Raw genomic sequence first — 230686 nt, forward strand, 5'->3', positions numbered from 1 at the left:
GGCTTGCCGTACATCATCAAGTCCCGGAACTTTGTCTGTGTAAGGCGGTGATGAATACCCATCCACTTCATAAAGTCAATGGAGAAATCGCAGTGCTGGCAGATGAGTATTTCGATATCTTTTTGCTCGATTAGTAATACTTCAGCTTCTTCGATAACTTCAGCGGTGAAGGTATGCTTCGTGCTATGGAATGGGTCAACTTGGCCAACCAAATCTCCAGCTTGATACATGTACAGAATGAGCTCTTTTCCTTCATCTGTGGATTTCGTGATTTTTACACGGCCGCTTTTCAGAAGGAATAGCTTATCAGATAGGTCTCCCTCCCAGAACAAATGAGAACTATCCGGATAGGTACGTTCTTTACCAATACTTATTAATCGTTCTACATTCTGTTCTGAGAAACAAGAGGTATTGCATGGCTCTCCAAATTGTTCGATGATGTTAGTCACCCTGTTCCCCTCCAATTTACATATTTCAAATTTTAGTAATTTTGACCCAAGGAATTCCATGTGACAAGTTTCACTATATGAATACGTATTACTATCATGGATGTTCCGCAAGCAGTTGTCAATTTATTTACGATTAAAATTAGTTACAGTTTGGTTAAATTGAGTGATTAATATCACGCTGGACCAAAGAAAAATAAAATATTGATCAGATTAGTGAGATAATGTGAAAAATATCACATACTAAACCCTGTTCAGGTGGGTACAATGAGAGTGTGAAATGATTCACAAGCAATTGTATCCATTACGAACCTCAGATAAGGACCGTAACAGAACCGTATACAGACCAAATAAAAGACCTTTCCTTAGGTTCATCGGCATGGAATCAATGAATGGAGGCGGAGAGAATGGCGACAAAACAGGAAACGAAACCAGTTGTAGAGAAAAACGATGTCACGAAGCACATTCAACAATTGATTGACCGCGCGAAGAAGGCGCAAGAAGCATTTATGGATATGAACCAAGAGCAAATTGACAAGGTCGTGCAGCAAATGGCACTCGCTGGCTTGGATAAGCACATGCTGCTGGCCAAGATGGCCGTTGAGGAAACGGGACGCGGTGTGTATGAGGATAAAATTACGAAAAATATATTTGCAACTGAATATATCCACAACTATATCAAGTATGACAAAACAGTAGGCGTCATTGAGGATAATCCGTACGGCTCTTACATGAAAATTGCGGAACCAGTTGGAATTGTCATGGGGATTACACCGGTAACGAATCCGACCTCAACGACAATGTTCAAGGCGCTCATTTCGATAAAGACACGCAATCCAATCATTTTCGGCTTTCATCCATCAGCTCAGAAATGCAGCGCGGAAGCAGCTCGCATCCTGCATGATGCAGCTGTGAAATATGGTGCGCCAGAGCACTGTATCCAATGGATCGAGTATCCGTCGATGGAAGCGACTAACGCCTTGATGAATCACCCTGATGTGGCGCTTATCCTAGCGACAGGCGGTGCTGGTATGGTTCGCTCTGCTTACAGCTGCGGCAAGCCTGCTCTTGGCGTTGGCCCGGGCAACGTACCTTGCTTCATCGAGAAGACGGCAGACTTGAATCAAGCCGTAACGGATTTGATTCTTTCCAAGACGTTCGATAATGGTATGATCTGTGCTTCTGAACAGTCAGTCATTATTGAAGAGCCGATTTACGTACAAACGAAGAAAATGATGACAGCCCAAGGCTGCTACTTCTTGAGCAAGGAAGAGACAGGCAAGCTTCAAGCAATGGCGATGAAGACAGACACTTGTGCAGTGAATCCGAACATCGTAGGTCAGTCCGCGAAGAAGATTGCAGAGATGGCTGGTATTCAAGTGCCGGATACGACGAAGATTCTAGTAGCTGAGCTGGATGGCGTAGGGCCGAAGTTCCCATTGTCTGCTGAAAAGCTAAGCCCAGTGCTTGCCTGCTACAAGGTGAAAACCGCACAAGATGGAATTGATCGCGCTGCTGAAATCGTAGCGTTTGGCGGAATGGGCCATTCCTCGGTTATCCATTCGCATGATGACGAGGTAATCGGCAAATTCGCAGATCGTCTGCAAACAGGTCGTATTCTTGTAAACTCTCCTTCGACCCATGGAGCAATCGGCGACCTATACAACACGAATATTCCTTCGTTGACGCTAGGCTGCGGATCTTATGGCCGCAACTCGACTTCTTCGAACGTAACGGCTGTCAATCTGCTGAATATTAAACGGGTGGCGAAGCGAACAGTGAATATGCAATGGTTCAAGGTGCCGAACAAGATATACTTTGAAAAAGGCGCAACGCAGTACTTGGCGAAGATGCCGGATATTAGCCGTGTCATGATTGTTACTGACCCGATGATGGTGAAGCTTGGCTACGTAGAAAAATTGGAATACTACTTGCGTCAACGCCGCAACCCAGTCGTTATTGAAGTGTTCTCTGATGTAGAGCCAGATCCATCGACAAAGACAGTGGAACGCGGTACAGAAATGATGCTCAGCTTCGAGCCTGACTGCATTATCGCACTTGGCGGCGGCTCTCCGATGGATGCGGCGAAGGGCATGTGGCTGTTCTACGAACATCCAGATGCTGAATTCGACAACCTGAAGCAAAAGTTCCTTGATATCCGCAAGCGTACATTCAAGTATCCGCGTCTCGGGCAGAAGGCGAAATTCGTCGCAATTCCAACGACTTCGGGTACAGGTTCGGAAGTAACTTCGTTCGCGGTTATTACGGATAAGGAGAAAGGAAACACGAAATATCCACTAGCCGATTATGAACTAACGCCAGACGTAGCGATTATCGACCCAGAGTTCGTATATAGCCTGCCGAAGACGGCAGTTGCAGATACGGGTATGGACGTACTGACGCACGCAATCGAAGCTTATGTATCGGTGATGGCAAGCGATTATACTGATGGGTTAGCAATTAAGGCCATTCAACTGGTGTTCGAGAACTTGGTGAAATCTCATCATGAAGCTTGTCCGAAGGCTCGCGAGAAAATGCATAACGCATCCACACTTGCTGGTATGGCGTTCGCGAATGCATTCCTAGGCATCAACCACAGCTTGGCTCATAAGTGGGGGGCGCAATATCATACTGCGCATGGCCGTACGAATGCGATTCTCATGCCGCATGTCATTCGCTACAATGCGAAGAAGCCAACGAAGTATGCATCGTTCCCGAAATACGATCACTTTGTGGCAGATGAGCGCTACGCGGAAATTGCCCGCATCCTCGGTCTACCATGCCGGACAACCGAAGAGGGCGTGAACAGCTTGATTAACGCCATTCGTGGATTGAATCGCGAATTGGGAATTCCAGAGTCGTTCCAAGAACTTGGCTTCGATGCGAAGGACTTCGAATCCCGTGTTGATTATTTGGCAGACCGTGCTTTTGAAGACCAGTGTACAACAGCAAATCCGAAGCTTCCGCTCGTAACAGAGCTGGCGGATGTATATCGGAACGCATTCTACGGACGTTTTGAATAATCAAGAAGCAGGCAGCGGGGAGATTTTCTCCGCTGCTTTTGCTTTGTAAGCAGCAATGAGATAGGGAGTAGGAATACGATTCCAACATTTTGAATCATAATTTGTGAAAAAAATCATTTGCCCAGCATATATTGTGATAAATATCACATAATTAAAAGTGTGAAAAGAGGTACAATGAAGACGTAGCAAGGAGAGGATGAAATAGAATCAGAATTCGCCTTATAAAACTTGCTGCACAGCCTCACTCGGCATTACGAAAAGGCAGCTATCGAACGAATGCGAAAGATGAGATAACCGCCTTGCAGCCTTTTTCGTGAAAATGATCACAAGCAATGTGAAGTGGAAAACGAAAACATTTGCTGGGTGTGCGCTTTCAATTCGATTACAACACATACAGAAAAACAAACATGTATGGAGGGATTATGATGTCGGTGATGGAAAAGAACATGACAGGAACAAATGAAATGAATCCTTGGCGTGGATTCAAAGCAGGCAAATGGCAAACTCACGTTGATGTGCCAAACTTCTTGGATGGACACATCAAGCCTTACTTAGGCGATGAAGCATTCTTGGCAGGTCCTACGCAAAATACGAAGGATCTGTGGGATATCGTGAGCCAGCTCTCCAAAGAAGAACGTGAACGCGGCGGTGTATGGGATGTTGATGTGAATACACCTTCAACGATCGTATCGCACAAGCCGGGATATTTAGATAAAGAAAAAGAAAAAGTAGTAGGTGTACAAACGGATGCTCCGTTCCGCCGCTCGATTCAACCTTTTGGCGGCATTAAGATGATGATCGATGCTTGTAAAGCATACGGCTTCGAAATGCCGGAAGACGTTATCAAAATTTTCACAGACATTCGTAAAACACATAACCAAGGTGTTTTCGATGCTTATACTTCCGACATGCGCATGGCGCGCAAAGCGGGTATTATTACAGGCTTGCCAGACGCTTACGGCCGCGGCCGCATTATCGGCGACTACCGCCGCGTAGCGCTGTACGGTGTAGATTTCTTGATTCAGCAAAAGAAAAACGACCTCAAAAATCTTGAGCTGGATGCAATGGATGAACATACTATCCGCGATCGTGAAGAAATTTCGGAACAAATTCGCGCACTTGCTGAATTGAAGGAAATGGCCGCAATGCACGGCATGGATATTTCCAAGCCAGCCGTAAATGCACAAGAGGCATTCCAATGGGTATACTTCGGTTACCTGGCAGCCATCAAAGAACAGAACGGTGCTGCAATGTCCCTCGGTCGTGTATCCTCGTTCCTCGATGTGTATGTGGAACGCGACATTCAAGAAGGTACATTGACAGAGCAAGAAGCTCAAGAATTGGTTGACCATTTCATTATGAAACTGCGTATCGTTAAATTCTTGCGCACACCTGCTTACAACGACCTGTTCAGTGGTGACCCAACCTGGGTAACAGAATCGATCGGCGGTATGGCTTCGGACGGTACAACTCGCGTAACGAAGAACAGCTTCCGCTTCCTGCATTCCTTGTACAACTTGGGACCTGCTCCAGAGCCTAACTTGACTGTTCTCTGGTCGACGAAGCTTCCTGAAGCGTTCAAGAAATATTGTGCGAAAGTATCGATTGAAACAAGCTCCATTCAATATGAAAATGACGACCTGATGCGTCCAATCTATGGCGACGACTACGGTATCGCATGTTGTGTGTCCGCAATGCGCATCGGTAAGCAAATGCAGTTCTTCGGCGCTCGCGCCAACTTGGCGAAATGCTTGCTGTACGCAATCAATGGCGGTAAAGATGAGAAGCTTGGCTTGCAAGTTGGACCAGAGCTTCCTCCAATCACTAGCGACGTATTGGACTACGACGAGGTTGTGAAACGCTTCAAGCAGATGATGGAATGGCTCGCGAAGCTGTATATGAACACATTGAATGTGATTCACTTCATGCATGATAAATATTGCTATGAGCGCATTGAGATGGCGCTGCACGATAAAGAAATCTTGCGCACAATGGCTTGCGGTATTGCCGGCTTGTCGGTAGCAGCCGATTCCTTGAGTGCAATCAAATATGCCAAAGTAACACCGATTCGCAACGAAGAAGGCATCGCTGTTGACTTCAAAATCGAAGGCGAATATCCTTGCTACGGCAACAACGATGATCGCGTAGACAGCATCGCTGTTGAGTTGGTTGAATCGTTCATGAACATGATTCGCAAGCATAAAGCTTATCGCAATGCAATGCCGACTCAATCGATTCTGACGATTACATCGAACGTTGTATATGGTAAGAAGACAGGTACAACTCCTGACGGACGCAAAGCTGGCGAACCGTTCGCTCCAGGCGCGAACCCAATGCACGGCCGTGATAAGAAGGGCGCGCTCGCATCGCTTAGCTCGGTAGCGAAGCTTCCATATGAGCACAGCTTGGATGGAATCTCGAATACATTCTCCATCGTACCTAAGGCGCTTGGCAAAGAGCTAGATGCTCGCAAATCCAACCTCGTATCGATGATGGATGGATACTTCGGCAGCAACGCGCACCATTTGAACGTCAACGTGTTCGACCGTGAACAGCTGATGGACGCAATGGAGCATCCAGAGAACTACCCACAATTGACGATTCGCGTATCTGGATATGCGGTTAACTTCATTAAGCTGACTCGTGAGCAGCAATTGGATGTTATCAACCGTACATTCCATGGTTCAATGTAAGAACATAATTACGGTTGAACTAGAGGCAAAATGAGCAACGTAATGGATATACTCGATATTTGATAAGTAAAGGGACGCAACTGCACCAAATGCCATGTATCTTTCGGTCGATGGCGGGGAGGGAGCGTCCCTCTTGTCATTTAATCAGGTTGTATGGGCTGGAGAGGAAAGTGATAGAGATGATCGGACGTATTCACTCGTTAGAAACATTCGGTACCGTTGATGGACCTGGCATACGCTTTATTTTATTCATGCAGGGGTGCGCACTCAAATGCCAATATTGCCATAACCGCGACACCTGGAGCTTGAGTGACGGCAAAGAGATGACGCTGGAAGAGGTACTCGCTGAAATTGAACCATACTTGCCTTACTATCGCAGCTCAGGCGGGGGACTTACTGTATCGGGTGGAGAGCCAACATTGCAGGCGGCATTCGTTAGAGAATTGTTCCGTGAAGTGAAGCAGTGGGATATGCACACAACACTTGATTCTAACGGATTCAACGACGTGACGAAGCTCGAAGAATTGATGAACGTTACAGATCTTGTACTGCTGGACATTAAGCATATTAACAATGACAAGCATATTGCACTTACAGGTGTACCGAATGCACGCACATTGGATACAGCGCGTTGGTTATCGGAGCATGGCAAGAAAATGTGGATTCGACACGTGTTCGTACCGACGATTAACGATGATGAAGAGGATTTGCTTGAACTGGGCCGTTTTATTGGTACACTGCAAGGTGTTGAGAAATTTGAAATCCTGCCATACCATCAAATGGGCGTATACAAGTGGGAACAGCTAGGCGAAAAGTATCCGCTTGAAGGGGTTCCTTCCCCGACAGCAGAAGAGGTGGAGCGTGCTTATGCGCTTATTGAGAAAGGACGCCAGCAAACCAGCGTATCGTGAAACCCAACTATGTTCATATAGGAAAAGAGATGACTTGCTATATAGGGAAGAGGTCATCTCTTTTTTGTTGAAATCGTGAAAGAATGTTCATTTTAGAACGCCAATTCAAAAATATCGTGTAACGTGAATTGTGTATAAATTGATCGGAAAGAACTATTTTTAAACTGGAAGAAAAAAACTATAATACGCAGTAAGAATGAGAAAAGGATTTTCACAACCCAAAATGGAAGCGCTGTCATCCAAGGTCTTTTTTTTACCAAGCATATATGCTGTGGAAATGCATTTTCTTGTCCTCATAACTGGAAGATGAAGAGATGCTATTAGCTACTGGTTCAACCTAGAAAAGGTATCAGGCATCATGGGGGATCAGCTTTTCTTGGATGAATTTATGAATAGAGGAGGTAGGATCGCAGCTTAGTTATTCGATGATTCAGCGCCGCCGTATTCTTCGAAAATGATCTTATTTAGGAGGGATATTGATTATGATGAAAAAGATGGCAGCACTTGTCTTTAGCATGATGCTGATATTGTCAATCATACCGAACATGCCGAACGCACAAGCGGCACCTCAGTTCCGCAACCTTGCTACGAACTCTACTTACACATGGTCGGAAGCGCCGGAATCGAATTATCCGGATCCAGGCAACAAGCTGATTGATGGAAAAAAGGAACCGCTAATGTTACGGATCCGGCATGGGTTGGTCATATTAAGAAAAAGGCGCGCGAAGTTACTTTTGATTTTGGACAGCGCAAGTCAATTGCCAGTGTGAAAGCGCATTTCCTTCAAGATTGGCCGGGTTCTGCGATTTTGTTCCCGTTAAGCGTATCTATATATGTGTCAGATGATAGTATGAATTGGGGAATTGTCGGGCACAAAGCAACGGAACGAGGCTGGACGAATGGCCCACCAATTGATCAAACCTATGTATGGGATGGCAGCAAAGATGGGGTTGCAGGCGGAGGACAAGGTGCTACGATGGCCTATGCACGCTACGTGAAAGTTGTGTTCCCTATGCATCCGAAAGCATGGACATTTATTGATGAGATTGAAATTATGGGAACTGACGGCAAGGCTGACGGAGCAGTTGTCGTGAATATGAAGCCGTTCGAATTCCAGTACCCAGGCGTCGACACTGCTGGAATCCGTAATTTATCGCTTGTCTACAATGGATATTACGCTGACGTTCCGGAGTGGACAAAAGACAGCTTGATTCCGGAAATTGGTTATGTGAATCAAGCCGGACAAGTTCAGGACTGGTTCTTTGATGGGGTGTTAATGCTGGGTCTCCAATCTCCGGCGGGCCGTGATTTCGGAAAGGATTCACTCCTTACGGATTGGCAATGGTATCTGGATAAAACATTTGGCGTGCAAGGTGACTTGAAGCAGTTGAATGAGGCAACGAAGGAAGTAGGAATTCAGCTCGGACAGCCGAATCATAAAACGAAGGTTGTTATGATGCTGCCAAATCCGGGAGAATCAGCGACGAACTTCGGTGACATTGACGGCGACGGCATTACCGAGAACTTTAGTGAAGCCAGCGTGGGCATAGAAAAAGCCTTGGCGACACGCCAGAAGGCAGTCAGATGGTGGCTGCAAGAGGTTCAAAACCGCTGGAATGCGAATAACTTCTCAAACCTTGAACTGGTTGGTATGTACTGGCTGGATGAAGATATTAGCTGGTCCAAGTCAGCCCCAGACTTCCTGCGGATGATGAACTCTGATGTTCATGCAAGAGGGCTGAAATCGTTCTGGATCCCACATTCCGTGACATATAAGAGTTTTATTTGGAAAGACGCTGGCTTTGATGCAGCGACCTACCAGCCAAATTATTATTTTGAAGATTTATCAATTGATCGTCTTATTGATGGCGTGACTACTGCGAAACGATACGGAATGGGCGTTGAAGTGGAGTTCGACAACCGTATGCTAACGGATAATGTGTTCCGCAGCCGATTCAATGACTATATGAACGCAGGTTACCAATATGGATTCGCGGGGAAAGGCTTTACTGCGTATTATAAAGGAAGCGGGCCGGTTCTGCGCGATGCAGCGAACAGCACAAATGCTAGTATTCGAGAACTGTATGATAAGTTGTACAACTTTACAAGAGGGAACTAATTCGCTCATATTCGATTACTGAAATGATGTATTGTATCAGATTGTAAGTTTAGCAGCATTCGAAAGTATATAATAGAGCCTAGTATGCCATGCATTTCACAGATCAGCGGTCAAATCCTCGGATTGGGGTTTTTGACCGCTGTTTTATTTTCTGCAAGGATTGTTAGAGGATTTTATCCCTCAATAGTGAAAATGTCGTCCTTACAGAATGGACATGGTCGATTTATAATGAAGGCGTAGCAAACAACAAGAAGATACTGGCAGACAAAAACATACGGGAGGGTCCTTACATGAAAAAGGATTGGTAATGATTCTGACGCTTCTGTTCATCGCAACGACAGCGCTTACAGGATGCGGATCGAAGACAGAGAATGGTTCTGAAAAGCCAGCAAACCAAACTGGTGAAGAAAAAAGGTTGAACCGTTCGAGCTTACGCTTCGTCACACGCAGCTCGGTGATGCAAAGAAAAATCGCTTTGCTATCCTGCAAGATGTTGTAAAGAAGACAGAATCCGAAGTACCAGGTCTGACAATTAAGCTCGATGGTGTGGACTCCGAGGTGAACCGCAAAGAAAAGCTTCGTGCAGAGATGGGCAGCGGATCTCCACCAGATATCTTTGATGCTTTCGGTAACCCAGACGTTAAATTGTACGCAGAGAATGGACTTATTCTCGACGTAGCACCGATTCTCAACGAACTTGGATTGAAGGATAAGTTTCAATCCCTTGCACAATGGACAGTAGACGATAAGATTTACGGTTTGCCAATCGGCGCTTCCATTGAAGGATATTTCTACAACAAAGACTATTTCGCTGAAAAAGGCATTCAAATTCCAAAAACATTGGCTGAGCTTGAAGCAATCGCTGAAAAAGTAAAGGCTGACGGCAAAATTCCATTCGCAATTGGTTCCAAGGATGCTTGGGTACCATTGATGACAACGAATACACTGTGGTCCTACTTCGGCGGTGCGGATATTACATCTGGATTTGCTAAAGGCGACACGAAGTGGAACGATCCAAAAATGGTAGAAGCATTCGCGAAGCACCAAGAGTGGATCAAGAAAGGCTATTTCAAAAAAGGCGAGCTTGGTCTTGACTATGCAACACAACGCACACAGTTGGTTAATGGCGAAGCAGTTATGATGTTCGACGGATCTTGGGCATCCTCCGTATTCGCTGATGCTACACAATCCGGTAAATTGCATAACAAAGCTGGCTTCTTCATGATGCCTCCTGCTAAAGAAGGCGATGGCTACAGCGTAATGTTCGACTCGAACAACGGGTATGCGTTCTCTTCCAAGGTTGCTGATGATCCACGCAAGATGGAAGCAGTTAAAGCATTCATTAAGAACCTGTACAACGAAGACATGCAAGTACGCGGCTTGAAAGAAGATGGCGTTATCCCTGCAATGAAGGTTGACCAAGCGAAGCTGGATGAGGCTTCCCAAGGCAACGATTTGCTGCAAGTAATTATGGCGCAAATGAAAGACGTGAAATACACATGGCCGGCATTTGACGCACTTGTTCAAGCGGATGTGAACACAGCACTGGGCCAACAGCTTCAAAAAATGATCAGCGGCGAGGCAGAACCGCAAGCGGTTCTGGATGCCGTACAAAAGGTTCAAGAAGAAGCGAACGCAGCATCAAAATAAGATAAACAAAATACAAGCTTGACCACTAGGAGCACCACCTGTCCTACTATGGGGGGTGGTGCTCATTTATCATCCTGAGCGGCAGGTAACCAGTATGATTACGATGTGGGACGGACGGAGGGAAATCATATGAACAAAGCATTAAAGAACCCCTTAACATATGTGTTATTTTTGCTTCCTACGCTCGTTTTGTTCATCGCATTCTTTATATACCCGGTAATCAATGCGATTTACTATAGCTTTACGAGTTGGAACGGAATATCGAAGGACGTTACATTTATTGGCTTTGACAACTATCTCAATGTGATGAGTAAGCCAGAATTTTGGGATTCGGTGAAGAACAACGGTTACTTTATTTTGTTCTCTTTGTTTATTCAGGTTCCGTTAATCATTTTCTTCTCACTGCTCATCTCCAATGTCAAGCGTTTGAAAGGATTGTACAAGACAGCTGTATTTATGCCGTCTGTAATGTCCACGGCCGTCATCGGTATTTTGTGGGGCTTCATTTACGATCCGGACACAGGACTTCTTAATAAGCTGTTAGGTCTGTTCGGCATTGATCCGCTTATGTGGCTGGCAGATAAGAAAACGGCAATGATTTCGATCTTGATTACGAACGCTTGGCAGTGTACCGGTTTCTACATTGTTATGGTGTTGGCTGCAATCTTAGCAATTCCGAAAGACCTTGACGAGGCAGCGATGATTGATGGCGCAACTGGCGTTCAACGTGCGATGCGCATCACGATTCCGCTCATTATGCCAATCATATCCGTAGTCGTCATGCTGTCGATTGCAGGCGCGATGAAGGCTGCAGATATCGTCATCGTTATGACGAAGGGCGGCCCGGCAGGGGCAACCGACGTTATGGCAACTTATATGATCAAGCACTCGATTACAAGCTTTAAATATGGTTACGGGAACAGCATCGCAGTCCTTATCTTCGTGTTCACGCTCATCGTTACTGTGCTTTATCAAGTACTCATTGCGCGTAGAACGGAAAGGATTGAATACTAATGATGAAACAGCTGAAAAAGGGCGTCCCTCATATTTTCCTTCTGCTTTATTTGGCAGTTATTCTTTTTCCATTCTTGTTCGTCCTGTTCTCGTCTGTAAAAACAGACAACGGAGCCATTGCAGCAAATCCATTCGGCTTGCCGACTGAATTCGCTTGGGACAACTATGTAAAAGCTTGGGTTAATGCAAAAATCAGCACTTATTTCGTTAATAGTTTGTATATTTCACTTGCAGCATCCGTATCTACGATTCTCATCGCATCTCTTGCATCCTTTGCGATTACACGTATGCGTTATAAGAAGATGAGTGCAGCAGTGTTCCAGTTCATTCTGCTTGGCTTGCTCATTCCAGGCAACGCATTGCTGCTTCCGATTTACGGCATTCTGAAAAATTTGAACATGCTCGACAAGCACTGGGCATTATATGTTCCGTACACAGCAGGGGCAATACCATTTACAATTATTATCTTGGCGGCATTTATGCGCAGCCTCCCGTCTGAGATCGAAGAAGCAGCCGTAATTGACGGCTTGAACGCACCGGGCATTTTCTTCAGAGTCATCTTGCCGTTGACGGTACCAGCGCTCGTGACGGTATTTATCGTCAACTTCCTTGGCAACTGGAATGAATTTTTGCTCGCAAACTTCTTTATCTCAACAGACAACTTGCGCACGCTACCGGTCGGTATGGTAGGCTTCCGAGATACGTACAACACGAACTATGCGCAAATGGCAGCCGGTATTGTATACAGTGTCGTACCCGTTATGGTCATCTACGCAATCCTGCAAGAAAAAATCATTGAAGGTCTTACAGCAGGCGGGGTTAAAGGCTAATCTTCTAATTCTTTCTATGAAATGTAAGCTCTTACGTGTTACTATATTCATAGTAGATTAGAGATAGGGTAAAGGGGTAATGTGCACAATGAATTTACGATTTAAGATGTTCAGTGGATTTATTTTGCTTATCATTATCCCTTTGCTATTGCTTGGCACCATTACGTTTGTTATTACCTTTAATTTGCTAGAAAAGAAATATAGTGAGCAAGCACAATTCTCGATGCGGGCCATGAGCCACAGCATTGGCTATATATTTGATGAAATCAATAAAGTGTCCGACACTGGCATAGCGAACAATGTGTTCCAGAAGGCGTTGGCCTCATCCAACCCTTATGAACACGATATGGTCAGCTCAAGCGTCGTAAGATATGACGATAATGGCAAGCTGTATATTGTTGATGAGCAGGGCAGGCCAATTAGCAAGCAGTTGGATGACACGTTAAAAGGCACAGACTACATCCGCATGAACGAACGTCAGCAAAATTTCCGGAAGCTGCTGTTCAATCATCCTGCGATTAGCTATGCCTTTTTGTACAATTTTAGCTCTTACGCGCGGGGAGAAGGCATTATCCCGATTTTCTCCAAAGAAAATTTCAAGGAAATGCCGTTTGATGATTTCAAAAATCATCCTTTATTTAAGAGAGTAATGGAGCTTAATGGTGTTCCGTTGTGGGTGGGGCCGAATGAATATCCGGAACTTACTGGCTCAGAGCAGGTCTTTACGCAAATTCGGGTTGTGAAGGATTTATCAACATTGAAGCCGCTTGGCATTTCGATTATCCAGATTAAAAACTGGGATCTAGACACCTTTTTCAATAAATTTTACACGGCTGATCAGATGGAAAATACGAAATTTTTTATCGTTAGTCAGGATGGTCGCATTCTATATGACAACTCGAAGCAGCTAACAGGCCAAATGATCGCCGATTATGCTTCTAAGCCAGTGAAGTTCGAGAATACCTATGTAAGCTACAAGGATAAATTCGGGGAACGTGAAAGTGTAATTACGTACCATCCGATGAGCGATTATGGCTGGTATTTAATATCTGTACGCGATTGGAGCTCTCTCTCGAAAGAGATGGTCGTATTTCTGAAATGGGTCTCGACAATTTTACTCATTTGTATTTTAGGTGCTCTATTGTTCAACCTGCTATTTACGAATCGCATCACACGCAATATTACACGAATTGTTCGCTTTATGCGGAGAGTGGAGGATGGGGATTTGAACGCTCGCGTCGTTGAGGAGGGGCGGGATGAGCTGCGAATGCTCTCTCATGGATTCAATAGTCTTATTGAACGAGTATCCGGTCTTATTGACCAAGTGAAAAATGAGCAGCAGCAAAAAAATAAAGCGGAAATGCGTGTGCTGGAAGCGCAGATTAAGCCGCACTTTTTATTTAATACCCTTGAATCAATAAATGTGCTGGCTATCCAGAACGAAGGCCGAAAGGTAAGCCAAATGGTATATCGTCTAGGCAATATTCTTCGGATCAGCATTCAGGATAAAGAGGAAATCACGATACGGGAAGAGCTTGAATATTTGAAGAGCTATTTGGAGATTCAAAAGTTCAGGTTCGAGGAGCTGTTCAACTTCGAAATCGATGTTCCCGAGAACATTATGCATTGCAAAGTGATGAAGCTTACCTTGCAGCCGCTCGTGGAAAACTCGATACAGCATGGATTCGATGGCATCGAGCATACAGGCTGGATTCGCATTACTGCTTACGAGGATCAGGAGCGGATTCTGATCCGGGTAGAGGATAATGGTCTCGGCATGTCGAATGAACAATTAAGGAAGTTCCAGTATATGCTGTCCGACGAGCAGAAATCAGTTCTGCCGCAGGAAGTCGAGTCGTACAATACGGAACGTAGAGGACTTGGGGTTCGCAGTGTAGCGGATCGATTGCGCATTCGATATGGCCCAGGCTATGGATTGTTCATCTGTTCAGCCTCGCAAATGGGAACGATGATTCAGTGTGTGATACCGAAATACGAACAGGGTGATACGTTATGAGTGTAAAAGCGCTGCTCATTGATGATGAAGTTCCGATATTAAACAACTTGAAGCTGGTTATTCCGTGGGATGAAATGAATGTTGAACTGGTGGGTACAGCACGCAATGGGGTGGAAGGACTGGAAATGGTTCAGTTGCACGAGCCTGACATCATTTTATGCGATATTCGTATGCCTGTTATGGACGGTATGGACTTTCTGCGAGGAATTCGAAAAATGGGTTGTGAAGCCGAGGTAATGATGCTGACCGGCTATCAGGAATTCGAGTATGCGCGCATTGCAATGCAGCACGGTGTTCGGGATTACGTATTAAAGCCGATTAACTACGATGAGCTTGAGCTAACTGTAAAGAAGCTTGCCGATCTGGTGCGCGCAAGACAACTGGAGAAGAAGCTAACAGAACGGCGTTGGGGCCGTATGATCAGTCTTGCGTACGAAAAGATGATGTTCGATGTTCTTATGGGATTTTCCAATGGAGCACTCGCGGCCTTCATGGTCGATGAGGAGCAGCCGATTGAGAAGCTGGCTTACTCTCTGCTGCTTGTTGACTTGGATGGCTATGCACAGCGCAGTGCCTCATGGAGTGACAACGAGCGCAAGCTGTGGAACTTTGCAGTTCGTAATGTGCTTCAGGATGCGATTGTTGATGATTGGAATAAGTATGCGGTATTGCAAATGCGTGAAGGGGAGTGGTGCGTGCTTCTCCAATGCTATCGTGACCAGTATGAAGTGACATCGGTAGATATGGAGCGTTGGGCTCAGGAAATTCAGCAGGCTGTCCACAGCCATGTGAAGTTGACCGTAAGCCTTGCTTGGGATAACGGGCCAATACCGCTGATGAGCTTGGCACATACGTATAAGCGCTTGCAGCGCACTCTTATTTTGCATACCGCTGATGAGCAGCTCGTATCTGTTGATGAAGGCTCAGTAGCAAGGCAGGCGGCCTCCGTGTCGCAGTGGCAATTGGTTGAGGATATTGTTGCGGGTATGAAGCAGAATGACCGATCCAAGGTAGACGACGGAATGCATGCGCTTCAGTCCAGCCTCATGTATATGTCCGAACAGTCTATCGTTCGAGCGGAGACGTTCCTGCACTATGTGATTATCCATTTGATTCGTGAGATGAGGGAATGGGAACTGGTCTCACCACAGGAAGAAGAAGCGATGTGGAACAAGCTTGAGCATATGATGAGTGTCAAGGACTTAATGTGTGCAATCATGGAGCTTGTTGATCATACGAAGGAACACGCGATGAACAAAAAGTCGAGCGAGTTGCTTATGATATCAGCCAAGGACTACATTCACCGCAATTTGGGATCGGATATCGGCGTTGAGGAGATGGCTGATTATTTGGGAATCAGCTGCAGTTATTTCAGTTTGTTGTTCAAAAATCATTTCGAAGAAACGTTTGTTGAATATGTGACGCGTCAGCGGATGGAGCTGGCGATGTCCCTGCTACGCACGACAGACAAGAGCATTACGCAAATTGGTGCGCTTGTTGGATATTCAGAACGGAGGTACTTCTCCAAGGTATTCCAGAAGTATACAGGGAAAAAGCCTACTGAGTATCGTGAAGAAGCCGTTCAGACGGGAAAATGATAACGCTTAAATGAATCACATCAGAGTTTCACTATACGAAAAGGATGGGATGAGTAAGATGAGTAAACTTCAACTGACGCTTGAGCAAAAGATCGGCCAAATGGTGATGTGCGGCTTTGCAACGACCGAGGTAAATGACAATATTCGCTCCTTGATTAAGGAGTATCATGTTGGAGGTATTATTTACTTCCGCCGCAATGTTGAGAGCAAAGAACAGGTCAGTGCATTGTCTCATCAACTGCAGGAGATTTCACGGGAGCAGACGAATATACCGCTGTTTATCAGTATTGACCAAGAAGGCGGTATGGTTGCCCGCATTGACTGGGATGATATTACGCTTATTCCAGGCAATATGACAATTGGCGCGACTCGCAGTGCTGAGCACGCTTATCAAGCTGCGCATATTTGCGGGGAGGAATTGTTGCGGCTTGGCATTAACATGAACTTTGCTCCAAGTCTTGATGTGAACAACAATCCTGAGAATCCGGTGATTGGCGTTCGTTCGTACAGTGAGCGTCCTGATCTGGTTGCCGAGCTTGGAACTGCACAAATTCGTGGACTTCAGGAGGCAAATGTAGCGGCAACAGCCAAACATTTCCCGGGACATGGGGATACGGCTGTCGATTCACATCACGGGCTTGCCGCTGTACCGCATGATGAAGAACGCCTTGTTGCTGTAGAGCTTGCACCGTTTGTCCAAGCGATTCGAGAAGGCGTAGATTGCATTATGACCGCTCATGTAATTTTCCCGGCATTTGAGCCGAATGCGATTCCAGCAACCCTGTCATATAATGTGTTGACGAAGCTGCTTCGTCAGCGGTTAGGCTATCATGGCTTGATCGTAACGGATTGCTTGGAAATGCATGCGATATCGAAGGAAGTCGGTGTGGCGGAAGGTGCGGTTCGTGCAGTGGAAGCGGGTGCAGATATATTGCTTGTCAGCCATACGTACGAAGAGCAAGTAGCATCCATTCAAGCATTATGCGAAGCTGTACGTTCGGGGCGTATTGCCGAATCTCGGATCGACGAATCAATTGATCGCATTATCACATTGAAGAATAAGCGTCATATGGGAGAAAATAGCGAAGTCGCTGCTGATTTCTTCGCTTACCTTGGAACACCTGAATCCAAGGCGTCGGTCGATCAGATGTTCGAAGACAGTACAACGCTTGTAAAGGATGATGCGGGAGCATTGCCTCTAGATCGTAGTGCAAAAACACTTGTCATTTGGCCTCAGGTACGTACGCGCTCCGAGGTAGATGATCTTATTGTACAGGAGTACACACTGGCCTCTGCACTAGAACCGCATATGCAGCATGTGGAGATACTGCGTATCAATAATGATCCAGAGCCTTTTGAGGTAAATGAAATTCTGGCGAATACGGAAGGATATAGTCAAATTGTTGTTTTGACTTACAATCCAGTGTCGACGTTGCATCAAGGACAGGTGGATGTTGTAAACGCTTTACTGGCACGCAGCAGCATACGTGTTGTGGTTGCATCGACTCGTAATCCATATGACCTGAATCAATTCCCGGATGCACCTACGTATTTGTGCTGCTATGAAAATCGACCTGCCGCAATGAAGGCATTGGGAAATGTGCTTCTAGGCATAACAGAGCCAAAGGGCAAGCTGCCAGTTACGATCTCTGAACAATATTCATTTGGACATAGCGCTTCTTTTTGTAACAAGTAAATAGAACCCATCTCAGAACCTGTACCGAAGGTGCAGGTCTTTATTTTTTCGGACAAATGGAATGAAAAATGGTGTTTGCTAGAATGATGACTAAAAATTTACTTACATTAATTATTCCTGAAAAAAAGAATGCCAAAATAGAAACTTTTCGTAAAGTCGTGCGTCTATAACTATGTTCAATCATACAGAATGCGTTAACATTTCGAATAAAAGATGGATGAGGAGTAGGACGTTTACTATGAAATCTTGGAAAAAGTTTTTCGTTGCCTGTGTAGCCGCAGTGCAATTGTTCACAGTAATTCCTGTCTTTGCAGCAGAGGGAACGACAGGAACTGAGGTAAGTGGTGCAGTCGATGCCAATACATCTACGAGCACAACAGAAGATAATAGTAAGCAACAAGATGAGAATCAAGACGTTCAGCAAGATAAGCAGTTAAACAGCCAAGATAAACAACAAGTATCCCAAGCACGTGTTCAGCCTGTACTGCCTGGGGAGTATGACAAGAATGTCGTAGTCCTGATAGCTGACAGCAATAAAATTTATCAAGACGGAAATGAATACACGTCTCCACAGCCAATTACCATCAAGAAAGGTGTATCCTATATCGCGATTCGTTCGTTGATTGATCGTTTTGGATTCAAATTGGATTTTGACAACAAAACGAAGGAAACGATCATCAAAAACGGTGATAAAGAGCTGCGCTACAAAATGGGCAGTGCAGATTATCGTGTAAATGGCGTACCAACAAAAATGAAGGGCGCTTCCTATATTCAAAAAGATGTGTTCATGGTTCCTGTAACTTCAGCGATGGATGCAATGGGAATTCCTTATAAGTGGGAGCAAGCAAGCAAGCGTATCATCATTCAGCTTAGTGCGCAGCCTGTTGCGAAGTTCAAAGTCAACGAAACGGATATCATTGCAGGTGAAACCCGCGTAACGATAACGGATCAATCGACACATCCGCTCGGCCGTCAAATTGTTGAAACGGACTGGGAGGGATTGCAAGAAATCTACGACCAGCCAGGTACGTATACCATTACATTGCGCGTACGTGATGAGGATGGAGAGTGGAGTGATCCGTATTCCCAAACAATCAATGTCCAGAAGCCGCATACGCCGCCGGTAGCAAGCTTCCGTACAGATAAGACAACATATAAAATGGGTGAGCCTATCAATTATGATGATTTGAGTACGGATGAAGAAGATACGAACTTGAAGCGCGAGTGGACGAACAAACAACCGGCATTCTTCGAGCCTGGCGAGAAGACGATTACGCTGAAAGTGACGAACAAATATGGTCTAACGGCTGAAGTTAGCCAAACGATTAACATAACGGATGAAGTATTGTACTCGTTCGATGATTTTAACAGATTATTTACCCCGGCTGGAGACATCTATCCGATAGATGGGACTTCGGTTCTGAGCATGCAAGTGATAAAGCCGAAAATTTCGACAGAAAGACGCACGCTGTATCGCTCGAACAGCCCAGAAAATGTAAAAGCAGACGGGATTCTATATCAAGATAGAGTTGCGGGGGGAGCACGAGTATTCGCCCACCATATTAATAACTCTAAATCTAATAAAAATATGAGATTTTATATTTTGGCTCAAAATATCTCAGATCACACTTCTACCTTGACCGTACAGCATATGGGTATCGCCGGGCCGAGCACTAGCCCGCAGCAGACGGGTAAGATGGGAACTGTTCGTTATTTCGAATCCTTCGCAGAAGAAAAGACGACTGAAACGACTTTGAAACCGAACGAAATGAAGATTATTGTTCCTGAATTGAACCAAATCTCATTCAAGCCGGGGCAAGTATTTACCCTTTACGCTGATGTCTATGCGGACAGCATGGTTGAATATACAGTCGTTGGTATCGATGCAGATAAAGATGTGTTCAAAGCATTGCCGACTTTGCCGTTCCTGGATAAGGACGAACATATCCGTGGCACATATGATAATGCAGATATAACTTTAACTGTGGATGAAACGGTTGGCGAACAAGTTAGTCGCCTTATACTTGCTGATGCTGAACAAGATATAGCGGGTAGTGACATGATTACGCTGGAAGATCAACGCAATAAAGGAAATTATGGCGTGCTGTACCGAATCCGTATGAATAAGGTAGCGCCTCATACTCTTATCTCCTTCAATTCACGTGGAGGATCGTATTCAGGAGGCATGTTTGTTAATGGTAAAACCGTACAAACGCCAACGAACGGTTCATTAAAAGGCGCAAATGAAGCAAGTGTCTTATATCGCACTGGCGATTATGAGGAATCAGTCGAATTACTGTTCTCTTCGGCGGCAGGAAGCAATTTGCCAGTTAATTTGGTATTCACACCGCTTCCTAAACCGAAATCCTAATTCGCATTTATCATGCAATAATGACAATATTCATTTAAATTCGTAGACCTATTTGCATATCCGATTTTAAGCGGACTGTCCTGACTTCCATTGGAGCGGGGGCAGTCCTTTTTCTATACTTCACGTTTGACTTTACAGCATGGAATAGCGCATTATAATAGAGACGGGTTCCACATCATAGAGGAGGGACTTCGATGCTAAAGACAGAGCAAATCATAGAGAAAATGGCTGATTCAGGAATGAGAATTACGGATCAGCGTCGAACCTTGGCGAAACTGTTCGCTGACACAGATGGATATTTAACACCAAAAGATGTATACGAATTTATGGGGAAGCGTTATACTGGCTTAAGCTTTGATACGGTATACCGCAACTTGCGAATTATGTTCGATCTGGGAATATTGGAACAGGTCGTGTTCGAGGATGGAGTCAAGTTCCGGGTAACTTGTGCGGATGGGCATCATCATCATCATATGATCTGTTTGCAGTGTGAGAAGACTTATCCGATTCATTTCTGTCCAATGTCACAAACAGATGTCCCTGAAAAATTTCAGGTCGTTCAGCATAAATTCGAAGTGTTCGGATATTGTGCTGCTTGCACCGACAAGGACACTCATACATCATTGCCTGCTCCGAATACGAGTGGGAATGCTCTATGAAGGTAGATGGAAATAAGTCATGCAGTTCCAAAGATGAAGATGGACATCATAATCATGAGTCTGCTCCTCGCAGTAGACGCAGCTTGGGAACAAGAATCGCCCAGGCTCCGGTCAGGGCGTATCGCAAATGGATATCTCCATTGAAGCCGCCCACTTGCCGCTTCTATCCAACCTGTTCTACATACGCGATGGAAGCACTGGAGGTTCATGGGCCATGGAAGGGGAGTTGGCTAACCGTAAAGCGAATAGTCAAATGTCATCCTTTCCATCCCGGAGGAGTAGATAAGGTTCCGCCGAAGCGTCCTTGACAGAGGGACAGTTCGTGATTTATATTGAAGATTAGTTGTAGGATGCACATAATTGGAAATCAATATCTCCGAGGAACGGATAAGTAAGCTGAGAAATCCATTACAGAGAGCCGGTATTGCTGGAAGCCGGTATGGAAGCTCTTCTGAACATGGTCCGGGAGGAACCGATAGTGAGCGAGCAAGCTGTCCTAAGCGGCTATTGCCGCAAGCTGTCGGCGCATCATTCCCGTTAACGAATGCTTGGCCGGACTGCATTCCGGTCACAATGAAGCCGTCTGATGTTCCATACGCAGGCGGGAATATTGGGTGGTACCACGTGAGATATAGCTCTCGTCCCAAGCTGGGCGAGGGCTTTTTCTGTTTTTTCGAAGTGCATAAAGGACAACATCGGATATGCTTCCACGAAGAAGCTTATGCTGAGGAGGATGAACGAACAATGAGTCAAAAACGCAACACTTTTTACCTAACAACACCTATTTATTATCCGAGTGACAAGCTGCATATCGGCCATGCGTATACAACGGTAGCAGGGGACGCAATGGCTCGCTATAAGCGGTTGCGCGGCTACGATGTCCGCTATTTGACGGGTACAGACGAGCACGGGCAGAAGATTGAACGCAAAGCACAAGATGCAGGGGTTACCCCACAGCAGTTCGTAGATAATATTGTCAGTGGGATCAAGGAACTGTGGAATAAGCTCGATATTTCGTATGACGATTTTATCCGTACGACAGAAGAACGCCATAAGAAGGTCGTTCAAGAGATTTTTGACCGCTTGGTTCAGCAAGGAGACATTTACAAGGGGGCTTATGAAGGCTGGTATTGTACACCGTGTGAATCGTTCTTCACTGAGCGTCAGCTCGATAACGGCAACTGCCCGGATTGCGGCCGTCCCGTGGAGCTGGTAAAGGAAGAGAGCTATTTCTTCCGGATGAGCAAATATGCGGATCGACTGCTCGAATTCTATGAAGCGAATCCAGAGTTCATTCAGCCGGAGTCCCGCAAAAACGAAATGATTAACAACTTCATTAAGCCGGGCTTGGAAGACCTTGCTGTTTCCCGTACGTCTTTTGACTGGGGCGTTAAAGTTAAGGGAGATCCGAAGCATGTCGTTTATGTATGGATCGATGCGCTTTCCAACTATATTTCGGCACTCGGCTACGGTTCGGACAATGACGAGTTGTATCAGAAGTATTGGCCGGCCGATGTTCATTTGGTTGGAAAAGAGATCATTCGCTTCCATACCATTTACTGGCCAATTATGCTGATGGCGCTTGATCTTCCGCTTCCGAAGAAAGTTTTTGGGCATGGATGGCTGTTAATGAAGGACGGCAAAATGTCCAAGTCCAAAGGCAACGTTGTCGACCCGGTTATGCTGATCGATCGTTATGGTTTGGACGCGCTGCGTTACTACTTGCTTCGTGAGGTGCCGTTCGGTTCTGATGGAACATTTACGCCAGAAGGATTTGTTGAGCGTATTAACTTCGATTTAGCTAACGATTTGGGGAACTTACTTAACCGTACCGTTGCCATGATTCAAAAGTACTTTGACGGTGAAATTCCTGCCTATGCGGGTCAAGTGACTGCCTTCGACGGCGAGATTGCGGCCTTTGCTGCACAGACCGTTGATAAGGTGGAAGCAGCTATGGAGGATATGGAATTCTCCGTGGCGTTGACTGCCATTTGGCAGTTCATTAGCCGCACAAACAAATATATTGATGAGACACAACCATGGGCGCTTGCGAAGGATGAGTCGAAGCGTAGTGAGCTGGCTTCGGTAATGTCGCATTTGGCCGAAAGCCTTCGCATCTCCTCCATTTTGCTGCAGCCATTCTTGACACAAGCTCCAACGAAAATATGGGGTCAGCTCGGTTTGGAGGCCGGTGCAATTACGGCTTGGGAATCTGTCCGCACATTTGGAGCAATCCCGAGTGGTACGAAAGTTGTGAAGGGCGATCCAATCTTCCCTCGTCTAGAAGTGGCAGAAGAGGTACAAATTATTGCGGAATCGATGAATGGCGGCAAGAAGGCAGAGCCAGCAGTTGAAGAATCAGCTGAGGCAAAGGCAGACAAAAATGCAGGCTCAGGAGAGACTGTGTCAGCTAAGCCTGATGATGTGAAGGAAGAAATTTCAATTGACGATTTTGCCAAGGTAGAGCTGCGTGTTGCTCAGGTTACGCATTGTGAGCCTGTACCTAAGGCAGATAAGCTTCTGCGCTTGGAATTGGATATGGGGTATGAACAGCGTCAGGTTGTATCTGGAATCGCACAATATTATAAACCGGAAGAGCTGATCGGACGCAAAGTAATCTGTGTAGCGAACTTGAAGCCTGTGAAGCTGCGTGGTGTTATGTCCCAAGGCATGATTTTGGCTGCTTCGAAGGATGGTCAATTAACGCTTGCTACCGTACCAGACAGCATGCCGAACGGTGCGATTGTAAAGTAACGATCATCACAAGTTGATCATGATTATACCGAATTACAATTACAATGGCGGGAACGTGAAGGCCCGCTAATCATATATGAAAAAGGCCGGGATCGAATGATCCCGGCCTTTTCTTTTGTCGAACAATTTTTAATTAACAAAGAATAGGACGAACAGCCCTGCAAGTACACAATAAAGTGAGAACCATTTCAGGTTGCCGCGAGCCATAATGCCCATGAACCATTTTAAGGCAAAGTAAGAAGCGACAAAGGAACATAGGAAGGCGAGCAAATAAGGAATCATCATTTGTCCAAGTGTCGGATCCTTAATCATATCTTTGCCTTCGAGAATCATGCTTCCAACGCTAACCGGAATGTACAGGAAGAAGGAGAAGCGTAGCGCTGTTTCCTGTTTCCAGCCAAGAGCCATTGCAGCAACGATGGTCGAGCCGGAACGGCTAATGCCTGGGATGAGAGCTACGGCTTGCGCCAAACCTACGATGAACGTTTCGCCGAAGGATAAATCCTTATCCCCTTTACGACCGCGCAAGTTGCGAATTAACCACAGAGCAAGTGCGGTTACGAGCAATGTAACACCGATAACTTTAACGCCCTTGAATACATCAGCTATCGTATCTTTAAACACGACCCCGATAATCCCTGCTGGGATCGTAGCGAGTATCAAATAAATAACGAACATGAAGTCATCTTTGGCATCCTGAGCGCGTGTGAACAGGAAGCGGAACGTATTCACGGCCAATCGTACGATATCTTTGCGATAAATGAGCAAAATAGCTAGCAAGGAGGCAAAATTGACAAGCACCTCAAAACCGAGTCCTTCGATATGTAATCCGAATAGTCGCTCAACGATAACCAAATGACCGCTCGACGATACTGGTATTGGCTCAGTGAAACCCTGTACCAATCCGAGTACGGCATATTTCAGCCATTCTATCCAATCCAAATCATTCACTCCTTAATTCATCTTTTAAAATTTGTAATGGTGTCAGATAAAAAGGAACAGACACTCTATCATATTAGTATCGTCTATCAATGATGTCAAAGAGTAACATGAAAGAGAGTACCTTACAATGTTGTAACCTCTATTTTAATATGGGATGAAGAAGAGTAATGTTGTTTATTTGAAAAGTAAGGATTGACAAGGGACAGAAGCCTTTTTATAATCTTAATAGTAATCATTACGAATTACAGAAAATCAACATGCGTACGATACATACTTACGCAGAAGGAGTTATTTGATGAAGCTAATGAGCAAATATAAAAAACTGCGCCATTCCTTACTAGCTTTGTGCGGCCTCGCCTTGATTTTGGCAGGCTGTACGCAAGGAACGCAGTCTAGTATTGTTGAAGGGAAACTGAATGTCGTTACAAGCTTTTATCCCATTGCTTTCCTTACTGAACAGATTGGCGGCGAGCATGTAAATACGATTAATTTGATTCCAACTGGAATTGAGCCGCACGATTGGACACCAAAGAGCCGCGACTTGCATAATGCTTCAAATGCACAACTGCTGCTGGTGAATGGTGCAGGTTTTGAAACTTGGCTGGATGACTTCACGAAGGGCTTGGATTCCTCTTCCCAAGTGAAGATACTCGAAGTAAGTAAAGGAATTCCGCTTATTGAAGCAGATGGAAGCGAGCATGATCATCATGAAGGTGAGGGTGAAGCGTCCGAGAACGAGCATGGGCATGAGCACGGTCACGACCATGGAAGCACTGATCCCCATACTTGGGTTAGTCCTAAGTCTGCGCTAACGATGGCAAGCAATGTTAAGGATGCACTTATTCAGACTGATGGAGCACATAAGAGCGAGTATGAAGCAAATTATGAGAAGTTAAGAACGAAAATTGAATTGATTGATAAATCATATTCGGATAAGCTAAGCTCTTTGAAGCAGCGCGAAATCGTTGTATCTCATCATGCGTTTGGCTACTTGTGCCGCGATTATGGATTGACTCAGCATGCGATAATGGGCATCACTCCAGATGCTGAGCCGAGAGCGCAGGATTTGGTGAAGCTATCGAAGTTAGTGAAGGAAAAGGGCTTGAAGTACGTATTCTTTGAGGAGCTTGTGTCGGATCAATTAGCGAATACATTGGCTGGTGAAGCGGGTGTGAGCACATTAGTACTGAACCCTCTTGAGGGGCTGACGAAACAGCAAGCTGAACAAGGTGATAATTACTTGACGCTAATGGAACGCAACTTGCAAAATCTCCTTGTCGCGCTACAATAAATGGAGTAATGGATCACAGTCCGCTAAGGACAATTGCACGCAAGAATGGAACGTGCAAGGAAGAGAGAGGGCACAATGATGAATGTGACGGACACCTGCCACAATCAGGTGATATCAATAGAGAATGTTGGCTTCAACTATGAAGGACAATCGGTTCTACGTGATGTCAACTTCACAGTATACGAACGGGATTTTGTAGGCGTCATCGGTACGAATGGCGCCGGCAAAACGACGCTGTTACGACTTATGGTGGGTCTGCTCAAGCCGACATCAGGGCAGATTAATCTGTTCGGTACGCCGATCAATCGGTTCAAAGAATGGGATCGGATTGGCTATGTACCGCAGAAGAACTCCTTTAACCCTCTATTTCCAGCTACTGTGATGGAGGTTGTGCAATCCGGCATGTACAATCGCCGGCGTATGTTTCGGCGGCTGAAGCAGGAGGAAATCAATCAATGCCGCGATGCGATGCGTGTGATGAGGGTAGAGGATTTGGCGGATAAGCGAATCGGTCAGCTATCAGGTGGACAGCAGCAGCGGGTATTTTTAGCGCGAGCAATGGTGAACAAACCGGAGCTGCTTATTCTGGATGAGCCAACCGTAGGCATCGATACGGAAACGCAAAAGGACTTTTTCAATCTGCTGCAGCATTTGCATGAGCATCATCATATGACATTTGTTATGGTGTCTCACGATATGGATCTTGTAAATTCATGGCTCGGCTGCGATCCGAAGGGAACATGCGGCAAGCTGAACTTTTACGTGAAGCATTCGCACAATGTGCAATGCTCGGAACCGGATTTGGCACATGGCGTGCTTTAACGGAAACAGTGCCGTGCTTTGCCTGGAATTGAAATAAAGGGGACGTTGTCATTGCTGGACATCATACAATCTGATTTTTTTATACGAGCTCTGATCGGAGGTTTATTGATCGGCGCCATTGGGCCGCTTATGGGAATGTTCCTTGTACTGCGTCGTTTGTCTATGATAGGCGATACGCTGGCTCATGTTACAATCGCTGGGGTCGCTCTCGGATTTCTGCTAGGTGTGTACCCGCTCGCCATGGGCTTGGTATTTGCGCTTATTGGGGCGATTGCGATTGAGAAGCTGCGCAAGGCTTACAAAACATATGCAGAGCTATCTATAGCCGTCATCATGTCAGGCGGTGTTGCATTGGCATCGCTCTTCTTTACATTAGGAATGAACTTTAGTGCCAATGTGAATAACTATTTGTTCGGCAGTATCTATACGTTGAATGGTACGGACTTAATTGTTGTTGGGGTAGTCACCCTTATTGTAATTGTGTTCCTGCTTCTATTCTTCAAGGAGATGTTCCTGCTTACATTCGATGAAGATGCAGCCGCGGTAAATGGTCTACCTGTGCGAATGCTCAATATTGCTGTAACGGTGCTGACCGCACTTGTCATTAGTGCTGCGATCAAAATTGTCGGTGCGCTTCTCGTATCCGCCTTGTTAACAATACCTGTTGCAATTAGTTTATTTGTAGCTAAAGGCTTCAGGCAGTCTGTTACCGTTTCCGTACTCGTAGCTGAAGCTGCTGTTGTCGGCGGCTTGCTGACGGCAGGAATTTGGAATTTGGCTCCAGGAGCTACGATTGTCCTATTGCTCATTGCCGTGTTAATATTGACATTGATAGCAAGAAGAGGAATTCGGGTGTGAAGCAGCATCTGTCCTCCTCCTGCTAGGGCAGCGACTAATACGGGGAGGCGAAGCGGTTGGGTCATATTACGGTGTGGATAGCATTTTGGGCTGGATTAGTATCCTTTATATCTCCATGCTGTTTGCCACTATATCCAACGTATATTTCTATCATTACAGGTATGTCTGTCGGTCAATTGAAGGATAAGCAAAATAAACGTGAAGTGCGTTGGAAAACGATTACACACACCTTGTTTTTCATCCTTGGTATTAGTGTAGTCTTCTACACGCTGGGCTTGGGTGCAACGTTAATTGGTTCCTTCTTGGCTGAATACCGGGATTTAATTCGTCAAATATCAGCTATTTTCATTATTATTATGGGACTTGTACTACTCGGAGTATTTCAACCACAGCTCTTAATGAAGGAACGTAAGATGAACTTTGGGCAGAAGAGCGGCTACTTTGGGTCTTTTTTGTTCGGAATGGGATTTTCCGCGGGATGGTCGCCTTGTATTGGCCCGATTTTAACTGCGATTATTTCACTTAGTGCCTCGGAGCCGAGCACAGGACTTTTGATGATTACTGCTTATTGTATTGGTTTTGGATTGCCTTTCTTCATTCTATCCTTCTTTATTGGTTCCACCCGATGGCTTACGAAATATTCAGGCGTGATGATGAAGATAGGCGGGGCGATTATGATCGTCATGGGTGTACTCTTGTTCACAGACCACTTGAGCCAACTCAACATCTGGCTGCAGCAAATTACACCAGATTGGATGAGAAGACTTACGTAAATGAAGGGATTACATAATCTGGCATTTATTCTGAGACCGCGACCCTCTATTTCTTTCGGATGGCGCGGTCTTTTTGCGGGATCCCGCAGCTCCTAGCAACTTATTAAATGACACCGAAATCGGTTGTAAGGTTGAACTTGTTCTCGAAACCATGTAAACTTAAATATACACGAATATTTCCGTATATGAATATGCTTGCTTCCATTCCTAATTTTAAGTGGTTTTTTGGGTCTAATGTGAAATTAGGAACGTGTTATAAGCAGGAGGCGCTTCTGGACAAGTCGTGTAACGTGGAATGAAATGAGGGACGCTTGATGCCTACACCAAGCATGGAAGACTATTTGGAACGCATCTATAAACTAATTGATGAAAAAGGATATGCGCGTGTATCCGATATCGCAGAAGGATTGGAAGTTCACCCTTCCTCTGTGACGAAGATGATTCAGAAGCTGGATAAGGACGATTATCTTATTTATGAGAAGTATCGCGGGCTCGTGCTGACTAGCAAGGGGAAAAAGATCGGCAAGCGATTGGTGGATCGTCATCAACTGCTGGAAGACTTCTTGACACTGATCGGTGTAGCTGACGAGCATATTTATACAGACGTGGAAGGAATTGAACATCATTTAAGCTGGAATTCGATTACTTGCATCGAGACACTCGTTGAATTCTTCCGTAGAGATCCGCAGCGATTGCAAGCGTTGAACGATTTGCGAAGCGAATTGGATAATGACTCGTAAAACATCTGTTTTTTGCGAAACAGATGTTTTATTTTTTGCGTCTAATAGTTGAGGGGGAAATGAAAGCACACATTTTCTCATTCAACATGGACAAGGGAGAGGAAAACAGAATGATGAATCAAGCTAAGAAGGTACTTCTCGGCACATTTGCTGCTGTTATGTTAAGTACATTCATGCCGTACACGGGGAAGGCGGCAGACAATGAAATTCGAATTTTTGTGAACAACAAGCAATTGCGAACGGATGTTGCACCTTATTTGATGCCCGGCAAAAATGTGACCATGTTGCCGTTCCGGGCAGTTGGGGAGGCCACTGGAGCTTCTGTAGATTGGGATCAGGCAAATCGTAAGGTCGAGTTCCGAAAGGATGGACATACGATTCGATTGACTATTGGTGACAGTAATGCGGAGGTGGATGGTCAAAATGTATCGCTGGACGTATCTGCCTCAATGCGCACTGGACGAACAATGGTTCCACTTCGTTTCATAAGTGAAAGTGTCGGGTTAAAGGTAGATTGGAATCAGCAGGAGCGCATCATCACAATTGGATCAGAGGACGGTGAAGCGATTCACGCAGAATCGATGCGTGGAACTTGGATATCGACCGTTTACAATATCGATTGGCCGCAGGATCCGAAGAAATCGGGCTTTAATGCCGAACGCCAGATGCAGCAATATACAAGCATGCTGGACAAGCTACAAGAATCGGGCATTAACGCTGTGTTCGTTCAAGTACGGCCAACCTCTGATGCGTTCTATCCCTCGAAGCTGATCCCTTGGTCGGAATGGCTGACAGGAACACAGGGCAAGGATCCAGGGTATGATCCATTGAAATTCATGGTGGAAGAGACGCATAAGCGGGGCATGCAGTTCCATGCTTGGTTCAACCCGTACCGCGTAAGTGTACAAGGAGATTTATCCAAGCTGGTAAATGGTCATCCTGCAAAAGAACATCCAGAGTGGGTCGTAAAGCATTTGAACAAACTCATTTACAATCCAGGGGTACCTGAAGCTCGCCAGTTTGTGCTTGATTCCATTATGGAAGTTGTCAACAACTATGATATCGATGGCGTGCATTTGGACGATTACTTCTATCCATATGGTGAAGATAAGGAAGCATTTAAGGATAATGATACATATGAACGCTATAACAAAGTGTTCAATAACAAGGGAGATTGGCGGAGAAACAATGTTAATGAATTCGTTGAATCCCTATATAAGCAGATAAAGTCGGTGAAGCCAAATGTACAATTTGGCATAAGCCCATTTGGGGTATGGCGCAACTCCAGCGCAGATCCAACAGGCTCAGCAACAAAGGCTGGACTTAGCAGCTACGACAACCTTTATGCAGATACAAGAACATGGATCAAGAACCATTGGATCGATTATATTGCACCTCAAGTATATTGGCACATCGGACACAAGGCTGCTTCCTATGACACGTTAGTGAATTGGTGGGTCAAAGAGACGGCTGGCACAGGAGTTGAACTGTACATTGGTCATGCTGCCTATAAGCTTGCTGATGCAAATGAAACGGATTGGAGCAGCGCAGATGTACTTATTAAGCAGCTTGAGTTCAATTCGAGAATAGACACAGTCGCAGGAAGCATATTCTTCAGTGCCTCTGATTTGGTGAAAAACACAAAGCAAGTTTCGGATAAGCTAAAGCAATATTACGAAGAAAAATAGCACCAAGTCGTAATCATACAAATCATTCATTCAATTTAAATCAATTCATATCCCCTCCTGCACGAGCATACATACAAGTAAAAGATTTATGTGTGCGAGGAGGGGCTTCCCGTGCAGATCAATGCGGTATTCGAGGGTGGAGGAGTCAAGGGAATATCGTTAGTGGGTGCGGTGCACTCCGCGGAGCAGCACGGGATGACATTTCGCCGTGTCGCAGGCACCTCATCAGGTTCAATTGTAGCCTCATTTCTTGCTGCCGGTTATACAGCAGAAGAAATGGAGCGGCTTATTTTAGAAATGCCGTTTTCTTCCTTTTTACAGCGTGCGCCCATTTTCCAAATAATGTGGGCTGGGCCGGCATTGCGCTTGCTGTGGAAGAAAGGGTTGTATTCGGGTGAGGCGCTTGAAAAGTGGGTATATGATTGCCTATTGAAGAAAGGGATTCGGACGTTCGGGGATTTGAAAAAGGAGCAGTTGCGGATTATCGCGTCAGACATTACGAACGGGCGTCTGCTTGTTCTTCCCGACGATATTGCTAGCTACGGAATCGACCCATCCAAATTCCTTGTTAGTAAGGCTATACGGATGAGCACAAGCATTCCGTATTTTTTTGATCCAGTTATTCTTCGTGCGCCATTTGAAGCAAAACATGGCCACACGAAGAAGTTTGCAGAGCAGTTCTCCTATATTGTGGACGGCGGGATGCTCTCCAACTTTCCACTATGGCTGTTCGATGATGAAGTCGACTCGCGCACGAATCGGCTTATTCCGACGATCGGTTTTCAAATGGTCGGGAAGCAGGAGGGGCAGCCTCACCGTATAACAGGCTTGATTACGATGCTTCAGGCGATGGTGTCCACGATGATATCGGCACATGATCAACGCTATATCGATAAACAGAATCGATTCCGTACAATTAAGATCCCAACGCTGGGCATCGGAACAACAGATTTTGATCTAACAGTAGAGCAGAGCATGGCCCTGTATGAGTCTGGAAAGAAGGCGGGCAATGCTTTCTTTGATCAGTGGACGAGGGAAGCGTATGAGAAGATGTACAAGGTGCATTGTTGTGGAAAAATGAAGGTATGAAATAAAACAGCGCTTCGATGAACGATCTTTATCGATGCGCTGTTTTTGATTATTTGGACTGTTGCCTTTTCTCATTCTTAGCCTTGCTGCCCTCAATAACCGTAAGCTTAGCTTGTGATCGGGGCCTTAAGCGCTTCTTCGCTTGTGGCGTACGTGCTGCTTTCAGCTTTGCTTCTGTACGAGGTGACATCTTTACTTTTACATTTTTTTCGGCCCATACCGGTAGACGAGGAATACAATGGCAATGATGGCGATGGGAATTAGAATGGATATAGGGTCTCGTGTGAAGCTGCTTACTATTCCGATTCCAACCAGCACAGCCATTAGGAGCAGCAACCATCGCGGCAGTCGTACCATCGTCATCATCCCTTCTTGTCAATAGGTTAGTAGTGCTATTAAGATACAGCTTGATTGGATTGCAGTTCGCGATCAAGCTCGCGCATGCGATTGAAGGAAGCAATCGACACCTCTACTTGATCGTCAGTTGGCTCCTTCGTAGTCAATAGCTGCAGCCACAACCCAGGATAGCCAAGCCATCGAAGCACAGGCACATCCCGTAGGGCGTTTGTCAACCGCAGGAATTCGTAAGAGACGCCCATGACAACGGGAATAAGCAGCAGCCTCGGATAAATACGCTCCCATAAATTATCATATGGGATAAAGGAGTAAATAACGACACCAACGATGACGGACAAAATAATAAAACTGCTGCCGCAGCGGTAATGCAGTGTACTGAATTTCTGAACATTCTTCACTGTCAAATCAACGCCTGCTTCATATGCAGTAATGACCTTATGTTCAGCGCCATGATACTGGAATAGTCGTTTCACGATAGGTGTTTTGGAAATAAGCCACAGATAGCCAAGCAGGAACGCAATTTTAATGACCCCTTCGATAATCGTGTGGATCACAATGTTGTTGAATGTTGCCCCGAATATTAGTTCTTCAATGACAACCGGAACAGTTGTGAAAATAATTTTACTAAAGATAAGTGATAAAATGCCGACTACCGCGACCCCGACGATCATCGCCAGGTTCCACTTGGATTCCTTGCCCGCTTCAGCAGCTTCAATTCCTTCTTCATCCTCAGCGTATTTCTCTGCCGCGTAATTCAGATGCTGATAACCCTTCGCGCTCGCATCGAATATACCGACAATGCCTCGAATAAGCGGAATTTTTTTAACCTTGCTACCCAAGGCTTATCTTTCTTTGGTACTTCGTAGAACGTAATGGATTTATCTTTGCGACGGACTGCCGTCACATTGACATGCTTCCCGCCGAACATTACGCCTTCAATTACGGCCTGTCCGCCGTAAATGGCTTTCTGATCTGACAACTGCTTCACCATCCTCATCTTGAATGCAATAACGCTTTGTGTTTGTACCGAAAGTGCCCCAAGCAAAAAGCACTTCACTATGTTGAAATTATAATAATTTTATTGTAGCGAATTTTGCTGACGTTTTCCACACCATGATTGTAAACCGCCTAGGTTGGTGCATACTACATACACATTGATATGAACACTTGGGAGGAATGGCAATGAATGAAAGGCAAGCAAGGGCTGAACGTCAGGGCAAGCGCACTGATCCGTTATCGTTTTCTGTTCAAATTGGCTTTTTTGCTGGACTAATATGGGGAGCGATTCGGTGGTTCGCCTATACTTTCCACTTTACATCGGTAATTCCGGGGATGATTGTAGAGCCGTTCTATCCGCATAAGTATCTCATGACACTTCAGGGTCAATTTGTAGGGTGGGGAGGATTCATTTTATTTTCCATTGCAGCTACCATTGTATATACTCTTATGCTGCGCAAGGTACCAGGCCCGATACCTGGCATTGTTTTTGGGATCGTATGGTGGATTCTATTGTATGTTGCGCCTGGGCCTCTGCTTGGCCTCGCGCCTCCGGCATGGAAGACAACGTGGAATACGATATGGACTGAATCTTGTATCATGCTCGTCTGGGGGCTGTTCATCGGCTATACAGTTGCTACTGAATTCAATAATGAGCAGGAGCGCGAGCCAGATCATGCGGAGCGATTACACATGAAAGGTGGGTCGGGGTATACAGGCGATAATGCGCAGCATTCTACTGGATCTGGCGGCGATAATTCTGGTATTCTGCCAAACAGCGGTGTTGTACATTCGTCAGACAACGTGGAATCCGAGAGGGAAGGTTCTGCTTTTCAAGAACGAAGGGATCCGAAACCGCTCATGTAACGAAATGCGTGATCTCATGCGGGATTTGCTGTATTGACGCTTCTCATTTTCTGCATCGTATGTTAAAATACGTGAGGATTCGTCTGTTGACGGTACGCTTGAGAGGTGGAATCATCATGGCTTGTTACTTGTTATTGAACGGACCGAACTTGAATATGCTCGGCATTCGCGAGCCTGGTGTCTACGGGAGCGAATCGTTGGCTGCGATTGAAGCACGGCTTACAGAGATGGCTGCATCTTGGGGCGTTACCCTGGAATCCTTCCAAAGCAACCATGAAGGGGCGCTCATAGACCGTATCCATGAGGCATATGGGACATGCGACGGTATTGTAATCAATCCGGGGGCACTTACGCATTACAGCTATGCGCTGAGAGATGCATTAAGCGCCGTCCGCATTCCGACAGTGGAAGTTCATATGTCCAACATACATAAGCGGGAAGAGTTTCGACACGTATCTGTAACTGCACCTGTAGTGGTAGGGCAGATTGCGGGATTCGGAGCATTAAGCTATGAGTTGGGATTGTCTGCTCTGCACCAATATGTGTCTTCATTACGGACAGAAGGTCAATCTCAAGAGTGACGGAACAATGCAAAGTCGGGAGATGATGAGAAGATGAGCCAATCACGTTTGACTCGTTTAAGAGAAGCAATGGGAACGAAAGGCTTGGAAGCCATGTTCATCACAAGTGCGGTGAACCGTCGTTACATGACAGGATTTACAGGTTCATCCGGCTATGTGCTGATAACGCAGAATCGTGCAGTGCTGATGACGGATTTCCGTTATATGACTCAGGCGCCGCAGCAAGCTGTGGACTTTGAGGTTATAGAACACGGCGCGAAGATGACAGATACGCTGAAGCAGCTTTTGTCTGACATGAAGATCAGTCGTCTTGGATTCGAACAGGATCACGTGGCATTCGCAACATATACAGGGTATCAATCTCAGCTTGAAAGTATCGAGCTTGTGCCTGTAAGCGGGCTGATCGAAGATCTTCGCATGATTAAGGATGAGGGAGAATTGGCCATCATGCGCGAGGCCGCACAGCTTGCAGATCGTACATTCAGCCATATTCTGGGCTTCCTCAAACCAGGTGTATCCGAGAAGGATATCGCACTTGAAATGGAGTTCTTCATGCGCAAGAACGGAGCAACATCGAGCTCTTTCGATACGATCGTTGCATCTGGCGAGCGATCCGCATTGCCGCACGGTGTTGCAAGTGACCGTATCATCCAAGGCAACGAATTCATTAAGCTTGACTTTGGTGCTTTGTACAACGGGTATTGCTCAGATATTACTCGTACTGTTGTTCTAGGCAAGCCGACAGACAAGCATCATGAAATTTATAATATTGTGCTTGAAGCGCAGTTGAATGCACTTCAACATATCCGTCCTGGAATGACTGGACGCGAGGCGGATGCCTTGACTCGTGACATCATTAAGAGTTATGGATATGGTGACCACTTTGGACACAGCACCGGCCATGGCTTGGGCATGGAAGTTCATGAATATCCAAGGCTGGCTTTCGGAAGCGATACGGTGTTAACTCCCGGTATGACCGTTACGGTGGAGCCTGGCATTTATATTCCAGGATTCGGCGGTGTACGTATCGAAGACGATATTGTGATTACGGAAGACGGGATTGAAATAATAACACAATCAACGAAACAACTGCTCGTATTAGACATGTAGTGACGGGCGCAGCTCAGTCCGATATCTAACCGGTAGCGTAACTGAGCATCGAACGTATTTCATTACTGTTAATCGGGGTTGCCATGCATGTAGGAGGGAATTTAGAGTGATTTCAGTAAACGATTTTAAAACAGGTTTGACGGTAGAAGTGGATGGAGATATTTTTACGGTTCTGGATTTCCAACACGTTAAGCCAGGTAAAGGCGCTGCGTTCGTACGCTCCAAATTGAAAAACTTGCGCAACGGCAACGTTACAGAGAAAACGTTCCGTGCAGGTGAAACAATCGGCCGTGCGCAAATCGATAACCGTGAAGTACAATACTTGTACAACAGTGGCGACGAGTATACATTCATGGACAATGAATCTTATGATCAATTCTCTTTGGACAAGAATCAATTGGAATGGGAATTGAACTTCTTGAAAGACAACATGATCGTTAACATTGTAAGCTATCAAGGTGAAATCCTTGGTATCAATATGCCGAATAACGTTGAATTGAAAGTTGTTGAAACAGAGCCAGGCGTAAAAGGCAACACGGCTCAAGGTGCAACGAAAAACGCTACAGTGGAAACTGGCTTGAACGTTCAAGTTCCACTCTTCATTAACGAAGGCGATGTTCTACTTATCGATACACGCGAAGGTAAATACATCTCTCGTGCTTAATAGTTGAATATGCTATTTTAAATCAAGCTCTGAATGCTTTATGCATTCAGAGCTTTTTCAATTTAAAGTACCACAATGGAAAAAATGTGCTATAATATGCTACTAAAAGAAAGTGCAAGCATTTCTATTTCATAGGGTGGGAGTGAGTCAGTGTGGCAGTATACGTCATGAAATTCGGAGGCAGCTCGGTAGGGAATATTGATAGAATGAAGCGGGTTGCCAAACGAATCGTAGAAAAAAAAGAAGAAGGCCACCAGTGTGTTGTTGTTGTATCAGCAATGGGAGACACGACAGACGAATTAATCGATCAATCTAAACGCTTGAATGAGAATCCTCCTGCGCGTGAAATGGATATGCTGCTCACGACAGGCGAGCAAATATCAGTTGCACTGTTATCTATGGCCATTCATCAAATTGGGCATCAAGCAGTATCGATGACCGGGTGGCAAGCAGGCTTCCGTACAGACGGTACATTTGGCAAGGCGCGTATTGTCGACATTCAAGCGGAGCGAGTAAAACAGGCCTTGAATCAAGGTCAAATTGTAATCGTAGCTGGATTCCAAGGCATGTCTGAGGATGGAGAGATTACGACATTAGGCCGTGGAGGCTCTGATACAACTGCCGTCGCGCTGGCCGCTGCCATTCAGGCGGATGTGTGTGAAATCTATACGGATGTGGACGGCATTTATTCTACAGATCCGCGAATCGTAAGCTGTGCCCGCAAGCTGAAGGAAATATCCTATGACGAGATGCTGGAGCTGGCTCACCTCGGAGCAGCGGTGCTGCACCCGCGTGCAGTTGAATATGCGAAGCACAATTCAGTGTGTTTAGTTGTTCGATCCAGCTTTACCTACAATGGGGGAACGATCGTGAAGGAGGAAGCAACAATGGAACAGGGTGTAGTCGTTAGCGGCATCGCATATGATAAAAATGTAGCGCGTATTAGCATTTTGGGCGTTGCTGATTTGCCAGGAGTATTGGCTAATGTGTTCGGAGCGCTTGCCGATGAACAAATAGATGTTGACATTATTGTACAGAGTGGCGTATTGAACGGTGAAGCCGACTTCTCCTTTACGACAGCGCTTGCTGATTGCGAGCGGGCAGTTGCAGTCATTGAGAACATTCGCAGCGAGGTTCCGTACCGTCAGGTCACATCAGAACGGGATTTAGTAAAAATCTCGATTGTAGGTGCAGGTATGGTCAGCCACCCGGGTGTTGCAGCTAAAATGTTCAACATTATTTCCAAAACCGGAGTCAGCATTAAAATGGTGAGTACTTCTGAAATCAAAGTATCCTGTGTTGTGGCAGCGGACAACTTACATGAGATTATTCGTGCTCTTCATACAGGCTATGGCTTGGACTCCTTGGAAGAAGCATTCGTTGGTGGCCCGAAAGAGCGAAGATAACAAACTCTATAAACAAAGTTAAAAATCACATTAGAATTTATCAATAATCCATCTGCTAATGTATAGCAATAGAGCGGTTATACCGGCAGCCATTAATGGCCCTACCGGTATGCCGCGCAGTAGGACGATCCCGATGATTGAACCGGCTACAAGGCCGACAATCATTTGTGGATCGTTTTTTAGTAATTCCAAACCTTTGCCATTCATAGAGGTAGCAATGGCGCCGCCCGCAAGAGCCATCATGCCCGGCCAAGAGGATAGCGCGGACCATAGGTCATGGGTGGTGATCCGTTCTGCGGCAAAAGGGACGAGCACGGCAATCGTAAGAAATAACAGCCCGAATTCCAACCCCCTACGTTCAATAGTAGGGAGATAGCGCTCCAAGTGGACAAGCTTAACGATGAGCAGAATACAGGCAGCAGTTGTAATAATTGAAGATCGGCTGATGAGACCTATGAGGATGAGTGTTACGAGTACGAATTCACCATTCATGTATCATGCTCCTCTGGAGAGAGTTGTTCACACTATCGCGCATATGTACAGCGGTCATTTTCAATGTATGAACAAGCCCCTCTGCTTTAGAACATGGACTGGCTGTCATCAAGTTCAAGTTCTCAATTGTAAGGCTACTCGAAAAGGAACGGCTTCATTGTGTGATTTTCTGTGAGGATGGGAACGAGTGTATATGCATTGACGGATGAACAGAACTCGACATCTTTCGCAAAGCCAAGTTTACATAATCTTTTGCCGCCGGAACATTGGTGAAGCGCCTCTGGTATGCGATCTGCATAAAATTGATAGGAGCTGTAGACGGTATATCCAATATCGTTCACGGTTAGATCGCTCCAGCTGCCAATACAACGTTGAAGCTCAGTGATAATAAGACCTGCACATAGACCATCCTCGAAGGCAAATTCATCCTGCGCCCCAGAGCAGAGCAATGCGACATCTTTGCGCAGCTTACAGGCGGCATATGCGGTCGCTTGTGCATTAATGATAGCTCCGGCCAATATATAATCTGCCTTCAATGCTTTTTGGATGGCCCTCGTACCATTCGAGGTTGTCAGCACGACTCGTTTACCCTCGATGTCGTTCGTCATATATTCATAAGGGGAGTTCCCAGCAGCGAATCCTGTTATTTTTTGCAGAATCGTTCTCCGCCTAATACATCCTCGTCTTTCGCAATTTGTTTCGCTAGAGATACCGTATCAACGGGAACGACACCGCTGGCGCCATGCTGGAGTGCTGTCACGATTGTACTTGTTGCACGCAGTACGTCGATTACGATTACTGTCCGGTGCGTCAAGTCAATGACTCGAGCTTCGTTTACGCTAGGGATGACATCGATGTGCATGTTGGTTCCCCCCTCTTTTTTATTGTTCTCATTTATCAACCATTAGATCATGTAATGAGACTGAACCATGGCACTCATCGTGTCTGAACGGAGCCCTCTGCGCAGTGCTTCGAAGGCAAGAATATCATGTGGAGATACGTTGCCGATATTCGCATCTAGACCAATGGTTCGTAAGATTTCGACCTGTTGGTCCTTCTGTGGTGCTTCCCACATCAATCGATTAGGCGTGTGAACTGATGCAGCAATCTGTTGGACTAGTGTGGTGTCACAACTACCGACGCAATCAAATACGCCTACTCCCACACCGGATTCTCTTCCTTCTAGTGTCATCCATTCCGCTCCGTGTGCTAGATCTTCTGAAAATGTATTTACGATATCGTGAAGGACAAAGGGGGAGGAATTATCCTTTTTTCCATACTCTGTACAAACAAGAAGTCCTTCCTCGCAAGCGCGACGGATGAGTGCATTACGCTCCTTGCGTGACAAGGTGATTGTGCCGTCTGATACTTCAACGCCAGTAAAACCAGTCTCTCTCATCATATGAAAAAAAGCATCTACCATGCCTTGCGCGACAGCAATTTCTAAAAACGTACCTCCGGGAATAACAATCACATTATGCCGAGCTGCTGCTTCAAGCTTAGCGCTTAGAAGTAAAGGGGGAGTGACAGCGGAGGTTCCGAACCCCAGTTTAATCACATCAATATGTTCGTGGGCAAGCTCCAGCATATCTGTAAACTCGTTGATTCCCATTCCTTTATCCATGACCATCGTCATTCCCGTGGTACGTGGCTTCGCATTGCGCATTCTGCTTGGATCACATAATTGACTCGGCCAACAGCCAACTTGATTGTCAGTGAAGCTCATGGTTTACAATCTCCCTCATCTCATGAAGATAGTCAAACTATGAAGTCAATATATGCATAACTTGCCTGACAGGTGCCTAGCTGCTTGGAGATGAGTCTAGTTTCATGCGATTGACTGCTCTAAACAAGTCTTACCCTGCATACAATGTGACAACGTGATGTTTGGACAGGCAGCATTTATTTTGATATGCAAAACGAAAGTCGAACTAGCAATATATGAACAGGAGGTGATAACGGTGACGATTGATAAATTCGTCGCAAGTATGGCAGGGCTGCGCATTATGTCTGGATGTTTGGAAATCGCTGCAGCCCTAATCATGTTGAAATTCAATGATGCGGAGAAGGCGCTGACAGTGAATTCATTGCTTGCACTGGTAGGGCCGCTTGTGCTTATTACAACGACAACGATTGGGCTAATAGGCATAGCCGATAAGTTGAATTGGACGAAGATTGCATGGATCGTAGCTGGCGTTACTTGCTTATTGATTGGCATTTTGAAGAAATAGCAGTTGTGCATATGGTCAATCCTGTTCATGGTGCATATTTGCAGGACAAGGGTCATACATATGGGTTACACAAAGGTTGTACTCAATGCCCAATGAAATAACGATGATGAGCCAAGGAGGATGGGGGAAGATGAACGCACACAGTTGGTCTGAGGTGCTGCCTCCTGCGCTGCGATCGATCTTAATGCGTCTGCCTGAGCGTATGCTGGATGAACTGGAAGAAGTAAGAGTTCGAGAAGAGCGTCCGCTTGAAGTTAGCACAATGGGTGAATTTCATTTTGTGACTAAGGACGGAACAGTGACGGATAAGCCTGATACAGCTTATCGGCCTAATCGTGAAGACAGCCTTCAATTACTCGATTATGTAACGAATCATTCATTGTATACGATGGAGGAAGAACTGCGGCGAGGCTTCATTACAGTGGCCGGTGGACATCGAATTGGACTAGCAGGTCGGACAGTGCTGACGCAAGGCAGAGTGAGCCATCTTCGCGATATAACAGGCTTTAATTTGCGTATCGCCCGTGAGGTAGCTGGCATTGCAGATGAAATTATTCCGCAACTGCTCGATTTCGCTCATCGGACAATCTATAGCACACTCGTTGTGTCGCCCCCACAACATGGCAAGACTACCATGCTTCGCGACATGGCGCGTGCCGTTTCCTCTGGTTGTTGGAATCACCCGCAGGCGGTCTGGAAGGCGCTTAAAGTAGGAATTGTAGATGAGCGTTCTGAAATTGCAGGCTGTATGAAAGGGGTACCAAGCTATAATCTTGGCTATCGTACCGATGTCATTGATGGCTGCCCCAAGGCAGAAGGATTGATGATGTTTATCCGTTCTATGTCTCCTGACGTGCTCGTTGTGGATGAGTTCGGCAGAGAAGAAGATTATGATGCGATGCAGGAGGCTATACATGCAGGTGTAAGGATGATTGCCTCTGTTCATGGCTCAGATGTAGAGGATATACTTCGCCGACCAGGCTTGGCTTCTTTGCTGGATGAAGGTGGATTCTCACGAATTGTAGTGCTGCGGCGGACGTCAAGGCAATGGCAGCGCAAAGTGTATGACGGCAAGTTGAGAGCGCTGCAGCCGGGTCTTGTGTCGAAAATACGGGGAGGAGGTGGCTGTCACGTATAAGTTGCTTGGAGCAGCGATTCTCATATCCGCTGCCGCTGGAATCGGATGGGTCCAAGCGGCTGCATATGCGGCAAGACCGAAGCAGCTGCGGCTTTTGCATCATGCGCTTGCAAGGTTGGAGACAGCCATCGTGTACGGACAAACCCCGCTCTCTACGGCATTTTATGATATTGCGCAACAAATGCCTGCCGCTTTACGTGATATATTCATCAGCGCATCGAAGGCGATGGGACATTCGGCTGCATTTCCATTAACGGCGAGAGAAGCTTGGCAGCAGGCGTGGGATCACTATGGCAGCAATACTGCGCTTTCCAAGGAGGATTTGCGAATCGTTAAGGAGCTTGGGTATTCGCTTGGAATAAGTGACCGAGAGGATCAAAGTAAGCATATCAAGCTTGCCATCAAGCAGCTTGAGCAGGAGGAATGGAGCGCACGGGAGGATCATAGCCGATATGGCAAAATGACCCGCAGTCTTGGTGTGCTAGCTGGTTTGCTCGTCGTAATCTTGATGTATTGAGGTGCCAGAAGATGAATGTAGATGTCAGCGCCATTTTTCAAATTGCCGGAATCGGAATTATCATCGCGATGATTCACACCGTGCTGAAGCAAATGGGAAAGGAAGATATGGCTCATTGGGTGACGGTCATCGGCTTTGTTGTGGTCTTGTTCATGGTCGTTCGCTTGCTGGATCACCTATTCCAAGAAATCAAAACAATCTTCTTATTTCAATAAAACTTTGGTAGGAACATAGGTCAGGTGATTTCATGGAAATCATTCAAGTCGTAGGACTCGGGCTATTGGCGACGATTCTTGTTTTAGTTGTCAAGGAGCAAAAACCGATGTTTGCATTTATCATCTCAACCTTTGCTGGAATTGCCGTCTTTCTGTTCCTTATCGGAAAGATTGAGGTTGTCATTCAAGTGCTGGAGGACTTGGCTGAACGGTCAGGCATACAGCCCATTTACTTGAAGACGATATTAAAAATGATTGGTATCGCCTACATCGCGGAGTTCGGTGCCCAAATTGTTCGGGATGCAGGACAAGATGGCATGGCGTCCAAGATTGAGCTCGCGGGGAAGGTACTTATCATGGTGCTGGCCATTCCGATTATTAGTGTCATTATCGAAACCGTGATGAAGCTGCTTCCTGCGTAAGGTGGAGTGCGAATGAACCGAATTCAATGCCAAGAACGACAGTGGATATTCCTTATTAGGAAGCGATCGTGGATGTTATTGCTGCTTTGCGTGTTGTTCGCCAGTATGGGCACGGCATTCGCTGATCCGACGTCAGAAGTCAAGCCGGTACCGCAACAGATTCAAGAAGAAGGACGCCCGAAACCTGACGCGACAGCAGTATGGGTTGAGGAGCAGACGAAGCGATTGCAGACGGGAGAGGTTGAGCGTTACTGGAACGATCTTTTGGTGAAGTATGGGGGTTACTTCCCTAGAGATTCAATGCCAGATTTCGTTGATTTGCTGCTTCCTGGTGGGGAAAAGTTGACGGTCAGCAATGTATTCAAGGCAATCGGAAAATTTATGCTGCAAGAAGTATTTATGAATGGCAAGTTGATTGTCACGATTGTCATACTCGTTGTATTCAGTATGGTGCTGGAAACGTTGCAAACCGCCTTTGAGCGCAATACCGTAAGCAAAATTGCCTACACGATTTCATATATGGTAATTATTATTCTTGCGATTAACAGCTTCCAAATCGCAATCGGATATGCCAAGGAAGCCATAACGAGCATGATTAACTTTATGATGGCGATGATTCCCCTGCTGCTGACCTTACTTGCTTCGATGGGAAGTATGGTGACAGTTACCGTTATGCATCCGCTCATTATTTTTATGGTGCATATGGTTGGAACGTTAATCTATGTTGGTGTATTTCCTCTCCTTTTCTTTTCGGCACTGCTGCATATCGTTAGCTCGATCTCTGACAAATACAAGGTAACACAGCTTGCTAATTTGATGCGCAGCATTAGTGTGGGTTTGCTCGGTGTGCTGCTGACGATATTTCTGGGCGTTATATCTGTTCAGGGAGCTACAAGCTCGGTTACTGATGGGGTATCGATTCGAACGGCTAAGTATATTACTGGTAATTTCGTTCCGGTCATTGGCCGCGCATTTTCGGATGCGACGGATACGGTGGTTTCAGCATCCCTGCTTGTAAAAAATGCGGTAGGGTTGTCAGGGGTCATTATATTGCTATTCTTATGTGCATTTCCAGCCATCAAAATATTAACGCTTGCGCTAATCTATAACGCATCGGCTGCGATTATGCAGCCGTTGGGAGATTCTCCGGTGTTGGGATGTCTGAAAACGATTGGCAAGAGCATGATCTATGTATTTGCAGCTCTCGCTGCTGTCGGGCTAATGTTCTTTCTGGCCATTACGATTCTGATTACGGCAGGCAATGTGACGGTGATGATGCGCTAGCATTGAGGAAACGGAGTGAACGCGATGAGCTGGTTAAGTCAATGGATGAAAGAAATCATCATGATCATCATGCTTGCTACGTTCATTGATCTGCTGCTGCCCAATCGCTCGATGCAGCGCTATGTCAAGCTAATGCTCAGTTTAATTATACTGCTAACCTTATTGTCACCGGTACTGAAGCTGTTCGATGCGAAGCTAGCAGACCAATTGGCGAGTGAATGGAGCTCTTCGCTGTCTTCATCGTTGATTGCGGAGAGGGATCAGACAGCAAGCATCACGGAGATTCGCAGGAAGGGAGAACAGCTTGCTCGAGAACAGGAAGCGAGTGCACTCCGTCTAGCAGAATCGGAAATTGGAAATCAGATGAAGGAACAGCTTGCGCTCGCGTTCCGTCAAAGCGCTCAAAATAAGGATGGAATTGAGAATCGCACAGGAGAGGGACAGGTACAAGTGGAACAATTGCAGGTTAAGCTTGCACGCAATGCGAAGGGAGAACCGATCATTGAACGAATCGAATTGGCTCTTTCTGCTGGACAGGCTCCATCGTTTGTTGCTGAATCACCCGCATTTGCGAACTCAGATAGCGGAGTGGAGTCTGTAAAGCCTATTCAGCGCATTCAAATTAATGCTGGATCGAGTATGCAGGAGAAACAGGATAGGGGACAGCCGCAGCAATCGAAGTCAATACCTGCTTCTGGCTATGCAGAGCAACTGGAGAAAGAGACCGAACAATATCGCAGCAGGATGGCTAATCAAGCAGTACGATCGTTAATGAGCTCTTGGATTGTGAATGCAGAAAAAATTAAGGTGGAATGGACGCATAAGGATTCGAAGCTATGAGGCAGAAACATTGAAATGTTTAGCTTGAACAGATTAGACCCAAAACTTTTTGAAAAATTAGCATATATTCCAAGCTCTCGCATATAGGTGAAATAGGACAAGTAAGACAAGTCCATTCGATTGCAAAGGAGTCGATCATGTTGGCGAAATGGTTGCAGCAGATTGAATCGTGGATCGGAAAAGGCAGCAACGGCTCAAAGCGCATACGTTCGTTCCGCTGGCTGCTCCTGCTCGGTCTTGTCGGCGCAGCACTGCTACTTTTCGGCTCATTCCAACCGCAAGGAAGCGGCGGAGGATGGTTTGGGAGCAAGGGCAGCGCGGACAGAGAGCCGCCTACAGTCGGGGCCTTTGATTCGATGGACACCAAGAATTCATCTGATAAGGCTTCATCGAGTGTATTCGAGTCCATTGAGCAGTCATTTGAAGCACGCGTCAAAAGCATTTTGGAAGAAATCGTCGGCGTCGGACAAGTTGATGTACTTGTCACTATCGATTCCACAGAGGAACTGATTGTTCAGCGCAACTTTAAAGACAATCAGCAGCAGACGGAAGAGACAGACGCGAACGGCGGAAAGCGGCACACCACCCAATATACGCGCGATGGACAGATCGTAACGCTGGAAGCCTCGGGCAATCAAGCTCCAATCGTGACGAAGCGCATTAAACCGAAGGTGCGCGGGGTTATTGTCGTTGCGAAGGGGGCGGAGAATGCGACGGTGAAGAAGATGGTTGTTGATGCTGTTGAAAAAGGCTTGAACGTACCAGCATACCGAATTTCAGTCGTACCGCGCAAGATTGCTCAATAAGAATGGATTTGGATGATGAGAATGAATATTAGGAGGGTAATGAAATGAATACAAAAGACAGACGATATGGTTGGTATCTATGCTGAGTTTGATGGTTGTATTGTCCGCTTACTATTTATTCACAGAAGACACATCGGCTCCGGCCAAACAAACGGTTGACAATGTACGTACAGAGCAAACGCTGAAGGGAGATGCGACAGAAGTTGGTCAGCTGCCCGAAATTAAAGTGACTGAGGTATCTACAGGACATGGTGCTGATCCGAGTGCTACGGATAAGGATGGTGCCGCTTCAACTCAGGACAACGGCAGCCAAAATAACGCAACTGGCACTCCTGCAACCAATGGCAGTGGCACTGAAGCCGACGGTAAAAATACTGGAACAGATACTAGTGCGGCTGCCAAGGAAGACAAAGAAAAGGAAATGCTGGATAAAATTGAAGCAGAGGGCGTTATGAAGCGAAGCACTATTGAGGAGCTGCAAATGCAGCGAGCTGAGAAGTATCAGCAAGAGATGGAGAAGCTAATGGGTGACCTTAACTCAACAAGCAGTGAGAAGACAGCTGCCGTTCATGATGAAATGGGCAAGCTGGAAGATCATGAAACAAAATTAGCGGCCCTGGAAACCGAGCTGCAAAAGCAATATCACAGCGCAGTTATTACACAGGATAACGATAAATATCAGGTGCTCGTACAAAGCAACAAACTGGAGGCTAAGGATGCTGTTGAGATTGTAGACAAAGTCATGAAGGATTTGAATGTGACGCAAGATAAAATTGTCGTAGAATATGTCAGTGAATAGCGAATAACCTCGAATCAAGCCCAGTTGCAAACTGGGCTCTTTCCATTTGGAACGATTATGTTATAATACTAACGTCTGTAGATTGTCCTTTTATACGTTGTCCATAAAGATGGCTTTCATTTGGAAAAGCAACGAAAGGTCTCTCAGCATGGAATCTTGCATTCATTCTCAAGGATTGCCGCATAAAATTAGCATCATTAGCGCAACATCATGCGTTCTTCGATGTAAGCAGCCATAGTGCTTCATGTTGTTAAGCTGATCTACAGATTGGCCACAGTCTGTATAGGCAGCATGCGCTGAGTGTCCTTGCAGCCATTTGGTGCGGATTACTGCTCTCTTTTTGGACATGTAATTGCAGTGTGATATCTACCTTGCTATAAGAGACTTATCAATTGTCACGAGGAGTGAAATATGTTGTTCAAGATTGGCGAAATCAAAGAACTGATCAAGCTGTTGGACCAAACTTCCGTGCAGGAATTGGAAATCGAGAACGAAGGTTATCGTCTTTCCATTCGCAAGCCCGGCAAGACTGAAGTTATTAGTGTTCAACCAGCACCTGCACAGCCTACATATACCCCGGCTCCAACTGTACCTGCTCAGCCAGCTGCAGTTGAGACTGTTTCTGCGAACCCTGCAGCAAATGTTGTTGCCGACACGAAGGAGCAAGCAGGATTGCATAAGATTGTGTCTCCGATGGTAGGTACTTTCTATCGTGCGTCCTCTCCAGATTCCCCTCCTTTTGTGAACACAGGCGACAAGGTTAATGAGAAATCAGTCGTATGTATTTTGGAAGCGATGAAGCTAATGAATGAGCTGCTCGCAGAAGTCAAAGGTGAAATTGTTGAAATTCTTGTAGAGAATGGCCAGTTGGTTGAATTCGGTCAACCTTTATTCTTGGTGAAGCTGGATTAGTGGATATGTTATCCCAAACAGATGTCAAGCCAAGGAGGTCTAAACATTGAAATTTCAGAAGATTCTAATTGCTAACCGTGGTGAAATCGCTGTTCGCATCATTCGAGCTTGCCGTGAACTTGGAATTGCCACTGTTGCTGTTTACTCGGAAGCTGATCGAGATTCCCTTCATGTACGTCTCGCGGATGAAGCATACTGTATTGGTCCGACATCTTCCAAGGAAAGTTACTTGAACTTTACGAATATAATGAGCGTTGCTACTTTGACGGAATGCGATGCCATACATCCAGGCTATGGATTTTTGGCAGAGAATGCTGACTTCGCTGATATTTGCGAGTCATGCGGCATTACCTTCATCGGGCCATCTTCAGACGCGATTGAGCGTATGGGGGATAAGGCTGTCGCGAAGCAAACGATGAAGGATGCGGGGGTTCCTGTTATCCCGGGTTCCGACGGACTGGTCGAAGATGTAGAAGAAGCCCTTATGATTGCACGTGATATCGGATATCCGGTCATCATCAAAGCAACCGCTGGAGGCGGCGGCAAGGGCATTCGGATTGCTGAAGATGAGGATATGCTCGTAAAGCAAATTACGACAGCACAGCAAGAAGCTGAAAAAGCCTTCGGCAACGCTGGTGTTTATTTGGAAAAGTTTTTGACAGGCATGAAGCATGTTGAAATTCAAATTATCGCAGATAAGCATGGTAATGCTGTATATCTAGGCGAACGTGATTGCTCTGTGCAGCGCAGACGTCAGAAGCTGGTTGAGGAAGCTCCTTGTCCAGTATTGACACCTGCAATTCGAGAGCAAATGGGCGAGGCTGCTGTTCGCGCTGCATTGGCTGTTAATTACTCGGGTGCCGGGACTTTGGAATTTTTGTTTGGGCCGGACGGCAACTTCTACTTCATGGAGATGAATACACGTATTCAGGTTGAACATCCTGTTACAGAAATGATTACAGGAATCGATCTCATCCAAGAGATGATACGGGTAGCAGAAGGTAATCCATTATCGTTCCGACAAGAAGAGGTTCAGTTTAACGGATGGTCCATTGAATGTCGTGTGAACGCAGAAGACCCAGATCGCAACTTTATGCCTTCCGCAGGGCAAATTCAGTTTTATTTGCCGCCAGGAGGTGCGGGTGTGCGAGTAGACAGCGCAGCGTATCCAGGCTGTGTGATCTCTCCGCACTATGACTCGATGATTGCAAAGTTGATTGTGTGGGCTCCGACTCGCGAACAAGCAATTGATCGCATGAAGCGTGCGCTTGCAGAGTTCGCCATCGAAGGCATTCATACGACAATCCCGTTCCATCAACGGCTGCTGCGGCATCCGAAGTTCGAACAAGGGGATTTTGACATTAAGTTCCTGGAAGAGCATGAGGTCTAGAATATCATCAAGAGTAATTTGTCATAAAAATAGACAAATGCTATAGTTATGATTATGACGGACAAGAACTGCCTCTTTTCAAAAATGATGAGGAGTGTGTAACGGATGAATCAGACGATTATTCCGGAATTTGATCGTACGGATCTTGGCAATATTCAGATTGCTCCTGACGTGATTGCAGTGATCGCAGGCCTTGCTACAATTGAGGTAGAGGGTGTAGCAGGAATGAGCGGTGGTTTTGCAGGCGGTATTGCCGAATTGCTTGGCCGTAAAAACTTGTCCAAAGGCGTTAAAGTGGAAGTTGGACAACGTGAAGCTGCAGTAGATGTGAACATTATCGTAGAATATGGTCGCCGCATTCCTACAATTGCTGATGAGATTCAGCAAAACGTGAAGCGTTCTATTGAAATGATGACAGGCCTTCACGTCGTTGAAGTGAACGTACATGTACATGACGTGCATTTTAAATCTCAAGAGAAAACGGAAGAGACGGAAGTATCTGTGCGAGTGAAATAATGATGGTGATAAACCCCCTCCTGGTGGCAGGGGGTTTACTGCCATTCCATGAGGAGGATCGTAAAGCGTGAGCAGAATTGTAGACAGGCTGTTGTTGTTTGTGTATAGTTTGGTCATTGGTTCATTATCGGTAGCGGCCATATTGGCTGCATTAGGCTTCATTTCCGAGCCGCTTGATCCAACTCAGCCGTTGTGGCTGCAAACAACTGTAATTTCGGCTGCGGCCGTTATTTTATTGCTTAGCGTCCGCTTCTTTTACGTTTCCATCCGTCGTGAACGGAAGTCATTGCCTTCCATTGATCAGCGTACCGAAATTGGTGATATTAAAATATCGATGGAAACGATCGAGAACGTGTCGTTGAAGGCAGCGTCCCGCGTTCGTGGTGTTAAAGATTTGAAAGCACGCATTCGCACCAACGAATCAGGGCTTGATATTACGATCCGTACAGTTGTGGACGGGGAGACGGCGATACCGAGCATGACAGAAGAGGTTCAACGCCAGGTTCGCGATTATGTGCAAGAGATTACCGGAATACCGGTTTCTTATGTTTCGGTATACGTTGCTAATATTGTGCAGACGCAGACCTTTAAAGCGCGTGTTGAATAGGTGGTGAGCTGTCCAATGTGGAAAGAAATATGGGAGAGTCACGGCGGACGTCTTCTTGGCGTCGCGGCGGGCATTTTTTTGGTATCCTTTATCTAATCGTTGGTTTTTGGGACATGCTGTTCTTTGCGTTACTTGTATTCATTGGATATGCGGTAGGCAGACAGCGGGATATGAATCTTGGACCATTATTCCCAATACAGCGAATTGGAATGTGGATGTCTGAACGTTGGAGAAGGTTGAAGTAGTCCTATGGACGCTCCGCACGACTGCTTGACCGCCGGTTCATGCCGACGGAAGACAATCGGGGAGCTTCATAGGATTTTTTTCACAAATAAATCGTAAGTAGATGCATCAAAGTGCTTATAATCGTAACAATAGTGGCAATCGCCTTGATGAATGTAGGGTGCATGCGCTATGGAAATGCAGGGATACGAGTTCGACATGTTGGATGCTTTACATGCAGGAGGATAAATCATGAAGAGACGCATTGCCAGAGAAATGGCTATTCAAAGTTTGTATCAGCTTGAGATGACAGAGGTAACCCCTCAACAGGCTGTTGCTATGATTGTGCAGGAATCTGCACATGACAACGAAATTGGTGTAAAGCAAGAACATGCAGAAGCTATGCATACCCATGTATTGGAATGGGTGCGGGCAACATGGGAACATCGTGTAGAAATTGACCAGCTTCTGGCGCGTTATTTGAAAGGCTGGCACGTTGAGCGTTTATCCCGAGTAGACAGACAGATTTTACGTCTTGCTACTTATGAAATGAAATACCGTGATGATGTTCCTCCTAAAGTAGCCATCAATGAAGCCATCAATTTGGCTAAGCATTTTGGTACGGACGAGTCCGGGAAATTCGTTAATGGTGTTCTAGGCCAGATGATGCGTGAAATGGATAAAGCTTCTGCTGTAGAAGCTGATAAAGAAATAAATCCAGAAGAATAGATGCAAGCTCAGCTAGGATGACAATGTCGAGTATTCGAATGGAGGCGCATAGCATGATAACAGCAACTTTATTGGATGGTAAGGCATTATCCCGTACGATTCGTGAGGAGATTACAGCGGAGACGGAACGATTGAAGGAGAAGGGGATTCAGCCGGGGCTGGCTGTTGTTCTTGTAGGTGAGGACGCTGCTTCCCAAGTGTACGTAAACAGTAAGCATAAGACATGCTTGGAGCTTGGCTTTAACTCTGAGGTTCATCGTCTTCCTGCAGATACTTCACAAGAAGAACTGCTTGCTCTCGTTCATCGCTTGAATGATGAGCCATCCATTCACGGAATTTTAGTGCAGCTTCCGCTGCCTAAGCACATTGATGAGAAGGCTGTCATCGATGCGATAGCTGTCGAGAAAGATGTGGATGGCTTCCATCCGGTTAGTGTTGGCAACATGGTCATCGGTGACGATTCATTGCTGCCTTGTACGCCTGCCGGTATCATGGAATTGCTCAAGCGCAACCAAATCGATGTTGCAGGCAAGCATGCTGTTGTCATTGGCCGAAGCAACATTGTCGGCAAGCCGATTTCGATCTTGCTCCAGCGTGAGAATGCGACTGTCACAATGTGCCATTCTCGAACAGTCAATATGAAAGAGATTACGAAGCAGGCGGATATTCTTGTTGTAGCTATTGGCAAAGCGAACTTTGTGGATCGTTCTTATATTAAGCCAGGTGCTGTTATTATTGATGTTGGGATGAACCGTCTGGAGAACGGCAAGCTGGCGGGAGATGTCGATTTTGAGGACGTGAAGGAGTTATGCGGCCCGATTACACCAGTGCCAGGCGGTGTGGGACCAATGACGATTACAATGCTCATGTTCAATACGCTGAAGGCAGCTAAACGAATACATCACATTGCGCACAACGAATAGTTGTGCGCTGTCTGTCATTATGAACGAAAGGAGGCAGACAATGTGTCCGAAGAAGCACGAATATTAACCATTAAGGATGTCAACCGCTACATTCGCATGAAGATGGAAGGGGATGCGAGGCTTCAGGATGTATGGCTTCGCGGAGAAATATCGAACTTCACACATCATTCGAGCGGTCATATGTATTTTACATTGAAGGATTCTGATAGTCGTATTCGCACGATCATGTTCGCATCTCATAATCAGAAGCTGGCATTTCGTCCGAAGGAAGGGACTAAGGTCATTGCCCGCGGCAATATTACGGTATATGAACGGGATGGACAATACCAATTCTATGCGCAGCATATGCAGCCGGACGGGATTGGCAGCTTGTTCATGGCGTTCGAGCAATTGAAGGAACGGCTCAGCACAGAAGGATTATTCGCAGAAGAACGAAAGCGCAGTATTCCACGTTATCCGGCAGCGATTGGTGTGATCACTTCACCGACCGGAGCTGCCGTCCGCGATATTCTCATTACGCTGCGCCGACGCCAGCCAGGTGTAACGGTACTCTTATATCCTGTTCTGGTACAGGGAACACAGGCCGCTGGCACGATTGCGCAGGCAATTGAAGCTATGAACCGCAGTGGCGAAGTAGACGTGCTTATTGTTGGCCGTGGCGGTGGATCACTAGAAGAACTGTGGGCATTTAACGAAGAGGTGGTTGCGCGTGCAATCGCAGCATCATCGATCCCTGTCATTTCTGCGGTAGGACATGAAACGGATTTTACGATTTCAGACTTTGTTGCTGACCTTCGCGCCCCAACGCCTACGGCAGCAGCAGAATTAGCGGTAACGCATCGGGATGAACTTCGTCAACATCTTACACATGTCAATCGCAGGCTGCAATCGGCAATGAATCGCATCTTGAATCAGAATCAAGAGCGTTTGCTGCGGACCCAGCAATCCGTGGTGTTCCGCAAGCCTGAACAGCTCATAATGAAGCATGCGGATAAGGTCGAACGCTTACGCGAGCAGTTGGCGTATCGGCTACGGCTTGTGCAGGCTCAATCGGAGCAGAGATGGAAGGAGCTGCGAGGACGCCTGCGTGAACAGACGCCTGTCCATCAGGTGCGTGCAGCACGGAAGCGGCTGGATGGCAACCACCGTCAGCTTGTTCAAGCAATGACATCTATAACGAAGCAGAAACGCATGGAGACAGATGCAATGTTCAGGCAATTGGATGCACTAAGTCCTCTTAAAATTATGTCACGAGGATATAGTTTGGTATATGATGAACAAGAAACGAAGCTGATTCGCTCGATAGAAGAAGTGCAGCTTGGTGATGTTGTGCGAGTGACACTATCGGATGGTCAATTAGATTGCCAAGTATGGTCGATGAAAGGAGAGCGTGAATAACTCTCATGGAAAATAAAGAGACTATTGAACAATTAAGCTTCGAAGCGGCAATGGATAAGTTGGAAGAAATCGTTGCCAGACTCGAAGGTGGAGATGCTCCACTTGAACAATCGATCGAATTGTTCCAAGAGGGAATGATGCTCTCCAAGCTATGTTCTGAGAAGCTTGAACAGGTTGAGCGCAAGATTGAGATGGTAACCGAGCAGAACGGCGAATGGAAGCGACAGCCGTATGCTACAGAGGAGACAGGTGATTCGATTGATTAATTATCAATCGGCCGGAGTATTCGTTGACTATGTAAAGCAGCAGGCGGAACGAATAGAATCGAAACTGCCTAAGATGCTGGAAAGTCAGCGCATTGTTCCCGAGCCGCTAACACAATCGATGCTTTATTCATTAATGGCAGGTGGCAAACGATTGCGGCCAATCTGTGTACTGATGGCATGCGATAGTTTGAATGGCAATACGCAAGCAGCAGAACCCGTTGCTTGTGCAGTCGAGATGATTCATACGTATTCATTGGTGCATGATGACTTGCCTGCAATGGATAATGATGATTTTCGACGCGGCAAGCCTACAAATCATAAGGTTTTCGGTGAAGCAATGGCGATTCTTGCAGGTGACGGGCTGTTGACGCGTGCGTTCCAATGTATTGTGCAGAGTACTCGGAAGCATGGTGTGCCAGCTGATGTCTCTCTCTCTATTGTCGAAGAGCTGGCTGAATTCGCAGGCATGAGCGGCATGGTCGGTGGGCAGGCTGCGGATATGTTGGGTGAGCAGGGGATTACCACATTGGATCAGCTGGAATATATCCATATGCACAAGACGAGTGATCTTATCGTCTTCTCGCTTCGTTCTGGCGGTCGAATTGCTGGCGCATCAGAGCTGCAGCTGCAGGCATTGACGACATATGGCTCGAAACTGGGACTTGCTTTCCAAATTCAAGATGATGTACTGGATATTATCGGTGACGAAACCATGCTTGGCAAACCAAAAGGAAGCGATGTTAAGAGCGGAAAAGTAACTTACCCTTACTTCATTGGCCTTGAGGAATCGAAGCGAGAGGTTGAACGCTTGACGGAAGAGGCCAAGTCTGCGATTATAAATGCTGGCTTCAACAAACCGGAGCTGCTGCTTGGAATGGCTGATTATTTGATGAAGCGGGATCATTAATTGTCGAGTATTTAACTGCTATTTATGATATAATAGGGCTTGCGTAGAGTGGTGCAGTATTCTAGTCGGCCTACCAACGTTGAAGGCGGGCCTAAAAATTCGCTAAAGGGCACATCGATGAAGTTCCTGGTGTTGGCTTTCGACGCCCAGTCGGGGGCTGATGCTGGGAGTTAAGGTTGTGGGGCGATCCACAATGGCATGTGGGCGTTGACCCCGCTTCCGCGGAGGCCCAAGTGCGTGGTACGACGCCCTCGAGCGTCGCATTACGGCTTGGGGTATGAACCTACATTGCGAGTCGCACATTGCAATTCTTCATTTTACTATGAAGCGCGATGTACGTACCCGGCTTGTTTGTAGCGTAGCCTGCCTTGAGTGAGCCTGCGGGGATTGCGGATGTGTAGATTCGGCGAGCTTCGGCCAAAGGGCGCATGAATCGTATGCCGTATGAAATCTGGCTTGCAAAAGAGGCTAGGGGTTGGTTAAAGGCTGTTCGAGGAAAACTCCTAGACTGTTCACTGGCGTGAAACTTCTTGAGGATTATAGTGTGGACTAAGTGGTAATCCAGTCTGACGCTTGGCGACAACGTCAAGATGCTCTTAAATGGAAACGGCCTGCTCGGTGACGAGGAGGCGAGCTTCTGGGAAAACCTACTGGACCTAAGCCACAGCGTTTACTTAAGAAGTTGCCACTCTCATACTTAATGTATTGATTAGTTCGAACAGTAAAGGATGGAACATCACATACAATGAAATTTTCGTTTAAACATTCCGTTCGGTGGAGCGTACTCATTTTCATCGTCACATTTGCTTTAGCGGCTGTCTTTTCCGTTGTGTCGACTTCGATGCTGGAGGGCGTTGGCTGGGGCATCGGGATGGTGATTGTACTCTTTCTCGTGCTTATCGGAGTGTTTTTTGATATGATGGGGCTATCGGCAGCGGCAGCGAAGGAGACACCGTTTCATGCTATGGCTTCAGAGAAGGTTGCTGGTGCAAAGCAGGCGATCGCGATCGTTCGTAATGCAGACCGATTCTCCAACTTCTGTAATGATGTGATTGGCGATATGACTGGGGTCATCAGTGGATCGGCCACTGCAATTGTCGTTACGAACTTATTATATTCGATGGATGCTGATTCTTCAGTAATAAAGGCAGTAACGAGCGTTGTCTTTACAGGACTCGTATCAGCATTGACGGTTGGCGGTAAAGCACTTGGCAAATCATATGCTATTCATTACGCCACACCGATCGTCCTGCTAATTGGAAAGTGTTTCTATGTGTTGGAGACGAAATTTAACATTACGTTATTCACCGTGAAACGCAGCAAATTGAAACAACGAAAGCGAGGGAAATCCCGTGCTGCTCGATCAGATTAATCAACCTAGTGACCTGAAGCGGTTGACCAAGGATCAACTAGAGCCGCTATCGGCTGAAATACGGCAATTCTTGATTGAAAAATTGGCGGTAACCGGAGGGCATTTGGCTTCCAACTTGGGTATTGTTGAGCTTACGATTGCTTTACATTATTTTTATGACAGCCCGAAGGACAAAATGTTATTTGACGTTGGGCATCAGGCCTATGTACACAAAATATTAACCGGACGCAAGGAACGCTTTGATACTTTGCGTCAATACAAAGGCTTATGCGGCTTTGTAAAGCGTGCAGAGAGCGAACACGATGTATGGGAAGCCGGACACAGCAGTACATCATTGTCCGCCGCAATGGGGATGGCATTGTCACGCGACTTGCAAGGGCAAGATAATCGAGTCGTCGCGGTCATTGGTGATGGCGCGCTGACGGGCGGTATGGCGCTCGAAGCGTTGAACCACATTGGTCACGAGAAGCGCAAATTAATGGTTGTGCTGAATGACAACGAGATGTCCATTGCGCCAAATGTAGGAGCTCTACATAATTACTTGTGTAAAATTCGCTCTGATCGTAACTATAAAAAAGCAAAAGAAGAAGTGGAACAGCTTCTAAAGAAAATTCCAGCGATTGGCGGCAAGCTTGCCAAGACGGCAGAACGTGTGAAGGACGGATTGAAATATTTGGTCGTTTCCGGAATGCTGTTTGAAGAGTTTGGCTTAAAATATTTTGGACCAGTGGACGGTCATGATATCGATAAGCTGCTAGATATCTTCCAGCAGGCAGAACGAATTGACGGACCGGTACTTGTTCATGTAGTTACTCGTAAAGGGAAAGGATATTCGCCAGCCGAGGCTGATTCTCATAAGTGGCATGGTGCAACTCCTTACAAGATTGAATCTGGCCAGCCTCTTAAATCAGTGGGGACGCCTAATTATACAGATATATTTAGCGAAGCGCTCATTGAGCTAGCTGAGCAAGACGAGCGGATTGTAGCAGTAACGCCCGCTATGCCGGGTGGTTCAGGCTTGCTGAAGTTTGAGAAGCTGTACCCGAATCGGATGATTGATGTTGGAATCGCAGAGCAGCATGCGGCAACAATGTGCGCGGCAATGGCTATGGAGGGAAGGAAGCCAGTATTTGCGGTTTACTCTACTTTCCTGCAGCGGGCGTACGATCAGGTTGTGCATGATATATGCCGTCAGCAAGCGAACGTCATCTTTGCCATTGACCGAGCGGGCTTCGTTGGACCTGATGGAGAGACGCATCAAGGCGTTTACGATATTCCGTTCTTGCGTCATATCCCAAATATGGTCATTATGATGCCGAAGGATGAGAACGAGCTGCGCCATATGATGAAGACGGCCGTCAATTACGATTCAGGGCCGATAGCTGTACGTTATCCGCGCAATGCTGTTGCCGGAGTACCAATGGACAAAGTAATGAGCCCTATTCCGATAGGAACATGGGAAACTGTCCGCAATGGCGATTCTGCAGCGGTGCTCGCAATTGGACCGATGGTGCAAGTTGCAGAAGATGCGGCAGAACAGCTTCGTAAGGAAGGAATTCGCTTGCGTGTCATCAATGCAAGATTTATTAAGCCGCTGGATAGCGAAATGCTGGCGCAGCTTGCGAAGGAAAGGCTTCCAATCATTGTTCTAGAAGAAAGTTCTGCGATTGGCGGATTGGGAAGTGCAGTGTTGGAATGGTATGCCGCACATGACATTTTTGATATGAGAGTGAAGCCTGTTGGGGTTCCAGATTGCTTTGTTGAACACGGAAGCATTAAGGAACAACGGAATGAGGTTGGATTAACGCCTGAACGGGTTGTAAAAGAAATTCACTCCATGTTGTTCGCAGCAGGCGGCAATAATCGGTTGACACGGGCTTAAATACGATGTTCGGGTTGATGAATGAATGGGAACAGACGGGAGTACAGAATGTCTATACCGAAGGAACGAATTGATGTCCTGCTCGTTGAGCAGGGATATTATACGAGTAGAGAAAAAGCGAAGGCAGCCATTATGGCAGGTCTTGTGCTGGCGAATTCAGAACGTATCGAGAAGGCTGGCATGAAGGTTCCGCGTGACGCAACAATCACAGTAAAGGGGGCCGTTCATCCTTATGTAAGCCGTGGCGGTCTCAAACTGGAAAAGGCGATTCAGCAATTTGGCTTGGATATGAAGGATTGTGTAATGCTGGATATTGGAGCCTCCACAGGCGGGTTTACCGATTGTGCGCTGCAGAACGGGGCACAGCAGGTATATGCACTAGATGTTGGCTACAACCAGTTGGATTGGTCATTGCGAAATGATGAGCGTGTGATTGTTATGGAAAGAACGAATTTCCGATATACAGAGCCAGAGGATTTAGTAGGTCCAGTTCCTGATACAGCTTCCATTGATGTGTCTTTCATATCTTTGAAGCTGATTCTTCCCCCGCTAAGCCGATTATTGGCGAAGCCAGGACGGGTCATTGCGCTTATTAAACCTCAGTTCGAAGCTGGACGGGAAAAGGTAGGCAAATCGGGAATTGTCCGTGAAGCAGACACTCATGAACAAGTGCTGCGAGATATTCTTGACTTTGCAGCTACTATCGGATTTAAGCTCGAAGGACTGACGTTCTCACCAATCACTGGCGGGGAAGGAAATATTGAATTTCTAGCTTATTGGAACGTTCCTGTACTTACGGATGAAGGAATGCCGCAAGTATCACGCGAGCTGATAGCAGATGTCGTGAAGGAGGCTCATGCTACGTTCCGTTCATAGTGGCACGTAACATGCTGTTAGAAGAAACTCATCCGGGACAAGCATCCGAGGATGAGTTTCTTTTGCACATAGCATGTATCCACAAAGTATGTATTCGTATTTGCGAACCAGGGGTGATTCTGATGGGTGATCAGTGGATCATGGGCTTGATCGGAATTGGTTTGGCTGTATGGATTGGATATGCAATACGACACTACATGCGTACACCTGAAGCGATGGAAAATGTGTGCTTGACTGAACGCTATCCGCAGGATGATGAAGTTATTTCTTTGCTGGAGTCGGCTGGCTATGAGATCATTGGCGGCAAATATTATGTGCCAATCCAGCTTTATATGGATGGAGAAGAGCTGGAGCAAACGAAATTATGGATTGATATGATCGTCAAACGGGAAGAACAATGGTATATTGTTCGTATCACACGCGAACGGATGCAGTTAGATTGGAGCTCTAGCGCGATCCGCAGACAATGGGGAGCCTACTTCGCGGCATATCCGGAATGTGATGGGCTGCTTGTCGTGGATATGGCAGAGCGGCGTATTCGTATGCTTCAAATCGAATTTGGGGATGCAGAGTCTTAAACCGATATGGTGAAAAAGAACCTTTTGTCTAGGTTATGAGAGTTTCCTTTGATTTGAGGCAGGACGATAGAAAGTGAAGTTAAATTATGGTCATGAAAGATTGTTATAGACAGTATGGAGGGCATTCATGAAAGGACAACGACATATTAAAATCCGAGAAATTGTAATGAACAACGATATTGAAACACAAGATGAACTGGTAGACTCGCTTCGCAATGCGGGGTTCCATGTTACACAAGCGACCGTCTCTCGAGATATGAAAGAATTACATCTCATAAAAGTGCCAATGGATAATGGGCGATATAAATATTCGCTTCCTATCGATCAGAGGTTCAACCCTGCTCAAAAACTGAAACGGTCATTACTTGACAACTTTGTTAGTGTAGACAGCGCTGAAAATCTGGTCGTCATGAAGTGCTTGCCAGGTACGGCTAATGCGATAGCAGTGCTTATGGATTCGATTGAATGGCCCGAAATTATGGGGACGGTATGCGGTGATGATACAATCCTAATTATATGCCGTACGAAAGAACTGAGCCAAAGTGTTGTTGATCAAGTGATGAGTTATATTTCATAAGTGTTCTTCCGGGAGGGGTTCTTCTTGCTAGTAGCTATATCCATCCGCAATTTGGCGGTCATTGAATCGGTACAGCTGCGGTTTCATCGTGGATTTCATGTTCTGACAGGGGAAACGGGCGCAGGGAAGTCGATTATTATTGATGCTTTAGGCCTTATCGGAGGAGCAAGAGGATCCTCCGATTTTGTGCGGTACGGATGTGATCGTGCAGAGGTGGAGGCATCATTCGATCTTGCAGATGATCATCCAGTATGGGAGGCATTATCCCGCTTAGGGATTCAAGGAAGCAGTGAAGAGCTTCTCATTATTCGAAGAGAGCTTACTGCACAAGGCAAGAGCTTGTGCAGAATCAATGGTCAAATGGTCAATCTGACCATGCTGCGTGAAATTGGCGAGCTGCTTATTAATATTCATGGGCAGCATGAGCACCAATCTTTATTGAAGGTTGAGCGGCATTTGGATTGGCTTGATGCGTATGGCGGTGAAGAGGTAGCGACACTCAAGCGTAAGTATCGTGATGATTACGGCTGCTTTATGGCTCTGCAGCATGAACTAAATCAGTTGAAGGAAACAAGCCAGCAAGCTTACCAAATGCTTGATCTGTATCGGTTCCAGATTGAGGAGTTGCGCAATGCTCAGCTGCAAATTGGTGAAGATGAATCATTATCGGAAGAAAAGCGCAAACTAGCCAATGCGGAGCAACTTATGGATCATGTGAATGAATCCTATGAACGCCTATATGGCCAAGGTGCGATGGATTCCGTCAGTGTTGCGATCTCCAAACTTGAAGATGTGCTCATGTACGATACATTGAAATTCCAGCCGATTATCGAGCAAATGCAAAACGCCTACTATCAGCTTGAAGATGCGGCTTATCAGCTGCGTGATTATCGAGAAAACATTGAATTCAATCCTGAACGTCTCGAACAAATTGAAGATCGGTTGGATCATTTGACTTCCTTGAAGCGCAAGTACGGCTCGACCGTTGAGGAAATGCTTGAATATTTGGCCAAGATTGAATCAGAAGCAGACAAGCTCGAACATAAGGATGAGCGGATAATGAAGCTGGAAGCCGAAACACAAGAGCGTCTTGGCAAACTTGCGAAGCGGGCACAAGCGCTTAGTGATTCTCGACGTAAGCTGTCACTGGAATTGACGAAGCGAATTGAGGCGGAACTGCAGCATCTTCATATGGAACGTACTCGGCTTGATGTCCGTTTGGATCGACTGCAGGATGGGCAAGGCGGGCATGAAGTCGATGGCGTGTCTGTTCGCTTCACGAAAAACGGATGGGATGATGCAGAGTTTCTGATTTCACCGAACCCTGGTGAGCCGCTGCGTCCACTCCATAAGATTGCATCTGGGGGCGAGTTGTCCCGTATTATGCTCGCCATGAAAACGATATTCGCTGAGGTTGATCGCATTCCAGTACTTGTGTTCGACGAAGTGGATACCGGTGTAAGTGGACGCGCTGCACAAGCGATTGCTGAGAAGCTTGCTGAGGTGTCCCGGAGCGGGCAAGTATTTGCTATTACGCATCTTCCTCAGGTTGCATGTATGGCTGATCATCAATATTACATTGAGAAGCAGGTTCGGGATGAGCGAACATCCACGCAGGTGCATGAATTGGAGGACGAAGGGCGTATTGCGGAGCTCGCACGCATGCTTGGCGGGGTAGAAGTAACGGAAGCAACCTTGCATCATGCTCAAGAAATGCTTGAATTGGCTGAACGTCAAAAAGGTGCGTAAATACAAGGGATTGAGGAATCATTTTCACTTATAAAACGTAGGGGCCGGGGATACCTTAAAGTTACGAAATGGGCACGTCTCTTTTCGTCAAGCTTCCGTAAACAAAGGAGTGTGACCACCTTTGAACCCCAACGTCAAACGACTGCTTGGCCTAATGCTCGTCATTCTTGTATGCTTAAGCACCACCACAACATCATTTCGCACGTACGCGGCACTGCCGAATCAGTTGAGGTTATTTGAAGGACAGCAAACGAAGCTCGATCTCGTTATGCCTGTTTCGGCTTCAGCTACGGTGGATCGGCCGGATATTTTGCGTGTGAATGGCGAGAATCGGCCTACATTTCAGTTGTCGCCAAATCGTCCAATTTCTTTGCAATCTGCACAATCTGGTCAAGCAGAGCTGAAATTAAAGCTATTCGGTGGTATACCGCTCAAAACACTGAAAGTGAATGTGGTACCGAATCTGCGTGTTATTCCCGGAGGCCAAACGATTGGCGTTAAGGTAAAGTCAGCAGGCATTCTCGTTGTCGGTCATCACCTTGTTAAGATCGAGGATGAGCGCAAAGTATCTCCAGGAGAAGAAGCAGGTGTTCGACTTGGTGATCTGATTATGAGTATGAACGGCACACGATTGAACGATGTAAGCAAGGTTGCGGATATTGTAAAGCAAGCTGGAGAGAACAAACGTCCTATTGATCTTGTTATTCGGCGCGGTGATTCCGAAGTAAAGGCGCAGCTGACGCCTGCTTATGATCAAGAGGATAAAACTTGGCGGCTTGGCTTATATATCCGTGATTCTGCTGCTGGTGTCGGTACCTTGACTTTCTATGCGCCAGATCAAGGCGTGTACGGTGCGCTGGGCCATATTATTACGGATATGGATACACAGACTCCGATTGTAGTGGGACAAGGTGAAATTGTTCAATCCCATGTAACGTCCATTTCGAAAAGTCAAAATGGAGAGCCAGGCGAAAAACGTGCTCAATTTGTTAAGGAAAGTCGTGTGTTAGGTAATATTGAACGCAATACTCCGTTTGGTATTTTTGGCAAGATGGTATCGAACCCTGAACATAGTGTATATAAAGAACCGATTCCTGTTGCATTTCGCGAAGAGGTAAAGGTCGGGCCTGCTGAAATGCTGACTGTTGTCAATGGCCAGCAGGTGGAGCGATACAAAATTGAAATCGTCCATGTGACGAAGCAATCTGCTCCTGCGACGAAAGGAATGGTCATTCGTATAACAGATCCACGCCTGCTGCAAAAACCGGAGGCATTGTGCAAGGGATGAGCGGCAGCCCAATTATTCAAGATGGGAAATTGATTGGTGCAGTTACGCATGTATTTGTGAACGATCCAACCTCCGGCTATGGATGCTTCATCGAATGGATGCTGCAGGACGCGGGAGTTGTTCTGGCCACACCACAATCTATGAATGAACAAGGGAAGGTTCACGTTAATCGTGATCCTTCTTTTTCTTTATTTTAACCGTAATCATCGCAATCATCAGGATATGTCGAAACGATACGAATGATTTCGAAAACTGTTGGATTCTTGGACAAATTATTAATTATAATAGAAAAAATTTAAAAATAAAGAAAAAAGTTTTCGACAGAAGGAATTTCATCTTTGATGTCGAATAATATGATCTGGAAGCGATAAATACCAAAACGGTTACTATCGTTGTGTGAAACTTTGACAAGGGAGGATCCCAAGTTGCAAAAGATCGAAATATTGTTAGCGGACGACAACAGAGAATTTACAAATTTGTTGGCTGATTTCTTATCCGAACAAGACGACATGGTCGTCACTGGTGTCGCCTATAATGGTGAAGAGGTGCTCCAATTCCTTGAGCAGACGAGAGCGGTGCCTGACGTGCTCATTCTCGATATTATTATGCCTCATTTGGATGGTTTGGGTGTTCTTGAGCGCTTGCGCAATATGGAGCTGTCCCCGCAACCGAAGATCATTATGCTCACAGCCTTCGGGCAAGAAAGCATTACGCAACGTGCGGTTCAACTTGGTGCATCCTATTACATACTGAAGCCTTTCGATATGGACATTTTGGCGAATCGGATCAGACAGCTGGCTGGTGTTTCATCCAATACGGCAGTCACTGGCGGCTCCGCTGGTAATTTAATGACGTCATCCGCTTCGAAGTCGAATGTCGTACCGTTAGGTAAATCCAAAAATTTAGATGCGAACATCACGTCGATCATACATGAAATCGGGGTTCCTGCGCATATTAAGGGATATCAGTATTTGCGCGAAGCTATTACGATGGTGTACAACAACATCGAAATTTTGGGCTCAATCACGAAAACGTTGTATCCAGCAATTGCGGAGAAATATAAAACGACACCGAGCCGTGTTGAACGAGCAATTCGTCATGCTATTGAAGTGGCTTGGACACGCGGCAATATTGACAGCATCAGCCGCCTGTTCGGCTACACAATCAACATCAGCAAGTCGAAGCCTACGAACAGTGAATTCATCGCGATGGTTGCTGACAAGCTGAGAATTGAGCATAAGGTAAGTTAACGGATAGGTTAAATCGCTGATTATCTCGCCGTACCTCGCCAGACCGCGAACAAGTATATCCAGTAAGCTGCTTGATTATCGCTTGAACAGCCGTCCGGTCATACGTGTAGGGAAGGATAGGGGCGCGGGGGAAATATAAGGGTTAGAGCAATCATTCATGTCAACAAGTACCGTGTCCGCAATCACCGAGCGTTACATTAATATGGCTGGAAAATAACTTATCTAGACTTACAAATAAGATTTAATATAGCGCATCGGAATAGAAATGCGCTATTCCCCCGCGTGCAGATTGAAACATGATATATTCCTAGCGATGAAAACGATGCGAGTAAGAGTATTGATGGACTATATATCTTATCTTTGCCGAGCGTATTAGCGTGAAGGCTTGTCATGTTCGAAATGCCGAGAATGTTAAGATGGTCGCCGAGGATAACATAGAACTTCGCTAGTTAGAAGCTCTCGCTGCTCTCGAAAATAAACGAATAGCAATCGATCAAGCTCACGAATATATGCCGTGGGCTTTTTCTTTTTCTTGTGAAAGGGGAGACGAGAATGTGAAAGAGGTCGGAAAAAACAGAAAGAGGAATGCTACGAATGTTGTGTTTAATGAACGGTTGAAACCGACTGATCAAGAGTCCTCAGCCGGTTTCGTTTTACGAAAGAGTATTGTTACTTTGCGACGTGAGCTTCGCCTGTTTCTGGATCAATTAAAACAGGCTTGTTTACGTGAATGCTCGATGGCCGTCCGTCTTTGTAGTCGTAGCGTTTAGCAATTGTACCGTCTGAGTATGTAGTCGTTATTATTATTGCGTCTTCTGTATACTCAGGTGTTGAGATCACGTAGTCAGGCGTTGGATGTCTAAACGCTGTGTTTCCTGAAATTTTGTCAACGGGTTTCAAATCGATCACCTCCTTTTATGATGAATATTCACGACAGGGGAAATAAGTCCTTTAAAGGGGGAGTTTATGAAAAATACGCTAACTTATCGAATGCACTATCGATATATCCGATTCACTGGCGGAGCTTGCCGCGGTAATCTCGTGACTCTCACGGAGATTGAGGCAAGAGAATCCGCGCTGGAGAAATCTCATCCTTCTAGATTAGAATTTACAAAAAACACAAACGTAAAAGAGAAAAAGCGTCTGCCGTACAGGGAGACGCTTTTTTAACAGATTGTAAGGTAAGGATGGAAGATGGAGTGGTGATATATTACAATTAACTTATTGAAATATGTTCCAATTCAAAGGAGAATATTTTGTCATGAGAACAATATTGGTTGCAGATGATGATGAAAATATAGTTGAACTAATAGGATTATATCTTCGAGCAGAAGGATTTCATGTCATTGAAGCACGGGATGGGATAGAGGCGCTTCGGCATATGGACACGGAACGTGTGGATCTTGTTATTTTGGACATCATGATGCCATCTATGGATGGTTGGGAGTTGTGCGCTGAACTGCGCCGTCAATATCCGGATCTCCCAATTCTTATGGTAACGGCAAAGGGGGAACCGGGGCAGAAGGTAAGAGGGTTCCAATTAGGAACCGATGACTATATGACAAAGCCTTTTGATCCAATGGAACTGGTTATGCGTGTCAAGGCACTGCTGCGTCGTTACCGGATCGCATTCTCGCAGGTCATACAGCTTGGACCTCTGCGGTTGGATCGAAGCAGCTACAAAGTGATGAGTGAGAATGATGAATTAGCCATTACATTGCCGTTGAAGGAATTTGAGCTTCTCTTTAAGCTAGCAAGCTGCCCTGGACAAATTTTAACGAGGGAACAGCTTATACACGATATATGGGGCATCGATTACACCGGAGACGATCGAACCGTAGACGTACATATTAAGAGGCTGCGCGAGCGCTTTGCCGACTACTCGGAGATCTTCAATATTGTGACTGCCCGCAGTCTCGGATATCGAATCGAGGTTTCCCATGATTAAAACCTTGTATGTTCAAGTTGTGCTTACCTTCATGGTGGCGCTTATCATTGGAATAATAGCCGCATTTTCTGTGTCTGGACTGTTGTTTCAGAAGGAGATGGAGGAGGTATCTTATCGTGAGCTGACGAAGCTTGGCGAGGATTTGGCGAGATTGCGATCAACCATGTCTGCCGAGCAATTCGAGAATTATGTGATGTCGCTTCAATCGCTCGATACATATCAGGTTCATATTATGAACAGCCAAGGAAAGACTGTTTTTCATCGTATCCCCAAGCATCGAAAGGTTTATTCGATCAAGGAGGAACAGCTCGCAAAGGTGCTCGCTGGAGAAAGAGTTCGTGATATTTCAAACACTGTTGAGCAAGAGCCGGTTATCGGAATTCCGATTCAGGTCGATAACGAGCGAGAGGCATTATTTATGCAAATGTCAATTGGCGGTATGGATATCATCGGTCGGTTTATACTTATGGTTCTGGTTGTGGTGCTGGTGGTGGGAAGCATCTGTTTTGTTATTGCAGCGCAATATGTCGTTCTTCCGGTTAAGCGGATGACAGCCGCAACAAGGAGAATGGCCAAGGGAGATTTTACGACAGAACTTCGCATCAAGCGTAAGGATGAAATTGGCGAGCTGGCGGATAGCTTTAATAATATGGCGAAAGAGTTGAATCAGCTCGAACAGATGCGGCAGGATTTCGTATCGAATGTATCGCATGAGATTCAATCTCCGTTAACCTCCATTCTAGGCTTCGCTAAAGCGCTGAAAAATAACGTGGTTCCTGAACCAAAGCGAGAGCGGTATTTGCAAATTATTATGACGGAAAGTGAAAGGTTGTCTCGGGTCAGTGAAAATCTGCTGCAGCTTGCCTCACTTGAGTCGGATCACCACCCAGTAAATATGAGGGCTTACTCGCTGGATGAACAGCTGCGTAGGATTGTAGTAGCATGTGAGCCACAATGGAAGGCAAAGTCGCTGCAGATGGAATTGCATCTGGAGCCAGTCACAATTGTTGCGGATGAAGATCTGCTAAGTCTCGTGTGGATGAATGTCATAGGCAATAGTATGAAGTTTACTCCTGAACATGGATCGATTACCGTTACCTTGTCCGTATCGGCAGATGGTGCAATTGAAGTAAGTATCCAGGATACAGGAATCGGTATCCCTGAGCAGGATATGAGCAGAGTATTCGAACGTTTCTATAAGTCGGATCGTTCTCGTCGAAGAGACGGCAACGGCAGTGGCTTGGGACTGGCCATCGTATATAAGATTGTTTCCCTTCATCATGGTACAGTCGAGCTGGTGAGCAGTATTGGTCAAGGAACGAAGGTAAAGATAGCATTACAAATTGGACCAGAGATGGTCTCTGGAAAAAGCAGACATGAACTCTCTTATATATAGAATTGAATCGAGCCATAGACACGGAGAACCGTAGATATGGCTTTTTTGCATGAAATCCGGTTAAAAATTTTTTGTGCAATATTCTCCCAGTTCATACTCCGTTCATATTTCCTTGTTAGGGTATATTCTAAGCCAGCGCATGGGAAGATGGTGTCGTAAAGGAGGAGGCAAAGAGAGCCATTATGAATTCATTGATTCGTTTTTCTATGAAAAATGTGGCTGCGGTTTTTATTATGGTAGCCATGCTGTTCGGGGGAGGATTTTATGCAGCGACAGGACTGAAAATAGACAACATGCCCGACATTTCGTTCCCGGTAGTCATGGTGACTGCCCAATATGCCGGCCCCCCCGCAAGACGTAGTGGAGCAGGTGACGAAGCCGATTGAAAAAGATTTCCGGCTTGGAACGAGTAAAATCAATATCATCGACCTCCAGCGATCAGACCGCCTCCATTTTTGTAATGTTTGAGGAAGGCGTGAATCCGGAACGGAAAAAGGACGATATCGAAAGCTTAATTCAAGACATTGCATTTCCCTCTGGTGTAGAGCGCCCACGTGTGTCCACACTTGGAATGGCCTCAATTCCCTCATACTATTTAGCGGTGTATGGAGAGGGAGGAATCTCGCAATCTCAATTGGAGCAGCATTTTACGAAGACGATTAAGCCTGGATTTCAAGCATTAAGAGGATTGGATCATATGGATATTATCGGTGCCAGAAGTACACAGTTGAATATTAAACTCGTTCCAGAGCGGCTGCGGGCATATGGATTATCGCCTGTACAGGTGTCGGAAGCAGTGCGCAATATTTTGGCATCAGGGCCTGCTGGGACGGTGGAACTGGATGGTAATACATTATTGGCTCGCATGAATAATGGGTTATCCAGCATCAAGCAGTTGGAGGATATTTCATTTCAGACACCGCAAGGAGAAAACTTACGGCTGGGAGAACTGGGCAGGATTGCCGAAATTGCAGAATCCAAGTTCATGGCCAGGCTGGATGATCAACCAGCTATCGGTATCTTGCTATATAAGGCAAGCGGCGCTAATGCAGTCGAGTTTTCCTCTGGGGCAGATCATTTAATGGAACAATGGAAATCAGAGCTCGAAGGTGTAACCTTTAAGAAAATATATAACTATGCAGACGAAGTGAAGCAATCAATAGGTGGTCTTGTGCGCGAGGGATTAGTTGGGGCTTTGCTTGCATCACTTATGATTTTGATCTTCCTGAGAAATATGCGCATGACCCTAATTGTACTTGTCTCCATCCCGCTCTCCGTACTTATTGCACTTCTGCTTATGAAATGGATGGACATCTCCCTAAATATCATGACGCTTGGTGGCTTGTTTATTGCGATTGGGCGTGTTGTTGACGACAGTATTGTCGTTATCGAGAATATTTATTCCAAGCTGCAACGGGCCGAGGAGCGCAATGAATCGGTTATTGCGATTGCGACTAAGGAAGTGGCCAATGCCATTACGTCTTCCACTCTTACAACGGTAGGTGTTTTTGCACCGATTGGCATGCTAAGCGGGCCGGTAGGACAATTATTCCGCCCATTTGCCATTACTTTGGCATGTGCTTTAATGGCATCACTCCTCGTCGCTTTGACGGTCATTCCGATGCTGGCAAAGCTGCTTGTATTGAAGCAGGCTAATGTCAAGGGTCACGAGCATGCTAGGCCGTCTCGAATCACGCTTGGCTACCGAAGAATTTTAGAATGGTCGCTCAATCACCGCATTAAGACATTGTTTATTTCGATTTTGCTATTCATCGTTACAATGGTAGCGCTGGTTCCACAGCTTTCCTTTACCTTCATGCCAGAAGGGAAACCACCGAGACAGTTCTTCTTTACAATTAAGCTTCCCTATGAGAATTCCCTAAAGGCAACGGACAGTGTGATGAAACAATTAGAGGCGGAGCTGCGTGCCGCTAAGGACGCTCAGAATCGCCCATTGTTCACGTTCATTGAAACGTTGGTCGGTTATGGTGGAGATCCAAATCCGATGCCGTATATGGCTCAAATATACACAGAAGTGAATGAAGAGGCTGATGTGGATTTAGTGAAGCGCGAATATAAAGCGAAGCTGGAAAAGTTCATGCCTGCAGGCTCAGAGCTGGATACCCGTACTTTGACTGGAGACGCGGGCGCTGCTCCTGATTTCACTTATGTATTGTCTAGTGAAGATGCTGTACAGCTAAGACAGGCCGCAGCAATTATCAAGCAGGAAATGAAGCAATTTCCGGAGCTGTCCGAAATCAAGGATACGTTAAGTGAAGCGTCATCAGAAGTTGTAATTAACGTCGATCCGCGTAAGGCCAGACAATTCGGCTTGACCCCAGCTGTCGTACAGAATACGCTCCAAACGTGGCTGTTCCAGGATAAGATTGGTGAATATCGATATCAGGAAGGGCTGCTGTCTACAGTAGTAGAAACGGAAAAGGGGCTGCACAATGATTTGAGCGCAGTAGGTCTTATTCAGTTGAGAACACCGACACAAGATACCGTAACAGTGGCGGACATTGCGGATATTAAACGAATACAGTCGCCTGCCTCTATCAAACGCGATGAGCAAAAGCAGGTTATCAATGTTACGGCCAAAATCATCGGTCAGAACAAAGGTGGAATCAGTGCGCAGGTGGCTGCTGAATTGGATCTTATTCAGCTCCCGGAAGGCGTCGGACGCTCTGTAACAGGTGTTAGCGCGGATATAGGAGACAGCTTTAGCCAATTGTTCGTGGCCATGGTCGCAGCGGTTTTTGTTGTCTACTTGATCATGGTGCTTACGTTCGGTAACGCGACCGCGCCATTTGCGATTATGTTTTCCTTGCCATTTGCGGCCATTGGGGGCGTACTTGGACTGTTCGTTACTAATGAGTCGATCAATATTACTTCTCTCATCGGCTTCATGATGCTGATCGGTATCGTGGTGACAAACGCGATCGTATTTATTGATAAGGCACAGCAGCTAAGAGAACAAGGATTAGATATCCGTCAATCTCTCATTGAGGCTGGACTGTCACGCCTGCGGCCAATTATTATGACGGCAGGAGCCACGATTATGGCACTGCTTCCACTGGCATTTGGTTTCGGACACGGAACCCTTATATCACGTGGTCTAGCCGTTGTCGTAATCGGTGGTTTAACGGTGTCTACATTGCTTACTCTTATCGTGGTTCCGATCATTTACGATATGATTGCCCGGCGCCATAAAAACAAAATGCAGCCGCTTGATCAGATTGGAACTGGCTCGGCGCTGCCAAATGAAGGGAAGGGGACTTCATCATGAATCAAGCACATGTAAGGAGCATGAAAGTACTGCTTATGTTGATGCTTGCGGGTACGGTTATGGGAGTGGCCGGTTGCTCTGCTTCGGAGCCGGGGGATGGACTCGAAGCGATAAATGAACAACAGACGAAATCGACAGTAGGAGAGGTTAAGACGGCCGTAGTGACAAAGCGCACAATGGGGGCTGTACCTGAGATTGTCGCCGATATTGTTCCGTCTGTTACGATAGACATCGTAGCAAAGGGAAGTGGAGAAGTCGTTGCGGTGCAGAAGAAGCGCGGGGATCAGGTGAAGCATGGAGAAGTGATCGCTCGAACAGATGTGGCGCGTGTGATTTCTCAGAAAAATCGTGCTGAGCAAGCGTTGCAAAACGCCAACAAGCTGCTGGAAACTTCTCGTGCCACTAAACGTGTCGACTTGAATGAAACACGCTTATCGATGACAAAACTGGAGGAACAGATTGAAGAACAGACAAAGGCACTCAATAAGCTGAAAAACGGATATGATGAGGGCACCGTGGAAAAGGCGGCTGTCGAACAGTCAGAACTCCAGCTTAAAAATACCAAGTTTGATCTGCAAGTATTGAAAATGAAGCTGGATACAGCAGGAAGACTTACAGGGGATATAAGCGCAGAGGAGCAAATCTCGGCAGCGGAGTACCAATTGAAAGAGGCGCAATTTGCGATTGCAGATGCTGAGGTTAAGGCACCGACTGATGGCATTTTGACGGAATGGACGGCTGTTGCAGGGATGAATGTGGCGCCAGGCACGAAGCTGGGCCGGGTAGCGAATGTGCATACAGTACGAGTCCAAGGGAAATTGTCGGAAGATATGCTGCCACTGCTTAATGGGAAAAAGAAGTTGACTTTTTACATGTCGGGTAAGCCGGAGAAAAGTTATTCCGGAACCATTTCATATTTATCTTCTGTCATGGATATGGATACACGTACGTATGCGATAGAGCTAATGGCAGATAATGCGAAACTCGAATTGAAAGCGGGCATGAAGGTTCAGATCGTGCTGGCAGGAGAAAATGAGCGCAAAGTGCCAGTGGTTCCGTCAACTTCTGTCGTACGAGAGCAAGGCTCAGCCTTTGTATTCATATACCAAAATGGTAAGGCAATCAAGCGTCCTGTTACGCTTGGCACGCTGGAGGATGCAATATATCCGGTAGTTGAAGGATTGCAGGAGGGAGAATCCATTATTATCTCAGGCCAGCACCAGTTGAAGGACAAACAACAGGTGCGGCTTGTGAAGTAGAGGGGTTGACGTGACATGAAGCAGAAAACAATTCAGGCTATTGCTTTTGCCGCACTGTGCGGAATGATTATCGGTACGCTACCAACTAGTGCACTCGCCGTTGTGAAGGAAGGAGGCAAGCCTTCTAATACAGTGAATCCGGCTAAATCGCCTTCAAACGCCATTACTACGAAGCCTATTCAGAAGCAGGTGCCGAAGGCTCAGGATTACTGGAAAAATAGATTTCGAGTAAAGATCGAACTAACTGATGTGATTAACAGTGTAACGGACAAAGGGAAGCAGGTTGCCACCACGATGAAGGTCAAAAATGAGTCAGGAAAAAGGCTTCGGATGCCCGATTACGAACTATATGTGCAGATGGACAATAAGAAGGAATATGCCATGATAGCTAGCGAGAGCAATGTACGGGTGCTGTCTCAGGGCGAGGTGGCAGAGTTGCGCTGGATGAGCAATGTAGTTGCAGATGCAGATGATACAGCCACTCCTGTCCGCTTTATATGGAAGGAAGTGAATCGTGAGGTATATCCAAAAAAGAAACCATCGTCACGGTAATGGATATAAAGCAGCCTGCATGGGAGAATGATTATTCTCCAATTACTGACCCCTCCATGATTAAGGAGTGGGGGCAGCCTTTCCAACTGCAATCATTGTCGAAATCATCAATGCTTACGTACACACCGATCAGTATAATGAAAAGCTCAGGCAAACCAGCGCAAGCAGCAGAACGGTTCAAGGAAAAGCTGGAGACGGTTCACGTCGTTACATTCCGTGTCGTAAATAGGAATAATATACGTGAAAATGTGCCTGATATTAAGCTGACAGCATGGTCGAACAACGATCTGTATCAGAGCAAAAAGCTGGGAAAGGCTCCTGAATCGCTTATGCCGGGTGAAAGCGCAACGCTCCGATACGCGGTAGAGACAGGGCCGAATACAGTGCTCACAGGCTTGAAGCTTTTAACGTCCGAGTCATTCCTTCCACCTGGCTCAACTGATCCGACCAAAGCAGCAACCTATCAAGTAGGCCGCCTTTTTATTACCATTCCGAATCAAGGAACGAGTAAAGTCGTACCGACCGATTATAGACTGAGGGATCAGCTTAGTTTCAGTGACGCTTCGGAATTATTCCCGGTAGGTTTGAATGTATCGATGGAAGAGGAAACGCTCCTTGAGAACAAAGAGGCTGGCTTCAAAGCTCTGCTTCTTCGTTTCAAATTCGAAAATAAAAGCAGTTCCTCGGTCACAATACCTTCTTATCAATTTGAGGTAGAGGATAAGAATGGCTCTAGATTTGGCGGTGAACGCCTAGGTACCAAGGTGGACAAAAAATCGCTGCTTCCTAACGCTGCTGTTGTCGAGTCACATATGTTCGTATTGCCTGATGTCGGGAAGGAGCCAGAATTTTTGCTGCATGTCATAGACAATCGTGAAGAGAAGGACTATCCTTTCATAGTAGATACATTCCGATTCAAGACGAGCTACGATAATACAGGCGACTTGCTGTTTGATATGTATCCATTCCAGTTGAAGATCAACGATTGGGAAGGAAAATGGCTGCGAGGCGGTTCTGAAACGTCTGGGTCGACAGCATATGCCTTAAGACTGAAACTGAATATCATTCGGGCGAAGCAGGTAATGACTGATCCGAGCTTATCGAAAATCAAGCTGGAGTTAACTGATCATAGCGGACGTATGCTCGGCTCTAAACTGTTCTCACTTGTTGAGGAACCGTTGTTGAGGGAAGGGGAACAGAACATCATTTTTGAGAACATTGATATGATAGGCGTGAAGTATCCGGTTATGGTCAGCTTCTATGAAATGCTTGATACGCCTTATGGGCCAGTGAAGCGATTCTTGGGTAAAGTCATACGAAGTTGATCGTTTGAAGCATATGAAAATAATAAAGCAGGGTTAGAGAAGCAAGACTGCTCTAACCCTGCTTTGAATTTCTATAATAAAAGTTGACGGAGCAATAGAGGTTTAGAGGTTCTCATTTGAGCGCCAACACTTGTCCACGTGAAGAAATACCTAAATAGACCTGTTATTCGCCGAATCTTTTTAAGCTTTCGAGGAAATCTCCGACCGACAGATCGCTTATTTGATCGAGCAGATTGTCCATCTGTGTTTTTTTGCGAAGAGAGCCGACGAGCAATATTTCAACTGCCTGATCACGGTCTACGAGAACAGATTGTACCTTCAAGGAATTCGTTAGTAATGCAGCGATAACTGCAATTTGGTCAATGCTTAAGTTAGGGCAGTTGGCCTTTTTTTACTGTTTTTTAGAGTTACCGTTTCCGTTTCCATTTGATTTCTTTTGATTGTTACTCGAAAAGGACACAGCCACTCACCCTCTTGTCAGATTACGGTATTATTGTTTCTGCCGGTTCTTCTCCAGTTCCTTTCACAATTCCAAACGCAAAGGATACGAACCCTACAATGAGGACAATAAGTAATATAATTCGATGATTATCATCTTCCGCCGCCATAACATATTCTCCTTGATCCACGACATGTTATCATGATTATTGTAATCAGGTCGGAGGGGAAAGGTTCCAGCAGTTCGGCCTAATCTGCATTGGAATCGTTTCGTATGCAGGCTTACAAAAATGTAATGTGGAAATTGGCTCTCAACTCGTTGACTTTTGGTGGTATTATCGTTAAAGTTACGAATGCGACTACAGATATAAAGAGGGTTTCAAATGAACGCATATCTATTTCCCATTAAGTTTGCTTTTATTACATTCCCGATAGCGGCACTATTTCTGACACTGCCGTTTCTTATTGTGCAATATCGAAAATATGGATATGTGAATAAGGTTCGCGCCATGGTGCTTTACTCCATGCTTCTTTATTTCATATCTGCTTATTATTTGGTCATATTGCCACTGCCACAAAATGTGCATAATTGCTTGGATCGAGCCGGTGCTGTATTTGAACAGCTGCGCCCATTCCAATTCGTCCGAGACATTGTGAAGGAATCCCGTGTTGAATGGTCGCATCCAACGACCTATGTACTGCTTCTTAAAGAAAGAGCATTTATCCAAGCAGCTTTCAATGTAGTACTAACACTTCCGCTTGGCGTATATATGCGCTACTATTACCGGCGCTCGTTTTTGCAAACGACCGCAATTGCATGTTTCGTCTCCTTATTCTTCGAGGTTACACAGCGAACAGGCTTGTACGGCATCTACGATTGTCCGTATCGGTTATTCGATGTGGACGACTTGATTTTGAACACCTTAGGCGGAATTGTCGGATTCTTGCTTGCGCCAGTATTTACATACTTCCTGCCGCGCTCGCATCAGCTTGATGATCATATCGATCTGACCAAAAAGCCTGTTGGATTCATTCGCAGAGGCATTGCTGCATGGCTAGATTTGACGCTGCTATCCATCATTATGGGATGTATGTACATTGTATACCGGTCACTTGTCTACGGAGACAAACAAAGTATTAACTTCCAGTTGAGTGAGTTCAATATGCTTTATCTTGCGGCAGGTATTCTTGTGTATTTCGTCATCATTCCATTGTTTACCGATGGAAAAACATTTGGCAAATGGGTGACACGCATCCATCTTGTTCAAGATGATATAGACAATTCGACCCGAACCCTTACATTTATGGGGTTGATGAAGCGTTACGGATTACTTTATTTCGGTGTAGGCGGCATCAATTACGTATTTGGTTATGTTATGCGATTTAATGAAGCAATGGATCCGATGGATCCAATTGTAACGGTGCTTGTCTTTATCGCGTGGGTGGGCTTTAATGGATTACTATTCCTGCATTTGCTTCTTCATATGTTCAAGAAGGATAAACGTTTGTTCTATGAGAAAATAAGCCGGACCCGGAATGTGATTACAATTCCTGAACGGATGCAAAAAGATCGAGTTGGAGGATCTGCATCATCTAATGCTCCTTCGTCGGTCGAATCGACGTTAGCAGAAGATGGAGTTGTACTTGAGCAAGGACATGAGAGAAAGCACAAGTTAGAGTCCATGGATACAGATTTGCTTACAGCGACGGACGCATCAGAGCGATTTGGATCCTCGGAAAAGGAAGAGAACACACCCCAACGGCAAGAGCCTCCATCACAGCCAGCACCTGCACTTGATGCACGTGAACTGGTTGACCAGGAACTTGCTCGTTTGAAGGAAAAGCTGGCTAAGAAAGAAGAATAAATACCAATAAAAAGGGCCTCTATCGTCACAAAACAGTGATAATAGAGGCCCTATTTCATGCAAATGTAGTTAATTTTATTCTGAATTCATCGTGTAAACGAATACAATGTGTTACCGACCGAATTAGGAACCACTAGAGTGATTCGTGCGCTCTTCTTGTGGTCCGGATATACTCGAAGTCTGCTCTTCACCTTTTGCAGAAGTTTTCACACCTGGTCGGAGGGATGGAGGTTTAGGACGTTTCTCACGGAAGCGTGTGGCCACATAATTGCGCTTACGGTCACGATAAAATATCCAGCCTCCAATGAAGCCTACGCCTAGAATAAATAGCAGCAGACCAATGGTGAAGGGCACCCATTGGAATACGGGGGCAGTCAGCTTGTCATTTCCGTGATCGACCACATAGTCGAATATCGCATTTTTCATAAGCAGAAAGCCGCTTGTCGCGATAACTCCCGGAATGGCCAGGAGCAGAACCGCAATAAATCGAGTGATAACATGGGTTTGCTTCATTATGTTCTTCACCTGCTCACATCTATGTAAGTTAGCTTAATATTACCTTGATTGCGCTTACTTGTCTAATGTTTCCTCTCTTAGAACTGAACAGAATGACAGTTGTCATGTTTGCGGCGCAAAGAAAAGGGAGTACAATAGAACCATCGGAAATTGAACGAAAAGGAGAGTTGCTTGCATGACGAAACAAGTAGATGTTGCGATCTTGGGAGGAGGAACTGGGGGTTATATTGCTGCAATAGCGGCGGCCCAGGCAGGAAAATCAGTCGCTGTCATTGAACGTGAGAAGCTGGGAGGAACTTGCTTGCACCGTGGATGCATACCTAGCAAGGCGCTGCTTCGAAGTGCGGAGATTTACCGTCAAGCAGGAGAAGCAGCTTCATTCGGCGTCGAAATTGAAGGGATGAGGTTGAACTTCGATCGGGTACAGGCTCGAAAACAGAAGGTTGTTGACCAGCTTCATAATGGTGTGCAATTTTTAATGAAGAAGTACAATATCGAAGTGATTCGTGGGGTAGGACGCATTATGGGGCCTTCTATCTTTTCACCGAAGAGCGGCTCGGTTGCTGTGGAATGTGAAGACGGAGAAGCGATTACGGTCGTTCCGAACTATGTCATCATTGCTACAGGCTCACGTCCGCGCAAGCTGCAGGGGCTTCCCGTGGATCATCCATCTATAGTGACGACAGACGAAGCGTTGGAGTGGGATGAACTGCCGAAGCGGGTGGCTATACTAGGTGGAGGAGTTATCGGGGTAGAATGGGCTTCTATGCTGATAGACTTTGGCGTAGAGGTTACAGTTATCGAGTCTGCTTCTCATCTTATACCTCAAGAGGATAAGGATGTGTCAACCGAACTTCAGCGGCAGCTGGCAAAGCGTGGAGTGCGTATACATACAGATGCAATTGTAGAATCTGAGAAGGTTCAGATAGATTCAGATACAGGAGAAGTAAGGCTCCAAATCACTGCGAAGGGGCAAGCAGTAGACATAACTGCAGACAAGCTGCTTGTATGTATTGGGAGACAGGCCAATATCGAGAACATCGGATTGGAAAATGCGGGCATCGAATACAGTAACGGCCGAATTACAGTTAATGAATATATGCAGACAAATGAATCCCACATATACGCAATTGGCGATGTCATCGGGGGACTCCAGCTTGCACACGCAGCATCTGCTGAAGGGATATTGGCAGTTCGTCATCTATGCGGCGAGGCTCAATACACCATTGACTCCCACCGTATTCCTCGCTGTATCTACACTTCTCCAGAGACAGCATCAATTGGATGGACAGAAAAGGAAGCAGTCGAAGCTGGATATTCGATTAAGACGAGTAAAGTTCCTTTCAAGGCAATAGGGAAGGCAATCGTACAAGGTGATACGTCAGGATTCGTGAAAATAATTGCAAATTCGAGCACAAATGATCTGCTCGGTGTACATATCGTTGGGCCTCATGCTACAGAATTGATCGGCGAAGCCGCGGTTGCCCAGTGGCTGGATGCTACACCGTGGGAAGTAGGAGAGGTTATTCACCCGCATCCTTCTCTCAGTGAGATTATGGGCGAAGCTATGCTTGCTGTTGATGGTCGCGCATTAAATCTATAAAGGATGCGAGGAGTCTGACGTTTTCTTTTGGGAATGTTCAGAGTATAATAGTTTTTAGGCTCTAGTCTTAGTACCTGGTATTAGATAACTGACCACTGTTCATTATCCTGACTGCAATGGTACTCTTACCTGCTCTACGCGGCAGGATAAGGACGAATGATGCAACAATAAAGGAGGATGACTCCATGACACCAGATATGACAACTCGTCAACTGACGAGACATGAAGAACTTGGTCTGTCCCATAAGCAGGCATTGGAAATGTACCGAATGATGCTTCAAGCGCGGATGTATGATGAACGTGCGCTTTTGCTGCAGCGTGCCGGCAAAATTAATTTCCATGTATCAGGGATTGGCCAAGAAGCAGCGCAAATTGGCGCAGCATTTGCACTTGATCATCAGAAAGACTATTTCTTGCCATATTACCGGGATTATGGATTTGTGATGTCGGTTGGGATGACTGTACGTGAGCTTATGCTAGCATTATTCGGCAAGGCAGGCGACCCGAACAGCGGAGGACGCCAAATGCCAGGTCACTTTGGCTGCAAGCGGCTGCGGATCGTAACAGGATCAAGTCCAGTCACGACACAGGTTCCACATGCGGCAGGTATCGCACTAGCCACGAAAATGCGCAATGAGGATGCGGTATCCTTCGTAACGCTTGGAGAAGGATCAAGCAACCAAGGCGACTTCCATGAAGGCTGCAACTTCGCCGGTGTGCACAAGCTGCCGACGATCATTATGGTAGAGAACAATCAATACGCCATCTCGGTGCCGATTGCGAAGCAAATAGCAGGTCGGGTTTGCGATCGGGCTTTAGGCTACGGCTTCCCTGGAGTTCAGGTTGACGGTTGTGATGTGCTTGAGGTATACCGGATTGTGAAGGAAGCACGTGAGCGTGCTGTTCGAGGCGAGGGGCCTACACTCATTGAAGCAGTCATGTACCGCTTGTCTCCACATTCCACTTCAGACAATGACATGGCATACCGTACAAAGGAAGAAGTGGAGGAGCATCGCAAGAAGGACGGGCTTCCTCGCTTCAAGGCATACTTGATGGAGTGCGGTATATGGTCGGAAGAGGAGGATGCAGCCTTGCGTGCTGAATTGAAGGCTGTGCTTGACGACGCAACTTCTTATGGCGAACAGGCGCCATTCCCGCAAGCAGAAGAAGCGCTGAAGCATGTTTACGGGGAGGAGGGTCAAGGAACATGGCAGTAATGGAATACATTGATGCAATTCGTTTGGCAATGAAGGAAGAAATGGAGCGAGATAAGAGCGTATTCGTGCTTGGTGAGGATGTCGGTGTGAAGGGCGGCGTTTTTACTACGACGAAAGGTCTATATGAGCAGTTTGGTGAATCTCGTGCCCTTGATACTCCGCTTGCTGAATCAGCAATTGCAGGTGTTGCTATTGGCGCAGCAATGGTCGGTATGAAGCCGATTGCGGAAATGCAGTATTCAGACTTCATGTTCCCGGCAACGAACCAAATCATTAGTGAAGCGGCGAAGATCAGATATCGCTCGAACAATGATTGGACCTGTCCACTTGTTGTACGTGCTCCAATTGGGGGGGGCGTTGCGGGAGGGTTATATCATTCCCAATGCCCTGAATCGGTATTTTTCGGTACACCGGGATTAAAAATAGTAGCTCCGGCCACTGCATATGACGCGAAGGGAATGCTGAAGGCAGCGGTTCGTGATCCAGATCCGGTTATTTTCTTTGAGAACAAGAAGTGCTATCGGATGATCTCAGGAGAGGTTCCGGCTGACGATTATATAGTGCCAATTGGCAAAGCGAACGTAGTTCGTGAAGGAACAGATTTAACGGTTATCGCATACAGCTTGCCCGTCCATTTTGCACTGCAGGCTGCGGATGAATTGGCGAAGGAGGGTATCAGTGCGCATGTGCTGGACTTACGGACGATTCAACCGCTTGATCGTACAGCGATACTCGAGGCTGTATCGAAGACTGGCAAGGTGCTCATTATTCACGAGGATAACAAGACTGGTGGCGTAGGGGCGGAGGTAGCAGCGATTATTGCAGAAGAGCTGCTCTACGATCTCGATGCACCGATTCAACGCTTGTGCGGACCGGATGTGCCAGCAATGCCTTATAGTCCTCCGATGGAGAAATTCTTCATGCTAAGCAAGGACAAAGTGAAGGAAGCGATGCGCCAATTGGCTATCTTCTAATTGAATGGCAGACGGCCAGAGGTGAGGAGCTTATTTTCTAATTTTAGAGCTTCTCTCCAGGCCGTACAGAACGGGAGTGTGAAACGATGTCTTCAAATCATGGAACAGAAGTATTAATGCCGCAACTGGCGGAGTCGCTCGTACAGGCGACGATTGGCAAATGGCTGAAACGTCCTGGTGATGCCTTTGATGCATATGAGCCGATTTGTGAGGTGATTACGGACAAGGTAGTTGCGGAATTGCCTGCAACTGAAGCAGGAATTATGCGCGAGATTGTAGCTCACGAAGGGGAGACAGTTGCAGTTGGCGCGGTAATTTGCCGTGTTGAGCCGCAAGGAGCGGCATCTGCACCAGTGTCTGCAACAAATGTCTCTGAGCCGAAGCCTCAGCAATCAGCAAATGCTCAAGGCAATCACACTGGGCAGGATATGCGCAATCGCTATTCACCGGCTGTACAGCGCCTTGCGCAGGAGCATGGCATTGATTTGCAGCGTATAGCTGGTTCTGGATTGGGTGGTCGTATTACACGCAAGGATGTTATGGCGGCGATCGAAGCTGGCGGAGAAGCAGTTGTAATACCTTCGGGGCCAGCATCTGCGGGCTCGGTAGGCAACGTGCCAACTGCAGCGCCAAGTATGGGGATATCTGGCGGAGCTGCCATGCCGCAATCTGTTTTTGTTCAGCAAGCTAGTGGGCCTGTACGCCATACTGGGCTGCATTTAACTGAAACACCGCGCATTCCTTCTATTGAAATTGAGGGCAGCGGACAAGCAGGCAATGGAGAGACCTTCATTGACGTAACGCCGATTAGGCATACAATTGCGACACGCATGCGTCAGAGTGTTTCTGAAATACCGCATGCTTGGACGACTATTGAGGTCGATGTAACGGATCTCGTACAGCTTCGCAACAAGATTAAGGATGAATTCAAGCGCAAGGAAGGCATTAACCTGACTTATTTGGCATTCGTACTCAAGGCGATTGTTAATGCGATCAAGGATTACCCAATTATGAACTCGGTATGGGCTGTCGATAAAATTATCGTGAAGCGCGATATTAACCTGTCTTTGGCAGTAGGTACGGAAGATTCGGTATTGACGCCTGTCATTAAGAAGGCAGACCAAAAAATATTGCGGGCTTAGCTAGAGAAATTGATGAGCTGGCACGCAAAACGAGAGAAGGAACATTGTCTCCGAATGATATGCAGGGCGGAACATTTACGGTGAACAATACTGGCTCATTCGGTTCCATTCTATCGTATCCGATTATTAACTATCCGCAGGCCGCGATTCTTACGTTCGAATCGATCGTGAAAAAGCCTGTCGTCATTAATGATATGATTGCGGTTCGCTCCATGGCGAACATGTGTCTATCTTTGGATCATCGGATTCTCGACGGCGTAATTTGCGGAAGATTTTTGCAGCGTGTAAAAGAAAATCTTGAAGGCTTCTCATTGGACACGAAAGTGTATTAAAATAAGATCAGCACGAATCGACAGAAGAAAGCGTGATAACAATGAGTAATGAATGGAACAAATTGGACAAGGCTCTTCGTGTAACGTACATGGATCGCATCGATTATGGTGCAGCATGGGATTTACAAAAAAAACTCGTCCGTGCCATTGATGATGGAACGAGAGAGGATACGCTGCTGCTGCTTGAGCATCCCCCTACGTATACAATCGGTTCTCAGCGTCATCCTGAGCATTTGCTGCTTAGCAAGGATGAACTTGAACGTCAAGGGATAGCGCTGTATGAGATTGATCGCGGTGGGGATATTACATATCACGGTCCAGGCCAGCTTGTTGGCTATCCGTTAGTGCTATTGGATGGGCCTCAATTAGATCTTCATGGTTATTTGCGATCGCTCGAAGAAGCTATTATTCAATTTCTTGCAACATTCGGTGTAACAGGAACCCGGAAGCCAGAGTATACCGGTGTGTGGGTTGGCAATGTTAAAATAGCGGCGATTGGTGTGAAATTTAATAAATGCAGACACCGTCGTGGTTTTGTAACTAGCCATGGCTTTGCACTGAATGTGAAGAGTGGTATTCAGCATGAAGGGTTCTCAGGCATTATTCCGTGTGGAATTAGTGAATACGGAGTAACTTCTTTAGAAGACTGTACAGGACAATCCTTTACCGTTGAGCAAGTGGGTCAATTGTTGCTGCCACATCTTATTCATGTGTTCGGATTCGAAGCGGCTCAGATGGATACGTCGTTGTCGGTGTAAGAGGGTGCAAGTTAGAACAAGCCATGCGATTTCTCGCATGGCTTGTCCCGTAGCCGTTCAACTTGATTCTGGTTATGTGGTTGCTTGATCGATGCAGCTATGTGGCCCCAGCTTATTCTGCTTGAAGCACTAGCCATATATGAATGGCTCGACAATCACAAGCACGGTGGATGCGAGCATCGCGGCGAGCATGACATAAATAATAATTTTAAACCATCGTTTGGATTGCATGAGGGCAGAGAACTCCTTTCATCATTAAATCATGAGTTATTCTCTATTGTACATTAAATAATCGTTTGGAGGAAAGAGATATGGTTCAACAAGAAAGACTTGTAAAGCATTTTATGGAACTGGTTCAAATTGATAGTGAGACAAAAACGAACGCGCGATCTGCGATGCATTGAAACAGCAATTCGAGGCGCTTGGCTTACAGGTATCGGAAGACGACACAACAGCTGAAACCGGTCATGGGGCAGGCAACCTGATAGTGAATTGGCCAGCTACAGAAGGACAAGAGAATGCAAAGCGTTTATTCTTTACTTCTCATATGGATACTGTTACACCAGGTAATGGCATTAAACCACAGCTTGGTGAGGATGGATATATCCGCAGCGACGGCACGACAATTCTTGGTTCAGACGACAAGGCAGGGCTTGCTGCGATGTTCGAAGCTATCCGACTCATTCAAGAATCGAATACGCCGCATGGCACGATTCAATTCATCATTACAGTTGGTGAGGAATCCGGTCTTGTAGGCGCCCGTGCAATGGACAGTAGCCACTTGCAGGCTGATTTCGGTTATGCGCTGGACTCTAACGGTGAAATCGGAGCGATCGCGGTAGCTGCTCCAACACAAGCCAAAATTACGATGGAAGTATTCGGCAAGTCCGCTCATGCGGGCGTGAATCCGGAAGATGGCATCAGCGCAATTCAAGTTGCCAGCAAAGCGATCTCCCGAATGCCGCTTGGCCGCATTGACCACGAAACGACTGCTAACATCGGCAAATTCGAAGGTGGTGGCGCAACAAACATTGTATGCGATTATGTGAAGCTGCATGCGGAAGCGCGTAGTATCGTACAGCATAAAGTTGAGGCTCAAGCGAAGGCAATGAAGGAAGCGCTCGTGAGCGCAGCTGAGGAATGTGGAGCAAAGGCTGAGTTCCATAGTGATATTGTGTATCCTGCATTCCAGTTTACAGAGAAGGATGAAGTCGTACAGCTTGCAAAGCGGGCAATCGAAAGCATCGGTGCAACGACTCGCTTGTTCCATTCGGGCGGTGGCAGCGATGCGAACATCTTCAATGGCATGGGTGTGCCGACAGTAAACTTGGCGGTAGGATACTTGGACATTCATACAACGAAAGAACGTATTCACGTATCCGACTTGGTGAAAACAAGCGAATTAGTTGTAGCCATTATTCAACAAGCTGCACAAGCATAACACATTACTCATGGAATACAACTTTTTGATGGATGCGGCCATGCTATCTACCATTAGGTAAGAAAAGCACAATTGACTGCCTCAAAATTAGAATAGTAAAGCCCTTGTTCAATGAGAATCATGAACAAGGGCTTTTTGGTATTTAGAGACTTTGCGCATAAGTTGAAGAGTTATTTTGCATCGTAAGAGGTGAAGGCAATTTGTTTTTTGCTGAAATTTCCACGGTTCGCTTGCTGTTGAACCAGCTCTGATATTGAAGTGTTGCCTCCATGGCGCATCATGAGGCGGCGCAGCTCAACCATTACCTCTTGCTTCTTACCTACTAGCAGCATTTCTTGTTCTTGATATATTCGCTGCATTCATGCATCACTCCCGGATCGAATCGGACAAGCCGTAATGATATAATGAGTATGTTCTAGTGAACGGGAATATGACATAAAGGAGAAAGAGAATATGAATGAACATCAAAGACCGATACAGACATGCAATCACCTGGAAGAAGTTACAATTGAGACCAAGTCCATATTTGATGGAAAAATCATTAAGCTCCAAGTAGATACGGTTAAGCTTCCAGACGGATCAACTGCTACAAGAGAGATTGTCCGTCATCCTGGTGCAGTTGCCGTGCTAGCTATCAAAGGGGAGAAAATGCTCGTTGTCGAGCAATATCGTAAACCGCTTGGTCGCAATCAGGTTGAAATTCCCGCTGGCAAGCTTGATCCGGGCGAGCAGCCAATAGAGGCAGCGATGCGAGAACTCGAGGAAGAGACGGGATATCGAGCGAATACTCTTATTCCATTAGGCTCCTTTTATACGTCGCCTGGCTTTGCAGATGAAATCATTTATTTATATGTAGCAGAGCAATTGACAGCAGGTGAAGCGCATACAGATGAGGATGAGTTCCTTGAGGTAGGCGCGATGACCTTAGAAGAGGCTTTCGATGCGATGCGTGATGGGAGTATTAGTGATGCGAAGACAATCAATGCGATGTATGCGTGGCAAATTTACAAATTGACTGGAAAGTGGCCGGTGTAAGCAAATGAACAACGCAGCAGGAAGCAAGCCAAACGATGCGCTTCATACGATGTATGGGGATTTCCATATCCATATTGGCAGCACGTCCGATGGACGGCCTGTTAAAATAAGCGCCAGCCGCAATTTAACCTTTGAGGCAATTGCACAGGAGGCATCGGAACGCAAAGGAGTCCACTTAATTGGCATCATCGATGCCCATGCGCCGGGTGTTCTGCGGGATATCTCGGCACTTCTCGATAAGGGGGAGATGGAGGAGCTTGCCGACGGAGGAATTCGGTACAAGGATACAACTTTGTTTTTGGGAACGGAGCTAGAGATCCGTGAAGAAGGATATGGTATCGCCCATGTGCTCTGTTACTTGCCGAACATAAATGCAATGGAGCGCTTCTCAAGCTGGCTTGCACCTCATGTAACGAATATGAATTTATCGTCGCAGCGTGTTTATTTGTCTGGTCGTACCCTGCAAGAAGAAACGGCGGCGTATGGTGGTTTGTTCGTGCCTGCACATGTATTTACTCCTTATAAGAGCATATATGGGAATTGCGCAGATCGAATGGCCGACATACTGGATTTAGAGCTGATAGACGCTGTAGAACTTGGATTGAGTGCCGATACGGAAATGGCAAGCTGTATCTCTGAATTGGATCGCTTTACGCTTCTGACGAACTCGGATGCGCATTCTCTAAGTAAAATCGCAAGGGAATATAATGCACTTGCCATGGCATCTCCTACATTCAAGGAATGGGCAATGGCGCTTCGTAGCGAAGCGGGGCGCAAGGTTACAGCCAATTACGGCCTTAATCCTCGTCTTGGAAAATATCATCGTACGTCATGTGCCAATTGTGGTCATGTCCTGGATGGGATCGTTATCGATGGTACTTTAAGTGAAGTACAGCCTATCTGTGAGAAGTGCGGCTCAAAGAAGTTTATTCGCGGTGTATCGGATCGGATTCAATCTATCGCTGACCGCGAAGCGACATGTCTCGCTCACCGCCCACCATACTGTATGCAAATTCCGCTCGAGTTCATACCTGGCGTAGGGAAGCGAACGCTGGCTAAGCTGCTGGGGCATTTTGGAACAGAGATGAACGTCCTGCATCATGCCACGGAAGAAGAACTCAAGCAAGTAGTTGGACAAGCAACGGCAGAGCTTATCGTGCTTGCTCGTAGCGGACAATTATCTCTGCAAAGCGGAGGCGGCGGGACTTATGGCAAAGTAATTGCCGGGGAATAGATTTCAAAATCATAAATGGACGAGCTGGAGCATAAATTGGATGGACGAGATATTCGTCACTGTAACCTACTAGAAAGGGGCCTTCATCCATGAAGCCGATTGCTCAGTCTTTTCGTGCTCAGCTCCATTTATATATTTTCGTATCTGTTCTTTTCCTTGTCGGCGTTGTATTTGGTTCCTTGCTTGTCAATGCTTTGACATTGGAGCAGCAACAGGATATAGGCAGCCATGTCAATCAATTTGTATCGACGATGGGGCAGGAGTCAGCTGCTTCGAATTTAGCTGGAGTCGGTGGGGAGACGTTCTTAAGCTCGACGATGTTCTATGTCAAATGGGTAGCACTCATTGCACTGCTCGGCATATCCATTATCGGCTTTCCTCTTGTACTTGCACTTGTGTTCGCAAAGGGCGTATTTATCGGATTTTCGGTAGGGACGCTTATTAGCCAATATGCATGGAGGGGTGTTCTGTTCGCACTCGTATCTGTCGCCCCGCATAACATTGTTGCGATTCCTTTTTTGATGATTGCAAGCGTAGCCTCCATGGTATTCGCAATGCATATTTTAAAAAATCGCTTATTTGTTCCTAGAATGCAGTCATTGCGTGAACCTCTCCACCGTTTTATGACACTTCAAACTGTCTCATTGGTTGGTATGGCTGGGGTAGCTGCGATTGCAACATGGGTGTCCCCTATTATGATGAGTTGGGTCGTTCCGATGCTAAGTTGATTGAATTAAGAATGAATCGTGCCAAGAAAATTGACTTTGTGCAATTCATTTGACACTGCTTGCGTTCTCCCCCTATAATATATAGAAGTGATACAAATGAAACGTGGATGGCAGGCAAGGGGGGAGACCATTGGAAGCGCGGATTGAGAAGATTAAGCAGCAACTTCAATCCCAAGGGTACAAGCTGACACCACAGCGCGAGGCAACCGTGCGCGTCCTGCTCGAGAATGAAGAAGATCATCTTAGTGCTGAGGACGTATTCATGCTCGTGAAAGAAAAAGCGCCTGAAATCGGTCTTGCCACCGTATATCGTACATTGGAATTGTTAAGTGAGCTGCATGTCGTGGAGAAAATGAACTTCGGCGACGGCGTTGCACGATATGATTTGCGCGGAGATACGAATAAGCATCATCATCATCATTTGATATGTGTCCAATGCGGCTCTATGCAGGAGATTCGTGAGGATTGGCTTGGGCCTTTGGAAGAGCGCTTGGAGAAGGAATTTCAATTTACTGTTGTTGATCATCGTCTTGATTTTCAAGGCATTTGCAAGAAATGCCGTGAAAAGCAGGCTGAGGAGCAGGTGGAATCACCGCAGCAGTAAGCGGGAAACTGTAATGGCGCAAGGCTGTGCCAGTACGGGGAATAGCGGCAGCTTATGAGATGGATATGATGAGAAAGCCTCGGCAGCATAGCCGAGGCTTTATTGCTTGGGATCAACGATAACGGCATAGATACATAATGAAATTAGGAATGCGAAATGTGCTTATGAAGCATTTACTCTTTGCGCATAGCAACAGATGTTCTTTTTCGGCTGTTGGCGGTGATCCGCCTTTCAACAACGAGAGTTCGGCGAGCTGCACGCTTGCGCTTCCTCCGCTGAACAGCGGCTGTTTTCTTACTGCGATTGCTTCGTGAGGAGGCTATTGCCATATAAGGAGTGATTGGAGTCGCCATAGCTGGGGCCAACTCGTAACTATTGCTAGCTTCCGCCGCTGGCTGGGATGCGATGGAAAGTGCAGAGAAGGCCTGCTCTGCTTGGATCAGACCGAATCCCTGTGAAATTCGCGAATACCCCTTGAGTGGGCGGGCATTGTTTATTAACAATTTGCGAACATGGGCGGGGCTTATTTTGCGGTTGTGAGCCAGCAGCAGGGCGACCGTTCCTGAAACATGTGGCGCTGCCATCGATGTTCCGGAATTCGCGACAAATCCTTTTTTGTTGCTAGTGGATACGATATCGCTGCCTGGTGCAGCAACATCAATGCCTCGCCCGCGGCTGCTAAATGATGCAATGCGATTTTTCTTGTCCGTGGCCGCAACCGCGATGACTTCCGGGTAGCTGGCTGGCTGATCGATTTTTTTGCTGCTTTTGCCCTCGTTACCGGCTGAGGAGACAATCACAATTCCATTGCGATGAGCTCGCTTTACCATTGTTCGCAGTGATGCACTGGCTCCATTAAGTCCTAAGCTCATATTGATGACGTCCATTTTATTGCGTATGCACCATTCAAGCCCTTCCACAATATCTGAGACATATCCGTCCCCGGTCTTATCCAGAACCTTTACGGCATAGAGTTTGACCTCTGGGGCTACACCATACTGCATTCCATTTTTTCCTAGTGCAGCAACAATCCCCGCTACATGCGTTCCGTGACCATTGTCGTCCTTATAAGGGCTTCCCTTATGGATTGTGTTCACCCCACCTGCAATTTGGAGATCAGGGTGGGTAGAGATGCCGGTATCAACGATGGCGACTTTAATGCTTTTTCCTTGAGATTTCTTCCATACGGGTGGAACTTGTATGCGTTTGACTCCCCAAGGAATTTGGTCTGTTGCAGAAGAAGCCTCTGTAGTTATGGAGTCCAGATTAAAGTCTGCAGGATCATAGAAGAAAGGGGATAGATGTGCTCTGACTTTCGCGTCCGTTTCAATTCTGCGGACGTGCGGATGCTTCTTCAATCGCATCAATGCTTGATGGTTGCCATCCATATGACAGCATAACATATTCGCTGAATCGACTTGCTTGACAGGTGTAATGCCGAATTTTTGTAATTCAAGTATGCATGCGTTGTAGCTTTCTTCGTCTTTTAAAATAATCATCTTGCGTATCGCTTTGCGATGAGGCCGACTGCTGACAGCCGCCTTCAACATGCGTGATAAGGTGCGCATGCTTGCTAGCCCTCCAATTCGATGCGGTTTGGCAGATCATTTGCAGGATGAATGGAATGCCATGTTGTATCGTATGAGACTAATATAGAACGGTGAAATAATCTATCCACAAAATTCATTCCTTGAATTGAGATGACCCGCATATCCGAGGGCCTGGCATCATATGTTACAGGAGAATGATTTAGCCCATCGGAAGGGGAGAACACAATGATCGTGCCATTGCGAGCCCTATTAAGACGAATTAAGTTTATGGCATTATTTCTCATGATGACCTACGCGGTTGCTTATTTTATGGGGGCAATCAGTGATTGGATTTATCCAGTGGACAAGTATCGTGAGCCGCATGGCAAGGCTGTAAAGGTGTTTCGGTGGGAAGATGAATTGGATAGAGAGCATATGACTTTTACAGAACGGCTGCGTGTGTACTACTGGTTGGGCGAGTAGGGAAATGTTTGTGCAGGGAAGGATTTCGCATGAAAGCTGTGGAAGTAGTGTAGGATTGGTTGCTTATAACAGTGATAACAGCCAGTGAAAGTCGCAAGTTAAGGAGTATAGTTCGATGGCAAGCTTACTAGAACAGCAAGTGGAAGCATATCGCAATTATTTAATGAACGAACGGCGGGTATCCTTGAATACGCAGGAAGCCTATATACGCGATATTGAGATGTTCATTGCAGCGGTTGGCGAAGGCGTGAATAGGGTCGATGAGATTCGTTCTTACCATGTTAATCAATATATGTATCAATTGAAGCGGGACGGTAGGGCGGCTTCGAGCATAGCACGCATTGCGGCCTCATTACGTTCCTTTTTTCATTTTTGTATCCACGAAGGGAGCCTGAAGCAGGATCCATCTTATGAAGTGGAGCGGCCGAAGACATCGACGAAGGCCCCTGAGATTTTGTCCCTATCGGACACAGAACGGCTTCTGTCATTACCAGACGATCGTTCGCCGTTAGGCATTCGGGATCGAGCGATGCTTGAGACTTTGTATGCGACTGGAGTTCGGGTATCGGAGCTCATGTCGCTCAACGTGGAGGATGTCCAGCCGAAGCTTGGGTTTCTTCGCTGCATGAGCGGCAAGGAGCGTGTTGTACCATTAGGGCAAGTCGCTGCGGAAGCCTTAGATCGATACTTGAACGAGTCAAGACCACAATTTATCTCCTCATCCTCGCTTGTTGGGGAAGTAGAGTATGGAGAGCAATCGGCTCTGTTCGTTAATGTGCGCGGTCAACGGATGTCACGGCAAGGCTTCTGGAAAATGGTCAAAAATATGCGGAACATCTGGAACTACCCTTTCCGATTACGCCTCATACTCTGCGACATTCCTTTGCCGTTCATCTGTTATCAAATGGTGCCGATGTTCGGGCTGTGCAAGAAATGCTTGGCCATGCCGATCCGGCCACAACACAGCGATATGTGGAATATATGAAGAAGTCCAGCATGAAGGAAGTCTATACATTTGCCCACCCGAGAGCGAAGAAGAAGTAACGAGAGTATGGTTCAAATCTCCTTAACATAATCTAAGATGAAGAATGAGAAGGAGTGGTAACCGTGAATAGAACTAGTAACCGATTTGGTCGTATTGCAGTTATTGTGCTGGATAGTGTCGGCATAGGGGAACTGCCAGATGCTCCGCAATTTGGCGATGCAGGCGCTCATACTTTGGGCCATATCATTGAACACAATCCGAATATAAAACTGCCGAATATACAGCGACTTGGTCTTGGAAATATTGCTGACCTGGGTACCTTGAAGGCTGTTGAACACCCAGAAGGCGTATTTGGCAAAATGGCCGAGATCTCAGTAGGCAAAGATACCATGACAGGTCATTGGGAGCTGATGGGTCTTCGCATCACTACACCGTTCAATACGTATCCAGATGGATTCCCACAGGAACTGATCGAAGCGTTCGAGAAGGAAACAGGACGGAAGGTGCTGGCCAACAAGCCTGCATCCGGGACGGAAATTCTTGAGGAATATGGCGAAGAGCAGATGAAGACGGGATCATGGATCGTTTATACATCTGCGGATAGTGTGTTCCAAATTGCGGCCCACGAGGAGATTATTCCTCTGGATGAGTTATATCGCGCATGTGAGATTGCTCGCAAATTGACGCTTTGCGAACCTCATTCCGTTGGTCGCGTCATTGCACGTCCTTATGTTGGCAAGCCAGGCGCGTATACACGAACGCCGAATCGGCACGATTATGCAATTAAGCCTCCAGCAGATACTGTGCTTAATCTTTTGCAGCAGGCAGGGAAGGACGTAATTGCGGTTGGGAAAATTAACGATATTTTCTCGGGAGAAGGCATAACCGCCTCGTATCCAACCAAGAGTAATTCCCACGGTATTGAAACCACGACCGAATTGCTGGGGCAATCCTTTGAAGGATTGTTGTTCGTCAATTTAGTGGATTTTGATTCCATGTATGGGCATCGCCGGGATCCTGCAGGCTATGCCAAGGCGTTGGAGGAATTTGATGCGGCCCTGCCAGCGATGATGGATAGGATTGGACCGAATGATTTATTAGTCATTACTGCAGATCATGGCAATGATCCCACGCATACAGGGACAGATCATACACGGGAATATGTGCCACTTCTGCTGTATAGTCCATCTTTGCAAGCTGGACAATCGCTTGGTATTCGTACAACCTATGCGGACTTAGGGGCTACAATTGCTGACAATTTCCAAGCGGGATCGCCGCAGGTGGGCACAAGCTTTTTGCATGAACTGAAATAAAGGATTACACGATCCGATACCAATCGGACGATTATGAAGAATGGGGGAGACAAAATGAGCAACACAATGACACACGATCATATTCAAGAGGCAGCGGCTTATATCCAATCCAGAATTAGTGAGACGCCAGAAGTAGGATTGATTTTGGGATCCGGACTAGGGGTACTGGCAGACTTGGTGGAACAGCCTGTTACGATTGCTTACGGGGACATTCCGCATTTCCCTGTATCTACTGTAGAAGGCCATGCTGGTGAGCTTCTGGTCGGCAAAATCGCTGGCCGTACGGTAGCACTGATGAAGGGCCGCTTCCATATGTACGAAGGATACGGCCCTGAGCTGACAGCATTCCCGGTCCGCGTTATGAAGGCAATTGGCGTATCCAAGCTGCTCGTGACGAATGCGGCAGGCGGTATCAATACTTCCTATAAGCCTGGAGACCTTATGCTTATTTCTGATCATTTGAACATGACGGGACGCAATCCGTTGATTGGTGCGAACGACAACCGGCTCGGGGCACGATTCCCAGATATGTCTCAGGCATACAGCCCGAAGCTTCGCCAGAAGGCGAAGGAAGTTGCAGCCTCACAGGGCGTTGAACTGCAGGAAGGCGTCTATGTTGGCTTTCTTGGCCCGAACTACGAAACGCCTGCGGAAATCCGCATGCTCCGTATACTAGGTGGCGACGCTGTAGGGATGTCTACAGTATCAGAAGTGATCGTTGCACAGCATGCAGGTATGGAAGTGCTCGGTATTTCCTGTATTAGTAACATGGCGGCAGGAATCCTTGATCAGCCGTTGTCGCACGCTGAAGTTATGGAGACAGCAGAGCTCGTCCGCGATAAGTTCCTCAAGCTTGTTATTGGGATTATCCCTGTTATGTAAGTAAGACATTTGTATGTGAAAAGGCCGCTGCATGGCTGTCCATCGATCGGGCAGTACAGCGGCTTTTTCTTATGGTTCCAGCAATATAAAATGAGCGAGTCCATTCGAAGAAGGCAATTGTATAACGTTTCAATTCGATGAGCTGATCGGTTACATAAGAATATAAAAAATGATAATACCAAATAAAATACTCCTCGAAGGAAGTTTCTGTAGCGAATAGGGAAGCGTGATACGCTTGAACCAGCATAGAACGATAACCCTCGAACAGGTTGATCATATCCGCCGTAATAAGATTGGCAATGCGATGCAGTGCTTGATATTCCTCGTTGTTCAGTACAGGTATCATCAGCTTGCCGTTCTTCCACAAAGTCTCTTGCTGAATTCGATTCGCTTTAAGCTTTATTAGTGATACGATATCATTCCCAATTGGGATGCTAAGCTGGTAGAGCTGCTGCCCCGACTCATGTGCGATGACCGGAAATGTCGGAACATATCGCTCCTCTTCTTTTTTGATGAGACCTTCACTGTAGAGCAAATCGATGCTATTTTTCCACTGTACCTGTGAAATAGAGATCTCTCTCATTAGCTGTTCCTCTGAATAGCCCAGATACAGCCCGATACAGATGCGATCAAGGTTATTCTTAGTAAAATCAAAATCCGGGAAATTCGAACCCCGCGAGATCATTTTGTGTTCAAATTGTGACTATAGCATGATATCATCCTTTCTCGTTGTGTACTGCATTTCACTTCATATGCTATAAATTTGTTTTCCAATTTTTTCTACTTTCACAAGAGAATCCTTCCAAGTTCTGCTCTATCTTTCGGTAAGAGTGGAATATTTTGCTTCTGAAAGGTAACACTGGATAGAAAGTGCATCCTGCGCATGTAATGCACTCAGGATGTACGCTATTTAGATAGGAGGGGACAATCTGTGAACAAATGGCTGTGTGCTAGTCTTAGCCTTTTATTCGCTGCCGCTTGTATATTGCCTGCTACGGCGAACGCATCTTATGCACGAGCAGACTTGCCGCCTTGGACGAATTCGGAAACGCCAAGCCAAGCAACATCCTCTGCTGCGCCGGAAGCCCAATTGGCGGATAACGCGCGCTCAGCGGTGCTTATGGATGCGGAAACAGGAACGGTGATCTTCGAGAAAAATAGTCACGATAAGCTTCCACCAGCAAGCATTACGAAAATTATGACGATGCTGCTTGTCATGGAAGCGATTGACAAAGGCAAGCTGAAGATGACGGACAAGGTGGCGACAAGCGAGTACGCTGCGTCTATGGGTGGATCGCAAATCTTTCTTGAGCCGGGCGAAGAAATGACGGTCGAAGAAATGATGAAGGGAATCGCAATGGCTTCAGGCAATGATGCATCGGTTGCAATGGCTGAGAAGATTGGCGGTTCCGAAAAAGCGTTCGTACAGATGATGAACGATAAGGCTGCAGAGCTTGGCATGAAGGATACTCATTTTGTGAATTGCAATGGCCTCCCTGCTGAGAATCATTATACGTCAGCGCATGATATTGCCTTGATGTCGCAAGCATTGTTGAAATATCCGAATGTTACCAAATTTACAGGTGCATATGAGGATTATTTGCGGCAGAACACCAGCAAGAAATTTTGGCTTGTCAATACGAACAAACTTGTACGGTTCTACCAAGGCGCCGATGGATTGAAAACAGGATTTACTTCAGAAGCGCGTTATTGCTTGTCAGCTACAGCAAAGCGGGACAATATGCGTGTTATTGCCGTTGTGCTTGGCGAACCGAATACAAAGACACGCAATGCAGAAGTCACTCAAATGTTCGATTACGCCTTCGCTCAATATACGAATGTTCCGCTGCTGAAAAGCGGTGATCGTATAGGAGACATTCGCGTTGAAAAAGGCATGGTCGAAAAAATAGAATTGAAGGCTCAGCGTCCATACCATGTGCTGCTCAAAAAAGGCGAGGGCACGGACAATCTGCGCTTTGAGCTTGACGGTCCGAAATCGGTTAAGGCTCCGGTGAAGGCAGGTCAGTCGCTTGGGAAACTTGTCGTATATCAAGGGGATAAGGTCGTTCGCGAATATCCTGTCGAATCTGCGGAGGAAATTGCGAAAGCTGGTTGGTGGACGCTCTTCAAGCGTACGTGCGGCAAGTTGTTTTTGTCAATTAAAGACGGGCAGCTTCTAGTTTTGTCGGCAGGCAGGAATTGGTTATCCAATTGACGAACTGTATCGGCATCATGGGGAGGAGAGTGAGGCGCCATGAATCTGCAGGTGGAATTGGAACACCAGCGCAACGTATTAATTACCCGTCTGAGTGGGGAACTGGATCATCATACGGCAGAGCTCGTACGGATTCAGCTCGACGAAGCAATTCAACGAAAGCAAGTGAACCATGTCGTGCTAAGCCTTCGTGATTTGACGTTTATGGACAGCTCAGGATTAGGTGTCATTTTAGGAAGATACAAGCAGATCAAGGGACGAGGCGGAAAAATGGCGGTGTGCGATATGAATCCGGCAGTGCGACGTCTGTTCGAATTGTCTGGCTTGTTTAAAATTGTGCATGTTTACGATAATGAGCGCAAAGCGCTTAATGGGTTGGAGGTCGTATCATGAGTGTACAATCAGACACGAACGTAATGACGCTGCAATTTTCCAGTCGTTCCGAAAATGAGGCATTTGCCCGTGTGGCTGTGGCGGCATTTGTATCCCAGCTTGACCCGACAATGGACGAGCTGACGGATTTGAAGACGGTAATCTCTGAGGCAGTAACGAATTGTATCATCCATGGTTATGACAATGACCCTACAGGTATGGTTACGATTTCAGCCTCTATTACAGGAGAAGAAATCACGCTTACGATCTCAGACAATGGACGAGGCATAGAGGATCTTGAGCTGGCAAGACAGCCGCTGTATACGTCTAAGCCGGATATGGAACGCTCTGGCATGGGCTTCACGATCATGGAGAACTTCATGGATGAATGCGAAGTAACTACCGAGCTGGGCGTCGGAACGAGCATCCGCATGAAAAAGCGGATTGAATCGAAAAAAGCGCTCTATAATTAGGGGTTGAAGCCATGGAAGCTGATTTGAAGCAGTCGTCGCCCAATTATTTGGATGACGCGGAAGTGAAGCGTCTGATTGCGCTTAGTCAGACAGGTGACTCATTAGCAAGGGAAACACTTGTCAATTGCAACATTCGCCTTGTCTGGTCCGTCGTTCAGCGCTTTATGAATCGAGGATATGATCCGGATGATCTATTCCAGATTGGTTGCATCGGATTGCTGAAATCTGTTGATAAATTCGATTTGTCTTATGATGTGAAGTTCTCGACCTACGCGGTGCCGATGATTATCGGTGAAATTCAACGCTTTTTGCGTGATGATGGAACCCTTAAGGTAAGCCGTTCCTTGAAAGAGATGGCGAACAAGGTGCGCAAAACGAAGGATGAGCTGTCCAAGCGTCTTAATCGCCTTCCGACAATTAAGGAAGTTGCTGCCGAGCTTGGGGTATCACCGGAGGATGTTGTATTTGCACAAGAGGCGAACAAGCCGCCTACCTCTATCCATGAGACGGTGTTTGAAAATGACGGTGATCCGATTACGCTCATGGATCAAATTGCAGACGATACACAGGAAAAGTGGTTCGATAAGCTGGCGCTGAATGAGGCGATTGAAGGCTTGAGCGAACGAGAGCAGCTTATTGTGTACTTGCGGTATTATCGGGATCAGACACAATCAGAGGTTGCGAGCCGGCTCGGAATATCCCAGGTGCAGGTATCGCGGCTTGAAAAGAAAATATTGCAATCCATCAAGGCTCAGATAGCGCAATGAGCAGATGGGAGTTAAGCATTGAACCGCAGGGAATGTCCCTGCGGTTTTTTTGCTGTCCATTCATCCATACTAACGCTATGGAGGAAGGAGGGGGATCGATATGGCGACTGTGGATGGGATTCCAGAATCCGGAAGCACCTGCTACATCCGGCTGCGTAAGCAATCTTCAGTAAAGCCCGGGCATCCGATAAGATTGCAGGATGTAGCGGAAGTAATTGCAGATGACGCTTGGCATGCAAAATTAAAGGAGATTGTACTGAAGGATCCAAAACCAAGCGATGGCAATGTAGTTTTGATTGATATGATGCAAATCACTAGGTTGATTAAAGCTATATACCCGAAAATGACAATTGAATGCTTTGGCCAGCCACATACGCTTGTAGAGGTTGCTGCAACCGTGAAAAAGCCGAACGTGGCCTTGATTGTCCTCGTTTGGCTGCTGCTGTTCTTTGGTTCAGGTCTCGCCATCATGAACTTTCACGCCGATGTAAGCATGCTTCCAGTACATAAACGGATTGTCGAGCTGCTTACAGGCCGTAAGGATGCGAATCCTTTTTGGTTTCAAGCGTGCTACTCAATCGGGATAGGGTTGGGAATGGTCGTATTTTTCAATCATTTCTTCCGGAAAAAGTTCAATGAGGAACCGACGCCGCTTGAAGTAGAGATGTTCCTTTACCAAGAAAATTTGAACCAATACATGATTACTGAGGAGTACAAGCGTTTGCGCAAGGAGGATTTGAAGCGTGAGTGATTCATGGATGTATGGTCTCGCGCAGCTGCTCGCGTCCTTTGCGGGTTTAGCTGGAGGGATTACGGTCGGCGGTGCAATGGTCGCTTTATTTGTCGTACTGGACATGCTCCCTCGTCTTGCTCAGCTGACGCGTTCCTTCCATTGCTCATATTGGTTTGAGTATGCAATCATTGCGGGTACGCTGTTCTTTACCGTAACAGATTTGTGGAATATCTCCTTTTATTATGCAGGATGGTTCTCCCCATTCATTGGACTTTTGGACGGGGTATTCGTTGGGCTGCTGGCGGCAGCACTTACGGAAGTGTTAAATGTATTTCCAATACTGGCGAAGCGGCTGGGGATGACTTTTGTGCTCCCTCACCTGCTTACTGCCATGGTTATCGGGAAGGTTGTTGGTTCTTGGCTTGATTGTTTTAAATACCCGCATTGAATGAGCGAATATCAGCAGCCGAGCGCTGTGCACAACATTACCACATTAACGAAGGAGGAGATTGCCGATGACAGAGCAACGTTCAGAACAAGAGGAGTCTAATAGGGACACATTTCCGCCTTCTGATATGAGTTCAGGCCAAGAGCATGCCAAGGAGAAGGATGATCAGAAGCACGCCTCATCTCAGGATAAGATAACGGAGAAGAAGAAGCAGAACGAAAAGTCCGATACGATTGAGGAATCCATCATCTATTGGCAGAACAAGGATGAAGTATCAAAAAAGCTGGACGAAACGAAGAAAACTCTCCAGCGGGTAGTCGGGCTTGGAGAGTCGTTTGATATCATTTTGCGTGAAATGGTCTTTGGTGAGCGCCGTGTAGGCTTGTTTTATTTGAACGGATTCGCCAAGGAAGAGGTCATGACTTTAATCCTGTCCCGCATGTCGTATTTAGACAAGGAAGAAATAACGCCGAATGCCCTCAAATCCTTGTTCGAGCGCTACATTCCCCACCTGCAAGTAGAGCGGGAGAATAAACTAAGCAGTATCATTAATAAGGTGCTGGCTGGTAGCAGTGCGTTCTTTATTGATCATGAATCAACCGCGATTATTGTGGATTGCAAATCCTTTCCGGTGCGAGGTCTGGAAGAACCGTCGCTCGAACGCGTTGTACGGGGTGCTCGCGATGGATTCGGTGAAACGCTGCTTACGAATGTGACCTTAGTGCGTCGACGTGTACGCGACCCAGGGCTCATGTACGAAATGGTGCAGGTTGGCCGCCGTACCCGTACAGATGTGTGCATTGCCTATATCGATGATATTGCAGACAAGCGTCAAGTGGAGTCGGTTCGTAATAAAATAAAAGCGGTGAATCTCGATGGTCTTCCTCATGCCGATAAGCAGTTGGAAGAAGCGATTATCAATAAGTTTTGGAACCCGTACCCGTTAGTGCGGTATTCCGAGCGACCGGATGTCGTAGCTTCCCACCTATTGGACGGCAGTATCGTTATATTTGTCGATACTTCGCCATCTGTTATTATTTTGCCGACGACGTTTTTCGACCTATGTCAGCATGCAGAAGAAAATCGACAAACCGCATTTATGGGAACCTATTTGCGGAGTGTACGCTTCATCGGGATTTTTGCGTCACTATTCATTCTCCCTCTGTGGCTGCTGCTTGTTATAGAAACCCGGCCTGAAACCTGCCGCTATGCAAATAATTGGACCGCAGGAGACAGGGAAGATACCGCTCATCTTTCAGTTCCTCATCGCAGAGCTTGGGGTCGATTTGATGCGAATGGCAGCCGTGCATACACCGTCTCCTCTAGCCATCGCGTTAGGCTTGCTGGCCGCGATCCTTGTAGGGGATATTGCAGTAAAGACTGGGGTTTTCGTCAATGAGGTCATTTTGTATATGGCAGTTGCTGCTGTAGGGATGTTCGCGACACCGAGCTATGAATTGGGGCTGGCCAACCGTATCGTTCGGCTCGTACTGCTCATTGCTGTTGCTCTGTTCAGGGTCCCAGGACTTGTCATCGGGACAACGGTATGGCTGTTATGGCTTACCTTGCATCGCTCATACAATGCTTCATATTTATGGCCGTTTATTCCGTTCAACGCCAAGGCGATGTACAATATTCTCATTCGCCAGCCGTTTATGCTGGTGAAGACTCGCCCGAGCTTGAATCAGACGCGAGATAATACAAAGATGCCGCCTAGAACGAAGCGATAGCATCTGTGCTTGAAGGCAATGTGTTTGTCCCTTGACAACCTTTATAATGCAAATGATGGACGGAAAAATCCATTCTTTCGTGATCGAATATGCTGATATACTCGATGTAATATTTTGGCCAACAATTGGAACAGCATAAGGGGATAGACATAGAAGATCGAGTGGGAGTGGGGAGAAATGACAATGTACTTACACGGAACGAGCAGGATTAATGGGGACGGACATTTGGAAATAGGCGGTTGTGATGTTACCGAATTGAAGCATAGATTTGGTACTCCGCTATACATTTTTGACGAAGCATTAGTCAGAGAACGCTGTGCACAATACATGGATGCATTTCGTGAGTCAGGGTTGACCTTCCAAGTAGCCTATGCAAGCAAGGCATTTTGTACAACAGCAATGTGCCGCTTAGTTGATCAAGAAGGACTATCCCTTGATGTTGTATCTGGGGGGGAACTGTTCACGGCAATGCGGGCCGGATTCCCTGCACACCGCATACACTTCCATGGCAATAATAAGACGCCTGATGAAATTGAAATGGCGCTTGACGCTCGCATCGGCTGCTTCGTAGTTGATAACTTTACCGAGCTGAAGCTGCTCAACGCAATCTGCCAGGAACGCAATCAGTCAGTACCTGTGCTGCTTCGTGTTACTCCGGGTGTCGAAGCGCACACTCATGAATACATTTCTACTGGCCAGACGGATTCTAAATTTGGCTTTGATATCGGGAATGGGACTGCACTCGATGCTGTACGCCAGGCAGCGGATGCGACACACTTGGAGCTGCTTGGCATCCACTCTCATATCGGTTCTCAAATTTTTGAGACAGAAGGCTTTCAAATGGCGGTTGAGCGCGTAGCGCAATTTGCACGTAGGGTAATGGAGCAGCTTGCGATCACATTCCGCGTCGTGAACTTAGGCGGAGGGTTTGGTATTCGCTACGTGGAAGGCGACACGCCTTTACATGTCCGTGAATATGTGAAGGCAATTACTGATGCGGTGAAGCAGCACTTTGCCGGTGTAGCGGAGAGCCTGCCTGAAATCTGGGTTGAGCCAGGCCGCAGCATTGTTGGAGAAGCGGGAACAACTTTATATACTATCGGCTCCGTGAAGGATATTCCTGGTGTGCGCAAATTTGTCGCTGTAGACGGCGGCATGACGGATAATCCTCGTCCTGCATTGTATGAGTCGCGTTATGAGTCTCTGCTTGCCAATCGAGCAACATGCGAGTCCACCGAAACGGTATCTATTGCAGGAAAATGCTGTGAGAGCGGAGATATGCTGATTTGGGATACTGTGCTGCCTGCGGTTCAGCAGGGCGATTTGCTTGCCGTATCCTGTACAGGTGCCTATAACTATTCGATGGCAAGCAACTATAATCGGATTCCAAGACCTGCAGTCGTGTTCGTCTGCAATGGGGAAGCAGATATTGTGGTGCGCCGTGAAACGCATGAAGATATCGTACGCAATGACTGCATTCCGGCACGCATGAGCAAGGAGCCGATGCTGAAATAACGTTTCATTGCATGGTTGTATGTGCAATTTGCATGCGGTTGAATGTACAATGAATAAGGTAGAAGTCATACACCCGAGTACCTGTATTGTCGTATACAACGATAAGACAGAAATCGGGTGTTTTCTTTTTGCTTGAAAATAACGTATAATCGGATGAGCAAGCGTGAGCATTGTACATATGGAAGGAGATAATAAATATGAGCAAATATGCAGTGATTGAATTAGAAAAAGGCGGTACGGTAAAAATTCTGCTTCATGAGCAAGATGCGCCTGGTACTGTTGCAAACTTTGAGAAGCTATCTACCGAAGGGTTCTATAACGGTTTGACATTCCACCGCGTTATTCCTGGCTTCGTAGCGCAAGGCGGATGCCCGCACGGAACAGGTACAGGCGGCCCAGGCTACACAATCAAATGTGAAACAAAAGGCAATCCGCACAAGCATGAGCGCGGTGTGCTTGCAATGGCACATGCTGGAAAGGACACAGGCGGTTCCCAGTTCTATATCACTTACGACGCATTCCCTCACTTGGACGGCGTTCATACGGTATTCGGTAAAGTGGTTGAAGGCATGGAGCTTATGGATGCTGTAAAGCAAGGCGACAAAATGAAGCAAGTAACAATCGTTGAAGAATAGAAGAGCATGAAAGGAGACGTGTGTACGGCGGGGCTGTATGCACGTCTTTTTTGCTGCTCACTGTTCGCTTAAGCAAAGCGGTAAAGCGCCGTAAGTTGCATTTTGCTAAGACAGATGGTACACTTCTAAGTGCATATATTTATACCAAATGAATAGCAATCAAAATGACAGACCTTCAGGGCAGGGTGAAATTCCCGACCGGCGGTGATGAACGGAGACTTGCGTATGCAAGACGTTCTTAGTCCGTGACCCGGGTGGATTCGTCCACACGGTGGATCTGGTGCAACTCCAGGGCCGACAGTATAGTCTGGATGGGAGAAGGGGCGTCAGGAGAGAGGAACTTGATTTTAGTTCTTTAAAGTTCTTTTTTTCACAATTACATGGCATTTCAGGCGAATTGGAGAGGGATACCTGCGGAAGAAGCGCGAGGTTTTCTATCGTTGTATCGTCGTATTTGACATATGCTGAATGGAAATATATCACTGATTACATCCGTGTTCTCAGTTGTCTTTGGCGTATGCAAATGAAAGTGTATTGTGAAATAAAGTACATGCCTGTAAGCTCAATCAATCATGCCCTTCGGAGGATCCGAAGGGCTTTTTTGCATTAGCCTTGATCCGTTTGTGGAAAGGAGGACAGCCAATGTCTACTGTCATCAATGATGAACTGTACATGCAGCTTGCTTTAGATATGGCAGAGCGTGTGCTTGGACAGACGGATGTAAATCCTGCTGTTGGATGCGTCATTGTCAAGGAGGGACGAGTTGTAGGTCTTGGTGCACATCTGCGCCGCGGTGAAGGCCATGCAGAAGTTCATGCATTAGCGATGGCTGGGGAAGCTGCGCAAGGTGCTACTGCATATGTCACACTTGAGCCATGCAGCCACTATGGGCGAACACCGCCCTGCTGTCTAAGGCTGATCGAATCTGGAGTTGCTCGAGTCGTAATCGCTTGTGTCGATCCAAATCCGGCAGTTGCTGGGAAAGGAATTGCACTGCTGAAACAACATGGGATTGAGGTAACGGTAGATGTACTTCGGGAACAGGGTCTAGCACTCATTGAAATGTTCGCTAAGTATATAACGACCGGTCTCCCGTTTATTACTCTCAAGACAGCCAGTACGCTTGACGGCAAAATTGCAACGGCTTCAGGAGACAGCAAGTGGATCTCGAATGAGCAATGCCGTGAAGTGGTCCATACGATGAGGCACCGCCATCAAGCAATCATGGTGGGCATTGGCACAGTGCTTGCCGATAATCCTTCACTCACGACACGGCTGACTGTGCCAGGGGTTAGCCCGATTCGCTTAATCGTAGACTCCAAGCTACGCATCCCAGTGGAAGCCAAGGTAGTGACGGATCGTTCTGTACGCACGTGTATATTTACAACTGCGCTGGCAAGCGAGCAAAAACGGCGGGAGCTGAAGTCTCGTGGAGTAGACGTGGTCGCGTGTGGAGAAGGTGAACAGGTTAATCTGCATCAGATGATGGAATGGTGCGGCCAACATGATATTGGCTCGATACTTCTCGAAGGGGGAGGACACCTAAATGGGGCCATGCTTAAGGAGAAGTTGATTGACAAGATCGTATTGTTTATCGCCCCTCTTATAGTTGGCGGTCAGCAAGCACCAGGCAACTTTGCGTTCGGAGGGGTGAGCCGGATGAAGGATGCATACCATCTCCAGCATATGGAGGTTGAGGTGCTCGGAGATAATGTGTGCATTAGCGGGTATCCTTTCGGCAAGCGCCAAGTAGAACAAGCTAAAAATGGCATGAAGGAGGATGACGACGATGTTCACCGGGCTCGTTGAGGAAGTTGGAAGGCTGCAATCGGTCTTGAAGCGGGGCGAAGCGATGGTGCTTCACATTCGTGCGTCTAAGGTACTGGATGGCATGAAGCTGGGGGACAGCATCGCTGTCAATGGAGTATGTCTAACGTCAACATCTTATGATGGCGTCTCTTTCATGGCAGATGTAATGCCGCAAACATTTCGCCATACGAATTTGAAGGACTTGAAGCCGGGCGATCCGGTGAATCTGGAGCGTGCAATGGCAGCAGGCGGCCGATTCGGCGGCCATATTGTACAAGGCCATGTAGATGGACTAGCAACGATCGTGAGACGAACGAGTGATGCGAATGCCGTTGTATATGAGCTGCGTGCCAGCCGACCTGAGATGGCCAAATATATGATTTCACAAGGCTCGATAACGATAGACGGGATTAGCTTGACCCTTACAAGGGCAGAGCATGGGGAGTTTTCCGTATCCATTATTCCGCATACGTTGGCACAGACTGCTCTTCAGAGCAAGATGCCGGGTGATACGGTCAACATTGAGTGTGATGTGCTCGGAAAGTATGTGGATCACTTGCTTCGTTATGGCAGGCAGGGAGCGGAAAACGACACGAAAGGAACGGATCGTTTCGGAGGTCTCAGTACGGCGTTTTTGGCAGAACACGGATTTATGTGACGATGAAAGGGGTTAACGACATGAATGAAGCATTTCATTTTGATCGGATAGAAGACGCCCTTGCTGAGTTGAAGCAGGGGAAGATAATCATCGTCGTCGATGACGAGGATCGTGAAAATGAAGGTGATTTTATCGCATTGGCTGATAAGGCAACGCCGGAAGTGATCAACTTCATGATTACAGAAGGCAGAGGATTGGTCTGTGTACCGATCTCCCAAGAGCGTGCCGATGAGCTGGAACTTCACCCAATGGTAGCCCGCAATACGGATAATCACAGTACGGCGTTTACAGTATCTATCGACCATGTTGATACGACAACAGGCATCTCGGCTCATGAACGCTCGTTGACGATTCAGAAGATGCTGGATCCTGGTGCTAAGGCAGAGGATTTCCGCCGGCCGGGACATATTTTTCCTTTAATTGCGAAGAAGGGCGGGGTATTGCGCCGCGCAGGGCATACAGAAGCGGCAGTAGATCTTGCTCGAATGAGTGGCTCCGCACCAGCTAGTGTCATCTGCGAAGTAATTAAGGAAGACGGCACAATGGCTAGACTCCCCGACCTGATGGAGCTGAAGAAAAAGCATGGCCTGAAACTGATCAGCATCAAAGATCTCATTCATTACCGGAATGAGAAAGAAAAGCTGGTTCAACGTGAGGTTGAGGTGAATATGCCAACAGCCTTCGGAGTTTTCCGGGCGATTGCGTATACGAACGGTGTGGATAACAAGGAGCATGTTGCCTTAGTGAAGGGCAGTCTTGACGATTCGAAGCCAGCTCTTGTCCGTGTCCACTCGGAGTGCTTAACTGGAGACGTTTTTCATTCGCATCGCTGCGACTGCGGCCCTCAATTTGCTGCAGCGCTTCGGCAAATCGAGAGGGAAGGGGCAGGTGTACTGCTCTATATGCGCCAAGAGGGACGTGGAATTGGGCTGATCAACAAGCTGAAGGCGTATAAGCTGCAAGAACAGGGTTTAGACACCGTTGACGCCAACTTAAAGCTTGGATTCCCGGCAGATCTTCGGGATTACGGCATTGGAGCTCAGATATTGAAGGATCTCGGCATCCGGCAAATTCGCCTTCTTACGAACAACCCTCGCAAAATTAAGGGGCTGGAAGGCTACGGGCTAGAAGTTGTTGAGCGCGTTCCGATTCAAATGGAGGAGAACGAGGACAACACAAAATATTTGCATACAAAGGCTGCAAAACTTGGTCATATGCTTGTATTCGACGATGTGGAGCAGGATGAGCACGCTCAGTAAGCAAATGTACGGCTTGGCTAATAGAGTAGAGCTACTCACAACTTGATTATTCAACTATTTTTCCTAGAGGAGGATTTTATTAATGCCACACGTTTTTGAAGGTCACTTAGTATCCGAAGGCTTAAAATATGGTATCGTCGCAGGCAGATTCAATGAGTTTATCGTCAGTAAGCTAGTATCCGGAGCTCTCGATGCGCTCAAGCGCCATGGAGCGAAGGAAGAAGAGGTAGATATTGCCTGGGTTCCGGGTGCTTTTGAGATTCCGTTGATTGCTCAAAAGATGGCGGAAAGCGGGAAGTATGATGCTGTAATTACACTTGGCGCAGTCATTCGCGGATCTACTCCACACTTTGATTATGTGTGCAGCGAAGCAGCTAAAGGTGTTGCGCAGGTCAATATGAAGACAGGGGTTCCAACAGTATTCGGTGTGCTTACGACGGACTCTATCGAACAAGCAATTGAACGTGCAGGAACGAAGGCAGGTAACAAGGGATGGGAAGCCGCAGTTACTGCAATTGAAATGGCAAACTTGACGAATCTGTTAAAATAGTGCTTATTTAATGTAGTGCCCTTTTTCAAAGGGCGCTACATTTGTTTTTTGCTCAGGAGGTTATCACGGGGTGACCGTAACGTATAAGCTGGAACAGTTTGAAGGGCCGCTCGATTTGCTCCTGCATTTAATCGACCAAGCGGAAATTAATATTCAAGATATTTCGATCAGCGAAATTACCGATCAATATATGGAATATTTGCACAATATGCAGGAATTGGAGCTCGAGATTACGAGTGAGTTTCTCGTGATGGCGGCAACGTTGCTGTCTATGAAATCACAGCAACTGCTTCCTAAGCCTCCAGTGATGGAATGGGACGACTATGAAGATTATGTGGATGATGAGCCTGATCCGCGGGCAGAGCTAATACGCAAATTGATTGAATATCGGAAGTACAAGGGAATTGCGGAGCATCTCCGGGAACGCGAGACAGAACGTAGCATGATTTTTTCCAAGGAACCAGAGGACTTGACTCCTTTTATGCCGACTGCTCCTGATAATCCGGTTGAGGGTCTACATGTATCCGACCTGATTGCAGCATTCCGCAAGGCGCTTAGCAAAGCGTCGCGCAGAGCTCAGGTCGCTACCATCCATCGGGATGAAATATCGGTTAAGGATCGGATCAAGAGTATTATTGATACGCTCCGTCCGTTCGGCAGGGGAGGCAAGATGATGTTCTCCAGCCTAATTGGCGAGCATCTAACCCGTACGGAAATTGTCGTATCCTTTCTCGCGCTGCTGGAGCTGATGAAGATGAAGCAAGTTCGCTGCTATCAGGACAGCCTCTTTGAGGATATCGTAATTCAATGGAGCGGGGAGGTGGACACAGAGGATGGACTTTCAGACGTTGAAGTCGATTATTGAGGGACTGCTGTTCATGGCTGGAGATGAAGGCTTGAACATCAAGCAAATATCTGAAATTACAGAACAGCGTCCAGAGGTTATAGAGGAAGCTGTGAATGACCTGCGTGCGGATTTTGAGCGTTCCAAGCGAGGGCTGCAAATTGTTGCCATCGCAGGCATGTATGAACTGGCTACATTGCCGGAACATGCGCCTTATTTTGAAAGGATGGCATATTCGCCCTCGCGCTCCTCGCTTTCGCAAGCAGCTTTGGAGACTTTATCTATTGTTGCCTATCGACAGCCGATAACCCGTGTTGAAATCGAAGAGATTCGTGGTGTTAAATCCGATCGTGCGATTCAGACATTAACGAACAAGGGATTAATTGAAGAGGTTGGACGAGCTGAAGCGATCGGAAGACCTATTTTATACGGAACGACAAAATCATTCTTAGATTATTTCGGATTGGCTACGCTTAAAGAATTGCCGGATTCCTCTGCATTTGAACAAATGGATGGATTAGAGGAGGAAACCCAGCTATTATTCGAGAAGTTAGATGGACGTCAATTAACAATTGAAGACGTGAAGGAAGTCGAAGAACAATTGGAAGCAGGAGTTTATGCTGATCAGGAGGAAGAGATCCGATAGGTAACTTCTGCGGACAAGCTGTTGAATATGCAATTATGAGGAGGAAAATGCTTTGAAAATTCATTTCCATGGTCATTCCTGCATTCAACTCGTTACCGAACAGCATCGTATTATCATTGATCCTTTCTTAACAGGCAACCCGGCAGCAGATGTTGAAGCGGCTCGTATCGAGGCTGATTTTGTGCTGCTTACCCATGCGCACGGGGATCATATCGGAGATGCAGCGGCAATTGCTAAGCGCTGCAATGCACCCATTATCGCAATGGTTGAGCTTGCGAACTATATGGAAACACAAGGGGCACAAGCAGTAGGCATGAACTTGGGCGGGTCTGCATCCTTTGAATTCGGTGTGCTCAAATTAGTACCTGCTCTGCACAGCTCTTCCGTTACGGTCAATGGTCAGGATATTTATATGGGAAACCCTGCTGGCATCGTGCTGCAAACGGGTGGTCTGACGATTTATCATGCCGGGGACACTGCATTGTTCAGTGATATGAAGCTGATAGGAGATCGCTACAAGCCGGATATCGCCTTTTTGCCGATTGGAAGCTTCTTCACGATGGATCCAGAGGATGCATTGCTGGCTGCTCAATGGGTACAGGCGAAGGTAGTCATCCCGATTCACTATAACACATTCCCGCCGATTCAACAGGACGGTGCGGCCTTTGTGGCGAAGCTGCAAAAGCTTGGCATTCATGGGATTGAACTGCTGCCTGGTCAGTCTATCGACAGTTCCCATCTATCGTTGTAAACAATTATTAAAACGTTACCTTTATACTTAAAAAGCGAACTTTTTCATTTTTGATTGAGAACAATCTTATTATGGATGAACGTCATCGCATCTCTGACGACTTCAGCCCGTCTGCTACGAACCACATTCGTAGCAGGCGGGTTTTTTCATGATTATCCAAGTTTGTAGAGTCTTGGCTCAAGATCATGCATGCTCAACTGGATGAAAGGCCATAATACGGATAGTTTAGGAAATGGAGGCGCATGACATGTTAGGATGGGCGATTGCTGGAGGCGTGGTAGCTGTTTTGCTTGTCTTCTTCTTCTTTTCGTCCATTGAATGCAAAATCATCGTTCATAAATCAGGAAAGTATGAGCGAATTGTCTTATTGATTCGTGCATGCTATGGACTGTTCCGATGGAGATACGAGTGGCGCTCGATTCGGTTTATTAACTTAGAGGAAGGATTCCACGTTCGTGTAAAGGCAAAAGACAATGTCGGAACAGGTAATGCTAGCCGAGATAAGGCCCAAGTGGATAAGAGGAAGGCAAAGAGGTATGTACATAATGCACAGCGTTTTCTTCACCATACGTATGAACTTACGCAATGGTTAAAGCAAACCCTTCAGCGCGTTCAGTGCAGCATGTTTACTTGGGAGACTGAAATTGGGCTGCTCAATCCTGCAACAGCCTGTTTCTTAACAGGCGCCTCCTGGTCGTTGAAAAGTCTGCTGGTGGGTGTAATGTCACATCATGTTCAATTCCGCAGTCTTCCACAATTAGAAGTAAACCCGCAGTTCCATTGTCCATTCTTTTCCACGAGGGTTGTTTGTATAACCAAAATTCGCATCGTGCACGCTATAAGTGCTGTATTCAAGTTGATTATTCGCATCGTTCGAGCAGAAGGAGGATTACGAACATGGCGGAGCATCCTATCGAGGGCTTAATGCAAGCAGTTTTCAACAATATAAAAGCCATGGTAGATACAAATGCAATCGTAGGCGATCCTGTACAGACGCCAGATGGCAGCGTTATTTTGCCGATTAGCCGCGTGGCACTTGGGTTTGCAGCAGGGGGAAGCGACATTCGGGTGGAGGAGAGACATGACAGATTAACTACTGATCATCATGAACCACATGCCACCTCAGTGTATGGCTCGAAACCGTTCGGCGGCGGAAGCGGCGGCGGCGTCTACATTACGCCGATAGCCTTTCTCGTCGTAGGCAAGCAAGGCATTCATGTCGTATCGCTTGACAATCAAACGCATCTGCTGGAGAAAATTATTGATGCAGTTCCGAATGTGTGTGATCGCATCAATTCCATGTTTAAGAAGCAGGAGCGGTCAACGACTGCCGAAGATATTATTTTATCTTGACCGGTATGAATTAGGCGTCAGGCTTGAATGTTGCTGCCGTTTTTGCCGAGGAATGGCGCTTACGGTCAACGGGAGCTTGACGCTATTTTTCGTTCAGAGCAGATGAGATTGCTTGCAATAGACGAAGTGATGGACATACTCGGTCTCGAACAAGCATACATATGGAACAACTTGACCGGTATGCAGATAAAGGAGGAACGCATGAGCAAGCTTCCATACGTAGGACAAGTTGGTAAAATGATTGTGCTGTGTGTTTTATTGGGGGCGGTTCTGTCATACAAGTCCTACGGACGCATGGCAATAGCTGATCCTTCATTGGACAGCAACGCTTCACGCCCACAGCGCGAAGCTGTACAGGAGTGGTCTGTCCCGCTGCAAGTCCAACAGCAGCCTAATGAAGCCGGTACAGCACGAATCTCGTCCCCACATACATCGGCTAGAGCAGCTGCCTTAATAGATGTAGCATCAGGCAGAATGCTTTATAGCCATAATGGTGATAAGGAACTCCCAATGGCAAGTACGACGAAAGTGATGACGGCAATTGTAGCAATTGAACATGGGCGGCTGGAGGATATGGTGAAGGCTACTTCACGAGCTGTTGGCAAGGAAGGGTCTTCGATTTATTTAAGACTAGGAGAAGAAATGAGTTTGAACCACTTGCTTTACGGTCTTATGCTCCGATCAGGCAATGACGCAGCTGTTGCAATTGCCGAACATGTCGGAGGATCGGAGGAAGGCTTCGTCCATTTAATGAATGAGAAGGCGAAGCTTCTCGGACTGGAACATACTCAATTCCGTAATCCGCATGGGTTGGATGAAAAAGGCCATTATACGACGGCTAATGATCTAGCACGTATTACTGCTTATGCGCTGCATAACCCAACCTTCCGTGAAATTGTACGCACCCGTACCAAGAAAGCACCAAATTCCATCGACAAATGGGATTACGTATGGGGAAATAAAAATAAAATGCTTCATTTGTATGAAGGGGCAGATGGTGTGAAGACGGGATACACAAAAGGCGCGCTGCGATGTCTTGTTAGTTCTGCCACACGAAATGGTCAACAGTTAGTAGCGGTTACCTTGAATGACTCAAGAGACTGGGAAGACCATAAAAATATGCTTAATTACGGGTTCCGCGCGTATCCACAATCAAAGATTGTTGAGCAGGGCCAACCAATTGATGGGCATCCTTTTCAGGCAGCGGCATCGCTTACGTATCCGCTTAAGACGGGAGAGCAATCAAGGGTATCTGCCAAGTTAATGGTTCCGGTTAGCGGAAGTCTCGAAGGGAAATTAGGTCATCAAGGCCGTTTGATGATGTATCTGGATAATAAGGCTGTAGCAAGTGTGAATGTTCGCAAAATGAATCCAGATCCGTCAGCATCAAGCCAGTCTGGAGAAGCGAAACATTCATCTGCAGTGCTGAGCACAGATAGTGGGGGAAACCTGTTGTACAAGTGGATGATGGTGTTGAAGCGTGTCACCGGATCTTTATTCGGTGCAGCTTGATGGCTCATGGGAAGGGAGACGGTTGTTATTGTAAATGCTATATGGATGTTCATGCTACTCGTAGGCTTCATCGCAGCTGCAGCACAAGGGCGGATTGACGCCGTGACGGAGGCGGTGTTCGAAGGCGCCAAGACGGGGGTATCAGTCAGCTTCGGCCTCATCAGTGTGATGGTGTTCTGGTTGGGAATGATGCGGATTGCTGAGGATGCAGGCTTGCTGAAACGGCTTGCCAAGGCTCTCGGTCCAATCGTAAGGTACTTGTTCCCTGATGTACCGCGCAATCATCCCGCCCTTGGCTTTATTATGTCGAATATGAGCGCGAATCTGCTTGGGCTAGGAAATGCTGCAACACCGATGGGGATACGAGCTATGCAGGAATTACAGAAGCTGAATCCAAGTAAGGATACGGCGACTCCAGCGATGTGCACATTGCTGGCCATTAATACGTCAAGTATTACGCTAATTCCAACTACTTTAATAGCAATAAGAATGAACTTCAACTCAGCTAATCCCGCTGAAATTGTAGGGACAACGCTGCTGGCGACTATCGTGGCTACATTCGCGGCAATCTTCGCGGATCGCTGGTATCGAAGAAGGGATGCGAAGCGGCCGCCGCCACATCAATTTAAGTCAGACGCAAGTCCGTCTGCTGGGGCACAAGGATCGGAGACTCATACTGCAGTCAGTTAATGCATTTCAATATCAACTTTGCATCATGACCATACTTCCAACTCCATTGAAATAGAAAGGATGGTCCGGTTATGTATGCATTCGTTTCAGCTTTATCCGCGTGGGCCATACCGGCTATTATTGTTTTTATCCCGCTGTATGCTTATTTTCGCCGTGTTCCCGTCTATGAAACGTTTGTTGAAGGAGCGAAGGACGGCTTTCAAACCTCAATCAACATTATACCTACTTTAGTTGGCATGATGGTTGCAATCAGCGTATTTCGTGCATCAGGTGCGATGGATTGGATGGTTAGTATGCTTCGTCCGCTGCTTGATTGGGTCGGTATTCCCGGTGAAGTTATGCCGCTCGCTTTTTTGAGGCCGATTACAGGCGCTGGTTCACTGGCCTTCACGACGGATCTGATTAAAATGTATGGGCCTGATTCGATGATTGGACGCATCGCTTCGACGATACAGGGCAGTACAGATACAACGATCTATGTATTGACCGTTTACTTTGGCGCTATAGGGATAAAAAGGCCGGTATGCGCTTAAAGTTGGATTATTCTCTGATTTAGTTGGATTTATTGCAGCAATTGTCGTCTGTTTTCTTGTATTTGGCTTCATAACAGGGTAATATCATATTAGCTTGAATAATGTAAGTTAATGACAAGCTCGCGCCTTCTTGGTTCGCGGGCTTTTATCTTCATCCAGGTAAATAATAGTTTGAGGTGACAGACATTCATGGAAGAACGTTTACAGAAGATTTTGGCGAACGCGGGCGTCGCTTCGCGTCGAAAGTGTGAGGAGCTTATTAAAGCAGGTAAGGTGCAAGTGAATGACGAGGTTGTGACAACATTGGGTGTGAAGGCCGACCCTTCAGTAGATGTCATTACCGTTAACGGTAAAGCAATATCGGTAGCGTCCGATAAAATAGTGCTGGCTTTCCATAAACCGAAGGGTGTCATCACAAGTACTTCTGATCCTGAGGGGCGTAAGACGGTCATGGATTTTATGAAGGGCGTAGGTGCGCGTGTATATCCAATCGGACGTCTTGATTACGACACAGAAGGGTTGCTGCTGCTGACGAATGATGGTGAATTGGCAAATATGCTCATGCATCCTCGTCATCATGTGGAGAAGACGTATCATGCAACAGTCAAGGGTGTTCCACATGGGGACAAGCTGGAACAACTGAAAAAAGGGATTAAACTTGAAGACGGCTTCACACAGCCTGCGGCCGTCGAGTACCATGACGTTGATCTGGAACGCAATATTGCAACAATCAGTGTAACGATCCACGAAGGACGAAATCGTCAGGTTCGCCGCATGTTCGAGGCAATTGGCCACCCAGTTACCAAGCTGAAGCGGGTGAAATTCGGCAATATTACACTTCAAGGAATTGCCCGCGGAAAGCATCGTGTGTTGACGAAAGCGGAAGTGAATGAACTCCGTATGGAGATGAAGTCCAACCGTACTATGCGTACGTAATAACGATTGACCGCTTTGCGTATCTTATTGCAGCCCTGCCCTGTATCGTGACACATAATTTTCATATTGAGGAAGATATGTCCGCTATTCTATGAATTATAATAGTCGTTGATGGTGTAATGCAATTGTTGCATTTATGCTGTCTGGGTGTGAAATATGTCATAGAAAGCGAGAGTTCAATCTAACGATTGAACCATATCAAGAAGGGGCGATGATATTGGGCAAAAGAAACAAAACAGTCCAGGTTCTCATATTAGCCGTCATTGTGATACTTGGCGGGATTGCAATCAGCAATGCGTACAGCAAGCCTACATATCCTGAGGTGGGGAGCCGAATACCAGATTTGTCCCTTCATGCATTGAATGGAGATACGGTACAACTCAGTGATTACAAGGGGAAATTCCTCATTCTGAATTTCTGGGGCTCCTGGTGTGAACCGTGTGAACGGGAAATGCCGACATTGCAAAAGGCGGCAGATGATTGGAAGGATCGCAATGTAGAGGTCGTTGGCATTAACTATGGGGAAGATGCCATTGTTGTGGACAATTATATGAAGGCGGTAAAAGTTCACTTCACGATGTTGCTCGATACGAAAAAGAATGTAACCAAAGCGTTCGGTGTTCGGCCATTGCCTACGACGTTCTTTATTAAGCCAGATGGTAAAGTCCATGCTATTCATACCGGAGAAGTCACTACAAGCCAGCTAGAGACCTATTTAGAGCAAATGGCGAAGGAATAGGGCTTGAAGAGGAGGAGGACTAGGCTGTGCGGTTTGAGAACACAAAGTGCGAATGCGGCCATCAGAATGCAGTCGGAACTGTACTCTGTGAGGCCTGCGGCAAGCCGCTATATGAGGGGGATGAGACAGATTCCGTATTGGAAATGCGATATGACGGGGTGGCACGAAAGTCACAGAAGGCGAGCCCGTCTTGGATTGATCGCATTTGGAATTTCTTTTCCTCCGTCAAAGTGGCGGTTATACTTATCGTCATTACATTAGTTGGTGCATCTCTTGGCACCATATACCCACAGGAAAGCTCATTTCTCAGCATCGATCCTACACAATATTATAAGAGCACGTACGGCACATTGGGCCAAATTTATTATATGCTTGGTTTGTCGCATACATACGAATCCTGGTGGTTCATTACATTGCTAGTTATGATCGGTGCTTCGCTGGTCATTTGCAGTATAGACCGTGTGCTTCCGCTATACCGTGCCTTGCACCGGCAGAAAATACGCAAGCATGTGCAATTTATTTCCAGACAACGAATTGTCTATGAAGGAAACATAGAAAAGGAATCCGAAGCTTGGCTGGATCAGATAACTGTCGTCTTAAAAAAGAAAGGCTATCGAGTCATAAAGGACGATGTCGCGCTGCTGGCCGAGAAAAATCGCTTCAGCCGCTGGGGTCCGTACATTAATCATATTGGCCTTATTCTTTTCTTGCTTGCCATACTTGCACGCAGCATCCCGGGCTGGCATTACGATTATTATGATGGTTTCCCGCAAGGAGAAGCTCGTGAAATACCCGGAACTCCCTATTATTTGCGTAATGATAAATTTACAGTTGAATATTATGGCGAGGAAGATATGCCGGAACAGTTCATTAAGGAAGGGCGTATCATCCCGAAGTTGTTCGAGACAAAGGCAACGCTGTTCAAATGTGTGGACAAATGCGGTGATCCTCGCATTGAACCCATACTGGAAAAGGTAGCCCAGCACAACATACAGTTGAATTCGCCGCTTGAGTACGAAGGGCTTATGGTTTATCAGTCTGATTTTGAATCGCGTCTTGTTGCGGTCAATCCGGTGTTGAGCAATGAGGATACAGGCGAGGTATATGGTAAATTTGAACTTCGAGTGCAAAATACGCCTACGGAATTTCAGGTAGGACCCTATACATTGAAGCTGACTGGCAAGTATTTGGATTTCGCAATCGGCAAAAATGGAGAATTGACTACAAAATCGCAAAATCCGAACGCTCCTGCATTTAGCTTCCTGATTAAGGGGCCTAGTCTGCCAAGCGAAGGCGTGCCTTATTTGTATTTCGCATTGCCTAAGGATAAGGATCAGTTCCATCAGGATGATATCAATGCCAAGCTGAGAGAAAGCTTAGGGGCAGACTCGATTCCGCATTTTCGGATCGGATTGGAATCCATGGAGGATGTCATCTATACAAATTCAATCAGTTATATGACTGTTCGCAAGGAGACGGCACTGCCACTCATCTGGATTGGGGCTGGTATCAGCATGATCGGTCTAGTTATGGGCTTCTACTGGCAGCATCGCCGCATATGGCTACGAATTGACGATAAGCGCTTACTTCTCGGTGCCCACACGAACAAAAACTGGTATGGGATCCGTAATGAAGTAGCGAATGCACTTGCAGCTGTTCATATAGAAGTAGATGCCAAATCGATCGATCGTGGGGGGAATAAGGCGTGACTTTGCAATGGAGTCAGGACGCATATATTATTGCGTTTTTCTTGTTTTGTCTTTCCTTTATTTTGTACGTCGTGACTGTTGCCGGCCGTAAGATGAAGACTCGTGATCCGGTTCGCTTTGAACGGAGATGGGGGGCAATTTCGTTTGGCGTAACGATACTCGGCTTTATTAGCCAGATCGTTTATTTTGGATGTCGCTGGGCGTACGCTGGACATATCCCTGTTAGCAATATGTATGAATTCATGTCATTTTTGTCGATGATGATTATCGGCGCATTTATTGTTGTATATCTGATTTATCGCAGTACCGTTTTGGGTTTGCTTGCAGTACCACTGGCATTTTTAATGATGGCATATGCGTCGGTCTTTCCTAGTGAGGTGCAGCCGCTCATTCCACAGTTGAACTCGGTGTGGTTGAAGCTCCATGTTACGATGTCGGCTTTAAGCTATGCGTTCTTCGCCGTAGCATTCGTTGCAGGACTTCTCTATTTGCTGCGTACAGTTCGCTGGGAAGAAGGCAGCTCTCGGAAGCCGCAGCGCTGGCTCGAATTCACGATGGGCTGCATCGTAGTATTCATTGGCTTTATCGTTGTAGTGTACAGCTTCCGGGCTGCTAACTATGAGGTTGTTATTGGTCAAAAGGTAGAAACGGTGAAAACTGGCGGTGAGATAGAAACAGGGCTTGAAATGGTCACGTATACGATGCCGCCGCTGATTGCTCCGCATATGAGCGATGAAGCTACGTTGAAATCTGTTCCTTCCTTCTTGGGGATGAAGCTTCCATTAATGGAGGCGCCGGGATGGATGAAGGGAGTTCAAGCTGGCCGCAAGCTGAATACGGTCGTGTGGTCCGTCATTGCAGGCTTGATCTTATACGGCTTGATCCGTTTGCTGCTTCGCAAGCCAATCGCAAAGGCGCTTCAGCCTTTATTTAATGGGATTGATCCTGAGACCGTTGATGAAATCAGCTACCGATCAATTGCTATCGGGTTCCCGATCTTTACATTAGGTGCTCTTATTTTCGCAATGATATGGGCTCAGGTTGCGTGGTCGAGATTTTGGGGGTGGGATCCTAAGGAGGTATGGGCGCTTGTCACATGGCTTGCCTACAGCGCATATTTGCATTTGCGTCTTGCACGCAGCTGGCAAGGAACCAAATCTTCTTGGATGTCCGTAATCGGATTTATCATTGTCATGTTTACACTCGTAGGCGTAAACCTTGTTATATCGGGGCTCCACTCCTACTCGGGCGTGTAATTGCGTTAATAATGGGCAAAAATTTAGAAACGGCTGGGATTGCTGAACTAGGTGTACCCCAGTCGTTCACATTTTTGCTATAATAGAGCCAAGTATGAAGGCAACTACGAAAGGGGTATCCTTCGTGTTGCCTGCTTATATTACAGCTAGAACTATGAACCTCGTCAATTGCAGCCGCATTTGGCTTCGCTGGGGGTTTTCTTTTATGGTGAAAGGGGAGTCACACATGTCCGAGCAAGTGAATCGAATCTTGATCGTCGATGATGAAGAACGGATTCGCCGACTGTTGAAAATGTACCTTGAAAAAGAAGGTTTTGAAATTGAAGAAGCAGAGGACGGAGAAGCGGCGCTCCGAATGGCTGTCAGTGAAGAATATGATCTCATTCTTCTGGATGTAATGCTGCCAGGGATCGATGGCGTTGAAGTGTGTACGCGTTTGAGACAAGTCAAGGCTACACCTGTTATTATGCTGACAGCTAAGGGGGAAGAGATTAACCGGGTACAGGGCTTCGAAGTTGGTGCAGACGACTATGTTGTCAAGCCATTCAGCCCACGCGAGGTTATTTACCGAGTGAAGGCAGTGCTGCGACGTTCATCGGCGACAGCTTTTTTGACAAACGATCCGAAAGCAAGCAACAACATTGTATTTCCTCATCTCGTCATTGAACATGATGCTCATCGTGTAACAGCAGGAGGTCAGGAAATCAGCTTGACGCCGAAGGAATATGAGCTGCTGCATTACTTGGCAGTATCACCGGACAAGGTGTTCTCTAGAGAAGAACTGCTGAAGGATGTATGGAATTATGAATTCTTTGGTGATCTTCGCACCGTGGATACGCATGTGAAGCGGCTGCGTGAGAAGCTGAACAAGGTATCACCGGAAGCAGCGACTATGATCACTACGGTATGGGGTGTAGGTTACAAGCTCGAGGTGCCAAAATAACGTGAAATTCTGGAGAAGTATTGTTGGGAAGCTGTGGATGACCATTATTGGTCTTGTTGCATTTGTTCTCATCATTTTAGGGTTGTATTTGCTGCATTATATTGATAGCAATTTCGCCCATCCAAACGATATTAAGCAGTTGTTTGTGTACACAGCCATAATCGGATTTTCACTAACAACCTTTTTTGCGTTCTTCCTTTTCACGAAAATTACGCAGCCGCTTCGGAAGCTGAAACAGGCAGCCGATACGATCCGTCAAGGCGATTATTCTACACGTGTGACACTTCGTTCCTCTGATGAAATAGGGGAGTTGTCTCGCACGTTCAACCATATGGCGGAAGAGCTGAACTCCACTATATTAGATTTGCAGCATGAGAAGGAACACTTAGCCAGCATTTTGCGAAGCATGACTGACGCTGTTATTACCTTTGATGCAGCAGGGCAGGTGCTGCTTGCGAATCCGCACGGAGAATCGGTTATGAGCCGCTGGAACGGAATGGACTGGGCGCTCGAAGAGGAAACGGCAGAAGCATCAGGAGTGCCGGAGCTGTTGAGACCTATATTTCATACGGTGATCTCGGAGGCTCGGGAGGTAACGACTCGTGTTCATGTGAAGCAGCAGGTATGGTCTGTTGTAATGGGGCCATTGCATGCAGACAGCCGTGTTCGTGGTGCAGTTGCAGTATTGCGGGATGTAACCGAAGAAGTGCAGCTTGAGAAGCTGCGCAAAGATTTTGTGGCAAATGTATCCCATGAAATTCGCACGCCGCTATCGATGCTTCAGGGCTATAGTGAAGCGTTGTTGGATGATATTGCAACCTCACCAGAAGAGCGCAGGGAGCTTGTGCAGGTTATCCATGACGAGTCATTGCGAATGGGCAGACTGGTCAAGGATCTATTGGACCTAGCCCGTATGGAGGCTGGACATTTACCAATGCACAAAGCTCAAACCGATGTGCATGAACTTGCATCACGAGTGTATCGGAAGTTTGCTGTGTTGGCTAAGGAACGCAATATTCCGATCGAAGTGCAGCTTGAAGCGATGGATTCTGTTCTTCCTGAAGCTGATGAGGATCGGCTTGAGCAAGTGCTGACGAATCTGCTGGATAACGCGCTTCGTCACTCATCCGAAGGCCAGCCGATACATATTCGGACGGAACGTACGGACAATGAGTGGCTGTGGATTCATATAGAAGATCATGGACAGGGCATACCGTCAGAGGATGTACCCTATGTATTTGAACGATTCTATAAGGCAGATAAAGCGCGCAAGCGCGGTCCTTCAGGCGGTACGGGACTAGGTCTTGCCATAGTAAAAAATATTATTGAGGCACATCAGGGACACATCCGAGTAGACAGTACATTAGGGAAAGGAACAACGTTTTCTATTGCACTGCCTGTTCAGCCCGTTAAGTCCACGAACTGACACAAAACACCCAATTGCGCAACTTGTGTGCAATTGGGTGTTTTTTTGTAGAATGAGTACTGGAAGATATGTCAGACGAGGGCACAATTTTCCGATTAATCTTGATGGTCGTGGAACAATTCGAACTATTCTCCTCGATTCATAGGATAATTCGGATTATAATACGATTTCCTTGGCTTTTTTAATATCTGCAGATTCTTTCAGCTTCGCAATTACCTCTTTTGGAATGGCTTTGTCGACGGAAAGCACCATAATGGCTGAGCCTCCGACAATTTTACGACCAACTTGCATGGTGGCGATATTAATATCGTTCGTTCCAAGCAGTGTACCTACTATTCCGATAACACCAGGCTTATCATCGTGTGAAATGAGGAGCAGATGTCCCTCTGGAGAGAGGTCTACAGGGTACTTGTCGATTTGTACGATTCGTTCGCCATAACCGTTCAATAACGTACCAGCCACCAAGCGCTCTTCTGTATTGGTTCTCAATGTAACAGATAACAGATTTGTAAATCCCTTCGCTACGTGAGATTGCTGAATGATAATATTGATATCACGCGTTTTAGCAAGATGCACAGAGTTGACAATGTTCACATCAGTGCCAAGATGCTGCGTGAGAACACCTTTGACAATATGTCTGGTTATCGTTTGGGTATCGACCTCAGCCAGCTCGCCAGAGTAGCTCACAAGGATTTCTAGAATGGGACTCTTTGTCATTTGAGAAACAAATTGTCCGAGTTTCTCGGCGAGTGTGAAGTAAGGCTGGATCTTTTTTAAAACTGCCGGAGCAACTGGCGGCATATTCACCGCATTTTTGAACGGCTCATTGCGCAAAATGCGCAGCACTTGCTCTGAAACATCGACAGCAACATTTTCCTGCGCCTCAACAGTGGAGGCACCGAGATGCGGCGTTACGATGATTTTAGGATGACTCAAGAACGGATGGTCAGGCTGTGGAGGTTCTACCTCAAATACGTCAAATGCGGCGCCTGCCACAATGCCTTCATCGATTGCCTCTACAAGTGCCATTTCATCAATAATTCCACCGCGTGCACAGTTAATAATGCGCATGCCGCGTTTCATGACCTCGAATTGTGGACGAGCAATCATATGCTTCGTTTCAGATGTCAACGGCGTATGAACCGTCAGGAAATCAGCTGTGCGAATAATCTCATCAACAGTGCCGAGTTTGACCCCTAACTTTTCTGCTCGATCTTCTGTCATGAAGGGATCGTATCCGATGATTTCCATTCCAAATGCCTTCGCTCTCTTAGCAACCTCGCTGCCGATACGGCCCATACCAAGCACGCCAAGAGTTTTGTTCATCAGCTCAACCCCAAGGAATGTCTTGCGATCCCACACTCCATTGATTGTCTTTGTGTAAGCCTGCGGGATATGACGGCATAATGCCATCATCATGGCAAAAGCATGCTCACACGTTGTGATGGTATTGCCATCAGGGGCGTTGATAACGATAATTCCGCGTTGGGTAGCTGCCTGCAGATCAATATTGTCAACGCCAACTCCGGCGCGGCCCACAACTTTAAGCTTCTTGCCAGCCTCCATGACGCGTGCTGTGACACGAGTCTGGCTGCGAACGAGCAGAGCATCATAATCAGCGATAATATTGATCAGTTCATCCTCCGACAATCCTGTTTGCTTTGCGACTATAATGTCTTGTGCATCAACAAGCTTCTGAATCCCGAAGTCGCTAATCGGGTCGGACACTAATACTTTGAACATGGAATTCTCCCTCCTGAGCATGGCTATATCATTTATTAGAAACGGCAAAAACCGTTATCTTAATACCGATGAGATATGGACTTGTTATGTACCTTGGAATATAGCAAAAAACTCTCATCCACATACTACGACCGTAGTAAGGGACGAGAGTTCCATCTTCGCGGTGCCACCCTAATTCGCTGCTTATTCGCATAAGCAGCCTTACACGTCTATGCCAGACGTCGAACGTTAACGGGTTCGATTCGGTTACGCCTACTGCCATCAGGGTTCGACGCAACAACTCCGGAACGCTGGAACAAGACAATCCGCCACCGATTCGCACCGACCATCGGCTCTCTGCAGGCTTCACTGAATGTTCGTTTCCTTCACCGTTTGACTCATGAAATTTTACTTAATGTACCATGCAAATGCTAGGGTGTCAATAGATATTTTTACGAACATAATCGTTTCATATATAAAAAATGTACGGTTTATGGTTTTTCGGCAGATCCTTTTAACAAATGATTTTTACAAGCCTGTATTGCGATTCGAGAAGAATGAATCAGTTCATCCTCTTTGGATTTTGTTCGGATTTCGAGTGCTTTTTCGAACCATTGGAGTGCTGCTTCGTAATTCGATTGATCATATTGATTTTTGCCACAATGCTGATAAAGAAAGTCAAGCATTCCAAAGTGTTGATCATGTATATTCGCTTGTTCTAGGAGTTTGTGGAACATATGGTTGGATGTGTGAAAGTCCTTCATCCATTGATAGGTATGGGCAAGGCGTAATTTGTTAATCCACACCTGCTTGGCGTTGTTGTTTGACGAATGGATGGCGATGGCGGAATTCAAATAGGTTATGCTGTCCTTATAATTTCCGACTATTCGGCTGTAGACACCAATCATTCCGTATTGTTTTCCCAAGTCCTCTTGATTTTGAGCAGATGCTTGCAATTTCTCCTTTACATAAACGATGGCTTTGCGCATATCAGAAGCGGAGTGCGGAACTTCTCTCAGCTTGTCATCGAAGTAAAAGGTACAGTTGTAAGGTGTAAATATTGACAAAAAATGGACTCCCCCTTCTTCGTGAAGTGCATTCATTCTACAAGGTGTTGACCCAATTGGCAATGCAATCGTTGTAATTGTTGATGCTGCGTGATTCCTAACTTGAATGAACCATCTTTTATCTGATATGATGCTTCTATTGAGCGTTATAATAAGGATTGCTAACTCGTTAGGCAGGGATGTAATGAAACAGAAATGGAATGATTTCAAATCTCGACAAGTAGACATCCAACAGTTAGATGATAAGGTGCTACTCTTAAATTTGTATGTAACGCAAGCAATTACGTTGATTCTTGGTGTGGTATGGATTTGGCTGCAAGGGAGAAATCCTTTCTCGTTGCTTATTATCCAGACGGGCGATTTAACATGGGTGTGGCTGGGAGCGGGGTTGGCTGCTCTTGTGATTATTGTCGACATCGCGGTTTCTAGATTTGTGCCAGAAGATATGACGGATGATGGGGGAGTGAATGAGAAGCTTTTCCGCTCACGTCCGGTATGGCATATCATTGTGATCTCGTTTATAGTGGGTATATGTGAGGAAATGCTCTTTCGTGGGGCGATACAGCATGCATTTGGCGCATATTGGACGAGTATTATTTTCGCAGCTATCCACGTACGGTATTTGCGCCATTGGTTACCAACTGGAATGGTGTTTCTAATTAGCTTTGCTTTGGGTACTATTTATGAGTGGACAGGAACCTTATGGGCTCCAATACTAGCACACTTTATCATTGATCTCATTATGGGACTCATTATACGATTTCGGAGGGAAGTATGAGCGAGAATCACCCACACCCTTTATTTCGAGGGTTCTCTCGCAAGCAAGAGCCAGACCTACATAGCCCGGCACTAGATGCTTTACGTTCATTGAGAGAAAATTCATCGAAGAAAGATACACATACCGAGCAACAACATACAGGCAGCAATCAAGCAATGACGGAAGAACGATTGCTCAATCTTGCTGAAAATATTGCCATGCAAGAGGAAGAGCTTGATGATCGATCGCTGCCTTCAAGAAAAAAGTTATTTCCGTCAAGTTATGTAAGACTAACAAAGTGGTTTTATAATATTCTATTTTTGTTATTTGTAGGCTTGTTAATTGGACTACTATTATGGGGTCGCCATAAGCTGGGGCTGGAGGGGTAATCCATGTTGATTGCTTACACTGTCATTGCAGGCTTGCTGGCAGCAGCCGGGGGGCTTGTTGTCTATATGTTATGGGAAGCACGGGGGTTTACAATTACAGAAGAAGAAGTGGTACTGAAGCGGTTGCCGTCGTCTTTCGACGGGGTCCGCTTGTTTTTATTAGCGACTTCCACAGAAGGCGGTTAACGGAGAGCCATATCGCGCAGATCCAACGCCACTCACAGGCGGCAATGGTACTGGTCGGCGGGGATATAACTGAGTTTGGAGCGCCGCTTGCGTACAGTGTCGAGAATATGGAGAGGCTGCGCCGCCTAGGGCCAGTGGCTGCTGTACATGGCAATCATGATTACAAGGCAAATGTTCGTGAGCTTGATGATAAATTGAACCAATTAGGTGTCAAGCTGCTGGATAATGAGGCAATTCGGCTAGAGCAGCACGGGCATTTTATATGGCTTGTAGGCTGGGACGACTACAGCTCCAAACGAACGAATGTGAAGCTTGCCATGAATGAGCCACAGCAAGAACCTGCGTGTACAATTGTTCTGACTCATGATCCGCTGGCTTTGCGGAAGGCTGAGCTGCAAGGGATTGATCTCGTATTGTCAGGGCATACGCATGGCGGTCAAATTTATCTGCCTGGATACGGGCCGCTGCGCACCTCGAAATTTTACCGCAAATATTTATCTGGCTGGCATACATTTACAGGACTAAAAGGCTCTACGGCTTTGTTTATTACAAAAGGGTTTGGAACATCACATATCCCACTCCGTTTATTTTGCAAACCTGAAGCGCATTTTATTACACTCCGTTCGGGCATTGATGGCCGCATTTCCTGATTTTTTACCGCATGGTTCGTTACAGATGGGCTCACACTACAATTGATCCTAACTAATTGAAGGAGGGAACTACAGTGAAAGTGACATCGTTCATTTCTGGTGCTGCTATTGGTATTTTGGCTGGGATGTATTTGGCAGATCGTCGTTCGCTGGCTAATTTGCAGTCCAGATTGCAAGTTGCTGGCAATGTCGTTCAGGATGTAGTAGGCAAGGCGAAGGATAAGGTTATGGATGCATCAGCAAGCATGCCGGATATTGCCTCCTTGCTCGACTTGAAGATGTCCAAAGAGGCGCCTAAGTCTGACGCGTTCAGTTTGGATCGGGTTAAGGAACTGATTGATCGCGATCCAGAAGTGAAGCGTAAGGTGGATGCCATTTTACGGGAAAATGGACTGGCTCCAACACCATCCAATCTGAATGCTGTAAAACTGGAAACCACTACTACGACAATATCCAACGCTTCTAAGTCGCAAGCTGCACCGCGAACAAAACCGTTTGAAGAAAATCAATCCACCCACTGATTGTAGAAGATCGATATTGGAAGAAGCTGCCGATTGAGTCGGCAGCTTCTTTGTGTTTATACAATCAATATACTGTCAACTATTTTATGTAGTGCAAATCCATGCAAGAAATGATAACATGAATTACATAGAACCATTTTCAGCACATATTATATGTTGCTTCATAATCTGTTATAACCGAAGTTGCAAAGGAGGGTCCTGTCATGAAGATCGAACGTATCAGTCAAGACAAGATTCGAATTTTCCTTACGTTCGACGATTTGTCTGAGCGCGGGATCAAACGCGACGACTTGTGGCGAGAGATGTCTAAGCTGCAGGAATTGTTCGCAGAGATGATGGATCAGGCGTATACCGAACTCGGATTTGATGCGACGGGACCGTTAGCCGTGGAAGTATTCGCAATGCCTGCACAGGGGATGGTTGTCATCGTAACGCGAACACACTGGAACCAGGCGTCAGGTCATGGCGATGGCATCGAAGATGACGAGTTGGATGATGTATATGAAATGGAAGTTACGCTTGAGGAGAGCGATACGATCGTATTCGCGTTCCGGGATTTTGAAGACTTCATCGAGGCGGCACATACGGTTCATGGCAATTTTGCCGTTCCAGGTGCGCTCTACCAATATAATGGACAGTGGATTTTCCATGCGGAACCGACGAATGTGGATCCCCAGCGATTGCAAGCTTTTATTGCAATTATGGCTGAGTATGGGGAAGCAGCGTCAGTGACGACAGCTGTTCTGGAGGAGTATGGAAAGTGTATCATTGCAGAGGATGCCATTGCCGTTACTTGTACACATTTCAATCCGCGCCGTGCATAATACAGCGTAATATGCGACCGTGAACAGGGAGTGCTTGTGATTTTTCATGAGAAGTGGAAAATTCGGGCTCCCTGTTTTGCGTTTTTCCCGCTGGAGGCTATGTCAACCAATATATGCAATTTGCGATTGATTGGACACTCTGTATTATAAAATCAGTCAGATGTATGTTTTCATCAACATTATTCGACACAATAAGCGCTGTCGCATAACAGTATGATATACTTACAATATCAAACTTTTACGGATATCTAACTGACCATAGAGTTAGTCGCCAAAGGAGGATGTGAAGGTGACTTTGCTTACTGCTCTTAGCACGCTCGTCGCGGACACTTCTCAGTTGGCGATACAATCTGGTGAAGCTGCGACACCCATTTTTCCCTTGCTTACAGCAGCAATTGCACCTGGTATTGCGTTGCTGGCGTATTTCTATTTGAAGGATCGTTACGATTATGAACCGATTCACATGGTCATTCGTGTGTTTCTGCTTGGGTTTCTAATTGTATTTCCGATCATGATTATTCAGCATGGCCTCGTATTGTGGTGGGGCAAAAATCCATATATTTATTCCTTTTTTATCTCTTCTGGCGTTGAAGAGTTTGTCAAATGGTTTGTGTTGTATCATATGATCTACAATCACGTAGAATTTGATGAGCATTATGATGGCATATTGTATGCAGTTGCCGTATCGCTAGGTTTCGCCACGATAGAGAATGTCATGTACGCATGGTTGAATCAAACATCGTTTTCCCAAATGCTTGTGCGTGCTCTGCTGCCTGTATCCGGACATGCCTTGTTCGGTGTTATTATGGGTTATTATATGGGGAAAGCGAAATTTTATGGCGGTCGTTCGCGAAAATATTTGCTGTACTCGATTGGAATTCCTTTGTTCTGGCATGGAGTTTACGATCTGATTTTAATGACAGTGACTCGTTATTGGATATGGTTCGTAGTACCTTTAATGCTGTTTCTCTGGTATTTCGGCATGGGGAAGGTACGAAGAGCCAGTGCCCGCTCTCCTCTTAGGATGGTAAATTCAGAAGAAGAGGTTAATGTGGAGCAATAATGGGAATGCTATTATTTACAAGCTCAAATTGTGCGAGGCACGAACGGGCGCAGTTCAAGGGAAGCAAGGAGGGCTCATGTGAGGGTGAAGGTTACCATTCGCTGCAAATGCTGCGGTGAAAAATTCATTCTTCGTGGCAAACGGGAAAAAGGTCGAATTGAAACCGGCTTCAAGCAGTGCATCTGTGATAATCGGGATGCATTCCATATTGATGAAGAACCAATATGATGACTTCGATATAAGAGTGCAATAATGGGAATCGATGCATAAACCTCCCTCATATCCAACAAACTAACATCACTATGATGTACAAGTTGCTGTGAAGGGAGACGTTTGTACCATGTATAAACGATTAAGTGCGGTGATGTTTCCTATTTTTGCGCTCTTATTTGTTGGAGCGATTGTATGGGGATATCAAGAACATCAAGAGAAGAACTCTATATTGATTAAGGCAGAGAACCAATACCAGCGTGCCTTCCATGATTTGACCTATCATGTTGATAAGCTTCATTCCGAACTGGGGCAGACACTTGCAGTAAACTCCAAGTCGCAAGGGATGCATCGGAAAGGTCTTGTCAATGTATGGAGAATTACGAGTCAAGCGCAAAATGAGATTAGTCAGCTACCTTTGACACTGCTGCCATTTAACAAGACAGAAGATTTTTTGTCGCGCATCTCTAATTTTTCTTACCGAGCTGCCGTCCGGGATTTGACGAAACAGCCGCTCAGTGATGATGAGGTAAAAATACTCAAGACGCTGCACCAAAATGCAGCGCAAATCTCACAGGATTTACAGCAGGTTCAAAACAAGGTGTTAAAAGACAATCTACGTTGGATGGATGTTGAAACAGCAATGGCGTCCGAGCAAAAAACGATGGATAATACGATCATCGACGGATTTAAAACCGTAGATAAAAAGGTGAGCGCATATCCAGAACTGAACTGGGGGCCTTCGATTTCCAGCGTATATACAAAGCGTTCTGTGAAAATGCTGAAAGGCAATCCCTTATCGGAGCAGCAAATTAAAGAAAAAGCTGAAAAATTCTTGGTTAAAAAGCCGAATGAGCCTGTACAAGTAAGAAAGAATGGTAAAGGAACCGACTACGAGTCCTATACGGTATTCACGAAGTTAAAAGACGATGGCAGTGCACTAACACTCGACTATACAAATCAGGGCTTCCTTATGTCGTATATGGACACACGCCATGTAGGCAAAAAAAGCTGACGATGGCTGAAGGAGAGCAAGCAGCCAAGAAGTTCCTGAAGAAAAATGGTTATCCGGACATGGCTGCGGTTCGATATGATGAATACAACAATACGGGAAGCTATACTCTTGTGCCTGTAGCCGATGGTGTCTATATTTATCCGCAGCAGGTTACGGCGCGTGTTGCACTGGACAATGGCGAAGTGACAGGCTTGCAAGCGGCGGATTTTGTTTATGAAGACAAGGAACGCAAGGTGGGCAAGCCGACTTTGGGTAAAAAAGAGGCACAAGCTATGCTTAATCCAAGCATGAACATATTATATGATCGCATGTCGCTCATCAAAAATGATCTTTCCGAGGAAGTGCTCTGTTATGAATTCGGAGGCAAAATTAATGGTGGCGCGTATCGCATATTCATCAATGCTGAAAATGGCACAGAAGAGCAAATCGAAGAAATGAAGATGTTAAAATCGTAGTGTAATGCAGGGGTTCCAATTCCTACAAGGGATTGGAACCTTTTTCCTTTTAGTATTCTGCTATCATGGTATAATCTTCTTGGAGGGGAAGCAAATGCTGCCGAACGTCAACGATACCTTGTATGTACAGTTAATTCGTGAAAAAACGGAAGGGCTAACCTATAAGGCGAGAGTAACAGAGGTAAATGAACAACTACTATGGATGGAGATTCCGCTATCGGAGGAAACAGGAAAGTATGGTTTGTTCTCCAATGGCGATGAACTTGATATATATTTTTCTCAATCCGATGGGACGAAATGGAATTTTCGTTCGCAAGTCATGGGAAGACGACAGGATACAATTCCAATGATGTCAATCCGAAAACCAGAGCCTCATTGGCTGACACAAATGCAGCGGCGCAATTATTTGCGTATTCAAGCATTTTTGGAGATGGCAATTCGTACAACTGATGGCGTGAAGTTCCTGGCACTTACAGAGGATATTAGCGGAGGAGGTCTCTCATTTACAACAGATTTCAAATGGGGACTGCGCGAATCCCAAGTGCTGCATTGCTGGATTGCTGTGCCTTTTCGCAATGGATCAATAGAACATGTTCCGTTTACTGGCCATATTGTTCGTGTTCAGCCAATGGAGGAACATCGTCAATTAGTGATGCTTAAGTTCGAGCAAATTGCAAATGTCGAACAGCAAAGGCTAATTCGCTATTGTTTTGAACGACAGTTGGATTTACGTAAATAGCATATTAATATCTGTAAGCTGTGCATAGGTTGAATGCAAGGTTGCCATACTACTTCCAAAATGAACGAAGAGGTGACTCCTCTTGCAAAGTCGACAGGAAAAGTGGAATCGTGAAGTATCAGGACGTTCTTTTCGCAGGCATATTAGTCGAATAGAGCTTTGCAGTTTGGCTTCTAAATGGCTGATTCGTGCTTTATTAGTACTTGTTATTAGTGTTGTCATTGCCCAATGCCTTCTATTGGGGGGGGCTTCCCGCCAGTGGTTGTCTCCTGTAGATAAGCTGGAAGGGATCCCTTTTCATCCTTATGCTAAATGAGGGGAGCATCTCTGGTAGTGGCACGAGGAAAATAGATATACGATGATTACCTTTTTGCATCCCTATTCTATGTGTGGTATAATTTTCACGTCGCAGGCAATGCCTGCTTTTTTCTTGAATGATAAAGTAATGTTTTTCTACGAAGGGAGTCAGACCCGTTGACACAGTCAGATTATAGCAGACATCGCATTAATATTGCCATCGACGGGCCTGCAGGAGCTGGGAAGAGCACGGTTGCTCGCCTAGTAGCGCGTGAACTTGGATATATATACATTGATACTGGTGCGATGTACCGGGCAATATCCTTGCACATGTCGCGAGCAGGCATTCAACCTGAAGCGTCATCAGCACTCTCCGAAGAGCTGAAGCGTGTAACTTTGGAACTGATACCAGAAGGCGATCGGCAATTCGTCATTTTGAATGGCGAAGACGTAACAGATAGCATCCGCACATCTGAAATTAGCCGTTTAGCATCTGATTATGCCAAGTCCCAAGTTGTTCGTGAGCAGCTTGTACATATGCAGCGTCAAATGGCAGCTCGTAAAGGTGTGGTTATGGATGGACGAGATATCGGCACACATGTGCTTCCTGATGCAGAATTAAAGTGGTTCATTACAGCTTCCGTAGAGGAGCGTGCCCGCAGACGTTATGCAGAATGGAAGGACAAGGAGAATGCTACTCTTGAGCAATTCATCCGAGAAATTGCAGATCGTGATCGGCAGGATGAGACTCGTGAGGTATCTCCGCTCCGTCAAGCTGATGATGCCGTACTGCTGGATACGACAGGCATGACTATTGATGATGTGGTAGCCACGATCGTTGAGCGTGCGAATTTACAAAAGAGTTGGTGAGCTGTAGCTATTATGTTCTATACGTTTGCAAGAGCAGTGCTTCGAGTATTGTATCGGATTTTGTTCCGGCTAGAAGCGAAAAAAAGGATTACGTGCCCAAAGAGGGCGGTGTAGTCCTGTGCTCCAATCATATAAGCTTGTTAGACCCGCCAGCGATTGGAATTATGTTGGATCGCAAGGTTCGCTTTATGGCGAAGGCTGAACTTTTCGACGTACCGGTGCTTGGAAAGATTATTCATGGTCTGGGAGCATTTCCGGTCAAGCGTGGTGGAGTTGGGAAAGAGACTATTCGTACGGCTTTCAATTTGCTGCGCGATGGAGATATTATGGGCATTTTCCCTGAAGGAACACGCAATACGGATGGTGCAGTTGCTGCGAAGAAGGGTGCTGCGATGATTGCCTTGAAGAGTGGGGCAGCTGTAGTTCCCGTAGCTGTTATTGGAGAATATAAGCTGTTTCGCAAAACAAAAGTCGTATATGGCCCGCCAATCGATATGTCGGACTTGTTAGAGCAGGGCAGTGGTGGGCTGGAAATGGCGACTGACCGCATTATGGAACATATCCATCGAATAATACATGAAGAAACGGCTTCATCATAATTCATGCATGTTTTTTCTTCAATGGTATGATACTACAGGTATTATTTTCTGGTATGCAACAACCATTAGTTGTAAGGAACTCTGCTTCTTTTGAAGCGGGTTTTGAATAAATGGGGTTCAATCGAGGAGGTATTTCACATGTCTGAAGAAACAAAAGTTAACGAAACTGCCGAAACGGCAAGCCAAGAAGCGTTGGAGAACATCGTTTCCTTGAAGAAAGGCGATACCGTCAAAGGCACAATCGTCAAAATCGATGACAATCAAGCAGTAGTAAGCATTGGCTATAAATACGATGGCATCATTCCTGTACGCGAGCTGACTGCAGTATCGGTTGACAATGCTGCAGATGTGGTTGAAGTGGGCCAAGAAGTTGAATGCAAGGTTGTTAGCATTGACGATGAGAAGGAACGTCTTGTTCTGTCCAAGCGTCAAGTGGACAGCGAACAGGCTTGGGACGATATGCAGAAGCATTTCGAAGCACAAGATGTTTTCGAAGTAACAGTCGCTGATGTTGTAAAAGGCGGCGTTGTAGCTGATGTTGGCGTTCGTGCATTCATCCCTGCATCCATGGTTGAACGTCATTTCGTTGAAGATTTCAGCGATTACAAGGGACGTACGCTCCGGGTAAAAGTTAAAGAAATCGACCGTGAAAACAACAAGCTCATCCTTTCCCAAAAGGATGTATTGGAAGCAGAATTCGAAGCTAACAAAATTCGTGTTATGGAAGGCTTAACCGAAGGACAAGAACTCGAAGGAACTGTTCAACGCTTGACGCAATTCGGTGCGTTCGTTGATGTTGGAGGCGTAGATGGACTTGTTCACGTGTCTGAATTGGCATGGAACCATGTTGAGAAGCCTTCTGATGTTGTATCCGAAGGTCAAAAGGTTAAAGTCAAAGTATTGAAGGTTGATCCGGCTAACGGGAAAATCAGCTTGAGTATTAAGGCGACTCAGCCTGGTCCTTGGGAACAAGCGAGCAGCAACATTAAGACTGGTGATATCCTGACTGGTGAAGTAAAGCGCTTGGTTGATTTCGGAGCATTCGTTGAGGTGGCTCCAGGAGTTGAAGGCTTGGTTCACATCTCCCAAATCGCACACCGTCATGTAGCTACACCTTATGAAGTATTGAAACAAGGTCAAACTGTCCAAGTGAAAGTACTTGATTTCAGCCCTGCTGAGAAGCGTGTAAGCTTGAGCATCAAGGAAACAGAAGAAGCTCCTGCTATAGCTCCGAAGCCAGAGAAGAAAGTAAAGGAAGAACTGAACAATCCGAATGTATCGCTGACAAATCAGGCAATGAGCGTAACGCTTGGTGAACGTTTCGGCGATATGTTGAACAAGTTCAAAAACTAACATAAATCTTTACCTTTTTAATACCGGCGGACTCTTCGGAGTTCGCCGTTTATTTTTGTTACGCGCTTCAAATAATAGCATCAAACAAGGAAGGAGCTGCTGTTTCGATGACGTCGTCAGGGGTGTTGGCCGTCGCGGTATGGATATGCTTTGCAATCTTAGTGGCAAGTGGGTGGCGAATGTCTCTGTTCCCTGCTGCTGTGAAATCAACGGTAATCGTGATCGGACTCAGCTGGCTGCTTCTACGAAATTGGACATTCATGCTGGCCTATGGACATCAGATCAATGGTGCATGGCTGTGGTGGATAATAATGGCGATCCTGCTGCTTCGCAAGCAAACGCTTAGCCAATTGTTGGCATTGTGTGGACATACAGCTATGGTTGCGGCTATTTGGATGTGGCTTGAGTTGTTGAGTCGTTTTTCCCTGCAAATGTCAGAATCGTTATATCATTTTTGGTTGATTGCAGGAGTTTTCTCCTGCTATATGCTTTTGTTTACAACAGAATGGAGTATGCAATGGATGATTTTGACGTTCGGTTTAACGTTAGGGGAAGTTCTCGTTCATTTGCGTCTGCATTCGCTTATATCTGCTGGGGAAGGGCAAGTTCAGGATGTATGGTGGCTGACATTTTTGATCGTTCGTTTGCTGTCTGCTATGTTGGAGTGGATTAGAGGAAAGTTCTTAAGAGGACTTATTGGCTCCGAATAATACGGAAAAATGCGGAATCTATAAGTGTTTCAACCAATTCCGTTAGCCAAGAACCGCTTTTTTTGATATGATGATGTACGTGTATAGTTGCAAATTATGAAGGAGTGAAATGCATGGCAAAACCCATTGTTGCCATTGTCGGGCGGCCGAATGTCGGCAAGTCCACTATATTTAACCGAATCATCGGCGACCGATTGGCTATAGTGGAGGACAAGCCTGGTGTAACACGTGACCGTATTTACGGGACGGGTGAGTGGAATGGTAAACCGTTCAACATTATTGACACAGGCGGAATCGAAGTTTACGGTGAAGATGAAATGCTGCGTTCCATTCGTGTGCAAGCGGAGTTGGCTATTGAGGAAGCAGATGTAATTGTATTTATGTGTGAAGCGAAGTCCGGCGTAACGCAAGCGGATGAAGAAGTTGCACAAATGTTGTTCCGCTCAGGCAAGCCGATCGTTCTAGCGGTAAATAAAGTCGACAACATGAGTCGTATGGATGACATTTATGAATTCTACAGCCTTGGCTTTGGAGATCCGGTTCCAATTTCGGGATCTCATGGAACAGGGATTGGCGATTTGCTTGATGAAGTCGTAAATAATTTGCCGGATTTATCGGATGAAGAATATGGTGAAGATGTAATAAAGGTTGCCCTGATTGGCAGACCGAATGTCGGTAAATCTTCGCTTGTCAACGCGATACTCGGCGAAGAGCGAGTCATTGTCAGCGATGTGGCAGGAACAACACGCGATGCGATCGATACCCCCTTCGAGAAGGATGATCAGCGATTCGTACTGATAGATACAGCTGGTATGCGCAAGCGCGGCAAAGTATACGAAACAACGGAAAAATACAGTGTTATGCGCTCGATGAAGGCGATTGAGCGGGCAGATGTCGTTCTGGTTGTCATTAATGGTGAAGAAGGAATTATTGAACAAGACAAACATATTGCAGGATATGCTCATGAAGCAGGCAAGGCAGTTCTGTTCGTCGTCAATAAATGGGATGTCGTTGATAAAGATGATAAGACCATGCACCAATTCGAAACCAAGATTCGCGACCATTTCTTATTTATGACGTACGCACCAATTGTGTTCTTATCTGCGAAGACTAAGCAGCGTTTACATAAACTGCTTCCTGTCGTACAACATGTTGCTCAGCAGCACGCGAAGCGCATTCCAACACACTTGTTAAATGACGTTGTAACTGATGCTGTCGCCTATAATCCGCCACCAACGGATAAGGGAAGACGTCTCAGAATCAATTATGCGACTCAAGTTGCGGTTAAGCCGCCAACGATTGTCGTGTTCGTAAATGATCCTGAACTGATGCACTTCTCCTATGAGCGATATTTAGAAAATCGTATCCGTGCAGCGTTCGACTTTGAAGGGACACCGATCCGGATATTCACACGCCGGAAATCCGACGAAAGTTAGGAGCGAGCGGAATTGACGCTATCTATTATCGCAATTGCATCGAGTTACCTTCTCGGTTCAGTCAGCTTTAGCCTTCTTATTGGAAAATGGCTTCGTGGTATCGATATCCGTCAGCACGGAAGTGGAAATGCAGGAGCAACCAACACGCTGCGCGTATTGGGCAAAGGGCCTGCTATTGGTGTGCTTCTGCTTGATGCAGCCAAAGGAATGGTAGCTGTTCTGATGGGCTATTTGCTATCGGACAGCACTTGGGTTATGGTTTTGTGCGGAATTGCCGCTATCGTAGGCCATAACTGGCCGATTTATTTCCGTTTTCGCGGTGGGAAGGGCATTGCTACCACAATTGGGGTATTGGCTGTATTAGCATTTTTGCCAGCTCTATGTGCGGGTATTATTGCGATTGCATCAATTGCTTGGAAACGTTATGTTTCGTTAGGATCATTGCTTTTTGCTGGTCTAACCCCGATCTTCATCTTGCTGTTCGGTTACGATTGGAGCATTTTTTGGGGAAGTCTGCTCCTCTGTGTATTTGCGTTCTATCGTCACCGGAGCAATATTGTAAAGCTGGTACAAGGAACGGAAAATCGACTGGGCTCCAGTAAGGGGGGCGTATCTCGTGTCCGTTAAAGTTGCTGTATTCGTAGCAGGGAGCTGGGGTACTGCCTTGAGTGAAGTTCTCGCACATAATGGACATGATGTATACTTATGGACGAGAAATGTACAACAAGCAGAAGAAATCAATTCTAGGCATACGAACGAAAAATATTTGCCTAATGTAACGCTGCATGCTGGAATTCGGGCAACCAACTCGGTAGAAGAGGCTATGAACGGAGCGAAGGCATGCGTTGTGGTTGCGCCATCTGCAGCAATGCGCCAAGTGGCGGGTATGATAAAGCCGCATCTGACGGACGATATGGTTATTGTACATGCGACGAAGGGGTTTGAAACGGAAACATTAAAGCGGATGTCTGAGGTTCTCGAAGAAGAGCTTGCATGCAGTGCTGATCGTATTGCTGTGTTATCAGGCCCTAGCCATGCCGAGGAAGTTGTTAAGCAATGTCCGACGACTGTGGTGGTCGCTTCGACAATTACGAAGGCTGCTGAGCAAGCGCAGGATTTATTCATGAATGAGTCTTTCTTCCGAGTATACACCAATCCAGATGTGCTCGGCGTTGAACTTGCCGGCGCGCTCAAAAATATCATCGCCTTAGGCGCAGGTTTATCTGATGGGCTAGGGTTCGGAGATAATGGGAAAGCTGCACTTCTAACGCGTGGATTGGCTGAGATTGCACGGCTGGGAGTTGTGATGGGAGCCAATCCGATGACGTTTGCTGGCCTAGCTGGTGTCGGAGATCTCGTTGTAACTTGTACGAGCAGACATAGCCGTAACTGGAGAGCAGGCTCGCTGATTGGTCAAGGTATGGCGGTGGATGAAGTATTATCGCATATGGGGATGGTCGTCGAAGGGATTCGAACGACGAAAGCGGCTCATTCTCTAGCAGAGCGCTTTGAAGTTCAGATGCCAATTACAGAACAGCTTTACCGCGTATTGTTCGAAAAACGTGACCCGAAGACAGCGGTTGAACGATTGATGGGGCGAGTTCGGAAGAATGAAATTGAAGAAGTTGCCACTTCGAATTGGTCATCGTAGATTCATAGGCTTGTATGAGCTCTATTATTGATGAATAATCTTTCACCTTCTTAATTATGATGACATACACTGTAGAGAGTACAGACCCGAGGAGGGGCGATATGTCGAATAAATTTCCGAAGGATGCATTGAATGCCATCAATAAGAAGTCAGGCAAGAATATAACGGAAAATCAGATTAAAAAGCTTGCAGGTACGGTGAAACCTTCAACGATGCAGAATGAGGCGCAATTGCGGCAGTTGATTAAACAAGTTGCTGCAATGGCTAAACTCCCGGTCTCCGAATCGACGATAAATGATATTGTCAGCACCGTAAAGAAGAGCGGAGTAAATGCGAACAACCTGGAAGCATTGATGAAATTGATGAAGAAATAGCCGCTGCAATCAGTTTCGCATGAAAGAAAGCGACACGACAGCCATAAGGCATGTTGTGTCGTTTTTTTGTGTTTGTTGTTGTAAAACGTTTCTCTTCTAATTCATCGAATGGTATAATGAGAGCAGTTTGAATGAATGGGAGAATCGGGAAAATGGACAGTATGACAAAAATGTGGGTATCTTTTATTGGAATTGGTCTGATGGCCTTTTCCGCACTGCTCATTGCTTTTGCCAGAAGTAAGACGAGAGGCTGGATTCGAGGCATTCTTTCGCTTATTGCGTTCATTATGCTGCTTGCAGGCATGGTATATGGGTTTTTCTCTATTATGTAAGCGCACAACATACAAGCTCTCTAACTCGTAATGGACGATGGGGCGATGAAGGAGTGTGATTGAGGATGGTGGACATCCTATTTGTAGGCAAGACGAAGCAAGCTAACATTTCAGTTCCCGTAGGCACCACACTACTTGATGCGGCCAAGGAATCAGGTGTGGACTGGAATTATGCTTGTACGCGGGGGACTTGTGCACGTTGCCGCTGCTTGATTGAAGTAGGACATGAATATGTATCTGAAGTAACGGATGCAGAATGGAATCGTATGGGGGAAGAAGAGTTCGAACAGGGCTATCGTCTTTCTTGTCAGGTTGTTGCAGAGGCAGATGGCTTCATTCGGGCAGTACATAAGCCATATTTCTAATACATACATCATTTGTTTGGCTGACAGCCTGGATGAGTGAGCATGATTCAAATCGAATGGAGCAATTGGCATGATATTATCATTATCCGTACCTATAATGGATACAATTGAACAACTAACAGAGTCGGTGGATAAGGATACGAAGCACTGGATGCTAGGTGGAAGCTGCGGATTGGCATTGCAGGGAGTATCGCTTGGGCGAGAGCCACGGGATGTAGATATATATGCGGACGAAATCGATGCAAAACGGCTGCAGGAACAATGGAAGTTATTTGCTATCGACGTTCCGGAGTGGAATGAAACGCTCACATATCGTTCGTTATTAAGCCATTACCAAATCGGAGAGGTTCCTGTTGAACTGGTCGGACAGTTCATCGTCACCACCCCGAATTGCCAATATAAGACAATCATACACGATTCATTGTGGAACCATCGAATCACGTATGAAATCGCTCATTCCAGCATTGCGCTAATGCCTCTTGCACATGAACTGGTGTTCAATATTTTGCGACAGCGGGAGGATCGAGTCTCCTCGATAGCGCGGGTGATAAATACCGCCCCAGAAGAGCATATCGCTGCTATGAGTGCGGTATTGGCGAATTGCTCTGCACCGGAGTATATGGCGGCTTTAGTAGGTGGGCGGTGCCCGAATATAAAAGCTCATTTTGGTTAATAAAATATGAATTTGATGACTACAGAAAGAGCCGTATGATAGCCCAGTCAACTGTGAGGAAAGGGGCTGACGATTATGGGGACGATAGTGCGGTTTGAGCCTTCTGGAAAGGTGTGGGAGGTTAAGCGTTCGATGACGGTATTGGACGCAGCGCGGAGAGCAGGTGTTGCGATCCGTACAAGATGCAGCGGGAAGGCAGGCTGCCTAATGTGTAAAGTGAATGTAGCGATTGACGTGGATGGAATACTCGGGGAACCTACGTTAGCAGAATGCAATAAGCTTGGCATTAGTTCCCCGCAAGGGCTTCGATTATCGTGCCAAACGCTGCTCACAGGGAAGACGGGCACAGTAACGGTAGAAGTGCCAGAGGATCCATTGAAAGAACTTATCCGTCGCAAACTTGCGGAACAGGAAGAAGACAGATTATGGTGACGGCGGATAAAAAGGACTGTTATAGCCCCTAGTATGGGATGATAAATGAGGAGGAAATGTGGTTGAGTTCGGGTAGGAAAATCGGATGCATCGCACTATTCATCATTATTAGCATGACGCTTCAGGGATGTCTATATCCCAAAGATCAGCGCAAAGAGAGCCAACAATCGGTTCGTGAAGGTGTGCTGCTTGTCCAAAATGCGGTGGAACAGTACCAAAAGGATTCAGGATTGCTTCCGCTAATTAGTAGTGATGAAAGTGTTCCGCGTTATGAAAAGTTTCGCGTTAATTTTGATTTGCTCAAGCGAAGAGATCTGCTTAGTGCAATCCCTGGAAGTGCGTTTGAGTCCGGCGGATCGGGTGTTTATCTGATCATTGATGAAGAAACGAATCCAAAGGTGAAGGTAATGGACTTGCTCACCTCTCAGCGAGTCAACGATCTTACTCGTGCCATCGACTCATATAAGCGATCCAAGGGAACACTGCCGAAGCAGGAGGAGATCTATCCTGGATTCTATCGGATTGATGAGCAATTAATTAGTGTACGTCCAGCAGAGGTGCACAGTCCATTCAGCCGCAGAGTGCTGGAGTTCATGATGGATGATCAAGGAAGAGTTTATGCGGATTATGCGCAGGACATCATGCAGCTAATAGATGCCTCTAAGATACAGCCGTCTGGGCAAGAAAAAGATCTGCGGCCTATGCTCACGGATGCTTCCTTCTATGTACCGGTTAAGTCTGTCGCTTACAAATGGAGCAAGGGTGCGCCTGTTCCACAAGTAGAGACTTCCAAATCGTGAAATCATAAAATGAAATTTAGGTCAGTCGTTTCGACTGGCCTTTTTTGTATGTAAATAGGCTTGGTTTGCGAATCTATGTGCAATATATGGCATACTTCGTTTCTAACATCATATATCTGATTTGGAAGGCGAATATTTATTACCTTCTACGTACGTGCCCAATAGGGGGTCACCCGCGAAGGATATCATTACTTTCTACTAGAACAGAATCATTTTCAAAAATGTTTTGTGTGAGGGGCATATTTATGCCGTCTAGCAAATAAGATGTTACTAGTCCAAAAGCATGTACGAGTTGCGTCGAAATGCCCTTGTACGACGTGAAATCTCGGCGGCGAACACTGGCGACAACGGCAACAGCTCAATCCTAGCAACGGTGCCAATCGTTTCTGAAGGGCGAGAGGCGAACGTTGTCTCGTAGTCCGTCGGAAAAATTTGAGGAGGGGATATCAATTGGAGAAAGTGGACATTTTTAAGGACATAGCCGAGCGTACCGGCGGGGATATTTACCTCGGGGTCGTCGGTGCGGTCCGCACAGGGAAATCGACGTTCATCAAACGATTTATGGAAACGGTCGTATTGCCTAATATCACGAACGAATCCGACCGCATTCGAGCAGTGGATGAATTGCCGCAAAGCGCTGCTGGCAAGACCATTATGACGACCGAGCCAAAATTCGTTCCGAATAATGCAGTTCAAATTAAAGTAGCAGAAGGCTTGGATGTAAATGTTCGACTAGTAGACTGCGTAGGTTATGCGGTATCTGGGGCCAAAGGCTACGAAGATGAGAATGGACCACGCATGATTAATACGCCGTGGTTCGAAGAGCCGATACCATTCCAGGAAGCGGCTGAAATCGGCACGCGTAAAGTCATCCAAGAGCATTCTACACTAGGTGTTGTCGTGACCACAGACGGTACGATTGCGGAGATTCCACGAAGCTCGTACATCGAGTCTGAGGAGCGCGTTATTGAAGAGTTGAAGGAAGTCGGCAAACCATTTGTGCTGATTATTAACTCGACAAAACCCCGCAGCGAAGAGACAATTGCACTGCGTAATGAGCTGCAGATTAAATACGACATACCGGTAATGGCACTTAGTGCGGCAACGATGGGCGAAGAAGATGTAATGGGCGTATTGCGAGAAGTACTTTATGAATTCCCAGTTCACGAAGTAAACGTCAATTTGCCTAGTTGGGTAATGGTATTGAACGACAATCATTGGTTGCGCTCCAGCTATGAGGCGTCCGTGCGGGATACGGTCAAGGATATTAGACGACTAAGAGACGTTGACCGTGTTGTACAGCAATTTATGGAGTATGATTTCATTGCCAGAGCTGGATTGAGCGGAATGGACATGGGTCAAGGCGTTGCTGAGATTGACTTGTACGCGCCGGACGAATTATACGACCAAATCCTGATGGAAGTGGTCGGGGTAGAAATACGAGGCAAGGATCATTTGCTTCAACTGATGCAGGAATTCGCGCATGCGAAGCGGGAATACGACCGATTCGCAGATGCGCTTGAAATGGTCAAGACGACGGGTTACGGAATTGCAGCACCTACCTTGAACGAAATGGCACTCGATGAGCCGGAACTTATTCGTCAAGGCTCACGCTTCGGAGTACGTCTAAAAGCAACGGCTCCTTCGATTCATATGATTCGCGTCGATGTAGAGTCTGAATTTGCTCCAATTATCGGGACAGAGAAGCAGAGCGAAGAGTTGATGCGTTACTTGATGCAGGATTTTGAAAATGATCCAACGAAGATATGGGAATCTGATATTTTCGGCAGATCGCTTCATTCCATCGTACGTGAAGGCATACAAGGCAAAATCGCTATGATGCCAGACAATGCTCGTTACAAGCTTCAAGAGACATTGGGCCGTATTATCAACGAAGGCTCAGGAGGTCTCATCGCTATCATTCTATAATGGCTATGCAATTTGCCTAAGCTGCAGTTCCGCAAGGAACATGCAGCTTAGTTTTTTGCGTGGAACAACAAAAAATCATTAATATTTTATCGCTAAATGAATTTACAGACTCGAAAGAAGCGGTTATATTTAAGAATAATGCCGTTAACGGTAAAATGTGGGATTTTAACCATCTGTCTATAAATAAAAGAAGGATCAGTAAAGTCAAGAGGCGGGATTGAAATGAGCAGCGTATGGAAAGCGCCTGTAGATTCAAGCATACGTTCCGCGCATGTCTCCGATACGGGTGCGGCAGGCCAATGTCAATTTGAATTGGATTCAAATTTGTACATGCTTGGAATAACGAAGTCGTATAACGGGGTATCCGTTCTAAAGCAAGTCAACTTTACTGCAGCAAGCGGTGAAATTCATGCTCTTGTTGGCTCCAATGGAGCGGGGAAGAGTACGTTGATGAATATATTGTCAGGCGCATGTCAGTCTGATGTCGGAGTCATCCAGCTTGGGAGTGAACAACTATCGATTCAATCCCCAGCAGATGCAAAGAGGCATGGCATTCACTGTGTATATCAGGAAGTCGATGTCGCACTTGTTCCTAATCTGACGGTGGCTGAGAACATTATGATGGATGATTTAAGCATGGGCAATCGTTCTTGTTGGGTTCGCCCAGCGAATCTGAAAAAAAGAGCTGCTGCAATCATGGATGATTTAGGGTTTATGATCTCTCCTTCACAAAGAGTGGAGGAATGCACCTTAGCTGAGAAACAGATGGTGCTCATATCCCGGATATTTATGAATCAAGCCAAAATTGTCATATTTGACGAGCCTACCGCATCGCTAAGCATTGAGGAATCTGAACGGTTATTTGCTGTTATGCGTTCACTTCGGGATCAGGGGGTAATTGTTCTGTTTATTACCCACCGATTAGCGGAGGTGTTTCAGCAGTGTGACAAAATTACGATTTTGCGTGATGGGGAATTGGTTCTTAGTTCTCCGATCTCTGAAATATGTCCCAAGGAAGCAATTCAATGCATGCTGGATCGAACGTTGGATGAGGAATTTCCAATGAATTCCTCGGTTGGCAGTGAAGTGCTGTTGACAGTGCAAGGGATTACATGCGGGAAAAAGTTAAAAATGTAAGTTTTGAATTGAGGAGAGGGGAAATTCTTGTATTTGTTGGCCTAGTTGGATCAGGGAAAACAAAACTTGCCCGTATCCTTGGGGGGGCTGAACCGTGCGACACCGGAGAGATGACTCTGAATGGACATATCCTTCGGCCCCATTCTGTGCGTGACGCCATTCATGCAGGCATTGTGCTTGTTCCTGAGGAGCGCCGCAAGTACAGCTTATTTATGGACGAGTCCGTACAGAGCAATCTTTGTATTTCATCATTGCCCAATTATTGCACTGCCGGCTTTGTATCTACATCACGGGAGCGAATATTAGCTGAGCGGGTAATGAAACAACTTGACATTAAAGCTGCATCCACGAAGCAGAAAGTGAAATACTTAAGCGGAGGTAACCAACAGAAAATTGCAATTGGAAAGTGGCTGGATACGGATGCGCATGTATTTGTGCTTGATGAACCGACAAATGGTATAGATGTAGGGGCAAAAAATGAAATTTTCCGTATTATTGGCCAGTTGTCGGATGAAGGCAGGGGAATCATCTACTTTACAAGCGATATGTATGAGGCTTTAATGGTGGGTGATCGTATTGTTGTTATGTATGATGGGGAAATGGTGAAGCTATTCAACCGAGGTGAAGCTACGGAGGAGCAACTGCTGTTCTATGCTTCTGCTGGGAAGAGATTGCGAGACGATGGAGATCGAACGGTGTGCGGTACGCGGTAAGAAGTTAAGAAGATACACTGTAATCACTTTGTTACTCACTCCCTACTTGCATTTGTGAGAACGGTATATTACTATAAATTTGTTCTGTGACCGATTTGGAAACAGATTGGATATTGTGTATTGCGCTGTTTTGCTGACGATCAGGTATAAATTTAAGAGAAACAGTGAAAAAAATGGATAACGATGCATACTTGAATCAGGAGGTGAACAGAAATGAACAAATCTGAATTGGTAACTGAAGTGGCTGAAGCTACAGAATTGTCCAAGAAAGATGTGACTAAGGTTGTTGATGCTGTATTCGAAGCAATTTCGAACGCGCTTCAGAATGGCGACAAAGTCCAATTGGTAGGATTCGGTAACTTTGAAGTGCGCGAACGTTCCGCTCGCAAAGGCCGCAACCCGCAAACGGGTGAGGAGATCGAAATTCCTGCAAGCAAAATCCCTGCGTTCAAACCAGGCAAAGCACTTAAAGATGGCATCAAATAAGTGAACTTACATACTTTTGTCTAATAGGGGAACGCAAGTGAGGCAGAAGCCGCGACATCATGTCGCGGCTTCTGCGCCTTTTCAGAGAGGGAGTTGTGGAGTGTGTTGCTCTAAACCAGTTCTAACAGTGTTTCTGCTGTGTGCACTGTCACTATAGGCAACCAGTACAATACGCTGTCCACTTGACTGGCTGAGTTGCTCTTCCCATTGCTGAAGCTGCTGGAGCTGGCTGGATTGTAATTGTGCTGGGTGCATTGTAGTATCTCCTTTTTTAGATGAAACATGCTACACTAATAGTATGCCCGAAGCTTGGGGATTCACATGGTAATGCTACTGGGAAGCTAATACATAGGCTGGGAGGTTAACAAGTTGGAGACACAAAATGACTTTATCGTGATAAAGGCGAAAGATCAGGGGGTTCAGGTGATCGGCCTGACACGAGGAACGGATACGAAATTCCATCATACGGAGAAGCTGGACAAGAATGAAGTGCTCGTGGCTCAGTTCACAGATCACACTTCTGCGATTAAGATCCGCGGCAAAGCGGTTGTCATGACGAAGCACGGTATGATTCATACCGATAAAGAAGAATAGTTTGAATTTTACAGTTTTTATGAGAGAGCAGGCATAGCCTGCTTTTTTCTTTATAGACATGAGGTATGGACATACCTTTGAAAGTCGACAATGTCTGTTATCTGGAGTGTTGTATTGTATGGATCTACAATTTGTGGAGGTGCACATTTCGAAATGAAGGATTTGCATCGATATCGAACAATGGTCTCGGTACTTTTCGCTACGATTATGCTGCCGCTAGGATTAGGGCTGCTGTATTCAATGGGGGCTCAAAAGCCTGATCCCCATAAGGATGTGGCAGTATTTACACCTTCGCCGGGTATAATCAAGCTCAGCTCTGAGCAGGTTGTGGATTATTTGTCAGAGCTTCCCTTGCAATTGAAGTTCAGTCGTGTGTCTTGGCACTCCGGAAAATTGGCGGTTGATGTAAAGGTTGCCGCCACAATTGTTCATCCAGAAATTATTTATAATGATATGTATGAGCTTCTTCGCTTTGCCTTCATGCAAACGAGCAATGTAGATCGGCTGCAACTGCGCGTTGTGATTCAAGACGACATGGCCAAGAAGAAATATGTGCTGCTTGGCATGGATGCATTGCGTGCTCAAGTAGACGCGGAGAGCTTGAAACTGTTGCAAAAGTCGAAAGGAATTATGCCAAAGCAGCTTAAAGATGCATGGCGCGTCATACATACGCCTCATTGGGAGCGACAGTTTCCCGATGCTGGCATGAGGAAGAGGTAAAGTCTTGACATACTGGATAAACGAAGAAATGTTGTCCTATCACTTTAAACATATGCTATAATGATTTAGATTGCGACATCCGTATGGATGACTAACCGGTACAGTCGGAGGCAGCAGATGAATGGTTATCATATCTCGCAATTGGCTAAGCGGTATGTTGAACATGACATGATCCAGGCGCACACGGAACTACCTGCGTTTCCTAACGCAAGAGTGGAGCTGATGTTCGCCTTTTTAAACCGCAGCAAGCCAACAGCGGAACATAGTGAATTATTTGCATTAGTTACATCGCTCGTGCAGATTGGATTAGACACGCACGATACGATCGAATTGGCCGCGGAAGAGCATAACGATCGTAACTTGCGCTCTCGTCAGCTCAAGGTATTGGCTGGGGATTACTTTAGCAGCCGCTTCTATAACTTGCTTGCGCAGCAAGCTCAGATTGATGCGGTGCGCACCTTGAGCCAAGCGGTATGCGATATTAATCGTTTGAAGATGACGGTAGTAGACAAGATGAAGCATTGGACGATGACCGCAGAAGAATACTTGCGGTCGAGCGTTACGCTGAAGAAGCTGTTGTTCCAATCCTTCAATGCTCAAATGAATCAAGAGGATGTCCCAACCTGGGAAGAACTGCTTGATGCGATGACCGAGCTCGAAGTGTTAGAACGAGAGCAGGAACGAGCGGATCAATTCGCTCGATTTGAAGGAAGCTGGTCTTACTGGCATGTATGGCAGCAAGGCACAGATGATGAACGAAGAAAATTGAAGCACAAGACGCATGACGAGTTGTTCTGGAATGCGCTCATGTCCAAGTATGAGGTGAGGGAACAGCTTGCTTATCAGGCGCGTGTATCGCGAGACAAGCTGCATACGCTAGCGGTAGCTTTGCCGCTAGATAAGAACACAAGACAGCGTCTCGGCGCATTCTTAGCTCTACCCCGTCTGTGAATGAGTTAGCGTTCAACTCCAATAGATCGACGATACGTTCGGCGGAGAAAGGAATAGGTGACAGATCGTGGAGACACATTCGCCAAAGACTGGCAAGACTAAAGAACATTATGTTCAAGAAGTATTTCAAAGTATCGCTCCGAAATACGATATCATGAATGATATACTGAGCTTCAGACGTCACAAGGCTTGGCGCAATTTCACGATGCGCAAGATGGATATGAAGCAGGGGGAAACCGCGTTGGATTTGTGCTGCGGAACCTGTGATTGGACCATCCAACTCGCAGAAGCAAGCGGTACAGGCAAGATTACGGGGCTGGATTTCAGTTCAAATATGCTGGCCGTCGGTCAGAAGAAGGTTGACGAAGCTGGGCTGAACAGCCAAGTTGAGCTTGTAGAGGGAAATGCGATGGAGCTTCCTTTTTCAGACAGCAGCTTCGACTATGTGACCATTGGATTTGGTTTGCGCAATGTCCCGGATTTTGAACAGGTCATTCGTGAAATGCGCAGGGTTGTTAAGCCAGGTGGACAAGTTGTATGCCTAGAGCTAAGCAAGCCGACTTGGCAGCCGTTCAAGGGGATTTATTATTTTTATTTCCGCCATGTGCTGCCGCTGCTTGGTAAGTTAATAGCGAAACGGTACGAGCAGTATAAGTGGCTTCCTGAGTCACTGGTAACGTTCCCTGGCCGCAAGGAGTTAGAACAGATGTTTAGAGACAATGGACTTGAACGTGTGCAAGCATATCCATTCTTCGGCGGGATTGCCGCTCTTCACATCGGCACGAAGGGGAATGAACATGTTTAAAAAAGTACGTATATTCTTAGAAATGATTAAGTTCGAGCATACCATCTTTGCTCTTCCATTCGCGTTCATGGGGGCACTATTGGGAGCGATGGTTGTACATCAGCGCTTCCCGACCCTACCTGAGTGGGGCTGGATTCTAATGGCGATGTTCGGTGCTCGAAGTGCCGCAATGGCGCTTAATCGACTGATTGATGCGGCTATCGATGCGAAGAATCCGAGAACTGCCAATCGAGCGATTCCAGCGGGGTTGCTGAAAGCTGGAGAAGTGATATTATTTACGGCCGTGTCATTCGGTCTTTTATTTTGGGCTGCGGCCAATTTAGAGCCGCTATCTGTGTACCTGCTTCCGATTGCTGTTTTTATGCTTGTCTTTTATTCTTTTACGAAGCGGTTCACATGGTTGTGCCACGTTGTGCTGGGGCTTACGATTGCATTAGCTCCGCTTGGCGGCTGGGTAGCTGTAACGAATGAAATTAATGCCCCGGCTCTCATCTTTTATTTAACCGTGTCGTTGTGGACAGCAGGATTTGATGTTATTTATGCATGTCAGGATTATGAGTTCGATAAGAAGGAAGGCCTAAATTCGATACCGGTACGCTTTGGTATTGCGAAGTCGCTGTGGATTGCAAGAGGATTTCATATTGCAACGGCATTTGGATTTATCCTGTTATTATTTTTAACGCAATTAAGCTGGTGGTATATCGTTGGTACGGTTATTGCTAGTGCATTGCTCATTTATGAGCATTTGCTTGTAAAGCCTCACGATTTGAGTAAGCTCAACACGGCTTTCTTTACGATGAACGGCGTACTCAGTATCGTTGTATTTTGCTTTACGCTCATTGACTTGGTGGTGATGAAATGATGATTGCTCCTTCTAGGAAGCATTATGTAGTGGGAATCACCGGAGCAAGCGGTGCAATATACGGTGTGCGGCTGATTCAGTCTTTGCTGGAAGCAGACTACGAAGTGCATCTAATCGTTTCGGATGCAGGATGGCGTGTGTTGAAGGAGGAGCTTGGCTGGAATGTTACGAAGCGTCAGCAGGCAATTGAGCAGGCGTTCGGAGAGCTGTCCCATCGCGTTACGTATCATCCGAATCAAGATATTGGAGCAAGCATTGCAAGCGGCTCATATCGGGTGCAGGGCATGGTAATCATGCCTTGTTCCATGGGCACACTCTCATCGATTGCACACGGTGCTTCCGATAATCTGATGGGACGGGCCGCAGACGTTATGATGAAGGAAGGCCGTCCGCTGCTTATCGTTCCGCGTGAGACGCCTATGCATGCCATACATTTGGAAAATATGCTGAAGCTCGCGAATATGGGCGTCCGCATTGTGCCTGCAATGCCAGCATTTTACTATCATCCGAAGACATTGGATGATATAATTAATTTCCTTGTTGGCAAAGTGTTGGACTGCATGAACATCGAGCATCAGTTGTTCACAAGGTGGGGGGATTCGGATGCACACACAATCGAAGATTCGGATCGGCCGAATTGATTATACGAATGTGTGGCCGATCTTTTATCATTTCCGCCCAACAGGCTTGCATGCTGGTGTTGAGATGATTCCTGCAGTGCCTTCAACCCTAAATAGGGCAATGGCCGAAGGAAGAATTGATATGGGGCCGATATCGGCCTTCGCATATGGAGTATCTTCAAGCCAATACGCGCTTTTTCCGAACTTATCAGTTAGCGCGTATGGCAGGGTAAATTCGATACTGCTATTCGTAAAGAGGTCGCTTCAGGAGGCGCTGCAAGGAACAATCGCGTTAACGACATCTTCCGCGACATCCATTAACCTGATGAAGATTATTGCTTCCAAGTTTTATGGAGCTAGTCCGAGGTACGTTTCGCTCGATCCTGACTTGGAACAAATGATGGAGCAAGCGGATGCTGCCTTGTTAATTGGAGACCATGCAATCCGGGCTTCGTGGAGCAACACTGCTTATGAGGTCATAGATCTTGGAGAGTTATGGCATAAGTGGACAGGACATTGGATGACCTTTGCCGTGTGGGCTGTACGCAAGGAAGCCATTCAGCGCTATCCAGCTGATATTGAACGCATTGTACAGGCATTCGAGGCGAGCAAGCATATAAGTATTCGCAATGCTGAGCCGCTTGTCCAGGATGCGGTACGTTCGATCGGTGGAACGACAATGTACTGGCGCCACTATTTTTCTCAATTGAACTATGATTTCGGAAGGCCGCAGCAAGAGGGCCTCCGTCTTTATTTTCAATATGCGTATGAGTTGGGACTTATAGATCACGAAGTTCATTTGGAACTTTGGTCGGAAAATACGGTTGGTTAGGTGAAGGCATGAAACTGTGGGACATTTATGCGACAATGAAACAAGACGTATCGTATATTGAGCGTGAATTGGAGCGAAACATTCGCTCTGATCACCAGCTTCTTACGGAAGCGTCGCTGCATCTACTGAAAGCGGGAGGCAAACGGATTCGTCCTGTGTTCGTTCTGCTTGCAGGAAAATTCGGTACATACGATATAGAACAGCTGAAGCGAGTTGCTGTGCCTCTGGAACTAATACATATGGCTTCACTCGTGCATGATGATGTCATAGACGATGCGGAGATGCGAAGAGGACAGCTTACTGTAAAGGCTAAATGGGACAATCGCGTTGCCATGTATGCGGGCGATTATATGTACGGTCAAGCCTTAATGGTAGCGACAGAATTGCGACAGCCTGAAATTCACCGTATATTGTCTAAGGCAATGGTGGAAATGTGCATTGGTGAAATGGAGCAAATTCGAGATTTCTTCAATACAAATCAGACAATCCGGCAGTACCTGCTTCGGATCCGCCGCAAGACAGCATTGCTCATTGCAATCAGCTGCCAGCTGGGTGCGATTGCTGCACATGCAGAATCGAAGATTGGCTATGCCTTGTATCGATTCGGCTACAATGTAGGCATGGCATTTCAAATCAGAGATGATGTGCTTGACCTGACAGGTACGGAGGAACAAATTGGCAAGCCGCCAGGGAACGATATTCGCCAAGGGAATTTGACGCTGCCGGTTATATTTGCGTTACAAGACGATAAGCTGCAAGTGCCGCTGCTACGAGAAATTGATCGAATCCGTGAGCAAAATGGTGATACGGATGTATCTGCTGCGCTAAATATGATTCGTCAAAGTAACGGGATTAAGCGTGCTGAAGAGTTGGCTAACCGATATATTGAAAAAGCACTTGCTGAATTGGAACGCCTGCCGAACATCCGTGCTCGCCGTAATCTGCGCGATATTGCTTACTTTATTGCGAATCGTAACCATTGATTTGAACTATGGTGAAAAAATCGGGTGCCATTTGAAGAAATATTTGGTATAATGCGTGTGTTAGACGACTTCACATTTGAGTAGGAGTGATCGTATGGAACGCACATTCATCATGGTCAAACCTGACGGAGTACAAAGAGGCCTCATAGGTGATATCGTAGGCCGATTTGAACGTAAGGGCTTTAAACTTGTAGCTGGAAAACTGATGAAAATCTCGCGTGAACAAGCTGAACGTCATTATGCAGAACATGCACAAAAACCTTTTTTGGCGAACTCGTTGACTTTATTACATCTGGTCCAGTGTTTGCTATGATATGGGAGGGTGACGATGTTATCAGCTTGTCGCGCTTGATGATCGGCAAGACGAAAGTGATTGAAGCTGCACCAGGGACGATACGGGGAGACTATGCAAGTCATACGAACTTCAATGTGGTTCACGGTTCGGATTCTCCAGAAAGCGCTGAACGTGAAATCGCAAACTTATTCTCAGAAGTGGATTCATTTTGTTATGAGCGGGCATTGGAGCCGTGGATTTAATCGGTGCCATGAACGCGGCTCATACATACAGAAGTAAATCTATTTTTTGTTTTCTGTTGTAAGAGCTTACATAGGCAGGATTTAAGAAAGAACACGGCGAATAGTTACTATTCGACCGTGTTTTTTATATTGTCAAGTTGATAGGATACGAGGTACTATTCACATAGCATGTAGCAACTCATTTGCAACATACATATACGAACTAGAAGGTGTGAGCACAATTGTCAGAACATAAGACGACCGTATGGAATGCTGCTTCTATTTTCCCTGCTGCTAATGCGGCACCTGGGCAGGAGGCTGCGGTGGATCATGGAGATGATCAGGATTATGCGGAATTTGTCCAATATTTCCGATCAACTACAGGAATTGATTTATCACAATATAAGGAAACCCAAATGCGTAGACGCTTGTCTACATTGCGATTGAAGAATGGATACTCGACATTTGCGTCTTATTCGAAGGCGATGAGCAGCAATTCGGCCTTACTGGACGAAATGCTGGATCGGATGACGATCAATGTATCTGAATTTTGGCGCAATCCATTGCGATGGGATACGCTGCGTACTCGTGTGCTTCCTGAACTATCTGCACGAACACAGCATGTAAAGTGCTGGAGTGCCGCTTGCTCAACAGGAGAGGAGCCTTACACGCTGGCGATGATACTCGACGATTTGGGCCTGCTTGATCGAACAGAACTTACGGCAACGGATATTGATGAGAATGCTCTCGGGAGAGCTCAACAAGCAATATATGTAGAGCGTTCATTAAAAGATGTTCCTTCATCATTCAAGAGCCGCTATTTTACGCAGCAAGTGAATAGTTTTCACATCATTGATCGCTTGAAAAAAGCGATTCACTTCCGCAAACAAAACTTACTAACCGATCTATTTGCGACGCAGCATGATTTGATCATTTGCCGGAATGTAATGATATACTTCACGGAAGAAGCAAAGCATGAGCTGTATCGGAAATTCGCTGATTCACTCAAGCCTGGCGGCGTCTTATTTGTTGGAAGCACGGAGCAAATCTTCAATCCGCAGCAGTATCATCTTGAGACGATAGAAACTTTCTTCTATCGCAAGCTGTAGCTGCTTGATCATCATAACGTATATGATTTTGTACTCGTACATGATGAACGAACTGAATCGTACTTAGATGAGCGAATGAATGAGATGTGGGAGATGCGCCCTAGCGCTTGCGATCAAGCGTTGCGGGCGTGTTTTGTTTTCTTGTCAAACGTTGGCTCCTATACTATAATGAGAAAAAAGTTAAGGGTTTTAGCCATTTACAGCATTACAGCCTAAAGGGGGAGCAACTTGTGAGTCTACGTTATTTGACTGCAGGAGAAACACATGGACCGCAGCTAACGGCCATTGTTGAAGGAATGCCTAGCAACATGGTTATTGATTTCGAACAACTCAATTTCCAACTTCATCGCCGTCAAAAAGGTTATGGCCGCGGGAGACGAATGCAAATTGAGAAAGATACAGCAACAATCGTTGGCGGTGTGCGTCATGGACGTACGACAGGTGCTCCAATTGCTATAGTAGTTGAGAACAATGATTGGAAGCATTGGACCAAAATTATGAATGTGGAGCCGATTGAAGGGACTGATGAAGAGAAGCGTCGCGTTCATCGCCCGCGTCCAGGTCATGCGGATCTGAACGGCGGCTTGAAATATCAATTGAAGGATTTGCGCAATGTACTGGAGCGCTCCAGCGCGCGTGAGACAGCTGCTCGCGTGGCTGTTGGTGCAGTAGCTCGTCAATTCCTTGAAGCGTTCGGTGTCAAGATTGCTGGACAGGTTATTCGCATTGGCGAAATTGAAGCTCCTGCTCATCATTTGCCGATTGATGAAATTAGAGAACGCACGGAGGCATCTTCTGTTCGGGTCGTCGATCCAGAGACAGAGAAGAAGATGGAAGCATATATTGACCAAATTAAAGGGGAAGGCGACTCAATTGGCGGTATTGTTGAGTGCATCGTGGAAGGTCTTCCTGTTGGATTGGGCAGCCACGTGCAATATGACCGCAAGCTGGACGGCCGCATTGCCCAAGCAGTCATGTCGATCAATGCCTTTAAAGGGGTAGAAATCGGTATCGGGTTCGAGGCGGGGCAACTGCGCGGATCGCAAGTTCATGATGAGATCCTCTACAGTGAACAATCGGGCTATACTCGTGCTACGAACCGACTCGGTGGTTTTGAAGGCGGGATGACAAATGGAATGCCTGTAGTCGTGCGCGGTGTTATGAAGCCTATCCCAACATTATATAAACCGCTGCGCAGTGTTGATATTGATACGAAGGAGCCATTTACAGCACAGGTAGAGCGTTCTGACGCATGTGCGGTGCCAGCAGCGAGCGTTGTAATGGAGCATGTAGTTGCGTGGGAAGTTGCAAAGGCATTTTTGGAAAAATTCGGCGGTGATTCGATGGAAGAAATCAGCGCCAACTATGAGCAATATTTGGAACAAGTATCCCGATATTAAAGGGGGGAACGTGATGAGCAAGAATCTCACTTTGAATGCAGCAGAGTTAACGGTTGAACTGGGGGAGCGTTCTTATCCGATTTGGATTGGCAGCGGTCTTCTTAACCGTATCGGTGAGGCGTTCCAATTACGGGGCATCCCTACTCGCAGTCCGATCGTCATTATTACGGACGAGCACGTTGCTCCGCTATACTTGAATCATACAGAAGGCAATCTTCGCCGTGCAGGGTATCAAGTTCATTCCTTTGTTGTAGCGGCTGGTGAATCGTCCAAGTCGCTGCGAGTGTATGAACAATGCATTACGGCTGCACTTGATGCTGGATGTGATCGCCATTCCTCTATTGTTGCCCTTGGCGGTGGCGTTGTCGGAGACTTGGCTGGCTATGTAGCGGCAACTTATATGCGCGGCATTCGATTCATTCAGGTGCCCACAACGATATTGGCTCATGACAGCAGTGTTGGAGGCAAGGTAGCAGTTAACCATCCGTTCGCCAAAAATATAATCGGCGCCTTCCATCAGCCGGAAATGGTGTTGTACGATACTTCTACGCTGCTAACCTTGCCGGATCGAGAAGTTCGAGCAGGATTAGCTGAAATGATAAAGCACGGCCTTATATGGGATGAGAAGTTCACTGCTTGGTGTGAAGTGCAAGCTGACCGCTTGCTGGCTAAAGACGAGGAAGCACTAACGTACGGCTTGCTGAAGGGCTGTGCGATTAAGGCACAGGTTGTCTCACAAGATGAGCGGGAACACGATTTGCGAGCGATATTGAATCTGGGACATACGATTGGGCATGCCTTGGAGGCTGTCGCAGGATATGGTGAATTGCTGCATGGAGAAGCTATCTCAATCGGTATGGTAGGTGCTGCGCGCATTGCAGAACAACTCGGCGAAGATAAGCAAATAGCGATCCGCACAGAGAATATACTGAAGAAATACGGCTTGCCTGTAACAGTACCGAAGCATATGAATACGGACGATATTGTGCAAGCTATGATGCATGACAAGAAGTTTAAGGAAGGGCACACCGTATTTATTGTGCCTACTGCCATTGGGCGTGTGGAAATTCGCAAGGATGTACCGGTTAGCCTTGTACGAGACATCATCGAAGAATTGAAGGGAAAGAAGGCGTGACCATGTACGCAAGAGGAATACGCGGTGCAACGACGGTAAGCCGCAATGATGCAGAGGAGATTTTGCAGTCGACCACGCTTCTGCTTGAGCAGATCGTTGAGCAAAATGACGTTCAGCCTGAACAGATTGCAAATATTTGGATTACAATGACAGAGGATTTGAATGCCACCTTTCCAGCACGTGCGATACGCGCCATGAAGGGGTGGGATCTTGTTCCCTTGATGTGCGCGGTAGAGATCCCGGTTAAGGGCAGCCTTCCATTGTGCATTCGATTAATGGTGACGATCAACACTGACAAAGAGCAGCACGATATCCGCCATGTGTACTTAAATGAGGCAATTGGTCTCAGACCTGACTTGGCAGGCTCTTAGAAGTGGCTGAGCCAAGTAAGTGCGGATCGTTTGCGACCAAAAAATCAGTTACTGGATTGACGGAGAGTTCATTTCCGGTTATATTGATATCAGCAGAGTTGAGCAGAGTTGAGTTTGAGATTGAGATGAGTTGAGCTGAGACGAGATAGAATAGGAATAATATGGTCTATGTAGGCTTAAGCCTGTTGTATTTGCTGTACATCAATTTGATTGCAGCGAAGTAATGGAGCCAAATATAGGCTGTTCCTATCCTCATTTATTTGAATTACTCATCCACAATTTCATCGTATACCAACAAGCCTCTGCCTTGCGCAGAGGCTTTTTTATTCGAACGCACTGTTGTAAATGTTGTGCTATTCGTATATGACAACCATGGTTTCCGTGGAGGCGCCGTTTACAGTGGATAACAGAGTAGAAATGTGTTGGTAGACGCTCTCGTTCATCACGCGCTATGTATTCGTTCTTGACGGCTACATAACGAAGTTGAAAGGAGTGGAAAGCGATGTATCCCCAATTGGACGAAGTTATCCGTCTGTCCCGGCAATATAATGTCATTCCGGTTGCAGAGACGATGATGGCTGATACAGAAACCCCAATTCGATTATTTCAAAGATTACGCAATGAACCATATGCTTTTTTGCTGGAGAGTGTGGAGGGTGGCGTCCAATGGGCCCGCTATTCCTTTATCGGAACGGATCCGTTCCTGCTCCTTCAAGGGAAAAACGGCCGATTGCGATTGATCGAACACGGACATATCACAGAGGTGCGAGAGCGCCCAATCGAGATGATGAAGAAGTTAATGCATAAATATAGGAGTCCAGCGATAGAAGGACTTCCTCCAATGACAGGTGGGGCTATCGGCTGCTTTGGCTATGATTTGGTTCAGCAGTATGAACGGTTGCCTCGACATAAGTATGACACATTGCAAATGGATGACATTCGATTTATGTTCTGCGATCAGTTGGTCGCCTTTGATCATGTGAAGCAGCAAATACAGTTCATTGTTAACATTCATGTTGATCCAGATAGTTCAGAAGACATGATTCGTTATCGATACGAGCGAGCGAGACAGAAGCTGCGAGGTCTGCAGATGAAGCTGACAGCACCGCTTGCGAGCAGTACTAGACCGGTTCAGCAAGCATCGGCATCATCTGCGGGAGAAGAGGTACTGCGAGGCGTACGATCCTCAGAAACGAAGGAGTCGTTTATAGCTAAAGTAAATCGAGCAAAAGAGTATATTCGTTCCGGGGATATATTCCAAGTTGTGCTATCCCAGCGTTTTGAACGACAGACACAAGCGGATCCGCTTGATGTGTACCGGGTGCTTCGCATGACGAATCCATCGCCTTACATGTATGTGTTGAAGTCAGAGGACGATATGATTGTCGGTACCTCCCCAGAGATGCTTGTCCGCATTAAGGATGAGCGTGTAGAGACAAGACCGATTGCCGGAACGAGACCGCGCGGAGCCTCAGAAGAAGAGGATGCTGCGTTTGAGGCCGATCTCATGCAAGATGAGAAGGAACGAGCGGAGCACGTCATGCTGGTTGATCTCGGGCGGAATGATCTTGGCCGCGTATGCGAGTTCGGAACCGTACGCTGTGATACGTACATGAACGTGGAGCGGTATTCCCATGTGATGCATATCGTGTCGAACGTATCTGGCAAGCTGCGCAAGAACAAGGATTTTTTCGATGCCTTTCTGTCCTGTTTGCCGGCAGGCACATTATCCGGAGCCCCGAAGATTCGAGCAATGGAGATTATTGCCGAGCTGGAAGAAGAGTCGCGCGGGATCTATGGTGGAGCCATTGGTTATTTAGGCTTCAATGGGAATATGGATTCCTGCATTACGATACGAACGATTATTTTTCGAGAGGGCCTAGCATATGTTCAGGCCGGTGCAGGAGTTGTCTGGGATTCCATTCCGGAGAATGAATATGAAGAGACGATTAACAAAGCGAAGGCTTTGCTGCTGGCGATACGAATGACCGAAGAGATGTTCGGAAGTAACAGTAGTTATTCTAGGTCTGCTGGTTCTGCTGCTCAAGACCGCAATACTGATGAGTCTCTATGCACAAGCACAATTGAACAGACGGCAATCAGAAGTACTACAGCCAACGCCACAATGCTGCCAGCGAACTGGGACTATTATATTGGTACGGAGGAACGGGCTGCTTCGCTTCCCGTCGCCGAGGGGAGGAACTTATGATGACGAGCCAACTTGTAATCGGGAATGCGTTGCTGAAGGAAGCGCTTGGCCAGGTGCTGTCGGGACAGCACCTAAGCCGTGGAGAAGCTCGCGATGTCATGGCCAATGTTATGGATGGTCACGCAACATCCGCACAAATCGGCGCTCTGCTTGCAGGACTGCGCTTGAAGGGAGAAACGGTTGATGAAATCGCTGGTTTTGCTGAAGCGATGCGCAGCCGGGCCTATCAAGTCGTAACCTCGCATGAGCGTTTGCTGGACACGTGTGGCACAGGCGGTTCGGGCATTCATAAGTTAAATGTCTCTACAGTCGCGGCGATTATCGCATCGTCCGCATCCGTTCGGGTTGCGAAGCATGGCAATCGTTCTGCTTCCAGTCGTTCCGGCAGTGCGGATGTTCTGGAGGCGCTCGGTGTCAATATCCAGTTAACAAGTGAAGAAGCGGCACAGTGCTTGGAACGAATCGGAATCTGCTTCATGTTCGCTCAAATGTATCATCCTGCGATGAAGCATGCGGCTGCGCCGCGTAAAGAGCTTGGTGTTCGCACGGTTTTTAACATGCTCGGTCCTTTAACAAATCCAGCAGGAGCGGATCGGCAGGTGCTAGGAATTTATGACCGTACGAAGACGAATACGATCGCGGCAGTCTTGCGAGAGCTCGGGTTGAAGCGGGCACTTGTTGTTGCTAGTGAGGATGGCTTGGATGAAATCAGCTTATCTGCTCCAACACAGGTGAGTGAACTGAAAAACGGAGAAGTATTCACATATACGATTACGCCTGAGGAACTCGGACTTCGCACGCAGCCGTTGAAAAATGTGCTTGGCGGCGATGCCTCAACGAACGCACAAATTATTCGCGGGCTACTATATGGAGAGCAGGGAGCCCACCGGGATATTGTTCTTGCCAATGCGGGCGCTTGCATCTATGTAGCGGGACAATCGGGATCGATCGCTGAAGGTGTTCGAATAGCTGCTGAAGCAATCGATAATGGATTGGCAAATCAAAAGCTGGATCAATGGATCGCAGTGACTGGAGGGCTAAGTCATGTTTCTTGAACGGATAGTACGTACGAAGGAAGAAGAAGTACAGACGCTTAGACAAGTGATGAATCGAATCGAGGCGGAGAAGATGGCAGCAGAGCTTCCTCCATGTCGAGGTTTTATCGATTCACTGACTGCAAATAAAAATCGTTCGGTTGCCTTGATTGCTGAAGTAAAGAAGGCGTCGCCATCCAAAGGGCTGATCCGTCAGCATTTTGATCCAGCCGAGATTGTTGCTGAATATGAGGCAGCAGGCGCAGATGCATTGTCCGTTTTAACGGATCAGGTCTATTTTCAAGGCGGCAGCGAAATTTTGCAGCAGGTGCGCGCCTTAACGGATTTGCCGATATTACGGAAGGAATTTATTATCGATGAACTCCAATTGTTTGAAGCAAGGTTACTAGGTGCGGATGCAGTGCTGCTTATCGCAGCCATCTTGAGTGATAATCAACTGCGGCATTTGCACGACACTGCTAGACAACTTGGCATGGATGTTCTGGTAGAAGTACATGATAAGGCGGAGATGGAGCGTGTTGGCAGGATAGAAGGCATCAAGCTCATAGGCATTAATAATCGCAACCTGCATACGTTTGAGACGGATATCGAGCAGACTAATCGGATTCGACATCTAGCGCCGACAGGCTGTATCTTAGTGAGCGAAAGCGGCATCCATCTTCCGGCGCATATACATCGTATGGATGAGCTGGATGTTGATGCGGTGCTAGTCGGAGAGCATTTCATGAGACAAAAAGATATAAAGGCTGCAGTGGAGCAGTTGATGAGCGGGCTTCTAAACCCAAATACTGTTATCTGATTAGCTAAAAAGGGAAGAAAACGAGGATGGATGTCTGAATATGTAAGGAGCAAGCATTATGGCAGTGAATGAACGATCATGCAGTGAGCACTCATCCAAAGTTAAAATCTGTGGCTTGACCAATCTGGACATAACTCGTCGAGTTATACAGATGAAGCCCGATCATATCGGATTTGTTTTTGCGCCAAGTCGAAGACAGGTTGATCCGCAGCGAGTGAAGCAGTGGCTGTTCCAGCTCAGCAGAGAAGAACAAGAATTGCCTGATATTGTAGGTGTGTTCGCGAATCCAACTCGTGAAGAGCTGAAGCAAGTGCTGGATTTGGCTCCGATTACAAGTGTTCAGCTCCATGTGAAGAATAATACGGCACTGTTGGCGTGGATAAAGGATCACTATGATGTACAAATATGGAGGTCGATTCCGATCAATGGATCAGACGAGGGCATATTCTATTCGATTAGCACGGCAGTGAACGAGTTGGATGTTCAATATGCGGATGTTGTCCTGCTTGATACGTATTGTCCTATGCAGGGCGGCGGTTCTGGAAAAGTATTTGATTGGACGGTAATACCAGCCTATACAGACGCTTTGGCGGAATTCGAGCTTCCACTTTATATTGCGGGCGGGTTGACGCCTGATAATGTTGAGTTGGTAGTAAGGGAATATGGGATTCAAGGTGTAGACGTATCCAGCGGCGTGGAAACTAATGGAGTGAAAGATGTCGTAAAGGTTCAGGAGTTTATCGAAAGGGTGAGGGGAAAATGAGCAACATGGAAAAGATTGCAGCAACCGTTTTACCGGATGAGAACGGTAGATTCGGACCATTTGGAGGCCGATTTGTGCCAGAAACATTAATGAATGCGCTGTTGGAGCTGGAAGAGGCATATCGCTCACACGTAAAGGATCCTGAATTCCAACAAGAGCTGATCAATCTCCTGACTCAATACTCAGGCCGGCCGACCTCGCTTTATTACGCAGAGAGGCTCACTGCTACGCTGGGCGGCGCTAAAATTTATTTGAAGCGTGAGGATTTGAACCACACCGGGGCTCATAAAATTAACAACACAATCGGGCAAGCTTTGCTTGCAAAACGTATGGGCAAGACCAAGCTTATTGCTGAAACGGGAGCGGGCCAGCACGGTGTTGCGACAGCAACGGTTGCAGCGCTGCTAGGCATGGAATGCAAAGTATTCATGGGTGACGAGGATATGAAGCGGCAAAGCTTGAATGTATTCCGGATGAAGCTGCTTGGTGCCGAAGTCGTGCCTGTGTTGTCAGGCACACGGACATTGAAGGATGCTGGGAATGAAACACTGCGATACTGGGTGAGCAATGTCCAGGATACATTCTATATTCTGGGATCAGTAGTTGGTCCACATCCATATCCGATGATCGTAAGAGACTTCCAGCGCATTATCGGAGATGAAACACGCCAGCAAATGGTTGAACTGGAGGGGCGCTTGCCGAACATGCTGATCGCAGCAGTAGGTGGGGGCAGCAATTCCATGGGGATGTTCTATCCATTTTTGCAGGATGAATCCGTTCAGCTTGTTGGGGTAGAGGCGGCAGGAAAAGGAGTAGATACACCCTATCACGCAGCTACAATGACGCTGGGGACACCAGGCGTATTTCAGGGATCGATGAGTTATTTGCTGCAGGATCAGTTCGGTCAAGTTCAGCCAGCACATTCGATATCAGCAGGACTTGATTATCCGGGCGTAGGTCCAGAGCATTCATATTTAAAATATACGGAGAGAGCCACATACGTACCAATTACAGATGAGGAGGCGCTGAATGCGCTGCAATTGCTTTGCCGCACGGAAGGTATTATTCCGGCATTGGAATCATCTCATGCGGTTGCGCAGGCAATGAAATCGGCGCCTGCTATGAATAAGGAAGATATAATTGTCATTTGCTTGTCCGGCCGGGGGGACAAAGACGTTGGCACGATTATGGAGACGTTGGGGGAGGATTTGGTATGAGTCAGACAGTAGCAAGCAGCAATTTGTTGGATGATACATTCCGTACATTAAAAGCAATTGGCAAGTCTGCTTTAATGCCCTTTATCACGTTAGGCGATCCAACGTGTGAGATAACGCTTGAGTTACTACTGCAAATGGAGCAGGCGGGTGCTGACATTATTGAATTAGGCATTCCATATTCTGATCCGCTTGCTGATGGTCCGGTAATCGAACGTGCATCTGCCCGGGCATTGCGCAATCAAGTATCCATTGCAGATGCGCTACGTATTGCTGCACAAGCGCGAAAACGAGGAGCGGGCATTCCTTATGTGTTGTTTACCTACTATAATCCGGTACTGCAATTCGGCCTTGACAGCTTCGTACAGGAGGCAAGAAAGGCTGGAATTAGCGGTATTATTATTCCTGACTTGCCTTATGAAGAGAGCCATGAAGTCAGGGAAGCCGCTGATCGTGAGGGCATTCATCTTATACCGTTGGTAGCTCCGACATCAGATGCGCGGGTAGGCGCAATCGTAGCTGAAGGAAGAGGCTTCATTTATTGTGTATCCTCACTCGGTGTAACAGGTGTCAGAGACAGCTTCGACACGCAGGTCGATGGTTTCATCGATTTGGTTCGGCGCAGTACAGAGCTTCCGATTGCGATTGGCTTCGGCATCTCGACTGCAGCGCATGTGCGGCATTTTGCGAAGCGTTGTGACGGTGTCATCGTAGGAAGTGCTATCGTGCGGCGCATTGAAGAAGCGCTGCCGTTATTGGAGGATTCGAATTCGGCTGCAGAGGGCATCTTGCAAATTTGTGATTTTGTGCGACAATTAAAACATTAATTTTTTGCATTTGCAATCACTTTTGTAAATGAGAAAGGTGGTATACCCACATGCAGCCGAAGAACAGTGTTGTTCACCTGCCTGTATATCAGCCAGGGAAATCAGTTGATGAAGTAAAGCGAGAGCTGGGCTTGGATCGTATTATCAAGCTGGCTTCCAATGAGAATCCGTTCGGATCTTCTAAGCAAGCGAAGCAAGCTATCTTACAAGAAGTGAACAATATGAGCATTTATCCAGATGGAGCAGCTCAAGCACTGACCGATGCTGTTGCGGCACATTTGGATGTTGAGCGAAAACAATTGATTTTTGGCGCTGGCTCAGATGAAATTATTTTAATGATATGCCGCGCGTATCTCGTGCCCGGCGATGAGATTGTCATAGCGGATCAGACATTCCCCCAATATAAGCACAATGCAGAAATTGAGGGAGCCGTAACTATAGAGGTTCCGCTAAAGGATGGAGCGCATGATCTGGACGCGATGCTTGCTGCCGTGAATGACCGGACGAAAATCGTATGGATTTGCAATCCAAACAATCCGACGGGAACGATTGTAAGCGCTGATGAGCTGGATCAATTTATCGCACGTATACCTGCACATGTAATGGTTGTATTGGATGAGGCATACTGTGAATATGTAACAGATCCGAACTTCCGTGATGCTTTAGAGCTAGTACGCCGTTATTCCAATGTTGTTTCCTTGCGAACATTTTCGAAAATTTATGGATTGGCGTCTTTGCGCATCGGTTATGGAATCGGACACCCTGATGTGATTCATACGATCAATCAGGTTCGTGAGCCATTTAACACAACTCGCTTCGCTCAGGCAGCAGCTTTAGCTGCCGTACAGGATCAAGCCTTCATTGAAGATTGCAGGCAGAAGAATGCAGCTGGAATTCAGTATGTACAGCAGCAATTTGCGCGCATGAATCTGGATAGCTTTCCAGCACACGGAAACTTCATAATGGTTGATGTAGGATTTTCAGCAATTGAAGTCTTTAACGCACTCCTGCGTCGCGGCATTATAACCCGCGCAGGCCATAGCAAATATCCGCAGCATATCCGAATTACGATTGGCAGCCAAGAAGAAAATGAGGCAATGGTTCAAGCCTTGGAAGAAGCCTTGGAAGAGGTTAAGGTGACGAAATGAGAACTAAGATTACAATTATAGGCGTAGGGCTCATAGGCGGCTCTCTCGCCTTATGCTTTAAGAACAGGCCGGGTATACATGTCGTTGGTTATTCCCCAAGTCAATCATCAGCAGAGAAGTATATAGAGCGCGGCGTCGTAGATGAAGCGACGACCTCCTTGCGTGATGCGGTTGAGGATGCGGATTACATCTTCGTATGTGTTCCAGTGGGAATGCTGGAATCAATGCTGAATGATTTGCAGAATTTGCCGCTCAAGCCGGGCTGCATCGTAACTGATGTAGGAAGCACGAAGTCATCGGTAGCGCGTTGCGCACGTGGACTGCAATGGGAGGACGTACACTTTATTGGTGGTCATCCAATGGCCGGCTCGGAGCGCTCGGGTGTTGAAGCAGCTACTACACTGCTGTTCGAAAATGCTTTTTATGTACTAACACCTGATGAATCGGCTAATGAAGAAGCTTATAGCAGGCTTGTATCCTTGCTCCGATATACGAAGGCGCATATCATTCGGATGAATCCGGAAGAGCACGATGAGGTAGTTGGCGCAATCAGTCATTTGCCGCATGTGGTCGCAGTAGCCTTGGTGAATCAGGTACGCTCCTATAATGAGAATAATGAGCTGTATGAGCTGCTCGCTGCCGGTGGATTCCGGGACATTACCCGTATTGCATCCAGTGATCCTGTCATATGGAGAGACATTCTTATTAACAATAGGGATGTCGTTCTTCGTTTACTTTTAGACTGGAAAGCGTCTACGGAGCAATTTATCGATATATTGCAGCGACAGGACGGTGAAGGGATAATCCAGCAGTTTGCTGAGGCTGGCGACTTCCGGAGCCGCATGCCGGAACGCCGCAAAGGCGTTATCCAATCGCTCTACGAACTATACGTCAATGTACCCGATCATCCTGGTATTATCGGCAGTATTGCAACAGAGCTTGGTAATCATCACATTAACTTGAGCAATGTTCAAATAATTGAAAGCCGCGAGGACGTGCCGGGCGTACTCCGATTGTCATTCCGTCAGCAGGGGGACTGGGATCGAGCGAAGGAACTGCTAAGCTCCAAAGGGTACGAAGTATTCATATAACGGAAAAATTTGTGAATTGAAGAAAATTTTTAACGAAAACCTATTGACGACGTGAAAACGTATACATTATAATAGCAGTACAGTATGGTTTCTCTCCACTCCTATCCAATAAAATTGCACAAGTTGTGCAGCCACTCCAATCGGGGTGGTCTTTTTTTGTCTTAATAAAAGTATATGGCACAAAAATGCTTCTTTTTTCCTTTGGCTTTAATTTCTAAAGATTCACCCCACCGAAATTGAATTTCTGCGGTTTCTCCAAAAACTTTTTTTGTAATAATCAAATTAGCAATTTTAAGCTTATCATCCTTCTTCATATTGAGAGGGATTTTGTTTTCAATGACTCATTTCGCTATCCTTCTAGTGATATTTCCTTCTTTATCCATTGCATACATTGTCCGTATATAAATTCCGTTTTCACCCTCTTTTTAACTACCAACTAAGATATCCCCCTTTCTAGGCACGGCGAAAGCCATGCCATAGTGATTTACAAGGTGCGTCGCACTTCAACAACTTTACCTAAAACTTTAACTTGGCTAGAAGCGACCAGAATTGGTTGCATTGCAGCGTTTGACGGCATCAGCATACATATGTCGTTTTGGAACTTAACACGCCTGAGAGTAGCGTTCTGTTCTTCTATAGCGACGATCGCAATGTCATTAGACGTAACTTCTTCTTGGATAAGACACACCGCGACGTCACCTATTGTGATGTGATCACCAATCATACTCTCTTCCGATACATGTAGAGCAAATGCCCTTCTACCTTGTGTAATGGATCGATCTATATAAATAGTTCTGTCCGATTTGCCAGCTTCAACGACCTTACTGTATGTGATCGAATCTAATACAGGAACAGAAATGAACTTTTCATCCTTATCGGTTACATATGGTACTTTAGTGCCTTTAACCTGCGTGTATTCGGTTTTTAGGGACTTGAGTTTTTCAAGCCTTAAAAGCTTTCCTTTGACTTCTTCTGGTGCGCGTTCAATGATAGCAGCGAACAGAAGTTTTTCGACATCTCCGCCCGTTATCTCAGCGAGCGCTCTATTTAGTTCGTCCGTGGCCGGGTTAGGTGTCTTCCCGTTTTGGAGCTGGCTAATATAGCTCTTACTAACGTTATAGTTGTAGTCCTTTAATTTTTCTGCAATCACATTCAACCTCAGCCCGGAGTCTGCAATATACTTTCGCAGCAATTCATGGTAATTCATTTTTTCTTCCATCTCCTTCCTCTAATTGGGATAAACTCATAATACATATGTTGCACTAAATAGTCAACAGTTCTTTGTTGTTAACTATTGACCAAAACAAAATAATGTTCTAGTATTTAGTTAACAATAGTTACACTAAAAAGTAAACAAAAGAGGCGAAGTGAACTATGAGGTACTCGAACATTCTTTCAAATGCGGTTAATGCAAGTGGACTTTCTTATCAGCAAGTGGCTGATAAATGTAAACTTCAGGGTAAGCGAATCACTAGATTCTATATCAGCAAATTGTGTACCGGATATAAACCGCCAGCTAGTGATGAAGTCAATCGAACACTTGCAAAAGTGTTGTCGCCATATTGTGAAGATTTAACATATGAGAAGCTTGCAGTGGCTAAATACAAGGAGATAATCCCCGTAGATGTGATGAAAGCACTGCGACAGGAACTTAAGGAGGCCATATGAGAAGTATTCAGGAAATTGAAAGAGATATGCTGAGTATTAATGTCACTCCCGAAACTATTGATTTTGAAATTGCGAAGCTTAAAGAAGAACTTGCACTTATCAATTTCTTACCTGGAGGAACTGATAATGGACAGGCGGGAGTCTTATGAATATCAGTTCTTGCGTTATTAGCAAAAGCAATGAAGCAATAGCATAAATCAAAGGATCAAGAAAACATCACTATATCAGCTTAAGGAGACAGAACTGAGGTCAAAAACAGCGATAGACTCGAACTAGCACTGTATTCTCAATTACTTGAAAATACTAGATTCTAATGGATGGTCAATCTATGCGGGGCTGTAAGCATCGGTATAACGAGTATGCGAAAAATTTAAGGTAGGGAGAATCATACCATGGATACAAATGAAGTCATTGACCATTGCCCAGTGTGCGATAAAGAAATCTTCTTCGGGCAGGTTGTATGGAAGGTTGGAGCAGACCTGTGCTGTTCAGTTGAACACATGCTTAAGCGTGCAAAGGTAGTCATCGTAAATTCAGGTCAAGAAGGGGGGGCCTCCCATGCCCATACCTGATAAACTCCTAGATCATCTAGCAGATCGTTACGTTCGTGAATGTATTGATCCTTCACGGTATCCATTTGAACGATGGGCTTCAGCAGAAATAGAACGGATGGGGCTAAGCAATTTTTCAACTAGGATTTAAGTTGTTTTGAATCATATCTGGCGCAGGCAAAGACTAGCAAGCGTTAGCAGTTGGGAGGGAATCATGAAAGCAATAACAATCACCCAACCATGGGCGACTTTGATCGCCCTTGGAGAGAAGAAATTCGAGACGCGCAGTTGGGCAACAAAGCACCGCGGTGAAATAGCTATTCATGCAGGTAAAAAGATTGACAAGAAAGCATGTGCGTCAGACCCAATCCGATCAACACTGTCAGAACACGGGTATACGGTTGATAATTTGCCGACAGGTGCGGTAGTGGCGATGTGTCAGTTGGAGGATTGTTGGGAGGTTATAGGAGAAATTAATTTTCCGGTAGAAGGAACCGCTATTCTTAACGATTCGACGGGTACTAAGATATATGGAATTACGCCTGACAACAATGAACTTTACTTTGGCGATTATTCCAAAGGGCGCTTTGCTTGGGAGATCGATGTAGTGAAGTGGATGGTAAACCCTATCCCAGCCAAAGGCCAGCAAGGTTTATGGAACTGGGATTATGAGGGGCAGGGAGGCAAAGAAAGTGAATAGTCATTACGATCTAAAACAAGTTTATTGAATTAATTTTTATATGTAAAGCTCTGGATTGCTGAACTGCACCCTAATTGTTAGAAGACTATCAATTTTAGGAGTTTTAACTTGATTTATGGGAAAAAGATTATTGCTTGATGTCTGTTTGCTATCTACCTATAATTGGATTAGAGGATGATATAGGGGGAAAATGAGTGACAAGTGCGTTATATATTTTCATTGGTGCATTTGAAGCGTTTGCGTTATTAACAGCGACCTTGAAACTTTTCCGATTCAAGGTAAGTTTTTATCTAAAAGACTTCGTTGTGATGTCTATTGTACTATCGTTGTCATCTTACTTAATAAGGATTGTTTTTGAAGCGCCTTGGTTCGATATTCCGCTAACGATGTGTGCAATAATAGTGTTTATGAATTATGTTATTAAAGTACGGTTGCAATATGCTGTTATAATAACTTTATCAGGTTATGCTTTTTATACTGCTGTTCAATCATTGTTATTTTTAGTATTAAATATTACGATTAATTTCGACAGTAGTATGTTGATGGAATCCTACGGAGTGTATCTTTATTTACTTCAGATTGCAACCGCTGGAGGGACGATGCTCATTTCAAACTTTTTGAATGCCATCGGTCTTGGTTTTACTTTTATTATACATCCTCCGCATAGTGATATGACAAAATTTAGCAAAAAAGAAAATAAGGTTTTTTATGCGGCAATTGTGACTTTTCTAATACTGACAGCATCAGCGGTATTTTTATTATCAGGATATGCATGGCTCGCCTACATAATCGTTTTACTAAACTTTTCGCTTCTATACTATTTGCTCCACCGTAGGAGCGAACAGGAATGATAGAGAAGATTTCAAAATTTCTTACCGCATTTTTAAGACGTAATGGTAGTCACGTGAGCCATGAGGTGCTTACGTATGCATTCGCCAATATACTGAATATTTTTTTTGTAACGACTTCATCTATCACTATAGGTTTTATTTCTGGAAGACCCATCGATACTATTGTTTCTTTACTCGCTTTTGGTGTAATCAGGCATTTTTCAGGTGGATTGCATGCGAAGACGATGGATCTATGTTTCATCGTGTCAACCCTGATAATCGTTGTTCCACCGCATATCATGTTATCAACGAACGCAGTATTAGGTATATCAATATTAGGACTGATATGCTATATACTGTTTGCACCGAATGTCACCGAATACTTGAGCAGCACGAATGACCACAAACTTCGGAATAAGTTGATTTCTGTTCTGATGGTCGGTGCAAACATATATATACAATCATCAACACTTGCGCTTGTTTACCTAGCACAAGCTTTGCTGATTATTCCACATTCTAGGAAAGGAGCTAAATATCATGAAAAAACAATTGGTAAAGATAACATCTAATGTTCTTTCTGTTGCGGCAAATAGCTTTTCAAAGCAAGCAAAGATATTTGTTGGATCTCTGCCGGTGCCTAAAGAGTTGCGCAAGAAATAATGATAAGGTGTCGATATGGAATTATTAGGAGTTAGAGTCGAGAATGGGAAACCAGTAGGGGACTTCGATACATTCACTATTGACGACCTTTATTTTGCTGAGGCATTTCGACCGAAGGCCAATCATATTTTGCCGCTTTTTCACACGCGAAAGGGCACATTTACGGTGCTTACAACTTTGGGTGAACATTATGAAGCGTTCTCAAAATATGAATGTATCAAGCTTTTGGACTCAAGCAGCTTTGCGAATGTAAACAACATTGAATATACGAGACCCGATGGCAGGGGGGCGATTGCGTATTTTAAAGATTACCCTATTCCATTATATGTATCTCGTGATAAGAAGAAATACATTCGACATTTAATGACAAAGAGCCTTTGGTGAAAAAGGCTCTTTTTTCATCTCTATTACCATGAAAATAATTAATAAGTAAAGGCCAGATTAACCTAGGTTAATCTGGCCTTTTTGTCGACTGAATTCGACAATAAGATATATGATCATATGCTATTATTTTTACGAGGTTATACTGCTGCAATGGAACTGGGAATTATATCATGTTGCCTTACAGGGGTTCGATTCTATTTGCAGAATTCCTGAATACGGAAAATGTAATCATAAGGATGGTGTTCTCTAATGCAAACAAATTCAGTCGATCAACTGCAAACAAAAATCATGGTTCTATATAATGAAGCATTTCTAATTGAGCCGATTCTAGCTGAAGCGATCATAGAGGTGTTTAATTTTGCTTGCCAAGTTAAATATAACTCGAAGCTTCACGAAGAATGGATTGAAAATATGATTGAACAACGCACCTGGGAAGTCGTAGCGAATTGTGAGAAGTCTAACGAACAAGTCTATGAAGCGTTTGCTGGGGAATTACAAAAGCTCGAGGGAATAATTCCCAACGATCGTATTCTTGCTTTAGAGGATCTGTTTGTTCAAAAACTTTATGGTTTTAATGATGCATATAAAACAGGTGTTGGAGACGGAATGATGGTTGAACAAATGCGCCGTAAACTAGCCTGTATACAACCAGTTCACGGGCATCTGTTCTATTTACAGTAACGGGACAGGACTCTCCTCTCCTATCCAATAGATTGCACAAGTTGTGCAGCCACTCCAATCGGAGTGGTTTTTTTAAAAAATCCGAATCTTAAAAAATTTTTAAGCAATTTTCGACTTTATTATGCTAAAATACGACTTGAAATGCTAAGGGGCGAGTGTCATGATATCAAGACACAGATCATACCCATAGTACGTAATCATTAGGTTTATAAGTTTCTTTATAACAATTTTCTCCGATTCGCAACTTTTTTTCACATCGAGAGTATAACCATTCAGGTAGCGCATCGGGATGGATATGGAAAGCAAGGAGGACTTGAATCCATGACCGATTCCCAAATCATCCGCGAAATCAAGGACGGGAACACAGAAGTTTTTGCGGAATTGATGAATCGTTATCAACGTAAACTGTTATCATTTATTTATCATATGTTGAAAAATTCCCAGTTGGAGCTATTAGCAGAAGATTTATGTGCAGAGACATTTTACAAGGCATACCGAAGCCTGCATACATTCCGGGAATCAGATGCTTCCTTCTCAACTTGGCTGTATACGATAGCCCGCAACACCGTGTTAAGCGAGCTGCGTAAGCAGAGAAGCATTCAAGTCTCGCTTGATGAGGAGCAAGGAATCATTCCGGAAGCGCCTAAGGAAGCGGCGCCTGAGTATGCATTGCTGCGGCATGAAAAGGTAGAATTGGTGCGTGAGGCAATAAGCAGGTTGCCTGACAAACAGCGCTCTGCTCTCATTCTTCGAGAATACGACCAACTGGACTATCAAGAAATCGCCCAGGTATTAGGGCAGACCGTAAGTTCGGTTAAATCGTTGTTGTTCCGGGCTCGAGCCAGTGTGAAGATACAGTTAGAACCATACATAAAGGAGCCCGGTCTTGAAGGGATGAACTAACATGAAATGTGCGGAAGCGCTCGAATGGATATCGAACTATGTCGATATGCCTGTTGACGATCCGCAGCGTGAAGCTATCGATCATCATCTGAAAGGATGCGAAGCGTGCGCGGAACAGTTCGCAGTATGGTCTGCGAGCATGGATTGGGTGGAAGATGAAGCTGAGTTGGAGCTTGATGCGGAACGAACAAGCAGCTTAGCGGCGAGTCGTGTTATGGATCGCATATATGACGAGCAGCAATGGCTAATGCCTGTACATAGACGTTCTCATGCGTTATCCCTGCGCTCACGTCAAGTGATAGCGGGGATTATCGCTTTTTGTATGGCCATGTTCCTCTGTGCTCTCGTCTTTCTCCTTATCCGCAATGAGCAGTCAAATATCAATGCAGTTAGTGGGGTATTGCCGACTGCGCTGGCGGGCAGCGAGCATTCTGGATTAGATACGTTTACTATAGAATTGCCAGTGGCGAGTAATGTAGGAGAACCGGCCATTTTGCATGTTGTCCCGACAATTCCCCATTATTGGATTGCATTGTCGCTGTTCGGTGTAACTTTTGCATTGCTGCTATTGAACTGGTTGACACGAGTGCGTCAATAACAGAGGGATGAAGGAGTTACAATGAATCAGCATATAGGATTAGTGCGCCATGGGTTAACAGATTGGAACGCTCAAGGGAAGATACAAGGACAAACGGATATACCATTGAATGAGACAGGACGGAAGCAGGCGGCATTGCTTGCAGAGCGCCTTGTACGAGAACGTGCCCCATTTGAATATGTAATATCCAGTGGCTTGCAGCGAGCAGAAGAAACGGCGTCGATTTTGGCAGATGCCCTTCACATTCCAATGTTGTCACCAGAAGCTGGGCTTCGTGAACGAGCCTATGGTCTTGTAGAAGGAACAACGCCAGAGGAGCGAGAACAGCGCTGGGGTGCAGAATGGCGGCAACTGGATCTAGGACAGGAAAAAGATAAAGAACTTCAACAGCGCGCAGTTCATGCGCTAGAGCACGTTGCAAATCAGCACAAGGGAGCTAATCTGTTAGTGGTCTCTCATGGGGGCTGGCTGGCACAATTGTTCATTGCTTTATTCGGCAGTTCGGGACAAGGGCATATCGGAAATTTGTCCTACTCGGTATTAGAAAAGCGGTCGGAAGGCTGGCACCCATTGCTTTATAATTGTATGGAGCATATTTGCCACCTTGATCTGCCGGCGAGGCCGCGATAGCGTCACATCATCGAAACAGCAGTTCGTTTTCACGTAATGTGGAAGCGAACTGCTTTTTTGTGTTTGAAAAGGAGTCAACCTTATAGGATTTATTGTTGCTGGACGGTGATTATACCAATTTCAATCGACAAGCTGATCGATGTTTTCTGCGTGAATGTGAATAAATATGATAAAAATTCCAATAATGAGTAATGGACATCGAGGATTCGGCACATTACGTCTGACGGAAACGGAGGTCATGCATGAATTTAGCGGATATGCTCAGTTACGCGGATATTAATCAGCTAACTCGAATTGCTCAGCGTTATGGGTGCGTCTGCAATGAACATTCCAAGCACGAGCTTATTCAATCTATTCTGTCTGCGTTGGGCAGGAGGGATGTGTTCGAACAGCATGTCAGCGAAATGACGCTAGAAGAGCTAAGATTCCTTAACTCGATTTTGTTTGACAGGCGCGCTTCATTTAGCTTAGAGGAATTGATTGCTCGAGTTCAGCAGACAAGGTTCGATTTGGATTCTGATGGAGGAGAAAAGCAGGCACATAATGCAGCTCCAATGCCCCATCCGCGAGAAACGATTTCAAAATTTAAACACAGTGGATGGCTGTTCAATGGATGCTCGCATCAAACGAAATATTTGTTTCAGGTGCCGAGCGATTTGAAGCTGAGATTGATTGATGTACTTCGTCAGTCGTTCACGATGCACTTGACAGAAACAGATACGCCTACATCCTATCGCGACGAAGATGGACGGATGGCGGAGGATGTGCTTCACCTTCTGAAATTCATCGAGAATGGGAATGTGATGCTGAATGCAGAAGGTGTAATGTACAAAAAAACACAGCAGCAGCTTCTCGATTACTTTGCTGTACAGGAAGCCCCAATTGCCCGAGGTGAATGGCGATTTGGATACGGGAGAAGGTTCCATGACTATCCGAACCGCATGTCGCTCCTTTATGATTACGCATTCTATCAAGGATGGCTGGAGGAGGGTGATGGGCGGTTAAGTTGTACGCCTAAGGGCTTGGAACGAGTGGCAAGCGGAGGGGTGGAGTCTTCTGCTTCGTTGTACCGGTTTTGGTTAAAGCTGTATAAAAACGCGATTCCGAATTTGCTGTCCATTGTGCACTGGATTCAGCTTTGCACCAAGCAATGGACAACGCTTGATTCGTTGGAGCGGGCGCTACTTCCGTTTGTACGTCCTTTTTCTTCGATACGCCACAATCTGTATTTCGGCAGCGAATTATAATGATGCTCGTCCATTTAGGTGTCATTCGATTCGGCGAAGATGAGCAATATGGGTCAGTCATACAGACGACTCGCAGAGGGCAGCTTATTATTGATAGTGTGTACGTTGCTCATGAGGACAAAATTCAGTTAGAAGTTGACAAGCGGCATTCTCATTGATACGATTGGGCCAAAAATTTCCTTAGCTAGGCATATAAAAGGCTTGAGCTGTGTGGAAATGGTCAATCGGGAGGATGCTATCGAATGTACATACCTTATCAAGGCATATTGCCAGTTGTTGATGCTTCCGTATATGTGGCGGAAGGAGCCAAGCTGATTGGAGACGTGACGATTGACGCTGAATCAAGCGTTTGGTTCAATGCAGTCCTTCGTGGCGATATGGCCCCAATACGCATTGGCAAGCGGGCGAATATTCAGGATGGCGTTATTGGGCATGTCAACGCCAATCAACCGCTTCTCGTAGAAGATGATGTCTCTGTAGGCCACGGTGCAATTATACATGGCTGCCGAATAGGCTACGGTACATTGATTGGTATGGGGGCGATTGTACTGAACGGTGCCGACATTGGTGAATATGCTTTAGTAGGAGCAGGTTCAGTCGTAACAGAAAATAAAAAATACCGGCCTATACTCTTTCTCTAGGTTCACCCGCAAAAGTCATACGCGAACTGACAGATGAAGATGTAGAGCGAATGAAACGGACAACTCAGAACTATGTGGTGAAAGGAAAGGAATATAGGATCTCTTAATCGTGTTGGTTGGAGGTGTATCCTATGGATAAAATGAAAGTATCGTATGAGGCGATGTTAAGCTTAACAGCGGAAATGATATGGGACAACGCCATACGGAAATACCGTACGGAAAAGATATACGAAGAAATCGATAAAGCACTCGCTACAGGGGATGAAACATCGTTCCGAACCTTGACGGACGAACTGAAAACATTGCAGTAACAGCTTATGTAAATGTCCAACAGGATACCTTATGCACATTTATGGAATGAAGAGCGCAGCATTGCGGTTCTTCATTTTTTGTTTATTTCAGTATAATGGTAAGGAATGACTAGGTAAATGATGGGGGAATCGTCATGAAATTTAGTGAATTAACGGAAGAGCAATGGGAAGAATGGGGGCCATATTTGGACACTTGTATTTTACCGGTCACAGGATTGAACGGCAGTGAATCTCCAATTGAGGCTGGCAATCGACTCGAGAAACTGCGTGACTGGCTCGATGGGATCGAAATTCCTTTCCGAGGCAGAACAGTAACCTACCCTGCCTATCACTTTGTGTCTGAAAAGCTTGCTGATGATGAGTTGAACCTGTTGAATGGATTATGTTCGAGGTTGCGGAAGCAAGGTTTCGCATACATTGTCGTCGTCTCGGCACAGCTTCCTATTACAGGGGATAAGCTGCCGGAAGCGGATCTGGTCATTACACCGGCTGAAATGATGGCAGAGGATGCTGGAAATGCCTGCGCTGCGATGAAGGCACTTGTGCAAAATATGTGGACCACCACCCAAACTTCAGGATAAATGTGACAATATTCAAACATTTCACCCAAGAAAAAAGGTTCATTCTGGTAATTATATTGGTAAATTCTTGACGCTTTCATAGTGCTGGGATATTATAGTGATGTCCTAGTTTGAATGTGATTATCGTCATAGCAAGCTCTCAGAACGGTTGTGTAAAGGGGGGTTAGACAGTATATGAGTAAACTGCAGAATAACGAGCATCCACCTAAAAAGCCGCGAAAAGAAATGTCCCGTCGACAATTTCTTACATACACGCTGGGTGGGGCAAGTGCTTTCATGTTCGTTGGTCCTACTCTGCCGATGGTTCGGTTTGCAGTTGATCCACTGCTTCAGAAGAAGTCAGAAGGAGAGTACATTAAGGTTGCTGAAGTGAGCAAGATTACAGAATCGCCGACTGAATTTACTTTTGAAATCAAGCAGGTCGATGGCTGGTATGAGAGTACTCCAACGCTCACAGCATGGATAAGCAAGGATAAGGAAGGCAATATATTTGCGTTGTCTCCAATATGCAAGCACTTAGGATGTACAGTTGACTGGAATAAGAATCCGGCTTTCAAGGATCAGTATTTTTGCCCGTGCCATGGCGCGCACTATACAAAAGAAGGCAAGCAGCTAGCCGTTGCTCGTGCACCGCTCGATGAGTACAAAGTGCAGGTTAAGGATGGCTTTGTATACTTGGGCGATATCATAGCGAACCAACACGTGCAATAACGAGGAGGCGTAAATAACAGATGTTTAAAGGTGTTTATAACTGGATTGACGAACGTCTGGATATAACGCCGATGTGGCGCGATGTGGCGGATCATGAGGTGCCTGAGCACGTTAACCCTGCACACCATTTTTCTGCGTTCGTGTACTGTTTCGGTGGCTTGACGTTTTTTATTACGGTCATTCAGATTCTGTCAGGTATGTTCCTGACCATGTATTATGTCCCTGATATTGTGAACGCATACTACAGTGTCGAATATTTGCAAACGAAGGTTGCCTTCGGTCAAATTGTTCGCGGTATGCACCACTGGGGAGCAAGCTTAGTTATCGTTATGATGTTATTACATACGCTCCGTGTGTTCTTCACAGGTTCCTATAAGGCACCGCGTGAAATGAACTGGGTAGTCGGCATGCTCATCTTCTTCGTCATGCTGGGACTTGGATTCACGGGTTATTTGCTTCCTTGGGATAACAAAGCTTACTTTGCTACCAAGGTCGGCATGGAAATCGCGGATACCGTTCCATATATCGGTCCGTACTTGAAGGAATTGCTGCAGGGCGGCACAGTCGTTGGAGCGCAGACACTGACTCGCTTTTTCGCGATCCACGTGTTCTTCCTGCCGGGCGCACTTCTTGCCTTGCTGGGAGCGCATTTCTTCATGATTAGACGCCAAGGCATTTCGGGACCGCTATAAGGGAGGAGGAAACGAGATGGCACATGGAAATTCAAATGATGAAAAAGTCGTTTACGTTGGCGACTCGCGTGTAAAGAAGAGAACAACACCAGTGAAGCAACCGGATTATTCCTCGTATCCGGGAAAATCCGAAGCCTTCATTCCGAACTTTTTGCTGAAGGAGTGGATGGTTGGTTGTGTGGCACTGGTAGCCTTTCTGGTACTTACGATCTCAGAGGCTGCTCCGCTTGGATATCCAGCGAATCCGAATAACGCAGCGTTTGTTCCGATTCCAGACTGGTATTTCTTGTTTCTTTATCAATTTTTGAAATATCCTTATGCGTCAGGCAGCTATGTTGTTATCGGTACAGTATTGATTCCAGGTTTGGCTTTTGGCGGGCTTCTGCTCGCTCCGTTCCTAGACACAGGGAAAGAGCGCAGATTCTATCGCCGTCCAATCGCTTCCTCGATGATGATCGTAACGCTGCTCGCTTGTGTATATTTAACAAGAGTAGCCTGGACTCATTATGAGCATGAAATGGCAGATAAAAATATGATTCCTGAGCATATCGAGCGTGAGGAGAAGGCACGAGAGGCTGCTCAGAAGGGCGAGGCTTCAAGCCAACCGAAGCCAAGCAAAGGCATTGCAATCGTTGAAAAAGACGATCCTGCTTTTGCGAACATGAAAAAGGTCGGCTGCTTAAGCTGTCACGCTGTTGATATGAAGGGAGCTGCTGGACCTGCGCTTGTCGGCATTGGCGATAAGCTCAGCAAGGATGAGATCCTATCGGTCATTAAGGACGGTAAGGGCGGAATGCCTTCAATGGTTGAGGCGGCTAAGAAGGAAGGCCTGAACGACCAAGATATCGAACATATTGCAGATTGGCTTTCCAAACAAAAAGCAGCACAATAAAATAGATTAATGTTAAAATAGACCTGACTGTATCCGTGCAGTCAGGTCTTATTCTCGTATCAGGCTGATTTTTACCATACTAGATTGAATTGACTCACACACTATTACTTATTATCGGAATAGGGGTAATTATGAACTTGTTGTCATTGATGAGCACACGTTTTCTTTCGCAACGATGGGTATTATGGATGTTGTTTTGGAGCAATCTTGTAGGTACAATCTACGGTTACTATTGGTATAAAAAGCAGTTGATTTATACGTGGGAGCATCACCCTGCATGGCAAATTGTTTTCGTTCCTGATAGTCCAACGGCAAGTTTATTTTTTACGATCAGTATTGGATACCTATTGTTCAGACCGCGTCCGCGAACGGTTGTCGGGATAACCATAAAGCGGATCATTGAGGCGCTAGGTGTAGTTACTTCTATCAAATATGGAATATGGGCATGCGTCATGATTGTAGCTGGAGCTGCTCTGGGTTCTCCAATGGTATGGCAGGATTGGATGTTGATTGGCTCTCATTTGGTAATGGCTGTTGAAGGACTCTTGTTTGTTCGATTGTTTGCCTTTGGAAGCGCAGCAGTGACAGTGGCAGCTTGCTGGACTTGGCTTAACGACACGGTTGATTATAGTGCGGGTGTCTATCCTTGGCTTCCGTATCCACTAATTGAGAAATTGGGTGCAGTATGTGTCTTTACATTCGCTTGGACCGGCATTAGTGTAGCAATGACATGGCTGGCAATGCGATATCGAGATCATCGCACAACAAAATCAGAGGAAACCATGTTCTAAATGTGGACATACCCCCATACGATGATGGGGGAGGGATGTACATGCGTGCGGTATTGATTTTTTAAGTATGATAAGCTTCTTATGGTTGACTGATCCAATGTCAGCCTTATCTCGTAATGAAGCTGGCACTGCCCCCACTGCAAGCGAGAACTGGAAGCAGCTTGACAGCTATGCGGAACAATTGTATCGGGCCAGTGTGGCGGGAGAGCTGGAGCAGGTGCAGAAAACAATATATGCGATGGGCAAGCTGTTCACGGAAACTACGTTCAATGGTGCAACGAGTGTGGAAGGAGTACGGGCGCTTAGTGATGCCATTGTGCAAGTCAAGCGAATATTGCCTTCTATACAATTGAAGCAAGAGGAACTGATGCGTGCAACGGCAAGACTGCGGCTTGCTGCGGATGCCTTGGCTCATCCTAAGCAAGCAATGTGGCTGCAATACGAGCAAGTGCTTAGAGACGATATGACACGGATGCTATCTACAAATCAGAATAAAGAATGGATACCCTATGCCAATCGCTGGCTCGAGCATGTTGATCGTATCCGCCCTGCAGCTACGATTCAGCGAGATGTTCAAACGATTGAATTGATGGAATCATTAACTCAGTTCATTCGAGATACTGCAAAGGGGAAGCACAGTCCCAAAGAAGCAAACGAGGCACTGAATAAACATGGCGACACGGTGTTGAGCCAGTTGTTCGGAACGGAAAAGGCGAACCCGACACTAGGCCCGCCAACGTATACGCCATTGCCTTTTCAGTGGATTTTTATGCTGGCCTTCATTGTATGTATGATGCTGGCTTATGTAGGTTTTCAAAAATACCGCTACGAGCAGAACGCAATTCGTCCAGGAAGCTTCCGCAATAAAAGGTAGCTAGATTGCAAAACAAGAAGTCTGACAAATAAGAAGAATTTCGTGCATCAGAATTGGTGGCGAGTGGTGCAACTTTCTATATTTCCCCCAAAATAATAAGACCTCGAAATAGGTCGGACGGGAGTCTGGCTTACTTCGAGGTCTTATTCAGTTGGAAGCGGTTCGGTTATTCTTCCCGGAATCCTTCTCCAAGTACATCATGGACATCGTTCACAATGATAAATGCTCGCGGATCGATCACTTTGACGATCGTTTTGAAGCGTCGAATCTCTGTGCGGCTAACTACACAATAGACCATTTGCTTCTGAGTACGGGAATATGCTCCTACAGCAGGGATAAGTGTGACCCCTCGTTCCATCTCCTTCGTAATGGCATCGGCAATCTCGCCAGAATAATCCGAGATGACGGTGAATGCTTTGGCAGCGTATGCGCCTTCTTGTATAAAATCAATGACGCGCGAGGAAATGAATACAGCGACAAGCGTGTATAAAATCTTTTCCTTCGGTATGTAGAACAAAGCGGCCCCAATGATGAATATATCGAGAATAAGAATAAATTGCCCCATGCTTATGCCAAGCTTGCGGTTAGCAATGCGGGCAATAATATCGACGCCCCCGGTTGTGCCGCCAAAGCGAAATACGATACCGAGACCTATTCCTACGGTGACACCTGCATACAATGTGGCTAAAATGAAATCATGCGAAGTTTGAAAGGGTTGGATCCAGTGCATGGAAACAGCTCGCTCGAACAGCCAGAGGAATAACGTAAGATTGAGAACTCCGTAAATACTAAGTGCCAACTGCTTAATGCCGAGGGCTCTCCAACCGATGATGAATAGAGGGATGTTCAGAGCCAGCGTTGAGATTGCTGGGTGGATGCCAGCAGCGTAATTCAGTAGAACGGTTATTCCTGTAACGCCGCCTTCCATTAATTGATTGGGGAGAATGAAGTAAATTAAACCAAATGCAAAAATCGCTGTCCCAACCGTAATCGGAAGAAACGTATTCCAAATGCGTTGAACAAAGGTCGATTTCACGAGGATTCAGGCTCCTTTAGGCAGAATGTCTCTTTTTCGTTCCTAAGTATATCGGATTAAGAGGAAGATAAAAAGCATTTGTTTTCCAGACGGTGATACGATAACATAGTAGCAGAAAGTAAGGAAATTCGACACCCGCTTATAGGGAAACGGATTACATCCATTTCAATTAACTTTTGCTTGAATAAAGAAGGGGATCGTATGAAAAATTCAGAAATGAAGTCTTTCCTCACCTCACTGCGCAGTAAGCCATTGGCACAAATGCAGCAGGAAGTCGATGACTACATATCACAGTTCAAGGAAGGCTATTTCAGTCCGCTTGCGATGCTGGCCCGATTATCCGAGGAAGTAGGGGAATTGGCTCGTGAGATTAATCATCGCTTCGGTGAGAAGCCGAAAAAGGCTTCTGAAGAAGACAACTCCATTGAGATGGAGCTTGGAGATATATTGTTCATTTTATTATGTTTCTCGAACTCGCTAGGAATTGATTTGACGAAGGCGCATGATGCCTGCATGCATAAGTTCAATACCCGAGATGCAAACCGATGGACACGAATCGAGGATGAAACGTCGAATTAGTAAACACAGAAGCAATTTATATCGTTATAGAAGCAGTTGGGGGGAAATACAATGGAACGAATTCGCGTAGCCGTATCTGGCGCGGGAGGACGTATGGGAAGAGAAGTTGTGAAAATGGTGCTGCAGGACGAGTCCTTAGAGCTGGTTGCGGCGATTGCTCCCTCAGCGGGTGCTGTTGACGCAGGCATCTTAGTAGGAATGCCTGCCTGCGGGGTGACAACTACTGCAGATGTGGAGGAGACGCTGCAAAAGGTAGAAGCAGATGTCATGGTCGATTTCTCTATTCCCCAAGTTGTCATGAAGAATGCTCTGCTTGCGATTGAGCATGGGGTTCGTCCTGTGATTGGTGCGACAGGCTTTCAGTCGGAAGAAATTGAACAGTTGATGCAATTGTGCGAGGAGAAGAGGCTAGGCGGGCTGATTGCTCCGAATTTCTCCATTGGTGCGATTCTAATGATGAGATTTGCACAGCAAGCAGCAAAATACTTCCCGGATCTTGAGATTATTGAGTACCATGGGGATCAGAAGTTGGATGCTCCTTCGGGTACGGCTGTTAAGACAGCGGAGCTCATCTCGCAAGTTCGGGCAGAGCATCGTCAAGGCAATCCGAATGAAGAAGAGCAGATCGAAGGATCTCGGGGCGGGTACTATAATGGATTCCGGATACACAGTGTTCGCTTGCCAGGCGTTTTCGCCCAACAAGAGGTCATTTTCGGCGCGTATGGACAATCACTCAAAATCCGCCATGACTCTTATGAGCGTGCAGGGTATATGCCAGGTGTGAATATGGCGGTCAAGAGAGTAATGAATCTTGAACAATTGATTTATGGCTTTGAGCATCTGCTTGAAGGCTAATCAATTTTTATAGGTTATATATGATTAGTTCCGAAGCATTTCCTACAAGGGGCTTTGGAGTAAATGTGCAGGGACACAAAACGGAGGGATAGACATGCTAAACATCGCATTTATTGCACATGATCGCAAAAAAGATGAAATCGTAAACTTTGTTATCGCTTATGAAAAAGTGTTCCAGGGACATCGACTGTACTCAACAGGCACGACAGGCCTTCGAATCATGGAGCAAACAGACCTGGATATTCACCGCTTCCAATCAGGCCCATTAGGGGGCGATCAACAGATCGGTGCGCTTGTAGCTCAAAATGAAATGGACTTCATTATTTTCCTGCGCGATCCGCTCATGGCACAGCCGCACGAGCCGGACATTATCGCACTTCTCCGTCTTTGTGATGTACAGGGGATACCGGTAGCAACAAATATTGCGACAGCGGAAATTCTCGTTAAGGCACTTGAGCGTGGCGATTTCGCTTGGCGTGAATTGGCACATAAATATAAGCCGGGAATGGAAGAATGATGAATACTCTCGACATTCTTGCATTCGGAGCACATCCCGACGATGTTGAAATTGGAATGGCAGGAACAATTGCCAAGCATACGAAGGCAGGGTACCGCGTCGGCATTTGTGATTTGACTGAAGCGGAAATGTCATCGAATGGTACGGTAGAGCTGCGCAGGGAAGAAGCAGAGAATGCGGGGCGTATTTTGCAGCTTGCTGCACGCGATAACTTGCGGCTTCCTGATCGCGGCTTGCAAATGTGCAAGGAGCATATTGACGCGGTGGTAGCAGCTATCCGCAAATATCGACCCCGTATTGTTTTCATGCCATACTGGGAAGATCGTCATCCGGATCATATAGCATGCAGCCGCATCGTGCAGGAAGCAGTCTTCAATGCAAAGCTGCGGCGCTATATGCCTGAGCTGCCTGCTCATACCGTGGAACAAGTTTATTTTTACTTTATTAACGATGTTGCTGGTTCTCAAGTTCTGGTGAATGTGTCCGATGTATATGATCAGAAGCGGGAATCGCTTCAGGCTTATCGGTCACAGTTTATGAAGCCGGATCGTGACAATGACTTCGTTGCGACTCCATTAAATCAAAATTATGTGGAGCGGGTTGCAGCGAGGGATTCGCTGCTTGGTCAGACTCGCGGATATGAATATGCGGAAGGCTTTGTGCTCAAAGGCCCTTTTGCAGTGTCTCTCTTCTTGTAAGAAATCCGTGTGTATGAATGGCGAAAAGGGGGAACGGCTATGAACGAAGGTCTTAAGATCGGCATTACGTGTTATCCGTCGCTTGGCGGCTCTGGTGTTGTTGCGACGGAGCTTGGCAAACTGTTGGCTGAGCGGGGACATCAAGTACATTTTATTACACACAATATTCCGTTTCGCTTAGGTGCAAGCTTTCAGAAGAATATCCATTATCACGAGGTCGATGTTAACGATTATTATGTATTTCGTTATCCTCCTTACGATTTATCTCTGGCAAGCAAGATGGCACAAGTGGCGAACATGCAGCAGCTTGATTTGCTGCACGTTCATTATGCGGTTCCGCATGCGGTGTGCGCTTATTTAGCCAAGCAAATGGCTCATCCTGACTTAAAGGTAGTTACTACCCTGCACGGAACCGATATAACAGTATTGGCTCAGGACGAATCACTCAAAGATATGATTCGCTTTGCAATAAATCAGAGTGATGCGGTGACGGCGGTATCGAATGATTTGATTCAGGAAACAAGAGATCTGCTTGATATTACGCGGCCGATCGACCTTACGTATAACTTCGTAGATAAGCGCATTTATTACCCGCGGGAAGTGACACAGTTCCGTGCAGATTTCGCTTATCCAAACGAGAAGATTCTCATGCATATTTCAAACTTCCGTCCTGTTAAGCGGGTAAGCGACGTAGTCGATATATTTAATCTGGTTCAGGAACAGGTTCCATCACGCCTGGTGTTCGTGGGCGAAGGGCCTGATATGCCGAAGGTTCAATGCCGCATTCGGGAACTGGGCTTGGAAGATCGCGTACATTTTCTCGGCAAGCAGGATGAGATAGCACAGGTGATTTCACTGGCTGATGTGCTCCTGCTTCCGTCGGAGAAGGAGAGCTTTGGATTGGTGGCGCTGGAAGCGATGGCTTGCGGCGTTCCTACAATTGGTTCGGAAGCAGGAGGGATTCCAGAGCTGGTTACCCATGGCGACACGGGCTTTCTTGCTCCGATTGGTGACACAGCTGCGATGGCTAATTATGCAATTCGCTTGTTGTCTGATCCGCAATTGGCGCAGCGGATGCACGAGGCTTGTTTGCACCGGGCCCGCCATGTGTTCTGCAATGATCTGATTACATGGCAATATGAACAAATTTATTATCGTGTGCTAGGGAAGGATGCAATGGTTCCGAAGCCGGTATGCTGAGAGTTGCAGTTGTTTATCATACCGCCCTGGAATGCACGATTCGAATGCGCGCAATGGCTATTTCCGTTGCGCGCTCTTGTATGTTAGTGATGTAAGGAGGGTGGCGATGAGTGGCGGAGACCGAAATGTTGATAGCTTGGAAAATAAAACGCTATTCGAAGAAGCGGCACTGGTCATGCACTGCCTCCTGAATGCGGGATTCAGTGCCTATATGGTAGGGGGCTGTGTCCGCGATCCGCTAATCGGACGACCGGTATATGATGTGGACATCGCGACTTCTGCCCGGCCTGAGCAGGTCGTGGCATTGTTCCAAAAGGTCATTCCAACGGGGCTGCAGCATGGAACGGTAACGGTAGTGATGCCCCAACATACGTATGAGGTGACAACCTTCCGCAAGGAGACGGCGTACGAAGGCCATCGCCGCCCGGAGGAAGTCGAATTTATTGATGATTTGATCGAAGACTTAAGAAGACGGGATTTCACGATCAATGCGATGGCGAAGGATGTGCATGGGCACATTCATGATCCATTTGGCGGGCAAGCTGATTTGAAGCAGCTCGTGATTCGATGTGTAGGCATAGCAGAGGAGCGCTTTCTTGAGGACGCGCTGCGCATGATGCGGGGGGTGCGCTTTGCGTCATTGCTAGGCGGCGTATTTGCCAAGTCTACCTGGAAAGCGCTGTGTGCCAACAGGAAGACGCTGTCGTTCGTAGCGATGGAACGCGTGCGGGACGAGCTGTGGAAGCTGACGGCAGGCCCGAATCCGGCTCGCGGATGGGCCCTGCTCGTTCGCAGTGGTCTCCTGGCGCATGCAAAGGAGCCGCTGGGAGCGCTGGCGTCGACCGAGGCAGCCTTGTGGCAGCCGCTGCTGTGTGCGCTTGGCAGTGTGGATACGGCTGAGAAGCGCATAGCGCTGCTGCTGCTTGGGCATGAGGTCGACGAAGCGGAGGCGCAGCGCATCTTGCAGGCGCTGCGCTGCTCGGGCGCGCAGCAGGACGCCATACTGGCCGTCCTGCGCGCGGATGCCCGGCTCGCGGCTGGCGGCACAGCCGCCTTGGCCGCGGCCGGGACACATGGCGGCGCAGCCAGCGCGTGGCGCCGCCCCTTCGCAGAGACCCTGTTCGCCGTCGGCGAGCAAGGTCTCTGCGATGCACTCGCCTGCCGCCGCGCCCTACTGGGCGTTGGGGCGGCAGGCGAGCATACGGCTGCAATGCAGCCGTTCCTCCAGCATGGCGAGGCTTGGCTGGAGGACATTTCTGTCCGCGGCTTGCGCGATATTGCCCTGACGGGCGGAGATGTGCTGCAAGCCACGAAACGGACGGCAGGACCATGGCTGCGCCAATGCTTGGAGAGCGTATGGCTTTCCGTTGCATTAGGGGAACTTGTCAATCAACAAGAGGTTCTGCTTGACTACGTAAGGAAAGCGTGGAACGAACAATGAGTGACCAATTGCTTGCATGGTTCAAAGAACATCCTGATGAATTTATATCTGGCGAAGAAATTAGCCGTAGACTTGATATATCTCGAACTGCCGTATGGAAGCAAATTAATCGGCTTCGCTCGAAAGGCTATGAGTTCGAGGCTGTTCCGAAGCTGGGCTATCGGCTCGTTCAGATGCCAACTCGGCTTGATGAAGTGTCGCTGCTTGCAAAGCTGAAAACGAGCAAATTAGGTCATCAGCTTCGCATCATTGCCCGGACAGAATCAACACAGAATGAGGCGGCTGCGTGGGCACAGCATGGGGGCAGAGGATGGCGCTGTCATCATTGCGGAAGAACAAACAATGGGACGAGGACGCCACGGGAAAAGCTGGCACTCCCCCGCAGGCAAGGGGATATGGATGAGTTTGATCCTTCGCCCGCAAATTCCACTGCAATTCACACCGCATCTAACACTGCTTGCCGCAGTCGCTCTCTGTCGTGCAATGAAGCGAGTGACAGAGATTGAGTTGGGCATTAAGTGGCCCAATGATATTTTGCATGACAATAAAAAAGTTTGTGGTATCCTGACGGAATCCTCTGCAGAAGATGAGCGGCTCGTTCACGTCATTGCGGGATTTGGGATAAGTGTAAACTTAGATGCGCATGACTACCCGGATGAATTGAAGGCGATTGCGACATCTCTGAAGATCGCCTCAGGAAAGGAAATCGATCGCGCATCGCTGATTGCCGAGTGCTTATTTCAGTTGGAACAGTTGTATAAGCTGTATGTCGAGCAAGGATTTGCACCGATCAGAGCACTGTGGGAGGCGCAAAGCATAACAATCGGACGCAGTGTGACGGTAGGAACCCCGAATGGACCTGTCTCTGGGGTTGCACAGGGACTGGATGAAACGGGAGCGCTAATCCTGCTAGGTGAAGACGGCTGCTATCGTAAAATTTTTTCCGGAGATATTCATTTTACTGGATGAAAGACAGGATGATTTCTGGTATACTTAGTGTCGGCCTGGCGGTATCTTTCACAGAACCGCACCGGCCGTACACACAAGGACATAAGTGCATATCCTTGACGAACGTGTAGCACGTTTCTGCTCTGAGCCGAAGGGACCGAGACAGAAGGACGTCCGCTTGCGACCTCTTTTTTTCTTATGGACCCTTTTAGTGGAAACGCTAAAAGGTTTTTTTGTTTTGCACACACTAAGAAAAAACGTATAGCAGAATCTTCATGAATGAAAGTGATTGAGGATTCGAGCTAGACAACGTGAAAAGAGACGTTAAAGGAGATGAAAACAAAGAATGAACAAGCCAAAGCAGCCACTGAGTATTGTAAAAATGAAAACGATGAAGCAAAAAAGGGAACCGATCGCGATGGTGACCGCCTATGACTATCCGACTGCCCGACTGGCAGAAGAAGCGGGCGTCGACATCATTCTCGTTGGAGATTCCTTGGGCAATGTCGTGCTAGGCTATGACTCTACATTGCCTGTCACGATTGATGATATGGTATATCATTCCCGCGCAGTACGCCGGGGAGCGCCCAATACATTTGTCGTTACGGATATGCCGTTCATGACTTATCACAGCTCGGTAACGGATACGCTGAATGGAGTTCGCCGCATTATGCAGGAAGGCCATGCAACAGCCGTGAAGATGGAGGGCGGCGCTGAGATTGCTCCTATGGTAGAGGCATGTGTGAAGGCTGGCGTACCTGTACTGGGTCATATCGGTCTTACTCCGCAATCTGTGCATCAAATTGGGGGTTATCGTATTCAAGGCAAGACTATGGATGATGCGCAGAGATTGTTGGACGACGCGTTAGCCCTACAGCAGGCAGGAGCATTTGGAGTCGTACTGGAGCTTGTGACGGATGAAGTTGCAGCTTATATCTCGGAACGTCTCGACATTCCGACAATCGGAATTGGTGCTGGAGCCAAATGTGACGGACAAGTGCTCGTATTCCATGATATCGTGCGTTATGATGCTGACTACCGTCCAAAACGTTTTGTAAAAACATATGCGGACATCGGTACGACCATCCGAGAGGCGTTCTCTTCTTATGTAGAAGAGGTGAAGCAGCGCGCATTCCCTGCTCAGGAGCACGTTTTTGCCGCAGATGACGAATTAACAGGGCAGCTATACGGGAGCGGGAAGGTGCAGACACCATGATCACAGTTCATTCCATACAAGAGCTTAGAGACGCTCTGCGTCGCGCCAAGCTTGAACATAGACGTCCGGACGGAGATCCGGCCATAGGCTTCGTTCCAACAATGGGATATTTACATGATGGACATGCAAGCTTGTTAAGCCAAGCTCGCAATCAGTCCGATGTTGTAGTGCTTAGTATTTTTGTCAATCCGATTCAATTCGGTCCAAATGAGGACTATGAGAAATATCCTCGCGACGAAGAAAGGGATCTTGCGGTTGCCAAGCAGCATGGTGTAGATATTGTATTTATGCCAACGCCTGACATGATGTATCCAACACCTACCAAGACGAAAGTGCATGTTGATGATATTACGGGTCCGCTCTGTGGAGCAACGCGTCCCGGACATTTCGACGGCGTTACAACTGTTGTGACCAAACTGTTCAATCTTGTTCAGCCCAATAAAGCCTTCTTCGGGATGAAGGATGCACAGCAAGTAGCGGTAATTCAGCGCATGGTGGCGGATTTGAATTTCCCAGTTGAAATTGTTCCTTGCCCGATTGTGCGTGAGGAAGACGGATTAGCAATGAGCTCGCGCAATGTGTACTTGTCAGAGGCAGAACGGTCACAAGCACTCGTGCTGTCACGTTCTCTTCGTCAGGTTGACAGTTGGCTGCAGAATAACCCAAAGCTGACTGCGCCAGAGCTTCAGCAGAAAATGAGGGAAATGATTGCAGAACAGCCGCTCGCAAGTATTGATTACGTGGAAATATTAAGCTTCCCGCAGCTTGAATCGGTATCCCCGGACATGCCGCTGGAGCAACGTGATGGCAATATTCTAATTGCACTGGCCGTTAAATTTGGACGGACAAGATTGATTGATAATCGCATGTTAACTCATGGAGAGTAGGGGGGCTATCGCATGATTCGCGAGATGATGAAATCGAAAATTCACCGTGCGACAGTAACGGAAGCGAATTTGAACTATGTTGGGAGCATTACGATAGATGAACACTTAATGGAATTGGCTGATATTTGGCCGAATGAAAAAGTTCAGATCGTAAACAATTATAATGGAGCACGCTTAGAGACTTATGTGATTCCAGGACCTAAGCATTCAGGCGTTATTTGCTTAAATGGCGCAGCAGCTCGACTTGTACAGCCTGGGGACAATGTTATTATTATTTCTTACGCATCCATGACAAATGAAGAAGCGCGTCAATACAAGCCTAATATTGTGTTTGTAGACGGAGGCAACAAGCCTGTTGAAGTGATGAACCTGACTGAGGAGCATTCGACGATTCGCTAAGCTTCAAACGCATAGCTTACGTTGGCTGGATTACCTGTGGCTTTTTAGAGGACGTAATTGTTTGCTTCGCTTCGTTTGACAACGGAAGCCAGTACACGGGAATCGTTGGGGCACCGAATGAAAATTAGCTCTGAGACAAACAATGAACCTGAGCCGGTAAGACAACGATACGCAACACTCGTGAAGGTGGGATGGAATCGTGCTGCAACATGTATTCGAGACCATGAATGAACTGTTGGATGAAGTGATTGCCAAATACCCGCATGCTAAGGGAAAGCAAAAGCAAGAGCTCGAGCATCAAGTGTCGCTGCTTCGCTCCATGAGTGATCATATTGTAGAGGAGTGGCTGCGCTTTGAGGAGCGCTTGTCCCTGCTGAGACCAAAGGCAGGCAAGGGTAGCACCGTACCCTCACAGCCATGCCCAGTAAAGGATAGTAAAATAACCTTACCGGATTATGGGGATCCGTACCAACGGGGCCAAGGGTATTACTTGCTTATGATGTATAAGGAAGCGGTTCCGTTCTTGGAGCAGGCCGCAAAGCTTCACCCGGAAAGTATCGAAGTGCGCGCTTATCTGGCGATGTCACACCTGCATTTAGGAAATTGTCAGGAAGCAGGTCATCATTTTCAGCTTATTATTCCTTTAACTGACAACAACAGCATGAAGGCGATAGCGTGCAATGCGCTAGGCTGTATTCATGCGAAGCAGCATCAATTTGCGCAAGCCAAGGCATGGTTCCAAAAAGCGCATGAACTGGATCCAACATTACCTGAACCCATTATGAATTTGAAGGTATGCCAGTCGAAAAGCGGGCAATTGGAATTAGGCGGCGAGCACATGATGCATATCCAATAACATGCATGTGAAATCAATTGTCATGACATCGGAGGGGAACATTTGTGTGGGAAAAAATACGCACAGATGTTTCCCTCTAGTCATTTCCAAACGACCGAACATCTGTTATGCTAAGAACAGAAATTGTGAGAGGAAAGGCTATTGAGATGAGATTTGCTGTTTTGGATTTTGAAACGACCGGCAATCAGCCGAACGATGAAATAATTCAAATCGGTCTGGTCATTCTTGGCCATGATTTGAAGATAGAACGCGAATATCATACGCTTGTTCGACCAACTGTCCCAATACCGGAATTTATATCGCAGCTTACAGGCATTACCGAGGAAGATGTGAAGGACGCTCCCGATATTGATGATGCAATGACTGGGCTTGTTCCTTTGTTAGGGGATGTTGTATTGGTTGGCCACAATGTGGCCTTTGATTATCAATTCCTGTGCCGGGCGTTGGAGCAGACGGGGTATTTGCCATTCACAGGTCGTATTTTAGATACGATTGAACTTTTGCGTATTTTGTTCCCTTCACTGCCTTCCTTTCAGCTTGGTTCTGTGTCGCATGAAATGGGTGTTGTTCATGACCGACCGCATCAAGCAGACAGTGATGCAAGAGCAACAGCAGATATATTTATACGCTGTCTAGAAGCGATTGACCAGTTGCCACTGTTAACGCTGCAGCGTGTAGTCGATGTATTCGGAGATCATGAGGAGCGTGACTTGAAGTGGCTGCTGGCTGAGAAGCTTCAGGAGCGCGAGGTGTCCGATTGGACGGAAGAAGAAGGGTACCATCCGTTTCGGCAGTTGACATTGAAGCAGGCGGATTGGACAGAGACGGAACCGCCGCGTGACTCGTCAGCAGTGAATCCGCTTAAGGGGGTCACTTTCGCCCAATTCCTTGACCAGGTGAAGACGAATCTAGCCAACCGCTTGGATAGTTATGAACCTCGCGAGTCGCAGGAACAGATGTTCAATGAAGTCATGGAATGTTTCGAGCAAGAACATCACCTGCTTATCGAAGCGGGTACAGGAACCGGAAAATCATTAGGATACTTGCTGCCAGCCATATATCAGAGTGTTTCTCAAGAAAGCAAAGTAATTGTTAGTACACACACAATCAATTTACAAGAACAGCTCAGACAACGTGATTTGCCGCTTTTGGAGAAGATTGTTCCGGTTCCGTTTAAGGCATCGGTATTAAAAGGCCGCAGTCACTATTTGTGTTTGAGAAAATTTGAACATAAAATAGGTAATAGGGAGTATGTACATGCTCGCGATGATAGTCTGACAGCTGCCCAAATGCTGGTGTGGCTCAGTGAGACCGAACATGGAGATGATGAAGAGCTGCACTTCGTTCATAAAGGTGCTGACTTCTGGGATACCGTTGCCAGTGATAGTGATTCTTGCTTGAATCGCGCATGTCCTTGGTTCCGTCGGTGCTTCTACCATCGGGCGAAGAATGATGCGAATATATCAGACATTATCATCACGAACCACTCGTTATTATTTACGGATGTCATTGCAGAGCATCGTTTGCTTCCTGCCTACGAGCAGCTTGTTGTAGACGAAGCACACCACTTTGAAGAGACGGCCGGCAAACACCTAGGCATTCACTTGCAATATTTTTCACTCATTCATCCGTTGACCCAATTGTTCAAGGATAGTAAAAACGGGGCGCTTGTGCTGCTGCAGCAGCGCCTTCGCTTGTCAGGCAATGAAAAGGCGCTTGTCTGGGCAGAAGGAATTGATAAGATGCTGACACAGCTCGTCGATGTCAAGGATCAGTGGGATCGCTTGCATGAGCAACTTTATCAGATGCTGCCTTCCATGAATGAAGCCGGTCAAGCGGAGGGCGGCCAAGCTGTGCTTAGGCTGCCGTCAGGTAATCGTCCTGAAGCCTGGAGCTCTATTGCGGAACTGGAAGGCGATATTCATACCCGCTTAAGCGACATTGTCCGTTCGGGGGAGAAGCTCGTTAACGAATGGAAGGATTACGATGATGACGAGGTTCAAGGCGTTACGGCAGACGTGACAGGTCTGTTCAAGGACATTGGGCAACTTCGTGATGAATTCCGGGAGTTTATGCAGGGCAAGGATGCGGATACGGTATATTGGATGGAAGGAAATCTCCAATATAAGCATAAATCGATGCAAATGTATGCCGTCCCTGTTGATGTGAGTGAGGCACTGAAGCGTTATTTCTTTGAGCCGAAGAAGAGTGTCATTCTGACATCAGCAACATTGTCTGTCGATAAATCGTTCCAGTTCGTGGCCGAACAATTGGGCTTGAAGGATGCAGAACGGGATGGGCGCTTGAACACCGTGATCCTTCCGTCACCATTTAACTACCGTGAACAAGCGCTTGTAGTCATTCCGCGTGACTTTCCGAGCGTAAAGGGGGCGTCAGACGCTAAGTTTAATATGACGCTGATGCAGTCACTGGCCGATGTAGCTAAGGTGACAGAGGGACGAATGCTTGTATTATTCACATCGTATCGCATGCTGCGGGATGTATATGAGCCGCTAAAGGAAGCGCTAAGCCTCCATGGCATTCAAGTGCTGGGACAAGGAATTGACAGCGGCAATCGAAGCAAGCTGACACGAAGGTTCCGAGAACAGCCGAACTCGGTGCTTCTTGGGACAAGCAGCTTTTGGGAAGGAGTAGATATTCCGGGAGATGCGCTGACCTGTCTGGCGATTGTACGACTTCCTTTCCAGCCGCCGAATCACCCGTTAGTGGAAGCAAAATGCGATCGCTTGAAGCGGATGAATCAAAATCCGTTCCGCAAATATTCTGTACCGCAGGCTGTTATCCGGTTCAAGCAGGGATTCGGTCGTCTCGTGCGCACAACGCAGGACAAAGGGATTGTGATCATTTATGACACCCGGGTTATTGAGACAAGCTATGGCAAACACTTTCTTTACTCGCTGCCTGGTCCAAAAATGGAGCATATGGCAACAGAACAACTTGTACCACGTATAGATACGTGGCTAGACCATAATCAAAGAGGTATTGGAGAGCGATGAGAGGAGCTTTTTTAGGATGAAAGCACTAAAAATATCAGAAGCTGTCGTTCGGCGCTTACCCGTATATTTACGTCACCTATTAGAATTGAAGCAGCGTGAAGTGCTCACAGTTTCATCTCAAGATTTGGGACAGAAGCTGAACTTGAATCCTGCCCAAATTCGAAAGGACTTGGCATACTTCGGCGACTTCGGCCGCAAGGGTATCGGGTATGATGTATCGTATCTTATTCAACAAATTCGGCATATTTTAAAACTCGATCAGGTAATACCTGTTGGACTTGTCGGCGCAGGTAAATTAGGGCACGCCCTTTGCAACTACACCGTATACTTGAAAGATAATATGAAAATTGTTGCTGTGTTCGATGCTCAGGAGTCCAAAATTAACACTGAGATTAACAATTTGAAAGTTCAGCCCATGTCTGATCTCATTCCTACGGTTCGTGAAAAGCAAATTCGCATCGGAATCATTACGGTGCCGGCTACGGAAGCACAGCATGTTGCGGATCAATTTGTAGAGGCCGGGGTAGAAGCCATTTTGAATTTCGCGCCTGTCATCTTGAGAGTGCCGCCGAATATTCGGGTTCATACAGCCGACTTCACGACGGACTTGTTCAGTTTGGCGTATTATTTATCTGATAATGGAAAGGAAGTACCTGCCGAATGACACATCGAATCATTATTAAAAACGGCATATTTGCCGACTTGTCTCCAACTGCGAAACAATCCTCCTTCCATGGATTCATGGTCGTGGAAAATGATCGCATCGTTCATCTGGGAGCTGATTTGCCTGAGCAATACACAACTGAAGGTGCAGAAATCATTGATGGCAAGGGATTGTTCTTTATTCCAGGACTTGTGAATACACATGGACATGCTGCGATGTCTTTGCTGCGCGGATATGGTGATGACCTTGCGCTTCAAACGTGGCTGCAGGAGAAAATGTGGCCGATGGAAGGTAAGTTTACGGCTACGGATGTGTACTGGGGAACGGCGTTGTCGGTTGTTGAAATGTTGAAGGGCGGTACGACAACATTTGTTGATATGTATGATTACATGGATGAAGTGGCAAAGGTAAGTGAGCAATCTGGAATCCGTGCATCACTCATGCGCGGAGCGATTGGCTTGTGTCCGGAGGATGTACAGCGGGAGAAGTTGAATGAAGCGATCCAGTTCGCGAAGGATTGGAACGGGAAGGCAAATGGCCGCATTCGTACACTGTTGGCGCCACATGCGCCGTATACTTGCCCACCATCCTTTATCGAGAGCTTTGTTCAGGCTGCGCATGATTTAGATTTGCCGCTTCATACTCATATGTCAGAAACGAAAGCTGAAGTAGAGCAAAATGTGAAGGATTATGGAATGCGTCCGGTAGCGCATCTCGAGAAGCTTGGCTTCTTCTCACGTCCTTCCTTCGTCGCTCATGGTGTTCATCTGACAGATGAGGAAATAGAAACGCTTGCGAAATATAATGTGGCGGTGTCTCACAATCCAGGTAGCAACTTGAAGCTGGCGAGCGGCGTTGCTCGCGTAACTGAGCTGCTTCGTGCAGGTGTTGTAGTATCACTTGGTACCGACGGACCGGCAAGCAACAATAACCTTGATATGTTTGAAGAAATTCGACTCGCCGCCCTGATCCATAAAGGCGTGTCCGGTGATCCGACTGCTATTCCTGCAGCAGAGGCACTGCGCATGGGAACAATCTATGGTGCGAAGACAATTCGTGTTGACGATATTGGCGCGCTTGAAGTGGGAATGAAGGCTGACTTTGTTGCAGTTGATATTGATCAGCCTCACTTTATGCCTCATACGGATTTGGTATCCCATGTTGTATACTCGGCATCTGCCAAGGATGTCAAGCATGTATGGGTTGATGGAAAGCAGGTTGTGAAGAATGGCGAATGCCTGACGATGGATGAGGAACGAATCCTTCATGAGGCGCAGCAATGCTTTGAGAGCTTGCTTGCAAGATAGGCAGGAGGAGAGTTCATGCAGAGAAGACGCGTACGCCGGAGATCGCATTGGAAATGGCTGATACCGGTACTCGTTCTCTTGTTTCTAGTCGGATTGTTCTTCGCCTCTTATCAGTATGTGCAATATATTAATAAGGATGAGCGAGTAAAAGAAGCGGAAATTGTGAAACGGGCGAATGAGGCTGTTAAGCTTGCAAGTGTGACTGAAGTGGAGAAGGGGGTTTGGGATCAAGTTGTATATACGGTTCGGGGAACTGACGAGCAAGGTCAGGAACATATGATTTGGGTGCTCCCGGATAAGGTAAACCCAATGACTTCTGCAGAAGTAACCTCAAAGGAAACGATTGAGGGGAGAATTGAAGCGCAGTACCCGGATGCAGATGTGATCCGAATTACTCCTGCTTATAAGGATGATCAATATTTATGGCAGGCTTTAGTCAAACGAAAAGATGACCAAGGCGTTGTCCATTATTTCTATCATTTTTATACATTTGCTAACGGTTCGCCTACAGGTGATATTTATACGCTGCCTAATAAATAGCATATTCGACGAATGATCTTGAAGCGCTGCTGCTTCGTTTGTGCGTACATGAACACATGTACATCAGACGGAGGATGCAGCGCTTTTTTATTCCTGGAACAAGTTCGATGGCAATCATGGTACACTTTACATTCAGAGATAGTGCAGCATGTATGATATACTCATGATATATCAAAGAGAGAACATTAGGGGTATATAATATAGATTAGCAACAGGAGGTTTCAGCATGGCGAAAAAATACGTATTGTTCCTACCTTGCTCATTATGTTGATTACAGCTGTTGCTTTGTTCGGTGGTTGGGCATTTTATGAACGCAGCTTCGTAAAGCAGCCTGTAGAGCGAGTGCTCAAGCAGCATGCTGAAATTACGCAGTATGATGTAAAGTGGGATCCCGATACATTGCAAGTAAAGCTGAAGACCAAGAACGGAACAAATATTAGCAGCTTGGTTGAACAAGTATCGGATGAATTGCAGCAAAATTCGAGCGGTAAGAAGATTCAACTCGAATATTGGAATGAGCAAAGCACGCCGAATATCGATCAATTATGGTCACGGGCCATGTTCGATGTAGCTGAGGCGATGGTTCATCAGAAGTATAGTGACATTCCCGTACGATTGAAGGAGCTTCAACAGCAGCACCCAGGCATTCAGATTCAAACCGAAATGGATGCTCGTTATGTCTATATTCAACTCAAGGATGGGCAAGGAAGCAAGACAATTTTGCTTCCATTGCAAGCATCGCCTGTGGGGGTGTGGCCTAATGAAAAAGCAACGGCAATCCGTTCGTAGTTGGGAATTGGCATTGGGGATTGTAATCCCAGCCATACTATTTATTAGCTATCTTGGTGTGAATATTTGGCCGATCGTAGCAGCCGCCGTCGCGATTACTGTTCTTCTGTTCTTTGTGAATCGGAGAGGGCAAGCAGGTATGACACGTTCATCCGGACGTGCAAAAGCAGGCCAAAGTCATATTAGTGCGATGAGTTTTGAGAAAATAGGCGGGCAGGACAGAGCAAAAAATGAATTAATTGAGGCGCTTGATTTCTTAGTACGACCTGATGATATTCGGAAGTTTGGGATTCGTCCGTTGAAGGGAATATTGTTGACAGGCCCTCCAGGAACGGGGAAAACATTGATGGCCAAGGCTTCTGCTCATTATGCAGATGCCGTGTTCATTGGCGTATCAGGCAGTGAGTTCGTCGAAATGTATGTCGGCGTAGGGGCTGGCCGTGTACGTGAACTGTTCAAGGAAGCAAGACAGCGCGCAGAGAAAGAGAAAAAGCAGAATGCAGTCATTTTCATTGATGAGATTGACGTCATTGGTGGTAAGCGTGAAGGCGGGCAGCAAAAAGAATACGATCAAACGCTAAATCAGCTGTTGACGGAAATGGATGGCTTATATACTGATGAAGAGCCACGCATTCTTGTGATGGCAGCAACGAACCGCAAGGAGATGCTGGACAGTGCACTGCTGCGACCTGGACGCTTTGACCGCCATATTCAAGTCGATATGCCGGATAAGAAAGGGCGCAAGCATATTTTGGAGCTGCACGCCGCTAACAAGCCGCTTGCGGAAGAGGTCAGTCTGGATCGAATCGCAGAGGAAACCTTTGGCTTCTCAGGCGCTCAATTAGAAAGCGTGCTTAATGAGGCTGCCATTTATGCGATGCGTCAACGGCAAGAATCCATTACGATGGAACATCTTTCCCTGGCGATTGATAAGGCGTTGCTAGGAGAGAAAAGCGACCGAGAGACAAATGAAGAGGAACGTCGTCGCGTGGCTATTCATGAGCTAGGCCATGCAATCACGGCAGAGCTTGTCCGACCGGAAAGCGTTTCACAGGTAGCTCTCAGCCCGCGCGGTCAAGCATTAGGGTACGTTCGACATCAGCCTCAAGGGGATCGTTACTTATATACGAAGCCGTTCCTTGAGGAGCAGATTATGATAGCGCTAGGCGGCTCGGTAGCAGAGGAGCTGTTCTACGGCAATCGCAGTACAGGCTCTCAGGGAGACTTCGATCAAGCACTCAATATCGTGGAGACGATGGTGAATGCTGGTTTAACTAATCTAGGCATCGTTCGATTGAAGCATCTCTCGCCAGATGTCTTGACAAATGAAACGCAGGCGATTATGGTAGATTTGACCTATCGAACGCGTGAATTGTTGGAGAAGCACCGGGATGCTTTTGAGCGATGTTTGCAACACCTTTTGGAAGAGGAATTAGTAAACGGAGATACGTTCCGGTGTCTATTATGTGACAAGAAACAATTACCAGCGTGAATTCACGCTGGTTTTTCTTTTTTGTTTCCATATTCATGATAAGATAAGGTGAGGTACCTATGCACTGATAACGAAACCATCATCTCGGGTACACTATGCAGAGCATAGCAACAGGAAAGGTGGAAGAAACCATGTTTTTCAAAAAGATCGGCGTCATCGGCGGCGGTACAATGGGCCAAGGCATTGCAGAAATGCTTGCTGTCAAAGGCTTGGACGTGCTGTTGGTGGAGCAATCGCCGGAGAAGCTGGACCACGCGTATGAAATGATTGAAACAAGCCTGGACAAGCAGCTTGAGAAATGGGCTATCACACAGGCGGAAAAAAAGTTAATTCTTTCGCGCATACATAAGGTGACGCATCTGGCGGAGCTGAGTGCATGCGATATGGTAATTGAGACTATATCTGAAGATCTGGAAGCGAAGAAATTGGTCTTTGCTGAACTGGATCGCGTATGCCCAAGCAACATTATTTTGGCAAGCAACACATCGACACTGTCCCTGACAGAAATGGCAAGCTCAACGAAGTATCCTGAGCGTGTTATTGGCATGCACTTTATTCATCCCGTTTCGAAGGTTGACCTTGTCGAAATTATCCGCGGGTTAAAAACCTCTGACGAAACATTCAATGAAACGAAGCGCTTCGTCGAAGAGGTTGTACAGAAAAAAGGAATCATGGTATTCGAGTCTCCGGGCTTCGTGACGTCTCGTTTGATCTGTCTTTTGATTAACGAGGCTTTGCACGTTCTGCAAGAGGGCGTAGCGTCTGCCGAAGATATCGACAATGCAATGAGAATCGGATATAATTTCCAATACGGGCCTCTTGAGATGGCAGACCGCTTTGGCTTGGATTCGATACTGGCTGCTATGGAACGCATGTTCCGCGAGTTCGGCGATATCAAATACCGTCCGTCCGTATTGTTGAAAAAGATGGTGCGCGCTGGCCACCTCGGCGTGAAATCGGGCGTCGGATTTTTCAAGTATGATAAGGATGGGGATAGACTATGAAAATACTCGTAATCAATGCAGGCAGCTCCTCACTCAAATATCAGCTATATGATATGAAGGACGAATCGGTACTGGCAGCAGGCCGCGTGGAACGTATCGGGATGGATTCCTCCATTCTTATTCACGAACCGCATCACACTGACGAAATTACAGAAGTAAGCGAAATTCTTGACCATACGATTGCGATTCGTAAAGTATTGGACAAGCTTACAGATGCAAAGGTTGGCGTAGTTAAAACGATCAGCGAGATTGAGGCTGTTGGACACCGTGTCGTTCACGGCGGTGAATCATTCAGCAATTCCGTATTGGTTGACTCAGAAGTCAAAGCGGAAATCCGTCGTCTGTTCGATCTGGCTCCGCTGCATAACCCTGCTCACATGATGGGCATTAAAGCAGTTGAAACGAACTTGCCGGACGTACCGCAAGCGGTTGTATTCGATACTGCTTTCCATCAAACGATGCCTCAGAAGGCATACATGTACGCGATACCGAAGGTGCTATACAAGAAGCACAAAGTTCGTCGCTATGGCTTCCATGGTACATCCCATAACTATGTCAGCCAACGTGCGGCTGAAGTTGTTGGACGTCCGATCGAAGACTTGAAAATCATCACATGCCATATTGGTAACGGCGGCAGCTTGACAGCGGTTGAGGGCGGAAAATCGATCGACACATCGATGGGTATGACTCCGCTGGAAGGCTTGATGATGGGTACACGCAGTGGTGACTTGGATCCGGCTGTTGTGCCTTTCACAATGATGAAAGAAGATTTGACAGTCAATGAAGTCAACTCCATGTTGAATAAGCACAGTGGATTGCTCGCAATCTCAGGCTTGTCCAGTGACATGCGTGAAATTACAGATGCAATGGCTGAGGGCGAACCAAATGCAACATTGGCATTCGATATGTACGTATATCGCTTGCGTAAATACATCGGTGCATATGCAGCAGCGATGGACGGCGTTGATGTAATCGTATTTACGGCGGGTGTTGGTGAAAACTCTATCGTAATTCGTGAAGCAACATGCGAGAAGTTGACGTTCTTGGGCGTTGAAATTGATCCAGAGCTGAACAAAATCCGTTCGAAAGAACCGCGTCTGATTTCCACTCCAAATTCGAAAGTAAAAGTTCTTGTCGTTCCAACGAACGAAGAGCTTATGATTGCGCGGGATACATTCCGCCTTGTGCAAGAATCGAAATAATGCGTAAGGGAGAGAGCGATCGATGACGACGACTTGTGTCATCCGCGAAGTTAGCCGCCATGTAGGCGAAGAAATCCGTATGGGCTGCTGGCTGCACAACAAACGTTCCAGCGGCAAGATTCAATTCTTGCAGTTGCGTGACGGTACTGGATTTATCCAGGGTGTTGTAGTGAAAAGTGAAGTGCCGGAGGAAGTCTGGGAAGCGGCAAAAAGCTTAACACAAGAAAGCTCTATGTATGTTACGGGGACTGTTCGCGAGGAACCACGTTCCAAATCCGGATATGAGATGACTGTAACGAATGTGGAAATCATTCAAATTACAGAAAATTATCCGATTACACCGAAGGAACATGGTGTTGATTTCTTGATGGATCATCGTCATTTGTGGCTCCGTGCACCGAAGCAGCATGCCATTTTGACAATCCGCGGGGAAATCATTCGTGCGGTTCAGCAATTCTTCGATGAGAAGGGCTTTACACTGGTGGATCCACCAATTCTTACGCCTTCCTCTTGCGAAGGAACAACAGAATTGTTCCATACGAAATACTTCGAAGAAGATGCGTTCCTGACGCAAAGTGGCCAGCTATACATGGAAGCAGCCGCAATGGCGCTTGGTAAGGTTTACTCATTCGGACCAACATTCCGTGCTGAGAAATCGAAGACACGCCGCCACTTGATCGAGTTCTGGATGATCGAGCCGGAAATGGCGTTTGTTGACCATGAAGAGAACCTGAAGGTGCAGGAGCAATTCGTTTCGCACATCGTACAATCTGTGCTGAAGAATTGCCGTGCAGAGCTGGAAACACTCGGCCGCGATACGTCTAAGCTGGAGAAATGTGTAGCGCCATTCCCGCGCATTACGTATGATGAAGCAATCGCATTTTTACAAGAGCAAGGGTATGATATTCCTTGGGGTGAAGATTTCGGTGCGCCGCATGAAACGGCAATCGCTGAGAAGTACGAAACTCCTGTGTTTATCACGCACTACCCAACGAACATCAAGGCATTCTACATGAAGCCGGATCCAAATCGTCCAGAAGTCGTTCTGTGTGCGGATATGATCGCTCCAGAAGGCTATGGAGAAATTATCGGCGGATCTCAGCGTATTGACGATCCTGCCCTGATGGAAGAACGCTTCAAGGAACATGAATTGTCTCCTGAGGCTTACCAGTGGTATATGGATTTGCGTAAATACGGTACTGTTCCTCACTCTGGATTTGGTCTCGGTCTGGAACGTACTGTAGCTTGGATTTGCGGATTGGAACATGTTCGTGAGACAATTCCATTCCCACGCCTGTTATATCGTTTATATCCATAAGCTTCATGTAGCTCAGATCAGTAAGTGATGAAGATCGTCCTGTATCGCAAAAGCGGTATGGGGCGATTTTTTCAATAGCGATAAAGCCCTAATTTCTAAAATTTGAAAACGTTGCCAATTTAGTGCTTATCAAATAGCTGATCATATGAGACAATAGAGGGGTAGTGAAGCGGAGAGGGGATTAATGTATGAGTGGAGACGCTTTTCGCACCTTTGCCAAAGGGATGGCGCTTGGCATGCAATCAGGCAGTATTAGTGTGCCGTACCACCTGCTGCGCTGCTATCGGCAGCTGAAGCTGAATGATACGGAAGCAATGCTGCTTATTCATCTTATAGGCTTCAAGCAGCAGGAAATGAAGGACTTTCCGACAATAGAGGAGCTGCAGGAACGTATGGGAACAGCTCCTGAGCTAGTCATCAAGTCGCTGCAGAGACTGCTGAAGGATGGCTTTATCAGCATAGACGAAGAAGTCGACCCGGCAACGCAAGTGCAGTATGAGCGATATAATTTAACTGGATTATGGGAGAAGATGGCCGTATTCGTAACGGAAGAGATTCGAGCTGAACGTCAGCGGTTAAGACAATCTTCTGCATTAACGGACTCGGATCAACCGAATCTGTTCAATATATTTGAGAAGGAATTCGGCCGTCCGCTTTCACCAATGGAATGTGAGACAATTGCCGGATGGATAGATCAGGATCATTATCCAGAGGAATTAATTCTCTTAGCACTGAAGGAAGCGGTATTTGCAGGTAAGGTGCATTTCCGCTACGTGGATCGCATATTGCTGGAATGGAGCCGTAACCGAGTTCGCTCAATTGAAGATGCCAAGGCTTATACTCAGAAGTTCCGTTCTAGCGGAAGATGAGTGACGAGTTCTCGAATTGCATGGGAAAATAATGCCCGACACTAAAGCCCTCTGTCTAAAGTGACTGAGGGCCTTATCTGTTTTATGGAATAATAGGCTAGCATTTATTGATGAAGTGCTTGTTTGCGGTATACATATTCGAACAAGAATTCGAATGCCTCCAGATGTCGCTTGGCCTCGAAGGCATTAGCGCCCCATGCGTATATGCCGTGCTTTCGTAGAAGAATACCCGGAATAAGTGGATCAAGTGACTCTGTAATACATGGTACGATACGTGGGATGTCTGCGTAGTTCGGTACGACAGGGATGTTGATTATCGCGTCTTCCTCCCAAATGTTAAACGCTTTAATTAATTCTACGCCTTCTACCGGCACAGTGCCGCGATCTCCATATAGATCAGATACGATGGTATTAAATACGGTATGAACGTGGAAGATAGCACCACAGCCTGTGAGCCGGTAAATTTCACAATGAATTAATGTCTCAGCACTGGGTTTCAGCTTCGTTGCTTCGGTTGCTCGGCCATTCTCATTCACGAATAGAAAATCTTCAGGAGTATGAACCGACTTATCCTTGCCGCTGGCCGTAATCGCGAATTGGAATTGTTCATTCTGAATATCGCCGACACGAATGGAGAGATTGCCGCTCGTGCCTGGGAACCAGTGGCGGCTTGCAAACTGCTCTTTGATTGTGCGCAGCTCAGCAAGTGCTTGCTGCTTTTGCTCTACTGTGAGCATATTCGTGTTCATTCTATGAACTGGCTCCCTTCTTTTCAACCACTCCTAGCTTATTAGTGTGGATGATTTTAGATATGTGTATTGGAATGGGTCAAATGCTCCATAATATCATAAAAGGTGTGGAATGGTGCATAAGGAAGCTGTAGCTCATCGCATCGCACGATTAATTGCGCCCTTGCATATACAAATTCAGCCATCTTGGCTGCTGCAAAGTCGGTAACACTATCGCCAATCACGATACGTTCATACTCTTCTTCCGGGAAGCGACGGACAATGGTCGTTTTGCACATCCCGCAATCATTCGTACAAGGCGGCTGGCAGTAATATGGCCATGTGATGCGAATGCTATCGCCAGTGAAGTCGCTGCCATTACAATATATATGGTCAGAGGGAATTTGATACGGCTTGAGCAGCGGATATACAAAGAAATCAATTCCTCCGCTTGTCACGTACAATTCAATCTCTTCCGTCTGGCAAAATTGAACGAATTGCTCAAAGCCAGGGCGGATGCAGGCTTGCGATATGGCATATTGAACGACTTCGTTTCGCAGTGAAGTAGGGAGCATGGCGAACATTTCACCGACTCCTTGCCGAATTGACTTTCGTTCCTGTATGACATCATGCACGATCTCTTCCCAACCAGGCGGGTTGAAATGCCGAATAACTGAAACAATGTTATCATTTTCTGTTATTGTTCCGTCGAAATCGCAAAAAATGACACGACGCTTCTGCACACTCATTTCTTAACACCCCATAATCCAATTGCGGCAGCTAATGGCTCGGATACAACTGCTCTTTGCTCCAACGTATCGCCTTTCATCACGGCATCAATGGCATCTACAAATGCTTGACCGCCAGACGCTGTTCCCAATGGATGTCCGTGTATTCCTCCTCCCGCATTGACAACTACTTCCGTTCCGAAATCCTGAATAATAAGCGGGACAAGACCTGGGTGTATGCCTGCGGAAGGCACCGGGAAGGATCTTTTATGTATGGATTCTAATGATTCTGCTGTGCTAGTTAACGCTTGGCGGATACCTTGTGTCTCTTCCTTTGGCATTGTAACTGATCCGTACGGGGAAGGGAAGAGGACTAGATCGGCACCAGCCAATCGCATTAGCTTGCCAAGTAGGAGCGGAGCAGCAATCCCATGCTCCTTTGCAGGATAGTAAGCGCCGGCAAGTGCAGGGTGAGCTGCAATTGGAACTGTAATATCTGGATCTTGACTCAATCCATGCAGGACATCATATCCGTAGCTTAATACATTGAACAGCAGCGCATTTGCACCGGCCTCTATTGCACGAAGCGCTTGTTCACGAAGCGAGAACGTAGGCCCTGTCAAGTTTACGGCGTATAACAATTTTTTGCCTGTAATTTGCTCAGCAGCAGCAGCTGCTTCCATACAAGCACGAACACGCTGTTCGATCGGGGTCAACGGATTTTCAAACAAAATTTCGTCATCCTTAATCAGATCAACTCCACCCAATGCCTGTTGGTAAAATTGTTCCTTCAATCCTGACAGGTCATGTCCGATAAGCGATTTGAAAATACTCATCAATAATGGACGGTTATAAACCTGCAACTGATCACGGATTCCGTCAATTCCATACTTAGGTCCTGAAAATGCTGTTCTGAAAGAGTCCGAAAAATCGAGATCCATTAGCTTGATTTTGCCATCCATAGACAGCTTGCCGAATGCAGTAACGAGTAATGCGGGGAGATCAGGGCTAAAATTAATGTCTGGGTATGCGATGGAGATATCCGCATATCGTTCCCCTGCAACGTCTGATGGATGCTCCTCAATCGTGATAACCTTGCCGAGATGATTTGACATCTCGGCCTTTCTCGCCTCAGGGAGCTCGGTCCAGCTCCCTACCGTCAAGCCAACGGCAATTCCTTCGGCTTTTTCTTAAAATCTGCCCGATCATCGAACAGCCGATAGGTGGCGATGCAGTGATCTTTCATTCGATTTCCCTCCCAATTTGGTGTTCCATCTCCTGCGAGCGCTCTGCAGCGCGGTGAACCGCAGATATAATGGTCTTGCTCATATAATGACTGTTCATGACATCAAGTGCTGCCTGTGTCGTGCCGCCAGGAGATGTTACTTTACGGCGCAGTTCAGCAGGTTCTTCCTGCGTTCGTCGTACCATTTCGGCTGCTCCAAGCACGGTCTGCACCGTTAAATCATGCGCAATCTCTTGGGTGAGCCCGCCCTCAACGCCAGCCTGCATCATGGCTTCCATGACGTAATATAAATAGGCTGGGCCGCTCCCAGACAATCCAGTTACAATATTCATATGCTGCTCTTCGACTTCAACTGCGATGCCAATCGCTTCGAATATTATCATCGCGATAGCTCGCTGAGTATCGTCCACAGATTGGGAGCAGCAAATTGCTGTTGCTCCGAGTCCAATCGTACTAGATGTATTCGGCATTGTGCGCACGGCGGCGATAGGACCTAGAATACGCTGGATAGCATGTAAAGAAAGACCAGCAATGACTGAAATAATGAGTGTGCCAGGACGGAGCAGGGGCTTCAACTCATGAAGTGCGGCTGCAGCATCCTTAGGCTTCATGCATAGTACGATAACATCAGCTTCATGAAGCAGCTCCTGCTTGCCTTTGGATGTAAGCTCGATCGTAACGCCATACTTCCGCTTCAATTCTTGCAGTCGCTCGTTATTGCTGCGATTTATCATTGAAAATTGCTCTGGTTCCGTTAATTGCTTGGCAAGTACTCCTCTTACGATTGCTTCAGCAATGGAGCCTGCACCGAAAATACAAATGCGAAGAGAACGGAATGTGTCCTTCTCTTGTGTAATTGTTTCATTCATGATGTCCATTCCTCTCCCTTCTTTTCCAACACGTTGCTTGTAGAATATGCTGTTGCAGGACATTACTCGCGGATTTGACCTTTACCATAAATCCGATATTTGGTTGACGTTAGAGCAGGCAGTCCCATAGGTCCTCTTGCGTGCAGCTTCTGTGTACTAATGCCAATTTCGGCACCAAATCCAAATTCGAAGCCATCTGTGAAACGTGTCGAGGCATTATGGTATACTGCAGCAGCGTCAACTTCGTTCAAGAAACGATTGGCGCGCTCTTTGTTCTCTGTTATGATGCACTCGGAATGCTTCGTTCCATATCGAGCGATATGATCAAGAGCTTCATCCAAGGAATTCACCACTCGAATATTTAGTACATAATCGTTATATTCCGTTGCGTAATCCTGCTCGGTTGCTTTCTTCGCCCAAGGGGCGTAGGCAGTCGTTCGTTCACATCCGCGCAGCACAACACGGTGGGTATCGAACCCTTCCAGAAGTCCTGTCAAATGGCGCTCAGCAAATTGTTCATGAACAAGCAGAGTCTCCATGGAATTGCATACAGAAGGACGTTGAATTTTCGCATTATATGAAATCGATTCTGCCATATCAGGATCTGCGGTTTCATCCAGATAGGTATGACAGATGCCGGCGCCTGTTTCGATGACGGGGACAGTTGCGTTTTGAACGACGTTTTGAATGAGCGATGCTCCGCCGCGTGGTATGACGACATCAAGCAAGCCATTTAGCTTCAGCATCTCATCAACAGATGCGCGATCAGCATCTTCAATGAGCTGCAGGGCATCAACAGGAACGGAGGTTAATTTCAATGCTTCGTGCAGCACGGCTACAATCCGTTTATTCGATTCTAGTGCAGAAGAACCACCGCGCAGCACAACGGCATTTCCTGTCTTGAGGCATAATCCAGCCGCATCCACTGTAACATTTGGACGCGCCTCGTAAATCATGCCGATAACTCCTAGGGGAACGCGAATTTTTTCAATATGTAGACCATTAGGGCGGTCAATTGTTTCTAGTACATCACCAACAGGGTCAGTCAATTTAACGATTTGGCGCAAGCCCTCAGCCATGTCTTCGATCCGTGTTACATTTAATGCTAGACGGTCGAGCAGGGATGCGGATGTACCGAGCTGCCTGCCTTTTGCCAAATCTTTGGCATTTGCTTCTATTATGGAATCTGCGTGCTGCTCGAGCAGATCCGCCATTCTTAACAGAGCCTCATTTTTTTGGTCGGTCGTCAGCCGATTCATCACGGCTGCTGCTTCTTTTGCGATTGTAGCTTTTGAACGTACTTCACTCATCGTAGTAGCCTCCTTCTATGATCGTAGTGTGACCCATTCATCGCGATGTATCACTTCAATGCGCGGTACCCCAATGCGCTTCAGAACTTCTTCCGTTGACCAGCCAGCTGCAATCTTTAACTGATCAGTCTCGTAATTGACAATGCCTCTGCCTATAACACGACCGTCTAAGCCAGCTACCTCAACAACATCGCCCGGGTGGAAATCGCCTTCCACGTTACGTATGCCGGCAGGCAGAAGACTCGATCCGCGAGAGAGCAATGCTTGCTCGGCACCTTCATCAACAATAATCTGACCATGCGGAGTAGAATGGAAGCCAAGCCATTGCTTTTTCATAGGCAGTGCATGCAGATGAGTGTCGAAATAGGTGCCCTTGCCCTTGCCATCAACAGCAAGCAGAAGATCACCTGGCTCATTCACTCTGCCGACAAAAGCGGGAACTCCGCCACGCATGGCGATCCGTGCTGCATCAAGCTTCGATCGCATTCCGCCCGTACCTACTGAAGAACCAGTTCCACCAGCATATGCGTAGATTTCTTCGTTGATTTCCTCTACTCGGTCGAACCGTTTCGCATTCGGATTAGAGCGGGGATCTGCTGTATACAAGCCATCCGTATCGGTAATGATGACGAGGCGGTCTGCATGAATGAGATTCGCAACAAGTGCAGACAAGGTATCGTTATCACCGAACTTAAGCTCCTCGACAGAAACTGTATCATTCTCATTAATGATTGGAATGACCCGCTGCTTGAGCAGCTCTTCCATTGTCATCTGTGCATTGTGACCGCGCTTGCGGTTTGCAAAGTCCGGGCGGGTCAGCAGCAACTGAGCCGAAGGAATCCCGAATTTCTGAAATTGCTCTTGATAAGCTTGCATGAGCAGCGCTTGACCAACTGCGGCAGCAGCCTGCTTCTCATGCAGAAGCTTAGGGCGTGACGCATAGCCTATATGTCGAAATCCTGCTGCAACTGCACCTGAAGTGACGAGGACGACATGTGCACCACGTTCAATTAGAGAGACGAGCTCACGTACGTAATACTCAATATGTTCTCGGTTCAGGCCGCCGTGTTCTGATGTAAGCGAGCTGCTTCCAATTTTCACTACAATTCGTTGATATTGTTCCATCATTAGTTCACTTCCTGATTTATTGACTCTCATGAATATATGGTAACGTACAACTCATGATTGCCGGTGCCAGAATGAAAATCGAATGATGTTGATACGACCAAGGGAAGTCCGATGAAGGATAGAAGGAAGCGGTTATTGGTATAAAAAAAGACCCCCGTCCTCTAAAGGACGAAAGTCACACTTCCGCGGTACCACCTTCATTGAGGGTTCCTAGAGCATATACCTGAACTGCTGTCGTGCACAGATCCGCTATACGTCAGAAACCATCCTGCTTGATCGCCTATAACGGAGGCATCCGTTCAGCTTCACGTCAAGACGCTTATGCTGACCGCTCAAGGATAGGTTCTGTAACGGCTCTGCGGCGGATGCTTGCAGCCTATGGCATTCCGCTCTCTGAACGCGACCTTCATTACGTACTGGTCCTGTCATCACGATAAGGTATTCATACTCTGGCACCCGCTGCTCGATTAAAGCAATGAGTGTATTACGAATAGAATACCATGTGATTCCAACGGAGTAAAGAAGGCGCCTATCGTATAAAGGCAGGTGACAGAAGATTCCTTTAAATAGAAGGTACGAAAGATACTTAACCGGCCATCGCGGCATAATTGCTTACCTATAAGAGAAGGACAAAAGGACAGACCTAAAACAGAGAAAGTCTTCCAATTCGTTCGGCAGCTTCGCATAAACGCTCCTCAGTCGCAAGTAGACCTACTCTGACATAGCCTTCTCCATGCTGACCAAATCCGATGCCAGGTGCGGTAACAACATTCGCGTGCTCAAGCAGAAAATCAGCGAATTCAGCTGAAGTGTATGACTTCGGCACAGGGAGCCATGCAAAGAATGAGCCAGCGGATGGAACAGCCTCCCAGCCGATGCGATGCAGTTCTTTAAAGAACACATTTCTTCGCTTCTCATAGATCGCGCATAACGCTCTAACCGACTGCTGTGATTGCGTTAATGCCGCAGCGGCAGCTGCTTGGACCGCCCCGAAGAGACTGACATACATGTGATCCTGCATAAGGTTGATCAGTCGGATTAGCTCCTTATTGCCTACTGCAAATGCAACGCGCCAGCCAGCCATGTTGTACGTTTTCGACATGGTATAGAATTCGACTCCCACGTCCTTTGCACCAGGTGTCTGAAGAAAGCTTACCGGCCGTTTACCGTCAAATCCGATTGCTCCATAAGCGAAATCACTGGCTACAACGATGTTATGCTGGGCTGCAAACTGTACGGTCTCCTTGTAGAAAGTATGGCTTGCTACAGCGGACGTTGGATTGTTCGGATAGTTGAGGAACATCAGCTTGGCACGTTCTAGTTGCTGCTTTGTGATTCGTCCGTAATCCGGCAGAAATTGATTCGTTTCAAGCAATGGCATCATGACCATTTCAGCACCGGCAAGGGCCGCACCTGACCAATAATCCGGGTAACCGGGATCCGGAACGAGGCAGACATCTCCTGAGTTCAGCAGAATTTGACTAATTTCCACTAGTCCGGTTTTGCCGCCGAACAATACGGCTACCTCAGTGTCGGGATCCAGAACCACATCGTAATCTTCTTTGTACCGCTGGGCTATTGCTTCTTTTAAGTAACGATGCCCGCTGAAAGGAGGATATTTGTGATTGATTGGATCAGCGGCCGCTTCTTGCAGAGCAGTTACAATATGAGGAGCAGTGGGCAAATCCGGATTCCCTTGTCCTAGATTAATTACATCATGACCGGCAGCGATACGGGCGTTCGTTCGCTCTACAAGCTGGGCAAAGAATTGCTTAGGAAGCCGATCCATGCGTTCTGCCGGCCTAATTGAGATCGAACGGTACGATTCATCTAACATTTCTCATCCACTCCAGCAACCTGATTCGTTATCGGTTATCAAAATAATAACGATAATTTAGCATGTTTCCACTGAAGTGTATACCTTTTTTTCATCGATTTCCGTGACTTACATGCGGTTTTTCTTTAAATACAACTTATCCGCTCGATTTTTCAGCCTTTCCTGTCGGTTCTGTAGTTAGCAACTGCTGTATAAATGGCTTAACATCGATGTTGATTCGCAATAAATAAGGCTTGCGTTCTTTGGAGAACACGAGAAGTAATGGCTCTTTCTCTGGACAATAGATAAGAAATACATCTTTCACTTGCACGGTCTCTCTAGGGAGGACGACATCAGCCGGGGATGTTAAAGGGATTCGCACAATATACCCGCATTGATGTCCAATTGTAAGCTGTGGGGATGGGCCAGTTATGGACTTGATCCATTGCGCTGCAGTTGCTTGAAATTCCTTATTGTTCGGGAACGTCTTGACAATTCGCTGAGCCTTAATATCGAACAATTGGATAGGGGAACTTGCTGTTGAGTCACTGCCTTCATTTGGTGCCCATGCAAATATAATAGGCTTATTCAACATACTCGTACTGCAAACAAGGAAGATAGAGACTGTTAGGGCCCACTTGACCATACGTGGAATACGCATTATACATTTCATCCTTTCAAGACTGTGCTGGAGTTATTGTTCGTGTATATTCTTTCATTTCCGCTTACTTCCTTACATTGCCCATCTTGACTCCATTCCATGAAAAGGTATGATGAATGGTAGAAAGTGCTACGAAAATGAAAGTGTATTCGAAATGCCGATATGGAGGAGGGAATGCAATGAAAGAATTGTGGAATGTGTGTGCGATACAAATGGATGTAGCAATCGGCGAGCCGGACAAAAATATGGAGAGCGTGCTTCATCTGATCGGCAAGGCAATGGATAGAGAAAATAAACCCGATGTGATTGTGCTTCCGGAAATGTGGAATACGGGCTATGCACTTGAACGTATTCAGGATATATCAGACGTAAATGGACAACAGACGCAGCAGATGCTTACCATGCTTGCTGCGCGTTATGGAGTAAATATTGTCGGCGGCTCAGTATCTGTGCGTGAAGGGAATCAGATTTATAATCGCGTATATGTGGCAAGTCGAAACGGTGATATTGTCAGTACCTATGACAAAGTTCATCTGTTTCAGTTGATGGATGAACATATTTATCTGTCTGCAGGGAATGGACTGGGGACGTTCATGCTGGACGGTGTGAAGTGCGGTGTAATCATCTGCTACGATCTTCGGTTCCCAGAGTGGTCCCGTACAATGGCGCTTCAAGGTACGGAGGTTCTTTTTGTCCCGGCAGAATGGCCGCATCCGCGTCTCCATCATTGGAATACGCTATTGATGGCAAGAGCGATCGAAAATCAGATGTATGTAGTAGCCTGCAATCGGGTAGGCACAAGCAAGGGAGTTAACGGACAAGAAACTACTTTCTTCGGTCATTCCGCAATTATTGATCCGTGGGGAGAGACGATCGCTGCTGCTGGGGAAAAGGAAGCATTGGTTCAAGCACCAATTGCTTTACCACTTGTAACAGAGGTACGTAGTAGAATTCCTGTGTTCGCGGATCGAAGAGAATCGCTATATCAATCTGCTTTCGCAACTTATGGAAATACTTTCAAATCCGATCATCTATGATGTCAAGAAAAGAGAGGCATAAGCGAAACGAGAAGATGCTCGCACGACGCAGGGTTATCCTTTTTCTTATCCCCTTGTGTGCGGTCTGCTTGACTCTTCTAATCTGGTCGGGATATGGGGCTAATACAGTAAAGTTACTGCTTGGGAAGGCTCCTCAAGTACAACTGAATTCAATTTCCCCTAAGGAAAGTCGTGAATCAATCGAGCAGAAGGTAGGGCAGGAGGGGGCAGAGGACGGCATTCAGGTGGAGCAGTGGCTGCAAAAGCTTACGTTGGATGAAAAAATTGGTCAAATGCTGCTGCTTGATCTATCTGCGCTTGCTGCAGAGCGACCCTCGACTCCTGTATCCCAACTTGTGACGCAATTGGCACCAGGGGGGGTTATCTTATTCAAAGACGACATCAAGAGCGTGGAGCAAACGATTACGAATAACTTGCAAATGCTTCGCTCCTCGCAACTTCCTCTATGGATTGGAGTGGATCAGGAGGGTGGTGCAGTGAATCGCATACCATTCGTCAGCGATTGGAATGGCAATATGGCAATTGCTGCGACCGGGGATCCCCGATTCGCTTCTGAAACTGCGTTTGAAATGGGGAAGATGCTACGCCTTCTTTTTTCAACCTTAACTTCGCTCCAGTCGCTGACGTGAATGATGATCCATTCAATCCAGTTATTGGACTGCGTTCCTTCGGTTCTGAGCCTGATCAGGTATCCGCGTTTGTTCGCTCCTATGTCGAGGGGGCACATAAGAGTGGATTGCCTGCAATTGTAAAACACTTTCCTGGTCATGGTTCTACACGCACAGACTCACATGTCGGCTTGCCGAAGCTTCCCTATACATTGAAGCGGTTTGAGCAAGTGGAGTGGCTTCCCTTCAAAGCTGCAATAGAAAAAGGGGTGGACATGATCATGTCGGCCCACATTCAAGTTCCTCAAATAGAACCGAAGACAGCAACCTCACGAAAAGATGGTTCAGCGATCATGCTGCCTGCAACCTTATCTTCCCGCGTGCTTTCAGAGATACTGCGCAATCAATTGAAGTTTCGGGGTGTGATCATAACAGATGCACTCAATATGAAGGCGATAGCGGATAACTTTGGCTCAGAAGAAGCAGCTGTGATGTCGATTCAGGCAGGGGCAGATATTCTGCTTATGCCTCCTAAGCCCTATGAGGCCGTTGCTGCTATTCGCAAGGCGGTTACAAAGGGGACTCTTAGTAAGGAACGGATTGATGACAGTGTTCGCCGCATCTTGCAATTGAAGCTTGCTTATAAGATTATGGACGCTAAGCGAGCTTCGCGAATGAATGTGGATCAAGCGATTGAAAAGGCAAAGCTGTATATTGCGTCCAATCAAGCGGATAAACTGATGGATCGCATTGCAGAGCATGCAATTACAGGCTGGGGGGCACAAATGCCAAGCGAGCAGCCGCATGAGTTAATTACCTCAACGATGAATAAGGTGCTGCTAGTAGGTCATGATGATCGCAGTCTGGAACTTATGCAGCAGGCGCTGCAAGCAGAATTGTTGAAGCCAGGTGAATCAGCGTACAACGGGGCATCTTCACCGGCAACCAGGAATGCGATTGCGCAACGAACATATTCCGTAACTTGTGAAATAGGTAAGCTGAAAGATAAGAACTTAGCTGCTCAAATTCGCTCCGCAGATGCTGTGATTATTGTGACGAACGATATATACCGACAGCCGCGAAGCGTCGAGGCAATTACGGGCCTCCTTGCTCAACTAGAACAGCAAAAAAAGCCTGTTGCAGTAATTGCAGCGGGTCTCCCTTATGATGTTCAAGTGTTGAGGAACGCTCCTGTCGGCTACGCCACTTATGGTCTAACAGAACGAAATGTGCGGATGGCCGCCCGTATCCTGCTTGGACGCGCCTCTGCCTTCGGTCAGTTGCCGGTAACGGATAAGTGATAGATTAACGGACAGCCAGCATTTATCCGTATGGCCTAGTCCGGATTGCGAGAACATAACGAACGCATTGCACGACAGGATTCAGTTCGCCACCATAGTACTACATGGATTCCCCGGCACGAGCGCGTGAGCCGAAGCGGGCAGTAATCGTCTCCTCTAAGGTTTGCATAAAGGCTTCTGCCGCATGCGACATATAGCGGCCTTCTCGATAAGCGATGACGAGTGTGCGGGAGGGCCTGCCTGTCAACGGGATATATGCCGGAACGAACTCACTTCGTGGAGCAGTTGCGATAAATGACGGCACTAAAGCGACACCCATCCCAGCAGCTACAAGGGATTGTACGGTCTCAATATTTGTGCTTTCGAACACAACATTTGGTGTAAAACCGGCGTCTTGGCAGAGCCGAACGGTAATTTGTCTAAATCCTTGACCGCGCTTCAATAAAATAAAGGGCTCATCAAGCAGATCGGATAGAGAAACAGGAGTTGCTTTGGAGCCCCCACTTTGCTGGACAGCAAGACGGTGCTGCGGAGGTACAGCGAGCAAAATCTCCTCCTCAACTACAGGCCGATAAGTGAGAGAATCGTCAGTCAGTGGCAAAGATAACAGGCACAGATCATTTTTGCCTTGTGCAGTCATTCGCTCAAGGTTGGAAGTTGAAGTGTCTTCAACAAGTACTAAATCAATGGCCGGGTAGCGCTGATGGAATTGCGGAAGCACGTGAGGGAGAATATGAGAGCCGGTTATCGGCATCGTCCCGATGACAACCTTTCCTTTTTCGTTTGGCTTATATCGGCCATTTCGTTTTTGAGTTGTTCCATTGCATCGAGCATTTTCTGCGCGCGGTCAACAAATACCTCTCCAGCATGGGTTAGTTCCACTGAATTGGTCGTGCGTTGAAACAAAAGGACGCCGATTTCCTTCTCCAGTTTCGACAGTTGCTGGCTTAACGACGGCTGTGCAATATGCAGCTTCTCCGCAGCCCGCGAGAAGTTCCGCTCTTGTGCAATTTGTACAGCATAGAGCAGCTGTCTAAATTCCATGTCCGTTCATCCTCCTTATTGAACTGTTATAGGTTAAACCTATTATATTTATAGATATTATATCTTGGATCAATGAATAAGGAAATGCTATATTTGGTGGCAAGAGAAATAGAGAGAGAAGCGTAAAATCGCGGAGAGGTGAAGGAAATGACGACAAAGAAGACCATGTACGAAAAGATTTGGGATCGGCACGTCATTGTTCAAGAGGAAGGCAAACCGAGCATTTTGTACATTGATTTGCATTTGGTGCACGAGGTAACATCCCCCCAGGCCTTTGAGGGATTGCGTATGAGCGGCCGCAAGGTAAGACGTCCGGATCTTACTTTTGCAACGATGGATCATAATGTACCAACGAAGGATCGCTTCAATATAGCAGATCCAATCTCGAAGCAGCAAATTGATACCCTATCACAGAACTGTGCAGATTTCGATGTCACTCTGTTCGACCTGAACAGCATTGACCAAGGTGTCGTGCACGTTATGGGACCTGAGCTTGGTCTCACTCATCCTGGAAAAACAATTGTATGCGGAGACAGCCATACATCTACACATGGTGCATTCGGTGCTCTTGCATTCGGTATCGGCACAAGTGAGGTTGAGCATGTGCTTGCAACTCAATGCTTGCAGCAAGCGAAGTCGAAGACGATGGAAGTACGCTTCGTTGGCAAACGTAAGCCAGGCGTTACTGCGAAGGACATGATCTTGAGCTTCATTGCACAAAATGGGACTGATTTTGCAACAGGCTATGTGATTGAATATACAGGTGAAGCAATTCGGGAATTAACGATGGAAGAAAGAATGACAGTGTGCAACATGTCCATTGAAGCGGGTGCCCGTGCCGGACTTATCGCTCCAGACGATACAACCTTCCAATACTTGCGCGATCGTCAATATGTACCGAAAGGTGAGGCTTTCGAAGCCGCGATTGCAGAGTGGAAGGGCTATGTAACGGATGAAGGGGCTTCTTATGATCTTGTCGTTGAAGTGGATATGGATCAGCTAATCCCACAAGTGACATGGGGAACTAGCCCAGGTATGGGTACCGATATTACGTCGAATGTGCCAAACCCTGTTGATTTTGCAACTGAAAATGAACGCAAAGCTGCTGAGAAAGCGCTTGAGTATATGGATTTAAAACCTGGAACGCCAATGACTGATATTGCGGTCGATTACGTGTTTATCGGCTCCTGTACGAATGGGCGCATTGAAGATTTGCGTGCAGCTGCAGAGGTAGCTAGAGGCTACAAGGTAAAAGAGAAGGTCACGGCCATCGTCGTTCCAGGATCTGGTCGAGTTAAGCTTCAAGCGGAAAAGGAAGGATTGGATCAAATATTCGTGGATGCAGGCTTCGAATGGCGCGATGCCGGATGCAGCATGTGCCTCGCAATGAACCCGGATGTGCTTCAGCCAGGACAGCGCTGTGCATCGACTTCCAACCGCAACTTTGAAGGGCGTCAGGGGCGCGGTGGCCGTACACATCTGGTATCGCCAGCAATGGCGGCAGCTGCGGCAATCAAGGGGCACTTTGTTGATGTGCGCAATTGGGAAATTAAAGCGGAAGTATTGAACTAAGGGAGGAACGAACGATGCAACCATTTACATCCATGAATGGTCTTGTTGCCCCAGTCGATCGGGTCAACGTAGATACAGATGCTATCATTCCGAAGCAATTTTTGAAGCGTATTGAACGGAGCGGATTCGGACAGTTCTTGTTCTATGAATGGAGATTTGATGAGGACGGCAACGTTATCCCTTCGTTCACGTTGAATCAGCCACAATATGATGGAGCTTCCGTCCTGCTGTCCCGCGCGAATTTTGGCTGCGGCTCATCTCGTGAGCATGCGCCATGGGCGATTCTCGATTATGGCTTCCGTTGTGTCATCGCTCCATCCTTCGCAGATATATTTTACAATAACTGCTTCAAGAATGGCATCTTACCTATTAAGCTGTCGGAAGAGCAGGTTGATGAGCTGTTTCGCCGTGCTGCAGAGAAGGCAGGGTATCGGTTAGAAGTGAATTTAGAAGAGAAGACAATTACAGATGCTTATGGCTTGAGCTACGCCTTCGATTTGGATGAGCATCGCCGTCAATTTTTGCTGCAAGGTCTCGATGATATCGGACTGACACTGAAGCATGAAGATGCAATTACGGCATACGAAGCTGCAAACGCAGCCCGTGTTGCTTACCCAATGGTATAATTGAACGGCAAGATAGCAGTGTATAAAATCCCTGGATCGCTGTAGCGAACCGGGGATTTTTTTAGCGATCAAGGTCGCTGGCTTTCGTGTGGCAAGTTGTGTAAAGCGCATGTCGGATCAAAAGGTTGCTACATACATGAATAATTTGCTCGATGAGTGCTTTTAAAGAGCCGATTCCTTCCGAGGAGATGCTGGAACAAATACCTGGAATGTAAGATGAACTGCGGAGACCCCTGTTTTCATTATTTCTGCAGTAAAGAAGTAGCATGTGTTCAGTAGACCCATTTTCTATTTGCACTTTTTGTATGATCAGGCACGAAATAGTGAACCGTCTATTTTTGGTTGTTACGTATCCTGTCAATATTTATGTTCAAATGTGCAACTTTTGTCTTGCCATGGGGGAGTAGGTGTTTTACATTTAATACGAGGGATATTTTAGCAGATTATTTTTAGCCAAAAAATGTAGAAAACACGCAACTTTTGTACTTTTTATACGTCTAATAATACGTCCGTTCTTAATAGACAAATAGAATAGTGCGGAACATGACGAAAGGATGTAGAGGTGAAGATGCAGAAAAAACAAAAATTTGCGGTTGGATTGCTATTGATGCTGTTATGTTTAGTGTTTCCTTCGATGGGACAAGCTGCGCCTGATACAAGCTTGTACTTAAATGGGAATTCTTTGGCCTTGCCAGAGAACATTTCAATGCTGAACAATTCGGTCATGGTCCCGATTCGCGTCGTTTCCGAGGAGTTGGGTTATAAGGTTGATTGGAATCAGAAGGCGAAGACGGTAGCTATAAATGATAATAGCAGAAGCTTGAATCTCACCGTCAATCAGAAGACGGCGACAGTTGATAACAAAGATGTTACACTCGTTGCACCTCCGATTATTAAGAGCGATATTGCGCTTGTCCCACTTCGTTTTATCGGCGAAAATATGGGACTGAAGGTAGACTGGGATAATTCTACCAAATCGGTGTATATGTTTACATCCGAAGAGGTGGTGACGCCTCCAACTACCAATCCGGGCAATGACTCGTCATCAGACAATGGCACGGGAGGCTCTGGCGAAGAGCAAGTGAAGCCAGACAGCAATCATGCAGTTGTTACGGATTTCTCATTTGACATTAACCAATTACATATCGCATTAGATCATAATGTAAGACCGAGCATTACGACAATGGATAGCCCTGACCGGGTTGTTATTGACTTGCCGAATGCAGTGTTTTCGGATCAATTTTATGAGAAATACAGTTTCAAACAGGATGGGCAAGGGGAATATGTAGTATCAGATTACCCAGATGTTCAGCGAATTCGCTTTGCAATGTTCAGTGACAAACCGAACACCGTGCGTTTCGTAATCGATGCAAGCTATCCATTGAATGGCAACGTCACACTGAATGATCAAGGTCTGACAACAATCGCGCTGTCGCAAGCCGACGGGAATAATGGCAACAACAATGGCGGTACAACGAAACCGCCAGTTACACCAAATAAGCCGAATGGTACGTATACCGTTGTCATTGATGCCGGTCATGGAGGCAAGGATTCCGGTGCGATCAGCTTGACCAAGAAGACGGAAAAGGACTTTACTTTGGCACTTGCCTTGAAAGTCGGAGAGTTACTTCGTAAAGAAGAAAAGATCAATCTTGTTATGACGCGCGAAGACGATTCATTCCCTGAATTATCGGATCGTTCATCGCTTGCGAACAAAATTGGTGCGGATATATTCGTATCGATACATGGAAACAGTGCGAAAAATAGCCCTTCTGTAACAGGTACGGAGACGTTCTATTATCACAAGAGCAGCGAAGCACTTGCCAAGACGTTGCATAAAAATTTATTGAATGGAACGCAATTTAAGGATCGGGGTATCAAATTTGGAGATCTCCATGTCGTTCGAGAAACGAAGATGCCGTCGGCTCTGCTCGAAATAGGCTTTTTAACGAGTACGAATGACGAACCTCAGATGTTCGATGAGCAGTTCCAATGGCGCGTTGCAGAGAACATTGTCAAAGGAATTAAAGAATATTTGGGCGTATCCTGATTCCTGATAATGCAACCTTTTGCAGACTGTAGCGTTATGAACGATGTAAAGGAGGTCATGATTGATGAAGACACGCAAATGGTGGGCGCTGGCAGCAGTAGTACTATCCATTACAATTATAAGTGCATGTGGCGCAAAGCCAACGACGAATGGAGCTCAGCCAGATCAACCAACAGCAGAACAACCGACGACAGAAAAGCCGTCCGGGGAGACGACACAACCTGAGCAGCCAATAACAGACAACAACACCAATGGAGAATCCAAAGCTGACAAAAAGGAGCAAACGCTCGATGTCTACGTTTCGGATGACCAATTGATGGAGCTGAAAAGCTACAAAAAGAAGATTCAGTTTGCAAATGATAATGAAAAATATCAGGCTGCGTTAGAAGCATTACAATCGTCTGATAATGACAAGGACATTCCATTATGGAAAAGCATCGACTTTAAATCCGTAAAAATGGAGAATGGTACGCTTGTCATTGATATTCATATTACGGAAGAGGGCCATCTTGGCGCTGGAGGCGAACAGTTCGCGTTAGAGTCTCTCACGAAGACGATGTTCCAATTCGATGAAGTAAAGGCAATTGATATTCTGGTAGACGGAAAATCAGATGAAAGCTTGATGGGACATGTAACCTTGGATCATCCAATTAAGCGTCCTTAAAAAGAACGAAACGTGTTAGAAAAACAAAATAATACCAGTAATTATTCGAGAACAGGGGCAGGAATTGCCCCTGTTCTTGTCGAAAAAGAACATCTTACGAGGAAATTTATGTGGAAGGGGATGCACCATGCAATCAAATAAAAAACCACGTGTGCGCAAAGCACGTGCCTTAACAAGTGCGTTATTGGCCGTATCCATGATGCTGACAACTATGCAATTTGCTATGGCAGCGGAGTCGAATTCGGCTACGAAGACGAATCAAGTAACATCAACCTCGAATACAAGTCCGATATTCAGCGATGTTAAGCTTGGTTATTGGGCAGAAAAACATATACATAAGCTTGCTGCATTGGGTGTTCTTAAGGGGGATAACGGGAAGTTCCGTCCCGGAGATGCTGTAACACAACAAGAAGCGATCGCAATGGCTATTCGCTACATGGGGCTGGAGGGTGAACTTAATTCTACAGATTCCGTAGCCCTTCCTGCTGATTTTAAAGTAGGCACTTATTTCAAGCCATATATCGTTCTTGCACTTCAAAAAGGGCTTTTGGACAAAAATGAACTTGCAAATCCAGATAAGAAGCAAGCATGGGGCGATAAGAAGGCAACTCGTGAATGGGTAACGAAAATATTGGTTCGTGCAGTCGGCAAGCAAGCGGATGCGGAACGTGCGATGAGCAAAAAAACAACGTTTGCTGACAATAGTAAAATTAGTGCTACTGCATTGGGTTATGTCAACACAGCAGTTGATCTTGAATTGACAACTGGATTGACTGGCAATCGTTTTGATCCTCAAGGCAATGTAACCCGTGCGCAGCTCGCAACGTTTTTCAGCCGCGGAGAAAAAGTGTACAAGGTGAAGCATGCTTCCGAGGCACTCGGTTATGTAATGAGCATGAATGATCAAGAGATGCGTCTCTACACGGAGGATGGCAAATCAGTATCCTACCGCTGCGACAGCAAAACGATGTACTATAAAACAGACAGCGAGCAGGCGATCAAGGCTTCCGAGATCGGGTTATATATGAAAATCCGAGTTGTTGTACAATCGGGGAATGCGACTTATATTGAATTGATTGACGCAGAGCCGAAGGTGGAGACGTCTACCGTTAAGCTGAGATACGTTGCGCCTTCAGAGAAGAAGCTGTACTTTACGAGAGATGGCTCTGATGCATTGTCTGATATTGTGTATGACAGCAGCGCGACAGTATTCAAAGATGCCAGCGGCAACACGATCGAGCCTTCCAAGCTGGTTACGGACAGTGAGCTTGTTATCAAGCGGGAGACATTTACGAATGAACGCAAAATCATTGAGGTGCAGATTAAATCGGGACCAATCAATAAGTCTGCTAAAGGGACAATCACTTCGGTAGATGCTAAAAACCGTTCGGTTACGATCAAATCCGAGAGTGGAGAAAGCGAAACATACACGGTTGCAGAGGGCGCTTACGTACGGTATAAGGATCAATTGTTGTCCGGGCTTAGCAGTCTCAAGGAAAATGATAAAGTCAATTATACGGTGAAGAATAGCGTCATCACTGAAATCGAATTGATGAACGCTCAACAATTGACCATCACGGGAACCTTGTATGAAAAAGGTACGTCGAAAACCAGCATTACGATCCGAAAAGAAGACAATAGGTTGGAAGCGAAATTGCTTGCGCGTGAAGTAACGATTGATATTGATGGCATGAAAAATCCTTCCTTCGATGATATCGTAGCTGGTGAATACGGGGATCGTGTAGAATTAACGCTAAACAGCGATGATCTCGTTACGAACATTAAGGTCATGAACCGGAAGGCCGAAATGTTAATTGGAGCTACGGTTGTAGATTACGATAGAGGGAACAATTTGTTGATGGTGATGGACGAGCGCAAAGAGCCGCATGCTTTCAAGTTGACAAATGAAACGCGTTTTGAGAACAACGGAGTTAAGGTTGCAGTTGATGATATCGCGAGTCAATTAAAAGATGGCAAGCGTAAGGTTAACATTCAATATACAGCCAAAAATGCGCTCCTTGTGCAGTTTGTCAACAAGTTTGAAGGGACGTTTGTCTTTGCTAGCTCAACCGCTAAGACGGTGACGATGAAGCTTGCCAATGGGCAGACGGTTACGCTGCCGTATAAGAGCAACACACTTAGTGTTGAAAAATATGGAAAAAGCGGCGTTTCATTGAATGATGTGAATAATGGTGATACAATTGTAGCTTACTTCACTGATGATCAGTCTTCAGTAACATCACTTGCCGTTCGTCAAACCCTGCAGTTTGAGGTTGCGTCTCGTGATGCAGCGAAGTATCGCATGCGCTTGCGCTCCAACGGTTCAACAATCGAGGAATTCTATGTAGGCAGTGCAACGATTTATGATTTGAACAACAACAAGATCAAGATTGCAGACTTGAAGGATAATGACTATGTCAATGTTGTATTGGACGGACGCTCTATCGTGGAGGTGCGTCAAGTTCAAGTTACATACGGTCGAGTAGAGTCTGTAGATACGAACAACGGTTCGATTCGTGTGCGCGACAATAGCGGTTCTTTGTCTGTCCACCAAGTAGGCAAGAACGCGCAAATTCAGGTTGATAATTCCTCGACATCGAATTTGAGCGCGTTGAAAGAAGGAGACCGTGTAGAGGTGCGCAAGGACACAAGCGATCTTGCAGTTGTGAAGCTGATCAGCGGCGTGAAGCGCAGCTTCTGGCGTTATAATTCCAGTACGAGTGAATTGTACGTCAAACGCACCATGGCAGAAAATAATTATATATTCAATGTTCATCCGAATGCATTTATTCATTCGAAGGGCGAGAAAATCAGCCTGTCTTCCATTAAAGAAGATACCGATATTATGTTGTATATGATTAAGGATCAGGTTGTTGAAATCGAGAAAGTGTCTTAAACTACGATTAGGTTCACTACGAGCCGTCTCACCTTTGCGGGTGAGGCGGTTTTTAGGTGAACCGTCAAGAAGAATGGATAGAAAGGTGAGGTGACTCCTAGATGGCAACAAGTGTCCGCGTCCGTCATATTCTCGATACGATTGCTCAGATGTACCCTGATGCGCATTGCGAGTTGACTCACTCCAATCCGTTCGAATTGACAATTGCAGTCCTGTTGTCAGCCCAATGTACAGACGAGACGGTGAATAAGGTAACGGCCACGCTGTTCCAAAAGTATAAATCACCGGAGGATTATTTAGCTGTTCCACTCGAAGAGCTGGAATCGGATATTCGTCGAATTGGTTTGTTCCGCAACAAGGCGAAAAATATTCAGAAGCTATGCCAAATTCTCATTGATAAATACAGTGGTGAAGTACCTCGGGAGCACGCTCAATTGACAGAGCTTCCGGGTGTCGGCAGAAAGACGGCCAATGTGGTCGTTTCCAACGCCTTCGGTGTGCCTGCAATGGCAGTGGACACACATGTCGAGCGCGTCTCCAAGCGCTTGCGACTAGCTAACGAAGACGATAGTGTGTTGGAAGTGGAGAAGAAGCTGATGCGAAAAATTCCTCGTGAAGAATGGACAATCACGCATCACCGGTTAATCTTTTTTGGACGTTATCATTGCAAAGCGCAATCCCCCCAATGTGACATTTGTCCGCTGCTAGATAGTTGTCGAGAGGGTAAAATACGTATGAAAGCGACCAAACCTAGAAAGACTGGAAAATATAAGAACGTGGATGGGAGTCGGTCGTGATGAAATGTATTTCGGTATACACGAATGATTTTGAACAATTTTCTAATATTTATGAAAAAATTATGCAAACACCTCTTCAAGAGGATGAAGAACGTGAAATTGACGGTGTTACGGTATATGCAGCTGGACAAGTCCCTGATCAGTATGTCGAACGTATGCGCCAAAAACGTGATGTTGTCGTTATGCGTGTGAAGGATGCAGGAATTACAATCCTGCAGCGCGGAGAACAATTCGAAATCATTCTCCCTGAACAGCAAAATATGGTACACTAGAAACCGAGTAGAAGGCAAAAAGAGGAAGCCGATTACTCGGTTTTTTCTATGCCTAGGCATAATATTAGGCGTTCTGTTAGTTATCGATGCGACGAGGGAGACGTGAATGGAGAAGATGAATGCGAGGTTGCACACCAATTCGGCCATTGCGGAGAAAGACAGCGGGGAACTCGGAAAATGGCTGAAGCATACAGCGGAACAGATGCAGCATAGGGGAGATGTGCAGCACGCCGAGAAGATGCTGGAACTTGCGAAGAAATGGCAAGAATCGATCGTGATGGTTACGTTCTGCGGCCATTTTTCAGCAGGAAAATCAAGTGTGATTAATGCATTGTGCGGCAAGCAGCTGCTGCCATCCAGCCCAATTCCAACGAGTGCAAATGTAGTTACGCTCCGTTATGGCGAGCGCCATGCACGGGTGCTTCGGCGGTTAGGGGATGGATCAGTACAGGAGGAGCCTGTCCAATTTGAGCAATTGGATGAGATATGCCGCGATGGTATAGGCATAGAGCGTGTTGTGCTCTTTGATGAAATTGAGTGGATGGAGCAAGGAGTCGCTCTGCTGGATACTCCAGGGGTCGATTCAACAGATGCTGCTCATCGGGCGGCTACTGAGGAAGCCATGCATCTGGCTGATATTGTGTTCTATGTAACGGATTATAATCATGTGCAGTCAGAGACGAATTTTGCGTTTGCAAAGGAAGTTGCAGATGCGGGCAAGCCGCTTATTTGGATCGTCAATCAGATTGATAAACATCGTGAGCAGGAGCTGACCTTCGAATCCTATCAACAGGATGTGAAAAGTGCACTGGATGCGTGGCAGCTTAAGCCTGAGGGTGTGTTTTACATATCTGTTAAGCAGCCTGAACATCCGCTTAATGAATGGAATGCGCTTGAAGCTTATGTGCGCCAAGCTGCTATGGAACGGTTGCCGCTCGTTCGTTATGGCATTATGCGTGCGGCATGCGAGATGATTGCAGCGCATGCCAAGTTATTGAAGGAGCCTTATGTAAGCAAGCGTGAGCAATTCATTGAACGTATAGGTGACGAGGCTGCCTTGATGACATGGAAGGAGCAAGTGCGCCAAGCGGAACAACGAGTTGCGGAGCTTACAGCACGACAAGAGGAAGTAAATGATCTGTTTCAGAAGCAGCTACAGCAGCTGCTTGCCAATGCAAATGTGACGCCTGCAGCTATGCGTGATCAGGCACAGCAATATTTAGAGTCACGAAAGCCAGGCTTCAAGGTTGGCTTCTTATTCTCTGGGGTGAAGACGGAAACGGAACGTAATCAACGTCTGAATGCTCTTACATCCATATGGAAGGATGGATTGCGGGCGAATGTAGAAGTTCATCTAATCCAATTGATTCGTGCACTTGCTGAGGAGGTTGGGGCGGACGGTCAAGAAGCATCTTCTGCTATGGAGAGCGCATTGCCTGATTTGGGCAAAAGCTGGCTGGCAGCTTCGGTATCAGAAGGGGCAAGCGGCTCGCCAGAGTATACGTTGAATTATTGCCGCTCGCTTGCTGATGAAGCTCGAACCTTACTGCGCAGAGCTGCTCTGACCGTTGCAGAGCCTTTGTTGAAGATCAAGCTCCAGCGATATCGAGATGATTTTTTGCAAGCAGAGAGAGAGTTAGCAGAGATGAAGTCGCTTCATCTTGATTACACAGAATTGGAGAGCAGCTTGCAGGCAATTGATCAAATGGAAGCGGAGTTGGCTCGTCAGATCGAATTGTGGCTGCCAGCCGATAAGCAGCAGCATGGATGGAACGGTCTGCTTCCAGATGTTCTTAGCGTGAAGCAGCAAGCGTGCAGCAAGCAGAAAATAAAAGGCGGCCACTCGGTATCGCAGTCGATGAACAATGCAGAATGCAATTCTAATGCTGTCAATAGGCTTGGCAGTTCTGCTCAAGCGGTGAAACGCTCTGATAAACAGGCAATCGTTGAGTCGTGGCTGGAGCTGTCTGATGATGATGGTAACAGAACAAGTGAGGAGCAGGGTGAATATGCCCAAGCCTATGCAAGTAGATATGGATCAGCACAAGGGCTTTATGAGCATGATACAACGGTATCCGGAAGCTCTCAGCAGCCAATTGAAAATTCGGAAGCACCTAGACAAGTCCGTCGTAGGCTGACAGATACGGCTGGAAAGCTCGAACAAGCAGCAGGCGTTCTTGAACAGCTGGATTCGATGCGTATGCTTGCGTCAGAGATGCGCGACAAGGCCAAACGGCTAGTTGAGAACCGCTTCACAGTAGCGCTATTCGGGGCCTTCAGCGCCGGGAAATCATCATTCGCGAATGCCCTTATCGGACAGAACGCTCTCCCGGTATCGCCCAACCCGACGACAGCTGCGATTAATACAATCGCTGCTGCAACAGACGCGCACCCGCATGGCACGGCGCGCGTAACGATGAAGCGCGAAGCGAAGCTGCTGGATGACCTTCGCTACGCGCTGGAAACCTTGGGCGAGCCGAGTGCTTCCACCATGGAGATGGAGGAAGCGCTGCATGCGCTCGCCCGGATTCGCCCGGAGACGATTCATCCTTCCGGGCGCCCTTACTACCGCTTCATCCAGGCTGTGAAGCGGGGAATCGATAAGGCTCGAGGCCTATTGGGCCAGGAGCTTATGGTCGATGAAGCAGAATATCGCTTATTCGTAAGCGATGAATCTCGTTCAGCCTTTGTTGAACGTATTGATCTATTTATTGACAGCGAGCTCACGAGACAAGGCTTCGTCTTCGTAGATACACCAGGTGCAGACTCAATTAATGCAAGGCATACAGGTGTTGCATTTGAGTATATGAAACAAGCCGATATCATTTTGTTTGTGACGTACTATAACCACGCTTTTTCACAAGCAGATCGGCAATTTCTTACCCAACTTGGCCGTGTCAAGGATGCCTTCGAGCTGGATAAAATGTTCTTCGTTGTCAACGCATCGGATCTAGCCGCTTCTCCAGAAGAGCTTTCAAGCGTGCTTGATTATGTAGAGGATAGACTGCGTGAGTTCGGCGTACGTAATCCCCGTCTATTTCCGATATCCAGCTTGCAGGCCTTGGAAGGCAAACAGCAGGCACAATCCGAGAAGATTGAAAGTCAGGGATAGAAGCGTTCGAGCAGTCGTTCCTGCAGTTCGCAGGCAATGAACTAAGTCAACTCAGCATCCATTCTGCCCAAATCAGCTTGGAGAGGGCAGCTAAGCAGTTGAAGGCCATGTGGGACGCCTCTCACGCTGATGCTGCAGAGCGCGAGCGGGAATTGCTCCGCTATCAGAACTTGGTTGAACAAGCCCACAGCAGCTGTTCGGAGTGGCTAAAGCGTGATGAGACAAGTGCATTCCGCCAAGAAGCAGATGAATTGCTTTATCATGTGAGCCAGCGGCTGCAGTTCCGCTTTGGCGATATGTTCTCACATGCGTTCAACCCGGCTTCGCTGCGCAGAGATGATCGTAATATCGACAGTTCTTTGCAGCGCTGTTATGTAGAATGGAGCCGCATATTTACCAAGGAGCTTGCGAATGAATTGTATGCAACTTCTCTGCGAATGGAGCAAAGCGCAAAGAAACTTGTAACGAGCTATCGTAATCGCCTCCAGCAGACAATCACGGAGCAGTTGCCTGGATACTCGCCGACAGAAGAAGCTATGACTGCTTGGCCAACCCCTGAGGTATCCGGTGAGATTAACTTGCCGAATGTTACAGCACGCTGGATTCGAGGCTATTTCCGTAATAGCAAGGCATTCTTTGAAGGCAATGGCCGCAGTGAGCTTAGGCAGGCATTAGAGCTTCAGACGATGCAGGCTGTCAAGCAGGCGACAGAGGAGCATCGGGAGCGATTCATCAAGCATATGCTCACGCATTATCACCAAGTTGTCCAAAAGTCCTACACGGAACTTTCTGAAGCGTTGGATCGATATATGGAAAGATTAAGCAGCGCTTTACAGGCAGATGTCGATGAAGGTCTGCTTCAAGCGGTGATGAGCGCCATGGAAGAGGTAATATCTGCCGATAAAGTATCAAACGAAAGAGATGAATTTTAGCAAAATTGATATCAAAACCGTATCAATCCCTTACAAACGCTTACCGGACATATGTTTGGTAAGCGTTCTTTATTGAATAATGAACCACAAGTCAGTAAATCAGACGATTTAAGAGAAATGTTTGGATATGTTCCCACTAACCTCGGAAAAATCGAGCACAATCCGCATTATGATGAAATTGGCGTTTTGCTGTTGTGTTTTCATGATGATAAACTGCATTACATCTCACGAGAACGTAGAAAAGGGGAGGAGAATCCATGAACGTCTTCAAGCGGCTAAGCACGTATTACTGGCCGAAAAAAGGCTACTTAATCGCATCTATCATTTGCTTGATGGCGGCAACCGCGCTCGGACTGGTGTATCCCAATCTGCTGCGCATATTGATTGACGACGTCATAGCAAAAGAACGATTCGATTGGGTGCCTTGGCTGGCATTGACGGTGGTCGTCGTTGTCAGCATTAAAGGCACCCTCACATTTTTACACGGCTTTTTTGGCGGAAGACTAGGCAACTACGTTGCCTACGAGATGAGGAATGCATGCTATCGCAAGCTGCAATTTCTCTCATTCCGGTATTATGACAAGGCAAGAACAGGGGACTTGATGTCTCGTTTGACAGCAGATCTCGAAGGAATTCGCAACTTTATTGGCTTCGGGTTCGCCCAAATTTTGAACATGGTGCTGATGGTGATCTTTGGCGCAGCAATGATGTTCTCTATTGACTGGAAGTTAACGCTAACTACGCTTATCCCAATCCCGTTGCTTATTCTGGTAGCACTTCGCTTCGAGTCGAAGATTCATCCGGCTTTCCGTGAAATGCGCGTTGCCTTTAGCCGGCTGACAACGGCGGTTCAGGAGAACATTACAGGTGTACGTACGGTCAAATCTTTCGCGCGTGAAAGCCATGAAGTAGACAAATTCTCTGTTCGTTCCGAAGCATATAAAGAAAATCAAATTCATGCTGCTACATTATGGGGGCGTTATTTCCCGATCATGGAGCTTCTTGCTTGCTGCTGTGTCGCTATGCTGCTGGCAGTTGGCGGTACGAAGGTTATCAACAAGGAGCTGTCTCTTGGCGAATTGGTTGCATTCTTCAGTATGATTTGGTACATTATCGGTCCGATGTGGGGGATCGGCTTCCATATCAATAACTACACCCAATCTAAGGCTTCTGGAGAGCGTGTGCTTGAACTTCTTGATACACCCGTTGACGTTGCGAACAATGAGCGTGCGATGGTGCTCAAGGATGATGAAGTAAAAGGGCATGTTCAATTCAAAGATGTATCCTTCCGTTACGAAGGAGATGTAAACGCTCTTAGCCACATCTCGCTTGATGCGACGCCAGGTAAAGTGATAGGCCTTCTAGGCGGAACAGGGGCAGGGAAAACGACCATTATCCAGCTGCTCATGCGCGCATATGACGTGAAATCAGGAAGCATCACATTGGATGGACACGATATTCGAGATCTTGATGTGAAGAGCCTGCGGAGCCAAATGGCTACCGTATTCCAAGAGACGTTCTTATTTTCGTCTTCAATCTATAACAATATTGCCTACGGACGGGATGATGTTACGGAAGAGGAAGTGATCCGTGCTGCGAAGCTTGCTCAAGCTCATGACTTCATCATGGAGCTTCCACTCGGCTACGACACAATCGTAGGCGAACGCGGTATGGGGTTATCTGGCGGCCAGAAACAGCGCATTGCAATTGCTCGTGCCTTGCTGAAAGATCCAAAGATTCTAATTTTGGATGATGCGACAAGCGCGGTTGACATGGATACAGAGCATGCGATTCAAGCGGGCTTCCAAGAGGTTATGCGTGGTCGTACCGTGTTCATTATCGCTCACCGCATCTCGTCGCTGCGGCATGCCGATGAGATTCTAGTACTGGAACAAGGACATATTGCACAACGAGGTACCCATGAACAGTTGATCGTAGTGCCTGGCACGTATCAAGATGTGTATCGGATTCAATATGCAGATAAGCTTGATTCAGATTTGACAGGAAATTCAACGAAAGATTCAACGATGAGCAGAGAGCAGGTGAGAGTATGAGTGAGGCTCGATTTACAGCAGCATCCTCGGCACCGGGGCGAGCAAATGAACACGACAGCGCTGCTTCTGAAAATGTCGAGCGCAAGCGCTCCAGATTCGTTTATCAAGATGATGATGCAATTGAAAAGCCCTTCAACTGGGCCCAAATGCGCCGCCTGCTCGTCTATATGAAGCCATATAAGCGCCAGTTGCTCCCAGTACTGCTCGTCATGATGGTACTGGGTACGATAACGAAGCTCGCGATCCCATTTCTAATTAGTTATGCTATTGACCATGCAATACAGCCGACAGATGGGAATCCGTCGCTTCGAATGTTGTATATCATCGCGGGAACGGTACTTGGACTCTACATTGTTCAATGGGGGGCCAATGCGTTCCGGATCAAATTTATGAATGTGATCGGCCAACGTATTATTTATGATTTGCGTGCAGATTTGTTCAAGCATATCCAGAAGCTGTCGTTCCAGTTTTATGACAAGCGTCCAGCTGGCTCTGTGCTCGTGCGCGTAACGAATGATGTCAATTCCTTACAGGAATTGTTCACGAACGGAGCAGTCAATACATTAATTGATTGCATGCAACTGATAGGTATCATTATTATTCTATTGTTTTTAAATGCACAGCTTGCATTGGCTGTTATGATAACCGTGCCTATTATGTTCTTAGTGTCTACAAAGCTTCGTAAGAAGATTCGATTTGCTTGGCAGGATGTTCGTATGAAGCAATCTCGAATTAACTCACACTTGAATGAAGCCATTCAAGGTGTTCGCGTAACGCAAGCGTATACACAAGAACAACAGAATATGGAATTCTTTGATCATATGAATATGGTGAACAAGAAATCCTGGGATCGCGCTTCTGCCATGAACCAATCGTTTGGGCCTGTGATCGAGATAACCAGCGCAGTGGGTGCATTTATTCTTTTCATGTATGGGTCTTACTTAATACAGAGTCATGCGATAACCGTCGGGGTACTATTTGCTTTTGCGCAATACATAGGGAACTTCTGGGAGCCTATTAACCGCTTAGGGCAAATGTATTCACAAATGTTGATTGCCATGGCCTCGTCAGAACGTATCTTTGAATTTATGGATGAACAGCCTTCCATTCAGGATGCAGTATCATCAATGGCACTCCCGCCGATTCATGGCGATGTGGAGTTTGAGAAGATTTTGTTCGAATATGAAAAGGGACGTCCTGCATTGAAAGGAATCTCGCTATCTGCTAAGGCAGGCGAGTCTATCGCGCTTGTCGGACATACCGGATCAGGAAAGAGTACCATTATTAATCTATTGTGCCGCTTCTACGATACGACAGAAGGCCATGTCTTGATCGACGGACATGATATTAGGCAGGTGACGATTGAAAGTCTTCGTTCCCAAATTGGCATCGTGCTGCAGGATACGTTCATCTTCTCTGGCACAATAAGAGACAATATTCGTTTTGGCCGTCTCGATGCAACGGATGCAGAAGTAGAAGCTGCGGCGAGAGCGGTATATGCGCATGATTTCATCGTGAATATGAAGGACGGTTATGATACTGAGGTTGAGGAAAGAGGGAACGTCCTCTCTATGGGTCAGCGTCAGCTAATCTCGTTCGCGCGTGCGCTGCTTGCAGATCCGAGAATTCTCATTCTCGATGAAGCAACGGCAAGTATCGATACGGAGACGGAGCTAAAAATACAAGAAGCGCTGAAAACATTGCTGCAGGGCAGAACATCCTTCATTATCGCACACAGATTGTCGACCATTCGCAATTGCGACAATATCGTCGTGCTTGATCATGGCGTTATTCAGGAACAGGGTACGCATGAACAACTGATGGATATGCGGGGTACCTATTACAATCTAGTAGCAGCGCAGTATAAATATATGTAGGCATTTCTTGTACGGTGGTTTGTGGTGCAGGGAGTTGCTTTCAGAATTAGAGGGGCGGCCGATATCGATCGGTTGTCCCTTTTTGATTTTGAGTGTTAGCTTTGCTGTACCCCCTGCAGTTTGCAAATAGGAACATGAACAGGTAATGTAAAGGGAGAACGGAGTTCAGGGATTGAGACAGGAGGACTAGGATGAGTCGTAAATCGGCATCGCGGCAATGGTTATGGATTGCTTCATGCGGCGTGGGATGCACGCTGCTATTGCTCGTTGGCTTCGGACTCGGAATTGCGGATATTATATATCCTGCTTCTGTTCCGTTTGCGGATGCGCCTGGGGTGAAGACTTCACCGACAACAGATACCGCCACTCACACAGAGCAGGAGATACGGATCGCTGCTCTTGGCGATTCTTTGACAAGAGGCACTGGCGATGGTACGGGACAGGGCTATGTTCGTCGCGTGGTGAGTACGCTTGAGAAGAGCAAGGAGAAACCTGTTTCGCTTTTGAACAATCTGGCAGTGAATGGGCTTCGTGCAGATCAGCTTATGGAGCGTTTGGAGAAAGATAGTGCGGGGTATGTATTGAAACAAGCGAATGTCATTCTGTTGACGATCGGCGGCAATGACTTATTCCAAGGAGCTCAAGCAGAACAGATGAGCGCCAAGGAAATGCAGTTGGATACGCTCATCGCCAAGGCGGATGCGGGAATTGTTCATTTGAAACAGGTGTTGGCTCAGCTGCGTAAGTGGAACCCGGATGCGCTAATCATCTATGTAGGATTGTATAATCCGTTTGCAGATTTACAGGCGATGCGTGAAATCGGCAATGCCGTCGTGCAGAAGTGGAACGATTCAGCTTATACGCTGATCAATAAGGACAAGAATATGATGATGGTACC

Annotated in this window: 221 protein-coding genes, 18 pseudogenes, 1 riboswitch and 1 other annotated feature (2 of these 241 only partly in view); of the genes and pseudogenes, 212 read left to right on the top strand and 27 right to left on the bottom strand. The window is 46.4% G+C overall.

Annotated features, from left to right (window positions below):
- Positions 1–449, bottom strand: a pseudogene (locus PAV_RS12455) (Crp/Fnr family transcriptional regulator) (it extends 270 nt beyond the left edge of the window).
- A gap of 404 nt (positions 450–853) precedes the next feature.
- On the opposite strand from PAV_RS12455, the gene adhE reads away from it, so the two are divergent.
- The 16 genes from adhE (at position 854) to metG (ending at position 23781) form a co-directional block, all read left to right on the top strand.
- A complete protein-coding gene (gene adhE / locus PAV_RS12460; protein ID WP_005546630.1) occupies positions 854–3469 on the top strand; it encodes a bifunctional acetaldehyde-CoA/alcohol dehydrogenase in 2616 nt (871 codons plus the stop codon).
- 425 nt (positions 3470–3894) lie between these two features.
- Positions 3895–6162: a formate C-acetyltransferase gene (gene pflB, locus PAV_RS12465; protein WP_005546632.1), complete on the top strand. Its 2268-nt coding sequence runs from the start codon at positions 3895–3897 to the stop codon at positions 6160–6162.
- 179 nt (positions 6163–6341) lie between these two features.
- Positions 6342–7073 (top strand): pyruvate formate-lyase-activating protein, encoded by a 732-nt coding sequence (gene pflA / locus PAV_RS12470; RefSeq protein ID WP_005546634.1) that lies wholly within the window; start codon positions 6342–6344, stop codon positions 7071–7073.
- Between the two features lie 482 nt (positions 7074–7555).
- Entirely contained in the window at positions 7556–7843 is a 288-nt protein-coding gene (locus PAV_RS36135; protein WP_005546636.1) for a hypothetical protein, read from the top strand.
- Positions 7844–7908: 65 nt separating this feature from the next.
- On the top strand, positions 7909–9192 hold the full coding sequence (locus PAV_RS12475) for a DUF4855 domain-containing protein (protein WP_238555816.1): 1284 nt from the start codon (positions 7909–7911) through the stop codon (positions 9190–9192).
- A 307-nt stretch (positions 9193–9499) separates the two neighbouring features.
- Positions 9500–9691: a hypothetical protein gene (locus tag PAV_RS37255; RefSeq protein ID WP_005546641.1), complete on the top strand. Its 192-nt coding sequence runs from the start codon at positions 9500–9502 to the stop codon at positions 9689–9691.
- Positions 9692–9723: 32 nt separating this feature from the next.
- Complete coding sequence (locus PAV_RS12480) at positions 9724–10842, top strand: ABC transporter substrate-binding protein (protein ID WP_338010903.1); 1119 nt, start codon at positions 9724–9726, stop codon at positions 10840–10842.
- 129 nt (positions 10843–10971) lie between these two features.
- A complete protein-coding gene (locus PAV_RS12485; RefSeq protein ID WP_005546645.1) occupies positions 10972–11856 on the top strand; it encodes a carbohydrate ABC transporter permease in 885 nt (294 codons plus the stop codon).
- A gap of 2 nt (positions 11857–11858) precedes the next feature.
- Positions 11859–12686 carry a carbohydrate ABC transporter permease gene (locus PAV_RS12490; protein ID WP_040735919.1) on the top strand — a complete coding sequence of 276 codons (828 nt, stop codon included), beginning with the start codon at positions 11859–11861 and terminating at the stop codon, positions 12684–12686.
- 88 nt (positions 12687–12774) lie between these two features.
- Positions 12775–14703, top strand: a complete 1929-nt coding sequence (locus PAV_RS12495; protein ID WP_040735825.1) for a cache domain-containing sensor histidine kinase — start codon at positions 12775–12777, stop codon at positions 14701–14703.
- Positions 14700–16301, top strand: coding sequence for a response regulator (locus PAV_RS12500; RefSeq protein WP_005546652.1), 1602 nt, complete (start codon positions 14700–14702; stop codon positions 16299–16301). Before PAV_RS12495 ends, PAV_RS12500 begins: the two co-directional genes overlap by 4 nt.
- A 58-nt stretch (positions 16302–16359) precedes the next feature.
- Positions 16360–17997, top strand: a complete 1638-nt coding sequence (gene nagZ, locus PAV_RS12505) for a beta-N-acetylhexosaminidase (RefSeq protein ID WP_005546654.1) — start codon at positions 16360–16362, stop codon at positions 17995–17997.
- Positions 17998–18235: 238 nt separating this feature from the next.
- Positions 18236–20368 (top strand): stalk domain-containing protein, encoded by a 2133-nt coding sequence (locus tag PAV_RS12510; protein WP_005546656.1) that lies wholly within the window; start codon positions 18236–18238, stop codon positions 20366–20368.
- Positions 20369–20562: 194 nt separating this feature from the next.
- Positions 20563–21027 carry a Fur family transcriptional regulator gene (locus PAV_RS12515; protein WP_005546658.1) on the top strand — a complete coding sequence of 155 codons (465 nt, stop codon included), beginning with the start codon at positions 20563–20565 and terminating at the stop codon, positions 21025–21027.
- Between the two features lie 83 nt (positions 21028–21110).
- Positions 21111–21335, top strand: a complete 225-nt coding sequence (gene yidD, locus PAV_RS33390) for a membrane protein insertion efficiency factor YidD (protein WP_206703743.1) — start codon at positions 21111–21113, stop codon at positions 21333–21335.
- Positions 21336–21771: 436 nt separating this feature from the next.
- The gene (gene metG, locus PAV_RS12520) at positions 21772–23781 is read left to right on the top strand and encodes a methionine--tRNA ligase (RefSeq protein ID WP_040735921.1); all 2010 of its coding nucleotides are present in this window, start codon (positions 21772–21774) and stop codon (positions 23779–23781) included.
- A gap of 129 nt (positions 23782–23910) precedes the next feature.
- On the opposite strand, the gene PAV_RS12525 is transcribed toward metG, so the two are convergent.
- On the bottom strand, positions 23911–24723 hold the full coding sequence (locus tag PAV_RS12525; protein WP_005546664.1) for an undecaprenyl-diphosphate phosphatase: 813 nt from the start codon (positions 24721–24723) through the stop codon (positions 23911–23913).
- 295 nt (positions 24724–25018) lie between these two features.
- Here PAV_RS12525 and PAV_RS12530 point away from each other — a divergent pair, with 295 nt between their 5' ends.
- From PAV_RS12530 to PAV_RS12560, 7 genes are all read left to right on the top strand, one after another.
- Entirely contained in the window at positions 25019–26014 is a 996-nt protein-coding gene (locus tag PAV_RS12530) for a metal ABC transporter solute-binding protein, Zn/Mn family (RefSeq protein ID WP_005546666.1), read from the top strand.
- Positions 26015–26089: 75 nt separating this feature from the next.
- Complete coding sequence (locus PAV_RS12535) at positions 26090–26836, top strand: metal ABC transporter ATP-binding protein (protein ID WP_005546667.1); 747 nt, start codon at positions 26090–26092, stop codon at positions 26834–26836.
- 51 nt (positions 26837–26887) lie between these two features.
- Positions 26888–27694, top strand: coding sequence for a metal ABC transporter permease (locus tag PAV_RS12540; RefSeq protein ID WP_040735826.1), 807 nt, complete (start codon positions 26888–26890; stop codon positions 27692–27694).
- A gap of 56 nt (positions 27695–27750) precedes the next feature.
- Positions 27751–28467, top strand: a complete 717-nt coding sequence (locus tag PAV_RS12545; protein ID WP_005546671.1) for a cytochrome c biogenesis CcdA family protein — start codon at positions 27751–27753, stop codon at positions 28465–28467.
- A gap of 314 nt (positions 28468–28781) precedes the next feature.
- Positions 28782–29207 (top strand): transcriptional regulator MntR, encoded by a 426-nt coding sequence (gene mntR / locus PAV_RS12550; RefSeq protein WP_005546673.1) that lies wholly within the window; start codon positions 28782–28784, stop codon positions 29205–29207.
- Positions 29208–29266: 59 nt separating this feature from the next.
- Positions 29267–30895 (top strand): family 10 glycosylhydrolase, encoded by a 1629-nt coding sequence (locus PAV_RS12555; RefSeq protein WP_005546674.1) that lies wholly within the window; start codon positions 29267–29269, stop codon positions 30893–30895.
- Positions 30896–31006: 111 nt separating this feature from the next.
- On the top strand, positions 31007–31984 hold the full coding sequence (locus PAV_RS12560; protein WP_005546677.1) for a patatin-like phospholipase family protein: 978 nt from the start codon (positions 31007–31009) through the stop codon (positions 31982–31984).
- Positions 31985–32033: 49 nt separating this feature from the next.
- Here PAV_RS12560 and PAV_RS33395 read toward each other — a convergent pair whose 3' ends face one another.
- Positions 32034–32363, bottom strand: a complete 330-nt coding sequence (locus tag PAV_RS33395; protein ID WP_238555817.1) for a hypothetical protein — start codon at positions 32361–32363, stop codon at positions 32034–32036.
- 16 nt (positions 32364–32379) lie between these two features.
- Positions 32380–33332 (bottom strand): annotated as a pseudogene (locus tag PAV_RS12565) (DUF1385 domain-containing protein).
- A 191-nt stretch (positions 33333–33523) separates the two neighbouring features.
- Between PAV_RS12565 and PAV_RS12570 the strand changes: the two are divergent.
- The 5 genes from PAV_RS12570 to PAV_RS12590 all read left to right on the top strand — a co-directional run bounded on the left by PAV_RS12570 (position 33524) and on the right by PAV_RS12590 (position 37965).
- On the top strand, positions 33524–34204 hold the full coding sequence (locus PAV_RS12570; protein ID WP_005546682.1) for a YqhR family membrane protein: 681 nt from the start codon (positions 33524–33526) through the stop codon (positions 34202–34204).
- A 116-nt stretch (positions 34205–34320) separates the two neighbouring features.
- Positions 34321–34785 (top strand): type II 3-dehydroquinate dehydratase, encoded by a 465-nt coding sequence (aroQ, locus tag PAV_RS12575; protein ID WP_005546683.1) that lies wholly within the window; start codon positions 34321–34323, stop codon positions 34783–34785.
- Between the two features lie 33 nt (positions 34786–34818).
- Positions 34819–35895 (top strand): M24 family metallopeptidase, encoded by a 1077-nt coding sequence (locus PAV_RS12580; RefSeq protein WP_005546684.1) that lies wholly within the window; start codon positions 34819–34821, stop codon positions 35893–35895.
- 106 nt (positions 35896–36001) lie between these two features.
- Positions 36002–36559: an elongation factor P gene (gene efp / locus PAV_RS12585; protein ID WP_005546685.1), complete on the top strand. Its 558-nt coding sequence runs from the start codon at positions 36002–36004 to the stop codon at positions 36557–36559.
- A 152-nt stretch (positions 36560–36711) separates the two neighbouring features.
- The gene (locus PAV_RS12590; RefSeq protein ID WP_005546687.1) at positions 36712–37965 is read left to right on the top strand and encodes an aspartate kinase; all 1254 of its coding nucleotides are present in this window, start codon (positions 36712–36714) and stop codon (positions 37963–37965) included.
- A 30-nt stretch (positions 37966–37995) separates the two neighbouring features.
- Here the strand turns inward: PAV_RS12590 and PAV_RS12595 are convergent, their stop codons facing one another.
- The 3 genes and pseudogenes from PAV_RS12595 to comA form a co-directional block, all read right to left on the bottom strand.
- Positions 37996–38457 carry a DUF441 domain-containing protein gene (locus tag PAV_RS12595; RefSeq protein WP_005546689.1) on the bottom strand — a complete coding sequence of 154 codons (462 nt, stop codon included), beginning with the start codon at positions 38455–38457 and terminating at the stop codon, positions 37996–37998.
- Positions 38458–38591: 134 nt separating this feature from the next.
- Positions 38592–39319, bottom strand: a pseudogene (locus PAV_RS12600) (2-phosphosulfolactate phosphatase).
- 42 nt (positions 39320–39361) lie between these two features.
- On the bottom strand, positions 39362–40183 hold the full coding sequence (gene comA / locus PAV_RS12605) for a phosphosulfolactate synthase (RefSeq protein WP_005546693.1): 822 nt from the start codon (positions 40181–40183) through the stop codon (positions 39362–39364).
- Between the two features lie 235 nt (positions 40184–40418).
- Between comA and PAV_RS12610 the strand changes: the two genes are divergently transcribed.
- The 27 genes and pseudogenes from PAV_RS12610 (at position 40419) to spo0A (ending at position 64151) form a co-directional block, all read left to right on the top strand.
- Entirely contained in the window at positions 40419–40688 is a 270-nt protein-coding gene (locus tag PAV_RS12610) for a YqhV family protein (RefSeq protein ID WP_005546695.1), read from the top strand.
- Positions 40689–40818: 130 nt separating this feature from the next.
- A complete protein-coding gene (gene spoIIIAA / locus PAV_RS12615) occupies positions 40819–41826 on the top strand; it encodes a stage III sporulation protein AA (protein ID WP_005546696.1) in 1008 nt (335 codons plus the stop codon).
- Complete coding sequence (gene spoIIIAB / locus PAV_RS12620; protein WP_040735828.1) at positions 41810–42343, top strand: stage III sporulation protein SpoIIIAB; 534 nt, start codon at positions 41810–41812, stop codon at positions 42341–42343. The genes spoIIIAA and spoIIIAB overlap by 17 nt, the downstream gene beginning before the upstream one ends.
- 11 nt (positions 42344–42354) lie before the next feature.
- Complete coding sequence (gene spoIIIAC, locus PAV_RS12625; RefSeq protein ID WP_005546700.1) at positions 42355–42558, top strand: stage III sporulation protein AC; 204 nt, start codon at positions 42355–42357, stop codon at positions 42556–42558.
- Positions 42559–42590: 32 nt separating this feature from the next.
- Entirely contained in the window at positions 42591–42980 is a 390-nt protein-coding gene (spoIIIAD, locus tag PAV_RS12630; protein WP_005546701.1) for a stage III sporulation protein AD, read from the top strand.
- 12 nt (positions 42981–42992) lie between these two features.
- Positions 42993–44264, top strand: coding sequence for a stage III sporulation protein AE (spoIIIAE, locus tag PAV_RS12635; RefSeq protein ID WP_005546702.1), 1272 nt, complete (start codon positions 42993–42995; stop codon positions 44262–44264).
- A gap of 24 nt (positions 44265–44288) precedes the next feature.
- Entirely contained in the window at positions 44289–45104 is an 816-nt protein-coding gene (spoIIIAF, locus tag PAV_RS12640) for a stage III sporulation protein AF (RefSeq protein ID WP_005546703.1), read from the top strand.
- A gap of 137 nt (positions 45105–45241) precedes the next feature.
- Positions 45242–45910 carry a stage III sporulation protein AG gene (gene spoIIIAG, locus PAV_RS12645; protein WP_005546704.1) on the top strand — a complete coding sequence of 223 codons (669 nt, stop codon included), beginning with the start codon at positions 45242–45244 and terminating at the stop codon, positions 45908–45910.
- A 79-nt stretch (positions 45911–45989) separates the two neighbouring features.
- A complete protein-coding gene (locus tag PAV_RS12650) occupies positions 45990–46709 on the top strand; it encodes a SpoIIIAH-like family protein (RefSeq protein ID WP_081505740.1) in 720 nt (239 codons plus the stop codon).
- Between the two features lie 414 nt (positions 46710–47123).
- Entirely contained in the window at positions 47124–47621 is a 498-nt protein-coding gene (gene accB / locus PAV_RS12655; protein ID WP_040735926.1) for an acetyl-CoA carboxylase biotin carboxyl carrier protein, read from the top strand.
- A gap of 46 nt (positions 47622–47667) precedes the next feature.
- Positions 47668–49011, top strand: coding sequence for an acetyl-CoA carboxylase biotin carboxylase subunit (accC, locus tag PAV_RS12660; RefSeq protein WP_005546707.1), 1344 nt, complete (start codon positions 47668–47670; stop codon positions 49009–49011).
- A gap of 105 nt (positions 49012–49116) precedes the next feature.
- Entirely contained in the window at positions 49117–49527 is a 411-nt protein-coding gene (locus tag PAV_RS12665) for an Asp23/Gls24 family envelope stress response protein (RefSeq protein WP_005546708.1), read from the top strand.
- Positions 49528–49594: 67 nt separating this feature from the next.
- Complete coding sequence (gene amaP / locus PAV_RS12670; protein WP_005546711.1) at positions 49595–50134, top strand: alkaline shock response membrane anchor protein AmaP; 540 nt, start codon at positions 49595–49597, stop codon at positions 50132–50134.
- A gap of 15 nt (positions 50135–50149) precedes the next feature.
- Positions 50150–50379 (top strand): annotated as a pseudogene (locus PAV_RS33400) (DUF2273 domain-containing protein).
- A gap of 229 nt (positions 50380–50608) precedes the next feature.
- A complete protein-coding gene (gene nusB, locus PAV_RS12675; protein ID WP_005546713.1) occupies positions 50609–51085 on the top strand; it encodes a transcription antitermination factor NusB in 477 nt (158 codons plus the stop codon).
- A gap of 53 nt (positions 51086–51138) precedes the next feature.
- Complete coding sequence (gene folD / locus PAV_RS12680; RefSeq protein WP_005546715.1) at positions 51139–52008, top strand: bifunctional methylenetetrahydrofolate dehydrogenase/methenyltetrahydrofolate cyclohydrolase FolD; 870 nt, start codon at positions 51139–51141, stop codon at positions 52006–52008.
- 42 nt (positions 52009–52050) lie between these two features.
- Positions 52051–53406, top strand: coding sequence for an exodeoxyribonuclease VII large subunit (gene xseA / locus PAV_RS12685; protein ID WP_005546717.1), 1356 nt, complete (start codon positions 52051–52053; stop codon positions 53404–53406).
- A 5-nt stretch (positions 53407–53411) separates the two neighbouring features.
- Positions 53412–53672, top strand: a complete 261-nt coding sequence (gene xseB, locus PAV_RS12690; protein WP_005546718.1) for an exodeoxyribonuclease VII small subunit — start codon at positions 53412–53414, stop codon at positions 53670–53672.
- Positions 53656–54579 carry a polyprenyl synthetase family protein gene (locus PAV_RS12695; RefSeq protein WP_005546720.1) on the top strand — a complete coding sequence of 308 codons (924 nt, stop codon included), beginning with the start codon at positions 53656–53658 and terminating at the stop codon, positions 54577–54579. Before xseB ends, PAV_RS12695 begins: the two co-directional genes overlap by 17 nt.
- A 745-nt stretch (positions 54580–55324) precedes the next feature.
- Positions 55325–55951 (top strand): hypothetical protein, encoded by a 627-nt coding sequence (locus PAV_RS12700; protein ID WP_005546722.1) that lies wholly within the window; start codon positions 55325–55327, stop codon positions 55949–55951.
- A complete protein-coding gene (gene dxs / locus PAV_RS12705; protein ID WP_005546724.1) occupies positions 55932–57833 on the top strand; it encodes a 1-deoxy-D-xylulose-5-phosphate synthase in 1902 nt (633 codons plus the stop codon). Before PAV_RS12700 ends, dxs begins: the two co-directional genes overlap by 20 nt.
- 48 nt (positions 57834–57881) lie before the next feature.
- Positions 57882–58709, top strand: a complete 828-nt coding sequence (locus tag PAV_RS12710; RefSeq protein ID WP_005546726.1) for a TlyA family RNA methyltransferase — start codon at positions 57882–57884, stop codon at positions 58707–58709.
- 122 nt (positions 58710–58831) lie between these two features.
- A complete protein-coding gene (locus PAV_RS12715) occupies positions 58832–59287 on the top strand; it encodes a hypothetical protein (protein WP_040735929.1) in 456 nt (151 codons plus the stop codon).
- Positions 59288–59414: 127 nt separating this feature from the next.
- Positions 59415–59864, top strand: coding sequence for a transcriptional regulator AhrC/ArgR (ahrC, locus tag PAV_RS12720; RefSeq protein ID WP_005546729.1), 450 nt, complete (start codon positions 59415–59417; stop codon positions 59862–59864).
- A gap of 24 nt (positions 59865–59888) precedes the next feature.
- Complete coding sequence (gene recN / locus PAV_RS12725; protein WP_005546731.1) at positions 59889–61613, top strand: DNA repair protein RecN; 1725 nt, start codon at positions 59889–59891, stop codon at positions 61611–61613.
- 121 nt (positions 61614–61734) lie between these two features.
- Positions 61735–63098: pseudogene (gene spoIVB / locus PAV_RS12730) on the top strand (SpoIVB peptidase).
- A gap of 228 nt (positions 63099–63326) precedes the next feature.
- The gene (gene spo0A / locus PAV_RS12735; protein WP_005546736.1) at positions 63327–64151 is read left to right on the top strand and encodes a sporulation transcription factor Spo0A; all 825 of its coding nucleotides are present in this window, start codon (positions 63327–63329) and stop codon (positions 64149–64151) included.
- A gap of 669 nt (positions 64152–64820) precedes the next feature.
- Here the strand turns inward: spo0A and PAV_RS12740 are convergent.
- Positions 64821–65051, bottom strand: a complete 231-nt coding sequence (locus PAV_RS12740; protein WP_005546738.1) for a hypothetical protein — start codon at positions 65049–65051, stop codon at positions 64821–64823.
- Between the two features lie 66 nt (positions 65052–65117).
- Between PAV_RS12740 and PAV_RS12745 the strand changes: the two genes are divergently transcribed.
- The 8 genes from PAV_RS12745 (at position 65118) to PAV_RS12775 (ending at position 73920) form a co-directional block, all read left to right on the top strand.
- A complete protein-coding gene (locus PAV_RS12745) occupies positions 65118–65321 on the top strand; it encodes a hypothetical protein (RefSeq protein ID WP_005546740.1) in 204 nt (67 codons plus the stop codon).
- A 91-nt stretch (positions 65322–65412) separates the two neighbouring features.
- Entirely contained in the window at positions 65413–66099 is a 687-nt protein-coding gene (locus PAV_RS12750) for a response regulator transcription factor (protein WP_005546741.1), read from the top strand.
- Positions 66092–67495 (top strand): HAMP domain-containing sensor histidine kinase, encoded by a 1404-nt coding sequence (locus PAV_RS12755; RefSeq protein ID WP_005546743.1) that lies wholly within the window; start codon positions 66092–66094, stop codon positions 67493–67495. Before PAV_RS12750 ends, PAV_RS12755 begins: the two co-directional genes overlap by 8 nt.
- A 182-nt stretch (positions 67496–67677) precedes the next feature.
- Positions 67678–67881 (top strand): efflux RND transporter permease subunit, encoded by a 204-nt coding sequence (locus tag PAV_RS36145; protein ID WP_005546744.1) that lies wholly within the window; start codon positions 67678–67680, stop codon positions 67879–67881.
- Positions 67878–70784, top strand: a complete 2907-nt coding sequence (locus PAV_RS12760; protein ID WP_005546746.1) for an efflux RND transporter permease subunit — start codon at positions 67878–67880, stop codon at positions 70782–70784. The genes PAV_RS36145 and PAV_RS12760 overlap by 4 nt, the downstream gene beginning before the upstream one ends.
- Positions 70781–72043 (top strand): efflux RND transporter periplasmic adaptor subunit, encoded by a 1263-nt coding sequence (locus PAV_RS12765; protein WP_005546749.1) that lies wholly within the window; start codon positions 70781–70783, stop codon positions 72041–72043. Before PAV_RS12760 ends, PAV_RS12765 begins: the two co-directional genes overlap by 4 nt.
- A gap of 15 nt (positions 72044–72058) precedes the next feature.
- A complete protein-coding gene (locus PAV_RS34195) occupies positions 72059–72595 on the top strand; it encodes a hypothetical protein (protein ID WP_005546750.1) in 537 nt (178 codons plus the stop codon).
- Entirely contained in the window at positions 72595–73920 is a 1326-nt protein-coding gene (locus PAV_RS12775; RefSeq protein ID WP_005546753.1) for a hypothetical protein, read from the top strand. The genes PAV_RS34195 and PAV_RS12775 overlap by 1 nt, the downstream gene beginning before the upstream one ends.
- A 482-nt stretch (positions 73921–74402) precedes the next feature.
- Here PAV_RS12775 and PAV_RS36880 read toward each other — a convergent pair whose 3' ends face one another.
- The gene (locus tag PAV_RS36880) at positions 74403–74528 is read right to left on the bottom strand and encodes a hypothetical protein (protein WP_005546756.1); all 126 of its coding nucleotides are present in this window, start codon (positions 74526–74528) and stop codon (positions 74403–74405) included.
- Between the two features lie 213 nt (positions 74529–74741).
- Between PAV_RS36880 and PAV_RS12780 the strand changes: the two are divergent.
- Positions 74742–75923: pseudogene (locus PAV_RS12780) on the top strand (VanZ family protein); the annotation flags it as partial.
- A gap of 423 nt (positions 75924–76346) precedes the next feature.
- Here the strand turns inward: PAV_RS12780 and PAV_RS12785 are convergent.
- The gene (locus PAV_RS12785; protein WP_005546760.1) at positions 76347–76736 is read right to left on the bottom strand and encodes a DUF2627 domain-containing protein; all 390 of its coding nucleotides are present in this window, start codon (positions 76734–76736) and stop codon (positions 76347–76349) included.
- Positions 76737–76914: 178 nt separating this feature from the next.
- Here PAV_RS12785 and lpdA point away from each other — a divergent pair, with 178 nt between their 5' ends.
- The 5 genes and pseudogenes from lpdA to lipB all read left to right on the top strand — a co-directional run bounded on the left by lpdA (position 76915) and on the right by lipB (position 82765).
- Complete coding sequence (gene lpdA, locus PAV_RS12790) at positions 76915–78342, top strand: dihydrolipoyl dehydrogenase (protein WP_005546762.1); 1428 nt, start codon at positions 76915–76917, stop codon at positions 78340–78342.
- A 185-nt stretch (positions 78343–78527) separates the two neighbouring features.
- The gene (locus tag PAV_RS12795; protein WP_005546764.1) at positions 78528–79559 is read left to right on the top strand and encodes a thiamine pyrophosphate-dependent dehydrogenase E1 component subunit alpha; all 1032 of its coding nucleotides are present in this window, start codon (positions 78528–78530) and stop codon (positions 79557–79559) included.
- A complete protein-coding gene (locus PAV_RS12800; RefSeq protein WP_005546766.1) occupies positions 79550–80533 on the top strand; it encodes an alpha-ketoacid dehydrogenase subunit beta in 984 nt (327 codons plus the stop codon). The genes PAV_RS12795 and PAV_RS12800 overlap by 10 nt, the downstream gene beginning before the upstream one ends.
- Positions 80534–80619: 86 nt before the next feature.
- A pseudogene (locus PAV_RS12805) lies at positions 80620–82007 on the top strand (dihydrolipoamide acetyltransferase family protein).
- Between the two features lie 41 nt (positions 82008–82048).
- The gene (gene lipB / locus PAV_RS12810; RefSeq protein ID WP_005546771.1) at positions 82049–82765 is read left to right on the top strand and encodes a lipoyl(octanoyl) transferase LipB; all 717 of its coding nucleotides are present in this window, start codon (positions 82049–82051) and stop codon (positions 82763–82765) included.
- Between the two features lie 129 nt (positions 82766–82894).
- Here the strand turns inward: lipB and prli42 are convergent, their stop codons facing one another.
- The gene (prli42, locus tag PAV_RS34200; RefSeq protein ID WP_005546772.1) at positions 82895–82996 is read right to left on the bottom strand and encodes a stressosome-associated protein Prli42; all 102 of its coding nucleotides are present in this window, start codon (positions 82994–82996) and stop codon (positions 82895–82897) included.
- Between the two features lie 80 nt (positions 82997–83076).
- Here prli42 and PAV_RS12815 point away from each other — a divergent pair.
- Positions 83077–84206: pseudogene (locus PAV_RS12815) on the top strand (M20/M25/M40 family metallo-hydrolase).
- A 170-nt stretch (positions 84207–84376) separates the two neighbouring features.
- Here PAV_RS12815 and PAV_RS12820 read toward each other — a convergent pair.
- Entirely contained in the window at positions 84377–84565 is a 189-nt protein-coding gene (locus tag PAV_RS12820) for a hypothetical protein (protein ID WP_005546778.1), read from the bottom strand.
- A gap of 94 nt (positions 84566–84659) precedes the next feature.
- On the opposite strand from PAV_RS12820, the gene PAV_RS12825 reads away from it, so the two are divergent.
- From PAV_RS12825 to fur, 4 genes are all read left to right on the top strand, one after another.
- Positions 84660–85241 carry an NUDIX domain-containing protein gene (locus tag PAV_RS12825; protein ID WP_005546780.1) on the top strand — a complete coding sequence of 194 codons (582 nt, stop codon included), beginning with the start codon at positions 84660–84662 and terminating at the stop codon, positions 85239–85241.
- 4 nt (positions 85242–85245) lie between these two features.
- Positions 85246–86475, top strand: coding sequence for an endonuclease Q family protein (locus PAV_RS12830; RefSeq protein ID WP_005546782.1), 1230 nt, complete (start codon positions 85246–85248; stop codon positions 86473–86475).
- A gap of 89 nt (positions 86476–86564) precedes the next feature.
- Positions 86565–87203, top strand: coding sequence for a stage II sporulation protein M (spoIIM, locus tag PAV_RS12835; protein ID WP_005546784.1), 639 nt, complete (start codon positions 86565–86567; stop codon positions 87201–87203).
- 130 nt (positions 87204–87333) lie between these two features.
- A complete protein-coding gene (gene fur, locus PAV_RS12840) occupies positions 87334–87807 on the top strand; it encodes a ferric iron uptake transcriptional regulator (RefSeq protein ID WP_005546785.1) in 474 nt (157 codons plus the stop codon).
- A gap of 173 nt (positions 87808–87980) precedes the next feature.
- Here the strand turns inward: fur and PAV_RS12845 are convergent, their stop codons facing one another.
- Positions 87981–89375 carry a S8 family peptidase gene (locus PAV_RS12845; RefSeq protein WP_005546787.1) on the bottom strand — a complete coding sequence of 465 codons (1395 nt, stop codon included), beginning with the start codon at positions 89373–89375 and terminating at the stop codon, positions 87981–87983.
- Positions 89376–89582: 207 nt separating this feature from the next.
- Between PAV_RS12845 and PAV_RS12850 the strand changes: the two genes are divergently transcribed.
- The 4 genes and pseudogenes from PAV_RS12850 to PAV_RS12865 all read left to right on the top strand — a co-directional run bounded on the left by PAV_RS12850 (position 89583) and on the right by PAV_RS12865 (position 92999).
- Entirely contained in the window at positions 89583–89819 is a 237-nt protein-coding gene (locus PAV_RS12850) for a DUF4227 family protein (RefSeq protein ID WP_005546789.1), read from the top strand.
- 163 nt (positions 89820–89982) lie between these two features.
- Positions 89983–90863: pseudogene (locus tag PAV_RS12855) on the top strand (tyrosine recombinase).
- A gap of 63 nt (positions 90864–90926) precedes the next feature.
- The gene (locus PAV_RS12860; protein ID WP_005546792.1) at positions 90927–92117 is read left to right on the top strand and encodes a phosphopentomutase; all 1191 of its coding nucleotides are present in this window, start codon (positions 90927–90929) and stop codon (positions 92115–92117) included.
- A gap of 54 nt (positions 92118–92171) precedes the next feature.
- Complete coding sequence (locus PAV_RS12865) at positions 92172–92999, top strand: purine-nucleoside phosphorylase (RefSeq protein ID WP_005546794.1); 828 nt, start codon at positions 92172–92174, stop codon at positions 92997–92999.
- On the opposite strand, the gene PAV_RS12870 is transcribed toward PAV_RS12865, so the two are convergent.
- On the bottom strand, positions 92992–93582 hold the full coding sequence (locus PAV_RS12870) for a hypothetical protein (protein WP_157266797.1): 591 nt from the start codon (positions 93580–93582) through the stop codon (positions 92992–92994). The genes PAV_RS12865 and PAV_RS12870 overlap by 8 nt on opposite strands.
- Before the next feature lie 348 nt (positions 93583–93930).
- Between PAV_RS12870 and PAV_RS12875 the strand changes: the two genes are divergently transcribed.
- The 27 genes and pseudogenes from PAV_RS12875 (at position 93931) to PAV_RS13005 (ending at position 119501) form a co-directional block, all read left to right on the top strand.
- A complete protein-coding gene (locus tag PAV_RS12875) occupies positions 93931–95214 on the top strand; it encodes a D-alanyl-D-alanine carboxypeptidase family protein (RefSeq protein ID WP_005546799.1) in 1284 nt (427 codons plus the stop codon).
- 39 nt (positions 95215–95253) lie between these two features.
- A complete protein-coding gene (spoIIAA, locus tag PAV_RS12880) occupies positions 95254–95607 on the top strand; it encodes an anti-sigma F factor antagonist (protein WP_005546801.1) in 354 nt (117 codons plus the stop codon).
- A complete protein-coding gene (spoIIAB, locus tag PAV_RS12885) occupies positions 95604–96059 on the top strand; it encodes an anti-sigma F factor (protein ID WP_005546803.1) in 456 nt (151 codons plus the stop codon). The genes spoIIAA and spoIIAB overlap by 4 nt, the downstream gene beginning before the upstream one ends.
- Positions 96060–96070: 11 nt before the next feature.
- Positions 96071–96826, top strand: coding sequence for an RNA polymerase sporulation sigma factor SigF (gene sigF / locus PAV_RS12890; RefSeq protein WP_005546805.1), 756 nt, complete (start codon positions 96071–96073; stop codon positions 96824–96826).
- A 100-nt stretch (positions 96827–96926) separates the two neighbouring features.
- A complete protein-coding gene (locus PAV_RS12895) occupies positions 96927–97577 on the top strand; it encodes a stage V sporulation protein AA (protein WP_005546810.1) in 651 nt (216 codons plus the stop codon).
- Positions 97570–98007, top strand: coding sequence for a stage V sporulation protein AB (locus tag PAV_RS12900; protein ID WP_005546811.1), 438 nt, complete (start codon positions 97570–97572; stop codon positions 98005–98007). Before PAV_RS12895 ends, PAV_RS12900 begins: the two co-directional genes overlap by 8 nt.
- Positions 98008–98134: 127 nt before the next feature.
- A pseudogene (locus tag PAV_RS12905) lies at positions 98135–99737 on the top strand (spore germination protein).
- 183 nt (positions 99738–99920) lie between these two features.
- On the top strand, positions 99921–101252 hold the full coding sequence (gene lysA, locus PAV_RS12910) for a diaminopimelate decarboxylase (RefSeq protein ID WP_040735830.1): 1332 nt from the start codon (positions 99921–99923) through the stop codon (positions 101250–101252).
- Positions 101253–101449: 197 nt separating this feature from the next.
- Positions 101450–101887, top strand: coding sequence for a peptidylprolyl isomerase (locus PAV_RS12915; RefSeq protein WP_005546816.1), 438 nt, complete (start codon positions 101450–101452; stop codon positions 101885–101887).
- A gap of 167 nt (positions 101888–102054) precedes the next feature.
- A riboswitch (FMN riboswitch) is annotated at positions 102055–102214 on the top strand.
- A gap of 315 nt (positions 102215–102529) precedes the next feature.
- Entirely contained in the window at positions 102530–103696 is a 1167-nt protein-coding gene (ribD, locus tag PAV_RS12920) for a bifunctional diaminohydroxyphosphoribosylaminopyrimidine deaminase/5-amino-6-(5-phosphoribosylamino)uracil reductase RibD (protein ID WP_005546817.1), read from the top strand.
- The gene (ribE, locus tag PAV_RS12925; protein WP_005546819.1) at positions 103677–104354 is read left to right on the top strand and encodes a riboflavin synthase; all 678 of its coding nucleotides are present in this window, start codon (positions 103677–103679) and stop codon (positions 104352–104354) included. Before ribD ends, ribE begins: the two co-directional genes overlap by 20 nt.
- 20 nt (positions 104355–104374) lie before the next feature.
- Complete coding sequence (locus tag PAV_RS12930; RefSeq protein ID WP_040735831.1) at positions 104375–105613, top strand: bifunctional 3,4-dihydroxy-2-butanone-4-phosphate synthase/GTP cyclohydrolase II; 1239 nt, start codon at positions 104375–104377, stop codon at positions 105611–105613.
- Between the two features lie 82 nt (positions 105614–105695).
- Positions 105696–106163: a 6,7-dimethyl-8-ribityllumazine synthase gene (gene ribH, locus PAV_RS12935; RefSeq protein ID WP_005546822.1), complete on the top strand. Its 468-nt coding sequence runs from the start codon at positions 105696–105698 to the stop codon at positions 106161–106163.
- A gap of 70 nt (positions 106164–106233) precedes the next feature.
- Positions 106234–107028, top strand: coding sequence for a segregation and condensation protein A (locus tag PAV_RS12940; RefSeq protein ID WP_005546824.1), 795 nt, complete (start codon positions 106234–106236; stop codon positions 107026–107028).
- Positions 106997–107653 carry an SMC-Scp complex subunit ScpB gene (gene scpB, locus PAV_RS12945; RefSeq protein WP_005546826.1) on the top strand — a complete coding sequence of 219 codons (657 nt, stop codon included), beginning with the start codon at positions 106997–106999 and terminating at the stop codon, positions 107651–107653. The genes PAV_RS12940 and scpB overlap by 32 nt, the downstream gene beginning before the upstream one ends.
- A gap of 52 nt (positions 107654–107705) precedes the next feature.
- Entirely contained in the window at positions 107706–108404 is a 699-nt protein-coding gene (locus PAV_RS12950) for a metal-dependent hydrolase (RefSeq protein ID WP_005546829.1), read from the top strand.
- Between the two features lie 247 nt (positions 108405–108651).
- Positions 108652–109329 carry a DUF2953 domain-containing protein gene (locus PAV_RS12955; RefSeq protein ID WP_005546831.1) on the top strand — a complete coding sequence of 226 codons (678 nt, stop codon included), beginning with the start codon at positions 108652–108654 and terminating at the stop codon, positions 109327–109329.
- Entirely contained in the window at positions 109302–109757 is a 456-nt protein-coding gene (gene ytfJ, locus PAV_RS12960; RefSeq protein WP_005546833.1) for a GerW family sporulation protein, read from the top strand. The genes PAV_RS12955 and ytfJ overlap by 28 nt, the downstream gene beginning before the upstream one ends.
- A gap of 27 nt (positions 109758–109784) precedes the next feature.
- The gene (locus tag PAV_RS12965) at positions 109785–111269 is read left to right on the top strand and encodes a D-alanyl-D-alanine carboxypeptidase family protein (RefSeq protein ID WP_005546835.1); all 1485 of its coding nucleotides are present in this window, start codon (positions 109785–109787) and stop codon (positions 111267–111269) included.
- A 27-nt stretch (positions 111270–111296) separates the two neighbouring features.
- The gene (locus tag PAV_RS12970; RefSeq protein ID WP_040735940.1) at positions 111297–111959 is read left to right on the top strand and encodes a nucleoside recognition domain-containing protein; all 663 of its coding nucleotides are present in this window, start codon (positions 111297–111299) and stop codon (positions 111957–111959) included.
- A gap of 71 nt (positions 111960–112030) precedes the next feature.
- Positions 112031–112574: pseudogene (locus PAV_RS12975) on the top strand (spore maturation protein).
- Between the two features lie 107 nt (positions 112575–112681).
- Positions 112682–113428, top strand: coding sequence for a pseudouridine synthase (locus PAV_RS12980; protein ID WP_005546841.1), 747 nt, complete (start codon positions 112682–112684; stop codon positions 113426–113428).
- Between the two features lie 211 nt (positions 113429–113639).
- The gene (locus tag PAV_RS12985) at positions 113640–114167 is read left to right on the top strand and encodes a redoxin domain-containing protein (protein ID WP_238555818.1); all 528 of its coding nucleotides are present in this window, start codon (positions 113640–113642) and stop codon (positions 114165–114167) included.
- A 26-nt stretch (positions 114168–114193) separates the two neighbouring features.
- Positions 114194–115876 (top strand): cytochrome c biogenesis protein ResB, encoded by a 1683-nt coding sequence (gene resB, locus PAV_RS12990; protein WP_005546846.1) that lies wholly within the window; start codon positions 114194–114196, stop codon positions 115874–115876.
- Complete coding sequence (gene ccsA / locus PAV_RS12995) at positions 115873–117132, top strand: cytochrome c biogenesis protein CcsA (RefSeq protein ID WP_005546848.1); 1260 nt, start codon at positions 115873–115875, stop codon at positions 117130–117132. Before resB ends, ccsA begins: the two co-directional genes overlap by 4 nt.
- Positions 117133–117358: 226 nt before the next feature.
- Entirely contained in the window at positions 117359–118075 is a 717-nt protein-coding gene (locus PAV_RS13000) for a response regulator transcription factor (RefSeq protein WP_040735941.1), read from the top strand.
- Position 118076: 1 nt separating this feature from the next.
- Positions 118077–119501: a sensor histidine kinase gene (locus PAV_RS13005; protein WP_005546852.1), complete on the top strand. Its 1425-nt coding sequence runs from the start codon at positions 118077–118079 to the stop codon at positions 119499–119501.
- A gap of 156 nt (positions 119502–119657) precedes the next feature.
- Here PAV_RS13005 and serA read toward each other — a convergent pair whose 3' ends face one another.
- The gene (serA, locus tag PAV_RS13010; RefSeq protein WP_005546854.1) at positions 119658–121244 is read right to left on the bottom strand and encodes a phosphoglycerate dehydrogenase; all 1587 of its coding nucleotides are present in this window, start codon (positions 121242–121244) and stop codon (positions 119658–119660) included.
- A gap of 136 nt (positions 121245–121380) precedes the next feature.
- Positions 121381–121622 (bottom strand) — a binding site (T-box leader).
- Positions 121623–121714: 92 nt separating this feature from the next.
- A complete protein-coding gene (locus PAV_RS13015; RefSeq protein ID WP_005546858.1) occupies positions 121715–122290 on the bottom strand; it encodes a tetratricopeptide repeat protein in 576 nt (191 codons plus the stop codon).
- A gap of 184 nt (positions 122291–122474) precedes the next feature.
- Here PAV_RS13015 and PAV_RS13020 point away from each other — a divergent pair, with 184 nt between their 5' ends.
- The 49 genes and pseudogenes from PAV_RS13020 (at position 122475) to PAV_RS13240 (ending at position 163260) form a co-directional block, all read left to right on the top strand.
- Complete coding sequence (locus PAV_RS13020; RefSeq protein WP_005546860.1) at positions 122475–123068, top strand: type II CAAX endopeptidase family protein; 594 nt, start codon at positions 122475–122477, stop codon at positions 123066–123068.
- Positions 123065–123436 (top strand): hypothetical protein, encoded by a 372-nt coding sequence (locus PAV_RS13025; protein WP_005546862.1) that lies wholly within the window; start codon positions 123065–123067, stop codon positions 123434–123436. The genes PAV_RS13020 and PAV_RS13025 overlap by 4 nt, the downstream gene beginning before the upstream one ends.
- Positions 123437–123439: 3 nt before the next feature.
- Positions 123440–123622 (top strand): hypothetical protein, encoded by a 183-nt coding sequence (locus tag PAV_RS36150; protein ID WP_005546864.1) that lies wholly within the window; start codon positions 123440–123442, stop codon positions 123620–123622.
- Between the two features lie 20 nt (positions 123623–123642).
- Positions 123643–124272 carry a metallophosphoesterase gene (locus PAV_RS13030; RefSeq protein WP_238555829.1) on the top strand — a complete coding sequence of 210 codons (630 nt, stop codon included), beginning with the start codon at positions 123643–123645 and terminating at the stop codon, positions 124270–124272.
- 74 nt (positions 124273–124346) lie between these two features.
- Entirely contained in the window at positions 124347–124793 is a 447-nt protein-coding gene (locus PAV_RS13035) for a hypothetical protein (protein WP_005546867.1), read from the top strand.
- A 203-nt stretch (positions 124794–124996) separates the two neighbouring features.
- The gene (locus PAV_RS13040; protein ID WP_005546868.1) at positions 124997–125617 is read left to right on the top strand and encodes a genetic competence negative regulator; all 621 of its coding nucleotides are present in this window, start codon (positions 124997–124999) and stop codon (positions 125615–125617) included.
- A 343-nt stretch (positions 125618–125960) separates the two neighbouring features.
- Complete coding sequence (prsW, locus tag PAV_RS13045) at positions 125961–126680, top strand: glutamic-type intramembrane protease PrsW (RefSeq protein WP_163978166.1); 720 nt, start codon at positions 125961–125963, stop codon at positions 126678–126680.
- Positions 126681–126758: 78 nt separating this feature from the next.
- A complete protein-coding gene (locus PAV_RS35270; protein WP_005546874.1) occupies positions 126759–126908 on the top strand; it encodes a hypothetical protein in 150 nt (49 codons plus the stop codon).
- Between the two features lie 112 nt (positions 126909–127020).
- A pseudogene (gene ypeB / locus PAV_RS13050) lies at positions 127021–128360 on the top strand (germination protein YpeB).
- A 94-nt stretch (positions 128361–128454) separates the two neighbouring features.
- Complete coding sequence (locus PAV_RS13055) at positions 128455–129099, top strand: flagellar brake protein (RefSeq protein WP_005546879.1); 645 nt, start codon at positions 128455–128457, stop codon at positions 129097–129099.
- Between the two features lie 82 nt (positions 129100–129181).
- Complete coding sequence (locus tag PAV_RS34645) at positions 129182–129415, top strand: hypothetical protein (RefSeq protein WP_005546882.1); 234 nt, start codon at positions 129182–129184, stop codon at positions 129413–129415.
- A gap of 158 nt (positions 129416–129573) precedes the next feature.
- Positions 129574–130266: a (d)CMP kinase gene (cmk, locus tag PAV_RS13060; RefSeq protein WP_005546884.1), complete on the top strand. Its 693-nt coding sequence runs from the start codon at positions 129574–129576 to the stop codon at positions 130264–130266.
- Positions 130267–130278: 12 nt separating this feature from the next.
- A pseudogene (locus PAV_RS13065) lies at positions 130279–130865 on the top strand (lysophospholipid acyltransferase family protein).
- 138 nt (positions 130866–131003) lie between these two features.
- Positions 131004–132218, top strand: coding sequence for a 30S ribosomal protein S1 (gene rpsA / locus PAV_RS13070; RefSeq protein ID WP_005546887.1), 1215 nt, complete (start codon positions 131004–131006; stop codon positions 132216–132218).
- A gap of 107 nt (positions 132219–132325) precedes the next feature.
- Positions 132326–132928 carry a hypothetical protein gene (locus tag PAV_RS13075; RefSeq protein ID WP_005546888.1) on the top strand — a complete coding sequence of 201 codons (603 nt, stop codon included), beginning with the start codon at positions 132326–132328 and terminating at the stop codon, positions 132926–132928.
- Positions 132929–133041: 113 nt separating this feature from the next.
- Entirely contained in the window at positions 133042–134364 is a 1323-nt protein-coding gene (gene der / locus PAV_RS13080) for a ribosome biogenesis GTPase Der (protein ID WP_005546889.1), read from the top strand.
- A gap of 12 nt (positions 134365–134376) precedes the next feature.
- Entirely contained in the window at positions 134377–134991 is a 615-nt protein-coding gene (plsY, locus tag PAV_RS13085; protein WP_005546890.1) for a glycerol-3-phosphate 1-O-acyltransferase PlsY, read from the top strand.
- The gene (locus PAV_RS13090; RefSeq protein ID WP_005546891.1) at positions 134981–136015 is read left to right on the top strand and encodes an NAD(P)H-dependent glycerol-3-phosphate dehydrogenase; all 1035 of its coding nucleotides are present in this window, start codon (positions 134981–134983) and stop codon (positions 136013–136015) included. Before plsY ends, PAV_RS13090 begins: the two co-directional genes overlap by 11 nt.
- 101 nt (positions 136016–136116) lie before the next feature.
- Positions 136117–136389: a stage VI sporulation protein F gene (locus PAV_RS13095; protein WP_005546892.1), complete on the top strand. Its 273-nt coding sequence runs from the start codon at positions 136117–136119 to the stop codon at positions 136387–136389.
- Positions 136390–136541: 152 nt separating this feature from the next.
- Positions 136542–136721 (top strand): DUF2768 family protein, encoded by a 180-nt coding sequence (locus PAV_RS13100; RefSeq protein ID WP_005546893.1) that lies wholly within the window; start codon positions 136542–136544, stop codon positions 136719–136721.
- Between the two features lie 65 nt (positions 136722–136786).
- Complete coding sequence (locus PAV_RS13105; RefSeq protein WP_005546894.1) at positions 136787–137086, top strand: 2Fe-2S iron-sulfur cluster-binding protein; 300 nt, start codon at positions 136787–136789, stop codon at positions 137084–137086.
- Positions 137087–137156: 70 nt separating this feature from the next.
- On the top strand, positions 137157–137759 hold the full coding sequence (locus PAV_RS13110) for a nucleotidyltransferase family protein (protein ID WP_005546896.1): 603 nt from the start codon (positions 137157–137159) through the stop codon (positions 137757–137759).
- A gap of 75 nt (positions 137760–137834) precedes the next feature.
- Positions 137835–138191 (top strand): 2Fe-2S iron-sulfur cluster-binding protein, encoded by a 357-nt coding sequence (locus tag PAV_RS13115; RefSeq protein ID WP_005546897.1) that lies wholly within the window; start codon positions 137835–137837, stop codon positions 138189–138191.
- A gap of 56 nt (positions 138192–138247) precedes the next feature.
- Positions 138248–138991: a hypothetical protein gene (locus tag PAV_RS13120; RefSeq protein WP_005546899.1), complete on the top strand. Its 744-nt coding sequence runs from the start codon at positions 138248–138250 to the stop codon at positions 138989–138991.
- A gap of 450 nt (positions 138992–139441) precedes the next feature.
- Positions 139442–140920: a stage IV sporulation protein A gene (gene spoIVA, locus PAV_RS13125; RefSeq protein WP_005546901.1), complete on the top strand. Its 1479-nt coding sequence runs from the start codon at positions 139442–139444 to the stop codon at positions 140918–140920.
- A gap of 222 nt (positions 140921–141142) precedes the next feature.
- The gene (locus PAV_RS37260) at positions 141143–142057 is read left to right on the top strand and encodes an ATP-binding cassette domain-containing protein (RefSeq protein ID WP_005546903.1); all 915 of its coding nucleotides are present in this window, start codon (positions 141143–141145) and stop codon (positions 142055–142057) included.
- Complete coding sequence (locus tag PAV_RS37265; RefSeq protein ID WP_005546904.1) at positions 142033–142770, top strand: ATP-binding cassette domain-containing protein; 738 nt, start codon at positions 142033–142035, stop codon at positions 142768–142770. Before PAV_RS37260 ends, PAV_RS37265 begins: the two co-directional genes overlap by 25 nt.
- Positions 142771–142983: 213 nt before the next feature.
- Positions 142984–143256 (top strand): HU family DNA-binding protein, encoded by a 273-nt coding sequence (locus tag PAV_RS13135; RefSeq protein WP_005546905.1) that lies wholly within the window; start codon positions 142984–142986, stop codon positions 143254–143256.
- Between the two features lie 369 nt (positions 143257–143625).
- On the top strand, positions 143626–143850 hold the full coding sequence (gene mtrB / locus PAV_RS13140; protein WP_005546907.1) for a trp RNA-binding attenuation protein MtrB: 225 nt from the start codon (positions 143626–143628) through the stop codon (positions 143848–143850).
- 153 nt (positions 143851–144003) lie between these two features.
- Complete coding sequence (locus tag PAV_RS13145) at positions 144004–144570, top strand: hypothetical protein (RefSeq protein WP_005546908.1); 567 nt, start codon at positions 144004–144006, stop codon at positions 144568–144570.
- A 117-nt stretch (positions 144571–144687) separates the two neighbouring features.
- Positions 144688–145521 (top strand): heptaprenyl diphosphate synthase component 1, encoded by an 834-nt coding sequence (locus PAV_RS13150; protein WP_005546909.1) that lies wholly within the window; start codon positions 144688–144690, stop codon positions 145519–145521.
- Between the two features lie 67 nt (positions 145522–145588).
- Positions 145589–146326: a demethylmenaquinone methyltransferase gene (locus PAV_RS13155; RefSeq protein WP_005546912.1), complete on the top strand. Its 738-nt coding sequence runs from the start codon at positions 145589–145591 to the stop codon at positions 146324–146326.
- Positions 146319–147188, top strand: coding sequence for a UbiA-like polyprenyltransferase (locus tag PAV_RS13160; protein ID WP_005546914.1), 870 nt, complete (start codon positions 146319–146321; stop codon positions 147186–147188). The genes PAV_RS13155 and PAV_RS13160 overlap by 8 nt, the downstream gene beginning before the upstream one ends.
- Positions 147185–147829 (top strand): UbiX family flavin prenyltransferase, encoded by a 645-nt coding sequence (locus tag PAV_RS13165; protein ID WP_005546917.1) that lies wholly within the window; start codon positions 147185–147187, stop codon positions 147827–147829. The genes PAV_RS13160 and PAV_RS13165 overlap by 4 nt, the downstream gene beginning before the upstream one ends.
- Positions 147792–148640, top strand: coding sequence for a menaquinone biosynthesis protein (locus PAV_RS13170; protein WP_005546919.1), 849 nt, complete (start codon positions 147792–147794; stop codon positions 148638–148640). The genes PAV_RS13165 and PAV_RS13170 overlap by 38 nt, the downstream gene beginning before the upstream one ends.
- A gap of 8 nt (positions 148641–148648) precedes the next feature.
- Positions 148649–149623, top strand: a complete 975-nt coding sequence (gene hepT / locus PAV_RS13175) for a heptaprenyl diphosphate synthase component II (protein ID WP_005546921.1) — start codon at positions 148649–148651, stop codon at positions 149621–149623.
- A 94-nt stretch (positions 149624–149717) separates the two neighbouring features.
- Positions 149718–150160 (top strand): annotated as a pseudogene (gene ndk, locus PAV_RS13180) (nucleoside-diphosphate kinase).
- A 221-nt stretch (positions 150161–150381) separates the two neighbouring features.
- Positions 150382–151248 carry a CheR family methyltransferase gene (locus tag PAV_RS13185; protein ID WP_005546923.1) on the top strand — a complete coding sequence of 289 codons (867 nt, stop codon included), beginning with the start codon at positions 150382–150384 and terminating at the stop codon, positions 151246–151248.
- Positions 151249–151478: 230 nt separating this feature from the next.
- Positions 151479–152648, top strand: coding sequence for a chorismate synthase (aroC, locus tag PAV_RS13190; protein ID WP_040735833.1), 1170 nt, complete (start codon positions 151479–151481; stop codon positions 152646–152648).
- Positions 152649–152661: 13 nt separating this feature from the next.
- Positions 152662–153783 (top strand): 3-dehydroquinate synthase, encoded by a 1122-nt coding sequence (gene aroB, locus PAV_RS13195; RefSeq protein WP_005546927.1) that lies wholly within the window; start codon positions 152662–152664, stop codon positions 153781–153783.
- A 2-nt stretch (positions 153784–153785) separates the two neighbouring features.
- Positions 153786–154154, top strand: coding sequence for a chorismate mutase (gene aroH, locus PAV_RS13200; RefSeq protein ID WP_005546930.1), 369 nt, complete (start codon positions 153786–153788; stop codon positions 154152–154154).
- A 502-nt stretch (positions 154155–154656) separates the two neighbouring features.
- Positions 154657–156363, top strand: coding sequence for an anthranilate synthase component I (gene trpE, locus PAV_RS13205; protein WP_005546932.1), 1707 nt, complete (start codon positions 154657–154659; stop codon positions 156361–156363).
- On the top strand, positions 156360–157418 hold the full coding sequence (gene trpD / locus PAV_RS13210; protein ID WP_005546934.1) for an anthranilate phosphoribosyltransferase: 1059 nt from the start codon (positions 156360–156362) through the stop codon (positions 157416–157418). Before trpE ends, trpD begins: the two co-directional genes overlap by 4 nt.
- A complete protein-coding gene (gene trpC, locus PAV_RS13215) occupies positions 157408–158217 on the top strand; it encodes an indole-3-glycerol phosphate synthase TrpC (RefSeq protein WP_005546936.1) in 810 nt (269 codons plus the stop codon). The genes trpD and trpC overlap by 11 nt, the downstream gene beginning before the upstream one ends.
- 58 nt (positions 158218–158275) lie before the next feature.
- Positions 158276–158980, top strand: a complete 705-nt coding sequence (locus PAV_RS13220) for a phosphoribosylanthranilate isomerase (RefSeq protein WP_005546939.1) — start codon at positions 158276–158278, stop codon at positions 158978–158980.
- On the top strand, positions 158977–160197 hold the full coding sequence (gene trpB / locus PAV_RS13225) for a tryptophan synthase subunit beta (RefSeq protein ID WP_005546940.1): 1221 nt from the start codon (positions 158977–158979) through the stop codon (positions 160195–160197). The genes PAV_RS13220 and trpB overlap by 4 nt, the downstream gene beginning before the upstream one ends.
- Positions 160194–161021: a tryptophan synthase subunit alpha gene (gene trpA / locus PAV_RS13230; protein WP_005546942.1), complete on the top strand. Its 828-nt coding sequence runs from the start codon at positions 160194–160196 to the stop codon at positions 161019–161021. Before trpB ends, trpA begins: the two co-directional genes overlap by 4 nt.
- 50 nt (positions 161022–161071) lie before the next feature.
- Positions 161072–162169, top strand: coding sequence for a histidinol-phosphate transaminase (hisC, locus tag PAV_RS13235; RefSeq protein WP_005546943.1), 1098 nt, complete (start codon positions 161072–161074; stop codon positions 162167–162169).
- Positions 162166–163260, top strand: coding sequence for a prephenate dehydrogenase (locus PAV_RS13240; protein WP_005546945.1), 1095 nt, complete (start codon positions 162166–162168; stop codon positions 163258–163260). Before hisC ends, PAV_RS13240 begins: the two co-directional genes overlap by 4 nt.
- 484 nt (positions 163261–163744) lie before the next feature.
- Here the strand turns inward: PAV_RS13240 and PAV_RS32360 are convergent, their stop codons facing one another.
- Complete coding sequence (locus PAV_RS32360) at positions 163745–164479, bottom strand: LexA family transcriptional regulator (protein WP_157266799.1); 735 nt, start codon at positions 164477–164479, stop codon at positions 163745–163747.
- Between the two features lie 445 nt (positions 164480–164924).
- Between PAV_RS32360 and PAV_RS34650 the strand changes: the two genes are divergently transcribed.
- The 21 genes and pseudogenes from PAV_RS34650 (at position 164925) to PAV_RS13340 (ending at position 177605) form a co-directional block, all read left to right on the top strand.
- Positions 164925–165077, top strand: coding sequence for a hypothetical protein (locus PAV_RS34650; protein WP_005546950.1), 153 nt, complete (start codon positions 164925–164927; stop codon positions 165075–165077).
- 243 nt (positions 165078–165320) lie between these two features.
- On the top strand, positions 165321–165500 hold the full coding sequence (locus PAV_RS13255; protein WP_005546952.1) for a hypothetical protein: 180 nt from the start codon (positions 165321–165323) through the stop codon (positions 165498–165500).
- A 193-nt stretch (positions 165501–165693) separates the two neighbouring features.
- The gene (locus tag PAV_RS13260; protein ID WP_005546955.1) at positions 165694–166179 is read left to right on the top strand and encodes an ASCH domain-containing protein; all 486 of its coding nucleotides are present in this window, start codon (positions 165694–165696) and stop codon (positions 166177–166179) included.
- A 194-nt stretch (positions 166180–166373) separates the two neighbouring features.
- Complete coding sequence (locus PAV_RS13265) at positions 166374–167030, top strand: hypothetical protein (protein ID WP_005546957.1); 657 nt, start codon at positions 166374–166376, stop codon at positions 167028–167030.
- A complete protein-coding gene (locus tag PAV_RS13270; RefSeq protein WP_005546959.1) occupies positions 167027–167578 on the top strand; it encodes an accessory gene regulator B family protein in 552 nt (183 codons plus the stop codon). Before PAV_RS13265 ends, PAV_RS13270 begins: the two co-directional genes overlap by 4 nt.
- Positions 167547–167669, top strand: coding sequence for a hypothetical protein (locus tag PAV_RS36885; RefSeq protein WP_005546961.1), 123 nt, complete (start codon positions 167547–167549; stop codon positions 167667–167669). The genes PAV_RS13270 and PAV_RS36885 overlap by 32 nt, the downstream gene beginning before the upstream one ends.
- Positions 167670–167684: 15 nt before the next feature.
- A complete protein-coding gene (locus PAV_RS13275; RefSeq protein ID WP_005546962.1) occupies positions 167685–168053 on the top strand; it encodes a hypothetical protein in 369 nt (122 codons plus the stop codon).
- 249 nt (positions 168054–168302) lie between these two features.
- Positions 168303–168734, top strand: a complete 432-nt coding sequence (locus tag PAV_RS13280) for a hypothetical protein (protein WP_005546965.1) — start codon at positions 168303–168305, stop codon at positions 168732–168734.
- A 321-nt stretch (positions 168735–169055) separates the two neighbouring features.
- Positions 169056–169637, top strand: a complete 582-nt coding sequence (locus tag PAV_RS13285) for an RNA polymerase sigma factor (protein ID WP_005546967.1) — start codon at positions 169056–169058, stop codon at positions 169635–169637.
- 1 nt (position 169638) lies between these two features.
- Positions 169639–170235 (top strand): anti-sigma factor family protein, encoded by a 597-nt coding sequence (locus PAV_RS13290; protein ID WP_005546969.1) that lies wholly within the window; start codon positions 169639–169641, stop codon positions 170233–170235.
- 21 nt (positions 170236–170256) lie between these two features.
- Complete coding sequence (locus tag PAV_RS13295) at positions 170257–170865, top strand: histidine phosphatase family protein (RefSeq protein WP_005546971.1); 609 nt, start codon at positions 170257–170259, stop codon at positions 170863–170865.
- A gap of 242 nt (positions 170866–171107) precedes the next feature.
- A complete protein-coding gene (locus tag PAV_RS13300) occupies positions 171108–172112 on the top strand; it encodes a hypothetical protein (protein ID WP_005546973.1) in 1005 nt (334 codons plus the stop codon).
- Positions 172112–172270: a hypothetical protein gene (locus PAV_RS37270; RefSeq protein ID WP_005546975.1), complete on the top strand. Its 159-nt coding sequence runs from the start codon at positions 172112–172114 to the stop codon at positions 172268–172270. The genes PAV_RS13300 and PAV_RS37270 overlap by 1 nt, the downstream gene beginning before the upstream one ends.
- An 84-nt stretch (positions 172271–172354) precedes the next feature.
- Positions 172355–172860: pseudogene (locus tag PAV_RS13305) on the top strand (gamma carbonic anhydrase family protein).
- A gap of 24 nt (positions 172861–172884) precedes the next feature.
- A complete protein-coding gene (locus PAV_RS13310; RefSeq protein ID WP_005546978.1) occupies positions 172885–173064 on the top strand; it encodes an IDEAL domain-containing protein in 180 nt (59 codons plus the stop codon).
- A gap of 134 nt (positions 173065–173198) precedes the next feature.
- Complete coding sequence (locus PAV_RS13315; RefSeq protein ID WP_005546980.1) at positions 173199–173645, top strand: DUF2487 family protein; 447 nt, start codon at positions 173199–173201, stop codon at positions 173643–173645.
- 174 nt (positions 173646–173819) lie between these two features.
- Entirely contained in the window at positions 173820–174356 is a 537-nt protein-coding gene (locus PAV_RS13320) for a Rieske (2Fe-2S) protein (protein WP_005546982.1), read from the top strand.
- Positions 174357–174376: 20 nt separating this feature from the next.
- On the top strand, positions 174377–175048 hold the full coding sequence (qcrB, locus tag PAV_RS13325) for a menaquinol-cytochrome c reductase cytochrome b subunit (RefSeq protein WP_005546984.1): 672 nt from the start codon (positions 174377–174379) through the stop codon (positions 175046–175048).
- A 16-nt stretch (positions 175049–175064) separates the two neighbouring features.
- Positions 175065–175940: a menaquinol-cytochrome c reductase cytochrome b/c subunit gene (locus PAV_RS13330; RefSeq protein WP_005546986.1), complete on the top strand. Its 876-nt coding sequence runs from the start codon at positions 175065–175067 to the stop codon at positions 175938–175940.
- 131 nt (positions 175941–176071) lie between these two features.
- Positions 176072–176731 carry a DUF1405 domain-containing protein gene (locus PAV_RS13335; protein WP_005546987.1) on the top strand — a complete coding sequence of 220 codons (660 nt, stop codon included), beginning with the start codon at positions 176072–176074 and terminating at the stop codon, positions 176729–176731.
- 97 nt (positions 176732–176828) lie between these two features.
- Positions 176829–177605 carry a sporulation protein YpjB gene (locus PAV_RS13340; RefSeq protein ID WP_238555819.1) on the top strand — a complete coding sequence of 259 codons (777 nt, stop codon included), beginning with the start codon at positions 176829–176831 and terminating at the stop codon, positions 177603–177605.
- Between the two features lie 166 nt (positions 177606–177771).
- Here PAV_RS13340 and PAV_RS13345 read toward each other — a convergent pair whose 3' ends face one another.
- Entirely contained in the window at positions 177772–178641 is an 870-nt protein-coding gene (locus PAV_RS13345; RefSeq protein WP_005546991.1) for a YitT family protein, read from the bottom strand.
- Between the two features lie 201 nt (positions 178642–178842).
- Here PAV_RS13345 and PAV_RS13350 point away from each other — a divergent pair, with 201 nt between their 5' ends.
- The 22 genes and pseudogenes from PAV_RS13350 to PAV_RS13450 all read left to right on the top strand — a co-directional run bounded on the left by PAV_RS13350 (position 178843) and on the right by PAV_RS13450 (position 200439).
- Positions 178843–179220 carry a nucleotide pyrophosphohydrolase gene (locus tag PAV_RS13350; protein WP_005546993.1) on the top strand — a complete coding sequence of 126 codons (378 nt, stop codon included), beginning with the start codon at positions 178843–178845 and terminating at the stop codon, positions 179218–179220.
- Between the two features lie 51 nt (positions 179221–179271).
- Positions 179272–180075 carry a 4-hydroxy-tetrahydrodipicolinate reductase gene (gene dapB / locus PAV_RS13355; protein WP_005546995.1) on the top strand — a complete coding sequence of 268 codons (804 nt, stop codon included), beginning with the start codon at positions 179272–179274 and terminating at the stop codon, positions 180073–180075.
- 94 nt (positions 180076–180169) lie between these two features.
- Positions 180170–180592 (top strand): methylglyoxal synthase, encoded by a 423-nt coding sequence (locus tag PAV_RS13360; RefSeq protein ID WP_005546997.1) that lies wholly within the window; start codon positions 180170–180172, stop codon positions 180590–180592.
- Positions 180589–181290: a bacillithiol biosynthesis deacetylase BshB1 gene (gene bshB1, locus PAV_RS13365; protein ID WP_005546998.1), complete on the top strand. Its 702-nt coding sequence runs from the start codon at positions 180589–180591 to the stop codon at positions 181288–181290. The genes PAV_RS13360 and bshB1 overlap by 4 nt, the downstream gene beginning before the upstream one ends.
- 39 nt (positions 181291–181329) lie before the next feature.
- Entirely contained in the window at positions 181330–182490 is a 1161-nt protein-coding gene (gene bshA, locus PAV_RS13370) for an N-acetyl-alpha-D-glucosaminyl L-malate synthase BshA (RefSeq protein ID WP_005547000.1), read from the top strand.
- A gap of 106 nt (positions 182491–182596) precedes the next feature.
- Positions 182597–183931 (top strand): CCA tRNA nucleotidyltransferase, encoded by a 1335-nt coding sequence (locus tag PAV_RS13375; RefSeq protein ID WP_005547002.1) that lies wholly within the window; start codon positions 182597–182599, stop codon positions 183929–183931.
- Positions 183928–184035: pseudogene (locus PAV_RS37275) on the top strand (HTH domain-containing protein); the annotation flags it as partial. The gene PAV_RS13375 and the pseudogene PAV_RS37275, both read left to right, overlap by 4 nt.
- Positions 184036–184228: 193 nt before the next feature.
- Positions 184229–184900, top strand: a complete 672-nt coding sequence (locus PAV_RS37280; protein ID WP_420798661.1) for a biotin--[acetyl-CoA-carboxylase] ligase — start codon at positions 184229–184231, stop codon at positions 184898–184900.
- 325 nt (positions 184901–185225) lie between these two features.
- On the top strand, positions 185226–186095 hold the full coding sequence (gene panB, locus PAV_RS13385; RefSeq protein WP_005547004.1) for a 3-methyl-2-oxobutanoate hydroxymethyltransferase: 870 nt from the start codon (positions 185226–185228) through the stop codon (positions 186093–186095).
- A complete protein-coding gene (gene panC, locus PAV_RS13390) occupies positions 186092–186982 on the top strand; it encodes a pantoate--beta-alanine ligase (protein WP_005547005.1) in 891 nt (296 codons plus the stop codon). The genes panB and panC overlap by 4 nt, the downstream gene beginning before the upstream one ends.
- Before the next feature lie 12 nt (positions 186983–186994).
- Positions 186995–187381 (top strand): aspartate 1-decarboxylase, encoded by a 387-nt coding sequence (gene panD / locus PAV_RS13395; protein ID WP_005547006.1) that lies wholly within the window; start codon positions 186995–186997, stop codon positions 187379–187381.
- 199 nt (positions 187382–187580) lie between these two features.
- On the top strand, positions 187581–188237 hold the full coding sequence (locus PAV_RS13400; RefSeq protein ID WP_005547007.1) for a tetratricopeptide repeat protein: 657 nt from the start codon (positions 187581–187583) through the stop codon (positions 188235–188237).
- A gap of 146 nt (positions 188238–188383) precedes the next feature.
- A complete protein-coding gene (dinG, locus tag PAV_RS13405) occupies positions 188384–191254 on the top strand; it encodes an ATP-dependent DNA helicase DinG (protein WP_005547008.1) in 2871 nt (956 codons plus the stop codon).
- A 16-nt stretch (positions 191255–191270) separates the two neighbouring features.
- The gene (locus PAV_RS13410) at positions 191271–191918 is read left to right on the top strand and encodes a redox-sensing transcriptional repressor Rex (protein WP_005547009.1); all 648 of its coding nucleotides are present in this window, start codon (positions 191271–191273) and stop codon (positions 191916–191918) included.
- Entirely contained in the window at positions 191915–193225 is a 1311-nt protein-coding gene (locus PAV_RS13415) for an amidohydrolase (RefSeq protein ID WP_005547011.1), read from the top strand. The genes PAV_RS13410 and PAV_RS13415 overlap by 4 nt, the downstream gene beginning before the upstream one ends.
- Positions 193226–193240: 15 nt before the next feature.
- Positions 193241–193765, top strand: coding sequence for a cell wall elongation regulator TseB-like domain-containing protein (locus PAV_RS13420; protein ID WP_005547013.1), 525 nt, complete (start codon positions 193241–193243; stop codon positions 193763–193765).
- Between the two features lie 264 nt (positions 193766–194029).
- Positions 194030–194554, top strand: coding sequence for a hypothetical protein (locus PAV_RS13425; protein WP_005547015.1), 525 nt, complete (start codon positions 194030–194032; stop codon positions 194552–194554).
- Positions 194526–196046, top strand: a complete 1521-nt coding sequence (locus PAV_RS13430; RefSeq protein ID WP_005547017.1) for an AAA family ATPase — start codon at positions 194526–194528, stop codon at positions 196044–196046. Before PAV_RS13425 ends, PAV_RS13430 begins: the two co-directional genes overlap by 29 nt.
- Positions 196047–196177: 131 nt before the next feature.
- On the top strand, positions 196178–197050 hold the full coding sequence (locus PAV_RS13435; RefSeq protein WP_005547019.1) for a 3-hydroxyacyl-CoA dehydrogenase family protein: 873 nt from the start codon (positions 196178–196180) through the stop codon (positions 197048–197050).
- Positions 197047–198252, top strand: coding sequence for an acetate kinase (locus PAV_RS13440; RefSeq protein ID WP_005547021.1), 1206 nt, complete (start codon positions 197047–197049; stop codon positions 198250–198252). The genes PAV_RS13435 and PAV_RS13440 overlap by 4 nt, the downstream gene beginning before the upstream one ends.
- A gap of 22 nt (positions 198253–198274) precedes the next feature.
- Positions 198275–199570, top strand: coding sequence for an asparagine--tRNA ligase (gene asnS / locus PAV_RS13445; RefSeq protein WP_005547023.1), 1296 nt, complete (start codon positions 198275–198277; stop codon positions 199568–199570).
- A gap of 188 nt (positions 199571–199758) precedes the next feature.
- Positions 199759–200439: a DnaD domain-containing protein gene (locus PAV_RS13450; RefSeq protein ID WP_005547025.1), complete on the top strand. Its 681-nt coding sequence runs from the start codon at positions 199759–199761 to the stop codon at positions 200437–200439.
- Between the two features lie 104 nt (positions 200440–200543).
- Here PAV_RS13450 and mtnB read toward each other — a convergent pair whose 3' ends face one another.
- The 8 genes and pseudogenes from mtnB to PAV_RS13490 form a co-directional block, all read right to left on the bottom strand.
- Positions 200544–201188, bottom strand: coding sequence for a methylthioribulose 1-phosphate dehydratase (mtnB, locus tag PAV_RS13455; RefSeq protein ID WP_005547027.1), 645 nt, complete (start codon positions 201186–201188; stop codon positions 200544–200546).
- Positions 201189–201244: 56 nt separating this feature from the next.
- Complete coding sequence (locus tag PAV_RS13460) at positions 201245–201916, bottom strand: 2-hydroxy-3-keto-5-methylthiopentenyl-1-phosphate phosphatase (RefSeq protein WP_005547029.1); 672 nt, start codon at positions 201914–201916, stop codon at positions 201245–201247.
- Positions 201913–203141, bottom strand: a pseudogene (locus PAV_RS13465) (2,3-diketo-5-methylthiopentyl-1-phosphate enolase). The gene PAV_RS13460 and the pseudogene PAV_RS13465 overlap by 4 nt, the downstream one beginning before the upstream one ends.
- On the bottom strand, positions 203138–204019 hold the full coding sequence (gene proC, locus PAV_RS13470; protein ID WP_005547032.1) for a pyrroline-5-carboxylate reductase: 882 nt from the start codon (positions 204017–204019) through the stop codon (positions 203138–203140). Before proC ends, PAV_RS13465 begins: the two are co-directional and overlap by 4 nt.
- A 53-nt stretch (positions 204020–204072) precedes the next feature.
- Positions 204073–205320 (bottom strand): glutamate-5-semialdehyde dehydrogenase, encoded by a 1248-nt coding sequence (locus PAV_RS13475; RefSeq protein ID WP_005547035.1) that lies wholly within the window; start codon positions 205318–205320, stop codon positions 204073–204075.
- 15 nt (positions 205321–205335) lie between these two features.
- Positions 205336–206445: a glutamate 5-kinase gene (gene proB / locus PAV_RS13480; protein WP_005547037.1), complete on the bottom strand. Its 1110-nt coding sequence runs from the start codon at positions 206443–206445 to the stop codon at positions 205336–205338.
- A gap of 646 nt (positions 206446–207091) precedes the next feature.
- The gene (locus PAV_RS13485) at positions 207092–208285 is read right to left on the bottom strand and encodes a pyridoxal phosphate-dependent aminotransferase (RefSeq protein WP_005547041.1); all 1194 of its coding nucleotides are present in this window, start codon (positions 208283–208285) and stop codon (positions 207092–207094) included.
- Positions 208286–208421: 136 nt separating this feature from the next.
- The gene (locus PAV_RS13490) at positions 208422–208925 is read right to left on the bottom strand and encodes a hypothetical protein (protein ID WP_005547043.1); all 504 of its coding nucleotides are present in this window, start codon (positions 208923–208925) and stop codon (positions 208422–208424) included.
- Positions 208926–209104: 179 nt separating this feature from the next.
- On the opposite strand from PAV_RS13490, the gene PAV_RS13495 reads away from it, so the two are divergent.
- The 3 genes from PAV_RS13495 (at position 209105) to PAV_RS32370 (ending at position 211892) form a co-directional block, all read left to right on the top strand.
- On the top strand, positions 209105–209962 hold the full coding sequence (locus tag PAV_RS13495) for a carbon-nitrogen family hydrolase (RefSeq protein ID WP_005547045.1): 858 nt from the start codon (positions 209105–209107) through the stop codon (positions 209960–209962).
- A gap of 89 nt (positions 209963–210051) precedes the next feature.
- Positions 210052–210612: a glycoside hydrolase family 3 N-terminal domain-containing protein gene (locus tag PAV_RS36890; protein ID WP_051135115.1), complete on the top strand. Its 561-nt coding sequence runs from the start codon at positions 210052–210054 to the stop codon at positions 210610–210612.
- Positions 210609–211892: a glycoside hydrolase family 3 protein gene (locus PAV_RS32370; RefSeq protein WP_005547049.1), complete on the top strand. Its 1284-nt coding sequence runs from the start codon at positions 210609–210611 to the stop codon at positions 211890–211892. Before PAV_RS36890 ends, PAV_RS32370 begins: the two co-directional genes overlap by 4 nt.
- Positions 211893–211992: 100 nt before the next feature.
- Here PAV_RS32370 and PAV_RS13505 read toward each other — a convergent pair.
- Positions 211993–212936: pseudogene (locus tag PAV_RS13505) on the bottom strand (LysR family transcriptional regulator).
- Positions 212937–213083: 147 nt separating this feature from the next.
- Here PAV_RS13505 and leuC point away from each other — a divergent pair.
- From leuC to PAV_RS13560, 12 genes are all read left to right on the top strand, one after another.
- A complete protein-coding gene (gene leuC / locus PAV_RS13510; protein WP_005547056.1) occupies positions 213084–214508 on the top strand; it encodes a 3-isopropylmalate dehydratase large subunit in 1425 nt (474 codons plus the stop codon).
- A 14-nt stretch (positions 214509–214522) separates the two neighbouring features.
- Positions 214523–215134, top strand: coding sequence for a 3-isopropylmalate dehydratase small subunit (gene leuD, locus PAV_RS13515; protein ID WP_005547058.1), 612 nt, complete (start codon positions 214523–214525; stop codon positions 215132–215134).
- 568 nt (positions 215135–215702) lie between these two features.
- Positions 215703–217184: an N-acetylmuramoyl-L-alanine amidase gene (locus PAV_RS13520; RefSeq protein WP_005547060.1), complete on the top strand. Its 1482-nt coding sequence runs from the start codon at positions 215703–215705 to the stop codon at positions 217182–217184.
- A gap of 64 nt (positions 217185–217248) precedes the next feature.
- Positions 217249–217848 (top strand): GerMN domain-containing protein, encoded by a 600-nt coding sequence (locus PAV_RS13525; RefSeq protein ID WP_005547062.1) that lies wholly within the window; start codon positions 217249–217251, stop codon positions 217846–217848.
- A 127-nt stretch (positions 217849–217975) separates the two neighbouring features.
- Positions 217976–220744: an S-layer homology domain-containing protein gene (locus PAV_RS13530; protein ID WP_005547064.1), complete on the top strand. Its 2769-nt coding sequence runs from the start codon at positions 217976–217978 to the stop codon at positions 220742–220744.
- Between the two features lie 101 nt (positions 220745–220845).
- On the top strand, positions 220846–221541 hold the full coding sequence (gene nth / locus PAV_RS13535; protein WP_005547066.1) for an endonuclease III: 696 nt from the start codon (positions 220846–220848) through the stop codon (positions 221539–221541).
- On the top strand, positions 221541–221813 hold the full coding sequence (locus PAV_RS13540; RefSeq protein ID WP_005547068.1) for a hypothetical protein: 273 nt from the start codon (positions 221541–221543) through the stop codon (positions 221811–221813). Before nth ends, PAV_RS13540 begins: the two co-directional genes overlap by 1 nt.
- A 106-nt stretch (positions 221814–221919) precedes the next feature.
- Positions 221920–224925, top strand: coding sequence for a dynamin family protein (locus PAV_RS13545; RefSeq protein WP_005547070.1), 3006 nt, complete (start codon positions 221920–221922; stop codon positions 224923–224925).
- 98 nt (positions 224926–225023) lie between these two features.
- Positions 225024–225857: a hypothetical protein gene (locus PAV_RS32375; protein WP_005547072.1), complete on the top strand. Its 834-nt coding sequence runs from the start codon at positions 225024–225026 to the stop codon at positions 225855–225857.
- A gap of 257 nt (positions 225858–226114) precedes the next feature.
- Entirely contained in the window at positions 226115–227911 is a 1797-nt protein-coding gene (locus PAV_RS13550) for an ABC transporter ATP-binding protein (protein ID WP_005547074.1), read from the top strand.
- Positions 227908–229788 (top strand): ABC transporter ATP-binding protein, encoded by a 1881-nt coding sequence (locus PAV_RS13555; RefSeq protein WP_005547077.1) that lies wholly within the window; start codon positions 227908–227910, stop codon positions 229786–229788. The genes PAV_RS13550 and PAV_RS13555 overlap by 4 nt, the downstream gene beginning before the upstream one ends.
- Before the next feature lie 191 nt (positions 229789–229979).
- A protein-coding gene (locus PAV_RS13560) for a GDSL-type esterase/lipase family protein (protein ID WP_005547079.1) crosses the window boundary here: on the top strand, positions 229980–230686 show its 5' portion. The gene runs 115 nt beyond the window's last position; only the first 707 of its 822 coding nucleotides appear in the window; the start codon lies at positions 229980–229982; the stop codon falls past the right edge of the window.

The organism is Paenibacillus alvei DSM 29, assembly GCF_000293805.1.
Classification (GTDB): domain Bacteria; phylum Bacillota; class Bacilli; order Paenibacillales; family Paenibacillaceae; genus Paenibacillus_B; species Paenibacillus_B alvei.

What these genes read in the sequence shown, in the direction of transcription:
- adhE (WP_005546630.1), top strand. Translation starts at nt 854, where the DNA reads ATGGCGACAAAACAGGAAACGAAACCAGTTGTAGAGAAAAACGATGTC.
- pflB (WP_005546632.1), top strand. Translation starts at nt 3,895, where the DNA reads ATGTCGGTGATGGAAAAGAACATGACAGGAACAAATGAAATGAATCCT.
- pflA (WP_005546634.1), top strand. Translation starts at nt 6,342, where the DNA reads ATGATCGGACGTATTCACTCGTTAGAAACATTCGGTACCGTTGATGGA.
- PAV_RS36135 (WP_005546636.1), top strand. Translation starts at nt 7,556, where the DNA reads ATGATGAAAAAGATGGCAGCACTTGTCTTTAGCATGATGCTGATATTG.
- PAV_RS37255 (WP_005546641.1), top strand. Translation starts at nt 9,500, where the DNA reads ATGATTCTGACGCTTCTGTTCATCGCAACGACAGCGCTTACAGGATGC.
- PAV_RS12485 (WP_005546645.1), top strand. Translation starts at nt 10,972, where the DNA reads ATGAACAAAGCATTAAAGAACCCCTTAACATATGTGTTATTTTTGCTT.
- PAV_RS12490 (WP_040735919.1), top strand. Translation starts at nt 11,859, where the DNA reads ATGAAACAGCTGAAAAAGGGCGTCCCTCATATTTTCCTTCTGCTTTAT.
- PAV_RS12495 (WP_040735825.1), top strand. Translation starts at nt 12,775, where the DNA reads ATGAATTTACGATTTAAGATGTTCAGTGGATTTATTTTGCTTATCATT.
- PAV_RS12500 (WP_005546652.1), top strand. Translation starts at nt 14,700, where the DNA reads ATGAGTGTAAAAGCGCTGCTCATTGATGATGAAGTTCCGATATTAAAC.
- nagZ (WP_005546654.1), top strand. Translation starts at nt 16,360, where the DNA reads ATGAGTAAACTTCAACTGACGCTTGAGCAAAAGATCGGCCAAATGGTG.
- PAV_RS12510 (WP_005546656.1), top strand. Translation starts at nt 18,236, where the DNA reads ATGAAATCTTGGAAAAAGTTTTTCGTTGCCTGTGTAGCCGCAGTGCAA.
- PAV_RS12515 (WP_005546658.1), top strand. Translation starts at nt 20,563, where the DNA reads ATGCTAAAGACAGAGCAAATCATAGAGAAAATGGCTGATTCAGGAATG.
- metG (WP_040735921.1), top strand. Translation starts at nt 21,772, where the DNA reads ATGAGTCAAAAACGCAACACTTTTTACCTAACAACACCTATTTATTAT.
- PAV_RS12530 (WP_005546666.1), top strand. Translation starts at nt 25,019, where the DNA reads ATGAAGCTAATGAGCAAATATAAAAAACTGCGCCATTCCTTACTAGCT.
- PAV_RS12535 (WP_005546667.1), top strand. Translation starts at nt 26,090, where the DNA reads ATGATGAATGTGACGGACACCTGCCACAATCAGGTGATATCAATAGAG.
- mntR (WP_005546673.1), top strand. Translation starts at nt 28,782, where the DNA reads ATGCCTACACCAAGCATGGAAGACTATTTGGAACGCATCTATAAACTA.
- PAV_RS12555 (WP_005546674.1), top strand. Translation starts at nt 29,267, where the DNA reads ATGAAAGCACACATTTTCTCATTCAACATGGACAAGGGAGAGGAAAAC.
- PAV_RS12570 (WP_005546682.1), top strand. Translation starts at nt 33,524, where the DNA reads ATGAATGAAAGGCAAGCAAGGGCTGAACGTCAGGGCAAGCGCACTGAT.
- aroQ (WP_005546683.1), top strand. Translation starts at nt 34,321, where the DNA reads ATGGCTTGTTACTTGTTATTGAACGGACCGAACTTGAATATGCTCGGC.
- PAV_RS12580 (WP_005546684.1), top strand. Translation starts at nt 34,819, where the DNA reads ATGAGCCAATCACGTTTGACTCGTTTAAGAGAAGCAATGGGAACGAAA.
- PAV_RS12595 (WP_005546689.1), bottom strand. Translation starts at nt 38,457, where the DNA reads ATGAATGGTGAATTCGTACTCGTAACACTCATCCTCATAGGTCTCATC.
- comA (WP_005546693.1), bottom strand. Translation starts at nt 40,183, where the DNA reads ATGAGCTTCACTGACAATCAAGTTGGCTGTTGGCCGAGTCAATTATGT.
- spoIIIAA (WP_005546696.1), top strand. Translation starts at nt 40,819, where the DNA reads ATGAACGCACACAGTTGGTCTGAGGTGCTGCCTCCTGCGCTGCGATCG.
- spoIIIAC (WP_005546700.1), top strand. Translation starts at nt 42,355, where the DNA reads ATGAATGTAGATGTCAGCGCCATTTTTCAAATTGCCGGAATCGGAATT.
- spoIIIAD (WP_005546701.1), top strand. Translation starts at nt 42,591, where the DNA reads ATGGAAATCATTCAAGTCGTAGGACTCGGGCTATTGGCGACGATTCTT.
- spoIIIAE (WP_005546702.1), top strand. Translation starts at nt 42,993, where the DNA reads ATGAACCGAATTCAATGCCAAGAACGACAGTGGATATTCCTTATTAGG.
- spoIIIAF (WP_005546703.1), top strand. Translation starts at nt 44,289, where the DNA reads ATGAGCTGGTTAAGTCAATGGATGAAAGAAATCATCATGATCATCATG.
- spoIIIAG (WP_005546704.1), top strand. Translation starts at nt 45,242, where the DNA reads ATGTTGGCGAAATGGTTGCAGCAGATTGAATCGTGGATCGGAAAAGGC.
- PAV_RS12650 (WP_081505740.1), top strand. Translation starts at nt 45,990, where the DNA reads ATGCTGAGTTTGATGGTTGTATTGTCCGCTTACTATTTATTCACAGAA.
- PAV_RS12665 (WP_005546708.1), top strand. Translation starts at nt 49,117, where the DNA reads ATGAATCAGACGATTATTCCGGAATTTGATCGTACGGATCTTGGCAAT.
- nusB (WP_005546713.1), top strand. Translation starts at nt 50,609, where the DNA reads ATGAAGAGACGCATTGCCAGAGAAATGGCTATTCAAAGTTTGTATCAG.
- folD (WP_005546715.1), top strand. Translation starts at nt 51,139, where the DNA reads ATGATAACAGCAACTTTATTGGATGGTAAGGCATTATCCCGTACGATT.
- xseB (WP_005546718.1), top strand. Translation starts at nt 53,412, where the DNA reads ATGGAAAATAAAGAGACTATTGAACAATTAAGCTTCGAAGCGGCAATG.
- PAV_RS12700 (WP_005546722.1), top strand. Translation starts at nt 55,325, where the DNA reads ATGAAATTTTCGTTTAAACATTCCGTTCGGTGGAGCGTACTCATTTTC.
- PAV_RS12710 (WP_005546726.1), top strand. Translation starts at nt 57,882, where the DNA reads ATGTCTATACCGAAGGAACGAATTGATGTCCTGCTCGTTGAGCAGGGA.
- PAV_RS12715 (WP_040735929.1), top strand. Translation starts at nt 58,832, where the DNA reads ATGGGTGATCAGTGGATCATGGGCTTGATCGGAATTGGTTTGGCTGTA.
- ahrC (WP_005546729.1), top strand. Translation starts at nt 59,415, where the DNA reads ATGAAAGGACAACGACATATTAAAATCCGAGAAATTGTAATGAACAAC.
- PAV_RS12745 (WP_005546740.1), top strand. Translation starts at nt 65,118, where the DNA reads ATGAAAAATACGCTAACTTATCGAATGCACTATCGATATATCCGATTC.
- PAV_RS12750 (WP_005546741.1), top strand. Translation starts at nt 65,413, where the DNA reads ATGAGAACAATATTGGTTGCAGATGATGATGAAAATATAGTTGAACTA.
- PAV_RS12755 (WP_005546743.1), top strand. Translation starts at nt 66,092, where the DNA reads ATGATTAAAACCTTGTATGTTCAAGTTGTGCTTACCTTCATGGTGGCG.
- PAV_RS36145 (WP_005546744.1), top strand. Translation starts at nt 67,678, where the DNA reads ATGAATTCATTGATTCGTTTTTCTATGAAAAATGTGGCTGCGGTTTTT.
- PAV_RS12765 (WP_005546749.1), top strand. Translation starts at nt 70,781, where the DNA reads ATGAATCAAGCACATGTAAGGAGCATGAAAGTACTGCTTATGTTGATG.
- PAV_RS34195 (WP_005546750.1), top strand. Translation starts at nt 72,059, where the DNA reads ATGAAGCAGAAAACAATTCAGGCTATTGCTTTTGCCGCACTGTGCGGA.
- PAV_RS12775 (WP_005546753.1), top strand. Translation starts at nt 72,595, where the DNA reads ATGGATATAAAGCAGCCTGCATGGGAGAATGATTATTCTCCAATTACT.
- PAV_RS36880 (WP_005546756.1), bottom strand. Translation starts at nt 74,528, where the DNA reads ATGGCGGCGGAAGATGATAATCATCGAATTATATTACTTATTGTCCTC.
- PAV_RS12785 (WP_005546760.1), bottom strand. Translation starts at nt 76,736, where the DNA reads ATGAAGCAAACCCATGTTATCACTCGATTTATTGCGGTTCTGCTCCTG.
- lpdA (WP_005546762.1), top strand. Translation starts at nt 76,915, where the DNA reads ATGACGAAACAAGTAGATGTTGCGATCTTGGGAGGAGGAACTGGGGGT.
- PAV_RS12795 (WP_005546764.1), top strand. Translation starts at nt 78,528, where the DNA reads ATGACACCAGATATGACAACTCGTCAACTGACGAGACATGAAGAACTT.
- PAV_RS12800 (WP_005546766.1), top strand. Translation starts at nt 79,550, where the DNA reads ATGGCAGTAATGGAATACATTGATGCAATTCGTTTGGCAATGAAGGAA.
- lipB (WP_005546771.1), top strand. Translation starts at nt 82,049, where the DNA reads ATGAGTAATGAATGGAACAAATTGGACAAGGCTCTTCGTGTAACGTAC.
- prli42 (WP_005546772.1), bottom strand. Translation starts at nt 82,996, where the DNA reads ATGCAATCCAAACGATGGTTTAAAATTATTATTTATGTCATGCTCGCC.
- PAV_RS12820 (WP_005546778.1), bottom strand. Translation starts at nt 84,565, where the DNA reads ATGCAGCGAATATATCAAGAACAAGAAATGCTGCTAGTAGGTAAGAAG.
- PAV_RS12825 (WP_005546780.1), top strand. Translation starts at nt 84,660, where the DNA reads ATGAATGAACATCAAAGACCGATACAGACATGCAATCACCTGGAAGAA.
- PAV_RS12830 (WP_005546782.1), top strand. Translation starts at nt 85,246, where the DNA reads ATGAACAACGCAGCAGGAAGCAAGCCAAACGATGCGCTTCATACGATG.
- spoIIM (WP_005546784.1), top strand. Translation starts at nt 86,565, where the DNA reads ATGAAGCCGATTGCTCAGTCTTTTCGTGCTCAGCTCCATTTATATATT.
- PAV_RS12845 (WP_005546787.1), bottom strand. Translation starts at nt 89,375, where the DNA reads ATGCGCACCTTATCACGCATGTTGAAGGCGGCTGTCAGCAGTCGGCCT.
- PAV_RS12850 (WP_005546789.1), top strand. Translation starts at nt 89,583, where the DNA reads ATGATCGTGCCATTGCGAGCCCTATTAAGACGAATTAAGTTTATGGCA.
- PAV_RS12865 (WP_005546794.1), top strand. Translation starts at nt 92,172, where the DNA reads ATGAGCAACACAATGACACACGATCATATTCAAGAGGCAGCGGCTTAT.
- PAV_RS12870 (WP_157266797.1), bottom strand. Translation starts at nt 93,582, where the DNA reads ATGAGAGAGATCTCTATTTCACAGGTACAGTGGAAAAATAGCATCGAT.
- spoIIAA (WP_005546801.1), top strand. Translation starts at nt 95,254, where the DNA reads ATGAATCTGCAGGTGGAATTGGAACACCAGCGCAACGTATTAATTACC.
- spoIIAB (WP_005546803.1), top strand. Translation starts at nt 95,604, where the DNA reads ATGAGTGTACAATCAGACACGAACGTAATGACGCTGCAATTTTCCAGT.
- sigF (WP_005546805.1), top strand. Translation starts at nt 96,071, where the DNA reads ATGGAAGCTGATTTGAAGCAGTCGTCGCCCAATTATTTGGATGACGCG.
- PAV_RS12895 (WP_005546810.1), top strand. Translation starts at nt 96,927, where the DNA reads ATGGCGACTGTGGATGGGATTCCAGAATCCGGAAGCACCTGCTACATC.
- lysA (WP_040735830.1), top strand. Translation starts at nt 99,921, where the DNA reads ATGTACTTACACGGAACGAGCAGGATTAATGGGGACGGACATTTGGAA.
- PAV_RS12915 (WP_005546816.1), top strand. Translation starts at nt 101,450, where the DNA reads ATGAGCAAATATGCAGTGATTGAATTAGAAAAAGGCGGTACGGTAAAA.
- ribD (WP_005546817.1), top strand. Translation starts at nt 102,530, where the DNA reads ATGTCTACTGTCATCAATGATGAACTGTACATGCAGCTTGCTTTAGAT.
- ribE (WP_005546819.1), top strand. Translation starts at nt 103,677, where the DNA reads ATGTTCACCGGGCTCGTTGAGGAAGTTGGAAGGCTGCAATCGGTCTTG.
- PAV_RS12930 (WP_040735831.1), top strand. Translation starts at nt 104,375, where the DNA reads ATGAATGAAGCATTTCATTTTGATCGGATAGAAGACGCCCTTGCTGAG.
- ribH (WP_005546822.1), top strand. Translation starts at nt 105,696, where the DNA reads ATGCCACACGTTTTTGAAGGTCACTTAGTATCCGAAGGCTTAAAATAT.
- scpB (WP_005546826.1), top strand. Translation starts at nt 106,997, where the DNA reads ATGGACTTTCAGACGTTGAAGTCGATTATTGAGGGACTGCTGTTCATG.
- PAV_RS12955 (WP_005546831.1), top strand. Translation starts at nt 108,652, where the DNA reads ATGTTAGGATGGGCGATTGCTGGAGGCGTGGTAGCTGTTTTGCTTGTC.
- ytfJ (WP_005546833.1), top strand. Translation starts at nt 109,302, where the DNA reads ATGGCGGAGCATCCTATCGAGGGCTTAATGCAAGCAGTTTTCAACAAT.
- PAV_RS12965 (WP_005546835.1), top strand. Translation starts at nt 109,785, where the DNA reads ATGTTGCTGCCGTTTTTGCCGAGGAATGGCGCTTACGGTCAACGGGAG.
- PAV_RS12980 (WP_005546841.1), top strand. Translation starts at nt 112,682, where the DNA reads ATGGAAGAACGTTTACAGAAGATTTTGGCGAACGCGGGCGTCGCTTCG.
- PAV_RS12985 (WP_238555818.1), top strand. Translation starts at nt 113,640, where the DNA reads ATGATATTGGGCAAAAGAAACAAAACAGTCCAGGTTCTCATATTAGCC.
- PAV_RS13000 (WP_040735941.1), top strand. Translation starts at nt 117,359, where the DNA reads ATGTCCGAGCAAGTGAATCGAATCTTGATCGTCGATGATGAAGAACGG.
- serA (WP_005546854.1), bottom strand. Translation starts at nt 121,244, where the DNA reads ATGTTCAAAGTATTAGTGTCCGACCCGATTAGCGACTTCGGGATTCAG.
- PAV_RS13020 (WP_005546860.1), top strand. Translation starts at nt 122,475, where the DNA reads ATGAAACAGAAATGGAATGATTTCAAATCTCGACAAGTAGACATCCAA.
- PAV_RS13025 (WP_005546862.1), top strand. Translation starts at nt 123,065, where the DNA reads ATGAGCGAGAATCACCCACACCCTTTATTTCGAGGGTTCTCTCGCAAG.
- PAV_RS36150 (WP_005546864.1), top strand. Translation starts at nt 123,440, where the DNA reads ATGTTGATTGCTTACACTGTCATTGCAGGCTTGCTGGCAGCAGCCGGG.
- PAV_RS13040 (WP_005546868.1), top strand. Translation starts at nt 124,997, where the DNA reads ATGAAGATCGAACGTATCAGTCAAGACAAGATTCGAATTTTCCTTACG.
- PAV_RS13055 (WP_005546879.1), top strand. Translation starts at nt 128,455, where the DNA reads ATGCTGCCGAACGTCAACGATACCTTGTATGTACAGTTAATTCGTGAA.
- rpsA (WP_005546887.1), top strand. Translation starts at nt 131,004, where the DNA reads ATGTCTGAAGAAACAAAAGTTAACGAAACTGCCGAAACGGCAAGCCAA.
- PAV_RS13075 (WP_005546888.1), top strand. Translation starts at nt 132,326, where the DNA reads ATGACGTCGTCAGGGGTGTTGGCCGTCGCGGTATGGATATGCTTTGCA.
- der (WP_005546889.1), top strand. Translation starts at nt 133,042, where the DNA reads ATGGCAAAACCCATTGTTGCCATTGTCGGGCGGCCGAATGTCGGCAAG.
- PAV_RS13095 (WP_005546892.1), top strand. Translation starts at nt 136,117, where the DNA reads ATGTCGAATAAATTTCCGAAGGATGCATTGAATGCCATCAATAAGAAG.
- PAV_RS13100 (WP_005546893.1), top strand. Translation starts at nt 136,542, where the DNA reads ATGGACAGTATGACAAAAATGTGGGTATCTTTTATTGGAATTGGTCTG.
- PAV_RS13105 (WP_005546894.1), top strand. Translation starts at nt 136,787, where the DNA reads ATGGTGGACATCCTATTTGTAGGCAAGACGAAGCAAGCTAACATTTCA.
- PAV_RS13110 (WP_005546896.1), top strand. Translation starts at nt 137,157, where the DNA reads ATGATATTATCATTATCCGTACCTATAATGGATACAATTGAACAACTA.
- PAV_RS13115 (WP_005546897.1), top strand. Translation starts at nt 137,835, where the DNA reads ATGGGGACGATAGTGCGGTTTGAGCCTTCTGGAAAGGTGTGGGAGGTT.
- PAV_RS13120 (WP_005546899.1), top strand. Translation starts at nt 138,248, where the DNA reads ATGTGGTTGAGTTCGGGTAGGAAAATCGGATGCATCGCACTATTCATC.
- PAV_RS37260 (WP_005546903.1), top strand. Translation starts at nt 141,143, where the DNA reads ATGAGCAGCGTATGGAAAGCGCCTGTAGATTCAAGCATACGTTCCGCG.
- PAV_RS37265 (WP_005546904.1), top strand. Translation starts at nt 142,033, where the DNA reads ATGCGGGAAAAAGTTAAAAATGTAAGTTTTGAATTGAGGAGAGGGGAA.
- PAV_RS13135 (WP_005546905.1), top strand. Translation starts at nt 142,984, where the DNA reads ATGAACAAATCTGAATTGGTAACTGAAGTGGCTGAAGCTACAGAATTG.
- PAV_RS13145 (WP_005546908.1), top strand. Translation starts at nt 144,004, where the DNA reads ATGAAGGATTTGCATCGATATCGAACAATGGTCTCGGTACTTTTCGCT.
- PAV_RS13150 (WP_005546909.1), top strand. Translation starts at nt 144,688, where the DNA reads ATGAATGGTTATCATATCTCGCAATTGGCTAAGCGGTATGTTGAACAT.
- PAV_RS13160 (WP_005546914.1), top strand. Translation starts at nt 146,319, where the DNA reads ATGTTTAAAAAAGTACGTATATTCTTAGAAATGATTAAGTTCGAGCAT.
- PAV_RS13165 (WP_005546917.1), top strand. Translation starts at nt 147,185, where the DNA reads ATGATGATTGCTCCTTCTAGGAAGCATTATGTAGTGGGAATCACCGGA.
- PAV_RS13170 (WP_005546919.1), top strand. Translation starts at nt 147,792, where the DNA reads ATGCACACACAATCGAAGATTCGGATCGGCCGAATTGATTATACGAAT.
- hepT (WP_005546921.1), top strand. Translation starts at nt 148,649, where the DNA reads ATGAAACTGTGGGACATTTATGCGACAATGAAACAAGACGTATCGTAT.
- aroB (WP_005546927.1), top strand. Translation starts at nt 152,662, where the DNA reads ATGAGCAAGAATCTCACTTTGAATGCAGCAGAGTTAACGGTTGAACTG.
- aroH (WP_005546930.1), top strand. Translation starts at nt 153,786, where the DNA reads ATGTACGCAAGAGGAATACGCGGTGCAACGACGGTAAGCCGCAATGAT.
- trpE (WP_005546932.1), top strand. Translation starts at nt 154,657, where the DNA reads ATGTATCCCCAATTGGACGAAGTTATCCGTCTGTCCCGGCAATATAAT.
- trpD (WP_005546934.1), top strand. Translation starts at nt 156,360, where the DNA reads ATGATGACGAGCCAACTTGTAATCGGGAATGCGTTGCTGAAGGAAGCG.
- trpC (WP_005546936.1), top strand. Translation starts at nt 157,408, where the DNA reads ATGTTTCTTGAACGGATAGTACGTACGAAGGAAGAAGAAGTACAGACG.
- PAV_RS13220 (WP_005546939.1), top strand. Translation starts at nt 158,276, where the DNA reads ATGGCAGTGAATGAACGATCATGCAGTGAGCACTCATCCAAAGTTAAA.
- trpB (WP_005546940.1), top strand. Translation starts at nt 158,977, where the DNA reads ATGAGCAACATGGAAAAGATTGCAGCAACCGTTTTACCGGATGAGAAC.
- trpA (WP_005546942.1), top strand. Translation starts at nt 160,194, where the DNA reads ATGAGTCAGACAGTAGCAAGCAGCAATTTGTTGGATGATACATTCCGT.
- hisC (WP_005546943.1), top strand. Translation starts at nt 161,072, where the DNA reads ATGCAGCCGAAGAACAGTGTTGTTCACCTGCCTGTATATCAGCCAGGG.
- PAV_RS13240 (WP_005546945.1), top strand. Translation starts at nt 162,166, where the DNA reads ATGAGAACTAAGATTACAATTATAGGCGTAGGGCTCATAGGCGGCTCT.
- PAV_RS32360 (WP_157266799.1), bottom strand. Translation starts at nt 164,479, where the DNA reads ATGGAAGAAAAAATGAATTACCATGAATTGCTGCGAAAGTATATTGCA.
- PAV_RS34650 (WP_005546950.1), top strand. Translation starts at nt 164,925, where the DNA reads ATGAGAAGTATTCAGGAAATTGAAAGAGATATGCTGAGTATTAATGTC.
- PAV_RS13255 (WP_005546952.1), top strand. Translation starts at nt 165,321, where the DNA reads ATGGATACAAATGAAGTCATTGACCATTGCCCAGTGTGCGATAAAGAA.
- PAV_RS13260 (WP_005546955.1), top strand. Translation starts at nt 165,694, where the DNA reads ATGAAAGCAATAACAATCACCCAACCATGGGCGACTTTGATCGCCCTT.
- PAV_RS13270 (WP_005546959.1), top strand. Translation starts at nt 167,027, where the DNA reads ATGATAGAGAAGATTTCAAAATTTCTTACCGCATTTTTAAGACGTAAT.
- PAV_RS36885 (WP_005546961.1), top strand. Translation starts at nt 167,547, where the DNA reads ATGAAAAAACAATTGGTAAAGATAACATCTAATGTTCTTTCTGTTGCG.
- PAV_RS13275 (WP_005546962.1), top strand. Translation starts at nt 167,685, where the DNA reads ATGGAATTATTAGGAGTTAGAGTCGAGAATGGGAAACCAGTAGGGGAC.
- PAV_RS13280 (WP_005546965.1), top strand. Translation starts at nt 168,303, where the DNA reads ATGCAAACAAATTCAGTCGATCAACTGCAAACAAAAATCATGGTTCTA.
- PAV_RS13285 (WP_005546967.1), top strand. Translation starts at nt 169,056, where the DNA reads ATGACCGATTCCCAAATCATCCGCGAAATCAAGGACGGGAACACAGAA.
- PAV_RS13290 (WP_005546969.1), top strand. Translation starts at nt 169,639, where the DNA reads ATGAAATGTGCGGAAGCGCTCGAATGGATATCGAACTATGTCGATATG.
- PAV_RS13295 (WP_005546971.1), top strand. Translation starts at nt 170,257, where the DNA reads ATGAATCAGCATATAGGATTAGTGCGCCATGGGTTAACAGATTGGAAC.
- PAV_RS13300 (WP_005546973.1), top strand. Translation starts at nt 171,108, where the DNA reads ATGAATTTAGCGGATATGCTCAGTTACGCGGATATTAATCAGCTAACT.
- PAV_RS37270 (WP_005546975.1), top strand. Translation starts at nt 172,112, where the DNA reads ATGATGCTCGTCCATTTAGGTGTCATTCGATTCGGCGAAGATGAGCAA.
- PAV_RS13310 (WP_005546978.1), top strand. Translation starts at nt 172,885, where the DNA reads ATGGATAAAATGAAAGTATCGTATGAGGCGATGTTAAGCTTAACAGCG.
- PAV_RS13315 (WP_005546980.1), top strand. Translation starts at nt 173,199, where the DNA reads ATGAAATTTAGTGAATTAACGGAAGAGCAATGGGAAGAATGGGGGCCA.
- PAV_RS13320 (WP_005546982.1), top strand. Translation starts at nt 173,820, where the DNA reads ATGAGTAAACTGCAGAATAACGAGCATCCACCTAAAAAGCCGCGAAAA.
- qcrB (WP_005546984.1), top strand. Translation starts at nt 174,377, where the DNA reads ATGTTTAAAGGTGTTTATAACTGGATTGACGAACGTCTGGATATAACG.
- PAV_RS13330 (WP_005546986.1), top strand. Translation starts at nt 175,065, where the DNA reads ATGGCACATGGAAATTCAAATGATGAAAAAGTCGTTTACGTTGGCGAC.
- PAV_RS13335 (WP_005546987.1), top strand. Translation starts at nt 176,072, where the DNA reads ATGAACTTGTTGTCATTGATGAGCACACGTTTTCTTTCGCAACGATGG.
- PAV_RS13340 (WP_238555819.1), top strand. Translation starts at nt 176,829, where the DNA reads ATGTCAGCCTTATCTCGTAATGAAGCTGGCACTGCCCCCACTGCAAGC.
- PAV_RS13350 (WP_005546993.1), top strand. Translation starts at nt 178,843, where the DNA reads ATGAAAAATTCAGAAATGAAGTCTTTCCTCACCTCACTGCGCAGTAAG.
- dapB (WP_005546995.1), top strand. Translation starts at nt 179,272, where the DNA reads ATGGAACGAATTCGCGTAGCCGTATCTGGCGCGGGAGGACGTATGGGA.
- PAV_RS13360 (WP_005546997.1), top strand. Translation starts at nt 180,170, where the DNA reads ATGCTAAACATCGCATTTATTGCACATGATCGCAAAAAAGATGAAATC.
- bshB1 (WP_005546998.1), top strand. Translation starts at nt 180,589, where the DNA reads ATGATGAATACTCTCGACATTCTTGCATTCGGAGCACATCCCGACGAT.
- bshA (WP_005547000.1), top strand. Translation starts at nt 181,330, where the DNA reads ATGAACGAAGGTCTTAAGATCGGCATTACGTGTTATCCGTCGCTTGGC.
- PAV_RS13375 (WP_005547002.1), top strand. Translation starts at nt 182,597, where the DNA reads ATGAGTGGCGGAGACCGAAATGTTGATAGCTTGGAAAATAAAACGCTA.
- PAV_RS37280 (WP_420798661.1), top strand. Translation starts at nt 184,229, where the DNA reads ATGGGGGCAGAGGATGGCGCTGTCATCATTGCGGAAGAACAAACAATG.
- panB (WP_005547004.1), top strand. Translation starts at nt 185,226, where the DNA reads ATGAACAAGCCAAAGCAGCCACTGAGTATTGTAAAAATGAAAACGATG.
- panC (WP_005547005.1), top strand. Translation starts at nt 186,092, where the DNA reads ATGATCACAGTTCATTCCATACAAGAGCTTAGAGACGCTCTGCGTCGC.
- panD (WP_005547006.1), top strand. Translation starts at nt 186,995, where the DNA reads ATGATTCGCGAGATGATGAAATCGAAAATTCACCGTGCGACAGTAACG.
- dinG (WP_005547008.1), top strand. Translation starts at nt 188,384, where the DNA reads ATGAGATTTGCTGTTTTGGATTTTGAAACGACCGGCAATCAGCCGAAC.
- PAV_RS13410 (WP_005547009.1), top strand. Translation starts at nt 191,271, where the DNA reads ATGAAAGCACTAAAAATATCAGAAGCTGTCGTTCGGCGCTTACCCGTA.
- PAV_RS13415 (WP_005547011.1), top strand. Translation starts at nt 191,915, where the DNA reads ATGACACATCGAATCATTATTAAAAACGGCATATTTGCCGACTTGTCT.
- PAV_RS13420 (WP_005547013.1), top strand. Translation starts at nt 193,241, where the DNA reads ATGCAGAGAAGACGCGTACGCCGGAGATCGCATTGGAAATGGCTGATA.
- PAV_RS13425 (WP_005547015.1), top strand. Translation starts at nt 194,030, where the DNA reads ATGTTGATTACAGCTGTTGCTTTGTTCGGTGGTTGGGCATTTTATGAA.
- PAV_RS13430 (WP_005547017.1), top strand. Translation starts at nt 194,526, where the DNA reads ATGAAAAAGCAACGGCAATCCGTTCGTAGTTGGGAATTGGCATTGGGG.
- PAV_RS13435 (WP_005547019.1), top strand. Translation starts at nt 196,178, where the DNA reads ATGTTTTTCAAAAAGATCGGCGTCATCGGCGGCGGTACAATGGGCCAA.
- PAV_RS13440 (WP_005547021.1), top strand. Translation starts at nt 197,047, where the DNA reads ATGAAAATACTCGTAATCAATGCAGGCAGCTCCTCACTCAAATATCAG.
- asnS (WP_005547023.1), top strand. Translation starts at nt 198,275, where the DNA reads ATGACGACGACTTGTGTCATCCGCGAAGTTAGCCGCCATGTAGGCGAA.
- PAV_RS13450 (WP_005547025.1), top strand. Translation starts at nt 199,759, where the DNA reads ATGAGTGGAGACGCTTTTCGCACCTTTGCCAAAGGGATGGCGCTTGGC.
- mtnB (WP_005547027.1), bottom strand. Translation starts at nt 201,188, where the DNA reads ATGAACACGAATATGCTCACAGTAGAGCAAAAGCAGCAAGCACTTGCT.
- PAV_RS13460 (WP_005547029.1), bottom strand. Translation starts at nt 201,916, where the DNA reads ATGAGTGTGCAGAAGCGTCGTGTCATTTTTTGCGATTTCGACGGAACA.
- proC (WP_005547032.1), bottom strand. Translation starts at nt 204,019, where the DNA reads ATGGACATCATGAATGAAACAATTACACAAGAGAAGGACACATTCCGT.
- PAV_RS13475 (WP_005547035.1), bottom strand. Translation starts at nt 205,320, where the DNA reads ATGAGTGAAGTACGTTCAAAAGCTACAATCGCAAAAGAAGCAGCAGCC.
- proB (WP_005547037.1), bottom strand. Translation starts at nt 206,445, where the DNA reads ATGGAACAATATCAACGAATTGTAGTGAAAATTGGAAGCAGCTCGCTT.
- PAV_RS13485 (WP_005547041.1), bottom strand. Translation starts at nt 208,285, where the DNA reads ATGTTAGATGAATCGTACCGTTCGATCTCAATTAGGCCGGCAGAACGC.
- PAV_RS13490 (WP_005547043.1), bottom strand. Translation starts at nt 208,925, where the DNA reads ATGCGTATTCCACGTATGGTCAAGTGGGCCCTAACAGTCTCTATCTTC.
- PAV_RS13495 (WP_005547045.1), top strand. Translation starts at nt 209,105, where the DNA reads ATGAAAGAATTGTGGAATGTGTGTGCGATACAAATGGATGTAGCAATC.
- leuC (WP_005547056.1), top strand. Translation starts at nt 213,084, where the DNA reads ATGACGACAAAGAAGACCATGTACGAAAAGATTTGGGATCGGCACGTC.
- leuD (WP_005547058.1), top strand. Translation starts at nt 214,523, where the DNA reads ATGCAACCATTTACATCCATGAATGGTCTTGTTGCCCCAGTCGATCGG.
- PAV_RS13520 (WP_005547060.1), top strand. Translation starts at nt 215,703, where the DNA reads ATGCAGAAAAAACAAAAATTTGCGGTTGGATTGCTATTGATGCTGTTA.
- PAV_RS13525 (WP_005547062.1), top strand. Translation starts at nt 217,249, where the DNA reads ATGAAGACACGCAAATGGTGGGCGCTGGCAGCAGTAGTACTATCCATT.
- PAV_RS13530 (WP_005547064.1), top strand. Translation starts at nt 217,976, where the DNA reads ATGCAATCAAATAAAAAACCACGTGTGCGCAAAGCACGTGCCTTAACA.
- nth (WP_005547066.1), top strand. Translation starts at nt 220,846, where the DNA reads ATGGCAACAAGTGTCCGCGTCCGTCATATTCTCGATACGATTGCTCAG.
- PAV_RS13540 (WP_005547068.1), top strand. Translation starts at nt 221,541, where the DNA reads ATGAAATGTATTTCGGTATACACGAATGATTTTGAACAATTTTCTAAT.
- PAV_RS13545 (WP_005547070.1), top strand. Translation starts at nt 221,920, where the DNA reads ATGGAGAAGATGAATGCGAGGTTGCACACCAATTCGGCCATTGCGGAG.
- PAV_RS13550 (WP_005547074.1), top strand. Translation starts at nt 226,115, where the DNA reads ATGAACGTCTTCAAGCGGCTAAGCACGTATTACTGGCCGAAAAAAGGC.
- PAV_RS13555 (WP_005547077.1), top strand. Translation starts at nt 227,908, where the DNA reads ATGAGTGAGGCTCGATTTACAGCAGCATCCTCGGCACCGGGGCGAGCA.